This is a genomic window from Bradyrhizobium manausense (assembly GCF_018129685.1).
Lineage (GTDB): Bacteria > Pseudomonadota > Alphaproteobacteria > Rhizobiales > Xanthobacteraceae > Bradyrhizobium > Bradyrhizobium manausense_D.
Map to the genome: position 1 here is coordinate 114,783 of NZ_JAFCLG010000008.1, position 203,988 is coordinate 318,770.

Sequence of the window (203,988 nt, forward strand, 5' to 3'; positions counted from 1 at the left end):
GCTTCCTATCCCGGCCTCACCGCGCAGGTCCGCGCCCGCCTCGGCGAGATGAGAGTGGCCCCGGTGCGCGCGGAGACCGTGGCTGCCGACGCGCCGGCGGCGGAGATCGTGCGCGAGACGTTGCCGGATGTAACAGTCGTGCCGAAGACGCCGGCGAAATCGGCAAAGCGCGCGGGACTGGATTAGCCACTCACGTCATTCCGGGCATCGCGCAGCGATGAACCCGGAATCTCGGGATTCCGGATTCGATGCTCACGCATCGCCCCGGAATGACAGCGAGCAAGCCCGTCACCTCCCGATGATCACCCCGATCACATTCGGCGCCGCCAGATATTTCTCCTCGATGGCCGCGCGCGCGGCGGCACGGTTTTCGGCCGTCAACAGACCGCGCTTCTCGGCCAGAATCATCCAGCAAAAGCCCCACCAATCGGTGAGCATGCCGGTCTCGCCGACGAGGTCATAGCCCTGCTCGGCCGCGAAGATGCGCGCATGCGCCTCGTCCAGCGTGTCGAGGAAATGATGATCCTCGGGCGCGAACAGATCGTCGCTGATGTCGTCGATCGTGTAGCCCCAGATCGACTGGCACACCGCGTTGAACTCGCGGTCGAACTGGTCGTCATCGATCCTCTGGCGCCGTGCCGCCTGATGCAGCCGCGACAGCGACCGCGCGAAGTCGGCGATCCGGGTGAGGGCAAATTGATCGAAGGCAATGGTGGACATGTAGTCCTCGCAACGTCTGACAGACCCTAGATATTGTGTCGGCATCGCGCCGAATCATAATGATATATCAAAGACTTGCTAAAGTGTTCTTAATTTGTTCTGATACTGAACAACTGATTGCCCGGATCGTCGTCCTGGCGAAAGCCAGGACCCATTGCCCCGGTCAGCGTTGCGTTTGCGAGGTCGAGCCACCAATGAGCGCAGGCAGCTATTTCGTCTATATTCTGGCGAGCCGGCACCACGGCACGCTGTACATCGGAATCACCAACGACATCAGCGGCCGCCTTGAACTACATCGTACAGGAAGAGGCTCGAAGTTCGTTTACAAGTACAAGGTCTTCCGCCTCGTTCATGTGGAGACCTTCGCCACACCCCAGGAAGCGATCGCACGTGAGAAGCAGCTGAAGTTCTGGAAGCGCGACTGGAAGATCAAGCTGATCGAGAATGAAAATCCCGATTGGAATGATCAGTCGAGCTTAGTCGAACGGTCGGGGTAATGGGTCCTGGCTTTCGCCAGGACGACACCATTCGTGCCGCATCAGCCTTCCTCAATTCACCGCCGACATCAACCGATCCCCACATGCACTCGCATAGAACTTGCCGCCGCATTGGCGCTTGATGGCGGCGCAGCGCTGCGCAGGTGTGGCGCCTTGTGGGAGAGAAACGCCGCAGCTCGGGCCGTCGGCGCTGCGGCCCGTCTTGTCGGCGGCAAAGGCGGCGCTGGATGCGGCAATGCAGACGACGAGAAGCGTTGCAGCGGCGATTTCGATCAGCAGTCGCATCAGAGGTCTCATGGGACTCCTCCACACTGAAGGCTGAATTGACGCCCAGACTAGCACTGAATCGCCGTTCCTCCGTACGCATCCGGGTTCCCAAACCGGCCCGTTCCTTGCATAATTTTACGCCAGCGCAGTGCACTGCCGCACCAGCAATGGTTTCGGTGCAGGGGCAAGACGCGTAGGGTTCAGTGGTGTCTCCGTCGACCAGGAAGTGATGGCCTTGCAAGATCAAACGTTCCAGCCAAATTTCCCCGCCCCCGGTCAGCCCATCGACGAACTCGCGCTGTCGGAGATCAAGGGCACGATCCTGGCGAAGCTGCGCCTTGCCATCGGCAAGGACGCGGGCATGGCGACCAAGCACGACTGGTACCAGGCCGCGGCGCTCGCGCTGCGCGACCGCATCGTGCATCGCTGGCTTTTGGCCGAGAAGCACAGCTACGATGCCGGGCGCAAGCGCGTCTATTATCTGTCGCTCGAATTCCTGATCGGCCGTCTCTTCACTGATGCCCTCAACAACATGGGCCTCTTGAAGATCTTCGAGGTCGCGCTCGGCGATCTCGGCGTGTCGTTGCCCGAGCTGCGCAAATGCGAGCCGGATGCCGCGCTCGGCAATGGCGGTCTCGGCCGTCTCGCCGCCTGCTTCATGGAGAGCATGGCGACGCTGTCGATCCCCGCGATCGGCTACGGCATTCGCTACGATTACGGCCTGTTCCGCCAGATCATCAATCAGGGCTGGCAACAGGAATATCCGGACGAATGGCTCGGCTTCGGCAACCCCTGGGAGTTTCAGCGGCCTGACGTGATCTACGACGTCCATTTCGGCGGCGGCGTCGAGCATGTCGACGACAAGGGCCGCGATCGCGCGATCTGGCATCCGGGCGAGACTGTGCAGGCGATCGCCTATGACACGCCGATCGTCGGCTGGCGCGGCCAGCACGTCAACGCACTGCGGCTGTGGTCGGCGCGCTCGCCCGATCCGCTCAAGCTCGATGCTTTCAACATGGGCGACTATGTCAGCGCCAGCGCCGAGCAGTCGCGCGCCGAAGCGATCTGCAAATTCCTCTATCCGAACGACGAGAGCCCCGCCGGCCGCGAGCTGCGCCTGCGCCAGGAATATTTCTTCGTCTCGGCCTCGCTGCAGGATCTCATCAAACGCCATCTCTCGTCCGACGGACAGCTGCGCAGCCTGTCGTCCAAGGTCGCGGTACAGCTCAACGACACCCACCCGAGCCTCGCCGTCACCGAGCTGATGCGCATCCTCGTCGACCTGCACAATTTCCGCTGGGACGAGGCCTGGAAGATCACGGTCGCGACGCTGTCCTACACCAACCACACGCTGCTGCCCGAAGCGCTGGAGACGTGGCCGGTCGAATTGTTCGAGCGGCTGCTGCCGCGCCATCTCGAAATCATCTACCGCATCAATGTGCAGCATCTCGCGCTCGCCGAAGCGCGCGCGCCCGGAGACATCGATTTCCGCGCCTCGGTTTCGCTGATCGACGAGAGGAGCGGCCGCCGCGTGCGCATGGGCCAACTCGCCTTTGTCGGCTCGCACCGCATCAACGGCGTCTCGGCGATGCATTCGGATCTGATGCGCGAGACCGTGTTCCACGACCTCAACCACCTCTATCCCGGCCGCATCACCAACAAGACCAACGGCATTACCTTCCGGCGCTGGCTGATGCTGGCGAACCCGAAGCTCACCGACCTGTTGCGCGAGACCTGCGGCGAGGCCGTGCTCGACGACCCGACCCAGCTCTCCCTGATCGAGGCGCGCGCCAGCGACGTCGAATTCCAGAAGAAATTCCGCAGCGTCAAGCTTCACAACAAGACCGCGCTGGCGCGCCTGATCGGCGAGCGGCTCGGCATCATGGTCGACCCGACCGCGCTGTTCGACGTGCAGATCAAGCGCATCCACGAATACAAGCGCCAGCTCCTCAACATCGTCGAGACGGTGGCGCTGTATCAGTCGATCAAGGACGATCCCAACGGCAATTGGGTGCCGCGCGTCAAGATCTTCGCCGGCAAGGCGGCGGCGAGCTATAAATACGCCAAGCTGATCATCAAGCTGATCAACGACGTTGCGGAAGTCGTCAACAACGATCCCGCCATCGGCGGCAAGCTGAAGGTGGTCTTTCTGCCCGACTACAATGTCAGCCTCGCCGAGGTGATCATTCCCGCGGCCGACCTGTCCGAGCAGATCTCGACTGCCGGCATGGAAGCCTCCGGCACCGGCAATATGAAGCTGGCGCTGAACGGCGCCATCACCATCGGCACGCTCGACGGCGCCAACATCGAGATCCGCGACCAGGTCGGCGTGGAGAACATCGCGATCTTCGGCATGGAGGCCGGCGACGTGATGATCCGGCGCAAACAGGGCCTCGATGCCTCCGACGTGATCCGCAACTCGCCGAAGCTGCAGCGCGCCATCAACGCGATCGGCGCCGGCGAATTCTCGCCCGGCGATCCCGGTCGCTTCGAATCGATCGCGCATGCGCTGCGCTATCTCGACCACTACATGGTCAGCGCCGATTTCGATTCCTATTACGAAGCGCAGCGCGCTGTCGACGCGCGCTGGCAGGTTGCGCCCGCCTGGACGCGCGCCTCCATCCTCAACGTCGCGCGCATGGCATGGTTCTCATCCGACCGCACCATCCGCGAATATGCCGAAGAGATCTGGAACGTGCCGGTCAATCCGGTCACGCCGCCGTTCCAGGCGACGGAAGATCGGCGCGATGCGACGGGTTGATTTTTCCGCAACGTGAAATCGGCGTTACCTGCGGGGTCATTGATTTGGCAGGATAGCCATCATATCACCGCTTGAGGTTTCTTAAGGCGGAGTCAGTCGTGCCCCTCGGCGAATACATCAGCCCGGATGGCCAGCTTCGATTGCTCGTCATCTGTCCTGACGGCGACTGGACGTTGGGTTTTGATGGATTCCCGTGGCATACGCACGGCAGTATCCTTGCCAGTCTTTCAGGGAAGGACGAGGAAACCGCGATCGACAACTTCGTCGCAGACTTGACCAGCGGCAAGAGCGTGATTGCGATGAAGCGCATAGGAGGTTCTTTGGCGGATGTGTGGGTCACAGACGATCCGGCCGGGGATGTCTCGGATACGAAAAAATATGGCCTCGGGGATGAAACGATGGAGTTTCGCCTTTGGGACGGAAGCACAGTGAAAGTCTAGTCCCATGCACGCCAAGCTCCCGCACCCCTTCGACGACGCCACCCGCATCACCGCGGGTGACTCGAGCTGGCAAGGGCACACCAGCGACGACTACTGGGCCTTCGTCGGTCCGTTCGGCGGCGCCACCGCCGCGACCATCCTGCGTGCGCTGATCGAGCATCCCCAAGCCGCCGGCGATCCGCTGGCGCTGACCGTCAATTACTGCGCGCCGATCGCCAAGGGCCCGTTCGATCTCGACCTCCGGCTCGTGAAAACCAACCGCTCAAGCCAGCACTGGAGCGTCGAACTGTCGCAGGGCGGCGGCGAAATCGCCACGCTCGCGACCGCCGTGTTCGCCGAGCGGCGGCCATCCTGGGAGCACCGGGTGGCGCAGTATCCCGACGCAAAACCGTTCGAAGAGACGCTGCCTTTCCCCAGCATCAAGGCGTCCTGGGCCAACCAATATGAATTCCGTTTCGTCGAGGGCGAGATGCGGCTCGGCCCGCCGCAAGCCGAGCTCGCCGGCGCCTATTCGAAAATCTGGATCAGCGATCGCGAACCGCGCAAGCTCGACATGCTGTCGCTGATGTCGATGTCGGACGCATTCTTCGGCCGCATCTTCCACGTACGGCGCGAGCTGGTGCCGTTCGGCACGGTGTCGCTGACGACCTATTTCCACACCGACAGCGAAGAACTCGCGACCGAAGACATCACCCGCGTGCTCGCGACGGCGGATTCGAAGATCATGCACAGGAGCTACGCCGACCAGAACGCGGAGCTGTGGTCGCCGAACGGACGGCTGCTCGCGACAAGCACGCAGATCGCGTATTTCAAGGCGTAAGTCGTCCCGGCGAAGGCCGGGACGACACTGCGTGTGTGGTTGGCGCGAGTGACCACCAACAAAAAGGCGGCCTCGCGGCCGCCCTTCGGCATTCAAGACAGAGCAAGCTTACTCCGCTGCGAGCTTCACATCCGGCGCAGCGGCGCGCACCTCGGCATCGACTTGGGCTTCGAACTTGGCAAAGTTCTTCTGGAACATGCCGACCAGCGCACGGGCGGTCTTGTCGAACTCGTCCTTGTCCTTCCAGGTGTTGATCGGGTTGAGGATCTCGCTCGGCACACCCGGCAGCGCGGTCGGCACCGCAAAGCCGAAATATCTGTCGGTGCGGAATTCGACGTTGCGAAGCGAGCCGTCGAGCGCGGCGGTCAAGAGCGCGCGCGTCACCTTGATCGGCATGCGCGAGCCGGTGCCGTACTTGCCCCCGGTCCAGCCGGTGTTGACCAGCCAGCAATCGACATTGTGCTGGGCGATGAGGTCACGCAGCATGTTGCCGTAGACGGAGGGATCGAGCGGCAGGAAGGGCGAGCCGAAGCACGTCGAGAATTCCGGCTGCGGCTCGGAGCCCAGGCCGCGCTCGGTGCCGGCGACCTTGGCGGTGTAGCCTGACAGGAAGTGATACATCGCCTGCGCCGGCGAGAGCTTTGCGATCGGCGGCAGCACGCCGAAGGCGTCGGCGGCGAGCATCACCACGTTCTTCGGCTGCGGCGCGCGGCCGGTGCGCGAAGCGTTCGGGATGAAGTCGAGCGGATAGGCCGAGCGCGTGTTCTCGGTCTTGGAGCCGTCGTCGAAATCGACCGCGCGCGTGTCTTCGTCCAGTACGCAGTTCTCCAGCACCGCGCCGAAGCGCGTCGAAGCCGCGAAGATCTCCGGCTCGGCGTCCTTCGACAGCTTGATGCACTTGGCGTAGCAGCCGCCTTCGAAATTGAACACGCCGTTCGGGCCCCAGCCGTGCTCGTCGTCGCCGATCAGCGTGCGGTTGGGATCGGCCGACAGCGTGGTCTTGCCGGTGCCCGACAGGCCGAAGAAGATCGCGGTGTCGCCATTGGCGCCAACGTTGGCCGAGCAGTGCATCGGCATCACGCCGCGCTCGGGCAGATAATAGTTCAGCGTGGTGAAGACCGACTTCTTCATCTCGCCGGCATAATAGGAGCCGCCGATCAGGACGATCTTGCGCGCGAAATCGATGGCGACGACGTTTTCCGACTTGCAGCCGTGGCGCTTGGGATCGGCGCGGAAGCTCGGCATGTCGATGATGGTGAGCTCCGGCACGAAAGTCGACAGCTCGATCGCCTCGGGGCGGATCAGCAGCGTGCGAATGAACAGCGAGTGCCAGGCCAGCTCGGTGAAGACACGCGTCTTGATCCGGTAAGCCGGATCGGCGCCGCCATAGAGATCCTGCGCGAACAGGCGCTTGCCTTCGGCGTGCTTGAGGAAATCCTGATACAGCGTCTCGAACTGCTCCGCAGTGATCGACTGGTTGCCGGCCCACCACATCTTCTTGTCGGTGGTGGCGTCACGCACCGTGAACTTGTCCTTCGGACTGCGGCCGGTGAACTCACCGGTGTCGGCGCAGAGCGCGCCGTCGGCGGACAGCACCGCCTCGCCCGCAGCGAGCGCGTATTGATAGAGTTGCGGTGCGCCGAGGTTCCAGTGAACCTGCTTGAGATTCTTTAAGCCGAATTTGTCGGCGCCGAAGGCACCGTTGCGCACGCCCGTCTCTTGCACGAAGAATCCTCCTAGAACCCGCGACATCAAGCACAACCAAGCTTTGGTGCCATCGCGGCGACCGCTCATAACAGGCCGTCCCGGCCTCGGTGGACGACCTAATATCGGTGAACGCCGACGTTGCCAAGCTGATCCCTTCGGATTTGGTTTATTCAAGGACCGCGCCAAACGCTGCGCATGTCGGCTCTGATGAAGCGCATCAAAAACCGCGGATGATCGCGCAACCAAACGCCGGTTTCAGCGTTGTGAGATGTTTGCGACGCACAAATCCTGCGTGGCGGTTTATCGTACCGCACCTTCGCCGATCAGTGCGAACGCCCCCCACATTGCGGGGTACGCATTCCGCGGCGACGAGGTGTCATCAACATACGTTAACATCGCGCGCCGAAGAGCTTCGGCTCTACCCATTTGTGGTTCGTTTTTGAGCAAATCGAAAGTCGAAGTGGTCAAGCGGGTGGCAGCTTCCGAATCGACTGCCCAATGGGACACCAGCAGCGCGCGTGCGCCGGCATAAAAGAAGGCGCGGGCCAATCCCGACAAGGCTTCGGCGCCGGGCTTGTCGCCAGCGATCGTATTGCAGGCCGATAGCACGACCCAATCCGCATTGAGCTTGAGCTGGGCGACTTCGCTCGCCGTGAGCAGGCCGTCGTCGAGTTCGGAGGGCTGATCGGGAATCGAAAGCGCGAGCGACGGCTCGCCCACGCCCTTGATGTCACCCGCGACGAGGCCGTGGGTCGCAAAGTAGATGATGCTGTATTGAGCAAGCGGTGCGCGCTTGAGCGTCGCTTCGCTGGCATCGCGGCCGAGATGGATATCAGCGTCGGCCGCGCCGACATCTTTCGCGACGGCGTTCAACTCATCCGCAGTGTCGGGAAGTTGCGGCAGCGCCTGCGCGAGCCGCGCGCGATCGACTCCCGCGCCGCGCCAGAAATCGGTATAGGCCGATGTCACGATGCTGCGCGCGGCAACCCTGCCGCTCGCTGCGCGGCGGTCGGACGGACCTTCCTGCGCGGGGTTGAACACGGGATCGCCAAAGCCAGTCATCGGCTTGACGCCCTCGTCCCTGCGCGCAAAGCTACGCAGCGATTTCAGGCTGACCACCGACGGCAGCACCGAGACCGCCTGGCGCCGCAACAGCCAGGCAGCGCTCCGATATCCGTCGAACGTATCCGGGATCGCGGCTTGCGGAGTCTCCGTGACAAGCAGATGGAACGGCAGCGCGGTCAGCGCGCCCGAAGGCACCGTGAGCAGGCTGCGCTTGTCCTTGGTCAGTGCATCCACCGGGCCGAGCAGCGTGACATAGAGCTCTTTGGCGAGCGCAAGGTCGAACAGACCTGATTTGCCCGAGCCGTCGCGCGCCTTGCCGACATCCAGCCCCTTGCGGAACGCAGTAACCTTCTGCGCCAGCGCATCTGCGCCAAGCGGAATCTCCTTCCAGTCCGCGCCTTCGCGCGTGATCGCGATGACATAGCTGCGCTGGTCGACGACGGAATAGACCACCATGGCCTCATCCGCCGACAGCAGCGGCTGCACGTCCTTGACCGCGAGCGGCAATGGATTGGAGAGCGAAGCGTAGTCGGGGAATTCGACAGCGAGCGTCTTCTGCAAACCGGCACGCTCACTTGCGATCGCCGCGATCCTGGCGCGACTGCGCTGCTCGGAGGCGGTATCGCGCTGCGCCGATGTCTTCGTCACGGCCGAGATGATCGCCTTGTCGAGCGCCTCGGATTCAGCGGCAAGATCCTGATCCTTGCGCACCAGTTCGGCGAGCCGGTCGGTGCCGGCGGCGAGCCGCACCGCGAGCTTGTTCACGGCCGATGCGGCGGACGATTGCGTGCCGCGCTGGATCGCGGCGAGCGCCTCGTCCAGCGCCTTGTCACCGGGCAGCAAGGATTGCTGGCGCGCGGCGAACAGGATCGGCAGCACCACCCGCAGCTGCGCGCGATCGCCCGCAAGCGTCTTTTCCGCCAACGGCAACGCGTCCGCGGTTCGCCCGGACACATAAAGGAAATGGGCGAGATTGCTGGTGGAGGTCGCGACGTCGGGATGATCCGGGCCCAGCGCCTTCTCGCGAATGGCGAGCGCGCGGCGATAGAGCGGTTCGGCGTCGGCATAACGCTGCTGGTGCTCGTAGAGACCGGCAAGATTGTTGAGTGAACGCGCGACGTCGGGATGATCGGCCCCCAAAACTTTCTCGCGGATTGCCAGCGAGCGCTTGATCGGGGCTTCGGCATCGCCGTCGCGGCCAATATCGCGATAGACCTGACCGAGATTGTTCAGGAGTGTCGCGACGGCGGGGTGCTCGGGACCGCCGACTTTCTGGAAGATGGCAAGCGCACGCTGGAACAGCGGCTCGGCCTCGACAAAGTGCTCCTGCTTCACATAGAGCGTGGCGAGATTGTTGAGAGACTGGCCGACGTCGGGGTGCTCGCGCGACAGCGCCTTCTCGCGGATGGCGAGCGCGCGCTTGAACAGCGGTTCGGCCTCGGTGAAGCGGCCCTGCCGCTGATCGAGCGCGGCGAGATTGTTCAGTACCGGTGCGATCTCGACGCTGTCGAGGCCAGTGCCCTTCTCCATCAGCGCGATGGCGTGCTTGTAGATTGGCTCGGCCAGATCGTCGTGGCCCTGGTCGGAATAGATCTGCGCGAGGTTGTTGAGCGCGGCGGCAAGATCGCGGTTGTTATTGGTCTTCTCGAGCGACGTCACCATGGCCTGCGCCAGCGGCAGTGCCTTGGCATATTTCCCGGCGGTTCTGAGCGCATTGATGCGCGCGCTCTGCGCCGCAAGACCGCCCGTCTCGGCAAGGCCGGGGGTGGCAAGCGATGCGGTGATCGCAAGCGCCAGGCCTGCGACCAATGCCAAACGACGACGCGTCATGAACCCCTCGCTGCCACTCCGGACCAAACACGATCTTGGGTCGCAGCGATGGGGCGCGGCGTTCAATGGGCCGCGGCTGGTCCAGGGCTCTCGCCAGTTTTTGCCCGCGCTTCGCCGACCAGGCGGACCAGAATCTTGCGGAGCGCCGTGCCGCTCGTGACCCGCTCCGGAAAATCCAGTCTCAGCGTGGCCTGACCGTCCTGCATATCGAGGCCCTCGGGGTCGCAGCCCGTGCAGCGCCAGTCGCCCTCTGCCGCACCCAGCAGCCTCGTTGCATAAAGGCTCATGGCCTCGCGGTGGTCGGCATTCATGTGCTCGACGGCCCCCTCCTCCGCCGCCAGCAGGTCTTCGGCCCCGGCGAGGTCCGTGAGGAACTGCTCCGGCCTGAGATCGACGATCCGGCCAAAGCCGGCGACCAGATGGGTTCCCGTGGGACGGACCTGAAAGAACGAAAAATCCTTAAATGAGACAAAGGCTTCCGCCGAAGGATGGGCATTGAGATACCGCCGCTGGAGCAGATCCTTCTGATCGTTGGCCTCCTCGGCACGGCCGGACAGCATGATCCGGGCACCCTCCAGCGGATCACCGGCGGCGCGCTCGTCCAGCATCAGGGAGACCCTGTTGTCGGCGAGGATATTCCTGGTGTGAACGGCCAGGCGCGAGATCAGCAGGATCGGCGAGCCGTCGGGATGGCTCGCCAGATTGACCAGGGAACAATAGGGATCGCCGCTATCAGGCATGAGGGTTGCGAGCGCGCCCTGCCGCGACCGCCTGAGCAGCGATTTGGCGAGCTTTCCGGGGTCGAAATCAGAGGTCGGTTGCATGGGCTTTCTCGGCTCGGGTGGTTGCAAGATAGGCCTTTTTTCGGGTAAACGAGGGCCCGGTTATGGGTCGGTATGCGGCGAATCCGCCGTGTTTCGTGGAACTTGGTCACACTTCAGCCCAGCTTGCATTGCTCGGTGACAAGGTTCGAACGCCAAATTCGGCACCCATGTATGCGGCGCATCACTGGATTGCTCGCCGTTTAAGCCACGACCCAAACGGAAAGCAGAAAGCAGAGGCTCATGCCCACAATCGCTTTGGTCGACGACGACCGCAACATTCTCACTTCCGTCTCGATCGCGCTGGAAGCCGAAGGCTACCGCATCATGACTTACACCGACGGCGCCTCCGCGCTTGACGGTTTCCGCACCACCCAACCCGATCTCGCCATCCTCGACATCAAGATGCCGCGCATGGACGGCATGGAGACGCTGCGTCGCCTCAGGCAGAAGTCCGACCTGCCGGTGATCTTCCTGACCTCCAAGGATGAAGAGATCGACGAGCTGTTCGGCCTCAAGATGGGCGCGGACGATTTCATCCGCAAACCGTTCTCGCAGCGCCTCCTGGTCGAACGCGTCAAGGCGGTGCTGCGCCGCTCGGCCCCAAAGGATCCGACCGTCGCACCGAAGGAGAACGACGCCAAGGCGCTCGACCGCGGCCTGCTGCGCATGGATCCGGAAAGGCATACCTGCACCTGGAAGAACGAGCCTGTGACGCTGACGGTCACCGAATTCCTGATCCTCCAGGCGCTGGCGACACGGCCCGGCGTGGTCAAGAGCCGCAACGCGCTGATGGACGCCGCCTATGACGACCAAGTCTATGTCGACGACCGCACCATCGACAGCCACATCAAGCGACTGCGCAAGAAGTTCAAGGTGGTCGACAACGATTTCGAGATGATCGAGACGCTCTACGGCGTCGGCTACCGATTCAAGGAAGCCTGAGGCGCGAGGCGCCACACCAGACGAGGGCTGCGCCGGTTCTGATTCCATCAGAACCGGGCATGCCCCGAAGCGTATTGGCGCTTCAGGTTATTGTTTGAGCGTGATCTTTCGGAAAACCGCTCCACACTTTTCCGGATCATGCTCTAGGATGCGGTGACCGTCGCACGAGCTGTCCTAACGCGGGCATGAGCATTGCTTGACCGAACGCAGCCTGATTCGAGTTCGAACGCCGAGGAGATTTCATCCCACGGCGCCTCGGATCATGAGGACAAGCCGGTTGCGAAAGGCTGGGGTCCGCTGAACTGGCTCAAGCGCGCCGGGCAGTTTTTCTTCGCGCTGTCCTTCTCCAGCCTGACCCGCCGCATCGTCTCGCTCAACCTCGCGGGCCTCGTCGCGCTGGTGGCGAGCATCCTGTACCTGTCGCAGTTCCGCGCCGGCCTGATCGATGCGCGCGCGCAGAGCCTCTTGGTACAGGCCGAGATCATCGCTGGCGCGATCGGCGCCTCCGCGACGGTGCAGACCAACGCCATCACCGTCGACCCCGAGCGGCTGCTCGACCTGAAACTGGGCGAGAGCTACGGCGGAATCGACGATTCGCTGGATTTTCCGATCAATCCGGAACGCGTCGCGCCGGTGTTGAGCACGCTGATCTCGCCAACCAAGACCCGCGCGCGGATTTTCGATCCCAACGGGAGCGTCCTGCTCGACAGCCGTGATCTCGATAGCGTGCGGGGCATTCCGCTGCCGCCGCTGTCGGAAAAGCCGGGCCTCGTCGAGCGCGCGATGGTCGCGGTGCGCACCTGGCTGAACCGCGGCGACTTGCCGCTCTATCGCGAGCTCGGGCGCGAGAACGGCAATGGTTACGTGGAAGTCGCCGACGCGCTGCAGGGCCAGAAGCGCTCGATGGTGCGGGTCAATTCGCACGGCGAGGTGATCGTCTCGGTTGCCGTTCCCGTGCAGCGCTCGCGCGCCATTCATGGCGCGCTGATGCTGTCGACCCAGGGCGACGAGATCGACCAGATGGTCACGGCCGAGCGTCTGGCGATCCTCAAGGTCGGCGGCGTCGCCGCAGCCGTCATGATCATGCTGTCGCTGCTGCTCGCGAGCACGATTGCTGGCCCCGTACGCCGGCTCGCCGACAGCGCCGAGCGGGTCCGCCGCCGCATCAAGACCCGCGTCGAGATCCCCGACTTCACCCGCCGGCGCGACGAGATCGGTCACCTCTCCGGCGCACTGCGCGACATGACCAACGCGCTCTACAAGCGGATCGAGGCGATCGAGATGTTCGCCGCCGACGTTGCCCATGAGCTGAAGAACCCGCTGACCTCGCTGCGCTCCGCGGTCGAGACGTTGCCGCTGGCGCGCAACGAGACCAGCCGCGCCCGCCTGCTCGAGGTGATCGAGCACGACGTCAAGCGCCTCGACCGGTTGATCTCCGATATCTCCGATGCGAGCCGGCTCGATGCCGAATTGCAGCGGCAGGATGCGGTCCCGGTCGATCTCAGGCGGCTGCTGGGCACGCTGGTCGGGGTCGCCAATGAAACAAAGCTCGGCCACGACGTCTCCGTCGAGGCGCGTTTCGAGGGCCGCGGCCCGACCGATACGTTCGCCGTCACCGGCCATGATTCACGGCTCGGGCAGGTGGTCTCCAACCTGCTCTCCAACGCGCAGTCGTTCTCGGAAGCCGGAGCCAAGGTGCGCCTGACCTGCCGTCGCGTGCGCAGCGAGATCGAGATCGTGGTCGACGACGACGGCCCCGGCATCCGCGACGACGCGCTGGAGCGGATCTTCGAGCGCTTCTACACCGACCGGCCGCATCAGGGCTTTGGCCAGAACTCCGGCCTCGGCCTGTCGATCTCCAAGCAGATCGTCGATGCCCATGGTGGACGCATCTGGGCAGAAAACCGTGCTGGCCCAGCCGACGAAGACGGTGCACCGACCGTAGCCGGCGCCCGCTTCGTTGTGAGGCTGCCGGCGCTATGAGCCAAGAATGCTTGAACGAAGACCCCTTGAACGAAGGCGGGCCGAGTATTCATGCCTCCGCGGTCAAGGTCGGGGCTCGGGCCGTGCTGATCCGCGGACCGTCCGGCGCCGGCAAATCCCGCCTTGCCTTCGATTTGATCATCGCGGGGCGCTCGGGGGTGGTCGAAAGCGCCATCCTGGTCGGCGATGACCGTGTCCATCTGGCGACAGTCGGCGACGAAATTGAGGTTCGTCCCGCGCCCCTCCTGGCCGGTCTGATCGAGATTCGGGGGCTGGGAATCCGACGCTGCGACTTCGTGGAGCATGCGACGGTTGGACTCGTGGTCGACCTGGACGCGGACGACGCCGAACGCCTGCCGCCGCCAGAATCGCTAAAAACCACGATTTTCGGTGTCGCAATACCGCGAATCCCGGTCAGCCGCGGCTATTCGCCCCTCCCCTTGGTTGTCGCGGCCCTGACCACTACCAAGAGTTAACCTTCAGCTAACCCTTGAGGCGATTGTTTGAAGGGAAATGGTAACCATATCAGCCCCACACTCGCGACCGATTGACCGGCGCAGCTCCCCTTATCCATCCGTCTAGATTCCGGGAGATACGCAACATCCCCTCTTGCGCGGGGGCTCTGGATGGTCAAAGTGGCGCGTTCGTGCGGTGCACCAAAAGCGCCCGCGGGAGTTTTCCGATGATTGGTCTAGTACTTGTGACCCACGGGCGCCTTGCCGACGAATTCAAGGCAGCGCTTGAGCATGTGATGGGCCCACAAAAGCAAATCGAAGCGATTACGATCGGCGCTGAAGATGATTCCGATCTGTGCCGAAGTGACATCATCGAAGCGGTTAACCGCGTCGATTCCGGCGATGGTGTTGCGATCCTCACCGACATGTTCGGCGGCACACCGTCGAACCTTGCGATCTCCTGCATGAGCCGGCCGAAGGTCGAAGTGCTCGCAGGCATCAACCTGCCCATGCTGGTCAAGCTCGCCAAGGTACGCGAAGAGCGTCCGCTGCCGGACGCGATCGCGATGGCGCAGGAAGCCGGCCGCAAATACGTCACCATTGCCAGCCGCGTGCTCGCAGGCAAATGAGCGACGACGCGCCACAAGCCGGGGCTGGCGTGCCAGCGGGCGCGATCTCCAAAGAGCTCCTGATCATCAACAAGCGTGGCCTGCACGCGCGCGCCTCGGCGAAATTCGTCCAGGCGGTCGAGCGCTTCAACGCGCAGGTGTGGGTGACGCGCGGCGGCGAGACCGTCGGCGGCACCTCGATCATGGGCCTGATGATGCTCGCCGCTGGTCCGGGCACGACGATCACGGTCGCGGCCGCCGGCACTGACGCCGAAGCTGCCCTCACTGCGATCACCGAGCTCGTTGAAAGCAAATTCAACGAGGAAGGCGTTTAGGCCCTCCGATCATTTCGCCGGCGGCGCGATGTAGACGTTCCACGTCATCGCCGGGCCGGCCTTGCCGTGGGTGAAGCGGCGCGTCGTCATCACGACGCGCTCGGCGTTCGGGGCGATCTCCGACACCCATTTTTCGAACGCGGGCAGGCGGCCGTCGGTCGGATCGAACACGCCGATGAATCCGTACGTCTTGACATCGTCGAGCGATGACAGGCCGGAGGACCACGCCTCGTTCGGGATGAACGCAACCGGATGATCGGGGCTGTAGAACACCATCGGCTGAATCGATTCCATGGTGCCGGCAACGATCGCCCAGCGCGAGGCGAAGCGCGAATGCCAGGACTGGGTCAGCTCGCGCGCGAGCTCCGAGCGCGCGCCATAGGTCGCGGTGTTGTCCGCATTCGCCGCCATCTCGCGCGCGGCGATCCACGGCGAAGCAACCAGCGTCGCGATGCTGAGCACGAGCCAGATCGCGGTGATGTTGAACAGCACGGCGCTCTGCAGGCGCAGCGTCGGGATCGCGACCAGGGCGAGCGGCACCAGGAAGAACAGCGAGATGCCCCAATCGGTCTTCATGTAGATGCTGAAGGCGAGCGCGCCGATCGGCGGCCCGGCCGCCACGATGAGCTGGATGATCCAGACGTTCAGCGCCTGCGAAACGTCGACGCCGGGATTGGCGCCGCGCGCCCAGGCCCGCGTGACGATGCGCGCGGGTGCGCGCAGCAGCAACCTCCACCACGGCGGCACCAGCGCCATCGCCAGCGCTGCAAGCGCCACCGGCAGCGCCAGCAGCGCAGCATTGTGCAGCACATAGCCGACCACCAGCTGATGCACGAGACCGGCATCCTCGATGCTGTAGGTATCGCCGGCATAGGTCAGCGGCACGAAATTCGAATTCGCCAGCCAGACGATGTGCGGGATCATTGCAACGATCATCGTCGCGATCGCGGCCCATGGGGCGGGCGACAGCAGGAACCTCGTCCGCTCCGGATGAATCAGCGCGGCAAGGCCGATGGCGCCGATCATGGTCAGCACCCAATATTTGGTCATCAGCGCCAGCGCGCCGGCAAGACCAAGCCAGATTCCGGATTGCCAGCTACGCCTCTCGAACGCGTCGAGATAGGCGAGCACGACGAGCGGCAAGGTGACGAGCTGGAGCAGGTCGGGGTTGTACTTGAACCCCTTGAAATTGAAGATCGGATAGAGCGCGACCATCACCACGACGAGGAACGCGCGGCGTGGATCCACCACGCGCATCGCCGCCAGCCAGCAGATCACCATGCCGACGCTGACGGTCGCCATCGCCAGCGCATAGGTCGCCCAGTCCGTCGCGGGGAAAACCCTGAACCACAGCCCGGCAATCCAGCCCGACAACGGCGGATGCTTGCCGTAACCCCAGAGGAATTTCTGACCCCAGCCCCAGGCTTCTGCGACGTCCATGTGAACGTCCTGCGCTGCCTTGAGATTGATCAGGATGAGGGTCCAGATCACCGCGTGCAGGATGGCGAACTGGATCACCAGCCAGAGCCGGGCGGAGGGATCGGTCGCGTAGGCGACCAGCCAGGCCCGGAAACGGTCGAAGCTGACCCGGGTTTTTACGCGCGCGCGGCCGGCGGGGATCGAGGTCGTTGACATGACCGTTGCGTAGCGCGTTTTGGGCCGCCGTGGAATCAGCTTGGCGTGAAGAAAGGCCCTGAAATTACAGCAATATGGTTGCCGCACGGGGATGTGAGTGGTATCCCGCGCCCATGACGACCGTCCCCATTTCCAACATCCGCAATTTCTCCATCGTCGCCCATATCGACCATGGCAAATCGACGCTGGCCGACCGTCTGATCCAGATGACCGGCGGCCTCACCGACCGCGAAATGGCGGGCAAGGAGCAGGTGCTCGATTCCATGGACATCGAGCGCGAGCGCGGCATCACCATCAAGGCGCAGACGGTGCGCCTCGCCTATCACGCCAAGGACGGCAAGGATTACATCTTCAACCTGATGGACACGCCCGGCCATGTCGACTTCGCCTATGAGGTGTCGCGGTCGCTGGCGGCGTGCGAGGGTTCCCTGCTGGTGGTCGACGCCAGCCAGGGCGTCGAAGCGCAGACGCTCGCCAATGTCTACCAGGCGCTCGACAACAATCACGAGATCGTTCCGGTCCTGAACAAGGTCGACCTGCCGGCCGCAGAGCCCGAGAAGGTCAAGCAGCAGATCGAGGACGTGATCGGCATCGACGCCTCGGACGCGGTGATGATCTCGGCCAAGACCGGGCTTGGCGTTCCCGATGTGCTGGAAGCCATCGTCACCCGCCTGCCGCCGCCGAAGGGCGATCGCGACGCGACGTTGAAGGCGCTGCTGGTCGACAGCTGGTACGACGTCTATCTCGGCGTCGTCGTGCTGATCCGCGTGGTCGACGGCGTGATGAAGAAGGGCAGCCGCGTGCGCATGATGGGCACGGGCGCGGCCTACGACGTCGAGCGCGTCGGCTTCTTCACGCCGAAGATGACGCAGGTCGACGAGCTCGGCCCCGGCGAGATCGGATTCATCACCGCCGCGATCAAGGAAGTCGCCGACACCCGCGTCGGCGACACCATCACCGACGACAGGAAGCCGGTCACCGAGATGCTGCCGGGCTTCAAGCCGGCAATCCCCGTGGTGTTCTGCGGCCTGTTCCCTGTCGATGCCGACGACTTCGAGACGCTGCGCGCCGCGATGGGCAAGCTGCGGCTGAACGACGCCAGCTTCTCCTTCGAGATGGAAACCTCCGCCGCGCTCGGCTTCGGCTTCCGCTGCGGCTTCCTCGGCCTGCTGCACCTGGAGATCATCCAGGAGCGGCTGTCGCGCGAGTTCGACCTGAACCTCATCGCGACCGCGCCGAGCGTCATCTACAAGATGAAGCTCACCGACGGCAGCGAGCTCGAGATCCACAACCCGATCGACATGCCCGACGTGGTCAAGATCGCGGAGATCCAGGAGCCCTGGATCGAGGCCACGATCCTCACCCCTGACGAATATCTCGGCAGCGTCTTGAAGCTGTGCCAGGACCGCCGCGGATCGCAGAAGGAGCTCACTTACGTCGGCTCGCGCGCGATGGTGAAATACGACCTGCCGCTCAACGAAGTCGTGTTCGACTTCTACGATCGCCTCAAGTCGGTCTCCAAGGGCTACGCCTCGTTCGACTATCATCTGACCGACTACAAGCCGGCCGATCTCGTCAAGATGCAGATCCTGGTCAACAACGAACCGGTCGACGCGCTCTCGATGCTGGTGCATCGCACCCGCGCGGAAGGGCGCGGCCGCGCCATGGTCGAGAAGATGAAGGATCTGATCCCGCCGCACATGTTCCAGATCCCGATCCAGGCCGCGATCGGCGGCAAGGTGATCGCCCGCGAGACCGTGCGCGCGCTGCGCAAGGACGTCACCGCCAAGTGCTACGGCGGCGACATCACGCGTAAACGAAAACTTCTGGAGAAGCAGAAGGAAGGCAAGAAGAAGATGCGGCAGTTCGGCAAGGTCGACATTCCGCAGGAAGCTTTCATCGCCGCGCTGAAGGTGGACAGCTGAGGCTGGCGGGAGCCCGTCCCGAATGATCCCGGGCCGGGCGATCCGGTCTCGAAAACAACCCCATGCACAGTAGCCGGCGCCTTGCCGGCGCTGCGCTTTTTCGATTTTTAAGAAATCTGCTTGCTCCGTCGGGCAAAACACCTGCATAATGACATCATGGCGGGAGTGGGCGACGTACCTGCCAACACCCACCCCACCTCACCCGATCGCAAAATCGGCCGCCGTCTCGGCATGAATGGCCGTGGTGTCGAACGTCTCGACTGACGTATCGCCCGGGCCGACCAGCATCGTGATCTCGGTGCAGCCGAGGATGATGCAGTCCGCGCCGCGGGCGACGAGCGCAGCCATCACGTCCTGATAGCGGCGGCGCGAGGGCGCAGCGACGACGCCAAGGCACAGTTCATCGTAGATGATGCGGTTCACATCGGCGCGCTCATCGGCGGAAGGCACCAGGACATCGAGATCATGCGCGCGCAGGCGATCGACGTAGAAATCCTCCTCCATCGTGAACTTCGTGCCGAGCAGCCCGACCCGCCGATATCCCTTGGCCCGGATCCGCTGCGCGGTCGCGTCGCCGATGTGGATGAAGGGGATGGTCAGCCTCGAAACGATGTCCGGTGCCAGCTTGTGCATCGTGTTGGTGCACAGCACGATCGCGCGCGCGCCGGCGCTTTCGAGCCGCTGCGCGGCCTCGGCAAGGCTTGCCGCCGCCTCGGCCCAGCGGCCGGCATATTGCATCTCCTTGATGTGCTGGAAGTCGTAGGAGTACATCAACAGCGGGGCCGAATGCAGCTTGCCCATGGAATCGCGGACGCGCTCATTGATGAGCTTGTAATAGAGCGCGGTGCTCTCCCAGCTCATGCCGCCGATCAGGCCGATGGTTTGCATCCTCTTGCCTTTCGCAAACTGGCTCACGCGCTTTAGGACATTTAATCCAGTGGCCCCAACCTCTCGGCTATCTCCGAAGGCAACGGGGTGTTCGCCTTCCAATTCTCCGCCAGTCGTCGGCCCTCCATCAACTGATCCGACGACAGGAGCGCTGTGATGTGTGGCATGGCGTCAAGCGCGAGCTGCTTGCCGGTGTCGGCCGCATGACTGAGCAAGACGTAGGCAAGGACCGGATCCTTTTTGTGACCGTTAGAACCGCTCGCGTAAATGGCCGCCAGATTGGCCAGGGCAATGCCCTCGCCCTGCTCCGCAGCCCTGCGGAACAGCCGTGCAGCCTCGATCTGGTTTTGCTCCAATCCGCGCCCCGCTCCGTACAGATATGCGAGCTTGGATTGCGCCTCAGCGACGTTGCGATCGGATGCCTTGCGATACCATGCAGCGGCTTGCGCATCGTCCTGGGGGAAACCGGCCTTTCCAGCCTCGTACAGTACGCCAAGGCTGAAAGCGATCTTGCCGCCGTCCTTTTCGTCGGTCGTGCAAGGGCGGCGATGAAGTCTGCCGTCTGCAAGCTGCACGGCGAATGTGAGACGAAATCGATCAGTCGGCTTCGGCTTCATTGAAAAGAACTCCTTGCGGCGCTCCTCCGTGATCTCATTGGCAAACAAGAGCCAGGTTGCGGCGTCGAGATCCCCGTTATCGGCAGCCCGTTGAAGCCAGTCGGTCGCCCAAGCCTTGTTCTGCGCCACGCCTTCACCACGAGCATACAAGCAGCCGAGATTGTACTGAGCATCGACATCGCCATGCTGGGCAGCCTCGACCCATTGCTTGAACGCATCCGTGTAGTTTCCGGCCTTGTAGCTCGCCACGCCTTCGTCAAATCCGCACAGAGCAGCGGTCGACGAGAGCATCGATATGGCCATCACAAACAAAGCGCTCTTGGACCACCAGCGCCGGAACCGAGAGAACATCGCGTTCAATCGCACGTCCTGTCCTTTGCACGTGGAAAGGTCGTACCGGCGGCGATGAAAATGACGGCCGCCAACCAGCTTCGCTTGAAAACAGACCATGCCCCGCCCACCCGGCCAGCAAAATTCCTGCGTCAAGATAGCGCACCCCGCATGCCGATCAACGGATGGCAACGTTCAGCAGTGCGCCTTCACGGAAGAGAAGCGGATCGTGTGGCGGCAGGGCAACAAAGTCCGTCGGACACGCGAGGGCGGTCCCGCCCCCAATGTCTTGCGAGGCGCTCTCTACCAGAACCTTGGGCCGCGCATGCAATGTTATCCGCTGGCGCTACTGGCGGCGTCCGACAAACCTCATAGGCTTTCGCGGCGGCGCCATCACGCCTGCGCTACGAGCGGAATAACGCCTCTTCGCTGCGAATCTGAATGTCAGAACCGCGCATCTCGCGCGGACCCATTCGGAGGCCTTCATGATCACCTCGAAGCTGCTGCTTGCGGTCGCGCTCATATCGACAATCGGCGCCGTGTCGGCGCAATCGTTTCAGCCGTCAGCCGCGGGAAGGGAAACGACCACCAGACCCTGGACGGCGCCGGTCGGCCATCGCCAGCCGCATATATCGGACGTTCCCGCGACAACGATGGGACCGCAGGATTTCCTCGATCAGGAAGATGAGACCATCGGTCGCAAGATCAGTGGCATCTGCCGGCGGTGCTGAATGGGCCGAAGCGTGCGGCAGAATGGACAATCGACGTCTGCTTCATCCACGACGTCGTGAACCCCGGTGACCATGTCACCGGACCGCTCGCGCCTACTCGATCGTCGCATTCACGGTCATGACCGATCTGCCGGAGCCGTACGGTCCTTCTCCCTCACCATAGATCGCAAAGGTATCGCTGCCCTTGTATCCCGATGCCGCGGTGTACCGGAACGTCGTGACGTTCAGCTGCGTGAGTGTCCCGTGCGCCGGCTTCTGGGAAACGCCCGACTTGTGCATCGCTCCTGGAATTCGCATCGGAAAATTGCAGGTTTCCCCCGACCTGATGGCGAAGTAGGCCGTCATGTCGACGCCAAACGTGGACGGATTGCCGGTGACGCGGCAGTCGGAGGCAGCGACCACCGAAACCGGAATTAGGCTCAGGACAACCGCCATGGCCAACACACGCATGCTCGTCTCCTGTGAAGATGAAGTGGCAATGCGCAATTGGCGTCAGGGCACGGGATCACCAATTGATTTGGATCAACAGGATGGCCCGTGCCGACGCGGGCGGCTGACTTTCGAGACGCAGGCTGTGCGGCACATAGGCGCGCCGTCGCCTTGAAATCGCATCGCGACATGCATATGCACGAGGGGGATCGCTACTCCGGGAGCTCCAGATGGCTGGGGCAACATGCATCAAATGCGGAGGGCACGCTTTCGAACGCGGTCGTATCATGCCGCTGGGTGAACAGCACGCCGTGTCCGTTTTGCAGTGCGCTGGCTGTGGGACGGTCGCCGGAATACTGGAGTCCCAGATCTCGATCGAGAGCTTGCAAAAGCAGGTCGCAAATATCGACGCAGGCATCATGCGCATCGTCAAGGCGATGCAGGATCTGTCCTGAGCAGCTATCGACGCGGCGCCGAGAGCTCGTAATTCACGCAGTCCATCGCGATGTCGTAACTGCAACGCACCGGGCGATTTGCCGCGAAGGTTGGAAGCAAGGAGCGCATGGCGCGGATTCCAACTGCGCCGACGTCAGATCGGCCGTGCCTTCGCACGAATGGCCGCCGACCGCTCAGCCAGTTGCTGCGCATCCGCATAGCGGCCCTGGTCTTTGTAGAACGCGGCGAGGTTGTCCAGGATATCGACGAGGTCCGGATGGTCGGGACCGAGCGTCTTCTCGAACATCGCCACCGATTGCCTGTACAGTCGCTCGGCATCGGCATTGCGGCCCTGGCGCGCATAGAGCGTCGCCAGATTGTTCTGCGCCTGGGCGATGTCGGGATGGTCGGGTCCGTACGCCTTCGCGGTCACCGCGATCGATCGCTTCAGCAGCCGCTCGGCGTCGGCGTAGCGATGGAGATTGATGTAGACGTCGGCGAGGTTGCTCATCAACACCGTGGCTTCGGGATCGTCGGGGCCGTTCGCCTTCTGAAGAATGGCGAGGCCCCGCTTGAACAGCGGCTCCGACTGGTCGTAGCGCCCCTGATTGCTGTAGACCGCGGCGAGGTTGCTCAGCGCCATCACGATGGCGGGATCGTTCCGGCCGCGCGTCTTCTCGCGAATCGCGATCGACCGCTTGAGCAGCGGCTCGGCGTCCGAATAATGCCCCTCGACGCGATAGAGTTCGCCGAGATTGTTCAGCACGGTTGCGACTTCGGTCGCGTCGGGACCGAGCGTCTTCTCCCTGATCGCCAGCGCGCGCTTGTACAGCAGCTCGGCAACCGGATACTGCCCCAGATTGTAGTGGATCGTGCCGAGGTCGTTCAGCGGCATCGCGACCATGGCATCCTCGGTGCCGAACTCCTTCTCGCGAAGAGCCAGGGCCTTCTGGGCGAGCGGCAGCGCCTCGGCGTATTTGCCGGCGTTGTAGAGCTCCTTCATCTGCCGGGTAAGCGTGCCCGCTTCATCCTCTTCGGCATAAGACGGCGCGCCCAGGGAGAAGCTCAGGGCAAGGGCGGTGAGCGCAACACAGATCGACGATTTCAGGGCCTTCATCGCGCGTTCCTTCGCCGCTGATGTCGGGGATATCAGCGGTTTGGTGCGCCCGGACGCCGGACAGGTTCAATGCGGGGGCCAACAAGGTTCTCCCGGGCGACAGACAGGAGCATGCGGCGGCCGCGGCGGTCCGCTCATGGGTGCGAAGCCGCGATCAGTTCCGCAACGTCGCCGGCAGGATATAGTGATCGAGCAAGTCCAGCTCCGGCGCGACCATGTTCCTGGATTCCCGTCCCGCATTGAAGACGACGACCATGTCGAGCGAGGGGATGATGATGGTCTTCTGCGAATTGAAGCCGAGTGCAGCGGCCCATTCGATGGTGCCGCCCCTGTCCGGCGATTGCCCTATCCACCATTGATAGCCATAGCCGAACGCGGCCTTATCCGTCTTGATATGTTCGGTCGTCGATTGCTCTATCCAGGACGTCGAAACGATCTGCTTGCCGTCCCAAGCCCCGCGGTTGAGCACGAGCTGGCCGATCTTGGCCCAATCGCGCGGCCGCAGACTGAGGCCGCTCGACGACGTCGGAAGACCGCTCACCGGAGTCTTGTACCACTCCGCATCCTCGATCCCGAGGGGCGCGAAGATGTTCTCCTGAGCCAGGACATCGACACCCTTCCCGGTGACCTTCTTCAGGATGGTGCCGATCAGTTCCGTTTCGGCATTATTGTATTGGAAGGAAACGCCGGGAGCCCTCTCGAAGCCCATTCCCGCCGACATCATGAGAAGATGACGGAGCGTGATGCGATCCTTGTCGGATGCGCGCAAGCCCGCATAGTCAGGAAGATAGGACGAGATCGGCGCGTCCAGATCCTTGATCAAGCCACGGTCCATCGCGATGCCGACCAGCAGCGAGACCACGCTTTTGGTCATGGAATAGCCGTTGTGCCGCGTGGTCGGGTCGTAATTCATCTGATGCGGATAGTCGTAGTAGCGCTCGTAGACGAGCACGCCGTGCCTGATGACGACGATGTCGTCGACATTGGCGAGCTTGCCGCCGCTGATGCCCTCGTCCATCGCGCAGAGCAGCGCCGCGTTCAGCCCCTGCTTGTCCGGCGACGTGATCGCCCATCCGTCGTGGATATCCTGCGGAATGCCGCAGCCGGATGCGGTTTGGGCTTCGACGGGACTGAAGGCGACGGCACACACGGCTGCAACGACACAGGTCCATATCCGCATGTCAGGGCTCCCCACTGTTTCCCACAACGCGTGATGCAAAGATGCCGTTCCGTGTGCGGCCATTTTGCGGCGTTGCGGGCTTTGAAAGAGCCTTCATTTGAGGCAGACGCCGGCGACACCATTGCCATCGAACACCCCGAGGCCCAACGCCATGGCGGCCAGGCGAAGTCGGCGATAAATGAGTGATGACCGAACACAGGACACAAGACCATGGCATTCTGGATCGCGGGCGCGGGTGGATTGGTGATCGCCTATCTGCTCGGCGCGATACCCACAGGCTATCTCGCGGGCAAACTGCTGAAAGGCATCGACATTCGCGAGCACGGCTCCAAATCCACCGGCGCCACGAATGTCTTGCGCACCCTCGGCAAATGGCCTGCCCTGGCGGTGCTCGTTATCGACGTGCTGAAGGGCGCTGCCGCCATCTTCGTCGCCCGTGCATTCTGTCCCTGGCTCGCGACTGCACTATCCCCGACGCCGCCGGCGGCGTCGGATCTGGAAGTGTGGGTGCCGTGGATCGTGTGCCTCGCCGGCATTGCCGCGCTGCTGGGCCATGGCCGCTCGATCTGGCTGAACTTTACGGGCGGCAAATCGGCAGCGACGGGGCTCGGCGTGTTGCTGGCGATGTCGTGGCCGGTGGGGTTGGGTGCGGCGGCCGCCTTCGGCATCGTGCTGGCGCTGTCCCGCATTGTCTCGCTGAGCTCGATGCTCGCGGCATTGACCGCCATCATCCTCGTCTGCGGCTTTGCGCATCCGCTGCCTTATCGGCTCCTGGTGATCGCGGGCGGCCTTTACGTGATCATCCGCCACCGCGCCAACATCGGGCGGCTGCTCGCGGGCACGGAGCCGCGGCTCGGGCAAGGCAGCCCGGTGTCGTGAACACCCTAGTTCACCGCCGCAAGCGCGGCCGTGAAGGCGCCGAGATCGGCGCGGGCGATTTCGTCCGGCGCCCATTTGGGAAGATCGGCGAGCTCGGCGATCACGCGGGCGCGATCCTGCGGCAGCAGAAAGTCCGCCCAGACATCGCGCGTGTCGCGCAGCGTAGCCGCGACCAAGCGGGCGTTGGCGGGCTTGCTCGCGCTCTGGATCGCGGCGCAGACCGTCGACAGGATGTAGACGGCGCTGTTCCTGCGGAAGCCGGCAAATCCCTCCTCGCGGATGCGGGTCCGTTGCTCCGGCGGGAGCTCATTCCAGAACATCGGGATTGCGACTGCCTCGCGCGCCATGACGCGGATCATGAAGCCGATCGCCGTCGCGTATTGGTCGCCATACTCGGTCATGTTGCGCTGGAGCGCGACCAGGTCGGGCTGCGGCCCCGGCTTCGCACCGTAAAAGATGAAAAGCTTGTGGGTCTGATTGGCGGCGTCGAACCAGTCCGGCAGCCAGTTCATGTCGCTGCCCTCCGGAGGCGGCAACGCGGCGAAGGCCTCGAGATCGTAGATGTGGCCGAGCATGGCGGCGACATCAGGCCGGGTCAGGTCGGGCCGCCCGTCCTTTTTCGCGACCCCGTCGACATAGGCCTTGAAGGTCTTGGCGGCATCGCGCGCGGCGACCATCTCGTGGATGCCGTCCTGCGCAAAGACAGGCGAGGCGAACGCGAGCAGGACCAGGAGAATTCTGACGATCGGCATCAGAGTTGGTCGCACGCTCCGCCGCCGAGGTTCAGGCCGGCAGCGCCGGCAGGCCGGGCGGAGGCTTTCGCATCTGCGAAGCCTGCTCATAGGCGTAGGCGAGACGCAACAGCTTGTGCTCGCTCCAGGCCCGGCCCGCGAATGTGACGCCGACCGGGCAGTCCGCGTCCGTGCCGTCGGCGCCGGAGACGAGGCCTGCGGGCACCATGACGCTGGGATAGCCGGCCTTGGCCGCAATCGCTGCGCCCATCGCGGCGGGGAACAGGACGGCATCGAGCTTGTGCTGGTTCATGTAGGCGTCCATGCCGTGCGTTCTGGCCGCGAGCAGATCCATGGCGCGCGCGGATTTGTACTCGCGCTCACTCAGGTCACCTTTAGTGAGGTCGGCGGCCAGGAACAGGTCCTGGCCGAACCGCATCGCCTTGTCTCCGTGCGCGGCGTTGAACGCGATGATGTCGGACATGGTCTTGATGTCGGTATTGGTCGCCCACTCCTTCAAATACAGATTGAGACCGTATTTCAGCTCGTAGAGGAAGACGATTGGCGCGCCTCCGGGATTGCCCTTGTTGCTGCTGAGCGGATTGCGGTTGAGCACGGCCATGTTGACGCCGGGGCCGGCAATCCAGCCACGCGTCGGCATGTTGGCGCGCACGATGACGGCGCCGAGATCCTCCATCACCTTGATCGCATCAGCCATGAGCTTGGCCCCGTCGGGTGGCAGCTTGCCGAAGAAGCAATCGTTCAGGGGATCGGCGGGGTCGCTCGGCACGCCGATTCGCGCGCCCTTCATCGCATCGCGCGTAAGATCGGCGGTGTAATCGGCCGGCCTGCGCTGCCGCTGCGTGATGGGATCGCGCGGGTCAGCGGCGGCCAGCACGTTCAGCAGTATCGCCGCGTCCCGCACGGTGCGCGTCATCGGTCCCGCCGTGTCCTGGCTGTGTGCGATGGGCATGATGCCGGCGCGGCTGATCAGCCCGACGGTCGGCTTCACGGTGACGATGCCGTTGCGGCTGGCAGGATGCAGCAGCGAGCCCGAGGTCTCGGTCCCGATCGAAGCCGCGCAGAGACCGGCCGCGACAGCGACCGCCGACCCCGCGCTCGAGCCGCCCGGAGTGACGACCGGAATATCGTGATCGCCCAACAGTGCCGGCGCATAAGGGTTTTTCACCTGGCCGCCGAGCGAGGAATAGCCCGCCGGCATCTCGATCGCGAGGATGTTGGCGAACTCGGTCAAATTCGCCTTGCCGAGAATGACCGCGCCCGCCTTGCGCAACAGCTTGACGATCGTGGCATCCCGCTTGGCCCGCGCGCCCTCCAGCGCGAGCGAGCCCGCCGTGGTCGGCTGTTTGTCAAAGGTCGCGATGTTGTCCTTTACCAGGATCGGAATGCCGGCCAGCGGCCGCTTGGCCGATGGCTTGCTGCCGTCGAGCTCGCTTGCAATCGCGAGCGCGTCGGGATTGAGCGCGCGAACCGAGTTCAGCATCGGCCCGCCGCGGTCATAGGCCGCGAGGCGCGCGAGATAGGCCTTTGTGAGCGCCGTCGCCGTGACCCGTCCAACTGCCAGTGCATCGATGAGATCGCTCATCGGCGCGTCTTCAAAGCTCAGATCGGGCAAAGTAGTCGCTCTGCTGGGTGGCTTTTTCATGAGGTGCCTCTCGGGCTCAGCTGATGCGGTTACGACCTGCGATCATGCACAGCTCCTGGGCCATGACAAATATCGCAGCCAGCACTGCCCAGCTTGATCCGCCCCATCAAATGGACCACCATCGCCAACCGCTCACGGCAGAATGGGCGAGGAAACGCTGATATGGACGGAACTGTTGGAAATGATCTCGTCGCGCGGGCGCGGGCCATCGCGCCGCTGGTTGCTGATGAGGCAGACGAGATCGAGCGGACGCGGCGGCTGACGCCAGACGTCGTGAACGCGCTGATCGAGAACGGGCTCTATCGCGCGCTGCTGCCGCAAAGCCTCGGCGGATCGGAAGCACCGCCTGAGATCTTCATGCAGATGCTGGAGGAGATCGCCAAGGCCGATGCATCCACGGCCTGGTGCCTCGGCCAAAACGGCGTCTGCGCAATGATCGCGGCAGCGCTCGACCACGACAGCGCGCATGAAATTTTCAACACGGCGCCCGGCATCCTCGCCTGGGGGGCGGTGGCGCACGAAGCGCGTGCGGTCGAGGGCGGTTACCGCGTCACCGCGCGCTGGGATTTTGCCTCTGGCTCGCGGCAGGCAAGCTGGCTGGGGGCGCATGTCCGGATCGTCAATGAAGACGGCACGCCGCGAAAAACTGCCGATGGGTCGCCAGAGCTGCGCACCATCCTGTTCCCGGTCGCAAGCGCCGTAATGCACGACGTTTGGCAGGCGATCGGGCTTGCCGGCACCGGCACCGATTCCTATGAGGTGAGAGACCTCTTCATTCCCGATCGCTTCGCCGTGTTCCGGGACGTGCCGGAGGCGTTGCGCGAGCCGGGTCCGCTCTACCGGCTCCCGACCGGCTCGACCTTCAGCCTCGGCTTTGCCGCCGTCTCGCTCGGCGTCGCCCGCGCGACGCTGGATGCGGCGATTGCGCTGGCGCGCGGCAAGCATCAGTCGCTGGCGCCAAGCGCGATGCGCGACAACCCGGCGGTCCAGGGCCTGCTCGGCCGCACCGAGGGCGATCTGCGTGCCGCGCGCGCCTATCTCTATGCGACCGCGAATGCGATGTGGCGCGACCTCTCGGCGACAGGCAGCTTCAGCCCGTCGCACCGCAGCGCCGTCCGCCTCGCCGCGACCTGGACCATCCAGCAATCGGCAAAAGTGGTCGACACCGCCTATCACATGGCCGGCGCCACGGCCGTGTTCCGCAGCAATCCGTTCGAGCGACGGTTTCGTGACATGCATGCGATCGCCCAGCAGATCCAGGCGCGCGACACCCACTTTGAGGATTTCGGCAAGATGATCCTTGCCGAAAACCGCTAGCGTTGCCGCCCTGGCTGCGGCGGTTTGCCCCTGGTGATTGGCGAACGACCAATCTCTCCATGCATCTGCCGCATCGAGTCATGCAAATGCATGAGACCGACCACGTGAAAACACGGGGGCCATGCCGGGCTTGTTGTTAAGCAATTTCTGGGACCATTCCGGGCAACCAGGATCAACAGCTGGAATGCCCGGGAATTTTCGATGCTCAAGCTCAAGTCGATTGCGGCACGCCTGATTCTCACCATCGCACTCACGGTCGCGGTGGCCTGCGCCATCCTCTCCGGCTTCTCGATCACCCAGCAGCGGGCGCTGACACGGATGGCGCTCGATCAGCAGCTCAAGCTGCAATATGAGAGCGTGATCGCGGCGATCGATTACGAGGGACGTTCGGCCCTGGCGGTCTCGGCCGCGATCGCGGCGCTGCCGCCGGTCGGCGATGCCATCGTCAAGGGCGATCGCGACGGCCTCGCCGCGCTGCTCGGCGACGCCAACAAGGCGTTGAAGGCGCAGGGCATCCCGCTGATCACCTTCCAGGTCCCGCCGGCGATCTCGTTCTACCGCGTCCACGCTCCCAAGTCTTTCGGCGATGACGTCTCCTCGCGCCGCGCCACCGTGGTGGAGGCGCTCAAGACCGGCCGGCAGATCGTCGGCGTCGAGCCGGGCCGCGAGGCGCTCGGCATTTTCGGGATGACGCCGATCGTGCGGGACGGCAAGAACATCGCCAATGTCGATATCGGCGCCGCCTTCGGCAAGGAGTTCGTCGACCGCGCCAAGAAGCGCTTCGGCATCGACCTTGCGGTCTATTCCGTCGATGGCACGTCGCTGAACAAGCTGTCGTCGACTTTCGGCGAGAACGCTGTCGCCAAGCCGGACGAGCTGAAAGCCGTGATATCAGGCGCGCCGCTGCTGCGCGAGGCGGAGCTCGACGGCCATCCGGCCGAAGTCTATGTCGGTCCGATCAAGAACTACGCCGGCCAGCCGGTCGGCGTGCTCGAGATCATCAAGGACACGACCGAATACGAGGCCGCCTTCGCCGCCTCCGAACGCAACCTGATCCTCGGCACGGTCGCGATCCTCGCCGCCGCCATCCTGCTGGCGTTCCTGCTCGGGCGCGGACTGTCGCGGCCGCTCACCGCAATCACCGCGGTCATGAACCGGCTGTCGAGCGGCGACACCAGCGTCACCATTCCCGGCAGCGAGCGGGCGGACGAACTCGGCACCATGGCCAAGGCGGTCGATGTGTTCCGCGGCAACATGCTGGAGTCGGTCGCGATGCGCGAGGCGCAGGAGGCCGACAAGGCCAGGGCCGAGATCGAGAAGCAGGCGCTGCAGCGCCAGATGGCCGACCGCTTCGAGGCCGACGTCAAGGGCGTGGTCGCCGCCGTCGCCAGGGCGAGCGAGGGCATGCAGCACGTCGCCGGCGAAATCACCTCGAGCGTCAACGGCACCTCGCAGCGTGCCTCGGCCGCGGCAGCGGCATCGGAAGAGGCTTCGGCCAGCGTCAACGCGGTGGCGGCCGCGACCGAGGAGCTCGCCTCCTCCGTCACCGAGATCGGCCGTCAGGTCACCCATTCCAGCCAGGTCGCCAGCGGCGCGGTGATCAAGGCCACCGAGACCACCGAAATGGTCACGAGCCTTGCCGCCTCCGCCGAGCGCATTGGCGACGTGCTGCGGCTGATCAGCGCGATAGCGAGCCAGACCAATCTGCTGGCGCTGAACGCCACCATCGAGGCGGCCCGCGCCGGCGAGGCCGGCCGCGGCTTCGCCGTGGTCGCATCCGAGGTCAAGGAGCTGGCGAGCCAGACCGCGAAAGCGACCGACGAGATCGCAGCCCAGGTCAATGCGATCCAGGCGGCGACCGGCAATTGCGTCACCGCGATCTCCGGCATCAGCGGCACCATCCGGGAGATCAGCGGCATTGCCACCACGATCGCGGCCGCGGTCGAGGAGCAGGGCTCCGCCACGCGGGAGATCGCCCGGAGCGTGCAGCAGGCCTCCACCGGCACCACCGAGGTCTCCGCCAACGTCGCCGGCGCGAGCCACGCCGCGGACCAGTCGCGCGCGCTGGCCGGCAATGTCATGGTGGCTTCGGGCGAGCTCGGTCAGCACGCCTCGGCGCTGATGAAGAGCGTCGATATTTTCCTGGCAGGGCTTCGCGCGGCGTAAAGCGCCGCGTGGCTGGCGGTTTGATTTGAATCAAGCCCGCGACAGCAAGGCTGTTTCCGAATAGGCTGTCGATGGCCGCGCAGAAGCGCCGCCGCACAGCACGGAGATGGTCATGAAGTTCTCGAGTTCTCTGCGCACTAACATCCTCGCCGCAGCCGGCACCCTGCTCGTCACGGGCGCCGCCCAGGCCGGCCCGATGCCGACATCGGTGGCGGCGATGAAGTTAATGGTCGATCCCATCACCACCGAGGTGCGCTGGGGCTACGGCTACCGCGGTGGCTACGGCTATCGCGGCGGTTATGGTTATCGCAGCGTCGGATTGGGCTATCGTGGCGGCTATGGCTATCGCGGCGGCCTTGCCTATCGCGGCTGGGGTTACCGGGGCTATGGATATCGCGGCTATGGATATCGCGGCTATGGTTATCGCGGCTACGGCTACCGGGGCCTCGGTTACGGCGTTGCCGGCGCCGTCGTCGGCGCCGGGATCGCGAGCGCCTACTACGGAGGCTATGGCGGCTATTACGGCGGCAGCTATCCAGCCTACAGCTATCCGGCCGAAGCGTATTACGGCTATGGCGGCGGCTATCGCTCCATCGACGACTCCTGCATGCCGTCGGGCCCCTACTCCGGCTACTAGAAGCGAACCGGCGTCTCGATCAGGTCTTGCCACTCAGGTCTTGCCGCTCAGGTCTTGCGCGCGCCGAGGAGCTGGCCGCGCCAGCCGAGGGTGATGACGGAAGCAAGGACCAACAGCAGCATGATGGCGGCGACGAAGTCGACGATGCGGTCGCCGCCGTTGCACATGCTTTGGTAGAAGCAGGCGCTCGACAATATGCCGGTCTTGAGCAGGAGATCGAGCGCCAGGATATACAGAACCAAGCAGACAGCGAGATAGGCCAATGTCACAGCGGCGCGCCGCAAGCCTGACGGCCTCCCCGCGCCATCAAACTCGCGCCGCTCTGTGATGAACTGCGACGCAATGGCCTTCGCGGGATCGCGAATCTGCACAGTCGATCGCGTCAGAAGATCATGGACCGCCTGGTTACGGCGGGTCGCCGCCATGCTCAGAAACGAATACCAACCGAGCAGGCTCTTGAGAACAAACCGGCCGAGCGACCTAGCAAAACTCAGATTGCCGCCATCATCGGCGACGACGCGCAAATTGGTCCAGGCGTGACCGAGCGTGCCGCCACCACGCCAGACCAGCACCGGTTCGTACAGCAACAGGATCAGAACGACCGCAGCGCCCAGGACCCGAGCCAGGAGATCGCTCTCGACATTGCTCGCCAGAATCAAGGCACCAAACATCAACGCCATCGCCAAGGTCCAGTCGAGAAACATCGCGCGCAGCCGCCGTGAGAACCGTGCATAGCGCGGCATGTCGGGCGTGGTCGGCGCAGTGAGGCTCATGGCGCAGGTCTCCGATTGATCGTCGGGCGCCTGACGACGGCGGAGGTCAGATCATGCCACCAGCGCAGCGTTCCTGCCGCAGGTTGTATCTACCCTGCGCTACGCCTTCAAGACACCGACGACGAGCCCTAGGCGACCAGCGCGGTGTCGCCGTCGATGCCGCGCTGCGCGGCCAGCAGGCTGATGATCTCGGCGTTCGGCCGGGCCTTGCTGAACAGAAAGCCCTGGCCCTCGTCGCAGCCCTCGGTGCGCAGGCAGCTCAGCTCCGCTTCGGTCTCGACGCCTTCGGCGGTGATGATGACGCCGAGGCCTTTGCCGAGGCTGACGATGGAGCGGATGATGGCCTGTGCCTCGCGGTTGGCCCCGAGATCGCGCACGAAGGACTGGTCGATCTTGATCTTGTCGAACGGGAAGCTGCGCAGATAGCTGAGGCTGGAATAGCCGGTGCCGAAATCGTCCATCGAGATGCGCACGCCGAGCGCGCGCAGCGCGTGCAGCGTCGCCAGCACCTGCGCGCTCTTCTCCAGCAGCAGCGTCTCGGTGATCTCGAGCTCGAGCCGCCGCGGTGGCAGGCCGGAGTGTTTCAGTGCGTCCGTCACCATCGAGAGCAGATTGCCGCTGCGGAATTGGAGCGGCGACAAATTGACGGCAACGCGGACGTCGTCCGGCCAGGTCACGGCATCAAGGCAGGCGCGACGCAGCATCATTCCACCGAGCGGATTGATGAGACCGGTCTCTTCCGCGACCGGGATGAACTCCGCCGGCGAGACCATGCCGCGTTCGGCATGCGGCCAGCGCACCAGCGCCTCGAAGCCGGTGATGCGGCCGCTCTGGAGGTCAATCAGCGGCTGATAATAGGGGCGCAGGACTTCGTTCTGGATCGCATCGCGCAGCTCGACCTCGATCTTGCGGCGGCTTTGCGCCTTCGCATCGAGCGCAGCCTCGAAGAAGGCAAAGGTGCCGCGCGCATCCAGCTTGGCGCGCGACAGCGCCATGTCGGCGCTTTTCAGCAGCTTTTCGGACTCATCGCCGTCGCCGGGCGCCATCGCGATGCCGATGGAGGCGCCGATCACCACGGAATGGCCGTCGAGCAGATAGGGATCGGCGATCGCCGCGAGCAGGCGCTTTGCCAATCCCACCGCGTCTTCCGGCCGGGTCAAGCCGCTCTGCACGATCGCAAATTCGTCCGAGTTGAGACGCGCCAGCGCGTCCTCCTCGCGAAGGGTCGAGCGCAGCCGCTTGGCGACGCCGCGCAAGAGCTTGTCGCCGACCGCATGCCCCAGCGTGTCGTTGACCGCCTTGAAATTGTCGAGCCCGAGCATCAGCACCGCAACCTTCTCGGAGCTGCGCCGCGAGTGCAGCAGCATCTCGTCCATGGTCTGGCGCAAGCGATTGCGGTTCGGTAGCCCCGTGAGCCCGTCATGCTGGGCCATGAAGGCAAGCCGCGCCTCGGCGCGCTTGCGCTCGGTGATGTCCATCAGCGCCAGCAGCACGGCAGGCCGGTCGTCATAGGTCAATTCGCGGGAATAGATCGCAAGGTCGATCAGCACGCCGTCGGCCTTGACGTGTTTCCAGGTGCGCGCGGCCTGCTCCTCGCTGGGACGGTCGGTGGTCCAGGGCGGCTCGCTGTCGAAGGCCTGCAACGAGCGGATCTTCAACTTCTCGAACTCGGCGCGGCTGTAGCCGTAATGCGCGATCGCAGCGTCGTTGACGCCGAGGATCCGCTCGTCGTCCAGCGCGCAGACGATCATGGGGACGGGGTTGCCGTCGAACAGAAGGCGGAAGGAGGCCTCGCGCTGCTTCAATTCGGTGATGTCGACGCGCAGGCCCACGACGCCGCCGTCATCGGTGCGGCGTTCCTCGATCAGGATGACCCGGCCATCGGACAGCGTCTGCTCATGGCGCTTGCCGGGCTCGTAGAGCTTTTTCAGCCGGGCTGCGATCCATTCGTCCTCGTGACCGGCCGCTTCCGGATAGTCGCCACGGGCGACGCCGACGCGCAGCGTGTCTTCCAGGCGCGCACCTTCCTGGAACAGATCGGCGGTCTTGCTGTAGATCGACGCGTATTGCTTGTTCCAGAGGACGTAGCGGCCTTCGGGATCGAGGATCACGATGCCCTGCGGCAGGAAATCGATGGCCTGGCGCAGCCGCTCATGCGACCGGCGCGCCTCGGCGATGGCCGCTTCGGCTTCGGCACGGCTTTGCACGAGCCGGTCGCGTTCGATCGGTGCGTGAGGCGCACGCGCAAATCGCGGCTTGCGCGGCCGTTGGCCGCTGCGGGCAAGCACCTTGCGCTTTCGCTTTTCTGTTTTTTTGGACCCCAAACTCAACGTCACACGTCCTGACCGCGCCCAACGGCCGCAACTCTTGCTCCAAGTGTCTGAAAGAAAAGTAATCTTGGCCCGGGCGTCGCGAAACCGTCACCGCGCCACGCGGCGACTTTGCCTGTTTACGAGGCGCGAATTCCGTCGGGCGGCGAATCGAGCCAACTCGCTCGTCGCAACCGGCGGGAGAGAAGGCGCAAAAACACGCATTCTCCTTGAATCAATTCCGCAACGGCGTTCGCTTGCATGCAGGACGGTAACGCATCTTATTGCGCGCATGAATTTTGGTCACTGCGGAATAGAGTTATCGCGCCGTTAAAAAGCACGCTGATGCGGCGAAAATCTGCAATTTTTTTCCGATCTTTCTCGCCCAGCCCGAAGCGCCCTAGTCCGAAATATGGATCGTGGTGTTGCCGGCGCCTTCGCGCCTGATCAGCGCGAACAGCGCTGCCGCATGCGCGGGATGCAGCCGGACACAGCCATGCGAGGCCGGGCCGCCGAGGCGGGAGATGTCGGTCGTGCCGTGAATGGCGAAGCCGTAATGGAAGAAGATCGCGTGCGGCATTGGCGCATTGTAGTATTTGCGCGAGAAGTAGCTGCGCATCATCGCCTGCGGATGGAAGGTGCCGCTCGGCGTGCCATAACCGCTGCGACCGGTCGAGACCGGCCAGGAATAGCGCGGCGCGCCATCGACCCGCACCGACATGTGCTGCGAGGATTTGTCGATATCGACCTGGACATCGGCCTTGGCCGGTGTGGCCAGGATCGGCGCCAGCGCAGATGCAGCCAAAGCGACCCGCCGCGCGAGCCGCACCAGATAAAATATCATCATGCAATGCCCTCTGCCTTGAGGGCATGATGCTGCCGGTGCGCCGCGGCTGTAAAGACGTCGTGAGGCCAGGGGACCGACAAGCCTAATTCTTAACCCTGAGGCGGCGTTGGGCTATAAGGATGTCAGCATGAGTCCCCGCCGCATCGCCCCTCTCCTGCTTGTCATGACGTTCCTGACCGCCAGCGGCGCGCTGGCCCAGGACAAGGGCAGCGTGAACCCAAAGCCGCTGCCGCCGCTGGCCAATCCGAACGATCCCAAGATCGGCGCTAAGGAGCTGTTCGCGCGCAAGCTGCTGCCCTCGACGGGACCCGCGCATGTCGTCGGCTCCTATGTGAAGGGCTGCATCGGCGGCGCCGAGCAGATGCCGCTCAACGGCGACGTCTGGCAGGTGATGCGGCTGTCGCGTAACCGCAATTACGGCCACCCTGACATGATCGCGCTGATCAAGCGCCTGGCCGGCAAGGCGCACAAGGACGCGGGCTGGCCAGGCATTCTGGTCGGGGACATCGGCCAGCCGCGCGGCGGGCCGGCGCTCTCGGGCCATGCCAGCCATCAGATCGGCCTCGATGCGGACATCTGGCTGACGCCGATGCCGGACCGTCGGCTCTCGCGCGAGGAGCGCGAGGACATGTCGGCGGTGATGATGGTCCGCGACGACCGCCTCGACATCGATCCGAAGGTCTTCACGCCGAGCCATGTGCTGGTGCTGCGCGACGCCGCGCAGGAGCCGGCGGTGCAGCGCATCTTCGTCAATGCCGCGATCAAGAAGGCGCTGTGCCGCGAGGCCAAGGGCGACCGCTCCTGGCTGTCGAAGATCCGCCCTTGGTGGGGTCACGACTATCATTTCCACATCCGCATGCGCTGCCCGGCGGGCGCCAGCGAATGCCAGGGCCAGCCGTCACAATCCGAGGACGAAGGCTGCAAACCCTCCGACTTCGCCTACTGGTTCAGCGAGGGCGTGCTGCATCCCAAGCCGCCCAAGGAGCCGCCCAAGCCAAGACCGCCGATGACGCTGGCGCAGATGCCGGCCGCATGTAAGGCGGTACTGCACGCGCCGGACGCAAAGCCGTAGGGCAGGTGAGCAAGCTGCCGCCCCACCCACTCCCTGTCGTCCCGGACAAGCGCAAGCGCAGATCTGGGACCTATACTCCCAGGGAGGAGACGTGGCGCGAGGTGGCAACTCCGAGTCTTCGTCAAACTGCGCCCTGTGGTTATGGATCCCGGATCTGCGCTTCGCTGGTCCGGGATGACGAAGTAGAGAGTTGGTGCGTCCCATTGACTGCGCTAGGATGCACCCTGCCGCCGTGCCGTAAGCCCGCGGCATTCCGGGATGCGCATCCCGCCTCTCACAAACCCTGACTGCATGCCGCGCTTCGCGTGGCCAACGATGAGATCTGACATGCGCGTCCTCGCTCTCCTTGCCGTGCTCTCACTCGGCGCGACCTCCGCCCTTGCTGCGGAAGAACCCAGCGGCTGCGACAAGTTCAAATGGCCGATCGAGCGCGACCGCGCCGCGCTGACCGCGCCGGATCGCGCCAAGCTGGCCTCGGGAGCCGAGCAGGCCGCGGTCCCGTCCTCGGCCATCACGCTGGCGCTGGTGGCGCCTGCCGAGGCAAGACTGCCCTCGCCGCCGGAGCGGGCTCCGAAGGACGGCACCTTTGCCGGCTTCACCAGCTTCAAGGCGGCAAAGGCCGGGCTTTATACGATCAGCCTGTCGAGCGGGGCCTGGGTCGATCTGGTCCAGGATGGGCATGTCCTCAAGCCCGTCGCCTTCAGCGGCGCGACCGATTGCGACGGCATCCGCAAGACCATGAAATACGAGCTCTCGGACAAGCCGTTCGTCCTCCAGGTCAGCGGCGCCAAGGACAATTCGCTGTCGATTTCGATCCTGGCTGCACAATAGGTTCGGCAAACCGCCGGCTTTGACCTCTGGCCGTAGCCTGCTATCGTTGCAGATGCGATATCCCTGCCGGCCGTAAGCCGTGGCGGGGACACGTGGAACAGCGCGTCCGCCCGTCGCACCCACCCAACGCCAGAATTGCGCGTGCGTTTGCGCGCGCGGGCCCGCACGGAGCGCAATCCATGTGTCGTATCGCCGGACTTTTCACTGCCGTCGTGATGCTCGCAGCCATCAGCCTCCCGCCTGCCAGCGCCGAGGACAAGACCATCACGGTCTTCGCTGCGGCGTCGATGAAGAACGCGCTCGACGAGGTCGATGCCGCCTACACCGCCAAGACCGGTGTGAAGATCACCGCGAGCTACGCGGCAAGCTCGGTGCTGGCCAAGCAGATCGAGCAGGGTGCGCCGGCCGATGTGTTCGTCTCCGCCGACACCGACTGGATGGACTACGCGCTGTCCAGGAAGACCATCAACGAAGCAAGCCGCGTCAATCTCCTGGGCAACAGCATCGTGCTGATCGCGCCGAAGGATTCCAGGATCGACAACGTCGCCATCGCGCAAGGATTCGACCTCGCCAAGCTCGCCGGCGACGGCAAGATCGCGACCGGCGACGTCAGGTCGGTGCCAGCAGGCAAATACGCCAAGGCCGCGCTGGAGAAGCTCGGCGCCTGGCAGGCCGCGGAGCCGAAATTCGCCATGGCCGAGAGCGTGCGCGCCGCGCTGACGCTGGTCGCGCGCGGTGAGGCCAATCTCGGCATCGTCTATTCCACCGACGCCAAGGTCGAGCCCGGCGTCAAGATCGTCGGCACTTTCCCGGCGGATTCGCATCCGGCGATCATCTATCCCGTGGCGGCGACCACCACCGCGAAGCCCTGGACCAACGATTATCTCGCCTTCCTGAAGACGTCGGCGGCCAGGACCATTCTGGAAAAATATGGCTTCAAATTCCTGATCAGCCCCACGACGTGATGGTCACGACGTGACATCGGCGACTTGATGCTCGACATCTCTCCCGCGGAATGGACGGCGATCCTGCTCTCGCTCAGGGTCGCCGTGATCGCGACGCTGGTGGCGACGCCGTTCGGCATTGCGCTGGCGTGGCTGCTCGCCCGCCGCGATTTCTGGGGCAAGTCGGTGCTCGATGCCGTCGTGCATCTGCCCCTGGTGCTGCCGCCTGTGGTCACAGGCTATCTGCTGCTGCTCGCCTTTGGCCGCCGTGGCCTCGTCGGCGGCTTCCTTGCCGATCATCTCGGCATCGTCTTCGCCTTTCGCTGGACCGGAGCTGCGCTCGCCTGCGGCGTGATGTCGTTCCCCCTGCTGGTGCGTCCGATGCGGCTGTCGATCGAGGCGATCGACCGCCGGCTCGAGCAGGCGGCGGAGACGCTCGGCGCGGCACCGTGGAAAGTGTTCTTCACGGTGACGCTGCCCTTGGCGCTGCCGGGCGTGCTCGCCGGCATGGTGCTGGGCTTTGCCAAGGCGATCGGCGAGTTCGGAGCCACCATCACCTTCGTCTCCAACATTCCAGGCGAGACCCAGACGATTTCATCCGCGATCTATTCGCTGATCCAGACGCCCGACGGTGATGCCGCTGCGGGCCGCCTCGTGATGGTCTCGATCTTCTTGGCGCTCGGTGCGCTGATTGCCGCGGAATGGTTCGCACGCCGTGCCACCGCGCGGCTGCACGGGAACTGACCATGCTGCGGGTCGATGTCGAGAAACAGCTTGGCGAGTTTTCGTTGCACGCATCCTTCGCCAGCGAAGGCCGCGTCACCGGCCTGTTCGGCGCCTCCGGGGCCGGCAAGAGCTCGCTGATCAACATGATCGCGGGACTGCTGCGGCCGGACCGCGGCACCATCGTGATCGACGGCGACGTCGTCGACGACACTGCCGCCGGCATTCACGTGCCGACCTATCGCCGCCGCATCGGCTACGTCTTTCAGGACGCACGGCTGTTTCCGCATCTCGATGTCGCGCAGAATCTCGACTATGGCAGGCGGATGAACCGCCTTGCGGCCGATCCGGCACAGCGCACGCGCGTCGTCGAGCTGCTCGACATCGGCACGCTGCTTGATCGCCGTCCTGGAAAGCTTTCGGGAGGCGAACGCCAGCGCGTCGCGCTCGGCCGCGCGCTCCTGTCAAAGCCGCGCCTGCTGCTGCTCGACGAGCCCCTCGGCGCGCTCGACGAAGCCCGCAAGCTCGAGATCTTGCCCTATCTGGTGCGGCTGCGGGACGAGGCCAATGTGCCGATGGTCTATGTCAGCCACGACGTGGCCGAGCTGCGGCAATTGGCGACGCAGATCGTGATGCTGAGGCAGGGGCGGGTGACGTCGTTTGGTGGGGTGAAGGTATTGACGTGAGCCACGCTGATTGTCTCATCCTCCTATGACGTCCCGGCCTTCGCCGGGACGACGTCTGGAGGCAGTCGAGCTCAAACCCCCGCCACGGACGTCCAGATCTCCGCGAGCTTCTTCCGCAGCGCCTGGCTGCGCGTCGGCGGGGCCGGCGTCTCGTCGTCTTCCGGCAGACGCAGGCCAACGAGGTTGACGCGGCCGCCGGAGATGCTGCGCGCGACGAGCACGATTTCGTCGAGCGGCAGCTCGGCGCCTTCCTTCGGCGCGCGATCGAGATGGACGTCGAAATAATCGGCCAGCGTGAGCTTGCCTTCGTCCTCGCCGACCTTCACGCCGTAGATTTCGGCGAGCTCGGCGAGCGTGTGCTCGCCGGAGACCATGAAATCGCCGAGCAGATGCGGATCGGGCGCCGTGCTCGGCTGCATGTCGACGAAGAAGCGATCGAGCGCCTCGGCCTTCTCAGGCGGGGCCAGCAGATAGATGTAGTCGCCGGGCGCAATCGGCTCGGCTTCAACAGGCGTCAGGATGCTCTCTTTGCGGATCACCAGCGTCGGCTTCGACCAGGACGGGATCAGGCCGCGGCGGAAATAGAGGCTCTTGGGCCGCACCGCATAGCCGACCAGCTGCTGCTCGAGCTGGCCGGGCAGATCCAGCTCGATGCGGCGGGGACCGCGCTCCATGCGCGGCAGCGCCACGTGCAGCTTGCGCGCGGCCGGCGCGAGCGTCCAGCCCTGCAGCAGCAGCGAAATGATCACGACGACGAAGGCGACGTCGAAATAGAGATAGGCCTTCGACAGGCCGACCAGCATCGGGATCGATGCCAGGAAGATCGCGACCGCGCCGCGCAGGCCCGTCCAGGCGATGAAGATCTTTTCGCGCCAGTTGAAACGGAACGGCGCCAGGCACACGAACACCGCAATCGGACGCGCGACCAGCATCAGGACAAAGGCGACGCCGATCGCCGGCAGGACGCTGGAGCCCAGACGGTTCGGCGACACCAGAAGGCCGAGCAGCACGAACATCACGATCTGCGCAAGCCAGGTCGCGGCGTCGAGAAACGCCACCACCGAATTATGCGCGCGCGTCGGCCGGTTGCCGATGATGATGCCGGCGAGATAGACGGCCAGAAAGCCCGAGGCGTGCATGATCTGCGAGCCGCCGAAGATGACCAGCGCGGCCGTGGTCACGAACGGCGCGTGAAGGCCCTGCGGCAACGCGACCTTGTTGAGCCCGATGACGACGAGACGGCCGCCGATCACGCCGACGACGGCACCAAGCAACGCTTCCTGGACGAACTCCATCACGACGTGGCCGGGCGTGCTCGAGCCCAGCGAGATGTACTCGACCAGCATGAGCGTGAGGAAGATCGCGAAGGGATCGTTGGTGCCGGACTCGGCTTCCAGCGTCGCGCCGACGCGCGGGCGCAGGCGCAGGCCCTGGGTGTGCACCAGCAGGAACACCGCAGCCGCGTCGGTGGACGCGACCACCGCGCCGACCAGCAGCGACTCCGTCCAGTTGAGGTCGAGCGCGTATTTCGCAAACGGTGCCGTGATCAGCGCGGTCAGCAGCACGCCGACGGTCGCGAGCACCACGGAAGGCGCGAGCACGGTGCGGATGCTGGCAAAGCGCGTCTTCAGGCCGCCGTCGAACAGGATCAGCGCAAGCGCCACCGAGCCGACCAGATAGGTGGTGCCGACGTCATTGAACTGGAGCTGGCCGGGGCCCGCATCTCCCGCGAGCATGCCGATCGCGAGGAAGACCAGCAGCAGCGGCGCGCCGAAGCGCAGCGCGAGCAGGCTCGACAGGATACCGGCCATGACAAGGGCGGCGCCGAGCAGAATGGCGATACTGAAAGAGTCGAGGGAGGCCATCCACCTTCCGGGCACAAATATCTGGAATTGCATCCTTATCGTCGCCACACTCCTGCGCCAACCCATTTTCTCGCACGCGCGGCAATCTGCCCGTATTTTGCGGCCTTAACGCGCTTCACTTCGCGGTGTATCGATGGCCCGGCCGCAGCCCATGTGGGATTCTGCGTGCCTTCGAATCAAAACCGCCCGACCGCTTGCCCGAGACCATCAGATGGACATGGACCTCAAAGACCTCATGGAGTTCGTGCAGACGACTGCGCGCAGCGTCGGAGCTGAGATCTCCTCGCCCTGGTTCTACCTGCAATTTGGTCTCATTCTGGCGGCCGCCGGGATTGCATATGCGGCGGAGACCGGCATTCGCGGCCGCGTCGACATGAAGTCGCTCGCGAAGCGCTGGCCGCTGCCGCTTCGCCATTTCGCCCGCGTCATGGTTTCGAGCGCCTCCACCGCGGTGTTTACGCTGCTCGTGATCGTCTCACGCATCGTGATGTATCACGCAACCTGGCCGAGCCGCTCCTATCTGCTCATGGTCGCCGCCAAGCTGGGGCTGGCCTGGCTCGCGATCCGCCTCGTCACCTCGGTGCTGCGCAACGCCTTCATCGTCAAGCTGGTGTCCATCACCGCATGGTTCATCGCCGCATTGTCGATCATCGGCCAGCTCGATTCGACCGTCGATCTGCTCGACTCCTATGCGGTCGTGCTCGGCGGGTTGCGACTGACGCCGCTGCTGGTGATCAAGGCCGGCGCGCTGCTGCTCATCGCGCTTTGGCTGACCAACATCGCCAGCAATTTCGCCGAAAGCAAGATCAACTCGGCGACCGATCTGACGCCGTCGATCCAGGTGCTGCTGATCAAGATCATCCGCATCGGGCTGCTCGTCATTGCCGTCGTGATCGCGCTCGGCGCGGTCGGTATCGACCTGTCGGCACTCGCGGTGTTCTCCGGCGCGGTCGGCGTCGGTATCGGCATCGGCCTGCAGAAGATCGTCGCCAACTTCATCTCCGGCATCATCCTGCTCGCCGACAAATCGGTGAAGCCGGGCGACCTCGTGACCATCGGAGACAATACCGGACGCATCAGCGCGATGAAGACGCGCTATATTTCGGTGGCTGCCGGCGATGGCCGTGAATTCCTGGTGCCGAACGAGGACCTTGTGACGCAGAAGGTCGTCAACTGGACCTACACCGACAAGAACACGCTGGTGAAGATTCCCTTCGGCACCAATTACGATGCCGATCCCCGCATCGTCTGCAAGCTCGCGATCGAAACCGCCGCCACCCATCCGCGCGCCCAGAAAGCCAAGCCGCCGAACTGCATCCTGACCGAGTTCGCCGAGGCCGGCATGAAGTTCTCGCTGACCTTCTGGCTCGCGGACCCCGACGGCATGGACAACGTCAAGAGCGACGTGATGCTGGCGTTGTGGGACGCCTTCAAGCGCGAGGGCATCCGGGTTCCCTACCCGGTCCGCGAAATCCGCGTTCGCGGCGGCGCACTGCCGGTCGAAACCACCGTAGAAGTCCCGAATTGAGACCGCTTTCGGGCGCATGGCCGCCAGGATTCTTCCTTTGACGCGTTTTGTTCGCGCGACCCGGTGCCCGTTTCGCCCAAAAACGCCGTGGCCAAGCTTGCACGAAGGCCCGCAATCATTAAATTGGGCCTGAAATCAAGCCCTTCGCCCAAATCGCGCCCGAGCCAGAAGAACCAGACCCGCATGAGCTACGTCGAAGCCACCGAGACCTCCCTGCGCAAGACCGGACAGATCAAGCTGCATGGGCCGAACGCCTTTGCCGGCATGCGCAAGGCGGGTGCTTTGGTGGCGAAGTGCCTCGACGAGCTCACCGACATCGTCGGCCCCGGCGTGCCGACCGACCGCATCGACGAATTCGTCCGCGAGTTCGCCTTCAGCCACGGCGCCTATCCGGCGACGCTGATGTATCGCGGCTATCGCTACTCGACCTGCACCTCGCTCAACCACGTGGTCTGCCACGGCATGCCCGGCGACCGTCCGCTGAAGGAGGGCGACATCGTCAACATCGACGTCACCTTCATCGTCGACGGCTGGTACGGCGATTCCAGCCGGATGTACGCGGTCGGCCCGATCGCGCGCAAGGCGGAGCGGCTGATCGAAGTGACCTATGAAGCGATGATGCGCGGCATCGCCGCGGTGAAGCCCGGCGCCACCACCGGCGACATCGGCCACGCCATCCAGAGCTTCGTCGAGCCGCAGGGCATGAGCGTGGTGCGCGATTTCTGCGGCCATGGCCTCGGCCGCATGTTTCACGACGAGCCGAACATCATCCATGTCGGCCGGCCCGGCGAAGGCGTGCTGCTCAAGCCCGGCATGTTCTTCACCATCGAGCCGATGATCAATCTCGGCAAGCCGCATGTGAAGATCCTGTCGGACGGCTGGACCGCGGTGACCCGCGACCGCTCGCTGTCGGCACAGTTCGAGCACTCGGTCGGCGTCACCGCGACGGGGGTCGAGATCTTCACGCTGTCGGAGCGACACGGCGAGAAGCAGATCGGCTGATCGCGCCACGCACACCTATTTTGAACGGCGAAAGGACGACGGCGGCCGCTTGTAGGTCGCGGCAAAGGCGTCATTGAAGCGGCGAACGCTGCCGAAGCCGGCGGCAAAGGCGATTTCCGCGAGGGTCAAGTCGGTCCCATCGATCAGGCGCTTGGCCTCCTGCACGCGCCGCGTCGCCGCAATGTCGCTCGGGCTCGCGCCGACATGACGCAGGAACAGACGCAGCAGATGGCGCGGCCCGACGCCGAGAGCCTCGGCGAGCTCCGCGGCGGATGCACGATCCAGAAAGCCGGCATTGATCAGGCGCATTCCGCGCGCCACGGTGGTGGCCGTTCCCATCCAGGCCGGAGACCCCGGCGCCGTCTCCGGGCGGCAGCGCAGGCATGGGCGAAAGCCGGCGCGCTCTGCGGCAGCCGCGCTCGGGTAAAAGGTGACGTTCTCCGATCGCGCGGGGCGCACTGGACAGACCGGTCGGCAATAGATGCGCGTCGAGCGCACTCCGGAGAAGAACAGGCCGTCGAAAGCGCGGGCGCGCGCCAGACGCGCCCGGTCGCAGGTGTCCCAGTCGAGATGTGGTGGCAGGGCTTGCCGTTGCGCCGAAACCTTCGTCATGGCCAAATCTTAGTTTCATCGCAGCCCGCCGAGTAGCTGAAATCGGACTCGATCGGGCGATGAGGTCCGAATTCAGCCAGCCTGCGTCGCCGCTCCGGACCATGGTGCAGATCCATATCGGAGCAGATTCGCATGAGCACGCAGGCACCATCGGCAATACCGGAACGAAACACCTTGTTTCTGGAGATCGGGCTATTGCTGCTGCTGTCGCTGATCTGGGGCAGTTCGTTCACGCTGATCAAGGTGGCAATCCCCACGATTCCGCCCTTCACGATGGTCGCGGTACGCGTGACGCTCGCGGCGGGTCTCCTCCTTCTCATCGGAACCGCGCAAGGGCACGCACTTCCGCGCCGTGGATCGGTCTGGGCTGCCTTCTTCGTGCAAGGACTGTTGCAAAGCGCGCTGCCGTTCACCTTGATCAGTTGGGGCGAGACGCATATCGCGAGCGGCCTCGCCGGCGTGCTCAACGCGACACCGCCGATGTTCGTGCTCGCGATCGCCTTGATGACCGGGCACGGGCGACAGGCGATCAGCGGCCGAAAGATCGTCGGCGTCGCGCTCGGCCTTGCCGGCGTCGCCGCGACCGTGGGTGTCGATGCGCTGTCCGGGATCGGAACGGCCGCGCCATTGGCACAGGCGGCCGTGCTCGGCGCGAGCCTTTGCTACGCGCTCGCACCGATATGGGGCCAGCGGTTTGCAAAGCTCCCCGCGATCGTAACGGCGGCAGGAGCAATGAGCTGCGCTGCGATCCTGATGCTGCCGGCGGCCGCGATCCGCGAGCGGCCTTGGACGCTGGCGCCCCCGCCGGCGCAGGCGATCGCTGCCGTCGTTGCTCTCGCTATTGTTTGCACTGCGCTCGCGATGGTGATCTATTTCCGGCTGATCCGGACGCTCGGCCCACTCGGCACCACCAGCGGAAGCTATCTGCGGGCAGGTTTTGCGGTGATGCTCGGCACCACCCTGCTCGGCGAGAGTTTTACCTGGTCGATTCTGGCAGGAATGGCACTCATCCTCGCCGGGATGATCGTAATCACGCTCCCCCCGCGGACGAGCCGCTGAAACCGTCGCAATTGACGGTTGCAAAAGTGACGATCGGCGGCAATGCTGGACCGATGCCCGCCAAGACCGACGCCGACAAGAGCAAGCCCGACGACACGCCGCATTATCTCGGCCATCGTGAGCGGCTGCGCGAGCGCTTCTACAGCGCCGGCGCCGAGGCGCTCAGCGACTACGAGCTATTGGAGATGGCGCTGTTTCCGGCGCTGCCGCGACGCGACACCAAGCCGCTGGCCAAGACGCTGATCAAGACCTTCGGCTCGTTCGCCGAGGTCGTCCATGCGCCGGTGGCGCGGTTGCGCGAGATCGAGGGCGTCGGCGAAGCCGCGATCAACCAGCTCAAGTTGATCGCGGCCGCCGCGCACCGCATCGCCAAGGGCGAGGTCAACAGCCGCAATGCGCTGTCGTCCTGGAACGAGGTGATCGCCTATTGCCGCACCAGCATGGCCTTCGCGGACAAGGAGCAGTTTCGCCTGCTCTTCCTCGACAAGCGCAACCAGCTCATCGCCGACGAGGTGCAGCAGACCGGCACGGTGGACCATACGCCGGTCTATCCGCGCGAGGTGATCAAGCGCGCGCTGGAGCTGTCGGCGACCGCGCTGATCCTGGTGCACAATCATCCCAGCGGCGACCCCTCGCCGTCGCAGGCCGACATCCAGATGACGAAAGCCATTATCGACATCGCCAAGCCGCTTGGGATTGCCGTGCACGATCACATCATCGTCGGCAAGAACGGGCATGCGAGCCTGAAGGGGATGCGGTTGATTTGAGGCCCGTTGCGGAACCACGACGGTTTCACTATCCGCCCGGCTCGCTATCCACCGAAACGTCGCGGCCTTCCCTGTCCTTTCCGCGCAGATTGAGCCTGTCGCCGTCGAACGACAAGGTCCATTTCTGTAGTTCGTCCATCCCGACCGCCTGGCGCTCGATCTCAAAGATCGAGTCGTTCAACCACTTCCCCTTGGTCGCAAACAATCCGGAGTCGGTTAGCTGTCCCTTGCGATACAAGCCATCAAGCCCAATCGGATCGCTAAACCGGAGTGACGGTTGACCTCGACCCCGCGCGTAGACCTGGAGGTCATAGTGCGGGTTTGGATCGACGAGAGTCAGCGACAACGATTTCACACCGAGCGCATTCGCCGGAAATCTGTAGGTTTTTCCCGATATTGCCGATGCGATCTCGGGCGTAGCCCCAACCTCCGTTGCCCTTTCGGTCGATAGCTCACGAATCTTCTCCGCAAGCAGGTTTGCGCCGACAGCGTCCTCCGGTAACGCCGTTTCGGACTTGACTGCACCGGCAATCAAATCTGCCAGCCTACCCAGCGGACAAAAGTCCCTAGCGGTCGTCACCGCAACGATGTCCAGCCGGGGCAACACCATGATGAGCTGGCAGTGATATCCATCCGCGATGTAGACATTCTTCTCGGGAAGCGCCCAGAACAAGTTGGAGTACCGCAGGTCTGGTGCCCGGGGCATATTCATGTTCACGGTGGCGTGGCTTACCTTGTCGATCCAGTCGAGCGGAAGCAGCGATTTGTCCTCCCACTCACCGTTGCGCAAATAAAGATAGCCGATCTTGGCCATGTCGCGGGGCAGTAAAGCCAGACCGAAGCCACCGATCGGAATGCCCTGGGGATCTCGCCACCAGTTCGAGACGCTGATCCCGAGTGGGTCGAACAGCTTTGCCTTCGCATAGTCCAAGGTGTTCATGCCCGCGAGCCTGGCAATGATTGCGGACAATAGATGCGCACCGCCGCTGTTATAGTTGAAGATGTCGCCCGGCGCACTCGCCATCGGGAGATCAAGAGCGAATTGGGTCCAGTCCTGTTGGCGACTCATCTCGATCATCGTATCGGGGCGCCCGTCCAGCGGTTCCTTCCAGTCGAGGCCTGAGGTCATGTCGAGCAGGTTCTGAATCGTTATGGCTTTCTTTCTGTCATCAACATTTGCGATGCCGCGATCGCTAAAGAAATCCAGCATCGGACGGTCGAAGCTATCCAGGAGACCGTCCTTGCGGGCGATCGCCAGCAGCGTGCCGACCACCGCTTTGGTAGCGGAGTTTATCCGGTGCGGAATGTCGGCGGTATACGGGGCGTAATAGGCATCCAGCACGATTCGTCCATGCCGGACCAACAGGAGGCTGTCGAGGCTGCGGGTCGTGCCGAAATCAAGCAATTTGGCAAGCACCGCCGAATCCATGCCCTGCTCTTCCGGCGTGGACGTTTGCCATTGCCGTGTCGGCCAGACGGTTGCGGCTCCGTCCTGAGCATAGACTGAATGGCTGCAGATCGAAGCCGCGAGCACGAGCATAACAAGCGCGGCGCTCGAAACGGCGGATCCGGCGAGACTGCAGGCAGCAATCACGACGACAAGCGACCGGCCGATGCACGATCTGATGCTCATGCGAGTCCACCAATTCGGGATGGCGGCTCGCCGAGCCAACGCGCATGGCCGACGTCAGATCCAGCACCGGCGCCTCCCTGGAGACGCCGGCAGTCACTTGATCTAGTAGCAGTACCGCGGATCGACCGGGACGTAGCGGCCGTCAGGGCGCTGCATGTAGCAGCCGCGCTGATAAGCGTAATAACCGGAGCGGCGGCGTTCGCCTTCGGCCGCGATCGCAGCTCCCGTGCCGGCGCCGACGACCGCACCGATGGCCGCGCCGCGGCCACCGCCGAGCGCGCCACCCACAATCGCTCCACCAACGCCGCCGAGGATGGCGCCGCCGACGGCGTCCTGCGCCATCGCGTCATGAACCGGGACGGCCACCGCGACCGCGAAGCACGCTGCAATTCCAAGGCGTCGAAGCATCTCGAAGTCTCCCATGTGATGCGGCCAGTCATAGCGTTCGAGACGGTCCCGGACCAGAACAATTGTGTGAGTCCGAACCGGGTCGCCCCTGGCGCCACGCGGACAGCCTGTTGCGACGATCCTCTCGCACCGGCCCGCATCAGACCGAGGGTCCCTTGTCCAGGGTAAAGGAGACGACGATCGCTTCCGGCGTCTGCTTGAATTCCTTCGTCACCGCTGCACGCACGAGGCCGGCAAGGTCACGCAGGGGCTTCTTCTCATAAAGTGCGGGAAACAGAACAGTCACCGAAGTGAGGCGTCCGTTATTCCAATTGAAGCCGACCCGCGGCTTGACGCCCGTCGACTGGGCGAGATCGCCTTCGACCGCCTGGGCTTGCTGCAATCCGTCCTTCAGGGTGGCGATGGCATCGCAACCGGACAGGGCAAAGGCGAGGACGACAATGACGATGGCTCTGAGCATCGAGAAGATCCGAAAGATGGCACTCTATGCATGGTTGCATGAATCTTTCCATGCAACAAGACAGAGGCAACCTGGATGTCGCGAGCGCAGAGCGCCGAGGCGCGCCGTTCCAACAGCGCGCGCTCGCGTCCGTTACCGGAAAAATTGCAGAGCACACGAGTTAACGGACGGACCGCCTATTGGCGCAGCATGATCAGGGGATCGGCGGTATCGGGAACCCGGCGCCATTGCGCATTGTCGTCGGCCTCGAACTGCCAGATCTCGCCTGATTTCGACATCAGGATGATCTGGCCGCGCTCGAGCCGCCATTGCGTCGGGTTGAACTGGGCGATCGCAGCATCGCATTTGGGCTTGAGGAAGACCTGGAAATTGTCCTGATCAGCTTCGGTGTTGGTCAGCGTTATCCCGCAGATCGGCTGACCGTTGCCGCGCACCATCGCCCAGTCACCGATCATCTGGTCCATCGACTTCGCCATCGAGCGGGCCGCAGCGAGGTCCTGGAGGATGTAAACGCCCTCGCCCTGCCTCAGGCCTTCGAAAATGCCGGCTTCGACCTCGGTGAAGTCGATCACGGCTTCACCGGTCGCATCCTGCAGGCGAACGATGTCGAGGCCTTTCAGGCTCCAGGCGACGATATCCTTGGTGAAGGGCAGCGCAGTCTTGCAGGCCGGCTCGAGCTCGAGCTTGAAGCCCTGAGGAGCGGCGTCGCCCTTCATCGTGATGACGCAGGTCTTGCTGCGTTCGGTGGTCGAGAGTTCCCACTGCCCGACCATCTCCTTCTTCAGCGTCGTCGCGTCCTGCGCATGCGCAGCGCCGATCGCGGCGGCGACACAGGCCGCGATCAGCAGAGCTACAACCCGAAGAACTTGCATCAGCGCCCCTTGAACGGCGTTTCCGCAACCGGCGTCAGCGGCGCCTTGCCCGAGAACCACGACTTGAGATTGTCGACCACGAGCTGGTCCATGGCATTGCGCGTCACCACCGAAGCCGAGCCGATATGCGGCAGCAGCACGACGTTTTGCATGGCCTTGAGCTCATCGGGCACGTTGGGCTCGGCTGCAAACACGTCGAGGCCGGCGGCGAGAATTGTGCCTGATTTCAGCGCCTGGACCAGAGCCTGTTCATCGACGACCGAGCCGCGGGCCACATTGACCAGCACGCCGCGGGGCCCAAGCGCCTTGAACACGTCGGCATTGATCATCTTTTCGGTAGAGGCGCCGCCGGGCACGATCACGACGAGCGTGTCCACGGCCTTCGCCATCTCGATCAGATCGGGATAGTGCTTGTAGGGCACGTCCTTTGACGGGTTTCGCGTGTGATAGACCACCGGCACCAGCGAGGCATCGAGCCGGCGCGCGATGGCCTGACCGATACGGCCCATGCCGACGATGCCGACCTTGCGGTCGCGCAGCGAGCCGACGCTGAGCGGATAGTTCTGCGTCTGCCAGAGGCCGGAGCGGACGTAGCGGTCGGCCTTGATGAACTCACGCACGGTGGAGATCAGCAGGCCCATCGCGACGTCGGCGACCTCCTCGGTCAGCACGTCGGGTGTGTTGGTGACGATGATGTTGTGCTCGGCGGCGTATTTGGCATCGATATGGTCGTAGCCGACGCCGAAGCTCGCCACCATCTCGATCTTCGGCAGTTGCGACAGCGAATCCTTGTCGGCGCGAACGGTGTGATAGGTCACCGCGACGCCGCGGATCTTCTCCCGGATCGCCGGCGTCAGGCGCTCGAGGTCGCCGCGCGTCTCGGCCTTGTGCACGACGAAATGATCGGAAAACCCGTTCTCGAGGATCGGCCGTGACGGCCCATAGATCAGAAGGTCGATCTTCTCGGACGAAATCGAACCGGTAGGCATCAGTTTTCCTTTCCAAGCGCGCTCTCATGCCAGCGCCGCAAAACGAGGTGGGAAATTAGCGCCAGCACCCCATAGATGACAATCCCGGCCAGCGACAACAAAAGCAGCGCTGCGAACATGCGGGGTATGTTCAAGCGATAGCCCGACTCGGCGATCCTGTAGGCAAGGCCCGAGCCGGCGCCCGCCGTTCCCGCTGCGATCTCGGCCACGACGGCGCCGATCAGCGACAGGCCGCCGGCGATGCGCAGGCCGCCGAGAATATAGGGCAGCGCCGCCGGCAGCTTCAGGAAGCGCAGCGTTTGCTGTGGCGAGGCGCCGTAGAGCTGGAACAGCCCGGCGAGATTGCGATCGACCGAATTCAGTCCGAGCGTGGTGTTCGACAGCACCGGGAAAAAGGCGACAATGAAGGCACAGACGACGACGGCGGTCTGCTGCTCCAGATAGATCAGCAGCAGCGGCGCGATCGCGATGACGGGAGTCACCTGGAGCACGACGGCATAGGGAAACAGTGAATATTCCACCCATTTCGACTGATTGAACAACAGGGCCAGCGCGATCCCACCGATGCTCGCGGCGGCAAACCCTTCAAGCGTCGTGAGCAGCGTGGTGGCGAGCGATTCCGCCAGCACTACCCAGTCCCTGATCAGCGTCAGGAAGATGACCGAGGGCGCCGGCAGCACGTAAGGCGGGATTTCGCGAACGCGCACCACGAGCTCCCAGACGGCAAGGCCCGCCACAAACACCATGAAGGGCAGCACAAAGCGCACCGCGCGTTGCAGGCCTGACGGTTTCACGGCGACCGAGGCTTGCGTACTCATAGCACCGACTGCCCTTGATAGGACGGCGCCAGCGCCGCCGAAACTCTCCGACAATAATCGGAGTAAGCGGCCGAAGTGCGAAACTCCTCGCCACGCGGTTCGACAGTCTCGATACGGATGTCGGCCTGGATGCGTCCGGGCCGTCCCGTCATGACCACGACGCGCTGCGACAGATAGACGGATTCGAACACTGAATGGGTGACGAAGATGACGGTCTTGCCAAGGCTGCGCCACAACACGAGCAGATCGTTGTTGAGGCGGAAGCGCGTGATCTCGTCGAGCGCCGCGAACGGCTCGTCCATCAGGAGGATATCCGGATCGGTGACGAGGGCGCGCGCCAGCGAGACCCGCATCTTCATGCCGCCGGAGAGTTCGCGCGGAAAAGCATCGGCGAAATCGGCAAGCCCGACGCTGGCGAGCGCGGCATCGGCGCGCGCCCGCCCCTCAGCCTTCGCGATCCCGCCCAGCTTGAGCGGCAGACGCACGTTTTCTCGCACACTGGTCCAGGGCATCAGGGTCGGCTCTTGGAATACGAAGCCGATGCCATGGCCCGGCTGCTCCTCGCCCTCCTGCCGCGACACCCGCACCGTGCCCGACGAGGCGGCGCTGAGCCCCGCAATCAGCCGCAGCGCCGTCGACTTGCCGCAGCCGGAGGGACCGAGCAGGGAGATGAACTCGCCCTTGCGTACTGCAAGGTCGAGAGGACCGAGCGCCATGACGCCATTGTCATAAACCTTCGTCACGCCGCGAAGGCTGACGGCGAGCGCCGTCAGGCTGGCCTCGACCGTGGACGAAGGTTTGCTCTCTACCATTGGGCGCTAGCAGTTGCGGGGCTCGGTCGGGCCGCGTCCCTCACCTCTCCCCGCGGGGGAGAGGTCGGCCATGCCGCCACACCTTGGTCTAAGCTCGGCATGAGTTATGGCTTGGCGGGGCGCAGCTCGAGGCCGACGCCCTTGTTGACGAAGCGCAGCGTGTAGGACTTGCGGAAGTCGAGATCGCCTTTCACGACGCCGGCCTTCACCATCTTGTCGAAGAAGGACGTGTAGCGTTCGTCGCTCATCGCACCGATGCCGCTCTTCAGGCTGTCGCCGGAATCGACGATGCCGTAGTCCTTCATCTTGGCAACGGAATAGGCGAGCAGCTCGTCGGTCATCTCCGGATTGAGCTTCTTGATCATCGCATTGCCGGCGGAATTGTCGCCGTAGATGTAGTTGTACCAGCCGATGATCGAGGCATCGACGAAGCGCTGCACCAGGTCAGGCTTCTTCTCGACCATGTCGCGTCGGGTCTCGATCAAGGTCGAATAGGTGTTGAAGCCGGCATCGGCGAGCAGGATGACGTTGGGCTTGAAGCCCGCGGCCTTCTCCACCGCGAAGGGCTCGGATGTCACGTAGCCCTGCATCGCGCTCTTGGGGTTGGCAATGAAGGGCTGCGGATTGAAATTATAGGGCCGGACGTTCTTCTCGCTGAAGCCATATTCGGACTTCAGCCACTGGAAGTAGCTGGTCATGCCTTCCTTGGAGACGAACAGCGTGAGCGGTTTGAGGTCCTCGAGCTTGGTAACCTTCGCATCCGGCTGCGACAGCAGCACCTGCGGGTCCTTCTGGAACATCGCGGCGATGGTGATGACGGGGACGTTGTTGGCGACCGCATCGAACGACATCAGCGTGTTCGCGGCCATGAAGAAATCGATCTTGCCGGCGATCAGCAGCATCCGGTTGTTCTCGTTCGGGCCGCCCGGAACGATGCTGACATCGAGGCCGTACTTCTTGTATGTGCCGTCGGCAACCGCCTGGAAGAAACCGCCATGCTCGGCCTCGGCAACCCAGTTGGTGCCGAAGGTGACCTTGTCCAGGGTCTCGCTGCGCGCCGGCAGGATCGACACGACGGAGGCCAGCAAGCCTGCCGTTAACGCTCGCCGCAGATGGGAAAGGCTCATGAATGCACTCCGTCGATCGCTTCTAGCCGATGGGAAGACAACGCGATAAAACCGCAACACGTTCGAGGACGCGAACCGGCCGGGTCCGCGTCCCCTGATAACCCCAAACTACGTGACAAATTCGGGCAAAGAAACCTTGATGACGCCTTCCCGCGACTGGACCGAGATCCGCTGGGCCGATGCTGCCCCCGCGGACATTTCGCGCTGGATCGCGGTGCTGCCGCTGGCGGCGACCGAGCAGCACGGCCCTCATTTGCCTAACGAGACCGACGTGTTGATCGCGGACGCTTATCTGGCGCGCGTGCGGGATATGCTGCCCGCCACGGCCCCAGTGACCTTCCTGCCCGTCGAACCCGTCGGCATTTCCACTGAGCATATCGATTATCCGGGCACGCAGACGCTGCCGACCGCGGTGGCGCTGAAGCGCTGGACCGGGATCGGCGAGGACGTCGCCGGGCGCGGCGTCAGGAAGCTCGTCATCATCACCAGCCATGGCGGCAACAGCGCCGCGATGATGCTGGTGGCGCAGGACCTTCGCGCGCATCAAAAACTGTTCGCGGTGACCACGTCGTGGTCGCGCCTGTCTGGTGCTGACAAACTGTTCCCGGCGGATGAAGTGCGTCACGGCATCCATGGCGGCGCGGTCGAGACCTCGATCATGCTGGCGCGCTATCCGGATCAGGTACGCAAGGATGCGATCGCGGATTTTCCCGCGAGCAGCATCGCGATGGAAAAACAATATCGCTGGCTGTCGACGCAGCGGCCCGCGCCCTTCGCCTGGCAGGCGCAGGACCTCAACGCCAGCGGCGCCGTCGGCAACGCGACGCTCGCCGTGGCCGAGAAAGGCGAAAAGCTGCTCGACCAGGGGGCGCGCGCCTTTTGCGAACTGCTCGACGAGGTCGATAAGTTCGACGTGAGCAGGCTCGCCAACGGGCCGCTCGGTTAACTCTCATCTCTCTGAAACCATTCGGGAAAAATACGCACCCGCGAGCCGCTGGAAGCGCGTTCGAACCTGAGACGGCAAACCTCCGTCCAATGGGGCACGCGGCCCACGACGGACCGCCTCAACCCGGATGGAATTTCACATGTCGATCAAGACCAAGATTGCCGCAGTCGCTCTCGCGACCCTCGCCGTCACCGGCAGCATCGTCTCCACCGCCTCTCAGGCGGAAGCCAAGCCGTTCGGCTGGGGCTGGGGTGTCGGCGCCGGCATCGCCACCGCCGCCATCGTCGGCACCGCGATCGCGGCCAGCAACCAGCCCTATTATTACGGCTATCACCGTTGCGGCTGGCAGCCCAGCTACAACGCTTTCGGCCAGTACGTCGGCAGCGTCCGCGTCTGCTACTGATTTGGGTATCTGAGGCCGATCTCAAGTGGATCCCGCGTCCGGCACGGGCGCCTCATCCACCCCGTGTCGTGCCCCCGACCCCGCCCGGCTGTCCCCCCGGGCGGGGTCATCCTTTTTCAGTGCCCGGAATTTGTAGCATTACCGTCACATAACGGTGCGAACCATTCTTTGCGAAAATCCGGGCCTGTTGCTATTGCGAATGATTAGCAATAATCTCTGAGCAATCGCGGGGCGGAGATGAAATCGCGTCGAAACGGGTTCATCTCCGTCGATTGCGGAAACAGCCAAGACCGCTGATGACAGGATCGCCGCGAATCGGCAGGGATATCGCGGCGGCTGGGTTACATTCGCGTCTTGGGGGCGGGCGTTTTGACGTTGAGAAGTCACCGTTGCAGGTATTTGCGGACGGCCGCGGCGATCGCCTCGGGCGCGCTCGCGCTGCCGGGTGCCAGCCTTGCCGCCGATCTGCCGCTGAAGGCGCCCGCCGCGAAGACTATCTACGACTGGACCGGCTTCTATGTCGGCGGTCATGTTGCCTATGGCGATGCCGGTTTGGGACCGGGCACCAATCCCCTGCCCCTGCAGGGCGCGCTGCTGCCTCACAGCGCGACCGGCTTCGGCGGCGGTTATCAGCTCGGCTACAACAGACAACTCTCCAACCGTGTCGTGCTCGGCATCGAAGCCGATGCGACGTTCACGGGGCCGACCGACGGTCCGGCGCTTGCGCGTTCGCCGGCGCCCTTCAACACCTCGATCGACTATGTCGGCACGTTGCGCGGCCGCGTCGGTTATGCCTTCGACCGCTTCATGCCTTACCTCACCGGAGGCGTCGCCTGGGGCCATACACGCATCAACATCAATGATGCGGATGGCGTCACGCCGCTGTTCCCGGTCGGCCACTATCAGGCCGGATGGACCGCGGGCCTCGGTCTCGAATACGCCGTCAGCGGCAACTGGACCGCGAAGGCCGAGTACGAATATGTCGACCTTTCGCGCAAGACCTACGACCTCGGCGGCTTTGGCCTCGGCAGCATCAACGTCGATCCGCGCATCCATCTGTTCAAGCTCGGCCTGAACTACCAGTTCGGCGATACGCCATGGTTGCCGGCGGTCGGCAAGCCCAGGCTGCCTGACAGCGACGACTGGAGCGTCCACGCCCAGACGACCGTGCTGCCGCAAGGCTACGGGCCGATCCATTCGCCCTATGCGAGCCCGCAGAGCCTGCCCGGTGGCGGCCAGTTCCAGGCGACATGGACCACGACGGCATTCCTCGGTGCGCGACTGTGGGACGGCGGCGAGCTCTATTTCAATCCCGAGCTTGCGCAGGGTTTTGGTATCAACGGCACACTCGGTCTTGCCGGCTTCTCCAACGGCGAAGCGCAGAAGGCGGGCGCACCATTCCCGAAGATGCGCGCGCAGCGCTATTACCTAAGGCAAACCTTCGGGCTCGGCGGCGAGCAGGAAGCAGTGGAAGACGGACCGAACCAGCTTGCCGGCAAGCGCGACATCGACCGCGTCACGCTGATCGTCGGCCGCTTCGCCGTCGGCGACTTCTTCGACGGCAACTCCTATGCAAAAGACCCGCGCGCCGACTTCATGAACTGGGCGATGTGGGCGTCGGCCGCGTACGACTTCCCGGCCGACCTGCCCGGCTACACCCGCGGCGCCGTGGTCGAGCTCAACCGCAAGGACTGGGCGATCCGCGCCGGCCTGTTCCAGGTGCCGGACGCGCCGAACAGCGACGTGCTGACCTTCAAGACCGGTGGCTCGGTGGTCGAGTTCGAGGAGCGCCATACGCTGCTCGAACAGCCGGGCAAACTGCGTGTCGGCGTCTTCGCCAACAGTGGCAACACGGCGAACTACCGCGATGTCGTGGATCTCGCCGCGGCCAATCCGGCGCTCGACATCAACGCCATCGCGACCGCAAACCAGCGCGACCGGCTCAAATACGGTTTCTATGTCAATCTCGAGCAGCAGATCGTCAATGACGTCGGGCTGTTTGCGCGGGCCAGCTGGAACGACGGTCGCAATCAGATCCTGTCCTTCACCGACGTCGACCGCAGCCTGTCGGGCGGCCTGTCGATCAAGGGCAGCCACTGGGGACGTCCTGACGACACGGTGGGCATCGGCGGTGCCATCAACGGCCTGTCGGCCTCGCATCGCGACTTCCTCGCGGCCGGCGGTACGGGCCTCCTGATCGGCGACGGCCAGCTCAACTATCGCACCGAACGCATCCTGGAGGCGTACTACGCCTATTCGGTGATCAAGGGCGTGACCCTGACCGCGGACTACCAATTGATCGCAAACCCGGCCTACAACGCCGATCGTGGCCCGGTCTCGATCTTCTCGGGCCGGCTGCACGCCGAGTTCTAGGCTTTCGCAGGTCCACGCCACCCCGGTGCGACAATCTGGACGGAGCCGGGCAAAACGCGCATCGGGTTCATATATGAAGGGCTTGGTCCGGCGTCCGCCGGGCTCGGCTCTCCCCTAGCGCACAATGTTGTCTGTCGAACTCATCATCGTCGTCGTCCTGATCGTCATCAACGGCCTGCTGTCCATGTCGGAGCTCGCCGTGGTCTCATCGCGCCCGGCGCGGCTATCGCTGCTGGCCGCCAAGGGCGTGCGCGGCGCCGAGCGCGCGCTGACGCTTGCCGCCGATCCCGGAAAGTTCCTCTCGACGGTCCAGATCGGCATCACGCTGGTCGGCGTGCTCTCGGGTGCCTTCTCCGGGGCGACGCTCGGGCAGCGGCTGACGCAATGGCTGGTCGAGCTCGGCGTGTCCCCGGGCATTGCGGACATCCTCGGCGTCGGCATCGTCGTCACCATCATCACCTATGCGACGCTGATCGTCGGTGAACTGGTGCCGAAGCAGGTGGCGCTGCGCGATCCCGAAAGCATCGCGGTCAAGGTCGCGCCGGCGATGCACGTGCTGGCGCGGTTCTCGCTGCCGCTGGTGTTTCTGCTCGACCTTTCCGGCAAATTGATCCTCAAGCTGCTCGGCCGCGGCGGCAAGGCCGAGGAGAAAGTGTCGGAGGACGAGATCCATCATCTCGTCAACGAGGCCGAGAGCGCCGGCGTGCTCGAGCCCGGTGAAAAGGAAATGATCGCCGGCGTGATGCGGCTCGGCGACCGCCCGGTCGGCGCCGTGATGACGCCGCGCAACGAGGTCGACGAAATCGATTTGACCGACGACAGGGAAGCGATCCAGGCGCTGATCGCCAAGAGTCCGCATTCGCGCTTTCCGGTCTCGGACGGTGATCGCGACACGCCGATCGGCGTGCTGCAGGCGAAGGACCTGCTGGTCGCGTACATGAACGAGCGCGCGCCTGATTTACGGGCGCTGGTCCGCGAAGCACCAAGCATCCCCGCGTCGGCCGATGCCCGCGACGTGTTGGCAATCCTGAGGGCTGCGCCAGTTCATATCGGTTTCGTCTACGACGAATACGGCGCCTTCGAAGGTGTGGTCACGGCGGCGGATATTCTGGAATCGATCGTCGGCGCCTTCCATTCCGAGGAAGGCCCGCCGGAGCCGGCTTATGTCAGGCGCGCGGACTCGTCGTTGCTCGTCTCGGGCTGGATGCCGGTCGATGAGTTTGGTGATCTGCTCGGCATCGAGCTGCCGGCGCATCATCGCTACAACACGGTGGCCGGCCTCGTGCTGCAGCAATTCAACGTGCTGCCCAATGTCGGCGATGCGTTTGACCTCGGCGGCTGGCATATCGAGGTGGTCGATCTCGACGGCAGGAGGATCGACAAGATTTTGGCGAGCCGGTTGGGTGAGGTGGAAACGGGATGAGCAGGCGCTCGCGCCCCTCATCCGAACCGCACCCCGATCTGCTTCTCCTTGCGCCACACCACGGTGCAGGACAGATGCTTGCCATCGACCGGGATGACCAAGGTGAAGCGCTCGGGAATGCCGATCGGGCTGGTGACATTGAGGGCGGCGCCGGCGTCGGAGAAATTGCGGACGGTGCAGTCGATCGCGCCGCCGCCGAACTCGATGGTCCCGGCCTTGAGTACGCGGTGCCTGGTCTTGCTGCGCCGTTCTTCGTCCATCGGGACAATTTACACCCGAAGCTGACACAGAGGTTAAAACGCAACCGGCCCTCGATGATTTTACGCCGCGCCGGGTTTCGGCGGTATCATGTGGTGGAACCTCTCACAGCGCCGGCTCGAACGAATCCGCCCGTGCCATCCGCCAGGCGTCGCGGAACCGCGGATCCTCGGTGCCTTCGAGCAATTCGCCCGGGCGCAGCGCCGGATAGAGCTGCGCGAAGGTTTGCACGTTGGTCGTCGAGGTCCGCTGGCTGAAGTGGACCGGGCGCAGCTGCTGGGGGTGTTCGAGGCCGGCTGCTGCGATCAGCTCGGTCAGCGAGTGCAGCGTGGCGTGGTGATAATTGGCAACGCGATCGATCTTGAGCGGGACGTAGAGCGCGCGCGCCCGTGTCGGATCCTGGGTCGCGACGCCGGTCGGGCAGCGGTCGGTGTGACAGCTCAGCGACTGGATACAGCCGAGCGAGAACATGAAGCCGCGCGCCGAATTGCACCAGTCGGCACCGATCGCCATCGCGCGCGCCATGTCGAAGGCGGTGGCGATCTTGCCAGAGGCGCCGAGCCTGATGCGGTCGCGCACGTTGATTCCAACCAGCGCGTTGTGGACGAAATTGACGCCCTCGCGCATCGGCATGCCCAGATGATCCATGAACTCGAGCGGGGCCGCGCCGGTGCCGCCCTCGTTGCCGTCAACGACGATGAAATCAGGATAGATGCCCGTCTCCAGCATCGCCTTGCAGATCGCCAGAAATTCCCAGGGATGGCCGATGCAGAGCTTGAAACCGGCCGGCTTGCCGCCCGAAAGCCGTCGCATCTCGGCGATGAACTGCATCATGCCTGTGGGCGTGGAGAACGCGCGGTGCGAGGCCGGGGAAATGCAATCTTCGCCCATCGCAACGCCGCGGATCTTGGAGATTTCTTCCGAGACTTTCGCCGCCGGAAGCACGCCGCCATGGCCGGGCTTGGCGCCCTGGCTGATCTTGAGCTCGACCATCTTGATCTGGTCCTGGCTCGCGACGCGCGCGAACGCTTCGGGGTCGAACGTGCCATCCAGATGACGGCAGCCGAAATAGCCTGAGCCGATCTCCCAGATGACGTCGCCACCCATCTCCTGGTGATAGGGGCTGAAGCCGCCCTCGCCGGTGTCATGGGCAAAGCCACCCTTCTTGGCGCCCGCGTTCAGCGCGCGCACCGCATTGGGGCTGAGCGCGCCAAAGCTCATCGCCGAGATGTTAAACACCGAAGCCGAATAGGGCTTTGCGCAGTCCGGGCCGCCGATGGTGATACGAAACTTCTCCTCGGCATGCGCCTTCGGCGATACCGAGTGATGCATCCACTCGTAGCCCTCGCGATAGACGTCCTCCTGGGTGCCAAAGGGGCGCTTGTCGAGCTGCATCTTGGCGCGCTGATAGACAACCGCGCGAATGTCACGCGAGAACGGCATGCCGTCCTTCTCGCTCTCGAAGAAATACTGCCGCATCTCCGGGCGGATCTCTTCCAGCAGGAAGCGGATATGCGCCGAGATCGGATAGTTGCGCAGCACCGCATGACTCTTCTGCATGAGGTCGCGGACGCCGAGCAGCGTGAGCGCGCCGAAGATGCAGACCGGGATCAGCAGGATGCCGAAGATCTTGCGGTCGGCGATGCCGATGCCGATCAACAGAGCAGTGACGACCGCGCAGATCGTCAGGATGATGAAGCGCGGCGAAAATGGAAGCAGCAGGGTTTCCATGATCCCCTCTTCCGCCAGCGGCAAACGTTTGGGCGAAGCTTGCGTCTTGTTGTTGTCGACCACGATTCCCACCCTCTCGCCAGCATGAGGCGGTACGATACGCCCGCGCCTGTCATACGGATATGACGCGGCGCTTGTTTCACGCTAGCGAATTCGGCGGGCGCAAATCAATCCGCCGGGAGGACGGGTTTTGCAGTGCAGCAGAAAGGTGGGTGTGGGAGGGGGGCGGCAGTGGCCACAAAACCGAGCCGTCATCCCGGGCAAGCGCCAGCGCAGACCCGGGATGACAGCCGAATTGATCGCCGCGAACCGTGCCTACCGCTCGACGAAGGCCTTCTCGATCACGAAATGGCCGGGCTTGTTGCCGCTTCCCTCGATAAAATCGCGGCTCTCGAACATCGCCTTCAGCTCTTCCAGCATCGCGGGGCTGCCGCACATCATGACGCGGTCGGTCTCGATGTTGAGCGGCGACTGTCCGATGTCGTTGAAGATCTGCTCGGAGCTGATGAGGTCGGTGATGCGGCCGCGATTGCGGAACGGCTCGCGGGTCACGGTCGGATAATAGATCAGCTTGTCCGCGAGCAGTTCGCCGAACAACTCGTCCTCGCGCAGCGAAGCGACGAGCTTCTCGCCATAGGCAAGCTCGGAAACCTGGCGGCAGCCGTGGACCAGCACGATGGTCTCGAACTGATCATAGACATCGGGGTCCTTGATCAGGCTGGCGAAGGGCGCAAGGCCGGTGCCGGTCGAGAGCAGCATCAGCCGCTTGCCGGGAATGAGATTGTCGGTGATCAGCGTGCCGGTCGCCTTGCGGCCGACCAGGATGGTGTCGCCTTCCTTGATCTTCTGCAGACGCGAGGTCAGCGGACCGTCCTGCACCTTGATCGAGAAGAATTCGAGCTCTTCCTCGTGATTGGCGCTGGCCATGCTGTAGGCGCGCAGCAACGGACGGCCATCGACCTCGAGGCCGATCATGGCGAACTGGCCGTTCTGGAAGCGGAAGCCGGAATCGCGCGTGGCGCGGAAGCTGAACAGGGTGTCGGTCCAGTGCTGGACGGAAAGGACCTTCTCTCGGTAAAACGCGCTCATGGTTTTCGATATTCCGAATGTCTGCGGTTTTAGGGCAAAAGCGTTGCGCGGCCCTGAGAACGGGGCGGACACCATTGCCATGGCGGAGGATTTCGCGTGCGTGATCTACGCTATTGAGACCAATAATCAACCTCGTTCCGGATGCAATTGATGCCGGTCAAACCGGCATTTGCGGCGGAAATGATCACATCATTAACGATCTGCCGTCCCGAGCCCGCAGCGGGCAATTTCTTTTCCCTTTCGGGCGCGAAAGCAGCACTTAATTTCCATCCCGCTCGCGAGAATTTCATTAAGAATAGCTCGGACTTTCACCCCGCTTTGGCGCCGATTCCCGCATTTTTGCGGTTTTTGGCGCCCGGATCAGCGACATGGCAAGCGAGCGGATCTTCGTTCAGGCAATCAGGAGCTATGGCGCACGCCATGGCATCGACGTCGACGTGCGTGCCGGTGGCTGGCTGATCGCGATGCGCCGTGGCGAGATGCGCCGCTTCGCGTTCGGCTATGACATCGGCCTCAACAGCGCGATTGCGCATCGCCTCGCCAACGACAAGTCGGCGACATCCGAAGCGCTGTCGCTCGCTGGCGTGTCCTGCATTCCACATCACCTCTTCCTCAACCCGAAGCTGGGCAACAATGTTGTTGGCCCCGCCTGGCGAGAGGACATGCTTGAACTGCTTCACGCCCATCCGCACGGCGTGGTGGTGAAGCCCAACGAGGGCACGTCGGGACGATCGGTCTTCAGGGTGACGACGGAGACGGAGCTCGACCGCGCGGTGAGCGAGGTCTTTTCGATGAGCACGGGGCTCGTGGTCTCGCCCTATGTCGAGATCGAGGACGAGGTCCGTGTGATCCTGCTCGATGATCAGCCCCGCATCGTCTACAGCAAGCAGCGTGGCCACGATTGGCGACACAATCTCGATGCCGGCGCAAAACCTGTGTTGCTGGAGGACGGCGAAGTCCGCGCGGCCTGCGTGAGGCTCGCGATCGATGCCGCGCGCGCCATCGGCATCGTGTTTGCGTCAATTGACCTGGTGCGCGTCGACGGCGCTTGGAGAGTGCTCGAAATCAATTCAGGCGTGATGATGGAAGCGCTGGGCAAGCTGCACCCGGAGCTGGTGCAGGCGACGTATGATGCGGCGCTGGATCGGGTGTTTGGGGAGAATTAGCCGCACCGAGCCTTGATCTATCGCCGTCACCCTGAGGCGGCCGCTTCTTCAGCGGCCCTCGAAGGGCGACGGCCCGGCTGCACCAGCGCGGCCGTTCATCCTTCGAGGCTCGACCCGCGATGAATTCGCTTCGCGGGCCTCGCACCTCAGGATGACGGAGAGAGACTCGCCGCTAATTACTCGCGCCCGCCGAATCGTCCATCGCCTTGAAGGCTTCCTCCAGCTGCAGCGAGATCGGCACGTTCATTTTCTCGCCGGTCGGCATCCGCGCGGTGAACCATTTGTTGTAGAGCGGCACCAGGTCGTGGCTGGAACCGAGCTTGCGGAAGGTGCGCTCGACCACGGCCGTCAGTTGCGGCTCGCCCTTGCGGAACATGATGCCGTAGGGATCGTAGGACAGATAGTCACCGGTGACGCGGAACCTGTCCTGCGCCTTGTGGCGCACGATCAGGCCCGAGAGCAGAATGTCGTCGGTCGCGAAGGCGTCGGCCTTGCCGTCGACAAGCATCTGGTACGATTGCTCGTGATCCGCGCCGACGACGATGTTCAACCCCAGCGACGACTTCTTGTCCGCCGCCTGGATCGCCTGCTCGTTGGTGGTGCCCTTCGTCACCACGATGGTCTTGCCCTTCAGATCGGTCAGCGACTGGACGCTGGAGGCCTTCGGCACCATCAGCTTGGTGCCGGCAACGAACATCAGCGGCGAGAACGCGACGCGCTTGCCGCGCTCTGAATTGGCGGTCGTCGAGCCGCATTCCAGATCGATCTTGTTCTGGAGCACGGCGTCGATGCGGTCGTCCGAGGTGACCTTGACGTAGTCGATCTTCAGATTGGGATCGTCGACCTCGACGCCGATCTCCTCGACGATGGCCTCGCAGAGTTCGAGGCTGTAGCCGATCGGCCTGCCCGACGGGTCGAGAAAGGAGAACGGCGGCGAGCTCTCGCGATAGCCCAGCCGCACGGTGTGGGCGTTCTTGATGGCTGCTAGCGTCGGGCTAAGCCCTTCGCTGCCGCCGGTCTGGGCGGAGGCGCCCGACGCCAGCAGACACGCTGCCAGCAACAGGCCGCCCGAAATCGCCGTCAAAGGGCGCATGCCGCACTCCCGTCAGTGGCCGGCCATCGCAGGCACTTCGCCCGGCACCAGGTCATCGGGCACGGCATCGCCCGGTCCCATCGCATGCTCGGGCCCGAGCTCGCCTTCCCACTTCGCCACGACCGATGTCGCCAGCGTGTTGCCGATCACGTTGGTGGCGCTGCGGCCCATATCGAGGAAGGTGTCGATGCCCATGATCATGAGCAGGCCGGCCTCGGGGATGTTGAACTGCGACAGCGTCGAGGCGATCACGACGAGGGAAGCGCGCGGCACGCCGGCGACGCCCTTCGAGGTGATCATCAGGGTCGCCAGCATCGCCAGCTGCGTGCCGAGCGGCATGTCGATGTGATAGCTCTGCGCGATGAAGATACTTGCAAAGGTGCAGTACATCATCGTGCCATCGAGGTTGAAGGAATAGCCGAGCGGCAGCACGAAGCTCGAGATCCGTGACGAGGCGCCGAAGCGGTTGAGACCCTCGAGGGTCTTCGGATAGGCAGCCTCCGAGCTCGCAGTGGAGAACGCGATCATCAGCGGCTCGCGGATCAGCCTGAGCAGATGGCCGTAGCGCGGCCCGATCACGATGAAGCCGACTGCAACCAGGATGCCCCAGAGGATGAAGAGCGATAGGTAGAAACCGCCCATGAACACGATGAGCTTCCAGAGCACCAACAGGCCGTTCTTGGCAACAGTTGCGGTGATGGCAGCCCACACCGCGAACGGCGCGAACATCATCACATAGCTCGTCACCTTGAGCATGATGTGGCCGACGTCGTCGATCAACGCCAGAATCGGCTTGGAGCGCTCGGGCATCGAGCCCATCGCCACCGAGAAGAACACGGCGAAGATCACGATCTGAAGGATCTCGTTCTGCGCCATCGCATCCGCGATCGAGGTCGGGATCAGATGAGTCAGGAATTTTTCGAGCGAGAAGGCGGAGACCGCCAGGCCGGTCGACTGCGCCTTGTCAGGCAGCGTGCCGGGGAAATTGGCGCCGGGCTGAAGCAGATTGACCATGATGAGGCCGAGCATCAGCGAGACGAAGGAGGCGCTGATGAACCAGCCCATGGTCTTGGCGAAGATGCGGCCGAGCTTGGAGCCCGAACCCATATGGGCGATGCCGCCGACCAGGGTTGCGAACACCAGCGGCGCGATGATCATCTTGATCAGACGCAGGAAGATCACGGCAACCAGGTTGATGGACGAGGCCCAATCTCCGCGCGTGTCCGGCAGAAAATTGTAGATGGCCGAGCCCATGATGATGCCCAGGACCATCGCGCCTAAAATGTATTGCGTAAACCTGTTCGACATTAACGACCCCCGCTACACCGGCCGCTTCATGATGTCGCAGATATGACAGCGACGCAACACGCTTTGCGTGCAATCGCTTGAGCCGGATGTTCCCGTTGCGAAACCGGGCGCAGCGATCTAGCCTTCATGCAGCGCACAACGAATGCGGCTTGCACGTTTTGTTTGCGGCAACTGCTTCAATAAACATCAAACTCAGAGAGGACCGCCATGACCGCGAGCATCAATCGCCAGATTCTTCTGGTGGAAAAACCCACCGGCAAGCTCGGCCTTGAGCATTTCAAGATGATCGAGAGCGCGCTTCCGGAGCCGAAGGACGGCGAGGCCCTGCTGCGCGTGCGCTACATCTCGCTCGACGCGGCCAACCGCGCCTGGATGCATGGCGCGACCTATCGCTCGGCCGTCGAGGCCAACAGCGTGATGGCAGGAGGTGGCATCGCCGAGGTCGTCGGCTCGAAGGCCGAGGGGCTTGCGCCCGGCGATATCGTGTTCGGTGACACCGGCTGGCAGGAATTTGCCGCGGTGCCCGCAAAGCATCTGACGAAAATGCCGAAGCTCGAGCCGATGACGCATCTGCTCAGCGTGTTCGGCATCGCCGGCCTCACGGCCTATTTCGGCCTGCTCGAGGTCGGCAAGCCCAAGGAGGGCGAGACGGTCGTGGTCTCGGCGGCCGCAGGCTCGGTCGGCTCGATCGTCGGACAGATCGCCAAGATCAAGGGATGCCGCGTGATCGGCATCGCCGGCGGCCCGGACAAGTGCAATTGGCTGACCTCGGAGCTCGGCTTCGATGCCGCGGTCGACTACAAGGACGGCGCGGTGTTCAAGGCGCTGCGCGCGGCCGCACCAAAGGGCATCGACGTCTATTTCGACAATGTCGGCGGCGACATTCTCGAAGCCTGTCTTCCGCAGATGAACAATTACGGCCGCATCGCCTGCTGCGGCGCGATCTCGCAATATGACGGCGCGCCGTCGGCGCACGGCCCGCGCGGTGTGCCCGGACTGATCGTGGTGAAGCGGCTCGTGATGCAGGGCTTCATCGTGATGGACTACATGAAGGAGAGCCAGCGTGCGCTCGCCGATCTCCAGGCCTGGGTCAAGTCGGGCAAGCTGAAAGTGCAGGAGGACATCATCGACGGCTTGCAGAACACGCCGAAAGCTCTGATCGGATTGCTCGCGGGCGAGAACCGCGGCAATCGCATGGTGAAGCTCTAGCGACGTAGTTACGTCGCAATTTCCAAGGTACTATCTACTTGCGGTTGAGGCTGCTGCGGTCAATGATGCCGCACGCGGCGTCACCCGCGACGATTGTTTGCATCACTTTCAATGAAGCGCCGGCGTTACCGACAGGGCAGGAATTCACAGATGTTCAACACGTTGAAACATGCATCGATGCGGCACGCGTTGCTCGCCGCAGCACTCTTCGCAACTGCAACAAGCGCGTTCGCGCAAGCTCCGACCGAGGCCCAGAAGAGCGCCATCCGCTCCGCGTGCCGCTCGGATTTCATGGCGCACTGCGCGAGCGTGACGCCTGGCGGCGTGGAAGCCTATCAATGCCTGCAAGGCCACATGTCGAGCCTCTCGGCGGGATGCCAGACCGCGGTCCGCGCGGTCGAGCCGGCAGCAGCCCCCAAGAGCGACTCCAAGAGCGAATCCAAGACCGAAGCTGCGCCCGCCAAATCTGAACCTGCCAAAACCGAAGCGGCGCCCGCGGCCGAGCCGGCAGCAAAGCCGGCGACAGAAGCCGCACCGAAGGCTGCCGCAGCCAAGAAGCCGAGCAGTGCCCAGGTTGCTGCGGTCAAGAGCGCCTGCCGCGCCGACTATCCCAAGGTCTGCGCCAGCGTGCCGCCGGGCGGCGCGCCAGCGCTGGAATGCCTGGAGAAGAACAAGGCGAAGGTGTCGGCGGCGTGCGCCAAGGCCGTGAGCGCTGTGGCCGGCAGCGCGACAGCGACGGCAGCACCAGCAGCTGGTGATCCACCCGCCGCGGCAGCAGCACCGGCCGCTGCGCCAGCCGTGATCGTTCTGCGCCCGCTGCGGCCACGCGAAGAGCTGTTCATCATCCGCTCGGCTTGCGGCGCAGATGTCCGCACGCTCTGCGCCGGCGTTGAGCCCGGTGGCGGCCGTATCGTGCAGTGTATTGCCGGCAACGCTGCGTCGCTCTCCCCCGGCTGCAAGGACGTGCTTGCGCCATTCGCGGCGCGATAAGCGGCACCCAGCTCATGCGCGATTGATATCCGCCGGCGCGCAAATGAATTTTCGCGCGCCAGCGGCGACTAATCGTTTGCAACGATTCAATCACGACAATCTCCGGGAGGAAAACATGCGTTCATTCCTGCTTATCGCTTCCGCGCTCCTCGCTTTCGCGGCGACAATGACCTTCGAGTCGTCCGATGCCAACGCTGTGGTGTGCGCCCGCGGCGTCTACCGCGCCGGTTGTGCCGGTCCGAACGGCGCCGTCGTGGTCCGCAAGCCGGTGCCCGTGGTCCACTGTACCAGGGTGCTGGTGAACGGGGTCTACGTGAAGCGCTGCGTCTGACGCCCGGGTGGTCAATCCCGCGCGGTTTGGCTATGATTCGCAGCTGACGGTTTCGGGCATGCGCGATGCGGGTGCCCGCGACCGTGCTGCGGTGCGCTATGCCTGCGGATAATTCCGCTGGCGCGAGCGGCCGGAGCCGATTAGTCTACCCTGAGATAGTAAGTATACTGTCAATTAGGGAGGCAGGATTTGCGGATCGCCGTGATTGGCGGGGGGCCCGGCGGGCTCTACTTCGCCTATCTCTGGAAGAAGCGTCACCCCGAGGATCAAATCGACCTGTTCGAACAGAACCCGGCCGATGCGACCTGGGGCTTTGGCGTCGTGTTCTCCGATCAGGCCCTGGAATTTCTGCGCGCCGACGACCCCGAAACGGTCGACGCGATCGCGCCGCATATGGAGAGCTGGGAGAACATCACGCTGAACCATAATGGCGACAGCGTCGCCATCGACGGCGTCGGCTTCTCCTCGATCGGCCGGCTGGAGCTCCTGCAGTTCCTGCAGCAGCGCGCGCTCGCTGTCGGCGTCACCCCGCGCTTCGACACCCAGATCCAGGCGATCGACCAGCTGGGCGGCCATGATCTGATCGTTGCCGCCGACGGCTTGAACTCGCTGGTGCGCCGCGCCTATGAGGGCGATTTCGGCACGTCGCTGTCCTACTCCTCCAACAAATTCGTCTGGTACGGCACCTCGAAGCGCTTCGACACGCTATCGCAGACCTTCGTGAAGACCGACCGAGGTGCCTTCAACGCACATCATTATCGCTATTCGCCGAGCATGAGCACGTTCCTGGTCGAGTGCGATCACGCGACCTGGCAGGCCTATGGCTTCGCCTACAAGGATGTCGAGCAGTCCAAGGGCGTCTGCGAGGAGGTGTTTGCCGACACGCTTGGTGGCCACTGCCTCGTCTCCAACCGATCGGTCTGGCGCAACTTTCCCTGGGTCTGGAACGAGCACTGGTCGTTCAAGAACATGGTGCTGATCGGCGACGCGCTGCACTCGGCGCATTTCTCGATCGGATCGGGAACGCGGCTCGCAATCGAGGATGCGATCGCGCTGGTCAAGGCGCTGGAGTCGGATGCACATCTGACGACGGCGCTGCATCGCTACCAGGCCGCGCGCAAGCCGGTGGTGCAGAAGCTCGTCAATGCCGCGCGCACCAGCGCGTTCTGGTACGAGCACTTTGCCCAGCACATGCAACTCGGCCTGCTCGACTTCGCCTATAGCTACATCACCCGCTCCGGCCGCATCGACGACTCCCGGCTGCGCGCGATGTCGCCGGCCTTCATGGCCCGCTACGAGGCCGAGAAGAACGGCCGCGGAGATGCGGTCGACGAGGCGACGGCATGAGCAACGAAGTTCGCGACCAGGTGCCCGCGGATAGCGCGGGGGCACGTGAGATCGGCTTTGCCGTTCCGCAAACCTACAACGCCAGCCGTGTGCTGTTCGACAATCTTGGCAAGGGTCGGGGCGACAAGCTCGCGCTCATCGGCCCCGCCGGCGCGCGGACCTATGCCGAGCTGTGTGCCGAGGCTTGCCGCTGGGGCAATGGCCTTGCCTCGCTAGGCCTCACGCGTGGCGACCGCGTGCTGCTGTTCCTCGACGACACCCCGGCCTATCCCGCCGCCTTCTTCGGCGCGGTGCGCGCCGGCTTCGTGCCGCTGCTGATCAACACGCTGACGCCGCCCGATCTCCTGCAATTCTATCTCGCCGATTCCGGCGCGACCGTCGCCGTGGCGGATGCCGAGTTCTGCGCCCGCTTCAATGCGGAAGCCTGCAAGGACACGCGCCTGCACACCCTGATCGTCGTCAACGGCGATCTCGGCGACCACGCCGCGCCGAACGCGCTGGCCGCCACAGACTGGCTTTCGCAATTTCCAACCGAATTGGCGGAAGCTCCGACGCATCGGAACGAGATGGCGTTCTGGATGTACTCCTCCGGCTCAACCGGTCGGCCCAAGGGGATCGTGCATCTCCAGCACGACATGGCCTATAGCGAGGTCGCCTTCGCGCGCAACGTGCTGAAACTGACGCCTGGCGATATCTGTTTCTCCGTGCCGAAAATCTTCTTCGCTTATGGCTTCGGCAATTCCGTCACCTTCCCGTTCTCGGCAGGCGCGGCGACGCTGCTGCTGCCAGGCCAGCCGAAGCCGGCGTCGATCTTCGCCGCGATCGAGCAATACAGGCCGACGGTGTTCTTCGGGCTACCGACGCTCTACACGTCCCTGACCAAGGCCGAAGGCGCAGCCAAGACAGACTTCTCGTCCCTGCGCATGTCCCTCTCCGCTGCCGAAGTTCTCTCCGCCGAAGTCTTCAACGGCTGGAAGACGCTCACCGGGCTCGAGATCGTCGAGGGCCTCGGCTCGACCGAGGTGCTGCACATCTATCTCTCCAACACTCCTGCGCGAAAGAAGCTCGGCGCCGCAGGCCTGCGCGTGCCCGGCTACGAGGTGAGCTTGCGCGACAAGGACGGTCGCGACGTCGGCGACAACGAGGAAGGCATATTGTGGGTTCGCGGCGATTCCAACACGCCGCTGTACTGGAACCGGCCGGACAAATCCGCCGAGACCATCCGCGAGGCGGGGTGGATCTACACCGGCGACCGTTTCGTGCGCGACAGCGACGGCTTCCACTTCTTCCGCGGCCGCGCAGACGATCTCATCAAGATCTCGGGCCAGTGGGTCTACCCGCTCGAGGTCGAGCTGTGCCTGGCCGATCACCCCGAAATCCGCGAATGCGCCGTGTTCGCGGCCGAACTGCCTGACCGGCGCATGACGCTGAAAGCGGTGGTCGTGATGAATATCAGCGCCACGGACCCACGCGAGACGACGCGGCGGCTGCAGGAATATGTGAAGGGCAAGCTGCTGCCTTATAAATATCCGCGCGAGGTGATCTTCATCGACGAACTGCCCAAGACGGGCACCGGGAAGATCGACCGGCAGGCGTTGTTGAGGATGTGACCACCACTGTCGTCGCCCGGCTTGACCGGGCGACCCAGTATTCCAGAGGCAGTCGTGATTGAGCCTAGGGGCCGCGGCGTACTGGATTCCCCGCTTTCGCGGGGAATGACAGTGGAGAGTTTCACCCCGCCTTGCCCAGATGCTCCAGCGCGTCCTCGGCCCGCAGCGGCACGCGCGAGACCTCGTTGTTGAGATCGACGAGCTGCGTCATCAGCTCCATCAGCGCCTTGCGCTCGGACGGCTTGAGCGGCGCGAGCATGCGCGCCTGGGCGCGTTCGACCGCCGGAATGATCTCGCGCAGGATCGCTGCGCCTGACTTCGTCAGATAGAGCAGCTTGATCCGCTTGTCCTCGGGCGCCGGCTTGCGCTCGACAAAATGCTTGGACTGGAGCCGTTCGATCACGCTGCCGAGCGTGGAGCGATCGAAGGCGATCACCGCCGACAGCCGCGTTGCGTCGATGCCGGGATGGGTGTGGATCGCGATGAGCGCTGCATATTGCACCGGCGTGAGATCGAACGCCTTGCACTCCTCCATGAAGATCGAGACTGCGATCTGCTGCATGCGCCGGAACAGATAGCCCGGCGCGGCATAGACCGCGTCCATCGTGATTGGAGGAAGAGGCTTACTCGGCATCGGGCTGCTTCTCCGGCGCGGCATTGGCGAAGGCCGGCAGCGCCTTGGCGGCGGCCTCGGCCTCGAGCAGGCGCGGATAGGCGGAAACATCGACCCCGAACCGGCGCGCGTTCGCAAGCTGCGGCACGAGACAGAGATCGGCGAGCGTTGGCGCAGCGCCGAAACAGAACGGTCCCGGCTCGCCTCTGATCAGCGTCTCGCAGGCCGACAACCCCTCGCGATTGACCCAGGCGGCCCAATCCTGGACCTTCTCCTCGGGCAACCCAAGTTCGCGCAGACGCGCCAATACCTTTAAGTTCTGCACGGGATGGGTGTCGCAGGCGATCGCCAGCGCGAACGCCCGCACCTTGGCGCGCTGCACCGGATCCTTCGGCAGCAGCGGCGGGTTGGGGTGCGTCTCATCCAGCCATTCGATGATCGCGACCGACTGCGTCAGCACCGCGCCGGAATCGTCCTCAAGCGTCGGCACCAGGCCCTGCGGATTGATGGCGAGATAGGCGGGTGCGCATTGCTCGCCCTTGCGAAGATGATGCGGCTGGTGCTCGGCGCCGAGACCCTTGAGATTGAGCGCGATCCGCACGCGATAGGCGGCGCTTGAACGGAAATAGCCGTGCAGCCTCATCGGAACCCTCCCTTCTTTTTGTCATTCCGGGGCTCGCGTAGCGAGAGCCCGGAATGACAATCTTGTATGCCGTTCGTCCCGTTGACGCTAGCTAGATCGTCAGTATACTGTCAATCTATACAAAAGCATTGGGAGCCGCGCCATGGAAGCCGTGACCAAGACGCCGGAACGCGAGGCGTTCTACAAGAAGATCGATGGCGAAAATCTCACCGCGCTGTGGACGGTGATGAGCGACCTGATCACGCCGGAGCCGAGGAGCGCCTGCCGCCCCCATCTGTGGAAGTTCGACGTCATCCGCGACTACATGATTGAAGCGGGCAAGCTCATCACCGCCAAGGAAGCCGAGCGGCGCGTGCTGGTGCTGGAGAATCCCGGCCTGCGCGGCCAGTCGAAAATCACGACATCGCTCTATGCCGGCGTGCAGATGGTGGTGCCCGGCGATGTCGCGCCCGCGCACCGGCACAGCCAGTCGGCGCTGCGCTTCGTGCTCGAAGGCAAGGGCGCCCACACCGCCGTTGATGGCGAGCGCACCGCGATGGAGCGAGGGGATTTCATCATCACGCCGTCGATGACCTGGCACGATCATTCCAACGAGACTGACCAGCCGATGTTCTGGCTCGATGGCCTCGACATCCCGCTGGTGCAGTTCTTCGACTGCTCGTTTGCGGAGGGATCGAAGGAAGACCAGCAGAAGATCACGAAACCCGCCGGCGGCAGCTTTGCCCGCTACGGCCACAATCTGCTGCCGGTCGACGTGAAGCGGAGCTCGAAAACCTCGCCGATCTTCAGCTATCCCTATGCCTACACCCGCGAGGCGCTGGAGAAGGCCAGGACAAGCCAGGAGTGGGACGCCTGTCATGGGCTGAAGCTGAGATTCAGCAACCCCGAGAGCGGTGATTTCGCAATGCCGACCATCGGTACCTTCATCCAGCTGCTGCCAAAGGGATTTAAGACCGCTCGCTATCGTTCGACGGACGCGACCGTGTTCTGCCCGATCGAGGGCAGGGGCCGCAGCCGCATCGGCGATGCCGTGTTCGAATGGGGCCCGCGCGATCTGTTCGTGGTGCCGAGCTGGCAGTGGGTGACGCACGAGGCCGATGAGGATGCGGTTCTGTTCAGCTTCTCGGATCGACCGGTGCAGCAGAAGCTGGATCTGTTTCGCGAGGATCGCGGGAACGCGTGAGCCCCGCTCTATCCTCCGTCATGGCCGGGCTTGACCCGGCCATCCACGCGCGGCCGCGCCGGAGGAAACACGTGGATGCCCGGGACAAGCCCGGGCATGACGACCTATCTTGTGTCGCTGATCTGCCCCCACATCGTCATTGCGAGCGGAGCGAAGCAATCCAAAGTATTTTCCGCAGAAGCAGTCTGGATTGCTTCGTCGCTTCGCTCCTCGCAATGACGGAGAATGCCTCACCGCCAGTGCAGCAACCGCGTTTCCAGCAAATTGATAACCTTCCCCACCACCAACCCGAACACCGACAGGATCACCACGCCCGCGAGCAGCTGGTCCGTCTGCATGAGATTGCCCGCCTGGAGCACGAAGGCGCCGATGCCGTATTGCGCACCGATCATCTCGGCGCTGACGACGAGCAGCAGCGCCACTGACGCGGTGATACGGAAGCCGGCGAGGATCGCGGGCAGCGCGCCGGGCCAGACCACTTTGCGCACGATCGTGGCGAAGGGAACATTGAAACTCTGCGCCATGCGGATGAGATTGCGCGGCACGGCATCGACACCGCTATAGACCGAGATCGCGGTCGAGAAGAATACGCCGAGCGCAATCGTCGCGATCTTCGGCTCTTCGCCGATGCCGAGCCAGAGAATGAGCAGCGGCAGCAGCGCGATCTTCGGGATCGGGAACAGCGCCGAGATGAAGGTGATGCCGACGCTGCGCGCAAGCCGGGACAGGCCGATGGCGAAGCCGACCGCAACGCCGGCTGCCGTTCCAAGAACCCAGCCGACGCCGATACGCAGGATCGAAGCGGAAAGATGCTGCCAGAGCGCGCCCGACATCGCGAGTTCGTAGATCGCCCGCAGAATCGCGGAGGGCGCCGGCAGGAACAGCGGATTGATGAAGCCGCTGCTGCCGGCGGCCTGCCAGATCGCGATGACGAGCCCCAGCGCGATCCAGCCGCCAAAGCGGCTGGACGCAGGCACGAAGCCCGCGCCGCGGAAACGGACGCGTCGCGTCGTCTCGTTCCCGGCCGATATATCCGGAGCGCGATCAAGCATGCTGGACCTCGCGCTCGGCATCGATCGCCTCGTTGCGGATCAGAGACCAGATCTGGTTCTGCAGGGCGAGCAGCCGTTCACGTGCAGCGATTTCGCCGCGCTCGGCACGCGTCATCGGCACGGCGACGACCTCGCGAATACGGCCCGGCCGCCGCGACAGCACCACGATGCGGTCGGCGAGCCGCGCCGCCTCCTCGAGATTGTGCGTGACATAGACCGCGCCCATGCCGCCATCGGCGAGCAGACGGACGAAATCTTCCATCAAGAGCTCGCGGGTCTGCGAATCCAGCGCCGAGAGCGGCTCATCCATGAGGAGAATGGCGGGCTTGACCGCGAGCGCGCGCGAAATGCCGACGCGCTGGCGCATGCCGCCGGACAGCTGCTTTGGATAGGTCCGGCGGAAATCGGTCAGGCCGGTGCGGCGCAGGGCATCTTCGACCAGCGCGCGGCGTTGGGCGGCCGAGAGCTGGGTGTGCAGCAGCGGAAACTCGACGTTCTCCTCCACCGTGGCCCAGGGCAGCAGCGCAAAGTCCTGGAACACGAAGGTGAGCGGATTGAGACTGTCCGCCGACGGCGCGCCGCGCAGCTCAGGCGCGCCGGAAGTCGGTTGCAGCAGGCCGCCAAGGATCGACAACAGCGTGCTCTTGCCGCAGCCGGACGGACCCACGATCGCCACCACCTCGCCTGAACTCACCGCGAAGGAGATGTCATCGAGCACGGCGAGATCGCCGAAGCGGTGGCTGATCTGGTTGGCGATCAGGTCCATGCGGCCGACCTCCTACATCGCCGTCGTCCCGGCGAAGGCCGGGACCCATAACCACCGAATTGAATTTGGCGAAGACAGGCAATGACCATTTTGCTTCACAACTCCGACTCGGCGTATGGGTCCCGGCCTGCGCCGGGACGACGTTGAGCATCAATCCGCCTTCACATAATCCTTGGCGATGATCGTATCCGCATCATAGCCCTTGTCGGCGAAACCCTGCTCCTGGAGCCATTTGATCTGGTTGTCGACGTTCTTGACGTCGAGCTTGCCGTCCGGATCGATATAGGCGCAATTGCCGACAACCTGCTCGACCGGCAGGTTGGTGTATTTCGCGATGATCTCCAAAAGCGGCCTGGTCTTGTCGTTGATCGGCGCGACGCCGTCCTTCATCGAAGTTAGAATGACGTCGTGGTATTCGCGGTCGGCCTTGGCGAGCACGCCGAGGAATTTCGTCACCAGCACCTTGTTTGTCAGCGTCTTCGGCGAGGCGAACACCGCGCCCAGCTGCCAGGGCGTCTCGTCGCCGACCCACCCCAGGAATTTCGCGCCGCCATCGTCCATCAGCTTGCGCGCGGTGGAGATCGGCAGCAACGCGGCATCCACGGTCTCGCCCTTCAGGGCGGCGGCCGCGTTCGACAGCGATTGCAGCGGCACGATCTTCACGTCCGAAAGCTTGAAGCCGTATTTGTCGGCGAGCAGGCCGAGCGAATAATGAAAGGACGAGCCGACCTGCGTCATCGCGATGCGCTTGCCCGCAAGATCCTTCGGCGTTTTCAGGCCGGCCGCATAGGCGCTGTTGCTGGCGAAATAGCCAATCAGGGGATAGCCGGCCTTCTCGCGGCTCATGCCGCCGATCACCTTGAGCACGCCCTTGCCGGCGAGATTGTAGAGGCCGGCGGTGAAGGCGGTGACGCCGAAATCGACGTCGCCCGAGGTGGTCGCGACCGCGATCGGCTGGGCTGCATCGAAGAACTTCAGCTCGACGTCGAGACCCGCCTCACGGAAATAACCCTTGTCCTGGGCGATGAAGACAGGCGCGGAGGACGACAGGCGGAGCACGCCGACCTTGGCCTTCAGCGCATCCTCGGCCCAGGCTGTGCCGATCGCCATCATAGACAAAAGGCTAAGAGCCGCGACCCGCGCAATCCCGATCATCCCGCTTCCTCCAATAATTCTCTTTTTGCAGTCCGTTACAGGCCCTTTGGCACGGGCTGGTCCCGCCCGATGAAGGCGCCCTGTTGTTTCAACGTTTCCTGCAATTTTTCAACCGCTATATCACGCGGGATCCGGTTTCCGGACAGCGCCAGCGCGGCCGCGGAACCGGCCGCCTCCCCCATCACGAAGCAGGCCCCGGACACGCGCGCCGCCGACTGCCCCTCATGGGTCATCGAGGCGCAGCGGCCGGCGACCAGAAGGTTGTCGACGCCTTGAGGCACCAGCATGCGGTAGGGCAGCTCGTTATAGCCGCGCGATTCAGGGATCGGTGGGAAAGTAAAGACGACGTCGCCGGCCACATGAGCCTCGATCGGCCAACCGTTGACGCCGATGGAATCCTCGAACGAGGCGCAGCCGAGCACGTCCTCGCCGCTGAGCTGGTAACCGCCCTTGATGCGGCGGGTCTCGCGGATGCCGAGCTGCGGCGGCAGGTCGACGATGTAGGATTTTTCGAAGCCCGGCACGGTGCGCAAGAACTCGAAAGCGGCGAGCGCCTGCCTGCGACCTTCGATCTCGCCCCGGGTGAGATCATCGGGCTCGACGCCGTTGATGGCATGGCCGTCCTCGCGCGCGACCTGGGTGAAATTCACCCGCCATTCGATGCCGGATTTCTGCGGCCGCACGATCGCGCTCTTGCGCGGGAATTTGTGCGTGCCGGCGGCGGTGGCCGCTTCCATCAATTGCGGGATCGTCCGCCAGGCGTCACCCGCTCTTGCGGGATCGATGCCGTTCAGGCGCAGCATCATCGACGGATACATCGGATGGCCGTGTTCGTCGCCGATCTCGAACGGCGCGCCGGCCCAGACTGCGAGATCGCCGTCGCCGGAGCAATCGATGTAGATCTCGGAGCGCACGGCCCGCCTTCCCGCCTTGGTCTCGATCATCAGCGCGTCGATGCGGTTGTCATCGCCCATGACGACGCCGGCGCCGAGCGCGTGAAAGAGAATGTGAACCTTGTGGCTTGCGAGAAGCTCGTCGGCCGCGATCTTGTAGGCCGCGGTGTCATAGGCCTGCGCAAAGACCTTGCCGAGGATCAGATGCGGCGCGTTGAGGCCGTTCAGATGATCGATCCGCGCCAGCAGATCGGACGCCATGCCCTGCACCAGCCTGACGGCCTCGCCATAGACATTGCCATGCAGACCGCAGAAATTGGTGACGCCGGCCGCCGTGCCCATGCCGCCGAGAAAACCGTAACGCTCGATCAAGAGGGTCTTCCTACCTGCACGCGCGGCGGAGGCCGCAGCGACGATGCCGGCGGGGCCGCCGCCGAGCACGACGACCTCATATTCGCCGTAGAGCGGCACCTGGCGCGCTGGTTCTTGAATCGTCGTGGCCCGCATGGCGCGTCCTTCCCAAAATCTCTTGCTTGCGGGCGACTATGAATTAACGCGAGACAGACTACAATCTACCGAAATAGGCGATCAGCTTTCGCGAATCGAGAAAGGTGGACATGGACATCCTGGTGAACCTTCAGGCCTTTCTTGCCACCGCCGATGCGGCCGGCTTCTCCGCCGCTGCGCGAAAGCTCAACGTCTCGACCTCGGTCGTCGCAAAGCGCGTCACGCAGCTGGAGACGCGGATCGGCGCACCGCTATTCCACCGCTCGACCCGGCAATTACGGCTCACTGACGCCGGCCAGCGCTATGTGCATCGCGCACGCAGCGTCGTGTCCGACGCGGCCGATCTGCTCTCGCGCATGGGCGAGAAGGGCCACGACCTCGTCGATCACCTCCGCATCAAGGCGCCGACCTCGATGACGGTGGCACGGCTGGCCGATGCCTTCAGTGCATTCCAGACGCAAAACCCGCGACTCAAACTCGAGATCGTGCTGATCGACCGTCCGGTCGATCCCGTCGCCGAAGGTTTTGACATCGCGATCGGCGCCTTCCCGCATTCCTTCGGCGGCGTGGTCGACGAACCGCTGGTCCCGTTGAAGCGGCTGCTCTGTGCCTCGCCCGCCTATTTGAAGAAGCACGGCACGCCAAAGCATCCGCGCGACCTCGTCGAGCATCGCTGCCTCAGCTTCATGCCAACCGGCCCCGAATGGATCTTTGAAGGGCCGCGCGGCCGCATCAGCGTCCAGGTCAGCCCACTGCTCTCGTCCAACGAGGGACATGTGCTGGCGCGCAGCGCAATCGCCGGCAACGGCATTGCGCTGATGTCGCATTACCTCGTGGCCGATGCCTTGCGCGACGGCACGCTGAAACCGGTGCTGCGCGACTTTCCGATTCCGGAATTGTGGGTCAAGGCCGCCATCCCCGAGCGGCGGCGTAATGCCGCGGCGGTGCAGGCGCTGCTGACTTTGCTGAAAACGTCACTCGCGCCGTCGCTGTGAGCCGCGATGCCGTAGCCCGCATGGAGCGCAGCGGAATGCGGGGGCACAGGCCCCGGACTACGCTTCGCTCCATCCGGGCTACATTCACAACACCTGCGCTCAGTCTTTTCCACCGCCCCAATTCGCCGCCCGCTTCTCGGCGAACGAGGCCAGCCCCTCCGCCGCTTCCGCGCTCTGGCGCTTGAGCGAATGCAGCTGGACGAGGCGCGTATACGCCGCGTCGTCCACCGCCATTCCCCCGAACGAGCTTTCCAGCGCGAGCCGCTTGGTCTCGGCCATCGCATCCGGCCCGTTGGCGAGCAACTGCTCGACCACTTTGGCACCCGCGGCCTCGAGATCTGCGAGCGGCACGACCTCATGGACGAGGCCGATGCGGCGGGCGTCTTCGGCGCCGAACCGTTCGCCGGTCAGCGCGTAACGGCGGACTTGCCGCACACCAATGGCATCGCAGAGCTGCGGGATGATGATCGCGGCGGTCAGGCCCCAGCGGACCTCGGTGATCGAGAACAGGGCGTTGTCGGCGGCAATCACGACATCGCAGGCCGCGATCACTCCGGTACCACCGCCGAAGCAGCCACCCTGTACCAGTGCCACGGTCGGGATCGGTAACGTATTGAGCCGCTGCACGGCCTCGAACGTCGCCCGCGACGCCGCCTCATTGGCCTCGGGCGATTGCGGCCGCACGCCGTTGATCCATTTGAGGTCAGCGCCGGCCTGGAAGTGCTTGCCATTGCCCTTGAGCACGACGACGCGCAGGTTGGGATTCTTGCCCAGATCGTCCATGGCCGCGAGCACGCCTGAGATCAGGGCGCCGTCATAGGCGTTGTTGACCTCCGGCCGGTTGAGCGTGACGGTCGCAACCCCACGCGCATCTGATGTCCACAGGACGGGGCTGGCAGTCATCGGCGATCCTCCGGTCATTCTGATGGCGCGCACTATGGCCGAGGCAACGCGTCCCGATCCATATCTTTCCAGCGTGGGCCGGCCGCGTCCATCGCATGGCGGCTTGTGTCATGCTGCGGCCGGGCGGCATCCAAGGGCACGGCAAAGCGATCAGGGACGAACATCAAATGCGCATCTGCATTTTCGGCGCGGGCGCCGTCGGCAGCCACATTGCGGTACGGCTGGCGCGCGCTGGTCATGAGGTCTCATGCGTGATGCGGGGGGCGCATCTGGAGGCGGTTCGCGCCAATGGCCTCAAGCTGCGCGTCGGTGATTCCGAGGTCTCCGCCAAGGTCAACGCAACCGGCGATCCAGCCCAGCTCGGCCCCCAGGACGTGGTGATCTCGACGCTGAAGGCCACGGCGCTCACCGGCCTCGTCTCCAGCATCAAGCCACTGCTGCAGGATGACACCGCCATCGTGTTCGCGCAGAACGGCATTCCCTGGTGGTATGGGATCGGCCTGCCGCCGCGGCATCCGACGCCGCCGGACATTTCGTTTCTCGATCCCGGCGGGCGCTTGCGCGCCTGCATCCAGAAGGAGCGGATCATCGGCGGCGTCATCTTTTCCTCCAACGAAGTGACTGCGCCCGGGGTGGTGCAGAACCTCACCCCGGACCGCAACCGCCTGCTGATCGGTGAATGCGACGACCGCAATTGCGAGCGCATTACAAAACTCCGCGGCGTCTTCAACGATGCGCGGCTGGAGTCGCCGCCGGTGGCCGAGATCCGCGAGGCGATCTGGTCAAAGCTGCTGACCAACATGTCGCTGTCGGTGCTGTGCCTGCTCACCGGCCAGACCGCACGCGGCGTACGCGATGATCCCGCCTTTGCCGAGGTGATCCCGCGGATGCTGACCGAGGCCAACGACATCGCGCAACACTTCATTCCCGAGGTCAAGCGGGTGTCGCGCAGCGGCCCCGCACCCAACCACAAGCCCTCGCTGCTGCAGGATTACGAGCTCGGCCGCGCCATGGAGATCGACGTGCTGGTGAAGGCGCCCGCCGCCTTTGCGCGCGCCGCCGGGCTATCGACGCCGACGCTGGATCTGATCGCTGCGCTCGCGATCCAGAAGGCGCGCGACAAGGGGCTCTACTCCGCCTGAACCTCAGGCGAGTCGATCGATCCAGGCCGCGAGCGTGTCGAGCACCTCGGCAAGCGCCTCGTCATCGGTGCGGCCTGACTTCTTCAGCACCGCGAAGCCGTGATCGCCGCCTTCGATCACATGCAGCGTCGCTTTTGCTCCGAGCGCAGCGACGACGGGCTTGAGAAGGTCGAGGTCGGCGAGCCCGTCTCGCGTTCCCTGGAGAAACAGCATGGGAATGGCGACGCCACCAAGATGCTCCGCGCGCTCGGTCGATGGCTTCTTGTCGGCGTGAAGGGGGAAGCCGAGGAAGGCGAGGCCTTTGACACCGGGCAATGGAGCCTTCGACTGCGCCTGCGACGTCATGCGTCCGCCGAACGACTTTCCGCCGGCGACGAGCTTCAATCCCGCGCACTGCCGCGTCGCTTCCTCGACTGCCTTGCGGACGGTGGCATGGGCGACCGCAGGCTGGTCGGGACGGCCCTGCTTGTTTTCCATGTAGGGAAAATTGAAGCGCAACGTTGCGATGCCGCGCTTTGCCAGCCCCTCCGCAATCTTGTCCATCGATGCATGCCGCATCCCGGCACCAGCGCCATGCGCCAGGATGTAGCAGGCGCGCGCATTGTCCGGCTGCATCAGGATCGCAGAGACTTTGCCGATGCGTTCGACGTCGAGCTTGAGCTCTCGAGTTTTGACGGCCACAATCACCCCCAACAAGCGCTGCTGCGACCGCCTTGGTAGCGTCGCAGGCGCAGCCTGAAAACACAATAATTGGCGGCGCTGGCTGATCTACCAAGCCGGCAAGCCGCATCATCAGAGGTAATCATGGCCTACCGCTCCTCCTGGATGACCGAAGAGCTCGACGTCTTCCGCGACCAGTTCCGGAAGTATCTTGCCAAGGACCTTGCACCTCATGCCGAGAAGTGGCGCGAGCAGAAGATGGTCGACCGTTTCGCCTGGCGCGGGCTCGGCGAGATGGGCGCGCTGCTGGCGAGCGTTCCGGAGCAATATGGCGGACTGGGCGCGACCTTCGCCTATGACGCCGCCGTGCTGGACGACCTCGAAAGCACAGTGCCGGAACTGACCACCGGCGTCTCCGTGCATAGCGCCATCGTTGCGCACTACATCCTCAACTACGGCTCGGAGGAGCAGAAGAAGCGCTGGCTGCCGAAGATGGCCTCGGGCGAAATGGTCGGCGCCATTGCCATGACCGAGCCCGGCACCGGCTCGGACCTGCAGGCCGTCAAGACCACCGCGAAGAAGCAGGGCAATTCCTACGTCATCAACGGCCAGAAAACGTTCATCACCAACGGCCAGGCCGCCGATCTCGTCGTCGTGGTCGCGCGCACGGGTGAAGCCGGCGCCAAAGGCATCTCGCTGATCGTGGTCGAGACTGCGGGCGCGGATGGCTACAAGCGCGGGCGCAACCTCGACAAGATCGGCCTGCACGCCTCCGATACGTCGGAGCTGTTCTTCGACAATGTCACCGTGCCGCCGGAAAACCTGCTCGGCAAGGAAGAGGGTCAGGGCTTTGTCCAGCTGATGCAGCAGCTGCCGCAGGAACGCCTAGCGCTTGCCGTCGGCGCCGTCGCCTCGATGGAGCGTGCGGTCAAGCTCACCACCGAGTACACCAGGGAGCGGAAGGCGTTCGGAAAGCCGCTGATGGATTTCCAGAACACCGCCTTCACGCTCGCCGAACGCAAGACCGAAGCCATGATCGCGCGCGTCTTCGTCGACTGGTGCATCGAGCAACTCGTCGCCGGAGACCTCGACACCGTCACGGCGTCGATGGCGAAATACTGGTGTTCGGACAAGCAGGTCCAGACCGCCGACGAATGCCTCCAGCTGTTCGGCGGCTACGGCTACATGCAGGAATATCCGATCTCGCGCATCTTCATCGATTCCCGCATCCAGAAGATCTATGGCGGCACCAACGAGATCATGAAGCTGTTGATCGCGCGATCGCTGTAGTCGCGTTCAGCGGGCGACGCCAACTTTGTTCCGCCTGGTGCAGGTATCGGGAAGCCACGAGCTGTGCTTCTCCGATCCGGCGCGGCTTGCCAGGGCCATCATGGAAGCAGGACGCGACTAGCCTGCTATCTCATCCGCTTGTCGGCGGCGACGAAGTCGATGAAGGTCCGCACCTTGGCGGACAGATATTTGCGGCTGGGATAGACTGCGAACAGGCGCCCTTCGAAGATGACGTCGTCGGGCAGAATGTGGACGAGACGGCCGGCGGCGATGTCATCAGCGACCAGCCATTTGGGCAGGAAGGCGAGGCCCATGCCCTCCAGCGCCGCCATGTGCAGCAGCGTTTCGTTGCCGCTGCGCAGCACCGGGTTGAGCTTGACGGTCTCGACGGTGCCGTTCCTGTTCAGAGAGAAGCTCTCGCCCGGATAAAGCGCGTAGTGCAAAAGCGCCTGTCCCGCGAGGTCCGCGAGCTCTTTCGGGCGGCCGGCACGATCGAGAAAAGATGGCGCTGCGACCAGGTGAAACGCCACCTTGGTGATCGGACGCGCGATCAGCGACTCGTCGGGTGCGCCTGTCGCGCGCAAGGCAAGATCGAAGCCCTCCTCGACCAGATTGACCAGCCGCCCGCTGAGATCGATATCGAGACACACCTCGGGATAGCGGGCCTGATAATCCGCCAGCACGCCCGCGAACATCGTGTTCGCCATCCACACTGGTGCCGTCAGCCGCAGCGTGCCGCGCGGAACAACTGTGGCATGGCTGACGGCGGCTTCGACCTCGTCGAGCGAATCGAGCATCTGCCGCGCCTGCTCGAAATAGAGCGTGCCGCTCTCGCTCAGGCTGACGCGCCGGCTGGTCCGGTTGAGCAGCCGCGTGCCCAGCCGCTTCTCGAGCTGCATCACATGCTTGCTCGCCATCGCAGGCGAAATGCGCAGGCGCTCGGCCGCGGCCGCAAAGCTCTTCAGCTCCGCGACCAGGCAAAATACCCGCATGCTAACCAAGGAATCCATCAGATCATCAACATCCAGGAAATGAACCACTCCCCGAACATATAATGATCAAATCAGGCGAAACCATCAAATGGTGGCAACCGTCACCGTTTGGAGAACCACCATGTCCACCACCACCTTCGAGACCGCCACCCCCGGCCTCGCCCTTCGCATTGGCCTCTGGGCCGCGCAAATCCTCATCGCCATCGCCTTCGTCGGGGCGGGGCTGGTCAAGCTGACCACGCCCATCCCCCAGCTGGCAGCGATGATGCCCTGGGCCGGGCAGTATTCCGAGACCTTCGTTCGCTCCATCGCGCTGGTCGATCTCGCTGGCGGCATTGGCATTCTGCTGCCGGCGCTGACGCGAGTCCTGCCGCGACTGACGGTGCTGGCCGCACTGGGCTGTTCGGTATTGCAGCTCATCGCCCTCGTCTTCCACCTCTCGCGCGGCGAAGCCGAAGTGACGCCGCTCAACGTTGTCCTGCTCGCGCTCAGCCTGTTCGTGCTGTGGGGCCGCAACAGCAAGGCGCCGATCGCGCCGCGCCGGTTCTAGCGGCAGGGCAACCGCTGCCATGATCTCTGCCATCAGATGGTCCCGCAGGGGCTTGCTTGCGGGCACCGCGATCGTCACGGCCGGCGGTACAGCCGCGGCCAAGGTGGATCGCCTCGCCGATGGCGTCGTGATCCTGATCGACAGCAACGAGCCCTATGTCATGGGTCATGCGATCAGCTACTCGGCCAACCTCGCCAAGCACTTTGCCGACAAAGGCGCACGGTTGCTGATCGAGGTTGTCGCCAATGGCAAAGGCATAGATGTCTTCAGGGCGGACAAGACCCCGCTGGTCGAGCCACTTGCGACGCTGCGGCAGTCGCTGCCGAACCTCACTTACAGCATGTGTGCTTCGTCGAAGGCCATTGCGGAAGCCAGAGAGCAGGTCTCGATCCCGCTGATATCGGGCGCAGGCCTCGTCCCCTTCGGCATCGGGCGCGTCGTGGATCTCCAACTCAGAGGCTGGGCCTATATCCATGCGTGAGAAGTCCCGCGCGCTGTCAAGGCGATCCCTCCTGGTCGCCGCACCAGCGCTTCTTGCCTCTCTACGCGCCGCCTGCGCGCAGGGAAGCTGGCCGCCGGTGTTCGAAGCCGGGCGCAACCAGTTCACGGTCGTGCGACCGCGCACCGCAATGCCGTCGATGCGGCTTCAGGACCTGCATGGGAAAGACGTGGTTGTGGCGGCGAAGCCGGGACGTATCACGCTCGTCAATTTCTGGGCGACATGGTGCGCCGCCTGCCGGCTCGATCTGCCCGTGCTGGCAAGCCTCTCGGGATCGCAACGCGACCTGCTGGATGTCGTCCCTGTCTGCACGGACACGAAGGATTTGCGCAAGATCACCGCGTTCCTCGCCGGCCTCGCCGCGAAAAACCTCGCCTGCTATGTCGATACCTATGGCGCGGCGGCGCAAGCATCGACAGAGATGTTCCCCCTCGTCGGCATGCCCATCACCTACCTGGTCGGGACGAGCGGCCATGTCGAAGGCTACATCGCCGGCGCCCCCGACTGGCATTCGTCCGCAGGCGCGCGGCTGCTGCAATTCTATCGCGAGCAGGGTTAGCCCCGCTCAGTTCGGATGCCACCAGCGGCCGTCAATGATGCCTGGTGCAGTGTCAGGAAGCCACGAGTTGTGCTTCTCCATCCGGCGCGCCTTGCCAGGGCGATCGAGAAGGAAGGACGCCACCGACCTGCGCGTCCGTCAAAAGTGAAACGACGTTCGACGATTGCTGCACCGCAGAGCTTCGGCCTTGCTCGGTGGCCCACGAACTCAGATCGATGGAAGCAACTTGTCACGTGCGGCTCCCCGCCATACGCTGCCCGCCATCGGCAGCCGCCGTCTGATCTCGCTTGCATCGGGAGAATTGCGAATGGTTCACGTCTCGCGACGGCAACTGCTACGGCTTGCGGCTGTTGCACTATCGGCGCTTACCGCGGCCTGGACCTCGGCTGCACCGGCTGCGACCGGAAAGAAGACCCTCACTGCGGTGATGCAATCGGACCTTCGCGTCACCGACCCCGGCTTCACGACGGCCATCATCACCCGCGACCATGGCTATATGGTGTACGACACGCTGGTCGGCATCGATGCCACCTTCAAGGTGCAGCCGCAGATGGCCGACTGGACGGTGTCCGCGGACAAGCTGACCTACACCTTCACCCTGCGAGACGGCCTGAAGTGGCATGACGGCGCGCCGGTGACGGCGGAGGATTGCGTCGCCTCGCTGAAGCGCTGGGGCACCAGCGCCGACGGCATGGCGCGCAAGCTGATGGACTTCACGGCGGGCATCGAAGCCGCGGACGCCAGGACGATCGTTCTCAAGCTGAAGGAGCCCTATGGGCTCGTGCTGGAGACGATCGCCAAGCCGTCGGCCGTCGTCGCCTTCATGATGCCGAAGCGTTTGGCGGAGACCCCGATCACCAAGCAGATTCCGGAGCAGATCGGCTCCGGCCCGTTCAAGTTCGTCGCGAGCGAATTCCAGCCCGGCGTGAAAGCGATCTACGAAAAGAACACCGACTATGTGCCGCGCAAGGAGCCGGCCGAATGGACGTCGGGCGGCAAGGTGGTGAAAGTCGACCGCGTCGAATGGATCACGATGCCGGACGCGCAGACCGCGCTCAACGCGCTGCAATCCGGCGATGTCGATTTCGTTGAAACGCCGCCGTTCGACATGCTGCCCGCGCTCGAATCCAACCCGGACATCAACGTGTCGATCCTGAACAAGTTCGGCTTCCAGTCTTTCGGCCGGATGAACTTCCTGCATCCGCCGTTCGACAATGTGAAGATCCGCCGCGCCGCGATGCTTGCGATCAACCAGAAGGACGTGCTCGACGCGCAGATCGGCAATCCCAAATATTACACGTTCTGCGGCGCATTCTTCATCTGCGGCACGCCGCTCGCCAGCGACGCAGGCGGCGAGACGCTCGTCAAGGGCAACGGCATGGCGGACGCCAAGAAGGCATTGGCCGAGGCCGGTTATGACGGCACGCCCGTGGTGATCCTGGCGCCGACCGACCAGATCCTGCTGAAAGCGCAGCCGATCGTGGTCGCACAGCTGCTGCGCGAGGCAGGCTTCAAGGTCGATCTTCAGGCGATGGACTGGCAGACCGTGGTGACCCGCCGAGCCAACCAGAAGTCGCCGAAGGAAGGCGGCTGGAACATGTTCTTCACCTACCAGGGCGCGGCCGATTCCTTGAACCCGCTGGTCAACGTCCCGATGGGCGGCAAGGGCACGAGTGGCTGGTACGGCTGGTCCGAGGACTCCAAGCTCGAGGAGCTGCGCGACGCCTTTGCCCGCGCCACCTCACCGGAAGAGCAAAAGAAGATCGCCTTCGACGTGCAGAAGGAGGCCTACGATCAGGTGATCTACGTCCCGCTCGGCCAGTTCCAGGCGCCGAGTGCATGGCGCAAGTCGCTCACCGGCGTGATCGACGGCCCGGCGACGCCGATGTTCTGGAATGTGGACAAGAAGGAGTAGGCTCTTCTCCCGGATTGGGGAACGGCTCGACCACGCATTCGGTGTCGTCCCGGCCTCGTGCGCAATTGCGCACGGGGGCCGGGACCCATCACCCCCAGGGAGAAGCCGTGGCGCGAGCTGGTAACTCCGAGTCTTCGCAAAACTATTGCTGCGGCGTATGGGTCCCGGATCTGCGCTGACGCTTGTCCGGGACGACGATAAACTTTTCGTCTTGCCCCACAAGCAGACGCTCCACTTAGTTCGGATGCCACCAGCGGCCGCCGATGACGACACCTTCGGAGACGATCTTCCTGTCGCCGATCAGGTGCTCGCCGACGACGTCCTCATAGTCGAACTGTCCTTGCTTCACAGAGATCAAGGTGGCGTCGCCGACACTGCCCGGCTTGAGGCTGCCGAGCTCGGGGCGTCGCAGCGCCATCGCCGCATTCTCCGTCGAGGCCGCGATCACGTCCGACAGCGACATGCCCATGCACAAAAATTTCGACATCGTCGTCACCTGATCGAAGGCCGGGCCGTCGATGCAGAGCTGATGGATGTCGGAAGAGATCGTATCCGGATAAAAGCCGTTGGCAAGCATGGCGCGTGCGGTCTTGAACGCGAACGAGCCCTTGCCGTGGCCGATGTCGAACAGCACGCCGCGCTCGCGCGCGTCCAGCACCGCCTTCTTCACCGTGCCCTGCGCGGTCGCCGGCGAATTCGGGAATGGACGGAACGCATGGGTGAGCACGTCGCCCGGTCGCAGGCGGGCCAGGACCTCTTCATAGGTCGGCGGCGGATGGTCGATATGCGCCATCAGGGGCATGCCCACCTCGTCAGCCACCTGGAGTGCGATGTCGAGCGGCACCGCGCCCGAGGTGCCCGAGGAGTGCAGTCCGACGCGTACCTTGATGCCGACGATGAGGTCGCGGTTGGCATCGGCAACCTTGGCCGCCTCGATCGGATTCATCAGCCGCAATTCCTCGCTCTCGCCAACCATGATGCGGTGCGAGAAGCCGAAAATGCCGGCATGGGAGACATGCAAGTAGGCGAGAATGCGGACCTGGCTCGGCTCGATGACGTGCTTGCGGAAGCCGGCGAAATTGCCCGGGCCCGCGCTGCCGGTGTCGACCGATGTTGTGACGCCGGAGGCGCGGCAGAATTCCTCGGCATCGATGCCAAGCGACGTGCCACCCCAATAGACATGGGTGTGGAGATCGATCAGCCCCGGCGTCACGATGAACTGCGAGACGTCGCGCACTTCCGTCGCCGGATCCGCTTTGAGCCCGCTGCCAACGGCTGCGACCTTGCCGCCGGAAAATGCGACGTCGGTGACGGCATCGAGCTTCTGCGAGGGGTCAATGACCCGTCCGCCGCGCAAGATCAGATCGAAAGGCATCATCGGCTCCGGATGTTGGCAAGCAAGGACCGGGCTGGAAGGTGCGCTTCCAGCCCGGTCGCGTTTGTTAGCAATTTTCACGCCGCCGAAGCAAATCGGCTGCGATCAGTGGCCATTGGGCCTGCGCTCGGCCTTTGGCGCCTCCTCTTTCAGCCGCTCCAGCGCATCCGGCATCATGCGGCCGAACATCGAGCTCAGCATCGCGGTTGGAATCAGGCCGGCATTGCCGCCTTCCGCGCCCTGCGCGCCGGACATCAGGAATTGCGGCACCAGCGGCTGGTTGATCCGGGTGAGCGCATCGGCGAACTTCGCAAAGTTCTGCTCGGCGAGGCGGAACTCCGGTCCGCCATAGGCATCGACCGAGAGTTTCGTCGACTGGGCATTGGCGGTGCCGACCGCAAGCACGCGATCGGCTTCGCCCTGGCCTTCGAGCCGTGACTGCTCGCCGACCGCGGCCGCGGTCACCTTTCTCGTCTCCGCGTCCTTCTGTGCGCGGGCGAGTGCCGCCGCGCCCTCGTTTTCGTTCACCTTGATCTGGATCAGCGACTGCGTCAGAGCCGATTGTGCCGCCGCCGTTGCCTTGGCCTCGTTCAGTGCGCGCTCCTGGACGGCGGCCTTCTCCTGCTCCTGATAGGTCTCGATCTGCTCGCGCGCGATCTGGCGCGAGCGGAGCTGGATCAGGATGTTCTCGATGGTATGGTCGCCGTTTGCCGCGCGCGGCGTGCCGATCAGGACCTCCTGCAGGTCAAGCGAATAGCTCTCGAACTTCGCTTTCATTTGAGCTGCCGATTCCTCCTGGATAGACGCCCTGTTCTGCAGCAATTCGATCAGGGTCATCTTCTGCGCGATGTTCTTGAAGAACGCACTGACCATCGGGTCGAGCGTCTGCTCGACGAGCTTTTTCACGTCGCCGAACCGCTGGATGATCATCGGCGCCTTCTTGTAGTCGATATGCATCACCACCGAGAGCGGCAGCGTCGGCTCGAACGCATCGCGCGTGATCAGCGATATCTCCGAGAGGTTCTCGTCGAGCTTCATCGCACCGACCTCACCGCGCACCCATTTCAGGATGAAGTTGACGGTCGGGATGATCTCGATCTTGCCGGCATAGGTGTTGAACGCGTATTTGCCGGGCAACAGCGGATCCTTCCAGACACCGCGGCCGCCGTTCAATACGAGCTCGCCATGGCGATATTGCTCGCCGGAGACATCGTCGCTGCGCGGACCCGTGTAGAAGATGACGACGCCGACATTGCCGACCGGGATCACCGTCTTCGGCACCGCCTCGATGGTCGCGAACAGGCGGTTGATGTACCAGGTGCCCTCGACGATGACCTGGAGTTGCCGGCCGCGATAGCCGCCGGCGGCCAGGAATTTCTCGGGCTCCTGGAAATTGTTGTGAAAAATCTCGCCGTCGCGCAGCTCGGTGCCGACCTCGGGTGCAATGATCTCGCCCGGCGGCAGCGACGGGCCGTCATGCACGGTGACGACGCCGACCAGATCATGATCGGCCGCGAGCACCACGGGCGTAAAGCCCCATCGTTCCGAGATCGTGAGCTGCATGGCGTCGAGCACGCCGCGCTCCTGCTCGCTCAGGGCATGGCCATAGACGCGATCGTCGGTGATGATCGCGAACTGCGTCGTGTTGATCGCATAGGTGCCTTCGCGCAGGATCTTTCGCTGCGGTCCCTTCTGCCCGCCACCAAGCAGGAAGCGGCGCGCGTCCTGGAAGTCCGATTTGTCCTCGGTGTCATTGGCACCAAGCACTTGCGAGGCGCCAAGCGGCGCACCGTCGCGCGCGAATACATAGGCGATCTTGCCCTGTCCGACCGTGACGAGATCCGATTTGTGGATCCGGTACATGAACGGAAAGAACACGTGCACGCCGCCGCGCAGGACTTCCGGCTCGTAACCAGCTTCACCGTTCAGTGCGATGAAGCCTTCGTCGATCGATCCCCTCGTCGACCACAGCTTTTCGACGATGCCGACCTGGTTGTTCGGAATGTAGCGAAAGATATTGGCCACCCGCAGCAGGATCACGAACGCGGTCGCCGCCGTAGCCCAAAGCGCCGGCTGGATCAGCCAGGCGCCATTAAAACCAGTGAGGTCCATAGTTCATCTCCACAATGCGCAACTGGGCGGCCTCGTTAACCAAGGCCACACCCCAGAATTGCGGAGGGCGAGATGTAAGTACGGACCCTGCTTCGCAAGCCGGTTGTCGCGTAAAGCCGTGCCAATCTTTTTTTATTGGGGACTTGACGGGAGAGAAGGGCGGAGGCAGCAGAGAATTCTGAAAAGGCGTATTTTATAATGGCGATCCCGGCATGACTCGAACATGCGACCTACGGTTTAGGAAACCGCCGCTCTATCCGGCTGAGCTACGGGACCGCGGAACCCGCCGGTAAAGCGGGTTGCCTGGAGCAGTACATATCAAAGCAAGGGCCGGATCGGAAGCCCTTCGCGAGGCCGCGAGCGAAACGATCAGGACTTCCCGTAAGCCCCCTGATAGCGGCCCTCGCGGATGGCCTTGAGCGTCTCATCCTCGCGCCGGATCTGGACGCGCACCGCCTCCAGCAACGTCGCGGCGCCGGCGGCGGGAAACGATACCACGCCGTCCTCGTCGCCGACCACGATATCGCCTGGGGAAATGACGCTGCCGCCGACCGTGACAGGGACGTTGATCTCGCCGGGACCATTCTTGTAGGGGCCGCGGTGGATCACGGCGCGGGCGAAGCAGGGAAAAGTATCTTCAGCGAAGGCCGCGACGTCGCGGATCGCGCCATCGATCACATAGCCTTCCGCTTTGCGCCACTGCGCGATATTTTTCATGATCTCGCCGACCAGAGCCCTCGTCTCGTCACCGCCGCCATCGACCACGATGACGTCGCCGGGACCAACCAGCTCGAGCGCGCGGTGGATGGCGAGATTGTCGCCGGGCCGGGTGCGCACCGTGAAGGCCGCGCCGATCAGCCTGCCGCTGCGGTGATATGGCCTCAGGCCGACCGCGCCCGGCAACCGGCCGAGATTGTCTGAAATGATCGAGGTCGGTGCATTCCTGAAGCCCTCGATGATGTCTGCCGGCGGTTTCGGCACGCTGCTCGCTGCGACGGTGATGGTCATGGAATTCAGTCCTTCTGCTATGGCTCTTGCCCGGCATGCCGCGAACTTTTCCGGAATCGTCGCGCGGCGGTGCGCCGTCGATTTCGAAACTCTCCGGGATCAGCGTTCCGCGCCGCAGCCCGGACTATCGAACAGCGCCGCAAGGCCGCATTTCGAGGTCAGCATCTTGTCGCCGTCATGGCCGACGCCGACGACATCCCACACCCTGTGATTGGGCGTGCCGTGATCGCGCTTGGCCATCGCATCCACGTATGCGTGACCACGCGCGTAGCGATAAGGCCCCTGCGCCTTGCCCATGCAGCTCTTGTCCAGCGCGGGATGCTCGGGATTGGTGTCGAGCGTGCCGAGCAGATAGATGACGTCGCGCTCGACATAACGCTGCTCAAGCGCGGCCGGTGTCGCATCCGCAAGATAAGGCGGCCGCTCGTCCATGCCGTATTTCCAGACGTTGTAACCCGGACAGGATGCGGCGATCGCCGGCACCGGGCGCTCGTTGCTGAAATAGGCGTAGGACGAGGGATTGGCGACGACATAGCGGACATCGATATGCTGGCGCGAGAGCAGCGCCTCGCCCTTGCCTGCGATGGCATAGCGCTGCGCGACCTGGCCACCGCCGGAATGACCGGCGACCACGACCTGCTTCAGGTTCGGGAAGATGCGCCGGTCGGAGAGTTTTGCCAGGATCGCGTCGAGCGCCTCGAAGGAAGAGACCGGGTTCGGCGCAAGCGCGGCATCGCCGCCTTCCCATCCTTCCAGTGACCAGCGCAGCGTATCCGCGGGCAGCTTGTAAGCCTCGACATCGATCTCCGCCAGGAACTGCGGCACGATCATCAACGCGCTCTTGCCGTCATCGCCCGCCGCGACCTGCGCGGTGTGCGCCGACATGTAATACACGTCGGCATTGCGCAGGCGTCCGTGCAGCACGATGATGGCGCGGGAGATCGTCGGCAGCGGTGTCGACCAGTCGCTGGAGAGATAGAGCGGCAACATGCCCTGGCCGCCGACCGACAGCCGCGCATCGGCAACGACCTTGACCGGCTTGCGGTTGGGCGCGTCTTCCTCTGCGGCGAGCGCGCGGCCGCAAACCAGCACCAAAGCGATTGCAGCAAAACAGGTCAGCGCTCTCATAATCGGCTTTCTCCTTGGTCGTCGAGCCGGTGAAACTCTAAGCGCATCGCATGCCACGCGGCTGTGACTCTCGGGCCACGTCAAGCAAAAAATGTCAGCAGCCCAGCCATGAAATTCCCGGGTTCCAAGGGTGACAAGCCGGCGATAAAGGCGCAAAAATCGGCCACGACTCAGTTTGGGTTGAGTTTCGCAGGGAATGCTCTCTTAGAATGTCTGACGTAGTTGCATCGCGTCGTGCGGCGCCGTTTCTCGTTGCCGCAGCAGGGCTTTTTCTGCTGACCTCGTCGCATGCCTACGCGCAATGGTGGAAGCGCGCGCCCGTCGACTTCGAGGAATGCGCCGATGCGGCCGAAAAATCATCGAGCAAAGCCGAGAAGACGGCCGCACTTGCCGATTGCAACGCCAAGTTTGCCGGTCGGCGCAAGGCCGGCGGCGGCTACACCTATTACGACTTCCTCCAGGACCGCACCTTCGACATCGCAGGTCCCAACCCGACGCCCGACGAGCAGAAGAAGATCGACGAGTCCTACACCGCCTATCTCGCCGATCAGCGCCGCCGCAATGAAGCGGCCCAGGCGACCGCGCGCCAGCAGCGCGAGCAGCAGGAACAGCAAGCGCAGCAGCTTCAGCAGGTCGCCCTGCGGACCGAGGTCGAGCGCGTGCCGGTTCCGGTCGAGCGGCCGAAGGTGCAGCAGGGTGTAGCTTCGCGACCGAAGGGCGGCAGCTGCGCCAAGGGTTCGTTCTCCTGCGAGTGGCCGCGGCTGTCGGAGGGCTTGAGCGATCTGAAGAAGCTGTTCAGCCCGCCCCCGAGCAAACCGGCGAAGAAGGGGTAGCTGTCTCCACAGGATGGAGATTTGTGTCAGTCACTCACTCCGCCGTCGTCCTGGCGAAAGCCAGGACCCATTACCCCGATAAGTAATTGGCGCTGAACTTGTCGTTCGGTACTCTTACCGGCCGCGATCGAGAGATTCCGCGGTATGGGTCCTGGCTTTCGCCAGGACGACGGCCGAAGACGCCGCGCCTCAGTGCTTCTGCTTCTTCTTGCTGCGCTTCGGGGTCATCACCGGCTCCGGCGTGGTCGTCGTATTGCCCAGCGCCTTGCGGCTCTCCTGCAAGCGCGCGTCATAGCCAGGCGAATTCATGACCGTTGGCGGTCGGGCGTATGCCAGCGTCGAGGCGCCGCAAAGCGCGGCCAGCGCAACTCCGATCATTAGACAACGCCTCATTGATTGCTCCATCGCGCTCAAGCGACCCCGCGGATCTGCTGGGGCGAAAGTCCCGGCGGCCCCTTGCCGGCGGTCTCGGCATCCTTGACCAGCGCGGCAATGCGGCGCATCAGCGGCACATCGACCTTGTTGTTCTCGGCGAGCGCGATCACCGCGCCCTGGAGATAGTCGATCTCGGTCTTGCGGCCCTGCTTCAAATCCTGCCACATCGAGGAGCGCGCCTCGGGATCGATCTTCATGGTGCGTCCCAGGATGACGTTGAAGATCATGTCGGGCAATCGCAGCAAGGTCGGCATCCAGTTCGGCGGGATCGGCGTTGCCGAAGCCGGCGCGATACCGGCCGCCTTCAGCGTCGCCAGCCCCTCGGCCATCTGGTCGGCGAACAGTTTCCGCCAGTCGCGGTTCGCCAGTTGGGCTGCGAGCGGCATGTCGGAGAGCGCGCTGAGCGCGTTGTTCAGATTGATGATCAGCTTGCCCCATTGCACGCCGGCGATGTCGCGACTTGCACGCATGGTGAGGCCGGGCACGGACAGTGCGGCAGCGGTGTTGTCGGCATCTTCGCCGACAGTGATGTCACCCGAGGTCGAACGGTGGAATCGCCCTTCGCCCTTTGCGACCACATTGAATGGCACCATGCCGGCGAGCACGCGCCGGCCGCCGAGCCGTTCCTGCAACACGCCGACATTGCCGACGCCGTTCTGCAACGACACGATCACGGCATCCCGCGGCGCATGCTGCGCGATCTGATCCGCGACGTCGGACGTGTCCGCGCTCTTGACCGTAACCAGCACGATGCCGGCGCTGTGGAAGATCGCGGGGTCCTCGGACAGCGCGACGCGGCCCGCATCCAGCTTCTTCTCGGAGCCGTCGAAATCCGTCAGCCGCAGGCCGAACCGCTCGATCTCGGTCCTTACCCGCGGCCGCACCAGCAATGCGACCCGGCGGTCGGCGACCGCCAGCATGCCGCCAACAAAACAGCCGATGGCACCCGCGCCGGCCACCGCGATCGGTCGATCCGTCACCACCTGACTTGCTCCCTGAATGACCGGCTTTCGATAGCAGAGGCAGAAGCCGCTGCCCATCGCGGCCAAAGCGCATCTGCCTTGTAACCGTCATGAGAGCCCCATATGTTTTTGCCCGGGGGCTTTGTCACCGGCGAGAACTCGCCGACGAGAACGCCAAAGACGAGAACGCCAAAGGAGAGCACCATGGGTCTACTCGACGTCCTCAACGGCATGCAGAACGGTCCCCGCGGCCCGAGCACCCCAAGCTCACAATCATCCTCCGGCGGAATGTCGCCGTTGACCATGGCAATCCTCGGCCTGCTCGCCTGGAAGGCGTTCAAGCATATGACCGCAAGCCAGCCCGGCGCCGTGCCACAGCCGACACCGATCCCTGCGCCCCCGCCGGTGCACGCCGGCGGTAGTAGTGGCGGAGCGCTTGGTGGTGGTGGCCTCGGTGATGTCCTCAAAGGCGGCCTCGGCGGCCTGCTCGCAGGCGGCGCGGCGGGCTCCGTGCTGAGCGGCGGCCTAGGCGACCTTCTCAACCAGCTCCAGCAGAGCGGCCATGGCGAGACCGCAAACAGCTGGGTCGGCAAGGGCGAGAACAAGGCCATCAGCCCCGGCGATCTCGCCAACGCGCTCGGCGCCGACCAGATCCAGAGCCTTTCAGCGCAAAGCGGGCTGTCGCGCGACGAATTGCTGTCCGGCCTCAGCCAGTACTTGCCGCAGGTGATCGATCATTTGACGCCGGACGGACGGCTGCCGACCGAGAACGAGCTTTCGGGCAGACTCTGATTTTCGTCACAACGAGGGGAAGACCGACATGAGCATGGGCGGCATTTTGTGGATCGTCGTGGTGGGCTTCGTCGCCGGCCTCATCGCGCGCTTTCTGGCGCCGGGACCGAACAACCCGAGCGGCTTCATCCTCACCACCATCCTCGGAATCGTCGGTGCGTTTCTGGCGACCTTCATCGGCCAGGCCATCGGCCATTACGGTCCGGATCAAGGTGCAGGATTCATCATGGCCACGATCGGTGCGGTGGTGGTGCTGTTCATCTGGCACCGGCTGGTCGCGAGCGGCGTGATCAAGGGGTAGGCACTGTCATTCCGGGGCGCGCAAAGCGCGAACCCGGAATCTCGAGATTCCGGGTTCGATGCAAATGCATCGCCCCGGAATGACGTCGTGTGGCATCACGTAATCAGATGCATGCCCGCATCCATGCGCACAGCCTCGCCGGTCATGTTGCCGGAGGCGGGCAGCGCCAGGAAGCAGACCAGCTGGGCGATGTCCTCTGCCGATGAGGCAACCTTGAGCGGCACCTTCGCCACCACATTGTCGCGAACCTTCTTTGCCCCTTCTTCACCACGGCCCTTGGTGAACCAGGGCGTGTCGATATAGCCGGGACAGACAGCGTTGACGCGGATCAGCGGCGCAAGCGCGACCGCCAGCGAGCGCGTGAGGGTATTGAGCGCGCCTTTGCTCGCCGCATAGGCCATCGAGGAGCCCATCCCGTTGATGCCCGCAACCGACGACACGTTGACGACTGCCGAGGTGCGCCCCGATGCCTTTGCGCCGGCCTCCAGCAGGCTGCGCGCTGCGCGCACCATCTGGAAAGGACCGACGGTGTTGACGCCGTAGAGCCGATGGAAGTCCTCCGCCGACAGTCCGTCGAGATCGCCGTAAGCGACGTGCTTGGTGGTGCCGGCATTGTTGACGAGGATGTCGAGCTTGCCCCAGGCGCTCGCGGCCGCGACGAGCTTGCGGCAATCCTCGTCGCGCGAGACGTCGCCCTGCACGACCAGGACTTCCGTGGCGCCGGCCTTGCGGCAGATTTCTGCGGTCGCCTCCGCTTCCTTCTGGCTCGACGAATAGTTGACGATGAGCCGCGCCCCGCTGCTTGCGAGAATCTCCGCGGTCGCGGCACCGAGGCCGGATGCGGACCCAGTCACGATTGCGCACAAACTGTCCTTGGCCATCCGGATTTCCTTCCCATGGATTGAATGTGGCGCCCTGTTTAGCGAGTTTGCCGCGCCCTGCAAATCGAGCAAACTCCGCAAAGCGGAATTAGTCCAGACCGGTTGTTGCCCCCATGCCGGAGTCGCAGATGGGCCTGCGATCAACGCTTGTCAGGGCCATGGCTTTTTCGGATCATCGGGCGCAAGAAGATAATGCGCGTCGCCCCATGGGGCAGGACGCGCCAATGGCAAAACACGGGGAACGCTGTGGCGGAGAGTGACAATATCGTCGTCGAGACCGCGGAGAAGATCTTCGCCGATCTCGCCGATCCGCAAACCATCAACAACGACAAGAAGAATTCATGGCAGGCGCCGCTGTGGCAGGCACTGAGCGAAGCCGGCTTGCCCTTGTCCTGGGTGCCTGACGATCTCGGGGGCTCCGGCGCGAGCCTCGCCGACGGTTTTGCGCTGCTGAACGCCGCCGGCCGTTTCGCCGTCGCGGTTCCTCTGGCCGAAACCATGCTCGCCGGCTGGCTGCTCGCACAAGCCAGGATCGCCTCGCCCGAAGGCGAGATGACGGTGTTGCCGGCGAGCCCCAGGGATCGCATCACTGTGGACGCCGACGGTGCGCTCTCCGGCCGCTGCCGCGGCGTGCCCTTTGCGAAAGCGGCGAAGCATTTTGCCGTACTCGCGCATGGCAAGGACGGCATTTCGATCGCGTTGGTCGATGCAGCCAGGGCACAAACCGAGTCCGGCCTCAATGTCGGCTATGACCACAGCGACACAGTGACGCTCGACAAGGTCCAGCCTGTGATCATCAAGGCCGCCCCCGATGGCGTCGACCAGACCACGCTGATGCTGATGGGCGGCGTGTCGCGAAGCCTGCAGATCGCGGGCGCGCTTGAATCGATGCTCGACATCTCCGTGCGCTATTCCAACGAGCGCGTCGCCTTCGAGAAGAAGATCTCGAAGTTCCAGGCAGTGCAGCACAATCTCGCGCGTCTGGCCGGCGAATCCGCCGCCGCACTCGCGGCAGCGACCTCGGCCGCCGACGCCATTGCGAATGCAAGGTCGTTCAACGACGAAGTCTATCTCGAAGCCGCCGCGGCAAAGATCCGGTGCGCGGAAGCCGCGGAAAAAGGCGGTGGCATCGCACATCAGGTGCACGGCGCGATCGGCTTCACCATCGAGCACATCCTGCACCGCTACTCGCTGCGGGCGCTGGCCTGGCGCGACGATTTCGGCTCGGAGAGCCACTGGGCCGTTGAGCTCGGCAAGCTCGTCGCCTCCAGAGGCGCCGATGAATTGTGGCCGCTCGTGGCGTCGCGCTAACAGGGAACGAGACACATGACCGCTGCCCTCCGTTTCGATCCGATCCGCCTGCCAGAGAAGTGCGAGCAATTACGCAAGGAAGTGCGCGCCTTTCTCGCGGACGAAATTGCCGCCGGCACCTTCGATCCGCACAAGCCCAACCGCGAAGACACCGACGCGCCGGAATTCTCCCGGCGGGTCGGCGCCAAGGGCTGGCTCGGCATGACCTGGCCAAAGAAATATGGCGGCCAGGAGCGCTCCTTCCTCGAGCGCTATGTCGTCACCGAGGAGATGCGCGTCGCCAACGCGCCGACACGGCGCTTCTTCGTCGCCGACCGCCAGAGCGGGCCGGTGCTGCTGAAATACGCCCCTGAACATATCAAGATGGACATCCTGCCGCGCATCTGCCGCGGCGAGGTCTGCTTTGCCATCGGCATGAGCGAACCGAACTCCGGCTCGGACCTGTTCGCGGCGAACACGCGCGCGACCAAGACCGATGGCGGCTATCTCATCAACGGCACCAAGATCTGGACCTCGTCGGCGCATATCGCCGACTACATGATCGCGATCTTCCGGACCTCGCCACCGACCAAGGAAAACCGCCGTCACGGCCTGACCCAGTTCCTGGTCAAGATGAAGCAGCCGGGCATCAAGGTGAACCCGATCGGCCAGATCACCGGCCAATACGAGTTCAACGAGGTCGTCTTCACCGACTTCTTCGTGCCTGACGATCACGTGCTCGGCGAAGTCGATGGCGCCTGGAAGCAGGCGACGTCAGAGCTTGCCTATGAGCGCTCAGGCCCCGAGCGCTTCCTCGAGACCTATTACGTGCTGACCGAGCTGGTCCGTGCGGTCGGCCCCAACCCGGATACGCGCAGCGCCGAAGGCATCGGCCGTCTGGTGGCGCAGCTCCACACCATGCGTCGCATGTCGGTCTCAGTGGCCGGCATGCTGCAAGCCGGCAAGGAGCCGGTGGTGGAAGCCTCCATCGTCAAGGACATCGGCACTGTCTGGGAGCAGCAGCTTCCGCACCGCGTGCGCGATCTTGCTGCCTTTGTCGAGGAGACCGCGACCAATCGCGAGACGCTGGAGCGGCAGCTCGATTTCGCCATCAAGACCGCGCCGAAACTCACCATCCAGGGCGGCACCACGGAAGTGCTGCGCGGCATCATCGCGCGCGGACTTGGCTTGCGCTGACGCGGATGAACGACGCTATCGCGACTCGCTCCGATCACTTCTCCCTATGGGAGAGGTAGTTCTTCGCTACGGATAGATCGAGCTATGAGAGGCAGAGAATGACCACCTACACAGATATCGGCGTCGAGAAAGTTGGACACGTCGGCACCATCGAGATCCGCCGCCCGCCGCTCAACTTCTTCGACATCTCGCTGATCAACCAGATCGCGGATGCGCTGGACGAGTTCGACCGGGACATCGAGATCCGCGCCTCCGTTCTCTCCGCGCAGGGCAAGGCGTTCTGCGCCGGCGCCAATTTTGGCGATCCGGCACGGCAGGCGCAGGAAGCGCAGGAAGTCGAGAAGAAGGCAAAGGGCGATCCAGCCGACAGCCTCGGACCGATCAACCATCTCTACATCCAGGCGGTGCGCATCTTCCGCGCCAAGAAGCCGATCGTCGCCGCCGTGCAGGGCGCAGCCATCGGCGGCGGCCTGGGTCTCGCCGTGTCGGCCGACTTCCGCGTCACCTGCCCCGAAGCGCGTTTCTCGGCGAACTTCACCAAGCTCGGTTTCCATCCCGGCTTCGGCCTGACGACCACGCTCCCCGAGCTGATCGGCAAGAACAACGCCGAGCTGATGTTCTACACCAGCCGCCGCGTCACCGGCGAAGAGGCTTACAGGTGGGGCCTCGCCAATGTGCTGGTGCCGCAGGAGCAGGTGAAGGCGGAGGCGATGAAGCTCGCCGGCGAGATCGCCGAATGCTCCCCGCTCGGCCTGCTCTCCACCCGCGCGACGATGCGCGCCGGGCTCGCCGATCGCGTGATGGCCGCAACCAATCACGAGCTCGCCGAACAGACCCGCCTGCGCGCCACGGAAGATTTCAAGGAAGGTGTGAAGGCGACGGAAGAGCGGCGCGTGGCGAATTTCAGGGGAAGGTAGTCTCTTTCTTCCTTCCCCTCTTTCAAACCGTCATCCTGAGGTGCGAGCCACGCGGTGCGCAGCACCGTGTGGAGAGCCTCGAAGGATGAACGGCCCGGCCGGTGGCCGTCGCCCTTCGAGGCTCGCCGAAGAGGCGAGCACCTCAGGGTGACGGATGACTCGCCAAGCAATCAACTAACGCGGAACGTCACACCACCCAGCAGGAATTCGTTCCCCGCCACCGCAAGCCCCTTCGCCTTGGCGGCGTGCAGCACGCTCGCGGCGTCCGCTACCCGAAACTCCAGCGCACTCATGATCTCGCCCTCGCCTTTCACGAAGCGGAAGGTCGCATTGGGCAATCTCAATTCGGCGTCGCCATCCGGCACAACACCGATGATCCTGCCCCAATGCTCCGCGAGCCCACGCGGATCGGGGCTCTGCATATCCACCGCCGTCAGCGCCTGCGTCACATCCTTGCGGATGAAATTCTGCCAATCCGGACCAGCGGGCGGATACGCGCCCAGAATATCGTCGCTGCCTTCGGTGTGGTTGAACTCGATGAAGGCGGCGCGGCAGTCGCGGGGGTGGAGCTGGACGCCGTGATAGGGCGCGTGGTCGATGACGTTGGCGGTACGCACGCCCATCGCATTCGCATGGCGCCCGCGCTCGTCCGGATCATCGCAGCAGAAGATCGCCATGTAGCCACCGCGACCACCGGTCTTCTCGATGAAGCGGCCGGCCGTGGTGCCGCCCTTGAACGGCGCGACGACTTCCAGCATGATCGTGTCGACCGGAAGCAGCGCGTTTTCCAGACCGTATTTGGCGACATTGCCGTCGCGGTAGCAGACGGCAAGGCCCATGATCTCGGCAATATCAGAGATGACGGGTGCGAGCTGCGGCGCGACCAGACAGATCTGTCGTAGCCGCATATAGGGCGCCATGGTCATGCGCCCTTGAAAGCCGGCTTGCGCTTTTCGACGAAAGCCTTTGCGGCCTCCTTGTGATCCTCGGTTTCGCTGCAGCGGGTGTGATGGATGGCTTCGCCGTCGAAGCAATCTTCCAGCGGCAGATGCTCGGCATTGTTGATGTTGCGCTTGATGAAACCGAGCGCGATCGACGGGCCCTGCGCCAGCGACATTGCGAGCTCGTGCGCGGCCGCATCGATCTCGGCATCGGGCACGACCTTGGTCACCATGCCGATGGCATGCGCTTCCCTAGCGGTCAGCACCGGCGAGGTCAGATAAAGCTCGCGCGCCCGGGCGCTGCCGAGCAGCTGGGTCAGGAAATAGGTGCCGCCGTAGTCTCCGGAGAAGCCGACCTTGGCGAAGGCGGTGGTGATCTTGCAGGATTCGGAGGCAACGCGGAGATCGCAGGACAGCGCCATCGAAAGGCCTGCGCCGGCCGCGGCACCATCGAGCTGCGCCACAACGGGTTTTGGCATCTGGTGCAGGATGCGCGAGACCTCCATGCCGCGGCGCAGGTTCGCCATCTTCACTTCGAACGGCAGTGGCGCGCGTCCGGCCGCCATCGATTTGACGTCGCCGCCGACGCAGAACGAGCCGCCCGCGCCCTTGAACAGCACCGCGCGCACCTCGGGATCGTCAGCAGCGCGCCGCGCCGCCTCGACCAATCCTGCGACCATCTCGGGATTGAGCGCGTTCTTCCGCTCGGGCCGGTTCATGGTGATGGTGAGAAGCCCGGTTTCGAGCTTTTGCAGGACCATGTCGTTCATGGGACGTCTCCCTTGTTGTTGTTTGACTGAGCTAACTCCACCGTCATTGCGAGCGCAGCGAAGCAATCCAGAGATGTTTCCGCAGAGACAGTCTGGATTGCTTCGTCGCAAGAGCTCCTCGCAATGACGGCGCGACTTCGTCACGCCGTCATTTCTTCACCAGCGGGCAGCGCGACTGCTCCAGCGACTGGAATGCCTCGTTGCCGGGGACGGTCGCCAGCAGCTTGTAGTCGTCCCAGCGGCCCTTGGACTCCGACGGCTTCTTCACCTCGAACAAATACATGTCGTGCAACATGCGGCCGTCCTCGCGGATCTTGCCGTTATGAGCGAAGAAGTCGTTGATCGGCGTCTCCTTCATGATCTTCATGACTGCGGCGGCGTCAGTCGTGCCGGCCGCTTTCACCGCCTTCAGATAGTGCGTGACGGAGGAATAGACGCCGGCCTGCGCCGAGGTCGGCGGACGCTTGACCCTCTCCTGGAAGCGCTTCGAAAAAGCGCGCGTCTCATCGTTCATGTCCCAGTAGAAGGCTTCCGCCAGCAACAGGCCCTGCGCGGTCTCGAGCCCGATCGAGTCGATGTCGGTGACAAAGGCCAGCAGCGGCGAGACCTTCTGGCCGCCCTTGGTGATGCCGAACTCGGCCGCCTGCTTGATCGCGTTGACGGTGTCACCGCCGGCATTGGCAAGTCCGATCACCTTCGCCTTCGAGGCCTGCGCCTGGAGCAGGAAAGACGAGAAATCCGACGTGTTGAGCGGATGACGGACGGCACCGAGCACCTTGCCGCCGGTCTTGATGACGACGGCGCTGGTGTCCTTCTCCAGGTCCTGGCCGAACGCGTAATCGGCGGTGAGGAAGAACCAGGTGTCGAGACCCGACTTCACGGCGGCGAGACCAGTCACGTTGGCTTGGCCGTAGGTGTCGAACACATAATGGACGGTGTAGGGACCGCAGGCCTCGTTGCTGAGACGGATCGAGCCCGGGCCGTTGAAGATGATGATCTTGCCCCGCGCCTTCGCGATCTCGCCGGCGGCAAGCGCGGTGGCCGAGGCCGCGACATCGTAGATCATCTCGACGCCCTGGTTGTCGAGCATATCGCGGGCAATGTTGGCGGAGAGGTCCGCCTTGTTCTGGTGGTCGGCGGCAAGCACCTGGATCTTGCGTCCGAGCACCTCGCCGCCGAAATCCTCCACGGCCATCTTGGCCGCGGTCTCGCTGCCGGGACCGGTGATGTCGGCATAGAGGCTCGACATGTCGAGGATGCCGCCGATCTTCAGGGGGGGCTTGTCCTGGGCCTGCGCAGCACTCGCGCCGAGGGCAAGCGCGGCGGCAAAAATGCCCGACAAAACATGCTTCATTGAAAACAACCTCCCTTGATCGCCTGACTCTGAATGGCGGCTTGATTATTGCTATTCCCGCGATCATGCCGCATGCGCAAGAGCGCAGCAAGCAGAAGCGCGATGCGCGCTTCGCGACGGCCTCGTGTTTTCCGCAAAGCGGAATGGTCTGAAGACGCAAGACGTTTCCAGATCGTCATCGCGAGCGCAGTGAAGCAATCCGGAATCATTCCGCGGAGGTCGTCTGGATTGCTTGGCTGCGCTCGCAACGACGGAGTGTGAGGAGGGCCTTCGCGACCCACCGCGCATGAGTTAAGGTCGAAACACCAACGCAACCTCTCCGGGTCTCGTGACGCAACGGCTTCCCCTCATCGTCGCATTTCTTCTCGCTGCAGGTCACGCGGCGTCTGCGACACCGTGCTGGTTCGAGGCACAAGGCGAAGGCCGCGTCGCAGCCATCGCCGACGCGCGCAGCGTACGTCTCGATGACGGCCGCGAAGTCCGCCTCACTGGTATCGAGGCAACGGCAACGACAAGGCAGGCGCTGACCTCGCTGCTCGTCGGTCGCGACATTGTCCTGCGCAGCAATGACGACACGCCCGACCGCTATGGTCGCCAGAGTGCGCTGTTATTCATTGGCGAAAGCGAGATCTCGGTCCAGGCCATGCTGCTCGTCCAGGGCGACGCCCTCGTCTCCGCCGAAGTCGCGGACAAGGATTGCGCGGCCTCCCTGATGGCGTCGGAGGCCGACGCGCGGCGCCAAAAAAAGGGCAACTGGGCTGACCCGTCGGCCATAAAAAACGCGGAAAGTCCGGACGATATTTTGGCCGGGATCGGGCGCTTTATGGTGGTCGAGGGCAAAGTCCTGTCGGTCCGGCAAGCTGGGGCAATGACCTACCTCAACTTCGGACGGAACTGGACACGCGGCTTTGCTGTGACTATTTCAAAGCGAGCGTTGCCGACGTTCGAAAGCGCCGGAGTGACCCTTAAGTCCCTGGAAAATCGTCGTGTTCGCGTTCGGGGCTGGGTTGAGGGGACTGCGGGACCGCGTATCGATGCGCGTCTCCCGGGACAGGTTGAATTGCTGGGCGCAAACGAGCCTATTGGGGTAAGGCCTTAAGGGCCGGGCACGGGTTAAACGACGTGATTGGGGTGCTAGAACAGCACAAAAAGGGCGAAGGACGCCGCCTGCGGGCTGCGCCGGCCGTGCTTTGCCTGTTGCTGGGCACGGGTCTTGCCGGTTGCGGCGACATGGGCCGGTTCCAGACCGCAACGGCTCCGCCGACCGTCGCGATGCCCAAGCCGAAGCCGGCCGTCGCCCAGACCCCTGCCACCGAGAAAGAGCACGAGCGCATCCTGGCGAGCTACGGCGGGACTTACGACGATCCCCGGCTCGAAGCACTGGTCAGCAAAACCGTCGACCGGCTGGTTGCCGCTTCCGATCGCCCCGACCAGGGCTACAGGGTCACCATCCTCAATTCCGGCGCGGTGAACGCGTTCGCCCTGCCGAACGGCCAGCTCTATGTCACCCGCGGCCTGCTTGCGCTGGCCAGCGACACCTCGGAATTGTCCTCCGTGCTGAGCCACGAGATGGCGCACGTGCTGTCCAAGCACGCAGCGATGCGCGAGGATCAGGCGCGCCAAGCCGCCATCGTCACCCGCGTCGTCACCGACATGAGCAACGACCCTGACCTCACCGCGCTCGCGCTCGCCAAGACCAAGCTGACCATGGCGAGCTTTTCGCGCAACCAGGAGTTCGAGGCCGACGGCCTCGGCGTCGGCATCTCCGCCAAGGCGCATTTCGACCCTTATGGTGCGGCTCGCTTCCTTTCGGCGATGGAGCGCAATGCCGAGCTGAAGGCCGGCAAGAGCTCGCTCGATCCGCGCGCGCAGGATTTCACCTCATCGCATCCGGCAACGCCCGAGCGGGTGCAGAACGCACAGGCCATCGCGCGGCAATATACGGCCCCCGAAGGCGGCGAGCGCGACCGCGAAAGCTATCTCGCGGCGATCGACAACCTCGTCTATGGCGAGGATCCCAGCGAAGGCTTTGTGCGCGGCAGGCGCTTCCTGCATCCGAAGCTCGGCTTCACCTTCCAGGCGCCCGACAATTTCACGCTCGACAACACCGCACAGGCGGTGATCGGCGTGCGCGAGGGCGGTTCGCAAGCGATGCGTTTCGATGTCGTGCGCGTGCCGGCCGAACAATCGCTCGGCGACTACTTGAACTCGGGCTGGATGGAGGGTGTCGAGAAGGCCTCGACCGAAGACATCACCATCAACGGCTTCCCGGCGGCATCTGCCACCGCCAAGGGCGACCAGTGGCAGTTCAAGGTCTACGCGCTGCGCTTCGGCAGCGACGTCTACCGCTTCATCTTCGCCACGCGGCAGAAGTCGACCGAGAGCGAGCGCAATGCGCGCGAGACCGTCAATTCATTCCGCCGCCTGACGCTCGAGGAGATCCAGGCCGCGCGTCCGCTGCGCATCAAGGTGATCACCGTGCAGCCCGGAGACACCGTGGAATCGCTGTCCCACCGCATGGCCGGCGTCGATCATCCCGCCGAACGCTTTCGCGTGCTGAACGGGCTCGATCGCAACGCGCAGGTCAAGGTACGCGATCGCGTAAAGATCGTGACGGATTGACGCGCGCCAAGCGCGCGTCATCCCGGGGCGCACTTGGCGCGAACCCGGGATCTCGAGCCACAAAGACACTGCCGCCCTACCGCGCCTTCTCCTTCAGATATGCGATGATATCGGCGCGGTCCTGGGCATCGGGCACGTCGAAGAACATCTTGGTTTCCGGTACCATGGCCTGCGGTCCGGTCAGCCACTTGTCGAGGTTCTCCTCGGTCCAGACGATCCCCGAGTTCTTCAGATCAGGCGAGTAGTCGTAGCCCGCGACGCTGCCCGCCTTGCGCCCAACCACGCCCCTGTGCATCGGGCCGACGCCGTTCTCGTTGATCGAGTGACAGTCGGCGCAGCCCTTGTAGAGGATCTGGCCGCGCGCGGCGTTGCCGGTGGCAAGGGCGGGGCCGGTTGTGCACAGAAGCGCAACCGAGATTGTGGCAAGAGCCAGACTTGTCGTGCTTCGCGGAAGGACGGAATTCGACCGGACGTTCATGTGATCTCCTGCTTGCGGCAGCAAACAGGATCGTGCGGCCCGGATTTTATTCCCGTCAGTTCGAGGATTCGCCTGCATCCATATCGCCGGCCTCGCGCTGGCCGCTGAGCCAGAGCGCGAGCAGGGTCCAGAACGCACCCGAGAGCAGGTAGGCACCGGAGGCGATGACGCCGAGATTGGTGGCGAGCAACAGCGCGACCAGCGGCGCGAAACCGGCGCCGAACAGCCAGGCCATGTCCGAGGTCAGCGCGGAGGCCGTGTAGCGGTACATCTGCTTGAAATTCGAGGCGATCGCGCCCGAGGACTGGCCGAAGGACAGGCCGAGCAGGATGAAGCCTATCACCATGTAGATGGTCTCGCCAAACGCGCCGGCGTCGAGCAGCTGCGGGGCGAAGCCGCTGTAAATCGCGATCGCGATCGCCGATCCCATCAGCAGCGACTTGCGGCCGACGCGATCGGCGATGATGCCGGAGAGCACGATGGCGACGACGCCGAACACGGCTGCGACGATCTCGATGATCAGGAAGCGCACCGGGCTTTCTCGGGTGAACAGGAAAACCCAGGACAGCGGAAACACAGTGACCATGTGGAACAGCGCGAAGCTCGCAAGCGGCGCGAACGCGCCGAGCATGATGTTGTGGCCTTCGCGGGCGACCGTGTCGGAGATGCGCGACGGCTGCAGTTCGCGGGTTTCGAACAGTGAGGCATATTCCTCGGTGGTCACCATGCGCAGGCGGGCGAACAGCGCCACGACGTTGATGGCGAAGGCGACGAAGAACGGATAGCGCCAGCCCCAGTCGAAGAAATCGTCGGCCGAGAGGTTACCGGCGAAATAGGCGAACAGCCCGCTCGCCACGATCAGCCCGAGCGGCGCTCCGAGCTGCGGCACCATCGCGTACCAGCCGCGCTTGGACGCCGGCGCGTTCAGCGCCAGCAGCGAGGCCATGCCGTCCCAGGCGCCGCCCCAGGCCAGACCCTGCGCGAGGCGCGCCAGCGCCAGCAGCCAGATTGCGGCAACGCCGATCTCGGAATAGCCGGGCAGGAACGCCAGCGCCACGGTCGCGGTGCCGAGCAGGAACAGTGCCGAGACCAGCTTGGCCGTCTTGCCGTATTCCCGGTCGACCGTCATGAAAATCACGGTTCCGATCGGCCGGGCCATGAAGGCCAGCGCGAAAATCATGAAGGAATAGAGGGTGCCGGTCAGCTCGCTCGTGAACGGGAACACCAGGCGCGGAAACACGATCACCGAGGCGATCGCGTAGACGAAAAAGTCGAAGAATTCCGAGGTACGGCCGATGATGACGCCAATGGCGATCTCGCCGGGACTGGCCTGGTCGTGGCCGTGCTCGCCCGAGGGGAGATCAACTATCGCGGGGTTATGTGCCGTCGCCATCGTGCGCCTTTTTAACGTCCTGGTAACCGAAGCCGGCCGCCCGGCGCGCGCCGGACAAACCGAGTTTGTTTTGCCCAACATCTCGCACTGCAACATTGGACAAATTGTCCAATGCCATCGCTGTTGCACCGCAGCTAACTATCTAAATCGCAAAGGAAACTCATTCTCAAAAGGCTCGGCCCGTGTCCCGTCTCAAGATTCTGGCGCTACTACCCCTGGCGGCTGCGCTCAGCGGCTGCAACTACGTGGTGCTGGCTCCCGCCGGCGATATCGCAGCGCAACAGCGCGACCTTGTCATCATCTCCACCATCCTGATGCTCCTGATCGTCGTCCCCGTGATGGCGCTGACGGTGCTGTTCGCCTGGCGCTACCGCCAGTCCAACAGCTCGGCCCGCTACGAGCCGGATTGGGATCACTCGACCAAGCTCGAGCTGGTGATCTGGTCGGCGCCGCTGCTGATCATCGTCTGCCTGGGCGCGCTGACCTGGATGGGCACGCATCTGCTCGACCCTTATCGCACGCTCGGCCGCATCCATGCCGACCGCGCGATCGACCAGTCCAAGGCGCCGCTCGAGGTTGACGTCGTCGCCCTCGACTGGAAGTGGCTCTTTATCTATCCGGACTATGGCATCGCCACCGTCAACGATCTGGCAGCTCCGGTCGATCGCCCGATCAACTTCCGCATCACCGCTTCCTCGGTGATGAACTCGTTCTACATCCCCGCACTCGCTGGCCAGATCTACGCGATGCCGGGCATGGAGACGAAGCTCCACGCCGTCGTCAACCACGCCGGCACCTTCAAGGGTTTTTCGGCCAACTACAGCGGCGCCGGCTTCTCCGGCATGCATTTCAACTTCCAGGGACTCGACGACAAGGGCTTCGACGCCTGGGTCGCGCAGGCCAAGTCGGCTGGCGGCTCGCTTGGTCGCGCCGAGTATCTCCAGCTCGAAAAGCCCAGCGAGAACGAGCCGGTGCGCCGCTGGGGCACGGTCGAATCCGATCTTTACCGCCTGATCCTCAACATGTGCGTCGAGACCGGCAAAATGTGCCAGAGCGAAATGATGGCGATCGACGCCAAGGGCGGCAACGGCCATGAGGGCCTGAACAACACCCTGCCGCTCTCCTACGACAAGTACGCCCGCCGCGGCACCGAGTTCGGTCCCGAGCCGAGCTTTGTTGCCGGCACCTGCACGCCGGATGCACCGCAAGGCCAGACCACGGCCGCGATCAAGGCGCCGCTCGACACCGCGCCGCTCATCGGCGCCGGCCTCAAGCGGCCGACCTTCTCGCCGCTGAAGTCCTCGTCCTTCTTCCTCGGACAGCGTCCCAAGTCCGATTCCTGAAGTCAGATTCCTAAAGGGATCCAGCATGTCTCCTGATCTTCTCAAGCTCATCTTCGGCCGTCTCGGCATCGACTCGTTGCCGCTGCACGAGCCGATCCTCGTCGGCACCTTCATCATGGTCGCTCTCGGCGGCATCACGTTGTTCGCCGGCGTCACCTATTTCCGCCTCTGGGGCTACCTGTGGCGCGAATGGTTCACCACCGTGGACCACAAGCGCATCGGCATCATGTACATGATCCTCGGGATCGTCATGCTGCTGCGCGGCTTCGCCGACGCGCTGATGATGCGCGCGCAACAGGCGCTCGCCTTCAACGGCTCCGAAGGCTTCCTGCCCGCCCATCACTACGACCAGGTCTTCACTGCCCACGGCGTGATCATGATCTTCTTCGTGGCGATGCCGCTGGTCACCGGCCTGATGAACTACGTCGTGCCGCTGCAGATCGGCGCACGCGACGTGTCGTTCCCGTTCCTGAACAATTTCAGCTTCTGGATGACGGTCGGCGGCGCGGTGCTGGTGATGGCGTCGCTGTTCATCGGCGAATTCGCCCGCACCGGGTGGCTCGCTTATCCGCCGCTGTCGAACATCGGCTACAGTCCCGACGTCGGCGTCGACTATTACATCTGGGCGCTGCAGGTCGCCGGCGTCGGAACGACGCTATCGGGCATCAACCTGATCTGCACCATCGTCAAGCTGCGCTGCCCCGGCATGACCATGATGAAGATGCCGGTCTTCACCTGGACCTCGCTCTGCACCAACATCCTGATCGTCGCCTCGTTCCCGGTCCTGACCGTTGTCCTCGCGCTGCTCTCGCTCGATCGCTACGTCGGCACCAACTTCTTCACGAACGATTTCGGCGGCAGCCCGATGATGTACGTGAACCTGATCTGGATCTGGGGTCATCCCGAGGTCTACATCCTGGTTCTGCCTGCCTTCGGCATCTTCTCGGAAGTGACCTCGACCTTCTCCGGCAAGCGCCTGTTCGGCTACACCTCGATGGTCTACGCCACGGTGGTCATCACCATCCTGTCGTACCTGGTCTGGCTGCACCATTTCTTCACGATGGGCTCGGGCGCCAGCGTCAACTCGTTTTTCGGCATCACCACGATGATCATCTCGATCCCGACGGGCGCGAAGATGTTCAACTGGCTGTTCACGATGTATCGCGGCCGCATCCGCTACGAGCTGCCGATGTTGTGGACCATCGCCTTCATGCTGACCTTCGTGATCGGCGGCATGACCGGCGTGCTGCTCGCGGTGCCGCCGGCCGACTTCGTCCTGCACAACAGCCTGTTCCTGATCGCGCACTTCCACAACGTGATCATCGGCGGTGTGGTGTTCGGCGCGTTCGCCGGCATCAACTACTGGTTCCCGAAGGCGTTCGGCTTCAAGCTCGATCCGTTTTGGGGCAAGCTGTCTTTCTGGTTCTGGGTTACCGGCTTCTACATGGCCTTCATGCCGCTCTACGTGCTTGGCCTGATGGGTGTGACCCGGCGGCTCCGCGTGTTCGACGATCCAAGCTTGCAGATCTGGTTCGTCATCGCCGCGATCGGCGCCGGCCTCGTCTTCCTCGGTATCCTCAGCATGCTGATGCAGTTCGCGGTCTCCTTCCTCAAGCGCGAGCAGCTCAAGGACGTCACCGGCGATCCCTGGGATGCGCGCACGCTGGAATGGGCGACCTCCTCGCCCCCGCCGGACTACAACTTCGCCTTCACCCCCGTCGTCCACGACAATGACGCGTGGTGGGACATGAAGAAGCGCGGTTATCAGCGTCCGCTCGTGGGGTTCAAATCGATCCATATGCCGAGGAGCACCGGCACGGGAATCATCCTCGCCGGCTTCGCCACCGCGATGGGATTTGGCCTGATCTGGTACATCTGGTGGCTGGCGGCGTTGAGCTTCATCGCGCTGCTCGCCGTCGGGATCGGTCACACCTTCAACTATCACCGCGACTTCGACATTCCGGCTGACGACGTCATCCGGACCGAAGACGCGCGCACCAAACTGCTCGCCGGAGCCAAGTAAATGACTGTCGCTGTCAATCCCGTCCAAACCGGCGAGCCGGTCTTCTACCTCGCCGACGAACATCCGCATCCGGAAGGCTACAGCACCTCGCTCGGCTTCTGGATCTATCTGATGAGCGACTGTCTCATCTTCGCGATGCTGTTCGCCGCCTTCGGCGTGCTCGGCGCCAACTACGCCGCCGGGCCCGCACCGAAGGATCTGTTCGATCTCGACCTGGTCGCAGTGAACACCTCGATGCTGCTGCTGTCGTCGATCACCTATGGTTTTGCCATGCTGACGATGCAGCAGAACAAGATCGCCCAGACGCAGATGTGGCTCCTGATCACCGGCCTGTTCGGCGCCGCCTTCATCGGCATCGAGCTCACCGAGTTCGCCCACATGATCCATGAGGGGGCCACGCCTCAGCGCAGCGCCTTCCTGTCTGCCTTCTTCACCCTGGTCGGCACCCACGGCCTGCACGTCTCCTGCGGCCTGATCTGGCTGGTGACCCTGATGGTGCAGGTCTGGCGCTACGGCCTGATCGAGGCCAACCGCCGTCGCCTGATGTGCCTGTCGATGTTCTGGCACTTCCTCGACGTGGTCTGGATCGGCGTCTTCACCTTCGTCTATCTCCTGGGAGTTCTGCGATGAACACCGACACCCACGCCGTCCACGCAGGCGACCATCACCACGGCGACGGTCACGCCCACAGCACGTTCTCGGGCTACATGCTCGGCTTCGTGCTCTCGGTGGTGCTGACCGCGATCCCGTTCTGGCTGGTGATGAGCGGTGCTCTGCCGAGCAAGCAGATCACCGCGCTGGTCATCATGGCCTTTGCGGTCGTGCAGATCGTCGTGCACATGATCTACTTCCTGCACATGAGCCCGAAGTCCGAGAACGGCTGGAGCATGATGGCGCTGATCTTCACCATCGTCATGGTGGTGATCGCGCTGTCCGGGTCGCTCTGGGTGATGAACCACCTCAACAGCAACATGATGCCGATCCACGAGATGACGGGAATGAAGTGAGCGATCTCGTGAGCCCAGCGGACGACGAACAGCGCAGCCCGGCTGCGGCTGCGCGGCCGTCCCTGTGGCTCACGGTTCTCTCGCTCACTGCTTTCGTCGTGCTGATGGCGCTCGGCGTCTGGCAGGTCGAGCGCCGCGCCTGGAAGCTGGCGCTGATCGACCGGGTCGAGCAGCGCGTTCATGCCCCGGCGCAACCGATCCCCGCACCCGCTTCGTGGCCCGCGGTCTCCGCTGCCAACGACGAATACCGTCACGTCAGTGTCACCGGCCGCTTTCTTCATGACCGCGAGACGCTGGTTCAGGCCGTCACCGAGGAAGGCCCCGGCTATTGGGTGCTGACCCCGCTTGAGCGCCGCGACGGCACGACTGTCCTCATCAACCGCGGCTTCGTGCCGTCCGAGCGGCGTGACCCGTCGACGCGCCAGGACGGCAATCCGAGCGGCCAGGTCGAGATCACCGGCCTCCTGCGCATCACCGAGCCGAAGGGCGGATTCCTCAGGGACAACGTCCCCCAGCACAACCGCTGGTACTCGCGGGACGTCGCAGCGATCGCCGCCGCCCGCGACCTCCGGAACGTCGCGCCCTTCTTCATCGATGCCGACGCCGGATCACAGGCCGCTCGCGGTCCAATCGGCGGATTGACCGTGATCCGCTTTCCCAATAACCACCTGATCTACGCGTTGACGTGGTTTGCCCTGGCTTTCATGCTGGCCGGTAGACTTTTCGTCACATTTCGCGGCGGGCCGTTCCGTCGCAAGAGAGCCTGGAGCGGCGGCGTCCAAGAACCGGCCGGCGGCCTAGACGCTTCCGCCTGCAGGACGGGATCAGATGCTGGAACGATCGTCGAACCGACCTGACGACGGGAACGCTTACGGCGAGGTGGCCGTCACGCTGCAGTCGCAGGCGGATGCGCGCAGCGAGCTGATCGGCACTGCGCCGACCGACGACGAGACCAACCGCAAGAACATGGCGCTGCTGATCCAGCTGCGCTGGACCGCGGTGGTCGGCCAGATCGTGACCATCGGCGGCGCGCATTTCTGGCTCGGCATTCCCCTGCCCCTCACCCGCATGGGCGCGGTGATCGGCGCGCTGGTGCTGCTCAATGTGTCGAGCCTGGTCTGGGTGCGCCATCGCGCAGCGATCACCAACAATGAGCTGCTGGTCGCGCTGATGCTGGATGTCGCCGCGCTGACCGCGCAGCTCTACCTCAGCGGCGGCGCCACCAATCCCTTCACCTCGCTGTTCCTGCTCCAGGTCACGCTCGGCGCTGTGTTGCTCGATGCCCGCTCGACCTGGTCGCTGGTCGCGCTGAGCTGCGCGAGCTTCGTGTGGCTGACCATCGCCTACCGGCCGCTCGATTTGCCGCCAAATCCGCTGAGCGAGACCTACACGCTCACCGTGACAGGCATGCTGCTGGGCTTCGTTCTCAACGCCGTGCTGCTGGTCGTTTTCGTCACCCGCATCAACAGGAACCTTCGACAGCGCGACGCGCATCTGGCGGCGTTGCGCCAGCACGCCGCCGAGCAGGATCACATCGTCCGCATGGGCCTGCTCGCCTCCGGCGCAGCGCACGAGCTCGGCACGCCGCTCGCCTCGCTCTCCGTCATTCTCAGCGACTGGCGCCGCATGCCCGACCTCGCCGCCGACCAGGAGCTTGCCGAGGATCTCACCGAGATGGAAACCTCGCTGCAACGCTGCAAGACCATCGTAACGGGAATTCTGGTGTCGGCCGGCGAGGCGCGCGGCGAGGGATCGTCGCCGACGACGGTGACGGCGTTCGTCACCGCGCTGGTCGAGGAATGGCGCGACGCCCGCTCGGCGCGTACGCTCTATTTCGTCAACACCTTTGGCGAGGACGTCGCGATCGTGTCCGACATCGCGCTGAAGCAGGTGATCTTCAACGTCCTCGACAATGCCTATGAAGTCTCGCGCGAATGGGTCGAGCTCGTTGCCGAACGCGAAGGCGACAATCTGGTGCTCTCGATCAGCGACCGCGGCCCGGGCTTTGCGCCGGAAATGCTGGCGCAGCTGGGAAAACCCTATCAGTCGAGCAAGGGCCGCGCGGGCGGCGGGCTCGGCCTGTTCCTGGTGGTGAACGTCGTGCGCAAGCTGGGGGGTAGCGTGACTGCCGAAAACCACAGAAAGCGCGGCGCCACGGTACGCCTGACCTTGCCGCTCACGACACTCGCGATCGGAGGCAGCTTTGACGCCTGACCGCTCGCTCATCGTCGTCGAGGACGACGAAGGCTTTGCGCGCACGCTGAAGCGCTCATTCGAGCGTCGCGGCTACGAGGTCGTGCTGGCCGCCTCGATCGAAGACGTCCGGACCGTCTTGGCAGGACGAACTTTCGGATACGCCGTGGTCGACCTCAAGCTCGGCGGCGCTTCGGGCCTTGCCTGTGTCGAGCTACTGCACACCCACGACGAAGACATGCTGATCGTGGTGCTGACCGGCTTTGCGAGCATTTCGACCGCCGTCGAGGCCATCAAGCTAGGCGCCTGCCACTATCTGGCAAAACCCTCCAACACCGACGACATCGAAGCCGCCTTCAACAAAGCTGAAGGCAATGCCGAGGTCGCGCTGGATGTGCGGCCGACCTCGATCAAGACGCTCGAATGGGAACGCATCCACCAGACACTGATCGAGACGGATTTCAATATTTCTGAGGCGGCAAGGCGGCTAGGCATGCATCGACGTACGCTGGCGCGCAAGCTTGAGAAGCGGCCGGTCAAATAGGCATGGGACGGAACTCCGGCGAGCTGGCCGATCTCCGAGAGAAGCAGCCTCAGGATCGGAGATTTGCAGATTGCGTTGCTCGGCGGCGACTACTTCTCCTGTTCTCCCCGGAAGACGATCGTGACGTCGATACCCTGCTGATCGATGCGCGGAATGACGTCAAAGCGGCAGCGCCTGGTTGCCCTGCATTCCGTCCGCCAAGTCGTCAGGTCGCCGTAGCTGTCAGCGATGACGAAGAAATCGTTGGGCTTCGAGAGCAGCGTCGCATTGAGATAGTAAGACACGTCCGCCGGAAGAGACGCGGCCATATCGAGGCTCAGGCGACTGGCGCCATCGGGATAATCCTGGCTCCAGCGCCGCTTCCAGCTGATGCTGCATGCTCCGTCGGGGAGTTTTGCAGTCGGAAGCATGAGATCGATGATGGGGTAGCCGCCGGCAATGTCGCTGTCCTCGTCGCCGGTCTTCGACAGGATCGCTGTATCCGGGAACGACCCGTCCTCCCTGCCCCACATGTGGACGGAGCGGGTGACGATGCGATAGCCATCCGGGACAAGCTGGGCTGGCAGGCCTGGTGTCACGGGCTCGGCAAGACACGCGGCGCGGAAGGCCGTCAACACATTGACGAGGCCGCGCAGATCCGCGGCATTTTGATGTTTGAACGCGATGCGTTCGGCCGATGCGGCAGGAAGGGTCATGCAGCATAGGAGGAGACTGGATTGAAGGACGCGGGAGATCGATTTGGCCATCGGTGAAAACTGCGTTGCCCATTGCTTTCATCAGTGCCTTCGGACCAGCTGTCGGTTCACCGGGACCGATGATGCAGCGAAGCGGCCCGTGACATGGGCGGTTCGCCGCGCCGGTAGGAAAACGCGCAGCCGAGCTGATGACCTCGCGGCCATGCATCGCTAGACTGTCGGGTACGGCGGCGACGGCCGCCATGTTGCTGCAACGGCCCAAGCGAGGAGACTCCCGTGACAATGCTCGTCGAGCGCCTCGACTCGTCTGCCGCGCTGTCGCCCGCGAGCAACCAACGCGATCGCGAAACCGTTCAGTTTGCGCAGGCGGCCCTCGAAGCGGGCAAGAAGGAGGGCCTGCAACTCGCCGTGCGGGCGCGCTACATCGCGCTCGCCGTCATCGCCTGCCTGCTGCTGGCCATCAATCCGGCATGGGATCAGCTCTACTACTTGGCTTTGCTTAGCCTGTTCGCACTGATCGGCTGGGCCCAGGTCAGGGTTGGGAGGGTCGGCGTGTCGCGGTCGGAACTGGCCCTTTTGTTCTGCGACCTGGCGCTGCTCACATTCGTCATCGTCGTGCCGAACCCGTTTGGCACGTCGCATTGGCCGGTGGCGATGCAATACCATTTCGGCAATTTCATTTATTTCTTCGTCCTGCTCGCAGGGGCCACACTGGCCTATTCCTGGCGAACGGTGATCGCGGTCGGAACGTGGACCGCTGCGCTCTGGGCGATCGGCGCCGCCTGGGTGTGGTGGCAGCCTGATCGCAATCCCGCATTGACCGCGCGCATTGCGGACGCAGTGGGCAGCGATCACAGGCTGCTCGCGCTGATCTCGCCCGATGCGATCGGATTCGGCCTTCGCATCCAGGAAATCGTCGTCTTCCTGATTGTGGCCGTCACGCTGGCGCTCGCGGTTCGACGCAGCAATGATTTGCTGATCCGGCATGCTGCGGTGGAGCGGGAGCGAGGCAATCTTGCGCGCTACTTCTCACCCAACGTCGTGACGGAATTGTCGAAACACGATGAGCCTTTGAAGCAGGTACGCACGCAAGACGTCGCGGTGCTATTCGTCGACATCGTCGGATTCACGGCCTTTGCAGACGTGCGCACCCCGGAGGAAGTGGTGCGGACTCTGCGCGAATTCCACGGATTGATGGAGCGGGAGGTTTTCCGCCACGACGGCACGTTGGACAAATATCTCGGCGACGGATTGATGGCGACATTCGGCACGCCTTTCGCAGGCTCGAACGACGCCAGCAACGCGCTGCGCTGTGCCCAGGCCATGATCACGGCGGCGGACGATTGGAACGAACGACGAAAGGCTTCCGGCGAACCGTTACTGCGCGTGAGCTTTGGCTTGCATTACGGGCCCGCAGTGCTCGGCGATGTCGGGCAGACCTGTTTGGAATTCGCCGTGATCGGCGCGACCGTCAATGCGGCAAGCCGCCTCGAGGCATTAACCCGGGCGCTTGATTGCGCACTGGTGGCAAGCGACGATCTCGTCCGTCGCGCGAAGGCCGAGCTTGGCAGCGCAGCCGAAACGTTTCGGCCACTGACGGCGCGGGAGCCGCAGGCGGTCCGTGGAATTCAGCAGCCGATCTTGATCTGGACCCAGTCCCGCAACGCCTAGCGCGCCGATCGACATGACTGTGCGAGATACCCCAACGAAAAAGCCCGGCCGAACGGCCGGGCTTTTGATGGCTTGCAATCGACGTGGCGGGACGCTTACGCGGCCTCGTCGGCGACCGTGGTACCGTCGCCATTGGTCTCGTCGGTATCGCCCTCGGCATCCGTCTCGCCTTCGCCGTCGGCGGCTTCCGCCTTGGCGTTGGTACGACGAGGGCTCTTGGCGAGCTGGGCCTCGATTTCCTTGACCGCTTCGGTCTCGGTCGAGTGCTGCACCACCGCGATCTCGCGGGACAGACGATCGAGCGCAGCCTCATAGAGCTGACGTTCGCTGTAGGACTGCTCGGGCTGCGACTCGGAGCGATAGAGGTCGCGCACGACTTCCGCGATCGCGACGATGTCGCCCGAATTGATCTTTGCTTCGTATTCCTGGGCGCGGCGCGACCACATGGTGCGCTTGACGCGGGCACGCCCCTTGAGGGTCTCCAGCGCCTTCTTCACCAGCGCGGGTTCGGACAGCTTGCGCATGCCGACATTGGCGACCTTGGCGGTCGGAACGCGCAGCGTCATCTTGTCCTTGATGAAGTTGATGACGAACAGCTCGAGCTTCGCACCGGCGATCTCCTGCTCCTCGATGGCGAGGATCTGGCCGACGCCGTGAGCGGGATAGACGACGAATTCGTTGGCCTTGAAGCCCTGACGCTGGGTGACGACCTTCTTTTCCTCGACCTTCGGCGCAGGTGCAGCGGCCTTCACAGCCGGCTTGGCAGTGGCAACGGCGGCCTTGGCAGGGGCGGCAGCAACGGGGGCCTTCGGAGCAACGGGCTTGGCAGCGGGAGCCTTGGCGGCAGGCTTGACAGCAGCAGGCTTGGCAACGGTCGCTTTCGCGGCCGGTTTGGCAGTCTTGTTAGGCATTGCGCTTCTTTTGTTCTTCGAGGACTTTGCAGCCGGCGGCGCCTTGGCAGCGGCCCGACCCTTGGATGCGCTACGGCTGGCCGCGGCGACTTTTTTGGCCTCCTTATGGGAAGCCCTCGCTGAAGTACTCTTTTTACGCGTTTTCTGTGACACAGCCTGCGCGCGGAAACTGCCACGCCCCTGTTCGACATTTGGTTTCACGGGAACCCAACGGGGCCAACTGGGCTGACGGGGGGTTCAGCTTAATGTGCCCAATATAGCACATTTCCCGCAAAAATCAATGATTTAGGGGTCTTCAGGGCTGGTTTTCGACGCGGACGAAGGTATTAGGGTTAAGTTTGCGCCGGAATTTAGTCTCCAGAGCCGGGATTTTTAGAAAAATATTTCTCGAACTTGCCCGGCTGCCCGTCGAACTCTTCAGCGTCCGCAGGTGATTCTTTCTTCTGGGTGATGTTCGGCCAGCTCTTGGCGTATTCGGTGTTCACCTCAAGCCATTTTTCCAGGCCCGGTTCCGTGTCCGGCTTGATGGCGTCGGCCGGACATTCCGGCTCGCACACGCCGCAATCAATGCATTCGTCAGGATGGATGACCAGCATGTTCTCGCCCTCGTAGAAACAGTCGACGGGGCAGACCTCGACACAGTCGGTATACTTGCACTTGATGCAGTTTTCAGTGACGACGTAAGTCATCCAACGCTCCGAAAAGCTCTTTTAAAAGTCGCGGCTTGCGTAGCGCGGATGGCCCGGCGCTGCAAGATCAGGAACAGCCGATCATGACGGCTTTGCGCGATTGATCGACCAAGAAATGAACTCGAAGCGCAATTAATTACTCTTTGCGCTCACCGAGTTCCTCGTAGAGCACGCGCGCAGAAGCTGCATCGCCGCGGCGCTCGCTGAAGCCGGTCACCTTCAACACGCGCACGGTGCGATCGAGCGCGACGGTAACGACGTCGCCGATCTTGATCGCATGGCCCGGCGATTTCTCGCGCGTGCCGTTGATGCGGACATGGCCGGACTCGATGAGCTCAGCCGCCGAGGTGCGCGCCTTCACCACCCGCGCGTGCCACAGCCATTTGTCGAGGCGCTGCCGCTCGGTCGTGGGATCACTCCTTGCGACCGGAAAGCTGCTCCTTCAGCGCGGCGAGCTTTGCGAACGGCGAGTTCGGATCGGCGGGACGATCGCGCTCGCGCGGATTCGCGCTCGAGGCGTAGGGCCGCAGCGACGGACCGCCCTGACGGTCGCGGCCCTTGTCGCGATCGCGGCCCCTGTTGTCGCGGCCCTTGTCACGATCGCCGGCGAACTTCTTGTTGTCGCGGTTGCGATCCTTGTTGTCGCGATCTTTGCCCTGGAAGCTGCGGTTGCGGTCGTCGCGCCCTTCCGGACGCGGCGCGCCCTCGGCGCCACCTTCGCGCGGCTTGCGGAAGTCCCGCGCACCATCCCTGCGATGGCCGCCGCCATGACGATGGCGCTCGTTGCGCTTCTCGCCATCCGCGGACTGTGCGGCCTCGCCTTCAGCCGGCGCCGCAGCACCCGCTTCGGCGCCCGCCTGTTGCGGACGCTGATGGTGGCGCTGGTGACGATGGCGCTCGTGACGCGGCTTGCGATCCTCGTGACGACCACCGGGACGCCAGACTTCGACGAGCTCGGGCTCCGCGGGCGCGGCAGCAGCTTCAACAGGCGCGGCGGCATCGGGAGATGCGGCGGCTTCCGCTGCAGCGGTCTCGGCGGGAGCAGCTTCAACGGCAGCCTCCGCGGGTGCAGCGGCTTCTTCCGCCGGCGGTGCGATGCCGGGGGCATCTTCGGGCGTGACGGGCGCTTCGGGCGAGGCCTCGAACGCCGGCTCTTCGGGCGCGGGCTCGTCCTGCTGCTCCATGCCGGGGGCGTCTTCGACGGTCACCGGCTCGGCAGTGGCTTCGATCGCGGTATCCGCAACAGGCGCTGCGGCCTCCTCGGTCGCGGGCGTCTCGGCGGACGCCTCAGTCGCAGGCGTCTCCGCAGCCACAGGCGCGGCCGGCTTCGGCGGCAGCGGCGCGCGCTTCTCCATGCGATAGCCGAGCGCGCGCAGCACGGACGCGAAATCCTCGCCGGCGGAGCCGGTGAGCGAGGTCATCGCCTGCGTCACCACGAAGCCGCGGCCGTCGAATGCGCCGGCGGGCTTTTCGCCGGGCGAATTCTCGCGCCAGGCCAGCGCCGGGCGGATCAGATCGGCCAGACGCTCCAGGATGTCGACGCGCACGGCGCGTTCGCCGGCCTGCTTGTAGCCGAGCACGCGATAGGCATCGCGCGGCAGGGCCTTGTCGACCGGAAACGAGGTGCGCCCCGACGAGGCCAGATGCTGTGCGCCCGAGAGTGCCGACAGATCGACATTGTCCTGCTTCAGCGCCCACAACAGCGCAGCCAGTGCGCGCGCGGCGGGCTTCAGGATACCGGGGAAATAGATATGATAGGCGCCGAAGCGGACGCCGTATTTGCGCAAGGTCGCGCGCGAGGGCTGGTCGAGATCCTTCAGCTCGCTCGCGATCTTCGGGCGCTCGAGCACGCCGAGCGCCTCGACCAGCTGATAGGCGATGCCGCGGGCGATGCCCGTGACGTCCTCGGCCTTCGACAGCTCGAACATCGGCCCGAGCAGCTTTTCGATATGCGTCTTGAGCCAGAGGTCGAGCCGCGCCTGCACCTTCTCGCGGGGAGCGCCGGTCAGGCGCTCGTCCGAGATGATGCGGATGCGCGGATGCAGCGCCTCCTCTGCGGCAGTCAGTCGCGCCACCGCATCGCCGGTCCAGCGGATGGTGCCGTCCGACGTCAGCACGAACTGATCGTCAGGCGCGTTGCCCAGCTTTTCGGCGCGCGCATTGATCTCGCCGGCGAGCACCGCTTGCGCGGCAGCCTGCAAGGCTTTCGCATCGGAGCCGGCTTCCGCCGCATCCGGTGCAAAGGTGAAGCCGTCGAGGCGGCCGATGACATGGCCTTCGACGATGACTTCGCCGGTCTTGCCGATTTCCGTATTCAAGCTCGTGTTCTCCCGCAGGCGGCGCATCAATACACTGGTCCGGCGATCAACGAAACGCTCAGTCAAGCGTTCATGGAGCGCATCCGATAATTTATTTTCGACCTCCCGCGCGGTCCCTTGCCAGCGTTCGGGGTCTTTCAGCCAGTCCGGGCGGTTGGCGACGAAGGTCCAGGTGCGGATCTGCGCGATCCTGGCCGACAGCGTGTCGATGTCGCCGTCGACGCGGTCGGCCTGGTCGATCTGGGCCGCGAACCAGGAATCGGGGATGCAGCCCTTCTGCATCAGGAAGCCATAGAGCGTCGTCACCAGTTCGGCATGGGCGGCCGGCGACAATTTCCTGTAGTCGGGGACCTGGCAGGCCTCCCACAGCCGTTCCACGGCTTCCTTGCCATGCGCGATATCGCGCACCTCGACGTCGCGGGCGGCGTGGTCGAGTACGCGCATGTCCTCGGCGATCGGCGCCCGGGTCAGCGTGTCGTGCCCGGGGGCGAGGTTGAGCGAGACCTGCAGCGCGCCGAGCGAGGAGAAATCCAGCTTCGCGTTGCGCCATTGCAGCATCTTCACTGGCTCGAAGATGTGGTTCTGGAGCGCGTTCACGAGCTCCGGCTCGAACGGGCCGCAGCGGCCCGTGGTGCCGAAAGTACCGTTGCGCGTGGCGCGCCCCGCGCGGCCGGCGACTTGCGCGAACTCGGCCGGCGTCAGGCGGCGGAACTGGTAGCCGTCGAACTTGCGGTCGGAGGCAAACGCAACGTGGTCGACGTCGAGATTGAGGCCCATGCCGACGGCGTCGGTAGCGACGAGATAATCGACGTCGCCGTTCTGGAACATCTCGACCTGCGCGTTGCGCGTGCGTGGGCTGAGCGAGCCCAGCACGACGGCGGCGCCGCCATGCTGGCGCTTGATCAGCTCGGCGATGGCGTAGACCTCGTCGGCCGAGAACGCGACGATGGCGGTGCGGCGCGGCTGGCGCGTGATCTTGCGGTCGCCGGCAAATTCCAGCTGCGACAGGCGCGGCCGGGTGATCATGGAGACGCCGGGCAACAGCCGCTCGATGATCGGGCGCATGGTGGCTGCGCCCAGCAGCAGCGTCTCGTCGCGGCCGCGGCGGTTGAGGATGCGGTCGGTGAAGACGTGGCCACGTTCGAGGTCGGAGGCGATCTGGATCTCGTCGACGGCGAGGAAGGAGACGTCGAGATCGCGCGGCATCGCCTCGACGGTGGAGACCCAATAGCGCGGGTGCTTCGGCTTGATCTTCTCCTCGCCGGTCACCAGCGCGACCGCGTCCGCGCCGACGCGGGCGACGATCTTGTTGTAGACCTCGCGCGCCAGCAGGCGCAGCGGCAGGCCGATCAGGCCCGAGGAATGCGCCAGCATCCGTTCGATGGCGAGATGGGTCTTGCCGGTGTTGGTCGGCCCGAGCACCGCGGTGACGCCGGCGCCAGGCACGCGATCGGACGGCGCGCGCTCGGAAGCGTAGGGGGAGGAGGAAAAGGCCATGTCTGCCGGGTTAGGTAATGGCTGATGGGGGCGAATGTCAGGGCTATCTGGGGCGAAGGGATGCCGAGCTGTCATGCCCCGGCTTGCCGCCTTCGCTAAAGCTACGGCGGGCCGAGCACCCCCGCGGGCCTCGGCGTAGCCTTGGCGGAGCCGGGACCGGGGCATCCAGTACGCCGCGGCCCCGCCGGCTCAACCACAAACGCCTCGGCGTGCTGGATCGCCCGGTCAAGCCGGGCGATGACACCGACCGTGTGGGAGCAGCCTCCCCAAACCTCGCGCAACTGTCTCACTTTGCGACGCTTTTTCCTGTGCGCTTAAGCTTCGGAACGACTTGAGAACGAATCGCGGCCGAATCGCAGACTCCCCGGTGAGTCCTGTTACGTTCACGCAACATGTCGCGGGACTCTGATTTCCCTCGCACTAGATGGAGTTTTGGGCCGTCGCACAAGGGACGATTTGGTGACGGATTTCCTTAAGTTGGGGATGGCGCGGAGTCGAATCAGAATCGGGCAGGAGTCAAATGGATTCCCGGGATTTTTGATGCTGCAGCCCAGGCCCAAGAAAACAACCCCATGCACAGTAGGCAAGTCGTTGATATTGCTTACGACGCCCCTCCATTCGTCATTCCGGGGCGTCGCGCAGCGACGAACCCGGAATCCATGGCGAGACAAGCACTGCGGCCCGATGGATTCTCAGGTGCGCAATTGCGCACCATAGCTCGCGCCAAAGGGGCGCGCCCCGGAATGACGGCGGTGGGTGGAGCGCGCGGCCTAAGGCCCCTACTGCGTCTTCGCCACCCTTGGCGGCTGGGCTGTGGTGATGAAGCTGGTCGCTTCCAGCATCGCAGGGCCGAGCGGCGTCGGAACCTTCAGCCAGAACGGCACCAGGATGCGCGTGCCCGCGATGGGCGCGAACGCGATCTCGATGTTGCGCTGGGCGGAGAGATATTTGATCACGGGGCGATCGGGGATGTAGCCGGCGACGGGCACGAAATAGAGCGCGCAGACCACGACCGGGCCGTGATAGCCCTTCTCGGCCTTCACGGTCTCCATGCGCTTGAAATCGAGCTTGAGCTCGTAGCGCATGCGGCCGTCGAACACGGGCGCGCTGCCGTGGCAGGCCTCCGGCGATAGCGGATCGCCGGTGCCGGGGACGCGCACCAGCGAGGCCGTCATCGGATCGAACACGCCGCGCCGATGCGCGTCCGTGACGACGATGCGGTCAGGATCGACCGGCGGCTCCGGCACGATGCCGAACTCCTTCACATTGCCCTTGTCGAGGGTGATGTGGATCTCTTCGGTCTTCTTCGAGGTGGTGGTGGAGGCCTGGTAGGCCGAGGCGACCAGCACGCCGTTGACGACGCGCCCTTGGCTGGCGCCGGTGCCGGACCCGCCCGCGAAGGATTTCAGGAGGCCTGACGTGCCGCCGGAAGCGGCCGCCGAGAACACGTCGTCCTGGATATCGATGTTCCAGGCGCCGCGGCCGACCGGAATGCCGGACAAGGTCGCCTCATACTGCGCCTCGAGCTTGCCTTGCGCCGCTGCAGGCGCAGCCCCCCAAACCAATCCTCCCCACGCCAGCACCAGGGCGCCGACAGCGGCCAAGGCCGGCCTGCCGGCCGACCGCAGCCGGGGCGAGAAGAGGGGAAACGTGTGCACGAGACGATCCGATCGGGAAGCGTGTGGTTGTTACTTAAGCCGGTTGCTGCGCGAAGCAATGCTTGCAGGCGTCAGAAGCCGGGAACCCAGCGGACTATTCGGCGGCGATTGCGCCCTTTATGTGATGGTAAGGGGTTTTAAACATTGCCGTTTTGATGATTGGGGAATGCGTCAGGGGCGCACACCTTACCCGCCCATTCCGCTGTCATACCCCGCGAAAGCGGGGTATCCAGTACGCCGGGACGGATCTGGTGGGGACGAGCTCCCAAACGAAGGCCTCTGGGATACTGGATCGCCCGGTCCCGGCTCCGCCAAGGCTACGCCGAGGCCCACGGGGGCGCTCGGCCCGCCGTAGCTTTAGCGAAGGCGGCAAGCCGGGCGATGACACCTGTTGTGGGGCACGAACCCCGCCCCAAATCCTTGACTACCCGCCCCTTCCCCCCTATACGTCCGCCCGCTCCCTGCAAGGACGAAAGAATTTGCCCCCGTGGCGCCCCGAATGGCGGCCGCAAGCATTGGGGGTTTAGACGGAAGGATTTTTGCCATGTCTCGCCGCTGCGAACTGACGGCCAAGGGCCCCCAGGTCGGCCACAAGGTCAGCCACTCCAACATCAAGACCAAGCGCCGCTTCCTGCCGAACCTGGTCAACGTGACCTTCATCAGCGAAGCCCTGGAGCGCAACGTGCGCCTGCGCGTCTCCACCAACGCGGTGAAGAGCGTCGACCACAATGGCGGCCTCGACGCCTTCCTGCTCAAGGCCAAGGCCGACGTGCTGTCGCCGCGCGCCCTCGAGCTGAAGCGCGCCATCCAGAAGAAGGTCGGCGACGCGCCGGTCAAGAAGGCCAGCTAAGAATTTCCTGATTGGGCGGGGGCTAGGTTGCGTCGCGTGGCGTAGGCTTAGCCAGTAGAGTTTTGCGTTGCGGCCGGATCGGAAGGTCCGGCCGTTTTTGTTGTTGTATTACTCGCTTAAAAGTAACTATCTTGAATTTCTTCAATTAATGTTTGCAGGCACGAATCGATACGTTGGAGTTTTTAGGTGCCACTGAGTTTGTTGAAGTTCGTGCGGTTCGTCGTTCCAGCCGCGCTAATGCTTCTCTATGCTAAGTTCCTCGGACAGTTGACCGGGCTTTGGTCTACCACGCTTCCAGACTTCGAAAAGTCGACGTATCTCCCAATCGTGGTCATTCCCGCTGCCCTCTACTATGTCACGCCGCTTCGCAAATGGACGAACGCATATCATCACAAGCGCGTCGTCGAGCGACTGCGCGAGGGCCTCGTCAAAATCACCGGATATCCGGATCAGAAGGATCGATACACTTGGAAAAAGCTGCGACCGCTCTTCTTTAGCTTGATCGACAGCGACGAGAGTCTCAAACAAAAAGCAAGCTTGGCCTACGCCAATGGCGTCATATGGACCTCGTGTGCGGACTCCACGATCTTAGCCCTGCTATTTTTTCTCGTTTCAATGCTGCTCTTCTATCTGAAGATCGAAGAAGCTTTCCCGGCGGGTATGGTTTTTGTTTTAATTGCGGTCGTCTCCTTCGCAGGCTCTCTTGTAAGCACCTCTCGTCAAATCGGAATCGGTGCAGAGCAGCTCGAAGTGATCGACCTGAAATACAAGTCCGAGGTCGAGAAGCGGCTAAACGCTCTTGATAAATGACCCGGTACTCCTCTCAATCGAAATGACTGCTGAGGCAATACGCGCCAGAAGCACAGCACACTGGATCATCGCATTCTCCGGCGGAAAAGACTCGTCTGCTGCACTAAAGATTTTTCTCGCGGCGTACCGTCGCACGAAGGTCAGACTGTCTCGAATAACCCTGATCTATTGCGATACCGGCGTCGAGAATCCGGTGCTGGACGTCTATGCCAAGGCATTTCTCCAACAGGCCGAGCAGGAATTCGCTCAGCTTGAGCTATCGATCAAGATAGAGCTACTCAAAGCTCCAATTCCTGATCGCTTCTTCGTCCGAATAATAGGACGTGGATACCCGCCGCCCACCAATAGCTTCCGATGGTGTACGACCGGATTGCGGATAAAGCCCGTCTCGGAATTCATCGCGAAACAGAACCCAGACGACACAGTCGTCGTCCTGGGTTTGAGGCAGTCTGAAAGCAGACAGCGAGATCGCGCACTGGCTTTGAGTGCCAATCTCTATTGGCAGAAACAGCGAGAGGGCAAAGGGGATTATGACCTTTTTCTGCCTATTGTGGAGATGAGTGTGCCGGAGGTATGGGATGCCATCTTCGGCCTATCTCTTCCGACGGCATTAGATAGGTCTGCTTTGGAAGCACTATACCGCGGAGCATCAGGCGAATGCCCCGTGATCAAAGCTCCAACTGCTCCGCCCTGTGCTTCGGGCAGATTTGGATGTTGGACCTGCACAGTAGTTCGGAAAGACAAATCAGCAAGCGAGCTAATAAAATCTGGACATTCTCAGCTAAAGCCATTCCTGGCATTTCGAGATTGGCTTGCAGAGTTTCGCAATGATCCAGCTAATCGATGGAAGACAAGACGTAACGGGAGCGCCGGATTGGGCCCATTTACGATCGATGCCCGTAAGGAGATTCTCAAGAGAGTCGACTCGCTTGAAGATTTATCTGGAACGACAATCATCGACACTGAGGAACGCGGTGTTATTGCCTCTCTCTGGACTATGGACCATTTTGCTCGCTTGGCCTTCAGGCGATAGATTAAAGATCGAACAGTTCAAGCCCGCAGACGACCTTGAATGACTTGAGCACCGCTGACGCGCAACCGGCGGCTAGCCCTCGAACTGCGTCCCGTGATACTTGCCTCCCGCGCAGGCTTCGATCTGCTCTCGCAGGCGGATGAACTGGGCTTCACGCTCATCGGGCCTGATGCGTATGCCGCGCTCAAGGTCGTCGAGCGGGGAGTGTCGAGATCGCGCAGGGAACCTCGTGGGGGCCGTCCTGCATAGAGAACTAGACGATCAAACGACGTTGCCGCGGATCAAACAGCCAAGCGTATCCAGCGACCGCCTGCTTCGACACGACGACCTGCTGTCCCCGTACTAATACCACCTCAGCGAAGGTCCTATTGATCTCGCGCACTGGTTGCGCTTGGGTCGAGTTTTTCCGGCTGGGGATCTTCTTATGCGTTATTTGAGCGTGGCGGTCTTTGCGACCGCGCTTGCTGGCTGCGCTTCTTCATCATCTGACATCACGGCTACTTACGTCTCGCCGGTGCAGTATCAACAATACAACTGCCAACAACTCTCGCTCGAGGCGCAGGCGGTGTCCGCCAGAGCCGCGACACTCTCCGGAGCCCAAGACAGTCAGCGCACCAAGGATCAGGTTGCGACAGGTGTTGCTGTCGTCATTTTCTGGCCCGCGGCGTTCCTGGTCGGCGGTGATAAACAAACCGCCGCCGAACTTGGGCAGATGAAGGGACAAATGGTTGCGATTGAGCAGGCCTCGATCGCAAAGAAGTGCAACATCCAGTTCCAGGGCAAGCCGCAAGAGCCACCGAAGTAGGCTCCCCCTACCCCCGAAAATCAATGCTCCGCAGCACGATGCCCGGCGGCGAGCCTTCGAACTCCGTCGCCTGATACTTGCGTCCCGCGCAGGCTTCGATCTGCTCGCGCAGGCGGATGAACTGGGCTTCGCGCTCGTCGGGCCTGGTGCGCATGCCGCGCTCGAGATCGTCAAGCGCCGAGGTCGAGATCGCGCAGGCGATCTCGTGGGGGCCGTCCTGCATCGAGAACTGGACGATGCCGCGGTCCTGTTCGTGGCCGATATAGCGGCCGGGGGTGAGCTTCATGGGTTACTCCTGCTAAGCGGGGTCTCCGCGACACGGTGCAAACTCGCCGCGCTGTCGTCCTGGCCTAGTGCGCAATTGCGCACGGGGGCCAGGACCCATTGCCCCGGTCGGTGTTGTCGAAGCACGATGTGGCACACGTCTCCGCAACAATTCGCTTCGGTGGTTATGGGTCCTGGCTTTCGCCAGGACGACGGCTGTTTTCAATTCGCACACCTGTTTTCAATTCGCGCACCTATTTCCACGCGCACGCTTTCGCCGGGAAGACAGCTGCGCGCACCTGCGTCCACGGGCACAGCATCGCCCGGGGCGCGTCGGCCTCTCCCACGAGCGGGAGAGGCGGGCAACGCGCGCCGCCGCGTCTGCCTTCAATCGTCGCCACCGAGCCTCGCGAAATCGTCGAACAGCGCCGTCACCAGCGCGTGGTGCCGCGTGTCCTCGCCGGGGAGGCGCGCGGCGTAGAGGTTGAGCAGATGGCGTGCCTTCACCGCGGCCTCGGACCACGAGGCGGAGGGCGCCGCCATCATGCGCTCTTCGAGATCGGACTCGCGCTCGCGCAGCTCCCTGACATGGGCCTCGACGACGGCGATCGCCCGGCGCAGATCCGTCGCCTTCTGTGCGGCCATGCCGCGATGGCTGTCGAGATCGACCGGGACATCCGTCATGACGCGACCTTTGCGTTGGTGGCTTGCACGTCTTGCGCCTGCGCGTCTTTGGTCTGTGCATCCTGGGCCTGGGCGTCGGCAAGATCGACCGAGCCGATCGATAGCATCTCCGTCATGCCGTGCCCGCCTTCGGCCGGCACCGTGATCATGGTGGCGACGCGGCGCCAGACCGCGAACGACAGGCCCTCGATCATCTCCTCGTCGGTGACGACCTCATAGGCGCCCGCGGGCAGCAGGCGATCGATGCCGCGGATGCGGAACGGATGGTTGAACGTGATGGTTTCGCGTCGCGAGCGGATGGACATGCATGCCTGCCTTTCGAAAGGTGGGTGCCCCAACCGACGCTGCTGCGGCCGGAGCATGGGCGCATCGCGCGGCAATAGCCAGCACTATCGCCACGATGCGCGCGCGCGAGGGTGCGGCGTTTCAGCTGTCGCCGCCGAGCCTTGCGAAATCGTCGAACAACGCCGTCACCAGCGCGCGGTGGCGGGTGTCCTCGGCGGGAAGGCTTGCGGCGTAGAGGTTGAGGAGATAGCGCGCCTTCACCGCGGCTTCGGCCCAGGAGGCGGCGGGCACGGTCATCAGGCGGTTTTCGAGATCGGCCTCGCGCTCGCGCAGCTGGCGGACATTGCTCTCGACCTCGGCCAGCGCGCGGCGCAAATCGGTCGCCTTCTGCGCGGCCATGCCGCGATGCTTGTCCAGATCGACGGGAACATCAGTCATGGGCCGCGACCATGCGCTCAATGGGCGGCAATAGCCAGCGCTATCGCGTTTTAGTCCTCGCTATTGGCATGACGCGGGCGTAGGGTCGCGTCCATCACCGCATCTTCCGCTACGGCATCGACCGGTGACTGAGGGTCACGTGCGCTCCCGCCGGGATACCAGTCATGAGGGCACGACGCGCGTCGTGCTCGCGCAGGAGCATGCGATGCCGCGACTTGCCGCCTCGGAATGGATCTTTCCACGCATCGACGCCGCATTGTTCCTGCTGCTTCTCGTTTGCATCGCGACCCTGTTCCATGGCTAGGCCCGTCCGCGTGCCCTATCTGATCTGGGCGACCGGCGAATCTGGCACCGCCAATCACGGCCGCAGCAACGCCACCGTGGCGCTGCGGCTGGCGCGGAAGCTGCAGCGCGACGGCTTCGTGGACGTGCGCGTCTGCACGCCGCGCGGCCGCGTGCTGCAATCGGACGAACTGGACGAACTCAAACCTCCAAAGGAGCTTGATGCCATGGCCAAGGGACAGCAACGCGGCAACCGCGAAACCAAGAAGCCGAAGAAGGACAAAGCCAAGGTGATCGCCGCCGCGCCGAGCCGCAAGGACGCGGTGTGGCAGCCGGATTTCGGCCCGGGGAAGAAGAAGTAGCGTCCTTTCAGAAAGCGACGTGCGCTGACCCTCCCTGGAGGGGTCCGGGACGAGCGTAGCTCGCCCGAGGGTCGGCTCACATCGAGCGCAGCGAAATGTGAGACGGGGTGGGGTGACGGTCCCTCCGCGACGACCACTGCCCGCGTCGAGAGATCACCCCACCCCGCTCGCGCTGCGCGCGATCGACCCTCCCCCTCCAGGGGAGGGTAAGTATCCCCTCGTCTCCCAGCCGCCCGGCATTTGCGCTATACTCGCCCCGGTAGCATCACCCGGAGGCGCACCCCGTGGAGTATCAAGCAAAACCCGAGCCGAAGAACCTCGTCGTCTGCTGTGACGGCACCGGCAACGAGATCTCGGAAAACATCTCCAACGTCCTGAAGCTCTATCGCTGCTTGCGCAAGACCGGGAAGACGCAGCCGCGGCAGATGGTGTTCTACGATCCCGGCGTCGGCACGGTGACGGAGCCGTCGACCTGGAACAGGTGGAAGTCGAACATCAAGCTGGTGCTGGGTCTGGCCACCGGCTACGGGCTCGATGACAACGTACTCAGTGCCTATTGCTTCCTGGTCGAGAATTACGCGCCCGGCGACAAGATCTACCTGTTCGGCTTTTCGCGCGGCGCCTATACGGTGCGCGTACTGGCGGGGCTGATCCACAAGATCGGGCTGATCTCGCCGGAGCAGGCGAACCTCGCAGGCTCGGGCCTCGTCGCCTACAAGCAATATTCCGGCACCGGGCGCGGCAACGACATCGAGGACGTCAAGGACATCGCCGTCGACGACCAGGGGCCGCTGCCGAAGGACGCATTCGACCTTGCCGCGCAATTCGCGCGCATCACCTCGACGCGCTGGCCGACCATCCACTTCATCGGCGTCTGGGACACGGTGGCGAGCGTGATCGTGCCGCGGCGCGACGTGTTCTTCCTGGTGTTCAGCCTGGAGGAGCTCGCCTTCACGCTTGTCAACCCCAGCGTCAACATCTTCCGCCAGGCGATCGCGATCGACGAGCGGCGCTGCATGTTCCGCCTGAAGGCGTATGACGAACCGCAGGACTATTGGCGCAACCGCTACGTGCCCGACGAGAAGAAGGTGCCGCAGGATATCCTGCAGGTGTGGTTCGCCGGCGTGCATTGCGACGTCGGCGGCGGCTATCCCGAAGAGACGAGCGCGGAGTCGAAATATCCGCTTGTGTGGATGATCGACGAGGCAACCAAAGCGGGGCTGCATTTCAACACCAGCACCGTGAACCAGCTCGCCTGGGGCCACGACCGCAAGAACTCGCCGTTCAAATATGTCGCGCCGGCGTACACCCCCGAGAAGGGCCCGCTGCACGATTCGATGAGCGCGGCCTGGCGCGTGCTGGAATATCTGCCGAAGCGCGCGACCTACAAGGAATGGCCCGACAGGAAGGTGTGGTGGGGCTGGTACATTCCGGATTGCGAGCCGCGCGTCATCCCCGAGGGCGCGCATGTGCATGAGAGCGTGGTGAAGCGAATGGAGGCGGACGCTGGATATCGGCCGGTGAATTTGCCGAAGACCTATGTGACGGTGCCGATGCCGGTGGCGCCGGGGTCGGATCTGCCGACGGAGAGCGTGAGCTCGCTACCACCCTCCCCTGGAGGGCCCCCTGGAGGGGGAGGGTCGGCTCACATGGAGCGCTAGCGGAATGTGAGACGGGGTGGGGTGACAGTCTCTCCTCACATGCACTGCCCGTGTTGCGAGATCACCCCACCCCGCTCGCGCTGTGCGCGATCGACCCTCCCCCTCCAGGGGAGGGTGGCACCCCGTTACCGCCGTTTTCTCCGTTCGCCGCCACTTTTCATTAAAATTCTCCCGCCCGCCTTAGCCTGATCGCAGAGACTCCGCGCCATCATTGCTCCCCAAGCCCACCGCGTTGTCCGCGGTATTGGAGGAGAGTGCCAATGCATCCGCGTCGACATGCCCGTGTGAAACCTGCCGGCCTGGTCTCCCGCCAGGCCAAGATCATCACCGACCCGCGCGCGCCCGTGATCGTCTGCACGCTGATCGACTATTCGCCCGGCGGGGCCTGCGTCGATCTCGGCGGACAGGTGAAGATCCCCGACCGGTTCGAGCTGTTGCACGTCAACACCAGGAAACGCTGCCGCATCGCCTGGAAGCGCGGCTCGCGGGTGGGCGTGGTGTTTTAGGGGGCGCTGGTCGCCACATACTCGCTGTCGTCCCGGCGAAGGCCGGGACCCATACTCCGCAGCAAAAGTTGTGGTGCGAACTGGTCATTATCAGCCTTCGCCGAATTCAATTCGGTGGTTATGGGTCCCGGCCTTCGCCGGGACGACGGCGGAATTCTGGGCGACCTCACGCCTTCCGCATCCGCGCCTTCGCCCCCGCGACGATCTGCATCGCGACGCCGCCGATCCAGCCGGCGAACACCAGCCAGGTCAGCGCGTCGTGCGGATCGAGGCGGAGCACGATGACGGCGACGGACACCAGCGCTGAAAGTGTGGCGCAGAGCGTGCCGGCGGAGCTCAGCAGCTCGGCGGCATCGATCTGGCTGTGCGCGTCGTCGAAGGGCAACTGCGGCGTGTCGATGCCGAGATAGAAGCCGACGATGCCGAGCAGCATCATGAGCAGCAGAAAGCCTTGCGTGGTGAGCGCAGGAATAGCCGATCCGACATAGGCGCCGACGAACAGCCCGCACGCGGCGCCCGCCATCGCGAGGCCCAATCGTTCGAAAATGTGCGCCGTCTTGCGAACGCCAAACCGCATGGCGCACCTCCGTGATGCCCAGGATGGATGGAGGTTAGGCCCATTTCGGCCGGGGTGGAAGGTAAGGAGAGTTACGGATGCGTGAGGTTACATGATGACGAGGCGCTCTCCGTCATCGCCGGGCTTGTCCCGGGCATGACGCCTCGGGTCGCGGCATCAAGAACGTGGATGCCCGGGACAAGCCCGGGCATGACGACCTGTTGCGAATTTGGCGGCGAACAAGCTACCGCGCCCCGAACGTGGTCTTGCCGAACAGCGCCTTCTGCGTCGAAGGCTGCGAGCGCCAATATTGCGGCGGGGCTTCGACTTCGCCGCCGACTTCCGCGGCGGCGTGCCAGCCCCAGCGGGGATCGTAGAGCATGCCGCGGGCGAGCGCGACCATGTCGGCCTTGCCCGATGCGACGATCTCCTCCGCGTGCCTGGCTTCCGTGATCAGGCCGACCGCGATGGTCGGCAGGCCGGTCTCGCGGCGGATGGCATCCGCGAACTGGACCTGATAGCCGGGGCCGAGCGTGATCTTCTGCAGCGGCGAGACGCCGCCGGAGGAGGCATCGATCCAGTCGACGCCGCGCGCCTTCAGCGCTTTCGCAAATTCGATGGTCTGGGCGAGATCCCAGCCGCCCTCGACCCAGTCGGTCGACGAGACCCGCATGCCCACGGGCTTGTCGTGCGGGAACACGGCGCGCACCGCCTCAAAGATCTCGAGCGGGAAGCGCATGCGGTTCTCGAGCGAGCCGCCATATTCATCGGTGCGCCTGTTCGAGATCGGCGACAGGAATTGATGCAGCAGATAGCCGTGCGCGCCGTGCAGCTCGATCGCGTCGATGCCGATGCGCTCCGCGCGCCTCGCGCTATCGACGAACGCCTCGCGGATCCGCTTCAGGCCCGCGCCATCAAGTGCGAGCGGCGCCGCCTCGCCGTCCTTGTGCGGGATCGCCGACGGCGCCACCGTCTGCCAGCCGCCCTGGTCGAGCGGAATGAGCTGGCCTCCGTCCCAGGGCCGCGCGCTGCTCGCTTTGCGGCCCGCATGGGCGAGTTGCATCGCGATCGCGGTCGACGAATGCTTGCGCACGGAGGTGAGGATCTGCTTCAGCGCGGCCTCGGAGGCGTCGCTGTAGAGCCCGAGACAGCCCGGCGTGATGCGGCCGATCGCCTCGACATGGGTGGCCTCGATGCAGAACATCGACGCGCCCGACAGCGCCAGATTGTTGATGTGGGTGAAATGCCAGTCGGTGGGAACGCCGTCTTCGGCCGAATACTGGCACATCGGCGACACCACCACGCGGTTCTTCAGCGTCAGGCCGCGCAGCTTGATCGGGGAAAACAGGGCGCTCATGCAAGGGAATCCGAAAGATGGAGGGATGGAAGCAATTGCATGAAGTGTAGGTGGGCGAACGGCGGATTGCGAGATGCGCGAGCGGCATGGCGGATCGCGGGGCCATGCATGCGGAGCGGCGCGCCTACTGCGAATCCTCGAACTTCCCCGGCTGCGGCTTGCCCATCCGGATCCTGCCGTCGGGCAGAATCTCGCCATCGGCCTCGGCCGAGAACTCGATGAGGTTGCCGCCACCATCGCGCTTCGACACCTTGCCGAGCGGACCCAGCCTGTCGGCGAGCCTGGTGTCGTCGGCGACGAACACGCGATAGTCAGTGAGATGGAAGCGGCGCGGCGCGAGCCAGGTGAATTGCGGAATGGACGAGCGCATGTCGAGGTCGCTGGCGGCATCGACGGTGCGGCCGGCGACGTCGCGGAACAGGTCCGGCCCGTCGATCGGCTTCGCAGCTTTGCCGCCAACGGCGTAGATGTTCAGCGTGACGATGTGGCGCTCGCTGCGAAACGACACCGCGAGGTAACGCGAATCCGCCGACCACGCGGCGTGGAACGCATCCGGGGCCGAGTCCAGGATGTTGTCGTCGTTGACGTTGTCGAGCGTCATCAGCTTGCGATGCCCCGGCTCCGCCATCAGGTAGATGCGGAAATTCTCCGAGCCGGCATCGCCCTCGCCATGCGCCGCAACGGAGAGCTTTCCGTTCGGCGCCTTGCCGCCGAGAATGATGGCGTATTCGCCCTTGCCGTATTTGTGCTCGGCCGTCGCCAGCGCCGGCGAGACGGCGAGTGCGAGGAGCAGGGCGAGGATGGCGCGGCGATGCGGCATGATGGTGTGTCGGCACAGGGGGCGCCGACGTTCAATCTACTCCACCAGCGTGAACTGCAACAGCAGCGTGCGCTGGAGCAGCGAGAAATTATCGTCCGACACCATGGTCAGCACGGTCTCGCCGTCGGCCGTGACGTGGGCGTCGATGCCTTCCATGTTGTCGACCTCGTGGCCGAGATCGGCCCGGAACAGCTCGGGGCCGTCGACCAGCGCACCCGGCGCGATCGATTTGAGCTGTAACGCGCGGATGCGGATGTCGATGCCGGTGAACCAGGAGAATTTGCGTTCGAGGATCAGGAGCTCGCCGGAGGACAGCAGCACGGCGTCGCTGATGTCGAACTTCTCGGTGCGGCGCACCGCGAACTGGCCAGGCGACGGGCCGCCGATCAGGAAGGCGACCAGATTGCCGTCGGCATCGAGCCCCCGCTCGGACAGCGCGATCAGCGTGCCAGCGAGCGGCTGGCCTTTCGGCACGAACACCAGCGCCTCGAGCCCCTTGTTGACCGGCAGCTTGCGGATCGCAGAAGGCGAGGCGATCACCTCGCCGCGGGCGCGCGTGCCGCCCCTGGCAAAATCGAAGCGCATGATCTGGTTGACGCGCTCTAACCCGACATAGACGAGCGAGCCGTCGCGCGCCAGCGACTCGGTATCGTACCAGAGCCGCTTCTCCGTGATCGGGCGGCCCTCGCTGTTCAGCATCGGCGCGGCCTCGACGTCGTCGAGCCCGGTCATCCTGCCGTCCGCATAGCGGATCTGACCGGTGAACCAGGTGCCTTGATCCGACAGCGCGAGAAAGCGCTCGCCCTTGTCGTCGAGGAAGCGGAAGCCGGACAGGCCGCCGAAGCCGCGATGCGGCGAGGTCAGGACGAGGCCGCTGCGATATGCTAACTGCCCGAAGCGCACGCGCGAGCGGTCGCGCGGCTCGAAGAACGGAATCGGCCGCGCATTGACCTCGATGCCGACGGGTTCGTTGACGGCGTGTTCGGGCTGCGTCTGTTTTGGCGAGGATTGCGCGTGCGCAAGCCGGGGAGCCAGGAGAGTGGAAAATCCCGCCGCCGCGTGGCTGACGAAGCTGCGGCGGGATTGACGGGTGCTCACGAATGCAATTTGCGTCGCGGGCGACCGGCCGGCTGGGTTGGCGCCGTGTTGGTCTCGCTGAAGAGTTCGGCGAGCTTCTCGGTGATGGCGCCGCCGAGCTCTTCGGCGTCCACGATCGTCACCGCGCGGCGATAGTAGCGCGTCACGTCATGGCCGATGCCGATCGCGATCAGCTCGACCGGCGAGCGGGTCTCGATCTCCTCGATGATGTGGCGCAAATGCCGCTCGAGATAGTTGCCGGGATTGACCGACAGCGTGGAATCGTCGACCGGCGCACCGTCCGAGATCATCATCAGGATCTTGCGCTGCTCGGACCGGCCGAGCAGGCGCTTGTGCGCCCAGTCGAGCGCCTCGCCGTCGATGTTCTCCTTCAGCAGGCCCTCGCGCATCATCAGGCCGAGATTTTTCCGCGCGCGACGCCACGGAGCATCGGCCGACTTGTAGATGATGTGGCGGAGATCGTTGAGGCGGCCGGGATTGGCCGGCTTGCCGGCGGCGAGCCACGCCTCGCGCGATTGCCCGCCCTTCCAGGCGCGCGTCGTGAAGCCGAGGATCTCGACCTTGACGCCGCAACGCTCCAGCGTGCGCGCGAGAATGTCGGCGCAGGTCGCCGCGACCGTGATCGGACGACCGCGCATCGAGCCGGAATTGTCGAGCAGCAGCGTGACGACGGTGTCGCGGAAGGTCGCTTCCTTCTCGTGCATGAAGGACAGCGGGTGATGGGGATCGGTCACCACGCGCGACAGGCGCGCAGGGTCCAGGATGCCCTCTTCGAGATCGAACTCCCAGGCGCGGTTCTGCTGCGCCATCAGCCGGCGCTGAAGCCGGTTGGCGAGGCGGGCGACGATGCCCTGCAGATGCGCGAGCTGCTTGTCGAGATAGGCGCGCAGGCGCTCCAGCTCGTCATGGTCGCAGAGGTCTTCGGCGGCGATCACCTCGTCGAATTTCGGCGCGAAGGCGTGATATTCCGGCCCGCGCGGCTCGTTCTTGCCGTGCGAATTCGGACGCGTCGCCTCGCCCGGCGTCTCGTCGTCGCCGAGCTCGCCGTCGTCGAACGTATCCGACGTCGAGGCCTGGGCGCTTTCCATCGCGCTGTCGCTCATCTCCTCGCTGGAGGCCTGCGCCTGGTCGGCGCTCATCTCCTGGGCGGCGTCGGAATCGGGCGAGCCCTCGGCCCCGGACTGATCGTTGTCGCCGTCCTGGTTGTCGTCGTTGTCTTCGTTCTCTTCGCTGTCGGCGCTGCGCTCGTCGCCGAGCTCGAGCGCGGTCAGCAAATCATGCACGGCGTCGCCGAACCTGGTCTGATCCTCGACGAGGTTGTCGAGCCGGTCGAGCCGCTTGCCGATCTTGTCTTCGAGAATCGGACGCCAGAGATCGACCATCTTCTTCGCGGCCGCAGGCGGCGCGAGACCCGTCAGGCGCTCGCGAACCAGCATCGCCAGCGCATCGGCCAGCGGCGCGTCGGCGCGGTCGGTGATCTCGTCGAACTTGCCGCGATGAAAGTGATCGTCGAGCATCGCGGTGAGGTTTTTCGCAACGCCCGCCATGCGACGCGCGCCGATCGCCTCGACCCGGGCCTGCTCGACCGCCTCGAACACGCCGCGCGCCTGCGGATTGCCAGGCATCAGCTTGCGATGCAGCTTGGCGTCGTGACAGGCGATCTTGAGCGCGATCGAATCGGCGTGGCCGCGCACGATCGCCGCATCGCGCTTGGTCATTTTGCGCGCGGGCTCCGGCAGACGCGCCTTGCCCGGCGCGAGACCGGGACGTTCGGCCGCGAAGGAGACATCGAGCTCGGGCGATTTCGCGATCGCCTTCAGGCAGGCCGCCACCGAGCGCTTGAACGGCTCGGTCGGGGCTTCCTTGGTGTTGCGGAATTTGGAGTTGGAGGTGGTCATCTGACCCTATCTGTCGTCCCGGCGAAGGCCGGGACCCATAACCACCGGCCGCTCTTGTGTCAGGAAACTATCTGCGACGTTCAATCGAAAGATCACGCGGTATGGGTCCCGGCCTTCGCCGGGACGACATGCCGAGAGCTCAGCTCAGCGCCACGTTCACCGATGATTCCGGCAGCTCCGCGTTGAAGCAGCGCTGGTAGAACTCGGCGACCAGCGGGCGCTCGAGCTCGTCGCACTTGTTCAGGAAGGTGACGCGGAAGGCGAAGCCGATGTCGCTGAAGATGTCGGCGTTCTCGGCCCAGGTGATCACCGTGCGCGGGCTCATCACCGTCGACAGATCGCCATTGGCGAAGGCGTTGCGGGTCAGGTCAGCAAGCCGAACCATCTTGTTGACGATGTCGCGGCCCTCCGGGGTGCGATAGTGCTTGGCCTTCGCCAGCACGATCTCCACTTCCTCGTCGTGGCTGAGGTAGTTGAGCGTGGTGACGATTGACCAGCGGTCCATCTGGCCCTGGTTGATCTGCTGGGTGCCGTGATAGAGGCCCGATGTGTCGCCGAGACCAACCGTGTTCGCCGTGGCGAACAGCCGGAACGACGGGTGGGGCTTGATCACCTTGTTCTGGTCGAGCAGCGTCAGGCGGCCGGAGACCTCCAGCACGCGCTGGATCACGAACATCACGTCCGGGCGGCCGGCATCGTATTCGTCGAACACCAGCGCGACGTTGCGCTGCAGCGCCCAGGGCAGGATGCCGTCGCGGAATTCGGTAACCTGTTTGCCGTCGCGGACCACGATCGAATCCTTGCCGACGAGGTCGATACGGCTGATGTGGCTGTCGAGGTTGACACGGACGCAGGGCCAGTTGAGGCGGGCGGCGACCTGCTCGATATGGGTGGATTTGCCGGTGCCGTGATAACCGGTCACCATCACGCGGCGGTTGCGCGCGAAGCCGGCAAGAATGGCGAGCGTGGTGGCACGGTCGAAACGATAGTCGGAATCGACTTCAGGGACGTGAGGATCGACTTCGGAATAGGCCGGCACTTCGAGATCGCTGTCGATCCCGAACACCTGGCGCACCGACACCTTCATGTCGGGCAAACCGGAAACTTCCTCAACTTTGGACAGGGCGGCGGTCGTCATCAATCCTCCGAGGCCCCGGGCGATCCCGAGACCAGTTATTTGCACGTTGGCTGCGGCTGGGTGCGTCTGCGAACGTATCAGAGACAAGTGGCGGGCAGAAGCCCACGCGCCAATCAAAGTTCCGTTGTCTTTTCATTTAGATAGGCAAGGAACGCGATTTTTGGAAGGCTGCAATGCAAATCCCGCCCAAATTTCGCCCCGGACAGCCGCCCCGCCCAGGCGAATGGCACTTTCCGCGCCTCTCCTTACTTATGTAAGGGTCTGAACCCGATCGCTCCAGCCCGCTACAGAGACCTCGTGACGTCTTTCCTTGATCCCCTGATATCGTTCGTTTCGGCCAATGCTTGGCTGGCCTATCTGACCCTGTTCCTGGCGGCGCTGCTCGAAGCGGTCCCGGTGGTGGGCTCGGTGATCCCAGGCTCGACGATCATCCTGGCGCTGAGCGCCCTGGTTCCGGGCGGCGAACTCAAACTGCAATGGGTGCTGCTGGCCGCTGCACTCGGCGCCGTGCTCGGCGACGGCTCGGCCTACTGGATCGGGCACCGGCAGCAGCGCGAAATCCTCAACACCTGGCCGCTGACCAGATATCCGCGCGTGGTCGAGGAGAGCGAGACCTTCTTCCACCGCTTCGGCGCCTGGGCTGTGTTCTTCGCCCGCTTCGTGCCGCCGATCCGCGCTTTCGTACCTGTCACCGCCGGTGCGCTCGGCATGGAGCCCGCGCGGTTCTACGCGATCAACATCCCGGCCATCCTGTTCTGGGCGCCGGCGCATGTGCTGCCGGGGGTGCTGGCGGTGTCGGCCTTCCACCAATATTTGGGGGTGCCGCACGAGGGGCATATGGGCAAGCACATGTGGATTCTAACTGTGATTGCGGCGGCGATCCTCGGCGGGCTCGGCGTCTGGCTCTATCGCCGCCGGCAGAATGGCGTCGGTATCGCGGCGGCGGCAAAGCCGCCGGCGTAAGCTCTTACCCTCCCCTGGAGGGGGAGGGTGGCAACGCGCTTCGCCGCTTACACCTCTTCAGGCCTTCGACTCGACGCCGCCCGCCCTTCTCCCCGGTGCCGGCCCCACATATCTCGCCCGCGGCCGGATCAGCTTGCCGAACTGCAATTGCTCGCTCGCATGTGCGATCCAGCCGACGCTGCGGGCCATGGCGAACAGCGCGAGCTCACTGCCTCCAGGCAGGCGCAGCGCGTGCACGAGCACGGCGAGCACATAGTCGATGTTGACGAACTCGCCGGTCGCCTCCGCGATACGCGCGGGCACCTCTTTGGTGAATTTGCGCGGCGCGCCGGCGCGGGCCAGCGCATTGAGCAGCGATTGCGCGCGGGGATCGCCGCGCTTGTAGACGCCGTGGCCAAAGCCCGGAAAGCGCTCGCCGAGCGCCACGCGCTCGCGCACCATGGGCTCGACGTCGCGGTCGACCAGCGTCTTGACGAGCTGCGAGGCCAGCACGCCGGCACCGCCGTGCCTCGGTCCCTTCAGCGCGGCGAGGCCTGCAATCACCGAGTCATAGAGACTGAGCCCGGTCGAGGCCGCGCAGCGCGCGGTGAAGGTCGAGGCATTCAATTCATGATCGGCGAGCAGCACCAGCGCGCGGCGGATCAAATCAGGCGCATGCTTGTTGTCCGGCGCCCAGGCTTGCGCGATCTGCCGGTGCAGCGGCGAAGGCGACGGCTCGGCGTTGAGCATGGTCGCGACCAGCAGCCGAACGATGCGCGCGCCAACCAGTGCGCGACCATCGGGTGCCCGGGTGAAGGCGCGCGAATCCGCGCTGGTCGCAAGCGCCAGCACCGCGATGGCGCGGTCGATCGGCGCGGCGCGGCGCGCGGCCTCCGCGATCGCGCGCATCTCGTCCGAGACCACTGGGCAATTGTCCGGCGCAAAGGGATCGACGCCGGAAACATCCCACAACAGCGTTGCAGTGTGCTCCAGCGTGTCGCTCTCGGCGAGATCGACGCAATTGACGCCGCGATAGATCGGTCCGTCCTCGGTGATGGTCGAAATCTCGGTGTCCATCACCGGCAGATCGGCGTCGAAGCTGCGCAGGCCGCGCGGCTCCGGCGACGGCACCCGGCGCTCCTTCAGCGCGCGGACGTCCTCGGCCCGGTAGCGGTTCTTCCGTGAATCCGGCGTCGGCTCGGAGCGGATCAGGCCCCGGCTGACATAGGCGTAGAGCGTGGCCGGCGAGATCGCGAGCTCGGCCGCGGCTTCCCGGGCAGAGAGGTAGAGCTCTTCGGAATTATTCATATTGATTTATGTAATCAAGATTGATCAATCTGTCGAGAGGCCCGATTTTTCTCCTGGTGCAGTGCAAAGGAGATTTGGGCCATGAACATCCACCTCACCAAAAGCCAGATCGGACTGGACGGCGTTCCCGCGGCCGAAACCGTGCTGAGCCATGTCGATGGCGAACGCGGCGAACTGATCATCGCCGGCGAGCATGTCGGCCGCCTCGCCGCCGTCTCGAGCTTTGAGGGCGTCACCGCGCGGCTCTGGAATGGCGCAACCCAGGGCAGCTTAAACGAAGCCAATGTGCGGGCGAGCCTGGGCGCGGCGCGCGAGCGCGCCTTCGCGCGGCTGGACGACCTGCTGCCGACGACGCGCGGAATGGGTATCGTCGACGGGTTTCGCGCGGCCGTCGCGGGCTTGCGCGCCGAACACGGGCTCGAACATGAGGCGACGATCGTAGGCGCCTTCCCGGTGATCGCGGGCGCACTGGTCCGGCGCGCGAAAGGGCTCGACCCGGTCGCGCCCGATCCGACCGTGAGCCACGCCGCCGATACGCTGCGCATGCTGCATGGACGCACGCCTGCGACGCGCGAGGTCACGGCGCTGGACGCCTATCTTGTCACTGCGAGCGACCACGGCATGAATGCCTCGACCTTCACCGCGCGCGTGGTGGCCTCGACGCAAGCCGATCTGTTCGCGGCAGTCACCGCCGGTTATTGCGCGCTGACCGGTCCACTGCACGGCGGCGCGCCGGAGCCGGTGCTGGAAATGCTGGACGCGATCGGCTCGCGCGAACGCATCCAGCCCTGGGTCGATGCGGCGCTGGCGCGCGGCGAGCGGATGATGGGTTTTGGCCACCGGGTCTATCGCGTCCGCGATCCGCGCGCCGACGTGCTCAAGACGGCGGTCGAGGCGCTCGCCTCCAACGGCACCGATTTGCCGTTTGCCGGCGAGGTCGAGGCCTATATCCGCGCAGCGCTGCGCAAGAAGAATCCGGAACGGCCGCTGGAGACCAATGTCGAGTTCTTCACCGCCATCCTGCTCGATGCGCTCGCCATTCCGCGCCAGGCGTTCACGCCGATCTTCGCGGTGGCGCGCTCGGCCGGATGGACCGCGCATGCGCGCGAACAGCAGCGGACGGGGCGATTGATCCGGCCGAGTTCGTCGTATGTGGGGGCGATGCCGAAGGCTTCCTGAGCGGTAGCAAGAACACGACAGCGGAGCCATTCACTCCGCTGTCGTCCCGGCGAAGGCCGGGACTCGTACCGCGTGATCTATCGGTGAATGACGGTGTGAGTACCGCGGAAGCACTCGCAACTACGAGTCTTCGCCAAACTTCTCCCTGGGGTTATGGTCCCGGCCTGCGCCGGGACGACACGGGAGAGCTTGGCGGCAGCTGCCGCACCTTTGCCGATGCGGGCCGCGCGAAGGCTTACGCCTCCCGCACCACCGTCTTCAGATAATTGTACGCCTTGATGATCTCGATGAGGCGATCTTCGGTGGAGCGGTCGCCGCCATTGGCGTCGGGGTGGTGCTGCTTCACCAGGGCCTTGTACTTGGTCTTGACGTCGGCGAGCGTCGAGCCAGGGCCAAGGCCCATCACCTGGAGCGCCTTGCGCTCGGCGTTCATGACCTTGCGCGTCTCGGCCTTGGGCGCGGCCTCGGGACCCTTCCGCCAGCCGGTGCGACCGTTGAGCTCCTGGAACATGCTGAAGGGATCGAACGCGCCGTCAATCTCGGCTTCCGCGCCTTTCTTGACGCCGCCATTGGCGCCCATCTTCCAGGTCGGGCGATGGCCGGTCAGCGCATCCTTCTGATAGCGCGCGACGGCGTCGGCATTCATGCCGGAGAAGAAATTGTAGTTCTGGTTGTACTCGCGGACGTGGTCCAGGCAGAAGTGCCAGTACTCGCGCTGGTTCTCGCGGCCCTTCGGCGCGCGATGCGCGCCCTTGTTCTGACACCCGGTCCATTCGCAACCGACCACGGTGTCGCGCGGCTTCACCTCGGGCTGCTTGCCCCGCGGCTTCACGCGGATGGAGTCGAAGAACTTTGATGAATCGATCGGCATGGCTGACTTTGACTACGCAATGCAAAAACCTTCAAGTCTTGACATTGCAATTAGAACAAAACCCGTCGCCGAAGTTTCACTTCGGCGTTCTTGGAACGGCCGCCAAAGGCGGCCTATGGCATTGACGGAGCGCGATCGCGCGCCTTAATGGCGCTCATGGTCATGAAAGACACTATCAGCAACAAGTTGCAGGAAGCTTTCACGCCGGAAAGCCTGCAAGTCGTCGATGAGTCGCATTTGCATGAGGGCCATGCCGGCCATCGGCCGAGCGGCGAGACGCACTTCCGCGTCTATATCGTGTCGCAAGCCTTCAAAGGGAAGAGCCGGGTCGACCGTCACCGCATGATAAATGCAGCGCTATCAGCGGAACTCTCCGGCGGCGTGCACGCGCTGGCGATCCACGCGCAGGCGCCGGGGGAAGGTTGAAGCTCCCCACCTCGCCTGAGGAGCCTCGCACGCAATACAAAAACGGTCGTCATGCCCGGGCTTGTCCCGGGCATCCACGTTCTTGGTGCGGCAAGTAAGACGTGGATGGCCGGGTCAAGCCCGGCCATGACGATGTGGAAGCTTCAGAGCCCCAAGCTACCGCGTCAAAACGACGTCCCGGCCCGCCTCGGCTTCGCCTCTTCCATCTCGGCCTCACGTGGCACCGGTGAAATACGGAGCGCGGTGATGCGGTTGCGTTCACGGCGGAGGACGCGGAAGCGGAAGCCGTGGAAGGTAAAACTCTGGCCGCGATCGGGGATCGAGCGCGCCTCGTGGATGACGAGGCCGGCAACCGTGGTTGCCTCTTCATCGGGCAGGCGCCAGTCCATGGCCCGGTTGAGGTCGCGGATCGGCACCGATCCGTCGACCACGACGGAGCCGTCCGGCTGGGCGCGCACGCCGGCAACCACGACGTCGTGCTCGTCGGAGATGTCCCCGACAATCTCTTCCAGAATATCTTCCAGCGTCACAAGACCTTCAACTTCGCCGTATTCGTCGACGACGAGCGCGAAATGGGTCTTGCGGCGGCGAAACGCCTTGAGCTGCTCGGCGAGCGGCCGCATCTCCGGCACGAACCAGGGCGGCAGCGCGATGGTGGAGACGTCGATGCGCGAGGTGTCGCCGTCGGAGGCGCGGATCGCGCGCAGGAGATCCTTGGCGTGAAGCACGCCGATGATGTTTTCCGGCTTCTCGCGCCAGAGCGGGATGCGGGTATATTCGGTCGCCAGCACCTCGCGCACCAGATCGTCCGGCGGCAGATCGGCGTTGATCATCATCATCTCGGTGCGATGGATCATGACGTCGGAGACCTGGAGCTCGCGCAGATCGAGTAGGCCGCCGAGCATGTCGCGGTCCTGCTTCTCGACCTTGCCCTCGTGGTGCAGGAGGTCGACCGCGCCGCGCAGGCGCTCGGTGGGCGACAGGATCGCCTGGTGCTCGCCGGCGAGGCCGAACAGGCGCATCAGCACGCGCACGATGACTTCCACCACCCGCAGCAGCGGCCCCAGCACATACATCGTGAGCCGCATCGGGCGCGCGACCGCGAGCGCCATGCGGTCCGGCGCGTTGATGGCGATGGTCTTGGGCAGCACCTCCGCGAAGATCACGACCAGCGCCGTCATCAAGCCGGTGGCATAGAGCACGCCGACATCGCCGAACCAGGCGGTGAAGATCGAGGTGGCGAGCGCGGAGGCGGTGATATTGGCGATGTTGTTGCCGAGCAGCAGCGCGCCGATCAGGCGCTCGCGCATGTCGAGAAGTTGCGAGACCACGTCGGCGTCGCGGTTGCCCTGCTTGGAGAGCCGCAACATGCTGGCGCGCGAGGCGCCGGTCAGCGCGGTCTCGCTCGCGGCAAAGAAGCCCGAAACCAGCAGGCAGATGATGACGATGGTGAAGCCGAGCCAGTCCATGAGGCACTCAACAGAGTCGCGTGTTAAGCCTTGAGGGCAAGCTTGTCTTGCAGCTTTTCTTGCAGGAAGTCGCGCACAGGCGCCGGCTCGACATCCTTCGCGATGACGGCACGGCCCACGGCCTCCAGCAGGATGAAAGTGAGCTTGCCCCTCTTGACCTTCTTGTCCTGCGCCATCAGCGCCATCAGCGCGTCGGCATCGGCGAGGCCTTCCTGGGCGAAGCCCGCGATGTCCTGCAGGCGTGTCGGAAGGCCGGCCTCGATGAGATGACGCTCGACGCGGGCGGCCTCAAGCTCGCCGATCATGCCGAGCCTCGCGGAGAACTGCGCCGCCAGCGTCATCCCGATCGAAACGCCCTCGCCGTGGAACAGGCGGTCGGAGAAGCCGGTCGCGGCTTCCAGCGCATGGCCAAAGGTGTGACCGAGATTGAGCAGCGCGCGCTCGCCGGTCTCACGCTCGTCGCGCGAGACGACGCCGGCCTTGGCGCGGCAGGAGGTCGCGATCGCGTGCTCGCGACCCGGACCGCCCTTGAAGATGTCGGAATGGTTCTTCTCCAGCCAGGCGAAGAAGGCTTCGTCGCCGAGCACGCCATATTTGGCGACCTCGGCATAGCCGGCGCGGAATTGCCGCGGCGACAGCGTGTCGAGCACAGCGGTGTCGGCAATGACAAGCACCGGCTGGTGGAAGGCGCCGAGCAGATTCTTGCCCTGCGGCGAGTTGATGCCTGTCTTGCCGCCGACGGAGGAATCGACCTGCGCCAGCAGCGAGGTCGGCACCTGCACGAAATCGACGCCGCGCCGCAGGATCGCGGCTGCAAAGCCGGCGAGATCGCCGACCACTCCACCGCCAAGCGCGATGACGAGATCGTTGCGCTCGATCTTGGCGGCGATCAGGGCCTCGCTGACCTTTTCCAGGCCCGCATAGGTCTTGGAAATCTCGCCTTCCTCGACGACGACGCGCGAGGTCGGAATCCCGGCAGCCGCGAGTGAGGCCTCCGTCGGCTCCAGCCAGTATTTTGCGACGGTGCGGTCGGTGACGATGGCCGTGCGCACGCCGGGGCGCAACGCTGCAATGCGCTCGCCGAGCGATGACAGCACGCCGCGGCCGATGACGATGTCGTAGGCGCGATCACCGAGCGCGACGTCGACGTTGACGGGGTCGGAATGCTTCAGGGGCGCGGTCATCGAACGGCACTCGCGACATCGGCTTGTGGTGGCGGCGGCGCGGGCTGCTCGCCGCAGAGATATTCGTGCAGCGCCTCGATGCTTTCCTCGACAATCTTGTCGTGGGGTACCTCGCGCGAGGCAATGGTGAGATCGGCCTTGCCATAAACAGGCTCGCGCTCGGTGAGCAGCCGCGTGACGGTCCCTTCGGGATCGGCGGTCTGGAGCAACGGCCGATCGGCGCGCCGGCGCACGCGGCGCATGATGACGTCGGGGTCGGCCTTGAGCCAGATCGAGATCGCTTTCGCCGCGATGCGGCTGCGCGTTTCCTCGCGCATGAAGGCGCCGCCACCGGTCGCCAGCACCACAGGTCCGCCTTCGAGCAGGCGCGCGATCACGCGCACCTCGCCGTCGCGGAAATGTTGCTCGCCGTGGCGCTCGAAAATCTCCGGTATGGTCATGCCGGCCGCCGCCTCGATCTCGGTATCGGCGTCGACGAAGGGCAGCTTCAGCCGGGCCGCCAAACGACGGCCGATGGTCGACTTGCCGACGCCCATCATGCCCACCAGCACGATCGAACGCGCCCCGAGCGCCGACAGGATGTCGGCCTCATGGCTCGCTTGTGCTGGCAACGCGGCGTCGGACATGGCTCTCGCTCAAATGGCCGCCAAAGGCGGCATCCTGGCCACCTATACGACCCCCTTGGGGCCCTCGCCAGAGGACTCTTGCCACGAAACGGCGAACATGTTGGATGATTTCATTGGTTAATTTGCCCGTTCCAGACTCTCGCCGAGCCCCTCATCGAGACCCTTGCCGATGCCCAGCCTGTTCCGCTTCCTGACGGCCGTCGCCGTGATTGCCGGCATCGTCTATGGCGTCGTGTTCGCGCTCGCCAACTTCGTCAATCCGAAGCCGCGGGAAATGACGGTGACGATTCCGCCGGATAAGTTTCTCAAGAAATAGGAGCTAGCCTCCAGGGCATGCGCAAATCCTCCGCCAAGCCCTCCGACGCCAAGCTCACCGGCCTGTTCCTCGACATGCTCGCGGCGGAACAGGGCGCCGGGCCGAATACGCTGGATGCCTATCGCCGCGACCTTACTGATTTGTCCGAGTTTCTGACCCGCGTCGGCCACAGCTTTACCGACGCCGAAACGCAAGTCCTGCGCGACTATCTTGCGGATCTCGATGCGCGCGGCTTCAAGTCTTCCAGCGTCGCAAGGCGACTGTCGGCGATGCGGCATCTGTTCCGTTTCCTGCTGAACGAACGCATCAGAGGCGAAGATCCCGCGGCGATCCTGTCGGGGCCGAAGCGCGGCCGCGGCCTGCCGAAAGTGCTGTCGATCTCGGATGTCGATCGCATGCTCCGCCGCGCCAAGGAGATGAGTGAGGCCGCAGACGCTTCGGCCTCGCAGCGGCTGCGCGCTTTGCGGCTGTATTGCCTGCTCGAGGTGCTCTACGCCACGGGCCTGCGCGTCTCCGAGCTGGTGTCGCTGCCGCGCTCGGCCGCAAAACGCGACGCCCGCATGATCGTGGTCCGCGGCAAGGGCGACAAGGAACGGCTGGTGCCGCTCAACGAGGCCTCGCGACAGGCAATGGCGGATTATCTCAGCGCAACCGACGCTGCGAAAGGCGAGAAGAAGGGCGGCCTTGCCGCCTCGAGCCTTGCCGCCTCGAAATGGCTGTTTCCCTCGTTCGGCGAGAGCGGACATCTGACGCGGCAGCATTTCGCCCGCGACCTCAAGGAGCTTGCGGTCGCCTCGGGTTTGCAGGCACGGCTGGTGTCCCCGCACGTGCTGCGGCACGCCTTCGCCAGCCATCTGCTGCACAACGGGGCCGACTTGCGCATCGTCCAGACGCTGCTCGGCCATACCGACATCTCGACCACCCAGATCTACACCCATGTGGTCGAGGAGCGGCTGAAGAGCCTGGTGCGCGACCTGCACCCGCTGGCGGACAAGTAGCCGCCACCATCGCCCTGCAACCGAAACCGCCTTGACTTCGGCCACTTCTCCGCAGAAAGAGCCGTGGCCTTGTCGGTGATTTGGCACGCTCCCGGGAGCGCCCGGGTCAACCCCTTGAAGAAGCTACACTTCTTTTCCTGAAGCCAGCCTCGCTTCGCTCTCTCGCCCTGTCCCCTTATATTGAGTTGATGCCAGACCAGATGCGCAGCTATCTCGATTTCGAAAAGCCCGTCGCCGAGCTCGACTCCAAGGTCGACGAGCTCAGGACGCTTGCCGCCTCCGGCACCGACATCGCCGAGGAGATCGGCCGGATCGAGGACAAGGCCGCGCAGGCGCTGGCCGACCTCTATCTGAACCTGACGCCGTGGCAGAAGACGCTGGTCGCGCGGCATCCGCAGCGGCCGCATTTCAACGACTTCATCAAGGGGCTGATCACCGAATTCACCCCGCTCGCCGGAGACCGCAAGTTCGGCGAGGACGAGGCTCTGGTCGCAGGCTTCGGCCGTTTCCGCGGCGAGGCCATCTGCGTGATGGGCCAGGAAAAGGGCGATTCCACCGAGAGCCGCATCAAGCACAATTTTGGCATGGCGCGCCCCGAGGGCTATCGCAAATGCGTGCGGCTGATGGAGATGGCGGAGCGGTTCGGCCTGCCCGTGCTGTCGCTGGCCGATTCCGCCGGCGCCTACCCCGGCATCGGCGCCGAGGAGCGCGGCCAGGCCGAGGCCATCGCGCGCTCGACCGATGCCTGCATGGCGCTGACCGTGCCGAACGTCGCCATCATCACCGGCGAGGGCATGTCGGGCGGCGCCATCGCCATCACCACCGCCAACAAGGTGCTGATGCTCGAGCACGCGATCTACAGCGTGATCTCGCCGGAAGCCGCCTCCTCGATCCTCTGGCGCGACGGCAGCAAGGCGCAGGAAGCCGCCAACAACATGAAGATCACCGCCCAGGACATGCTGCGCTTCGGGGTGATCGACAGCATCCTGAAGGAGCCGGTCGGCGGCGCCCACCGCGACCCCGCGGCCATGATCGCGACCACCGGGGACGCCATCGCCAAGGCCTTCGACGAGCTCCGCGGCCTGGACGGCGAGGCCATCCGCAAGCAGCGGCGGCAGAAATTCCTCGATATCGGCCGGAAACTGGGCTGATTTGGACGGATTCCGGTGCTGTAGGGTGGGTTAGCGCAGCGTAACCCACCTCTTTTGGTCCCGCGGATACAGACAGTGGTGGGTTACGCCTTCGGCTAACCGACCCTACGGCACTGCGCATCTCCCCGGAATGACGGTTTGAAGGCCTGGTAACCCCGTATTAACCCTTTTTTTGCCCAAATCGGCGATCTCAGTACCTGTTTGGCCGCAAGGCCCAAGTTCCGGCCCAGTTTAAGTCTCTGTTGACCACGCCGCCTCGCCAACAGGCTCGTGATATCAGGTCGGGTTGCGACCATCCGGTGCGGAGGTTAGAATTTTAATCAATGGCTTCAGGGCATAAGCGCTGGGGCTTGGTCTGAGAAAGTCCGGTCTCTCCGGTCAGGCCATGCTCTAAAAATTCGGGGTTTGCGCTCCTTGCCCGGCACGTTGTGGGGTCCGTCTTGAATTCTCGTTCGCTTGCTCGCGCGGTCTTGGCTTCGGTTGCGCTTGCCGCCAGCATTGTGCTCGCAGGCTGCGATACCGATCAGGTGTCGCTCGCGACCAACGCCAAGGCCAACCAGCCGGTCCCGCCGAAGCTCGTCGCTGCGATGGGCGAGAAGGACATGGATCTGAATTCGCCGATCCTGATCCGCCTGTTCAAGCAGGAAGCCGAGCTCGAAATCTGGAAGCAGACCCGCTCCGGCCAGTTCGCGCTGCTCAAGACCTATCCGATCTGCCGCTGGTCGGGCGATCTCGGTCCGAAGGTGCGCGAAGGCGACCGCCAGGCGCCGGAAGGATTCTACTCGATCAATCCGAGCCAGATGAATCCGCAGTCGGCCTACTACCTCTCGTTCAACACCGGCTTCCCGAACGCATTCGACAAGGCGCTCGGCCGCACCGGCTCGCAGCTGATGGTGCATGGCGATTGTTCGTCGCGCGGCTGCTACGCGATGACGGACGAGCAGATCGCGGAGATCTATTCGCTGGGGCGCGAGTCCTTCTTCGGCGGCCAGAAGGCGTTCCAATTCCAGGCCTATCCGTTCCGGATGACACCGGTGAACATGGCCAAGCACCGCAACAATCCGAACATGGCCTTCTGGAAGATGATCAAGGAAGGCTATGATCATTTCGAGGTGACGCGGCAGGAGCCGAAGGTCGACTTCTGCGAAAAGAAGTACGTGTTCGACGCGGCGAAAGCGCCCGACGCCAAGCGCGAGCCCGTGTTCGACGCGTCGGCGAAGTGCCCGGCCTATGTGATCCCCGAGGAGATCGCCAGCGCCGTCGCCGAAAAGCAGCAGCGCGACGAAGCCGAGTACAACAAGCTCGTCGCCAGGGGCACGCCGGTGGCGCGCATGAACACCGGCATCGACGGCGGCATGAACAAGATCTTCGCCTCCAAGATTCCGGAAGGCTCGACCGGCCTGTCGGAAGGCGCCGAAGGCAATACGCTGCAGATGCTGGCGATGTCGAAGGCACCGGGCACGATCCCCGGTACCGTCAATCCGCCGAAGCCGAACCTCGAGCCGGTCGCCTCCGCGCCGCAGGAAGAGCCGGTCGTGGCCGTCGCTGCGCCCGCGACCAACACCCGCGTCGCATCCGTCGCGCCCGCCGAAAAGTCCGGCAGCTTCTTCTCGAACCTCGGCCGCAAGATGGGCCTGAGCACCGCCGACACGACGGCGACCACACCGCCGCCGCAAGTGACCGCGTCGGTGACCCCGGCCCCCGCGACCACTCCTCCGACCGCAGCCTCCAGGCTGAAGGCCGCAGTGACGCGCTTCGTGCCGGGCCACGACAAGTCCAAGGATAATGCCGTCGCAACCGCAAAGCCGGCCGAGCCGGCAAAGCCCGCCGAGACCAAGGTCGCGGCGACGCGGCCCGCGCTGAAGCCGTCGGTGAACGATGGCGATGCGACGAGCAGCGGCGGTGGCCAGCTTGCCGGCGCCGCGCCGGTGATGTCGTCGAACTCGTTCGACAGCCGCTTTGGTGCGATGAAGTAAGGGCCTACGGCTCGCGGTGGATCAGGAAGAAAACATCCTGGAGAGCTACGGCGACAAGTCGACGAGCGAATTGAAGCGGCTGCTGGAGAGCTTGACCGACAGCTTGAATTGAGGCCCTGCGTCGGAGCGTTGCGGAACTGCCGGGAGCCGTTCGATCGCGTTCGCAAAGCGGAACAAAAAGGGGAACCGTTCGTTATTTTCGTGTTGATGCGGCCGTGGAGCAGGATATCCGCAGAGCCGGTCCATATCTGGTTCGAGCCACCCACGGGTCGCGAATGACACCCTCCGTATTGATTGTCGAAGACGAAATTTTCGTCGCCAGCGATATTGCGCGCATCCTGGAGGATGCGGGGTATCGCGTCGCCGCAATCGCGGCGGATCGCAAGGAGGCCCTGGAAGCGGGGCCGAAAGCGCAGATCGCCCTGGTTGACGTCAATCTGCGAGACGGCTCGACGGGTCCGCAGATCGCGCTCGACCTGTCGCGGACATATGGCACCAAGATCGTCTACGTCACCGCAAATCCGACTCAAATTGCGCCGCGGGCGGAGACCGCGATCGGTTTCATCCGCAAACCTTTTAGCGATGACGCGATCCTGACCGCGGTTCATCGCGCCGCTGGCGAGGTGGCCCAGCCGCGCTCCACCGATGTCACGTTTTTTGCGATAGCGGACGACGACTCATCGAGGCCTTTGGAATCCTAGCCTCGGCCTGAAGGCCACCGGGATTCCAGGTGTAGGCAATGGTCCCGCCGAGCTGGTTCGCAATGCTCAAGGCGATCAATCGGGAGCCAAAACCTTCCACAGCCGGCGCCGCATCGACCTGCGGACCGCCGCTTTCCGTCCACGCGATCACCAAGTCATCGTCCAACTCGTTGACGTCGATGACGACGCGCCCCTCCGGCGCGGAGAGCGCGCCGTATTTCGCAGCATTGGTTGCCAGTTCGTGGAAGGACAGCGCCAGCGGCGTCGCCGAGCGATCATCGATGGGGAAATCTCCGCCAGCGATCATCACTCGCTGCGCCTCCGATTGATAAGCCGAGAGGAGCTGATCGAGAAGGCCCCTCAGCGTCGCCTGCGTTGCGGTCGGTTGCGAGCGGGCACTGTGCGGACGGACAAAGTCGTGCGCCTTGCCCAGCGACATTATGCGCGAGCGTAGCTCGTCCGCCAGACCCTTGAGCTCCGGATGCGTCCGCGTCGACAGGCCGATCAGCCCGTTGACGACCGAGAAGATGTTCTTGATGCGGTGGCTCAGCTCTTGGCTGACTATCTCGCGTTGCTCCATCAGAAGCTTCTGCTCATGGATATCGGTGCAGGTGCCGAACCAGCGAGTGATGTTGCCCTCGCGGTCCCGGATCGGCAGCGCGCGCCCCAGGGTCCAACGGTAGTTGCCCTCGGCGTTGCGCAGCCGATACTCGATCTCGTAAGGCTCGCCGGTCTGCAGTGAGTGCCGCCAGCGCTCCCAGGCCTTGCCCTGGTCGTCGGGGTGGAACATGCCGTTCCAGCCTTCGCCATCAGTGGAGCCCTCGGGAACCCCGGTGAATTCGTACCACCTCGCATTGTAGTAGTCATGATGCCCATCGGGCAGCGTCGACCACACCATCTGCGGCATGGTGTCAGCGAGTATGCGAAACTTCTGCTCGGTCTCCGTCAGCGCCTGCTTCGCGACCGCCTCGTTAGTCTGCTGGATCTTCGTCTTCCTGCGGTTGCCCATCGCCCCCATGACCTGCGAGGCCATGAGGCGTAGTCCCTGCTGCTGCAGCTGCGTCAAGCCTGCTCTGGGCACACGATCGATGACGCAAAGCGAGCCGAGCGGAAAGCCGTCCTCAGTCACCAGCGGCGCGCCGGCGTAGAACCGGATGAACGGATCTCCTGTCACTAGGGGATTGTCGGCGAATCGCGGATCAAGGGTCGCATTGGGTACGACCATCAGGTCGGCGCCCAGCATGGCATGCGCACAAAACGAGGATTCACGCGGCGTTTCGCACACATCGAGGCCCTGCTTGGCCACGAAGCGCTGCATCGTGTCGCCTACGATGCTGACAAGACAGATCGGCGTCTCGCAGAGAGCTGCCGTAAAGGACGTGAGCTCGTCGAAGCTCGCCTCATCGACAAGGCCATCGAGATCGTGCGCCTCAAGGATTTCGGACCTGGACGGCGGGGAATTGTTTGTAGAACTCATGAACGGTCTTAAGCCTGGCGCCAGCGCATCCATCATCGAGCGACATCGTCGCGCGGCGTTGTGGCGACCTCCCCACGTTAGGCTGTCCCGAATGCATTCCCTACTCGAAGGGCCAGACAGCGGCGGACGACATTGTCCTTCTCTGCGGGGCGAGCGTTGCCCAGCAAAGTCACGACCTAGATAACAACATTTGTTACAGAGAGTTCCGCCAATGTCCGCAGCGCCATCGCGGCGCTGGCGATGGAACGACGCAAGCGCCAGCCGGCCGGCGCGCGTCGGCCGGCCTTTTCGCTAAGCATACCGACCGTGGCAGTGCTTGAACTTCTTGCCGCTACCACACGGGCAATCCTCATTGCGGCCGACCTTGCCCCAGCTTGCGGGGTTCTTCGGGTCGCGCAGCGCGGCGTCGGAGGCCGGCGCTCCGAGCGAGACGCTGGCGAGTGCCATCTCGTCCTCGCCGGTGTCCGGATTGAGCTTGTGCGCCTCCATCGGCGGCAGGGCGGGAGCTTCCTGTTCCGGCGGGACGATCTCGACGCGCATCAGCTGCGCGGTGACGGCCTCGCGCAAATGCGCGCTCATCTCCTGGAAGAGGTTGAAGGCCTCGGTCTTGTACTCCTGAAGCGGATCGCGCTGGCCGTAGCCGCGCAGGCCGATGACCTGGCGCAGATGGTCGAGCATGACCAGGTGCTCGCGCCAGAGATGGTCGAGCGTCTGCAGCAGGATGGTCTTTTCGACGTAACGCATCACGTCGGGACCCCACTGCCCGACCTTGGCGGCCATGTGCTCGTCGGCCCTGGTCTCGATGCGCTTGAGCAGCTCCTCGTCGGCGATGCCCTCTTCCTTGGCCCACTCGTCGACCGGCAAGTCGAGGTCGAGCACGCGCTTGAGCTCGTCCTTCAGGCCGGCAACGTCCCACTGCTCGGCATAGGCGTGCTCGGGCACGTGCTTGGCGACGAGGTCGTCGATGAAGGCGTGGCGCATGTCGGTGACGGTCTCGGCAACGCTGTCGTCCTTCATCAGGTCGACGCGCTGGTCGAAAATCACCTTGCGCTGGTCGTTCTGGACGTTGTCGAACTTGAGCAGGTTCTTGCGGATGTCAAAGTTGCGGGCTTCGACCTTCTGCTGCGCCTTCTCGAGCGCCTTGTTGATCCAGGGATGGATGATCGCCTCGCCCTCTTGCAGGCCAAGACGCTGCAGCATGCTGTCCAGACGATCCGAGCCGAAGATGCGCATCAGATCGTCTTCCAGCGACAGGAAGAATTTCGAGCGACCGGGGTCGCCCTGACGGCCGGAACGGCCGCGGAGCTGGTTGTCGATGCGGCGGGATTCGTGGCGCTCGGAGCCGATGATGTAGAGGCCGCCCGGCTTCTTCACCGTCTTGGCGGGCTTGCTGCCCTTGGCCGGCTCGATCTCGACGGTTTCTTCGGCCTTCAGCACGATCTCGCGGAAGTGCTCGATGTCGGCCTTGATCTGCTCGATCTTCGCGGCCTTCTCGGCTTCGTCCTCGATGCCCGCAGTCTCCTGCTGGATGCGCATTTCGAGCGAGCCGCCGAGCTTGATGTCGGTGCCGCGGCCGGCCATGTTGGTCGCGATCGTGATCGCGCCGGGAACGCCGGCCTCGGCCACGATATAGGCTTCCTGCTCGTGGAAGCGCGCGTTCAGCACCGCGAACAGCTTTGCCGGCTTGTTGGCGCGCGCCGCGGCGTACAGCTTCTGCATCGAATTCTCGTTGCCGAAGTCGATCTGCCGGTAGCCGTGCTTCTTGAGATATTCGGCAATCACTTCCGACTTTTCGATCGAGGCGGTGCCGACCAGCACCGGCTGCAACCGCGCATTGGCGCGCTCGATCTCGGCCAGGATCGCGGCGTATTTCTCGTTCTGGGTGCGATAGACCTCGTCGTCCTCGTCGAGACGCGCGACCGCCAGATTGGTCGGGATCTCCACGACCTCGAGCTTGTAGATGTCGAACAGTTCGTCGGCTTCCGTCAGCGCCGTACCGGTCATGCCGGCGAGCTTCTCGTACATGCGGAAGTAGTTCTGGAAGGTGATCGAGGCCAGCGTCTGGTTCTCGGGCTGAACCTGGACGTGCTCCTTGGCTTCCAGCGCCTGGTGCAGGCCTTCCGAATAGCGGCGGCCCTGCATCATGCGGCCGGTGAACTCGTCGATGATCACGACCTCGTCGTCGCGGACGATATAATCCTTGTCGCGGGTGAACAGGGTGTGGGCGCGCAGCGCCTGGTTGATGTGGTGCACCACGGAGACGTTCTCGACGTCGTAAAGCGACTCGCCCTTGAGCTGGCCGGCATCGCGCAGCAGCCCCTCGATCTTCTCCATGCCGGCTTCGGTCAGCGTCACCGTGCGCTGCTTCTCGTCGACATCGTAGTCGGTCTTGTCGAGCTTGGGCAGGAACGAGTCGATCGTGTTGTAGAAGTCCGAGCGGTCGTCGAGCGGGCCGGAGATGATCAGCGGCGTGCGCGCTTCGTCGATCAGGATGGAGTCGACTTCGTCGACGATCGCGTAGAAGTGCGGCCGCTGGACCATGTCCTCGAGCCGGTACTTCATGTTGTCGCGTAAGTAGTCGAAGCCGTATTCGTTGTTGGTGCCGTAGGTGATGTCGCAGGCATAGGCCGCCTTGCGCTCGGCATCGTCGAGGCCGTGGACGATCACGCCCGTGGTCATGCCGAGGAAGCCGTAGATCTGGCCCATCCAGCCGGAGTCGCGGCGGGCGAGGTAGTCGTTGACCGTGACGACGTGGACGCCCTTGCCGGCAAGCGCGTTGAGATAGACCGCGAGCGTCGCCACCAGCGTCTTGCCTTCGCCGGTCTTCATCTCGGCGATGTCGCCCTCGTGCAGCACCATGCCGCCGATCAGCTGGACGTCGAAATGGCGCTGACCGAGCGTGCGCTTGGCGGCCTCGCGCACGGTTGCGAAGGCGGGCACCAGCAGGTCGTCCAGCGTCTTGCCCTCGGCGAGCTGCTTCTTGAACTCGGCGGTGCGGGCCTTGAGCTGTTCGTCGGAAAGTTTGGCGAGCTCAGGCTCCAGCGCGTTGATCGCGTTGATGCGGGACTGATATCCCTTCACCCGCCGATCGTTGGAGGAGCCGAAAAACTTGCGGGCGAGCGCGCCGATCATGACCAGTTCCTGTGTTCGCGAATTAACCGCGTTGCAGCCAGTGGGTTGTCGCCCACTTGCCTATCAACTCACCGTGACGCCACGTGGTGTCAGTTCCCGACTGCGGGGTCATCCGCCATATGGGTGGGAATTGGGCAAGTCAGGGTTCAACGGCCAAAAACGCAGCAAAATAAACGCCATCGCCATGGACGCGACCCGGCAGAGATATGGCCGGCCCATAGCCTTGTCAACGGCGGCCAATGTCGCCGTAAATTCATCATTTTGACAGACTTTTCGCGTTGCCAAGCCCCCCTGAGTTGGGCGAGTGTCCGCCCCGCTCGAGCAGCCCCCTGCTTCAACAAAAGGATTTTCCATGACCACCTCGTTCCCGGTAACCACCGGCCTGCGTTTCCGCCATGCGTCCGCCCTTGCTGGAGGCCTGGCCCTGGCGCTGACCCTGGCCTTCGCGGGCCCGCTCCGGGCGGCCGATGATCCGGTCCTGGCGAAGGTCAATGGCGCCGAGATCAAAAAGAGCGACGTCACCATGGCCGAGGAAGAGCTTGGACCGAGCCTCGCGCAGATGGATCCGGCCACCAAGGACCAGAACGTCCTGTCGTTCCTGATCGACATGAAGATCGTGTCCAAGGCCGCCGAGGACAAGAAGGTCGCGGACGGCGAGGAATTCAAGAAGCGGATGGCGTTCGCCCGCAACCGCCTGCTGATGGACAGCCTGCTGGCCCAAGAAGGCAAGGCGGCCACCACCGACGACGCCATGAAGAAGGTCTATGAGGAGGCCTCCAAGCAGATCACCGGCGAGCAGGAAGTGCGCGCCCGCCACATCCTGGTCGAGACCGAGGACGAGGCCAAGGCGGTGAAGGCCGAGCTCGACAAGGGCGCCGATTTCGCCGAGCTCGCCAAGAAGAAGTCCAAGGACCCGGGCTCGGCCGACGGCGGCGACCTCGGCTTCTTCACCAAGGAACAGATGGTGCCGGAATTCTCGGCCGTCGCGTTCGCGCTGGAGCCGGGCAAGATCTCCGACCCCGTGAAGTCCCAGTTCGGCTGGCACGTCATCAAGGTCGAGGAAAAGCGCAACCGCAAGGCGCCGGAGTTCGACCAGGTCAAGCCCCAGATCGAGCAGTACGTCACCCGCAAGGCCCAGGCCGATTACGTCGCCAAGCTCCGTACCGAAGCCAAGGTCGAGCGGCTGGATCAGCCGGCAGCGGACGCCGCGAAGGATGCCAAGCCTGCGGACGCAAAGCCCGCCGATGCGAAGCCTGCCGACAGCAAGATGGCGCCTCCGGCCAAGAAGTAAGAATTCGCTGTCACTTCGGCGACGCGAAGAGTATTTAAGCCTACCTGATGCCCGGCCCCGCAAAGAGGGGCCGGGCATCTGCATGTCCAGACCTCACCAAGGCACCCCGCGATGTCCTCCTCCGTCTCCCCCCTCGCCCCCAAGAACGTTCCTGACATGCCCGTGATCGCGGGCGTCCGTCTTGCGACGGCCGAGGCCGGCATCCGCTACAAGAACCGCACCGACGTGCTGCTGGCGATCATGGACAAGGGCACGGCGGTGGCCGGCGTCTTCACCAAGTCGAAGTGCCCCTCCGCGCCGGTCGAATGGTGCCGTGCGAAGCTGAAGGGCGGCAAGGCCCGCGCGCTCGTCGTCAATTCCGGCAATGCCAATGCCTTCACCGGCAAGACCGGCCGCAGCTCGACCGCACTGACCGCGAAAATCGCGGCCAAGGCCGTCGGCTGCAGCGAGAGCGAGATCTTCCTGGCCTCCACCGGCGTGATCGGCGAGCCGCTGGACGCGACCAAGTTCGACGGCGTGCTGGGGCGCCTGGCCGAGACGGCGGAAGCCGGTGACTATCTCGCCGCCGCCAAGGCGATCATGACCACCGACACCTTCCCCAAGGTCGCGACTGCAACCGTCAAGCTCGGCAAGGCAAAGGTGACCATCAACGGCATGGCCAAGGGCGCCGGCATGATCGCCCCCGACATGGCGACGATGCTGTCCTTCATCTTCACCGACGCGCCGATCGCGCCCGCCGCGCTCCAAGCGCTGCTCAAGGCCGGCGTCGCGGACACGTTCAATGCGGTGACGATCGACGGCGACACCTCGACCTCGGACACGCTGCTGGCGTTCGCCACGGGCGCGGCCGCCAAGCATGGCGCGCCCAAGATCAGCCGCGCCAGCGATCCGCGCCTGAAGGCCTTCACCAAGGCGTTCAACCAGATCCTCGCCAATCTCTCCGAGCAGGTCGCCCGCGACGGGGAAGGCGCGCGCAAGCTGGTCGAAATCACGGTCGAGGGCGCCAAGACCAAGGCGTCCGCACGCAGAATCGCGATGTCGATCGCCAATTCGCCGCTGGTGAAGACCGCGATCGCCGGCGAGGACGCCAATTGGGGCCGCGTGGTGATGGCGGTCGGCAAGGCCGGCGAGCCGGCCGATCGCGACAAGCTCTCGATCTCCTTCAACGGCATCCGCGTCGCCAAGAGCGGCGCGCGCGATCCGTCCTATGACGAGGCGCAAGTGTCGGAAGCGATGAAGGCTCCGCAGATCGCTATTCTGGTCTCGCTCGGCCTCGGCAAGGGCCGCGACCGTGTGCTGACCTGCGACCTCACCAAGGAATATGTCGCGATCAACGGGGATTACCGGTCCTAGGACATGGCCGAGCTTAAGCTCACCCTCGTCGTGGCCTGCGCGCTCGTCGACGCCGACAAGCGCGTCCTGATCGCGCAGCGCCCCGAAGGCAAGGCGCTGGCCGGCCTCTGGGAGTTTCCCGGCGGCAAGTGTGAACCCGGCGAACGGCCGGAACAGAGCCTGATCCGCGAGCTGCGCGAGGAGCTCGGCATCACCGTCGCCGAGTCGTGCCTCGCGCCGCTGACTTTTGCGAGCTATGGCTACGAGACCTTTCATCTGTTGATGCCGCTCTATATCTGCCGGCGCTGGGAGGGCCTGGTCACGCCGCGCGAAGGCCAGACCCTGGCCTGGGTCCGCGCCAACAAGTTGCGCGACTATCCGATGCCCCCCGCGGACATTCCGCTGATCCCGCATTTGATTGATCTGTTGATGTGAGGTCTCGGATCGTCATTCCGGGGCGCCCGAAGGGCGAACCCGGAATCTCGAGATTCCGGGTTCGATGCTGACGCATCGCCCCGGAATGACGTGCCCTTGGCTTACGTCTTCCCCGCCTTCTTCACCGCCTCCGCCAGGCTCGCTTTCGCCGAGCCCGGCTTCAACGGCTGCTGCTGGCTGGCATGCGGGGCCCAGCCGGACAGCCAGATGATGTCGAAGGTCGCGCGGATGCGCCCATCCGCATCGGCAAAACGCTCGGCATAGATTTCGGCCATGCGCAGCAGTGTGTAACGCCGACTCGGCGTGCGCCGCCGCTCGATCAGCACGTTGGTCGCACCCATGCGGCGGAGATCCTGCATCAGCGCGAACGCGTTGCGATAGCGCACCACGACGCGATCGACGTCGGTGACCGGCAGCGCAAAACCCGCCCGCTGCAACAGCGCGCCGATGTCTCTGAGATCAGCGAACGGCGCGACGCGCGGCGACACGCCGCCCTCGCATTCGGCCTCCGCCGCGGCGAAGGCCTGCCGCAGCTCGGTCAGGCTATCGCCGCCGATCATCGCGGCGAGCAACAGCCCATCCGGCTTCAGCGCACGGCGGATTTGCGCGAGCACGCCCGGCAGGTCGTTGACGAATTGCAGCGCCAGCGCCGAGACGACGAGATCGAGACTTTCGGGCGCAACGGGCAGTTTCTCCGCGCCCGCCGCATCGAGTGCGATCCGCTGAATAAAAGGCAATCGCGAGCGTAGTCCCGCGAGCCCCTCCCCGGGGGTCCACAGATCAGCCGGCGCTTGAAACTCCCGCATCACCGCCGCCAGCCGGTCAGACATGTCCTCCGCGACCCGGTCGAGCAGAAAAGTCACCTCGCCCAGCGCCTGCGCGCGAGCCTGCCGTGCGCGCAGCAACGCGCGATCGAACAGAGCGGGTGGAGTCTGCGGGGTCTGAGCCATGCCGCTGGTTACGCCGATCACGACGGTTCTGGCAATCTCCTCTCTCGCGTCCCGGACGCGCCGCTGCGCTGCGTCCGGGGCACGAGAGTGCGGCTTGAGCCAACATGCACAGAACGCTAGCCTCTCCCCATGGAAGCCGACACCGCCCTTACCCGTTCCATCGCCGTACCCTTCCGCGCCGCGTGGACGGCCGGCTGCTACGTCGTGACGCGCGCGGCGCGGCTCGCGCTCGACATTGCGTTGCCGACGCTTTGCGTGTCCTGCCGCGAACCTGTTGATGGCGAGGGCGTGTGCGCGGCGTGCTGGGCAAAGCTGTCGTTCATCGAAAGGCCCTATTGCCCGCGGCTCGGCATTCCCTTCGTCTACGATCCCGGCCCCGACATGCTGTCGATGGAGGCGATCGCGAGCCCGCCGGCCTACATGCGGGCCCGCGCGGCGGTGCGTTACGACGATGTCGCACGCACGCTGGTGCATGCGCTGAAATACCAGGACCGCACGGATCTCGCGCCCGCCATGGGCCGCTGGATGGCGCGGGCAGGCGGCGAACTGCTTGATGGCGCCGACATGCTAGTGCCGGTGCCCCTGCACTGGCGCCGGGCCTGGCGGCGGCGCTACAACCAATCGGGCGCACTGGCGCAGATCATCGCGCGGCAGAGCGGGGTGAAGGTGAAAGCTGAGGTGCTGCGGCGGGTGCGCGCCACCGAGCAGCAGATCGGCCTGTCGCGGGCCCAGCGCGCCACCAATGTGCAGGGCGCATTCCAGGTATCCCCCGACCGTCAGGCCGAGGTGCAGGGCCGGCGCATCATCCTTGTCGACGATGTCCTGACCTCAGGTGCGACGCTGGATTCCTGCGCGCGCGCTCTGCTGCGCGCCAAGGCGGCCCAGGTCGACGTGCTGGTCTTTGCCCGGGTTGTCGAAAGCCGGTAAGAGCCCATATAATTCAACAAATTCATGACATGAGAGCGCTGGACGCCATGACCGCTGCCGTCGAGATCTACACCAGGCCGGGATGCGGCTATTGTTCCGCTGCCAGATCGCTGCTGACCCGCAAGAAGGCGGCCTTCACCGAATTCGACGTCGCCCAGAATCCGGCCTGGCGCGAGGAGATGTACGACCGGGCCGGAGCTGGCTCGACCTTCCCGCAGATCTGGATCGGCGGCACCCATATCGGCGGATGCGACGACCTCTATGCGCTCGATCGCGAAGGCAAGCTCGACGGCATGCTCGAAAGCGTCAAGGCGGTCTCATGAGCCAGACTCAAGCTGAAGACAGGACCTTCACCGCCGCGATGATTCAGATGCGCACCGGCCTGCTGCCGGAGCCAAGCCTCGCGCAGGCCACGAAACTGATCCGGCAGGCGGCCGCCAACGGCGCCGACTACGTGCAGACGCCCGAAGTCAGCAACATGATGCAGCTGAACCGCAAGGCGCTGTTCGAGCACCTGCAGAGCGAGGAGGACGACGCCTCGCTGAAGGCCTATCGCGCGCTCGCGGCCGAGCTGAAGATCCACATCCATGTCGGCTCGCTGGCGCTGCGTTTCTCAGCCGAGAAGGCGGTCAACCGCTCCTTCCTGATCGGGCCCGACGGCAATGTGCTCGCGAGCTACGACAAGATCCACATGTTCGACATCGAACTGCCGGACGGCGAGAGCTATCGCGAATCCGCCAATTACCAGCCGGGCGAGACCGCCGTGATCTCAGACCTTCCCTGGGGCCGCGTCGGCTTGACGATCTGCTACGACGTGCGCTTCCCCGCGCTCTACCGCGCGCTGGCCGAGAGCGGCGCGTATTTCATCACGGTGCCGTCGGCGTTCACCCGCAAGACCGGCGAGGCGCACTGGCACATCCTGCTGCGCTCGCGCGCAATCGAGACCGGCTGCTTCATCTTCGCAGCGGCACAGGCAGGCACCCACGAGAACAAGCGCGAGACCTACGGCCACTCGCTGATCATCGATCCCTGGGGCGAGATCCTCGCCGAGGGCGATGTCGAGCCCGGCATCGTCATGGCCAGGATCGATCCGGCCAAGGTCGAGACCGCGCGCCGCGCGATCCCCTCGCTCCAGCACGGCCGCCGCTTCGGCGTCTCCGATCCCAAGGCGGGGCCGGACCATCTGCATCTGGTGCGGGGATCGGCATGATCCGCTACGCGCTCCATTGCGACCGCGACCATCAGTTCGAGAGCTGGTTCCAGAGTTCCTCGGCTTATGATTCCCAGGTCAAGCGCAAGCTGGTGACCTGCCCGATCTGCGGCTCGGCCAAGGTCGACAAGGCGATCATGGCGCCGCGCATCGTCGGCAAGAAGGGGCGCGCAACGCCGCCGGCGGAGCCGGCCACGACCGCCGCGCCCGAGGCCGCACCGTCGGCGTCGACCTCGCTGATGATGGCGCAGGAGCGCGAGCTGCGTGCCAAGCTGAAGGAGCTGCGCGACCACATCGTCAAGAACGCCGACAATGTCGGCGATCGCTTTGCGAACGAAGCCCGCGCCATGCATTACGGCGACAAGGAGCATCGCCCGATCTACGGCGAGGCCTCGCCGGACGAAGCAAAGTCGCTGATCGACGAAGGCATCGAGGTCTCGCCGCTGCCGACGCTGCCGGAAGACCGGAACTGAGGCGCGAAGCGCGTCAGAAACCCACGAGCAGAGCGACACCGACCACGATCAGGACGATCCCGATCATCTCGCGCGCGGCAAGGGGCTGCTTGAACGAGTAGTACGCCACGCCTTGCGCGAACAGCACCTCGATCAAAGCGAGCGTGCGGACGTTGGCGGCGGCGGTCAGCGCGAACGCCAGGAACCAGAATTGCGAGGCGAACGCGCCGGTGAAGCCCGCGAGCATCGACGGCCGCCACATTCCGAGAATCCCGCGCAACACGTCTGGCGCGCGCCAGATCAGATAGACCGTCAGGATCAGCGTCTGGACGAACAGGCCGAGCACCAGCGTGAACGACGCCGCCGTCACGAAGGAGACGCCGGGAACGTTGATGATGGCGCCGCGAAAGCCGACCGCGGAGAGCGCGAAGGCTGCCGCCGCAACGAGACCGGTGATGGTCGGCTTCAGCTCGGCAAAGCTCTTTTCACCACCGGGACGCAGCGCGGTGATGACGACGCCGACAGTGGCGATCACAATCGCCAGCACCTTCAGCCAGGTCAGGTGATCGCCGAGGAAGACGAAGCCGAAGATCGCGGTCTGGATCGCTTCGGTCTTCAGGTACGCCGTCGTCACCACGAAGGAGCGGTCGTTCATGGCCAGCAGCATCAAGCCGGTCGCGACGATCTGGCTGAGCGCGCCCAGCAGCAGCCACGGCCAGAACACGGTCGGCGGCGCGTTGAGATGATCGCCGGTCGCCACCAGCACCACGCCCAGAAACAGCACCGAGAACGGGAAGCCGAACAGGAAGCGGATATTGGTCGCGCCCCAGGTCCCCAGCGGCTTCGTCAACGACCGCTGCATCGCATTGCGCGCGACCTGGCCGAGCGCAGCGATGATTGTGAAGGGAATCCAGAGGCTGGTGACGGTGAACATGGGGGAATGGTGGCGAAGGGCTAGAAACTTCGCCCAACCTGCCGCTAGCGGCTAAGCAGGTCAATCACGCCCACGTCATAGGAGCGATGCTCGCGCCAAAACTGCCGTCGTCCCGGCGAAGGCCGGACCCATAGCCACAGAATTTGGTTTGGCGAAGACTCGGGGGGACCAGCTTCGCGCTAAAACTTCTCGCTGGGGGTATGGGTCCTGGCCTTCGCCGGGACGACAGCGGTGTTTGTGGATACAGCGAGGCTTTTCAAACAGCCCTCACACCATTGCTTCCGCCACGACCATGTAGTTTACGTCCATGTCCGACGAGAGCGCCCATTTGTCGGCGAAGGGGCTGTAGACCACGCCGGTCTGCTCGGTGATGACGAGGCGGTTGTCGAGGAGGTATTTCGTCAGCTCGTCCGGGGTGACGAACTTGTTCCACTCGTGGGTGCCGCGCGGCAGCCAGCGCAGCACGTATTCGGCGCCGACGATGGCGAGCGCGAAGCTCTTCCAATTGCGGTTGAGAGTGGAGACCACCATCAGGCCGTTCGGCTTCAGCATCGCGGCGCAGCGCTTCAAAAAGACGCCGACGTCGGCGACATGCTCGACCACCTCCATCGCCAGCACGATGTCGAAACGCTCGCGCGGGTCGATCTCCTCCACCGTGGTGCAGCGGTAGTCGATCGACAGATGACTCTTGTCGGCATGCAGCTTTGCAGCAGCGATGTTGCTGGCCGACGGATCGACACCGATGACCTGCGCTCCCAACCGCGAGAGCGGCTCGCACAGCAAGCCGGCGCCACAGCCGATGTCGAGCACGCGCAGGCCGCCGAGGCAGTTGAGGCTGCGCACATTGCGCTCGAACTTGCGGCAGGCGGCGTCGCGGATATAGCCGAGCCGCAGCGGATTGATCCGGTGAAGCGGCGCCATCTTGCCCTTGGGGTCCCACCACTCGGCCGAGAGTTTTGAGAATTTCGCGATCTCGGCGGCGTCGACGGTCGAGCCGGTCGGCAGGGAGGCAGTTGCGGAACTATCTTGCTGCATGCTCATGGTGACGCGCGGTCCTACCGCGTGGTGATCGAACTACGGAAGGCGAGTGGCGAGGCGATGGTGCGGATGGTTTCGCGCCCCTCGCCGACGCCGTTGATGGTCACGTCGCCATAATTGAGAATACGTCCAAGGATGCTCTGCTCGACGTCGACACTCTCGACCTTGTCCAGCGCCATCTCGAAGGTGCGGCGTTTGATGAAGCCGACCTTGTGCACGACGCGCAGATTGGTGACGTCGGTCTCGGTGGTAAGGCGGTGGAACCAGCCCCGTACCGTCCAGTACACGGCCGCCAGGGCCACTAGGCCGGAACCGACGAGACAGAGCAGGACGAGCCCTTCGACAATGGTTTGTCGAGACAGCACGAACAGGATTAGGGCCACAATCCAGGCCAGAATGGCCGGGACATAGAAGATCCAGTGCGCATTGGTCGAATACAGCACCCGCTCGCCCGGTTGCAGGATTTCGTCGATGTAACGCGCCATAACCGTTGATAACCCATGACCCGGATTGGGCCCCCAAGAACGACCAAGGGAACCCGTTTGAGGAACCCGCTTGCCCCCGGCCCCGCCCCTATGTATACGCGCGGTCGGTATCCCCAGGGCATCCGTCCGGCGCGGGTCACCATACTGATCCTCAAGAGGGAATGCACGCGTCGTCATGAGCCGTCTCGTGATGAAATTCGGCGGCACGTCCGTCGCAAACATCGAACGTATCCGTAACGTCGCACGCCATGTGAAACGTGAGGTCGACGCTGGTCACGAAGTGGCCGTGGTCGTCTCGGCGATGTCGGGCAAGACCAACGAGCTGGTGGCCTGGTGCACCGAGGCCTCGCCGATGCACGACGCGCGCGAATACGACGCCGTCGTCGCCTCCGGCGAACAGGTGACCTCGGGCCTGCTGGCCATCGTGTTGCAAAGCATGGGCATCCAGGCCCGCTCCTGGCAGGGCTGGCAGATCCCGATCAAGACCAGCGATGCCCATGCCTCGGCCCGGATCGAGGACATCGACGGCAGCGAGATCATCTCCCGGTTCAAGGATCGCAAGGAGGTCGCTGTCATCGCCGGCTTCCAGGGCATCGATCCCAAGACGGGCCGCATCACCACGCTCGGCCGCGGCGGCTCCGACACCTCGGCCGTCGCCGTCGCCGCCGCGGTCAAGGCTGACCGCTGCGACATCTATACCGATGTTGACGGCGTCTACACCACCGACCCGCGAATCGTGCCGAAGGCCAAGCGGCTCGACAAGATCGCGTTCGAGGACATGCTGGAACTGGCTTCCCAGGGCGCCAAGGTGCTCCAGGTGCGCTCTGTGGAACTCGGCATGGTCCACAACATGCCGATCTTCGTCCGATCGAGCTTCGACAAGCCCGAGGATATCGACCCGCACGCCAACCAGCCGCCCGGCACGCTGATCTGCGGCGAGGAGGAGATCATGGAAAATCACGTCGTCACCGGCATTGCCTTTTCGAAGGACGAGGCCCAGATCTCGGTGCGCCAGATCGAGGACAAGCCGGGCGTCGCCGCGTCGATCTTCGGCCCGCTCGCGGATGCCAATATCAACGTCGATATGATCGTCCAGAACGTGTCTGAAGACGGCAAGACCACCGACCTCACCTTCACGGTGCCCGCCGCCGACTACGTCAGGGCCAAGGACACGATTACCGCCGCCAAGGCCAAGATCGGCTATGCCAGGCTTGATACCGCGACCGACGTCGCCAAGATCTCGGTGATCGGCAGCGGCATGCGCAGCCATGCCGGCGTCGCCGCGCAGGCGTTTTCGGCCCTCGCCGGACGGAATATCAACATCCGGGCCATTACAACCTCCGAGATCAAGTTCTCGGTTTTGATCGACACCGCCTATACCGAGCTTGCAGTGCGCACGTTGCACACGCTTTACGGCCTCGATCAGACCTAAGGCGTGACAATCGTCGCGCTTCAGGTTGCTGTTTAAGCATGGCCTTTCCGGAAAACCGCTTCGCTCTTTTCCGGATCATGCTTGGATTAATTTTCTCTTAGCGGTCGCAGCAATCGCGAAGGTGTACACACCTTCGCGTTTGGCAGGCGTTTTGCTTGGCAAAACAAGCCTCAATTCGCTATACGGCGAACAGGGTGGGCTGCCGCAGACTGTGTCCCAGTTCAGGCGCCGCTGATTCGGTGCAAGCGCGAAATCTCATGTAGATTTGGGCTTGCACCTGCGCCGGACGAACAAAATTGATTGTTTTTCTGGAATTTTGGGCCAGCCGCCGGCCAACATCGCCGGGCCGGGCAGACGGAGGAGATTGACGGTTCATGCGGAGCGCGTCGGGAGGTCCCCGCGTCTTGTTGAGACGGCTCCGCGAAACTATGGCGGAGCAGGTCTCGGCCCAGGAGCGGCTGGACAAGATCGTGGTGCTGATCGCCGCCAACATGGTGGCCGAGGTGTGCTCGGTCTATGTGCTGCGCATCGACAACACCCTCGAGCTCTACGCCACCGAAGGCCTCAACCGCGAGGCCGTGCACCACACCGTGCTGAGCGCCCATGAGGGCCTGGTCGGCCTCGTCGCCAGCGAGGCGACGCCGCTCAATTTGAACGACGCCCAGAGCCACCCGGCCTTCTCGTTCCGCCCGGAAACGGGTGAAGAGATCTACCACTCCTTCCTCGGCGTGCCGATCCTGCGCGCCGGCAACACGCTGGGCGTGCTGGTGGTGCAGAACCGCGCCAAGCGCACCTATGTCGAGGAAGAGCTCGAGGCGCTGCAGACCACCGCCATGGTGCTGGCGGAGCTGATCGCCTCCGGCGAATTGTCCGCGCTGGCCCAGCCCGGCCTCGAGCCCGCTGCGCGCCATTCCACGCAGAAGGCCGGCGCGATCCTCTCCGAAGGCATCGCGCTCGGCCATGTGGTGCTGCACGAGCCGCGCGTCGTCATCAAGGACTACATCGCCGAGGACCTGCCGAAGGAAATCAAGCGGCTCGACACCGCGCTCGCCAAATTGCGCTCAGATCTCGACCGCATGCTGGAGCGCGGCGATGTCGCCGAGGGCGGCGAGCATCGCGACGTGCTCGAAGCCTACCGCATGTTCGCCAACGACCAGGGCTGGTCGCACAAGCTGCATGAGGCGGTCGCCACCGGCCTCACGGCGGAGGCCGCGGTCGAACGCGTGCAGTCCGACACCCGCGCCCGCATGCTGCGCGTGACCGACCCTTACTTGCGCGACCGGCTGCATGATCTCGAGGATCTCGGTTATCGGCTGATGCGGCAAGTGGTCGGCCAGGACCACGCGCCCTCGCGCGAGCAGATGCCCGACAACGCCATCGTCATCGCGCGCGCGATGGGACCGGCGGCGCTGCTCGACTATGACCGCAAGCGCCTGCGCGGCATCGTGCTGGAGGAAGGCACCGCCAACTCCCACGTCTCGATCGTGGCGCGCGCGCTCGGTATTCCCGCCGTCGGCGAGGTGCCGAACGCAACCGGAATTGCCGACCCCGGCGACGCCATCATCGTCGACGGCACGTCGGGCGCAATCTATGTGCGCCCCTCGCAGGAAATCGAGGCGGCCTATGCCGAGCGCGTGCGCTTCCGCGCCCGCCGTCAGGCGCAGTATCTGGCGCTGCGCGACCGACCCTGCGTCACCAAGGACGGTGAGAAGGTCGAGCTGCTTATCAATGCCGGCCTCGCCATCGACCTGCCGCATATCGACGACACCGGCAGCGCCGGCATCGGCCTGTTCCGTACCGAGCTGCAATTCATGGTCGGCCAGAGCCTGCCGCGCACCAGCGACCAGCTCGCGCTCTACCGCGCTGTGCTGGATGCCGCAGGCAGCAAGCCCGTCACCTTCCGTACCCTCGACATCGGCGGCGACAAGGCGCTGCCCTATATGGAGACAGTGATCGAGGAGAATCCCGCGCTCGGCTGGCGCGCGATCCGGCTCGGGCTCGACCGTCCCGGCCTGTTGCGCGGCCAGATCCGCGCGCTGCTCCGCGCCGGCGGTGGCCGCGCGCTGCGCATCATGTTTCCGATGATCTCGGAGGTCGCCGAGTTCGATGCTGCGAAGTCGCTGGTCGAGCGCGAGCTGACCTATTTGCGCCAGCACGGCCACACGCTGCCGGAGCGCATCGACATCGGCACCATGGTCGAAGTGCCAGCGCTGCTCTATCAGATGGACGAGCTGTTGAAGAAGGTCGACTTCATCTCGGTCGGCTCCAACGATCTGTTCCAGTTCCTGTTCGCGGTCGACCGCGGCAATGCCAAGGTCTCCGAGCGCTTCGACACCATGTCGACGCCGATCCTCCGCGCACTGCGGGATATCGCGCAAAAATCGCTGGCCGCGAAGAAGTCGCTATCCCTGTGCGGCGAGATGGCCTCGAAGCCGATCGGCGCGCTGGCGCTGCTCGCCATGGGCTACCGCTCGCTGTCGCTGTCGGCGACCGCGCTCGGCCCGGTCAAGGCGATGGTGATCGACCTAGACGTCAAGAAGGCCGCAGCGATGCTCGGGCCTCTGCTGGACGCACCCGCGGGCAGCGTCTCGATCCGGCAGAAACTGACGGAATTTGCCGAGGCCGAAGGCCTGGCGTTGTAGCGGGCCTGTCGCCCCTCTCCGCCGCCTTCGCTTCCCTGCGCCATTTGAGACTGAACCCATGTCGTCACTCCCCGAAGCCAAACTGGACGTCCTGCTCGCGCATCACGCTTCGCTCGAAGCTGAATCGCTGGGACAACTCTCTTCCGAACGCTATGTGCAGGTCACACGCGAGCTCGCCGAGATCACCCCTCTGATCGAGGCGGTGAAAACCTATCGTGCGGCCGTGAAGGAACTGACCGACACCGAGGCGCTGATCGCCGATCCCGCGACCGATCCCGAGATGCGCAGCATGGCGGAAGCCGAGCGCGGCGAGCTCATTCCGAAGATCGAGGATCTCGTTCAGAAGATCCGCGTCGCGCTGCTGCCGAAGGACGCCATGGACGACCGCAACGTGGTGCTGGAAATCCGCGCCGGCACCGGCGGCGACGAGGCGTCGCTGTTCGCCGGCGACCTGTTCCGGATGTACGAGCGCTTTGCCGCCTTGCAGGGGTGGAAGGTGGAGGTGATCTCGGCCAGCGAAGGCACCGTCGGCGGATACAAGGAAATCATCGCGGAAGTGCAGGGCCGCGGCGCGTTCTCCAAACTGAAGTTCGAATCCGGCGTGCACCGCGTGCAGCGCGTGCCCGACACCGAGACGCAGGGGCGCATCCATACGTCGGCCGCGACCGTCGCAGTGCTGCCCGAGGTCGAGGATGTCGACGTCGAGATCAAGAACGACGATCTGCGCATCGAGACCATGCGCGCGCAGGGCGCAGGCGGCCAGCACGTCAACAAGACGGAATCTGCGATCCGCATCACCCACATCCCGACCGGCATCGTGGTGATGATGCAGGACAGCCGCTCGCAGCACAAGAACCGTGCCTCGGCCATGAACATCCTGCGCTCGCGCATCTACGATGCCGAGCGGCAGCGCGTCGACGCCGCCCGCTCGGCCGAGCGCAAGGAGAAGGTCGGCTCCGGCGACCGCTCCGAGCGCATCCGCACCTATAATTTCCCGCAAGGCCGCGTCACCGACCACCGCATCAACCTGACGCTCTACAAGCTGCCGCAAGTGATATCAGGCGAAGCGCTCGGCGAACTCATCGATGCGCTGACCACCGAGCACCAGGCCGCGCAACTCGCCGCGCAGGGCGCGGCGGCGTGATGGGCGCGTGAGCAATCCCCTCAAAGGACATTCGATCGAGAGCGCGCGGCGCTTGCTCGCTGCGCGGCTGAGATCGGCGGGGCTCGACGAAGCCGAACTCGACGCCCGTATCCTGCTCGGCGCAGTGTTTGATCTCGATCTGACCGGCCTGATCACGCAGGCCGCGCGTCCGCTCTCGGAAACCGAGGCGATGCAGCTTGCGGCCTACGCGCAGCGGCGCATCGACGGCGAACCCATCGCCCGCATTCTCGGCACGCGCGAATTCTGGGGCCTGCCGTTGCGACTGTCGGAGGCAACGCTGGTGCCGCGGCCCGACACCGAGACCGTGGTCGAGCGCGCGCTCGAACTGTTTCGCGAACAGCGCCTGTCTCGCCCGCCGCGCATCGCCGACATCGGCACCGGATCCGGTGCGATCCTGCTCGCGCTGCTGCACGAGATTCCGGATGCGTTCGGGGTCGGCACCGACCTCAGCCTCACCGCGCTCTGCACAGCGAGAAGCAATGCCGCCGCCCTTGGCCTTGCCGACCGCGCGGCCTTCGTCGCCTGCTCCTATGCGGCGGCGCTCGCGGGCCCGTTCGACCTGATCGTGTCGAACCCACCCTATATTCCCTCAGCAGAAATTCCGAAATTGGACATCGAGGTGCGCGCGCACGACCCGCATCTGGCGCTCGACGGCGGTAATGACGGGTACGACGCCTATCGCGCCCTGATCCCCCAGGCGAGCGAACGGCTCCTGCCCGGCGGAGCCCTGATCGTGGAGGCCGGACAGGGCCAGGCACGGACGATTGAAACCTTGATGACGGCTGCCGCGTTATCCATCGACAGGCTGCCCAAGGCCGATCTGGCGGGCGTCCCGCGGGCCGTCTCGGCCCGAAAAATGCCCCCATAAAAGCCGGATTGGGCTCTAAAAAACCTCTTGGAATATCCCTTGGGAACGACTACCTTCCGCCTAACACATCGGTGCCGGCCCCGTAGACCTACGGGTGAAAGCCGGGCTCTTCAGCGAGAGCATCACTGATTTTTGGTTCCAAGCCGCAGGTCCTGTGAAGCGCGACAGCCCATTGAGGTACGCAGCTTTCCGACCGCAACGTGAACGAAAGCCTGATATTGCGCTTGAAGACTTACGCAACAAAGCTGGGCTTGTTTCGGCGGGCGATATGAATGGGTTCGCTGGCAATGAATGCTGGCGGGTGGGGAACGCGTCTTTGTTGAACGCGACGGCCGACGAACATTGGCAGGGTTCAATCCGCTCTTGCGCGCGGTGCGCGTGAGGCATGCGAACCGCTGTCATCAGGTCACTCTCTGCAATCGGTAGTGCGTGCAACCTTTAGGGCTGGAATTAAAGGCAGGACATGAGAAACGGTCAGAACAAGCAGCGGATGCGCAACCGCAACAACAATAACAACAACAACAATAACCGGCGCGGCCAGAACCCGATGACCCGGGTTTACGAATCGAACGGCCCCGACATCAAGATCCGCGGCACCGCCTCGCACATCGCCGAAAAATATCTCCAGCTTGCGCGCGATGCGCGCTCCTCGGGCGACCCGGTCGCCGCCGAAAACTACTACCAGCATGCCGAGCATTATTTCCGCCTGATCGCGGCGGCCCAGGAGCAGTTCCGCCAGAACCAGCAGCCGCGCGGCGACGAGCCGATCAACCCGACCAGCGACGACAGCGAGGACGACGGCGAGAACTTCTCGAATTTCGGCCAGGAGCCGGGCTTCGTTCCGCAGCCGCCGCCGCAACAGCAACCCTTCATGCGCGAGCGCGACGGCCAGCGCGATCACCAGCAGCGGGACTATCAGCAGCGCGACAACAACCAGCCCTATATTCGCGACCAGCAGCCGCGCGAGCATCGCGAGCGCGACCATCGTCCGCAGCCGCAGTATCAGCACCACCAGCCGCAACCGCCGAACCAGCCGCAGCCCGTCATCGCCGATGCCGGCAACGTCGATCGCCTGCCGTCCTTCATCACCGGCGCGCAGCCGCAGGCGAATGCGGCTCCGGGCGGCTTCGAGGGTGGCAATGGCGGCGGTGGCGAGCGCTATCCGCGGCGACGCCGCCGGCCGCATAACGGCCCGCGTCCCGAGCGCGAAGCCGCTCCAGCCGCTTCCGGCGACGATCTCGCCCCCAGCGAGTAAGCTGCCGCGCAGCTCCATCTGACTTTATGAGTTGCAATCGTCCCGGCTTCGCCGGGACGATTTGTTTCAGCTCCGCGTGACCGTCGTCGAGGACGGCACCAGCACGGGCTTGGCCAGCGAGGGAATCAGCCGCGCCCTTTCGCGTTTGGCAGGGATCGCGCGATAGACCTGCTTGGTCGCCTCGACGATGTGGACGCCGGCAAAGGGCAGCGACAGCGCAGCGCCGGCGCGCTCCCACATCTGCGCCGATTTCAGCACCCACCGGCCGGAATAAGGCGGCATGAACAGCGCCTCACCCCAGCCGGTCGGCGTGAACCAGGTCTGCCGCAACAGGTCCGTGATCTGGGAGCGCGAATAGGGACGGCCGTGGCCGAACGGCGTGTTGTCGCTGCGCGTCCAGACGCCGCGCCTGTTCGGGACCACCGCGATGACGCGCCCCGAGGGCGACAGCACCCGCCAGACCTCGCGCAGCAGCGCCGCCGGATCGTCCGACATTTCGAGCGCATGGACCAGCAGGATGCGGTCGACCGCAGCATCCGGAAGCGGCAGCGAGAACTCGTCGACCAGCGCGGCCAGCGCAGGGCGCCCGGTCGGCCATTTCAACACGCCCTGGGCCGCCGGCATGAAGGCGATGCAGCGCTCCGCGTCCTCGCGGAACAGCCCGAGATAGGGTGTCGGATAGCCGATGCCGAGCACGCGCTGGCCTTCGGCGTTCGGCCAGCGCTCGTGGATGCCGCGATTGATCATCTGCCGCGCCACGATGCCGAGGCGGCGGGAATAGAACTCTCTGAGGTCGACGACGTCGATGGTCATGACGGCAATGTAACATGCGCTGGGGCGCCGCTGCGCGCGGAATATTGCATTGCCTGCGCAACGTTAACGCCATATTGGTCTGGCGGGGCTGAGCGCGATGGAGATGTCATGGCCGCCGAAATTCGTACTTTCACCTGTTTAAACGACAATTTCGGTTATCTGATCCACGATGTGGAAACCAAGGCAACCGCGTCGATCGACGCTCCGGAAGCCGGCCCCATCATCAAGGCGCTGGAGCGCGAGGGCTGGCAGCTCACCGACATCCTGATCACCCATCATCATGGCGATCATGTCGGCGGGGTCGCCGAGCTCAAGCAGACATTCAATTGCCGTGTCGTCGCGCCGCATGACAAGACGACGAAGATCGCCAACGTCGATCTGCGCGTCGCCAATGGCGACGTGGTCAAGGTCGGCACCCTGCTCGGACGCGTGCTGGAAACGCCGGGCCACACGCTCGACCACATCTCCTACGTGTTCGACAACGAGAAGACGCTGTTCGCCGCCGACACGCTGTTCTCGATCGGCTGCGGCCGCGTGTTCGAGGGCACTTACCCGATGATGTGGGACTCGCTGTTGAAGCTGCGGGCCCTGCCCGACGACTTCAAGCTCTATTGCGGTCACGAATACACGGCGTCCAACGTCAAATTTGCGCTCACGGTGGATCCGGACAACGCAGCGCTGCAGGCGCGCGCGGCGGAGGTTGCCAGGCTGCGGGCGGAGAACAAGCCGACCATTCCCTCACTGCTTGGTGATGAGAAGCGAGCAAACGTGTTCCTGCGCGCTGATGAACCGGCGGTCGCGGCCAGGCTACACATGAAGGGCGCGGAGGCCGCCGCGGTGTTCGGCGAGCTGCGCGAGCGCAAGAATAAATCCTGACGGGGATCGATGCCGACCGCAGCCGAGATCATCGCGCGCCTCGAACTCCGCCCACATCCCGAGGGCGGGCACTACCGCGAGACCTTTCGCGACCAGGTCACCGACGCCAATGGCCGCTCGCGCTCGACCCTCATCTACTTCCTGCTCGCGCGCGGCGAACGCTCGCACTGGCATCGCATCGATGCGGTCGAGACCTGGCACTATTACGCCGGCAGCCCGCTGACGCTGCGCATCGCGCATGACGGCTGCTCCCAGCACGAGGTGCGCCTCGGCACCGACCTTGTGAGCGGCGAGCGGCCGCAGGCGATCGTGCCGGCCGATGCGTGGCAGATGGCCGAGACGTCAGGCGAATGGACGCTGGTCGGCTGTACCGTGGCTCCTGCCTTCGAGTTCGCGAAGTTCGAACTCGCACCGAAAGGCTGGGAGCCGTAGAGACTCCTGTGTTGACGCGTTCTCTTCACGCGGACCGGTATCCACTTCGCTCGAAAACGCTCTGCTTCATCTGGAATCGGGTGGGTTCGATCGGCTTCTCCCGCTACGACAGCGCTTCCAATGAAGAGGAGCGCACGATGCACGGAACACTCGGCCCCGCCGCGGTCCAGATCGACCCCGCGATTTTGTATTTCGGAACGCCGGTCGTCCTGATCGGATCAACCAACGACGACGGCTCCTACAATCTCGCCCCGATGTCCTCGGCGTGGTGGGTCGGATGGCGATGCATGCTGGGGCTCGGACGCAGCTCGAAAACCACCGAGAACATGATTCGCACCGGTGAATGCGTGCTCAATCTCCCGTCGGCCGATCTCGTTGCCGCGGTCGATCGCCTCGCGCGCACAACGGGCTCAAATCCGGTGCCACCGGGAAAACTCTATCGCGGCTATCGGCATGAGCATGACAAGTTCGGCATCAGTGGCCTGACTGCAGTGGCGAGCGAGACGGTCAGCGCCCCGCGCGCCGCCGAATGCCCGGTGCAGATGGAAGCGAAGGTCGCTCACGTGCACGAGATGGCGCAGGACGATGCGGTCTGGCGTGGCAATCTCGCCGCGATCGAAGTCCGCATCACCCGCGTACATGCCCATCCCGACATCATGATGGACGACACGCCTAACCGCATCGATCCCGGCAAATGGCGGCCACTGATCATGAGCTTCCAGGAGTTCTATGGCTTGACGCCGCAACGCCTGCAGCGCTCCGAGCTCGGACAGATCCCCGAGGCTATGTATCGGCCGCCGGGCTGGCAGCCGGCGCTTTGATGCGCCTCACCGCTTCCTCAGGACCATGTCCTTTGCCGCGATCAGGCCGCCGCCGGCGATCAGGATCGCCGCGATGGCAATGTTGGCGCTGGCTTTGGCGAATCCGGCGGCGATGAGGAATGCGGTCGAGAGCAGCGGCGTCGCGTAAGATGCGGCGCCGAGCACGCGGATATCGCCGCGCTTCATGCCGATGTCCCAGGCATAGAAGGCCGCGCCGACGGGACCGATGCCGAGCCCGACTACGGCGAGCCATTGTAACGCAGTCTCCGGCCACACGGTGGTTTCGAGCAGGCCATGCATCAGCGCAGCGAGCACTGACGTGGCGAGGCAGAAGCCGGCAACCGCGTCGGTCGGCACCGCCTTCAGGCGTCGCGACAGCACCGAATAGGCCGCCCAGACGAAGGCGGCGATGAAGGCCGCGATCAATCCCGGCACCGCGCCCGGCGCGAAGCCGGTCGTGTTGCCGGCGAACAGCAACACGGTGCCGACAAGGCCGAGCACCGCGCCGATGACGTGATGCACGGCGAGCCGCTCGCCCGGCAGGAAGGACGAGAACAGCACGATCAGCAGCGGCCACATGTAATTGAGAAGGCCGGCTTCGGCCGGCGGCGCAAACCGCAGCGCAAGGAAATACAGCGCGTGATAGCCGAACAAGCCGCCGACGCCGACGGCCCATACGACCAGCGGCTGACGCAGGCTCTTCGCGGCATCGCCCCGGCCGATCCAGGTCAGCAGGCCGACGAGACCGCCGATTGCAAAGGTCATCGCGGCAAGCTGGAACGCCGGGATCTTTCCGGTTGCCACCGTCATCACTGACAGCAGCGACCACATCAGGATCGCGGTTAGTCCGATCAGTGTGGCGGTGCGCGGGGTCATGGATCACAAGGCTCTGAGGACGCTTATGCCCGGCACGAGGCCGGGCATTTGCGTCTTCACTATCGCCTTGTCGCGGCTGGCGCTACCGGCTTGATGTCGTATCAGGCCTGGTATTGACCGCCGTTGATGCTCAACGTCGATCCCGTGATGAAGCCGGCCTCGTCGGCCGCCAGGAACACGACCGCACGCGCGATTTCCTCGGGCTCGCCGAGGCGAGCGACGGGGATCTGCGGGATCACGTTCTTCTCCAGCACGTCCTTCGGCACCGCCTGCACCATTTCGGTGTTGATGTAGCCCGGGCAGATCGCGTTGACGGTGATGCCGCCCTTGGCGTTCTCGAGCGCGAGCGCCTTGGTGAAGCCGATATCGCCGGCCTTGGCCGCGGAATAGTTGACCTGGCCGAACTGGCCCTTCTGCCCGTTGATCGACGAGATCGAGATGATGCGGCCGAACTTGCGCGCACGCATGCCTTCGATCACCTGGCGCGTCATGTTGAACAGCGAGCCGAGATTGGTGTTGATGACCGCGCTCCACTGCTCGAGCGTCATCTTGTGGAAGGCGGTGTCGCGGGTAATGCCGGCATTGTTGACGAGCACCTCGATCGGCCCGAGCTCGGCCTCGACCTTCTTCACGCCCTCGGCGCAGGCATCGAAGTTGCTGACGTCCCATTTGTAGACCGCGATGCCGGTCTCGGCCTTGAACTTCTCCGCCGCGGCATCATTGCCGGCATAGCTTGCCGCGACCTTGTAGCCGGCCGCCTTCAGCGCCTTGCTGATCGCAGCACCGATGCCCCGCGTACCACCCGTCACCAATGCAACTCGTGCCATATCGTATTCCTTCCCTTGGACTTTTCGGACGTTTCTGAAGTGATCGTTTTTTAACGCTGGATTATGCGGGTGGTTTGACCGACATCAAGAACAAAACGCCCGGCGTTGAGCCGGGCGTTTGTATTTAGTCGAGGCTTGCACAGTTGCGAAGAATATTTGATTTGCAACCGCTGCCTTTTTAATCGCGTGCATCGCACTCACTGACGTGTGCAGCGCACGCGCAAGGCCCAAGTCAGTCGAGCGTCATCATCAGTCGCGCGCCAGACACATTGCGATACCCATGCCGCCGCCGATGCACAGCGTGGCAAGGCCCTTCTTCGAATCGCGCTTCTGCATTTCGTGCAGCAGCGTCACCAGCACGCGCGCGCCGGAGGCGCCGACCGGATGGCCGATCGCGATCGCGCCACCGTTCACGTTGACCTTGGACGTATCCCAGCCGAGATCCTTGTTCACCGCACAAGCCTGCGCCGCAAAAGCTTCGTTGGCTTCGATCAGGTCGAGATCGCCGACGCTCCAGCCGGCCTTCTTCAGCGCGGCGCGCGAGGCCGGGATCGGGCCCGAGCCCATGATCTTCGGATCGACGCCGGCCTGCGCCCAGGACACGATGCGCGCGAGCGGCTTCTTGCCTTCCTTGGCAGCCTGCTTGGCTGTCATCAGCACCACGGCGGCGGCGCCGTCATTGATGCCGGAAGCCGAGCCCGCGGTCACCGTGCCGTCCTTCTCGAAGGCAGGCTTGAGCTTGGCCATCGCGTCGAGCGTCGCACCGTGACGCGGATATTCGTCGGCGCTGACGACGACGTCGCCCTTGCGGGTCTTGATGGTGACGGGGACGATCTCGTCGTTGAACTTGCCGGCCTTCTGCGCCGCTTCAGCCTTCTGCTGCGAGGCGACCGCAAATTCGTCCTGCTGGGCGCGGGTGATCTGCCACTGCCGCGCGACGTTCTCGGCGGTGTTGCCCATGTGGTAGCCGTTGAAGGCATCCCACAGGCCGTCCTTGATCATGGTGTCGACGAACTCGACCGCGCCCATCTTGACGCCGCCGCGCAGATACTGCGCGTGCGGGGCCATGCTCATGGATTCCTGGCCGCCGGCCACGACGATCTCGGAGTCGCCGTTGAGCAGCGCCTGATAGCCGAGCGCGACCGTGCGCAGGCCCGAGCCGCAAAGCTGGTTGACGCCCCAGGCAGGGCTCTCGACCGGAATACCGGCGGCAATCGAAGCCTGGCGCGCGGGGTTCTGGCCCTGAGCCGCGGTCAGGATCTGACCCATGATGACCTCCGAGACCCGGCCGGGCTCGATGCCACCGCGCTCCAGCGCGGCCTTGATGGCGACGGCGCCGAGGTCATGGGCGGGAAGGGTCGCGAAGGCTCCGTTGAAGCTTCCGACCGGGGTGCGGGCGGCGCTGACGATGACGACATCGTCTGACATGGGCATCTCCTGGGGCTTGAGGGTTCTAAGAGGGGGCGGGCGGGCGCGGGAAAGGGCCCGTCAGTCTCGTCCGGCATCCTGTTAACGTCGTTGAGGCATGTCAATGCCGCACCGCATTCAAAATGGCGTTCCTGGCGCTTTCGCGAGCAAGTATTTGCTGTGCAATTAACCGTGCCGCACAAAACGGTAGCGTGAGCCCGTTGAAAATGCTTATTTTGTTGCGTTGCGTACTCTTCCCGCCCTGCGGCATGGCCCGCCGGGTTCCCGTTCTCAGCGTTTGCAAGTGAGAGCCCATGGCGAAATCAGACCAACCCACCACGATCAAGAAATACGCGAACCGCCGGCTCTATAACACCGGAACGAGTACCTATGTGACGCTGGAAGACCTCGCCGCCATGGTCAAGGACGGCGAAGATTTCCTGGTCTACGACGCCAAGACCGGCGACGACATCACCCGCTCAGTGCTCGCCCAGATCATCTTCGAGCAGGAGAACAAGGCCGGCCAGAATCTGTTGCCGACCACCTTCCTGCGCCAGCTCATCCGCTTCTATGGCGACAGCATGCAGATGGTGGTGCCGAAATATCTCGAGCAGGCCATCGCGTCGCTGACCCAGGAGCAGGAGAAGTTCCGCAAGCAGATCGCCAACACGCTGTCCGGCACGCCCTTCGCGCCGCTGGAGGAGCAGGTTCGCCGCAACATGGAGCTGTTCCAGCAGACCTTCTCGATGTTCAAGCCGTTTGTCCCCACCGCGGGCCGCCCGGCGGGCACGCCGGAGCCAGAACCCGACGCCAGCGCGGAACCGGCCAAGGACACCAACATCGACGACCTGCGCCAGCAGATGAAGGACATGCAGGAACGCCTCGAGCGGATGTCGAAGAAGGACGAGTAAGTCTTTCGATCCTGCCGGTGCGCCCGCACGCGGCGGGCGCGCGAACGACGATGATCGCCAGTTGCGTGCTGCCATCCCGGCCAAAGCCGGAGCCGCCATGTCCGACCGCACCACGCATTGGGACAATGTCTACGCCACCAAGGGCGAAGCCGAGGTCAGCTGGTTTCAGCACAGCCCGACGATCTCGCTCGATATGATTCGTGCGGCCGAGCCGGGTCCTGGCGCGGCCATCATCGATATCGGCGGCGGCGCGTCGCGGCTGGTCGATGCGCTGCTGCAAGGCGGATATCGCAACATCGCGGTGCTGGACCTCTCCGCCAATGCGCTCGAGGCGGCGAAGCAGCGAATCGGTGCGGCCGCCTCAACGGTCGACTGGATCGTTGCCGACGCCACCACATGGCGGCCGGCGCAGACCTACGACGTCTGGCACGATCGCGCCGCGTTTCACTTCCTGACCGATCCGCGCGACCGGGCTGCCTATGTCGAGCGCCTGCGGTCGGCGGTAGCGCCAAGCGGACATGTCATCATCGCGACGTTCGCACCCGATGGTCCGGAAAAATGCAGCGGGCTGCCGGTGCAGCGGCATGACAGCGCGAGCCTTTCAAGCGAGCTCGGGCCGGAGTTCGAACTGGTCGAGACGCGGAACGAAATGCACCGCACGCCGTGGCATTCGACACAGGCGTTTCGGTTCAGCCGGTTTCGGCGACGTTAGAAGCAGGTGTCATGCCCCGGCTTGACCGGGGCATCCAGTACGCCGCGGCCCATCGAGAACCACAACTGCCTCTGGAATACTGGATCGCCCGATCAAGTCGGGCGATGACAGCGGGGTACTTGGCGCGCATGCGCTCGCAATGACAGCGGCGCGCCGCCTACGCGGCCAGCTTCACCGCATGCGCAAAATCCCAATAGAGTTTTCGCGCCTTGGTATAGAGCGGGCCCGGTTTGAGGTCCCGCTCGTCGATGCGGATCACGGGCGCAACCTTGGCAAAATTGCCGGTGGAGAAGATTTCGTCGGCAGCGAGGAAATCTGCATAGCGCAGGGTCTTCTCGATGACGGTGACGCCGTCGCTGCGAAGCAGGCTGATGACGCGCTGGCGCGTGATGCCGTTGAGGAAGGTGCCGTTCGGCACCGGCGTGAAGACGACGCCGTCTTTCGCCATGAATACGTTGGAATTGCCGAACTCGGCGACGTTGCCGAGCATGTCGAGCATCAGCGCGTTTTGGAAGCCGCGCGAGGCCGCTTCCGCGAGCGCGCGCGAATTGTTCGGATAGAGACAGGCGGCCTTGGCCTCGACCGGCGCGCATTCGGCAGTCGGCCTGCGGAACGGCGACAGCGTGATCGCATTGCCTGTGGGTTTCGGCATCGGCGCCTCGTAGATGCACAGGCACCAGTTCGTCGTCTCGGGGTCGAACAGCACGCCGCCGCCGGCCCCGTTCTGCGCCCAATACATCGGTCGGACATAGAGCTCGGCATTCGGCGCGAAACGCGCGATGCCTTCCTTGGCCAGCGTCATCCAGGTGCCGGCATCGACCACCGGCTTCAGGCCAAAACTGATCGCGGATTGATTGGCGCGGGCGAGGTGGCGATCGAGATCGGGCGCGACGCCTTCGAATGCGCGCGCACCGTCGAACACCACCGAGCCGAGCCAGGCCGCATGTGTACGCGGCCCCATGATCGGCACATTGCCATCGTGCCATTTGCCTTCGAAGAAGGTCCAGCTCGGCGAATATTCGATCGGCTTCTTGATCTCGGCCATGTCGGGCCTCCCCTCGAAAAATATCCGGGCACTATTGTCCCAATTTCTAAACGATTTGCTGAGGTGAAGCATCAACTCTCGCCCCGAACGCAGATCGAGACAATTGCGCCACCAAACCGGCTATAATGGCCGGCACGTCACGGAGTTTCCCATGCCGCTCGATCCACTCGCGAAGCGCTTGTTGACCATGATGGCCGCAGCGGCGCCGCAGGCGCGGAGCCGGCCGAGCGTCGAGGCGCGGCGGCAATCGCTGGCGAAGCTGATGCAGTTCGCGCGGGCGGAGGCGCCTGACGTGATGGCGTCCGACGGCGTGCTGCCTGGTCCGGGCGGCGAGCTGCCCTATCGGCTCTATTCGCCGGCGTCCGCCGGCGAGCGCGCGCCGGGCTTCGTGTTCTTTCACGGCGGCGGGCTCGTGGCCGGCAGCGTTGCCACGCATGACCGCATCGCCGCTGCGCTCGCCCATGCGAGCGGGTGTCGCCTCGTCTCGGTCGATTATCGCCTTGCGCCCGAGCATAAATATCCTGCCGCTGTCGACGATGCGATCGCGGCGACCGAATGGGTCGCGCGTGAAGCATCCTCAATTGGCATCGACGCCGAGCGTCTCGTGGTCGGCGGCGATTCCGCCGGGGCCACTTTGGCGGCAATCGTGTGCCAGGAGGCCGCGCAGAGCGCCGGACTCTCCATCGTCGCACAATGCCTGATCTGTCCGGTGCTGGATTTCGAGGAAACTTCGCCCTCACGCGAGGCCTTCGCGGAGGGACATCTGATCGACCGCGTCACCATTGAGGCGGATCTCGCCGACTATTTGCCCGAGGGGCTGGATGCCGCCGATCCCCGCATCTCGCCGCTGCGCGCGACGCGTCTGGCAGGCCTTCCGACCGCGATCATCCACACCGCCGAGTTCGACCCGATGCGCGACGAGGGCAACGCCTATGCGCGCAAGCTGCTCGCCGCGGGCGTCGCGGTCGAGCACGTCTGCCACGACGGCATGGTCCACAATTTCCACGCCATGGGCGCGATCCTGCCGCAGGCGCAGCTGGTGCTGTCGCAGATCGGCGAGCAGCTGCGGCGCGCGGTGAAGCGGTAATCACACGCGCGCGTCAAGCACGGCCCTCGCCGCGGTGACGTAGTCAGGCCAGTGCGCCTCTGCGTAAAGTTCAGCGTGCCGTGCACAGGCGGCATCCGGAGCATGGGCCGCGGCGATCATGCGCGCGAAGCGCTCTTCGGCGACGGTGGCGTCACCGACGGCCGGCGCCGGCGCAGCGGCCACGGCGGTCGGAGCCACGGCAAGCCCGGCCAGACCAGTCAGCAGGGTGCGGCGTGACGTGTTCATGGCTGTCGTTCTCCATTGTCCTGCGAGCATTGTGGCGGGCGAGTATGTCAGTGCGATCACGGCAGGGTAACCGGGCAAACCCACATCGTCCATGGCCCGCAGATAGGCCTTGACCCCACGAACCATCACGTCCCATCTAGCGAGCGGTTCCGTCACCAACTGCCACGCGTCGGATTGTCACGTGTCCCATCACGGCCCAATTTATCGTCCGGCCTGGCGCACGATCGCGATCGGACTGCTTTGTCTGGCGACTTCGACGGGCGGGGCCTCCGCCGCCGAGGAGGAGGACTCACCGGCAAAGCCCGTCGTCCCGAACGTCTATCTCGATCTCCGCACGACCTATGCCACGATCCCCGCGGGCACGCTCGGACTCGGCTTCGGCAACACCTCGCTTTCGGCCGCGTTTGAAGCACTGGCGACACAGCGCGGCGCGACCTTGCCGAACGGCTTGCCGGCCGCAAAATCGATCGCCGTCGACCTGCCGCTGACGGTCGATGTCAGCGATCGCGTGTCGCTCTATGGCGGCGTGTCAGGCTCGACAACGGATATCGGCGGCGGCTGGTCGAGTTTCGACATCACGAGCTGGAACATCGGCGTGCAGGCCGATCTCTACCAGCAGAATGGCGGCAAGATCCCGACGATCAGGCTGCAATCGACCCTGACGCAATCCGTGCCGAACGCGCCGGGCATGACGAATTCGTTCAACAACATCCTGGAATTCGACTACGCACTGGACGAGGACGAGACGCGGGGCTGGCTTGCCGGCGTGCAATATACCCATACCGACATTGCCAGCCAGCTCGCCCGGCTCAAGCCGAACACGATTCTCTACGCCGGCGGCTATTATCAATGGCCGAGCAACTGGAAGTTCACGGGACGGTTGGGCATGCAGTCGTTCGGCGGCGCGCAGCTCGCGGGCCGGACGCTGGCCGAGGCCTTCACCCAGCCGATCCTGCGTCTCGACCTCGACCGTATGGACGACAACGACAACCGTCTGTTCGGCATCACCGCGCAGATCGCGTGGATGCCGAAACCATCCTACCAGCTCACGCTGCGCACGCCGCTTTATGCCATGCGCAACTAGCTTGCGCTATCCGGCACAGGCACGTCGAACGTGTTGAGCGTGACCGAGACCATGCAGTAAACGCCGACGAGATAGGACAGCTCGGCCGCGCCGTGCTCGCCGAATTCCTTGACCGCAGCCCGATAGGTCAGCTCGGGCAGCACGCCGCCGCTCACAAGTGCAGACGCCATGTCATAGGCAACCGCTTCCTGTTTTGTGAGATCGACCGGCCGTTGCCCGGCGACAATGGTCGCGAGCTTCTCGTCGGAGAGGCCGCGCTGCTCGGCGACCAGCACATGGGCATAGAGCTCGTAGCCGGAGCGGAAATGCGAGCCGGTGACGAGAATTGCGACCTCGCGCACCGGCGCCGGCAACAGCGGGTTCGATGCGATCGCCTTGACCAGCTCCCAGACCGGCTTGCCGAAGCGCGGCTCGCGGATCCAGGGATTCCAGGGGCCAAGCAGCGCGCCATCGTCGCGCATGTTCACGAACCCCTTGAAGTGGTCCTTGATGCCGGCCTGCATGTCGGCATAGAGCGGCTTCTGTTCGTCGCTGAGTTCTTTCGGATCGAGAATGGGAAGGCGCACGGTGTGGATCTCCTCGCTGAGAGGAGGCGAGGCTCGCTTGCGTGCGCGCGCATGGCAAGTGAAGTTGCCGTGACGGTCGTGCGAATTCGCAAGCGACATCGACGCCGAGGTGACAACTCAAAACTCCAATGGCGCGTTGTCGACGACTTCCTTCATCACGAAGAAGGTGCGGGTCTGTCGCACGCCGGGCAGCGCGATCAGCAGTTCGCCGTGGATGCGGTTGAAGTCGTCCATGTCGCCGACGCGGATCTTGAGGAAATAGTCGAAATCGCCGGCAACCAGATGGCAGTCGAGCACGACCTTGAGCTTTGCGATCGCCTGCTCGAACGCCGCGAAGCTCTCCGGCGTCGAGCGGTCGAGCACGACGCCGACCATCACCAGCGTGCCCTTGGCCACCTTCTTCGGGGCGACGATGGCGCGGACGGCGGCGATAAACCCGTCCTCGAACAGTCGCTGGGTGCGGCGGTGGCAGGTGGCGGGGCTGATCGCGACCGTTTCGGCCAGTTCGGCGTTGCTGAGCCGGCCGTTATTCTGCAGCAATCTCAACATCTTGAGGTCGATACGATCGAGCCGCCCAGACATGGAAGGACCTTCCGTATAATGGGATCTTATCGGAAGAATTATCAGCTTTATTGGCAATATGTGCAAGTTTACGTGCAACACAGGCGCAATATTCGAGAGCACCTTTTTGCGGCGCGATGATAGCCACATCCCAGACGCCAACGCCATCAGGGATGATCCCATGAACCTGGACAAATTCGCGCGCTATCCGCTGACCTTCGGCCCCACGCCCATCGAGAAGCTGGAGCGGCTGTCAAAGCATCTCGGCGGCAATGTCGAGATCTATGCCAAGCGCGAGGACTGCAATTCGGGCCTCGCCTATGGCGGCAACAAGCTGCGCAAGCTCGAATACATCGTCCCGGATGCGATCGCCTCCAACGCCGACACGCTGGTCTCGATCGGCGGCGTGCAATCCAACCACACCCGCATGATCGCCGCGGTCGCGGCCAAGATCGGCATGAAGTGCCGCCTCGTGCAGGAAGCTTGGGTGCCGCACGAGGATGCCGTCTATGACCGCGTCGGCAACATCATGCTCTCGCGCATCATGGGTGCCGACGTGCGCCTGGTCGACGACGGCTTCGACATCGGCATCCGCAAGAGCTGGGAGCAGGCGATCGAGGATGTGAAGGCGTCGGGCGGCAAGCCCTACGCAATTCCGGCGGGCGCCTCCGTGCACAAATATGGCGGGCTCGGCTATGTCGGTTTTGCCGAGGAGGTGCGCAAGCAGGAGAAAGAGCTCGGCTTCAAGTTCGACTACATCATCGTCTGCACAGTGACGGGCTCGACCCACGCCGGCATGCTGGTTGGTTTCGCGGCGGACGGCCGGGCGAGAAAGGTGATCGGCATCGATGCCTCCTTCACGCCCGATCAAACCAAGGCGCAGGTGCTGTCGATTGCGCGGAACACCGCGCAACTCGTCGAACTCGGTCAAGACATCGTTGCAGACGACGTCGTGCTGATCGAGGACTACGCCTATCCCGCCTATGGCGTGCCGTCGGAAGAAACCAAGGAAGCGATCCGCCTCACCGCACGGCTGGAGGCGATGATCACCGACCCCGTCTATGAAGGCAAATCGATGCAGGGCCTGATCGACCTGGTGAAGAAGAACCATTTCGAGAAGGGCGCGAAGATCCTCTACGCCCATCTCGGCGGTGCCCCGGCGCTGAACGGCTATGGGTACGCGTTCCGGAACGGGTGAGAGGCGCTGCTCGGGCCGCATAAAACCGTCTGTCGTCCCGGCGAAGGCCGCGACCCATCACCCCAGGCAGTCGTTTGGCGAAGACTTGCGGTTCGGTACGTCTACCGATCGCAACCGATAGATCACGCGGTATGGATCCCGGATCTGCGCTCCGCTTGTCCGGGATGACGATGTGGAGAGAGTGCGGCGCGCTAACAGGCGCCCCGCCCTACCGCGTCTTCACGATCTGCAGCAGTTCCTCGCCATAATGCTCGAGCTTCTTGTCGCCGATGCCGGGGACGTTGCGGAGTTCGTCGAGCGTAGTCGGCCAGGCCCGGACGATGCCGTCGATGGTGGCATCGTGAAGTACGACATAGGCCGGCACACCGCGCTCGCGCGCGATATCCGAGCGCCACGCGCGCAGTCGCGCTCGCAGTTCGGGATCGACGTCGCCCTGCGGCACACTGGCCGCCGGCGCAAGGTCGCCGCGGCGTGATTTTGCGCGGCTGGCGCGCACGCGCGCGGTGGGCGCCTCCTCGCGCAGCCACACCTCCGTCTCGCCGCGCAGGACGCCACGCGCGGAGTCGGTCAGCTTCAACGCGCCGAAGGCCTCGCTGTCGGCCTGCAAATGCCCCATCGCCACCAGTTGCCTGAGCACCGTGCGCCACTGCTTCTCGTTGAGCTCGCGGCCGATCCCGAACACGGACAGCTTGTCGTGGCCGAACTGCGTCACCTTTTCGGTCAGGCGCCCGATCAGCACGTCGATCAGATGCATCGCGCCAAAGCGTTGCCCGGTGCGATAGACGCAGGAGAGCAGCTTCTGCGCCAGTACCTTGCCCTCGCGCATTTTCGGAGGTGTCAGGCAGTTATCGCAATTCCCGCAACTCTCGCCATGCAGGGTCTCGCCGAAATAGCCGAGCAGCCGCCTGCGACGGCACTGGGCGGTCTCGGCGAGACCGACCAGCGCATCCAGCTTGCCGATCGAGACGCGCTTGAAATCGTCCGAGCCCGTGGATTCATCGATCATGCGGCGCTGCTGCACGATGTCGGAGAGCCCATAGGCCATCCAGGCAACCGACGGCTTGCCGTCACGGCCCGCGCGACCCGTCTCCTGGTAATAGGCCTCGATGCTCTTTGGCAGATCGAGATGAGCGACGAAGCGTACGTCGGGCTTGTCGATGCCCATGCCGAACGCGATGGTCGCGACGATGACGATGCCGTCTTCGTTGAGGAAGCGGTCCTGGTTGCGCGATCGCACACTGCCGTCGAGCCCGGCGTGATAGGGCAGCGCCGCAATGCCGGCCTCCGCGAGCGCAGCGGCAACCTCCTCGACGCGGTTGCGCGACAGGCAATAGACCACGCCGGCGTCACCGGTGTGCCGCTCCCGGATGAACTCCTTGAGCTGGGACACCGCGTTGCGCTTGTCGACGATTTCGTAGCGGATGTTGGGCCGGTCGAAGCTGGAGACAAATTGCGGGCTGCCCGTCAGTTGCAGCCGCTGGACAATCTCCCTCCGCGTCAGTTCGTCTGCGGTTGCGGTCAGCGCGATGCGCGGCACGTCGGGAAAGCGCTCGGCGATGATGGACAGGCCGACATATTCGGGCCGGAAGTCGTGGCCCCATTGCGAGACGCAATGCGCTTCGTCGATGGCGAACAGCGCCACCTTGGCCTGCGCCAGCATCGACAGGCAGCGCGCCGTGACCAGCCGTTCGGGCGCGACATAGAGCAGATCGAGATCACCTGCGATCAGGCGCCGCTCGATTTCGGAGGCTTCCTGCAAGCTCAGCGACGAGTTCAGTGCCGCGGCGTTGACGCCCGCTTCGGTCAAACCGGCGACCTGATCGCGCATCAGTGCGATCAGCGGCGAGACCACGATGCCGCACCCCTCGCGCAACAGCGATGGCAATTGATAGCACAGCGACTTGCCGCCGCCGGTCGGCATCAGCACCAGGCAATTGCCGCCGTCGGTGACGTGCCGGATGATCTCGCCCTGCGCCCCACGAAAACCCGGCAGGCCGAACACCGAATGCAACACCGACAGCGCATCGCGGCCATCGGCCGGCGCTGGCAGCGGAGCGGTGGAAGGGGCGGGCATGGGCGTGTCGGGGTCTTGCGAGATTCGTCGCAACGGCAGTCGCACGACGGCGCTGGCGTTGCAAGGCTGTTTGCGGGGCTGGGCGCTGTCTTCCCCTCTCCCCTTGCGGGAGAGGGTGGCTCGCCGCGAAGCGGCGAGACAGGTGAGGGGTATTACTCCGCGGAATCGATTAGGATTATTTTGCGGAGACATACCCCCTCATCCGGCGCTTCGCGCCACCTTCTCCCGCAAGGGGAGAAGGAAGAAAGCAGCTACGCCCCGATCCTGCGCAGAGCTTCAGCAACCGTCACGATCGGCATGCTGCGCCTTTCCGCCGCCTGCAGCGCGTGGCGCAACAGGGCCGGCGTGCAGCCGTAGGGGCTCGGCTCATCGACGACGTCATGGCCGTAGAAGATCAGCCAGCCACCGCTTGCGACCGCCTCGTCGAAGTAACGATCGACGCCCGAAATATCGATCTCGCGATTGACCAGCGGCGAGGCACGCAGGAACTGCAGATCGATGACATCGCTGTTGACGCCGGGAAGGATACCCCGCGCCGAGTGGAAGTTTCGCGCGAGCTGCGGCTTGCGCCAGACCGAGGCAAGACCATACGGATAGGCGAAATTCTCAAGCCGGATCGAGGGATCGATGGCGCTGAAATGGCTACGGTTCCGCTCGATCTCATGCGCCAGCGCGCCCTCATCGAGATCGACCGCGCGCAGATGCGAGAAGGTGTGGCAGCCGATCTCGTGACCGTCGCGATGCAACCGAACGATTGCGTCGTTCGACAGGCCGCGCCAGTGATCACCGGGTTGATCGATCAGGCTGCCAGCGAGATAGAACGTGCCGCGCCCGCCATGCGCTTCCAGCAGCGAAGCGCCCTCGCCTGCTGCGCTGTCAGGGGCGTCATCGAAGGTGAAACTCACCATTGGCGCGTGCGCCGGCAAGCGGTGCGGCGCGGCGCGGAAATGCCGGGCCAGCCGATTGCTCAAGCGTCCGTTGAGAGCCGACAGCACGAATGCATTCCCTGTGATTCCGTATCTCTGCACTGAAACATTTGTGGCCCAGCCTAGGCAAGCTTAACGCTTGGGTAATCCTAACGCGGGACCAACAGCCCCCGGCTTAACGCGCGAGCAGCGGCACTTCGGCATCGGTGCCGAGATATTGCAGCCAATTGCCGAAAAGCGTCGCCGCGGCGCTGCCGGCAGCAATATCCGCGCGCAAGGTCAGCGCAGGCAGCTCGTTGGTCAACGCCGGATGGCGCTGATGCCTCGCCCGCTTTTCGAACCGCACCAGCTTTTCTTCCGTCGCTGCGTCAAAATAGCTCACGGGGAGTGCCGGATAGACCTCCCGCTCGCGCGCGAGAAAGCGCCCGATGTCACGCAGGTACTCCCGCTGCAGCGACAGCGCGTCATACTCAGGGTGGCCCTGGAAAAACACGAAGCGGCTGTCATATTGCCGGACAAAGACATCGACGCCGGCCCGGGCCGACAAGGTCAGGACCTGATAGCCGGCCTGCGTCAGATCGCCCTCCGTGACTTCGTTCAGCCGCGAATGCGACACCTTGAGGGGCGCCGGCGCATCGCGTGTGAGAGGGTCGGTGGTCACAGCCGCGCAATCGAAGATGCCATGGCATTTGGACGGCAGGCGCCGCCGTTCGACGCGATCGAGATGCAGCACCGCCGCATGCGCGGCAAGGCATGACCAGATCGTCGAGCGCGTGCTGGTCTTGGCCCAGTCGATCAACTCGGTAAGATCCTGCCAGTACGGTTCCTGGTCGAGCTCGGGCGCGACGGGCTCGGCGCCGGTCACGATCAGCCCGTCGAACTTCTGACGCTTGAGATCGGAGAGATCGGAATATTCGCTCTCGACATGCCACTTCGCCTCCGGCGACCGTTTTACCGACGGCAGCGAGAAGCAATGGAAGCGGATACGACGCGGACCTGCGGCCGCCTGGAGCAGCTTCATGAACTGCCGTTCCGTCGCCTTCAGCGCCGTATCCGGCATGTTGTTGATCAGCCCAATAGTCAGTTCGGCGCCGCCGTGGTCGCGCACAAGATCGCCTTCGACCGGCACCAGCGCCGGACTCGCGATACCTTGATCCCTGGCGATCAAGACGCTCATCGGCTTGAGCTTACTCCGCGGCCTGAAGACGCGAGGCCGGACACGCCTTTTCCAGCGCCTGGTCGATGTCCTCGATGATGTCTGAGGCATGCTCGATGCCGATCGAGAGGCGAATTGTCTCCGGCAGAACGCCGGCTGCGCGCTGCTGCTCCGCCGACATCTGCCGATGCGTGGTCGAGGCCGGGTGGCAGGCCAGCGATTTGGCGTCGCCAATGTTGACGAGACGCGTGATCAGCTTCAGCGCGTCATAGAAGGCCTTGCCGGCCTCCATGCCGCCCTTGATGCCGAAGGTGAACAGCGAGGAGGCGTTGCCGTCGAGATATTTTTGCACGAGCGGGTAATAGGGGCTGTCCGGGAAGCCGGTGTAGTTGACCCAGGCGACCCGCGGATCGTTGCGCAGGAATTCGGCGACCTTGCGGGCGTTCTCGCAGTGGCGCTCCATGCGCAGCGCGACCGTCTCGATACCCTGGAGCAACAGGAAGGCGTTGAACGGCGACAGCACCGAGCCCATGGTGCGCTGATACACACTGCGCGCACGCTCGATAAAGGCCGTCTTGCCGAATCGCTCGGCGTAGACGAGGCCGTGATAGGAGGCGTCAGGCTTGTTGTAGGCCGGGAAGCGGTCGGCATGCCTGGCCCAGGGAAAGTTTCCGGAATCGACGATGGCGCCACCAAGCGTGGTGCCGTGGCCGCCCAGGAACTTGGTCAGCGAATGCACGGCGATGTCGGCGCCGTAGTCGAACGGCTTGAGCAGGATCGGGGTTGCGACCGTATTGTCCACGATCAGGGGCACGCCATGCGCATGCGCGATCTTGGCCAGCGCCTCGATGTCGCAGACATTGCCGGCGGGATTGCCGATGGTCTCGGCGAACATGGCGCGGGTGTTCTCGTCGATCAGCCTTGCGATCGCGTCAGGCGCGTCGCTCTCGGCGAAGCGGCCGGTGATGCCCTGCCGCGGCAGGATGTGGGAGAGCAGCGTGTGCGTTGTGCCGTAGAGCTGCGGCACGGATACGATGTTGCCGCCGTGATCGGCGACATTGACGAAAGCGAAATGCAACGCGGCCTGGCCGGTTGCGACCGCGAGCGCGCCGACGCCACCCTCGAGCTGGGCGATGCGCTTTTCCAACACGGCGCTGGTCGGATTGGCGATGCGGCTGTAGCGAAAACCTTCCGCCTCCAGATTGAAGAGCGCGGCACCATGGTCGGCGCTGTCGAAGGCGTAGGCTGCGGTCTGGTAGATCGGCACGGCGACCGCGTGCGTGGTGGCCTCGGGCTCATAGCCGGCGTGAATAGCAATCGTCTCGTTGCGCATCGTACCACCTCCGCGTGGAGCGGGCCGCACTTATTGGCCTGTATGAGGCATGTGCGTTGTCCGCCGTTCCTCTGTTAGAGGCGGGCGGTAAAGCGGACAATAATTCGCCTAGACATCGAGGAAGTAACCCTAATGTCTGTTGGCGAATTGGCTAAAATTTGAGTCAATTCGTATTAACTACGGCGCAGGCGTCACCAGAAACCCCGCGCGCGGAAAGTGAACGACGATGTCACCCGCGACATCGTCGTGACGACGGATGGCGATGCCCTGGCCCGACAGCGCGACGATCCGCCCGCGCACGGCGATCCTGCCATAATCGTCGGGCCTGACGTCGACGAGGTCGCCCACCTTGCGGCCGTTGGGATCGCGCGGATCGTTCGCCTCGCTTGTCTGCGGCGTCGCGGCCTGGCCGATCCGGAGCGCCTCCGCGGTCGACATCTCGGTCCGTGCGCCATGTCCGATCGCGCGGACCCGCTCTTCCCAGGCGCGCACCTTGGGAAACTCGGCGAGCAACTGGTCGGCGACCGGCAGGCTGGAGCGAACGTACCAGATGTTCATGTAAGCGTTGATGTCGACGAGGCTTGGCGCCGCGCCGCAGAGCCATTGGCCACCGCCAGCAAGCTGGGTCTCGATCCAGCCGACATGGGCGCGATATTGATCGCGCATCTGCGGGATCGTCGCCGTCATCGCCGCAACGTCGAATTTCGCGCCGCGCAGCTTCTCGCGATCTTCGATGAAGCTTTGCGGTACCTTGTCGGCAAGCGAGCCGAAGATGAGGTTCACCGTATTCTGGAAGAAGGATCTGTCGGTCCACATCGCGCTCGCCCAGGCGAGCCCCTCGCCTCCGTCGGGAAACAGGGTCGGCGCGGGAAAGCGGCGTTCGAGCTCGCGCATGATGCACTGGGTGTCGCAATAGACGTCCGCGCCGATCTGCATCACCGGCGTACGCCTGTAACCGCCGGTGAGCGGCATCAGATCCGGACGCGGCATGATCCTGGAGATGCGCACCGACGTCCAGGCGATCTGCTTCAGGCCGAAGATCAGACGGATTTTCTCGGAGAACGGCGACTCGTCGAAATGATGCAGAATGATCGCGTGATCGATCGGCATGATCCGTCCCTCCAGCATTTGGTTTCTCCCTCGCACACATCGGAGGGAGAACCAGTCGTATCACCCTACTCCATCGTCTCCCAGAGCCGGTGGGCCAGCACGCCCGCGCGTTTCTCGATCGCAGCGGCAGCATCGAGCGCGAGATCCTCGCGGTAACGGCCCGCGATGAGCTGCACGCCGATCGGCTGGCCATCGTGCACGGCAACCGGCACGACGGCGCCGGGCAGGCCCAGCACATTGATCGCCGAGATGAAGCGGATCTCGCCCCAGAAGATCTCCTGCACACGCTTGGCGCTGACGGTGTCGTCGCGCGGGCCTGGGGTCGGCTGCACCGTGGTCGGCGCCAGCACCACCGGATACGCCTCGAAGAACAATTGCCAGGCCCGGATGTGGCCGTTGCGGGCAGCCGTCGCCTGCATCCAGGCCTTGAGATCGAGCACGTTGGCCTTGGCCTTCATGCCACCCCACGCCTTGTGGAAGTCTTCGGTCGTCACCTTCAGCATGGCGGCCTCCTGCATCACCACCGTCTCGTTGGTGATGATGTCGCACCAGGTCTGCCAGACGCCGTTGATGTCGGGCACCTCGACCTCGCTGACGCGATAGCCGTAACGCTCCAGATGATCGGCGGCCTGGCGGAGCGCCGCGCTGACCGCCGGATCGACCTTCATGTCACCGGGGATTTTTGCCAGCGCGACCTTGATCGGCCCCTTCGGCTTCGGCCCGGTCAGCGGCGCCGGCACCCACCAGGGATCGCGCGGATCGCGCTGGCTCATCACTTGCAGCGCCAGACGAACATCGCCCACGTGGCGGGCGAGCGGCCCCTGCGCCGACATCAGATGCGCCAGCATCGGCCGCTCCGCGGTCGCGCTTGCGTTGAAGGCTGGAATGCGCCCCTGCGTCGGCTTGATGGTCGCAACGCCGTTGCAATGCGCGGGCCAGCGCAGCGAGCCGCCGATGTCGTTGCCATGCGCGATGGTGCCGATGCCGGCAGCGACCGCCGAACCCGCGCCGCCCGATGAGCCCCCGCAAGTGATGTCGGGATTCCAGGGATTGAGCGTCAGGCCGTGCAGCGGATTGTCGGTAAAACCGCGGAAGGAGAATTCGGGCGTGTTGGTAAGTCCGATGATGATCGCGCCGGCCTTCTTGAGGTTGCGGACAACAGGGGAATCCGAGGGCGCAACGAGGTGCTTGTTGGCGGGAACGCCGTTGAAATTCGGCCTGCCCTCGTAGTCGACGTTCTCCTTGACGGTGACGGGCACACCGTGCAGGAGCCCGAGCTCGCCGCCCTTGGCGCGCTGCTTGTCGGCTGAATGCGCGGCCTTCAAGGCGTCCGCGCCAAGATCGACCACCACCGCATTCAGCCTGGGATTGACGGCGTGCATGCGCTCCAGATGTGCCTCGACGGTCTCCACCGCCGAGATTGCGCCGGAACGGATCGCAGCGGCGGTGTCCACCGCCGACCATTGCCAGACCGGCCCTTTGGGCCGACGCGCTCTGGACTTCTTGACTGTCGTCTTGACCGGCTTCGCTGCAGCCGCCTTGCGGACGGCCGTCTCGGCTGAGTTCTTCGTCCCTTTTTTTGAAGCACTTTTCTTCTTGGTCACCGTCTTCTTCGCCACGTCGTATCTCCTGAAACTTCCCCCGCGGAGGTTACGGACGGCGTTGAGGCCTGTACAGCGGCGTTTCTCTGCATGGCGCATGGCGGCGACGCCAATGCGACTCCCAGCACGCATCCGCGTCTTCATCGATTTCCGGCGGAGCATGTGCGGGTGAGCGACCCGGCGCCGAAGCGCGCGGGGGATGGGGAGTGGAAATTGGTGAGATTGATAGCGGACAGATTTTTGAGCGGTGGCGGAGAGAGTGGGATTCGAACCCACGGTACGGTTTCCCGCACACACGCTTTCCAAGCGTGCGCCTTAAGCCACTCGGCCATCTCTCCGGAGCGCCCTCTCTTGAAGGGGCGCCGGTGATTTTGCAAGAGATCGCGGGACAATCGGGCGAATTTTCCGCAACATATTGAATTTAAAAGACAATATCTCGCTCAGCGCGGCCGCCCGGAACCCTCCTTTGGCTGAACCAGGCGCGGGTTTGTCGCGACGATTCACTTGAAACCGCCAAACACGACAGGGGCGCCCATGACGATCCGCAAAACCATCGCCGTGCTCGGCCTGATTTCGGCCCTTGGCGCCGGTATTACGACGTCCGCCAATGCGCAGGCCTGCAACAGGCAGGGCGTCGATGTGACCTGCGACGACGGACGGCGCGGGGTGCTTTCGGGCGACACCATTCTATGGCCGGACGGCACGCGCTCCAGCTCGACGCCGCATCAGAGCGTGATCATCGGCAACAAGAGCTCGGTGCATGTCGGACCCGGCGTATTCGTCGGCCAGGGCAAGGGCATAGTGCCGATGGATGACCCGAATGCGCCGAACAAGCGCCAATGCGCGATCCTGGATGGTGTGTTGTATTGCTATTGAAGCGGCGTTGCCCGCGGATCAGATCAACCGCACACCTGAGATCGCCGACTTCAGCCAACGCAGCGCCTGCGGCGGTTGCGCCGCGAGCGGGGCCGCCGCAACCTTCTCGGTGCGGCACTTCTCCAGCGCGGCGACGAAATCAGAGGACCATTGCTGGATGCTGTGGCCGCGTAATGTCTTCATCATCGCCTCCCACCGCATCTTCCGCTCGGTGAGCGGCATTGCAGCCGCGATCGCGATCGCGCGGGCCATGCCGTCGATGTCGTGGGGATTGACCAGCAACGCGGTTTCGAGCTCGTTCGCGGCGCCGGCGAATTTCGACAGAACCAGCACGCCGGGATCGGCCGGGTTTTGGGCTGCGACATACTCCTTGGCGACCAGGTTCATGCCGTCATGCAGCGGCGTCACCACGCCGATCTGCGCGGTGCGATAGAGCCCTGCGAGCACAGCCTGGCTGAAGCCCTTGTTGAGATAGCGGATCGGCGTCCAGTCAACCTCGCCGTGGCGGCCGTTGACATCGCTCACGAGGCGCGCAACCTCGTTCTGAAGATTGCCATAGGCTTCGATCGCGCCGCGCGACGGGTTGGCGATCTGAAGCAGCGAAATACTGCGTGCAAACTGTGGCTGCTCGGTCCAGAGCCGGTCGAACGCGCTGATGCGGTTGATCAGTCCCTTGGAATAGTCGAGGCGATCGACACCGATCGCGAGCCGTTCGCCGTTGAGGCTGCGGCGCAGGCGCGACACGTCGGGATGCGAGGCCGACTTCGCGGCATAGGCCGCGAACTTCTCCGCGTCGATACCGATCGGAAACACCTGGCAGCGTGTGCGCCCGTGCTGTGACAGCACGACGCCGTCCTCGACGACGAGGCCAAGCTCCCCGCCCGCATAAGAGAGGAAATTCTGGCAATCATCCTCAGTCTGGAATCCAAGCAGATCATAGGCCAGCATCGCCGTGATCAGTTCGCGATGATTGGGCACGCCCTGCATCACGGCAGAGACCGGCCAGGGCGTGTGCAGGAAGAAGCCGATGGGATCATCGACGCCGAGATCGCGCAGCTCCGCGCCGAGCGCAAGGAAATGGTAATCCTGCACCCAGAACGCAGTCTCGGGCTTGCGAAATCGCATCAAGGCGCGCGCCATGAAGGCGTTGACCTCGCGATAGCTGACATAATCGTCGCGGCAGACGCGGATCAGATCGCTGCGCGAATGCAGCGCCGGCCACAGCGCCGAGTTGGCAAAACCCTCATAGTAACCGCCGTAATGCGCCGCCGGCAGGTCCAGCGTCGCAATTGCACCAGAACCCAGCGCTTCGATCTCGGCGAACGGCTCCTTCTGGTGGCCGTCACGCACGCGACCGGAGGAACCCACCCAGATGGCGCCCGAATGCTCCACCACGGGAAGCAAGGCCGCAGCGAGGCCGCCCGTCATGGGCTCGTTGGGTTTACCGCGCGCAACTCGATTCGAAACGACGACTAAGTTCACAGGTCGTCCCCTCCTGTTCAGTCCGGCTCATTTAACTGCCGTTCATCAATATGGTTCCTGTCATCATTTCCACCAAATGAAACCAAAGTCAGGCATGCGCGTTGGAACCAGTTTCCTTCGAGGGAACCCGGCGATTTCGTTCGGAAAGATCGATTTTGTGCAGCATGACCAGCGTACGCAAGCGACCTGTGTGCGCGTGACAATGTGGCTCCGCGGTGACATTGCCTTATTCCAACCTTGTGTCGTCAAGCAGATGCGCGAGGAACGCGCGCACGTCCTTTGGTGCATCGAAATGACCGTTGACACCGATAGCGCGGCGTCCAACCGAGAAAGAGAGGCCGTTCATCTCGGGCATGATCGCGAACACGGTCTCGTCGGTGACGTCATCGCCAATGAAGATCGGACGACGCCCCTTGAATGGCTCGTGTTTCATCAGTTCGCGCACGCCGGTTGCCTTGGTGAAACCGGAATGCTTGATCTCGCAGACGAACTTGCCGGGCAGCACCTCGATCGGCGCAGTGGGTAGATCGGCGCGGATCAGCGCGACGGCTTCATAGATCGCCTTCTCGGCATGGGGCGCGAGGCGATAATGCAGCGCCAGCGAATAGCCCTTGTCCTCGAGCAGGATGCCGGGGCTGAGCTTTGCGATCGCTGCCAGCCGCCGCTTCAGCTCCTTGTCCATCGGCGGAGCCTGCACGCCGTCGAGTTCAGCACCCACCGACAGCCGCATCTCCGCACCGTGGCCGGCGACGGCGCGAAACACGTCAGGCGCGAAGATCAGATCGATGTCGTTGAGCGAACGGCCGCTCACCATCGCCAGCGCGCCCGAGGTGCGCTCGGTCAGCTTGTTCAGCGTGTCCGAGAGGCCCGGCGGCACCCACACCTCGCGCGGCGTCGGCATCAGGTCAAGCAGCGTACCGTCGATGTCGAGCAGGATTGCGGTCTCGCCGAGATGCGGCACGAGTGCACGCGGCACGGGAACGGTATCGGGCGCTTCTTCATCTGGCATGGAACGTTTCTGATCCAGTTCGGCGATTTCCGGTGTCATAGTCTACTCCATGGCAGCCAGCGGCCGCGCGATTTGTTCGAGCGATTTGCGCTCCGCGGGGATGGCGCAGCGCCACGCCACGATCGCAGCGGCGATCATCAGGAACGCTCCCAGCAAATAGCCGGCGAACACGCTGTTGCGTGATCCGGTATCGATCAGCGCGCCGAACAGCGCGGGTCCGGCAACGCCGCCGATGCCGGTGCCCACCGCGTAGAACACCGCGATCGCCAGCGCGCGGACCTCGAGCGGGAAAGTCTCGCTCACGGTGAGATAGGCCGCGCTCGCGGCCGGCGAGGCAAAGAAGAAGATCACCATCCAGGCGATTGTCTGTCCCTGCGCGCTCAGCGCGCCGATCGAGAACAGGTAGCCAGACAGCACCAGCAGCAGACCGGAAATGCCATAGGTGAACATGATCATGGTGCGGCGGCCGAGCGTATCGAACAGGCGGCCGAGCAGCAGGGGTCCAAGGAAGTTACCGGCCGCGAAGGGCAGCAGGTACCAGCCGACGTGGTCAGCCCTGATGCCGTAGAAGTCGGTCAGCACCAGTGCGAAGGTGAAGAAGATCGCATTGTAGAAGAAGGCTTGCGCGACCATCAGCACGAAGCCGACCAGCGCGCGCTGGCGATAGGTGAAGAACAGCGTGTGCACGACTTCGCTGATCGGCGTGTGGTCGCGCATCTTCAGGCGCATCCTGGGAAAGCGTCCATCGCTCGCGTCATGATCGTGCCCAATCACCGAACGCTCGATGTCGTCGACGATCGCGTGCGCCTGATCGGGGCGGCCATGGATCATCAGCCAGCGCGGGCTTTCCGGGATCCACATCCGCATCAAAAGCACGACGAGGCCGATGCTCGCTCCAATGAGGTAGGCCAGACGCCAGCCGAGATCGGGGCCGATCACCGCGGGATCAAGCAGGACAATGGCCGCGGCGGCGCCCATCGCCGCGCCGATCCAGAAACTGCCGTTGATGACCAAATCAGTCCAGCCGCGATAGCGCGCGGGCACCAGTTCCTGGATGGTCGAGTTGATCGCGGTGTATTCGCCGCCGATCCCGGCCCCGGTCAAAAAGCGAAACAGCGCGTAGCTCGCAATGTCCCACGACAGCGCGGTCGCGGCCGTGGCGGAAAGGTAAAGCGCGAGCGTGATGAAGAACAGCTTTTTGCGGCCAATGCGGTCGGTCAGCCAACCGAAGCCGAGCGCGCCGAGCACGGCACCGGCGAGGTAGGCCGAATTGGCGACGCCGAGATCGAGATTGGAGAAGTGCAGCGTCGGGCTCTGCTTCAGCGCGCCCGATAGCGCGCCGGCGAGCGTCACTTCGAGCCCATCGAGAATCCAGGTGATCCCAAGCGCCAGCACCACGCGGGTGTGGAAGCCGCTCCAGGGCAATGCGTCGAGCCGCGCGGGAATGCTGGTCTCGACGACGCGGTCGGTCGCGGCCGCCGTCGAGACTGCAGGTCCATCATTCAGCGCTGCACTCTTCTGCAATTTCATAACATTGCTGGATCTTGGGGGTGCGGCATTCCGGCTGCCACCTGCGACAACGTCCGCGGCAACGGCCGGTTCCCTTAGGAACGGCAGCGAAGACCGGCCGTTTCTGCTGGAGCCGCAAGGAGTTGATCCATGGCTCATGTCAGAAAGACGACACATTCGCGCAAACCAGCAGCGCGCAAGAAGACCAGCGCGCGGCGCAGCACCGCTCACAAAAGAACAAGGGGTGCCCCAAAGCGCTGGTCGCAGCGCGTGACGAAGGAAAGCGACGCGCTCGACCTCGAGCGCGGCGTTTTCACGCTCACGAGTCCGAAGCGGATCGCAACGTCGCTGAAACGCTCCGCCGAGCGCAGTTCGCGCCGCAGGACCGGCGCCTATCGCTCCGCGCTGTCGATGCTGACGTTCTACATCAACCGCGCCGGCAAGACCTTGTCGAAGACGCAGCGCGCGCGGCTGGAGAAGGCAAAGGTGGAACTCAAGCGGGTGTTCGGGCGCGAATGATCACGCCGCCCGGATGTTCGCCATGAAGCGATCGAGTTCAGCGCGCAGCCGCGTGCTTTCGCTCGACAGCGTCTTCGCCGAGTTCAGCACCTCTTCCGACGCTGACCCGGTTTCGGCAGCGCCGCGATTGACCTGCCCGATGTCGGTCGCGGCGGTCTGGGTGCCCTGGGCGACGTTCTGAACGCTGCGCGCGATTTCCTGCGTCGCCGCGCCCTGCTGCTCGACGGCGCTGGCGATCGAGGTCGAGATCGACGAGATCTTGCCGATGGTCGCGCCGATTTCCTTGATCGCGGCGACCGACTCGGCGGTTGCGCCCTGCATGCCGGCGATGTGCGACGAAATCTCGTCGGTCGCTTTCGCGGTCTGGCTCGCCAAGGACTTCACTTCGCTCGCGACCACCGCAAAGCCGCGACCGGCCTCGCCGGCGCGCGCCGCCTCGATGGTGGCGTTGAGCGCGAGAAGATTGGTCTGCTCGGCGATCGCGGTGATCAGCTTGACCACCTCGCCGATCTGCTGGGCCGCGTGCGAGAGCTTGCCGATGCGGCCATCGGTCTCCTTGGCCTGCACCACGGCGGCCTCGGCGATACGGCTGGAATCGCGGACCTGGCGGCCAATCTCCTCGACCGAGGCCGAGAGCTCCTCCGTCGCGGTTGCGACCGACTGCATGTTGCTGGAGGCCTGCTCGGAGACGCCGGCGACCTGGCTCGACAGGGTCTGCGTGGTCTCGGCGGTGCGGCTCAGCGTGGAGGCCGACGATTCGAGCTGCACGGCGGAGGCCGAGACATTGGAGACGATGGCGCCGACAGCACTCTCGAAATCATCGGCGAAGCGGATCAGCTCGCCGCGGCGGCTAGCGGCCTGCTCCCTGTTCTGGGCTTCGCTGGCGGCGGCATCGCGCTCCGCCTTGGCAACGGCCTGAACCTTGAACTCCTCGACGGCGCTGGCCATCTCGCCGATCTCGTCCTTGCGGCCGAGGCCGGGCAGCACGACATCGAAATTGCCCGAGGCGAGTTCGCGCATCGCCTTGCACATCGCGATCATCGGCCGCGAGATGCCGTTGCCGAGCATCAGCGCCAGCACGGCGCCGATGGCAAGACCACCCAGCGCCAGCATCAACATCAGATGCTCGGTTTCCCCGATCGTCGTATTGGCGCCCGCCTCGATGCGTTGCTGATCCGCCGACAGGTCCGACCGCAATTCGCCCGAGAGCTTGAGGATGGACGCCGCCGTCCTGGTCATCTCGGCGTTGGACTTGGCGATGACCTTCACATTCTCGGACAGCTTGGCGAAGGAGGCGCGATATTGCTTCAGCAGATTGCCGATTTCGGTGACGCGGTCGGTGATCTTCTGGTCGTTGGCGTAGATCGAGACCAGCAGCGTCTCCAGGAACTTGATGCGGGCGACGACGCCATCGGCGGTCTTCGGCTCCGGCTTGGCGATGAAGGCACTGACCGACGTGGAGACCGCGAGATATTGCGAGGTGATGTCCTTGGCCGTGGTTTGGACCGAGCTCAGGCCGGCCAGCGCCGCAGTATCGGCAAGATCGTCGAACTTGAAACGGATCTTGTTGCCGACGCTGTTGAGCTCGTCGGCTGCGATCTTGTTGTTCTCGCGGGTCACCGTGATGATCTCGCCGAAAACCTTCGCGAAGCGCTGGAATTCGGTCTCGAGCTTGCCGACCTGCTCGCGGCGCGCTGCAGCCGTCGTGGCGGACATCGACTTGTCGATTGCCGCCTTCAGACTCTCTTCGGCCGCCTTGGCAGCGGTCTCGTCGTCCGCCGCGCCAGTCAGCGTGTAGGCCCTGGTCAGTCCCTGATAGCTGATCAATTCGCGATCGATGGTTCGCGCCAGGTCTGCTTCGGCCACGCTGGTCCGATAGGAGGCAACGGCGCCAGCGATTCGTTCGAAGCCGAAATAGGCAAAAGCCATGCTGACGGCGAGGATGGCGAGCACCGCCACGAAGCCGAGGATGATCTTTGCGCGAAAACGCAAGGTGAACAGCTTCGATGAGCTCGGCTTCGACTTGACGGACATCCCCCACCCCATTCCATGCACCGAAAACCAGGCGCAGCCGGGCAGCAGCCCGCTCCCCGACTCGCATACAGGCTAAATGGCAAAGGATAAGCCGCGGTAAATTTGCTGCGGTGCAACTTGCGGTGAGGTGACGCGGGGGCCCGGCGCTACGCCGCCCGGATATTCGCCATGAAGCGGTCGAGTTCGGCGCGCAGCCGCGTGCTTTCGCTCGACAATGTCTTCGCCGAGTTCAGCACCTCTTCCGACGCCGACCCGGTTTCAGCGGCACCGCGGTTGACCTGCCCGATGTCGGTCGCGGCAGTCTGGGTGCCCTGGGCGACGTTCTGGACGCTGCGCGCGATTTCCTGCGTCGCCGCGCCCTGCTGCTCGACGGCGCTGGCGATCGAGGTCGAGATCGACGAGATCTTGCCGATGGTCGCGCCGATTTCCTTGATCGCGGCAACCGACTCGGCGGTTGCGCCCTGCATGCCGGCGATGTGCGACGAAATCTCGTCGGTCGCTTTCGCGGTCTGGCTCGCCAAGGACTTCACTTCGCTCGCGACCACCGCAAAGCCGCGACCGGCCTCGCCGGCGCGCGCCGCCTCGATGGTGGCGTTGAGCGCGAGAAGATTGGTCTGCTCGGCGATCGCGGTGATCAGCTTGACCACCTCGCCGATCTGCTGGGCCGCGTGCGAGAGCTTGCCGATGCGGCCATCGGTTTCCTTGGCCTGCACCACGGCGGCCTCGGCGATACGGCTGGAATCGCGGACCTGGCGGCCGATCTCCTCGACCGAGGCTGACAGCTCTTCCGTCGCGGTTGCGACCGACTGCATGTTGCTGGAGGCCTGCTCGGAGACGCCGGCGACCTGGCTCGACAGGGTCTGCGTGGTCTC

196 protein-coding genes, 2 tRNA genes and 4 pseudogenes (1 of these 202 cut by a window edge) are annotated in these 203,988 nt (G+C 64.2%); 102 read left to right on the forward strand and 100 right to left on the reverse strand.

What is annotated here, in order from left to right; all coding sequences use genetic code 11:
• A protein-coding gene (locus tag JQ621_RS20265) for a DUF2865 domain-containing protein (protein ID WP_212236436.1) crosses the window boundary here: on the forward strand, positions 1 to 186 show its 3' portion. The gene continues 588 nt to the left of window position 1, outside the view; only the last 186 of its 774 coding nucleotides appear in the window; its start codon lies off the left edge, out of view; its stop codon occupies positions 184 to 186.
• Between the two features lie 102 nt (positions 187 to 288).
• Here JQ621_RS20265 and JQ621_RS20270 read toward each other — a convergent pair whose 3' ends face one another.
• Entirely contained in the window at positions 289 to 720 is a 432-nt protein-coding gene (locus tag JQ621_RS20270; protein WP_212236437.1) for a hypothetical protein, read from the reverse strand.
• A 194-nt stretch (positions 721 to 914) separates the two neighbouring features.
• Between JQ621_RS20270 and JQ621_RS20275 the strand changes: the two genes are divergently transcribed.
• Positions 915 to 1,217 (forward strand): GIY-YIG nuclease family protein, encoded by a 303-nt coding sequence (locus JQ621_RS20275; protein WP_212236438.1) that lies wholly within the window; start codon positions 915 to 917, stop codon positions 1,215 to 1,217.
• Positions 1,218 to 1,268: 51 nt separating this feature from the next.
• Here the strand turns inward: JQ621_RS20275 and JQ621_RS20280 are convergent, their stop codons facing one another.
• A complete protein-coding gene (locus tag JQ621_RS20280; RefSeq protein ID WP_212236439.1) occupies positions 1,269 to 1,514 on the reverse strand; it encodes a hypothetical protein in 246 nt (81 codons plus the stop codon).
• A 205-nt stretch (positions 1,515 to 1,719) separates the two neighbouring features.
• Between JQ621_RS20280 and JQ621_RS20285 the strand changes: the two genes are divergently transcribed.
• The 3 genes from JQ621_RS20285 to JQ621_RS20295 all read left to right on the forward strand — a co-directional run bounded on the left by JQ621_RS20285 (position 1,720) and on the right by JQ621_RS20295 (position 5,505).
• Positions 1,720 to 4,245: a glycogen/starch/alpha-glucan phosphorylase gene (locus JQ621_RS20285; RefSeq protein ID WP_212236440.1), complete on the forward strand. Its 2,526-nt coding sequence runs from the start codon at positions 1,720 to 1,722 to the stop codon at positions 4,243 to 4,245.
• A gap of 98 nt (positions 4,246 to 4,343) precedes the next feature.
• Positions 4,344 to 4,685: a hypothetical protein gene (locus tag JQ621_RS20290; RefSeq protein WP_212236441.1), complete on the forward strand. Its 342-nt coding sequence runs from the start codon at positions 4,344 to 4,346 to the stop codon at positions 4,683 to 4,685.
• Positions 4,686 to 4,689: 4 nt separating this feature from the next.
• Complete coding sequence (locus JQ621_RS20295; RefSeq protein ID WP_212236442.1) at positions 4,690 to 5,505, forward strand: acyl-CoA thioesterase; 816 nt, start codon at positions 4,690 to 4,692, stop codon at positions 5,503 to 5,505.
• Between the two features lie 108 nt (positions 5,506 to 5,613).
• Here JQ621_RS20295 and JQ621_RS20300 read toward each other — a convergent pair whose 3' ends face one another.
• The 3 genes from JQ621_RS20300 to JQ621_RS20310 form a co-directional block, all read right to left on the reverse strand.
• Positions 5,614 to 7,230 (reverse strand): phosphoenolpyruvate carboxykinase, encoded by a 1,617-nt coding sequence (locus JQ621_RS20300; protein WP_212236443.1) that lies wholly within the window; start codon positions 7,228 to 7,230, stop codon positions 5,614 to 5,616.
• 282 nt (positions 7,231 to 7,512) lie between these two features.
• Complete coding sequence (locus JQ621_RS20305; protein WP_212236444.1) at positions 7,513 to 10,107, reverse strand: CHAT domain-containing tetratricopeptide repeat protein; 2,595 nt, start codon at positions 10,105 to 10,107, stop codon at positions 7,513 to 7,515.
• A gap of 62 nt (positions 10,108 to 10,169) precedes the next feature.
• Positions 10,170 to 10,931: a HugZ family pyridoxamine 5'-phosphate oxidase gene (locus tag JQ621_RS20310; RefSeq protein ID WP_212236445.1), complete on the reverse strand. Its 762-nt coding sequence runs from the start codon at positions 10,929 to 10,931 to the stop codon at positions 10,170 to 10,172.
• A 240-nt stretch (positions 10,932 to 11,171) separates the two neighbouring features.
• Between JQ621_RS20310 and JQ621_RS20315 the strand changes: the two genes are divergently transcribed.
• From JQ621_RS20315 to JQ621_RS20335, 5 genes and pseudogenes are all read left to right on the forward strand, one after another.
• Positions 11,172 to 11,873 (forward strand): response regulator transcription factor, encoded by a 702-nt coding sequence (locus tag JQ621_RS20315; RefSeq protein WP_027535781.1) that lies wholly within the window; start codon positions 11,172 to 11,174, stop codon positions 11,871 to 11,873.
• A 192-nt stretch (positions 11,874 to 12,065) separates the two neighbouring features.
• Entirely contained in the window at positions 12,066 to 13,856 is a 1,791-nt protein-coding gene (locus JQ621_RS20320) for a sensor histidine kinase (protein WP_212236446.1), read from the forward strand.
• Between the two features lie 26 nt (positions 13,857 to 13,882).
• Positions 13,883 to 14,350 (forward strand): annotated as a pseudogene (locus tag JQ621_RS20325) (HPr kinase/phosphorylase).
• Between the two features lie 188 nt (positions 14,351 to 14,538).
• Positions 14,539 to 14,940 (forward strand): PTS sugar transporter subunit IIA, encoded by a 402-nt coding sequence (locus JQ621_RS20330; protein WP_007597752.1) that lies wholly within the window; start codon positions 14,539 to 14,541, stop codon positions 14,938 to 14,940.
• Positions 14,937 to 15,254 (forward strand): HPr family phosphocarrier protein, encoded by a 318-nt coding sequence (locus JQ621_RS20335; protein ID WP_212236447.1) that lies wholly within the window; start codon positions 14,937 to 14,939, stop codon positions 15,252 to 15,254. The genes JQ621_RS20330 and JQ621_RS20335 overlap by 4 nt, the downstream gene beginning before the upstream one ends.
• A 9-nt stretch (positions 15,255 to 15,263) precedes the next feature.
• On the opposite strand, the gene JQ621_RS20340 is transcribed toward JQ621_RS20335, so the two are convergent.
• Positions 15,264 to 16,889 (reverse strand): glycosyltransferase family 39 protein, encoded by a 1,626-nt coding sequence (locus tag JQ621_RS20340; protein ID WP_212236448.1) that lies wholly within the window; start codon positions 16,887 to 16,889, stop codon positions 15,264 to 15,266.
• Positions 16,890 to 17,002: 113 nt separating this feature from the next.
• Here JQ621_RS20340 and lepA point away from each other — a divergent pair, with 113 nt between their 5' ends.
• On the forward strand, positions 17,003 to 18,814 hold the full coding sequence (gene lepA / locus JQ621_RS20345; protein WP_212236449.1) for a translation elongation factor 4: 1,812 nt from the start codon (positions 17,003 to 17,005) through the stop codon (positions 18,812 to 18,814).
• Positions 18,815 to 19,012: 198 nt separating this feature from the next.
• Here lepA and JQ621_RS20350 read toward each other — a convergent pair whose 3' ends face one another.
• Both JQ621_RS20350 and JQ621_RS20355 read right to left on the reverse strand, forming a co-directional pair.
• Positions 19,013 to 19,702, reverse strand: coding sequence for an aspartate/glutamate racemase family protein (locus JQ621_RS20350; protein WP_212236450.1), 690 nt, complete (start codon positions 19,700 to 19,702; stop codon positions 19,013 to 19,015).
• A 41-nt stretch (positions 19,703 to 19,743) separates the two neighbouring features.
• Positions 19,744 to 20,769, reverse strand: a complete 1,026-nt coding sequence (locus tag JQ621_RS20355) for a tetratricopeptide repeat protein (protein ID WP_212236451.1) — start codon at positions 20,767 to 20,769, stop codon at positions 19,744 to 19,746.
• A 365-nt stretch (positions 20,770 to 21,134) separates the two neighbouring features.
• On the opposite strand from JQ621_RS20355, the gene JQ621_RS20360 reads away from it, so the two are divergent.
• On the forward strand, positions 21,135 to 21,380 hold the full coding sequence (locus JQ621_RS20360) for a hypothetical protein (RefSeq protein WP_212236452.1): 246 nt from the start codon (positions 21,135 to 21,137) through the stop codon (positions 21,378 to 21,380).
• A gap of 93 nt (positions 21,381 to 21,473) precedes the next feature.
• On the opposite strand, the gene JQ621_RS20365 is transcribed toward JQ621_RS20360, so the two are convergent.
• Positions 21,474 to 21,830 (reverse strand): Ig-like domain-containing protein, encoded by a 357-nt coding sequence (locus tag JQ621_RS20365; RefSeq protein WP_249125413.1) that lies wholly within the window; start codon positions 21,828 to 21,830, stop codon positions 21,474 to 21,476.
• Between the two features lie 266 nt (positions 21,831 to 22,096).
• Between JQ621_RS20365 and JQ621_RS20370 the strand changes: the two genes are divergently transcribed.
• The gene (locus JQ621_RS20370) at positions 22,097 to 22,264 is read left to right on the forward strand and encodes a hypothetical protein (protein WP_212236453.1); all 168 of its coding nucleotides are present in this window, start codon (positions 22,097 to 22,099) and stop codon (positions 22,262 to 22,264) included.
• Between the two features lie 134 nt (positions 22,265 to 22,398).
• On the opposite strand, the gene JQ621_RS20375 is transcribed toward JQ621_RS20370, so the two are convergent.
• Together JQ621_RS20375 and JQ621_RS20380 are read right to left on the reverse strand one after the other, a co-directional pair.
• Positions 22,399 to 23,361, reverse strand: a complete 963-nt coding sequence (locus tag JQ621_RS20375) for a tetratricopeptide repeat protein (protein WP_212236454.1) — start codon at positions 23,359 to 23,361, stop codon at positions 22,399 to 22,401.
• A 154-nt stretch (positions 23,362 to 23,515) separates the two neighbouring features.
• A complete protein-coding gene (locus tag JQ621_RS20380; RefSeq protein ID WP_212236455.1) occupies positions 23,516 to 24,541 on the reverse strand; it encodes a serine hydrolase domain-containing protein in 1,026 nt (341 codons plus the stop codon).
• Positions 24,542 to 24,751: 210 nt separating this feature from the next.
• Between JQ621_RS20380 and plsY the strand changes: the two genes are divergently transcribed.
• A complete protein-coding gene (gene plsY / locus JQ621_RS20385; RefSeq protein ID WP_212236456.1) occupies positions 24,752 to 25,420 on the forward strand; it encodes a glycerol-3-phosphate 1-O-acyltransferase PlsY in 669 nt (222 codons plus the stop codon).
• A 5-nt stretch (positions 25,421 to 25,425) separates the two neighbouring features.
• Here plsY and JQ621_RS20390 read toward each other — a convergent pair whose 3' ends face one another.
• The gene (locus tag JQ621_RS20390) at positions 25,426 to 26,172 is read right to left on the reverse strand and encodes a hypothetical protein (protein WP_212236457.1); all 747 of its coding nucleotides are present in this window, start codon (positions 26,170 to 26,172) and stop codon (positions 25,426 to 25,428) included.
• Between the two features lie 31 nt (positions 26,173 to 26,203).
• On the reverse strand, positions 26,204 to 27,817 hold the full coding sequence (locus JQ621_RS20395; protein ID WP_212236458.1) for an amidase family protein: 1,614 nt from the start codon (positions 27,815 to 27,817) through the stop codon (positions 26,204 to 26,206).
• Between the two features lie 162 nt (positions 27,818 to 27,979).
• On the opposite strand from JQ621_RS20395, the gene JQ621_RS20400 reads away from it, so the two are divergent.
• From JQ621_RS20400 to JQ621_RS20410, 3 genes are all read left to right on the forward strand, one after another.
• The gene (locus JQ621_RS20400) at positions 27,980 to 29,134 is read left to right on the forward strand and encodes an acyl-CoA dehydrogenase family protein (protein ID WP_212236459.1); all 1,155 of its coding nucleotides are present in this window, start codon (positions 27,980 to 27,982) and stop codon (positions 29,132 to 29,134) included.
• 201 nt (positions 29,135 to 29,335) lie between these two features.
• Complete coding sequence (locus JQ621_RS20405) at positions 29,336 to 31,300, forward strand: methyl-accepting chemotaxis protein (RefSeq protein WP_212236460.1); 1,965 nt, start codon at positions 29,336 to 29,338, stop codon at positions 31,298 to 31,300.
• Positions 31,301 to 31,412: 112 nt separating this feature from the next.
• A complete protein-coding gene (locus tag JQ621_RS20410) occupies positions 31,413 to 31,937 on the forward strand; it encodes a hypothetical protein (RefSeq protein ID WP_212236461.1) in 525 nt (174 codons plus the stop codon).
• Positions 31,938 to 31,984: 47 nt separating this feature from the next.
• Here the strand turns inward: JQ621_RS20410 and JQ621_RS20415 are convergent, their stop codons facing one another.
• The 3 genes from JQ621_RS20415 to JQ621_RS20425 form a co-directional block, all read right to left on the reverse strand.
• On the reverse strand, positions 31,985 to 32,710 hold the full coding sequence (locus JQ621_RS20415) for an RDD family protein (protein ID WP_212236462.1): 726 nt from the start codon (positions 32,708 to 32,710) through the stop codon (positions 31,985 to 31,987).
• Positions 32,711 to 32,838: 128 nt separating this feature from the next.
• Positions 32,839 to 34,998, reverse strand: coding sequence for a putative bifunctional diguanylate cyclase/phosphodiesterase (locus JQ621_RS20420; protein ID WP_212236463.1), 2,160 nt, complete (start codon positions 34,996 to 34,998; stop codon positions 32,839 to 32,841).
• 421 nt (positions 34,999 to 35,419) lie between these two features.
• Entirely contained in the window at positions 35,420 to 35,866 is a 447-nt protein-coding gene (locus JQ621_RS20425) for a L,D-transpeptidase (protein WP_249125416.1), read from the reverse strand.
• A 127-nt stretch (positions 35,867 to 35,993) separates the two neighbouring features.
• Here JQ621_RS20425 and mepA point away from each other — a divergent pair, with 127 nt between their 5' ends.
• The 5 genes from mepA (at position 35,994) to modC (ending at position 40,122) form a co-directional block, all read left to right on the forward strand.
• Positions 35,994 to 36,938: a penicillin-insensitive murein endopeptidase gene (gene mepA, locus JQ621_RS20430; protein ID WP_212236464.1), complete on the forward strand. Its 945-nt coding sequence runs from the start codon at positions 35,994 to 35,996 to the stop codon at positions 36,936 to 36,938.
• 327 nt (positions 36,939 to 37,265) lie between these two features.
• Positions 37,266 to 37,769, forward strand: a complete 504-nt coding sequence (locus JQ621_RS20435; RefSeq protein ID WP_212236465.1) for a hypothetical protein — start codon at positions 37,266 to 37,268, stop codon at positions 37,767 to 37,769.
• 179 nt (positions 37,770 to 37,948) lie between these two features.
• Positions 37,949 to 38,734: a molybdate ABC transporter substrate-binding protein gene (modA, locus tag JQ621_RS20440; RefSeq protein WP_212236466.1), complete on the forward strand. Its 786-nt coding sequence runs from the start codon at positions 37,949 to 37,951 to the stop codon at positions 38,732 to 38,734.
• 27 nt (positions 38,735 to 38,761) lie between these two features.
• The gene (modB, locus tag JQ621_RS20445; RefSeq protein ID WP_212236467.1) at positions 38,762 to 39,457 is read left to right on the forward strand and encodes a molybdate ABC transporter permease subunit; all 696 of its coding nucleotides are present in this window, start codon (positions 38,762 to 38,764) and stop codon (positions 39,455 to 39,457) included.
• A 2-nt stretch (positions 39,458 to 39,459) separates the two neighbouring features.
• Positions 39,460 to 40,122: a molybdenum ABC transporter ATP-binding protein gene (gene modC / locus JQ621_RS20450; protein WP_212236468.1), complete on the forward strand. Its 663-nt coding sequence runs from the start codon at positions 39,460 to 39,462 to the stop codon at positions 40,120 to 40,122.
• Between the two features lie 71 nt (positions 40,123 to 40,193).
• Here modC and JQ621_RS20455 read toward each other — a convergent pair whose 3' ends face one another.
• Entirely contained in the window at positions 40,194 to 41,987 is a 1,794-nt protein-coding gene (locus JQ621_RS20455; RefSeq protein ID WP_212236469.1) for a potassium/proton antiporter, read from the reverse strand.
• 211 nt (positions 41,988 to 42,198) lie between these two features.
• On the opposite strand from JQ621_RS20455, the gene JQ621_RS20460 reads away from it, so the two are divergent.
• Both JQ621_RS20460 and map read left to right on the forward strand, forming a co-directional pair.
• Complete coding sequence (locus JQ621_RS20460) at positions 42,199 to 43,515, forward strand: mechanosensitive ion channel family protein (RefSeq protein WP_212236470.1); 1,317 nt, start codon at positions 42,199 to 42,201, stop codon at positions 43,513 to 43,515.
• Between the two features lie 183 nt (positions 43,516 to 43,698).
• Positions 43,699 to 44,517, forward strand: coding sequence for a type I methionyl aminopeptidase (gene map, locus JQ621_RS20465; protein WP_212236471.1), 819 nt, complete (start codon positions 43,699 to 43,701; stop codon positions 44,515 to 44,517).
• 15 nt (positions 44,518 to 44,532) lie between these two features.
• On the opposite strand, the gene JQ621_RS20470 is transcribed toward map, so the two are convergent.
• Entirely contained in the window at positions 44,533 to 45,129 is a 597-nt protein-coding gene (locus JQ621_RS20470) for a bifunctional transcriptional activator/DNA repair enzyme AdaA (RefSeq protein WP_212236472.1), read from the reverse strand.
• Between the two features lie 132 nt (positions 45,130 to 45,261).
• On the opposite strand from JQ621_RS20470, the gene JQ621_RS20475 reads away from it, so the two are divergent.
• The gene (locus tag JQ621_RS20475) at positions 45,262 to 46,188 is read left to right on the forward strand and encodes a DMT family transporter (RefSeq protein ID WP_212236473.1); all 927 of its coding nucleotides are present in this window, start codon (positions 45,262 to 45,264) and stop codon (positions 46,186 to 46,188) included.
• 53 nt (positions 46,189 to 46,241) lie between these two features.
• On the forward strand, positions 46,242 to 46,955 hold the full coding sequence (gene radC / locus JQ621_RS20480; protein ID WP_212236622.1) for a RadC family protein: 714 nt from the start codon (positions 46,242 to 46,244) through the stop codon (positions 46,953 to 46,955).
• 28 nt (positions 46,956 to 46,983) lie between these two features.
• Here radC and JQ621_RS20485 read toward each other — a convergent pair whose 3' ends face one another.
• The 8 genes from JQ621_RS20485 to JQ621_RS20520 form a co-directional block, all read right to left on the reverse strand.
• Complete coding sequence (locus tag JQ621_RS20485) at positions 46,984 to 48,588, reverse strand: serine hydrolase domain-containing protein (RefSeq protein ID WP_249125417.1); 1,605 nt, start codon at positions 48,586 to 48,588, stop codon at positions 46,984 to 46,986.
• 102 nt (positions 48,589 to 48,690) lie between these two features.
• Positions 48,691 to 48,996 (reverse strand): hypothetical protein, encoded by a 306-nt coding sequence (locus tag JQ621_RS20490; RefSeq protein ID WP_212236474.1) that lies wholly within the window; start codon positions 48,994 to 48,996, stop codon positions 48,691 to 48,693.
• A 139-nt stretch (positions 48,997 to 49,135) separates the two neighbouring features.
• Complete coding sequence (locus JQ621_RS20495) at positions 49,136 to 49,456, reverse strand: hypothetical protein (RefSeq protein ID WP_212236475.1); 321 nt, start codon at positions 49,454 to 49,456, stop codon at positions 49,136 to 49,138.
• A 176-nt stretch (positions 49,457 to 49,632) separates the two neighbouring features.
• The gene (locus JQ621_RS20500; protein WP_212236476.1) at positions 49,633 to 50,328 is read right to left on the reverse strand and encodes an AprI/Inh family metalloprotease inhibitor; all 696 of its coding nucleotides are present in this window, start codon (positions 50,326 to 50,328) and stop codon (positions 49,633 to 49,635) included.
• Positions 50,328 to 51,317 carry a 2-hydroxyacid dehydrogenase gene (locus JQ621_RS20505; protein ID WP_212236477.1) on the reverse strand — a complete coding sequence of 330 codons (990 nt, stop codon included), beginning with the start codon at positions 51,315 to 51,317 and terminating at the stop codon, positions 50,328 to 50,330. Before JQ621_RS20505 ends, JQ621_RS20500 begins: the two co-directional genes overlap by 1 nt.
• Positions 51,317 to 52,135: an ABC transporter permease gene (locus tag JQ621_RS20510; RefSeq protein WP_212236478.1), complete on the reverse strand. Its 819-nt coding sequence runs from the start codon at positions 52,133 to 52,135 to the stop codon at positions 51,317 to 51,319. Before JQ621_RS20510 ends, JQ621_RS20505 begins: the two co-directional genes overlap by 1 nt.
• Positions 52,132 to 52,947 carry an ABC transporter ATP-binding protein gene (locus JQ621_RS20515; RefSeq protein WP_212236479.1) on the reverse strand — a complete coding sequence of 272 codons (816 nt, stop codon included), beginning with the start codon at positions 52,945 to 52,947 and terminating at the stop codon, positions 52,132 to 52,134. The genes JQ621_RS20510 and JQ621_RS20515 overlap by 4 nt, the downstream gene beginning before the upstream one ends.
• Positions 52,948 to 53,051: 104 nt before the next feature.
• Positions 53,052 to 54,074, reverse strand: a complete 1,023-nt coding sequence (locus tag JQ621_RS20520) for an ABC transporter substrate-binding protein (protein ID WP_212236480.1) — start codon at positions 54,072 to 54,074, stop codon at positions 53,052 to 53,054.
• Positions 54,075 to 54,213: 139 nt separating this feature from the next.
• Between JQ621_RS20520 and JQ621_RS20525 the strand changes: the two genes are divergently transcribed.
• The 4 genes from JQ621_RS20525 (at position 54,214) to JQ621_RS20540 (ending at position 59,219) form a co-directional block, all read left to right on the forward strand.
• On the forward strand, positions 54,214 to 55,020 hold the full coding sequence (locus JQ621_RS20525; RefSeq protein WP_212236481.1) for a creatininase family protein: 807 nt from the start codon (positions 54,214 to 54,216) through the stop codon (positions 55,018 to 55,020).
• Between the two features lie 139 nt (positions 55,021 to 55,159).
• Positions 55,160 to 55,423: a hypothetical protein gene (locus tag JQ621_RS20530; RefSeq protein WP_212236482.1), complete on the forward strand. Its 264-nt coding sequence runs from the start codon at positions 55,160 to 55,162 to the stop codon at positions 55,421 to 55,423.
• A gap of 369 nt (positions 55,424 to 55,792) precedes the next feature.
• Positions 55,793 to 57,796, forward strand: coding sequence for a carbohydrate porin (locus JQ621_RS20535; RefSeq protein ID WP_409334236.1), 2,004 nt, complete (start codon positions 55,793 to 55,795; stop codon positions 57,794 to 57,796).
• Between the two features lie 124 nt (positions 57,797 to 57,920).
• Positions 57,921 to 59,219 (forward strand): hemolysin family protein, encoded by a 1,299-nt coding sequence (locus tag JQ621_RS20540; protein WP_212236484.1) that lies wholly within the window; start codon positions 57,921 to 57,923, stop codon positions 59,217 to 59,219.
• 17 nt (positions 59,220 to 59,236) lie between these two features.
• On the opposite strand, the gene JQ621_RS20545 is transcribed toward JQ621_RS20540, so the two are convergent.
• From JQ621_RS20545 to JQ621_RS20555, 3 genes are all read right to left on the reverse strand, one after another.
• Positions 59,237 to 59,479 carry a PilZ domain-containing protein gene (locus tag JQ621_RS20545; RefSeq protein WP_212236485.1) on the reverse strand — a complete coding sequence of 81 codons (243 nt, stop codon included), beginning with the start codon at positions 59,477 to 59,479 and terminating at the stop codon, positions 59,237 to 59,239.
• 103 nt (positions 59,480 to 59,582) lie between these two features.
• A complete protein-coding gene (locus JQ621_RS20550) occupies positions 59,583 to 61,271 on the reverse strand; it encodes an FMN-binding glutamate synthase family protein (protein ID WP_409334237.1) in 1,689 nt (562 codons plus the stop codon).
• A gap of 252 nt (positions 61,272 to 61,523) precedes the next feature.
• Complete coding sequence (locus JQ621_RS20555; RefSeq protein ID WP_212236487.1) at positions 61,524 to 62,297, reverse strand: ferredoxin--NADP reductase; 774 nt, start codon at positions 62,295 to 62,297, stop codon at positions 61,524 to 61,526.
• A gap of 368 nt (positions 62,298 to 62,665) precedes the next feature.
• Between JQ621_RS20555 and JQ621_RS20560 the strand changes: the two genes are divergently transcribed.
• Complete coding sequence (locus JQ621_RS20560; protein WP_212236488.1) at positions 62,666 to 63,463, forward strand: ATP-grasp domain-containing protein; 798 nt, start codon at positions 62,666 to 62,668, stop codon at positions 63,461 to 63,463.
• Between the two features lie 172 nt (positions 63,464 to 63,635).
• Here the strand turns inward: JQ621_RS20560 and JQ621_RS20565 are convergent, their stop codons facing one another.
• Complete coding sequence (locus JQ621_RS20565; protein WP_212236489.1) at positions 63,636 to 64,556, reverse strand: amino acid ABC transporter substrate-binding protein; 921 nt, start codon at positions 64,554 to 64,556, stop codon at positions 63,636 to 63,638.
• A 12-nt stretch (positions 64,557 to 64,568) separates the two neighbouring features.
• Entirely contained in the window at positions 64,569 to 65,864 is a 1,296-nt protein-coding gene (locus JQ621_RS20570) for a dicarboxylate/amino acid:cation symporter (protein ID WP_212236490.1), read from the reverse strand.
• Between the two features lie 207 nt (positions 65,865 to 66,071).
• Between JQ621_RS20570 and JQ621_RS20575 the strand changes: the two genes are divergently transcribed.
• From JQ621_RS20575 to JQ621_RS20595, 5 genes are all read left to right on the forward strand, one after another.
• Positions 66,072 to 67,073 carry an NADP-dependent oxidoreductase gene (locus JQ621_RS20575; RefSeq protein ID WP_212236491.1) on the forward strand — a complete coding sequence of 334 codons (1,002 nt, stop codon included), beginning with the start codon at positions 66,072 to 66,074 and terminating at the stop codon, positions 67,071 to 67,073.
• Positions 67,074 to 67,223: 150 nt separating this feature from the next.
• Positions 67,224 to 68,063, forward strand: coding sequence for a cysteine rich repeat-containing protein (locus tag JQ621_RS20580; RefSeq protein ID WP_212236492.1), 840 nt, complete (start codon positions 67,224 to 67,226; stop codon positions 68,061 to 68,063).
• Positions 68,064 to 68,178: 115 nt separating this feature from the next.
• Positions 68,179 to 68,394, forward strand: a complete 216-nt coding sequence (locus JQ621_RS20585; RefSeq protein ID WP_212236493.1) for a hypothetical protein — start codon at positions 68,179 to 68,181, stop codon at positions 68,392 to 68,394.
• 189 nt (positions 68,395 to 68,583) lie between these two features.
• Complete coding sequence (locus JQ621_RS20590; protein WP_212236494.1) at positions 68,584 to 69,741, forward strand: FAD-dependent monooxygenase; 1,158 nt, start codon at positions 68,584 to 68,586, stop codon at positions 69,739 to 69,741.
• Positions 69,738 to 71,351, forward strand: a complete 1,614-nt coding sequence (locus JQ621_RS20595; protein WP_212236495.1) for a benzoate-CoA ligase family protein — start codon at positions 69,738 to 69,740, stop codon at positions 71,349 to 71,351. The genes JQ621_RS20590 and JQ621_RS20595 overlap by 4 nt, the downstream gene beginning before the upstream one ends.
• 121 nt (positions 71,352 to 71,472) lie before the next feature.
• Here JQ621_RS20595 and JQ621_RS20600 read toward each other — a convergent pair whose 3' ends face one another.
• Both JQ621_RS20600 and maiA read right to left on the reverse strand, forming a co-directional pair.
• Positions 71,473 to 71,985 carry a MarR family winged helix-turn-helix transcriptional regulator gene (locus tag JQ621_RS20600; RefSeq protein ID WP_212236496.1) on the reverse strand — a complete coding sequence of 171 codons (513 nt, stop codon included), beginning with the start codon at positions 71,983 to 71,985 and terminating at the stop codon, positions 71,473 to 71,475.
• Positions 71,975 to 72,607 carry a maleylacetoacetate isomerase gene (gene maiA / locus JQ621_RS20605; RefSeq protein WP_212236497.1) on the reverse strand — a complete coding sequence of 211 codons (633 nt, stop codon included), beginning with the start codon at positions 72,605 to 72,607 and terminating at the stop codon, positions 71,975 to 71,977. Before maiA ends, JQ621_RS20600 begins: the two co-directional genes overlap by 11 nt.
• A gap of 142 nt (positions 72,608 to 72,749) precedes the next feature.
• Between maiA and gtdA the strand changes: the two genes are divergently transcribed.
• Positions 72,750 to 73,790 carry a gentisate 1,2-dioxygenase gene (gene gtdA / locus JQ621_RS20610; protein ID WP_212236498.1) on the forward strand — a complete coding sequence of 347 codons (1,041 nt, stop codon included), beginning with the start codon at positions 72,750 to 72,752 and terminating at the stop codon, positions 73,788 to 73,790.
• 96 nt (positions 73,791 to 73,886) lie between these two features.
• A complete protein-coding gene (locus JQ621_RS35785) occupies positions 73,887 to 74,009 on the forward strand; it encodes a hypothetical protein (protein WP_283813204.1) in 123 nt (40 codons plus the stop codon).
• 11 nt (positions 74,010 to 74,020) lie between these two features.
• On the opposite strand, the gene JQ621_RS20615 is transcribed toward JQ621_RS35785, so the two are convergent.
• From JQ621_RS20615 to JQ621_RS20630, 4 genes are all read right to left on the reverse strand, one after another.
• The gene (locus tag JQ621_RS20615; protein WP_212236499.1) at positions 74,021 to 74,842 is read right to left on the reverse strand and encodes an ABC transporter permease; all 822 of its coding nucleotides are present in this window, start codon (positions 74,840 to 74,842) and stop codon (positions 74,021 to 74,023) included.
• Positions 74,835 to 75,608 carry an ABC transporter ATP-binding protein gene (locus tag JQ621_RS20620; RefSeq protein ID WP_212236500.1) on the reverse strand — a complete coding sequence of 258 codons (774 nt, stop codon included), beginning with the start codon at positions 75,606 to 75,608 and terminating at the stop codon, positions 74,835 to 74,837. The genes JQ621_RS20615 and JQ621_RS20620 overlap by 8 nt, the downstream gene beginning before the upstream one ends.
• A 150-nt stretch (positions 75,609 to 75,758) precedes the next feature.
• Positions 75,759 to 76,763 (reverse strand): ABC transporter substrate-binding protein, encoded by a 1,005-nt coding sequence (locus JQ621_RS20625; protein ID WP_212236501.1) that lies wholly within the window; start codon positions 76,761 to 76,763, stop codon positions 75,759 to 75,761.
• Between the two features lie 35 nt (positions 76,764 to 76,798).
• The gene (locus JQ621_RS20630; protein ID WP_212236502.1) at positions 76,799 to 78,163 is read right to left on the reverse strand and encodes an FAD-dependent oxidoreductase; all 1,365 of its coding nucleotides are present in this window, start codon (positions 78,161 to 78,163) and stop codon (positions 76,799 to 76,801) included.
• A 110-nt stretch (positions 78,164 to 78,273) separates the two neighbouring features.
• Between JQ621_RS20630 and JQ621_RS20635 the strand changes: the two genes are divergently transcribed.
• Positions 78,274 to 79,158 carry a LysR family transcriptional regulator gene (locus JQ621_RS20635; RefSeq protein WP_212236503.1) on the forward strand — a complete coding sequence of 295 codons (885 nt, stop codon included), beginning with the start codon at positions 78,274 to 78,276 and terminating at the stop codon, positions 79,156 to 79,158.
• Positions 79,159 to 79,257: 99 nt separating this feature from the next.
• Here JQ621_RS20635 and JQ621_RS20640 read toward each other — a convergent pair whose 3' ends face one another.
• Positions 79,258 to 80,061 (reverse strand): enoyl-CoA hydratase-related protein, encoded by an 804-nt coding sequence (locus JQ621_RS20640; protein WP_212236504.1) that lies wholly within the window; start codon positions 80,059 to 80,061, stop codon positions 79,258 to 79,260.
• Positions 80,062 to 80,228: 167 nt separating this feature from the next.
• Here JQ621_RS20640 and JQ621_RS20645 point away from each other — a divergent pair, with 167 nt between their 5' ends.
• Complete coding sequence (locus JQ621_RS20645) at positions 80,229 to 81,203, forward strand: ketopantoate reductase family protein (protein WP_212236505.1); 975 nt, start codon at positions 80,229 to 80,231, stop codon at positions 81,201 to 81,203.
• Between the two features lie 3 nt (positions 81,204 to 81,206).
• Here the strand turns inward: JQ621_RS20645 and JQ621_RS20650 are convergent, their stop codons facing one another.
• Positions 81,207 to 81,884: an alpha/beta hydrolase family protein gene (locus JQ621_RS20650; RefSeq protein WP_212236506.1), complete on the reverse strand. Its 678-nt coding sequence runs from the start codon at positions 81,882 to 81,884 to the stop codon at positions 81,207 to 81,209.
• 123 nt (positions 81,885 to 82,007) lie between these two features.
• On the opposite strand from JQ621_RS20650, the gene JQ621_RS20655 reads away from it, so the two are divergent.
• Together JQ621_RS20655 and JQ621_RS35885 are read left to right on the forward strand one after the other, a co-directional pair.
• The gene (locus JQ621_RS20655; protein WP_212236507.1) at positions 82,008 to 83,153 is read left to right on the forward strand and encodes an acyl-CoA dehydrogenase family protein; all 1,146 of its coding nucleotides are present in this window, start codon (positions 82,008 to 82,010) and stop codon (positions 83,151 to 83,153) included.
• Positions 83,154 to 83,178: 25 nt separating this feature from the next.
• A pseudogene (locus tag JQ621_RS35885) lies at positions 83,179 to 83,274 on the forward strand (alpha/beta hydrolase); the annotation flags it as partial.
• A gap of 4 nt (positions 83,275 to 83,278) precedes the next feature.
• Here the strand turns inward: JQ621_RS35885 and JQ621_RS20660 are convergent.
• Complete coding sequence (locus tag JQ621_RS20660; RefSeq protein WP_212236508.1) at positions 83,279 to 84,163, reverse strand: LysR family transcriptional regulator; 885 nt, start codon at positions 84,161 to 84,163, stop codon at positions 83,279 to 83,281.
• Between the two features lie 103 nt (positions 84,164 to 84,266).
• Here JQ621_RS20660 and JQ621_RS20665 point away from each other — a divergent pair, with 103 nt between their 5' ends.
• The 4 genes from JQ621_RS20665 (at position 84,267) to JQ621_RS20680 (ending at position 87,668) form a co-directional block, all read left to right on the forward strand.
• On the forward strand, positions 84,267 to 84,695 hold the full coding sequence (locus JQ621_RS20665) for a DoxX family protein (protein ID WP_212236509.1): 429 nt from the start codon (positions 84,267 to 84,269) through the stop codon (positions 84,693 to 84,695).
• A 19-nt stretch (positions 84,696 to 84,714) separates the two neighbouring features.
• The gene (locus JQ621_RS20670; protein ID WP_212236510.1) at positions 84,715 to 85,176 is read left to right on the forward strand and encodes a DsrE family protein; all 462 of its coding nucleotides are present in this window, start codon (positions 84,715 to 84,717) and stop codon (positions 85,174 to 85,176) included.
• Positions 85,169 to 85,753 carry a TlpA family protein disulfide reductase gene (locus JQ621_RS20675; protein ID WP_212236511.1) on the forward strand — a complete coding sequence of 195 codons (585 nt, stop codon included), beginning with the start codon at positions 85,169 to 85,171 and terminating at the stop codon, positions 85,751 to 85,753. Before JQ621_RS20670 ends, JQ621_RS20675 begins: the two co-directional genes overlap by 8 nt.
• Positions 85,754 to 86,060: 307 nt before the next feature.
• Complete coding sequence (locus tag JQ621_RS20680) at positions 86,061 to 87,668, forward strand: ABC transporter substrate-binding protein (RefSeq protein ID WP_212236512.1); 1,608 nt, start codon at positions 86,061 to 86,063, stop codon at positions 87,666 to 87,668.
• Between the two features lie 235 nt (positions 87,669 to 87,903).
• Here JQ621_RS20680 and JQ621_RS20685 read toward each other — a convergent pair whose 3' ends face one another.
• The 5 genes from JQ621_RS20685 to JQ621_RS20705 form a co-directional block, all read right to left on the reverse strand.
• Positions 87,904 to 89,043, reverse strand: a complete 1,140-nt coding sequence (locus tag JQ621_RS20685) for an amidohydrolase/deacetylase family metallohydrolase (RefSeq protein WP_212236513.1) — start codon at positions 89,041 to 89,043, stop codon at positions 87,904 to 87,906.
• A 105-nt stretch (positions 89,044 to 89,148) separates the two neighbouring features.
• The gene (locus tag JQ621_RS20690) at positions 89,149 to 91,155 is read right to left on the reverse strand and encodes an SPFH domain-containing protein (RefSeq protein ID WP_212236514.1); all 2,007 of its coding nucleotides are present in this window, start codon (positions 91,153 to 91,155) and stop codon (positions 89,149 to 89,151) included.
• 199 nt (positions 91,156 to 91,354) lie between these two features.
• Positions 91,355 to 91,431, reverse strand: a tRNA-Arg gene (locus JQ621_RS20695).
• A 93-nt stretch (positions 91,432 to 91,524) separates the two neighbouring features.
• Positions 91,525 to 92,163: an RraA family protein gene (locus JQ621_RS20700; RefSeq protein ID WP_212236515.1), complete on the reverse strand. Its 639-nt coding sequence runs from the start codon at positions 92,161 to 92,163 to the stop codon at positions 91,525 to 91,527.
• 99 nt (positions 92,164 to 92,262) lie between these two features.
• Complete coding sequence (locus JQ621_RS20705) at positions 92,263 to 93,291, reverse strand: alpha/beta hydrolase (protein WP_212236516.1); 1,029 nt, start codon at positions 93,289 to 93,291, stop codon at positions 92,263 to 92,265.
• A 209-nt stretch (positions 93,292 to 93,500) separates the two neighbouring features.
• Between JQ621_RS20705 and JQ621_RS20710 the strand changes: the two genes are divergently transcribed.
• A complete protein-coding gene (locus JQ621_RS20710; RefSeq protein WP_212236517.1) occupies positions 93,501 to 94,124 on the forward strand; it encodes a hypothetical protein in 624 nt (207 codons plus the stop codon).
• A gap of 189 nt (positions 94,125 to 94,313) precedes the next feature.
• Here JQ621_RS20710 and JQ621_RS20715 read toward each other — a convergent pair whose 3' ends face one another.
• Positions 94,314 to 94,517 (reverse strand): hypothetical protein, encoded by a 204-nt coding sequence (locus JQ621_RS20715; protein ID WP_212236518.1) that lies wholly within the window; start codon positions 94,515 to 94,517, stop codon positions 94,314 to 94,316.
• A 17-nt stretch (positions 94,518 to 94,534) separates the two neighbouring features.
• Positions 94,535 to 95,542 (reverse strand): 2-dehydropantoate 2-reductase, encoded by a 1,008-nt coding sequence (locus JQ621_RS20720; protein WP_212236519.1) that lies wholly within the window; start codon positions 95,540 to 95,542, stop codon positions 94,535 to 94,537.
• 183 nt (positions 95,543 to 95,725) lie between these two features.
• Here JQ621_RS20720 and JQ621_RS20725 point away from each other — a divergent pair, with 183 nt between their 5' ends.
• Positions 95,726 to 96,313, forward strand: coding sequence for a YidB family protein (locus tag JQ621_RS20725; protein WP_212236520.1), 588 nt, complete (start codon positions 95,726 to 95,728; stop codon positions 96,311 to 96,313).
• A gap of 28 nt (positions 96,314 to 96,341) precedes the next feature.
• Complete coding sequence (locus JQ621_RS20730; protein ID WP_212236521.1) at positions 96,342 to 96,614, forward strand: GlsB/YeaQ/YmgE family stress response membrane protein; 273 nt, start codon at positions 96,342 to 96,344, stop codon at positions 96,612 to 96,614.
• Positions 96,615 to 96,709: 95 nt separating this feature from the next.
• Here JQ621_RS20730 and JQ621_RS20735 read toward each other — a convergent pair whose 3' ends face one another.
• Positions 96,710 to 97,495 carry an SDR family NAD(P)-dependent oxidoreductase gene (locus JQ621_RS20735; RefSeq protein WP_212236522.1) on the reverse strand — a complete coding sequence of 262 codons (786 nt, stop codon included), beginning with the start codon at positions 97,493 to 97,495 and terminating at the stop codon, positions 96,710 to 96,712.
• A gap of 246 nt (positions 97,496 to 97,741) precedes the next feature.
• Here JQ621_RS20735 and JQ621_RS20740 point away from each other — a divergent pair, with 246 nt between their 5' ends.
• The 3 genes from JQ621_RS20740 (at position 97,742) to JQ621_RS20750 (ending at position 100,899) form a co-directional block, all read left to right on the forward strand.
• Complete coding sequence (locus tag JQ621_RS20740; protein WP_212236523.1) at positions 97,742 to 98,806, forward strand: acyl-CoA dehydrogenase family protein; 1,065 nt, start codon at positions 97,742 to 97,744, stop codon at positions 98,804 to 98,806.
• A 15-nt stretch (positions 98,807 to 98,821) separates the two neighbouring features.
• Entirely contained in the window at positions 98,822 to 99,982 is a 1,161-nt protein-coding gene (locus JQ621_RS20745; protein ID WP_212236524.1) for an acyl-CoA dehydrogenase family protein, read from the forward strand.
• Positions 99,983 to 100,080: 98 nt separating this feature from the next.
• Positions 100,081 to 100,899, forward strand: a complete 819-nt coding sequence (locus tag JQ621_RS20750; protein WP_212236525.1) for an enoyl-CoA hydratase/isomerase family protein — start codon at positions 100,081 to 100,083, stop codon at positions 100,897 to 100,899.
• A 170-nt stretch (positions 100,900 to 101,069) separates the two neighbouring features.
• On the opposite strand, the gene JQ621_RS20755 is transcribed toward JQ621_RS20750, so the two are convergent.
• From JQ621_RS20755 to JQ621_RS20765, 3 genes are all read right to left on the reverse strand, one after another.
• Entirely contained in the window at positions 101,070 to 101,819 is a 750-nt protein-coding gene (locus tag JQ621_RS20755) for a VOC family protein (RefSeq protein ID WP_212236526.1), read from the reverse strand.
• A gap of 2 nt (positions 101,820 to 101,821) precedes the next feature.
• Positions 101,822 to 102,610 (reverse strand): enoyl-CoA hydratase, encoded by a 789-nt coding sequence (locus tag JQ621_RS20760; protein ID WP_212236527.1) that lies wholly within the window; start codon positions 102,608 to 102,610, stop codon positions 101,822 to 101,824.
• A gap of 148 nt (positions 102,611 to 102,758) precedes the next feature.
• Positions 102,759 to 103,964 carry an ABC transporter substrate-binding protein gene (locus JQ621_RS20765; protein WP_212236528.1) on the reverse strand — a complete coding sequence of 402 codons (1,206 nt, stop codon included), beginning with the start codon at positions 103,962 to 103,964 and terminating at the stop codon, positions 102,759 to 102,761.
• Between JQ621_RS20765 and JQ621_RS20770 the strand changes: the two genes are divergently transcribed.
• The 3 genes from JQ621_RS20770 to JQ621_RS20780 all read left to right on the forward strand — a co-directional run bounded on the left by JQ621_RS20770 (position 103,964) and on the right by JQ621_RS20780 (position 106,586).
• Positions 103,964 to 104,116, forward strand: a complete 153-nt coding sequence (locus tag JQ621_RS20770; RefSeq protein WP_212236529.1) for a hypothetical protein — start codon at positions 103,964 to 103,966, stop codon at positions 104,114 to 104,116. The two genes, JQ621_RS20765 and JQ621_RS20770, sit on opposite strands and share 1 nt — an antisense overlap.
• A 176-nt stretch (positions 104,117 to 104,292) precedes the next feature.
• Positions 104,293 to 105,063, forward strand: a complete 771-nt coding sequence (locus JQ621_RS20775; protein WP_212236530.1) for a thermonuclease family protein — start codon at positions 104,293 to 104,295, stop codon at positions 105,061 to 105,063.
• A gap of 23 nt (positions 105,064 to 105,086) precedes the next feature.
• On the forward strand, positions 105,087 to 106,586 hold the full coding sequence (locus JQ621_RS20780) for a M48 family metalloprotease (protein ID WP_464165371.1): 1,500 nt from the start codon (positions 105,087 to 105,089) through the stop codon (positions 106,584 to 106,586).
• Positions 106,587 to 106,662: 76 nt separating this feature from the next.
• Here JQ621_RS20780 and JQ621_RS20785 read toward each other — a convergent pair whose 3' ends face one another.
• Both JQ621_RS20785 and JQ621_RS20790 read right to left on the reverse strand, forming a co-directional pair.
• Positions 106,663 to 107,064 (reverse strand): c-type cytochrome, encoded by a 402-nt coding sequence (locus JQ621_RS20785; RefSeq protein WP_212236531.1) that lies wholly within the window; start codon positions 107,062 to 107,064, stop codon positions 106,663 to 106,665.
• Between the two features lie 55 nt (positions 107,065 to 107,119).
• The gene (locus tag JQ621_RS20790; RefSeq protein ID WP_212236532.1) at positions 107,120 to 108,457 is read right to left on the reverse strand and encodes an MFS transporter; all 1,338 of its coding nucleotides are present in this window, start codon (positions 108,455 to 108,457) and stop codon (positions 107,120 to 107,122) included.
• A 182-nt stretch (positions 108,458 to 108,639) separates the two neighbouring features.
• On the opposite strand from JQ621_RS20790, the gene cyoA reads away from it, so the two are divergent.
• From cyoA to JQ621_RS20825, 7 genes are read left to right on the forward strand one after another with little or no spacing between them, the layout of a single operon-like run.
• Positions 108,640 to 109,800, forward strand: a complete 1,161-nt coding sequence (gene cyoA / locus JQ621_RS20795; protein ID WP_212236533.1) for a ubiquinol oxidase subunit II — start codon at positions 108,640 to 108,642, stop codon at positions 109,798 to 109,800.
• Positions 109,801 to 109,825: 25 nt separating this feature from the next.
• The gene (gene cyoB / locus JQ621_RS20800) at positions 109,826 to 111,823 is read left to right on the forward strand and encodes a cytochrome o ubiquinol oxidase subunit I (RefSeq protein WP_212236534.1); all 1,998 of its coding nucleotides are present in this window, start codon (positions 109,826 to 109,828) and stop codon (positions 111,821 to 111,823) included.
• A complete protein-coding gene (gene cyoC / locus JQ621_RS20805) occupies positions 111,824 to 112,453 on the forward strand; it encodes a cytochrome o ubiquinol oxidase subunit III (protein WP_212236535.1) in 630 nt (209 codons plus the stop codon).
• Positions 112,450 to 112,830: a cytochrome o ubiquinol oxidase subunit IV gene (gene cyoD / locus JQ621_RS20810; RefSeq protein ID WP_212236536.1), complete on the forward strand. Its 381-nt coding sequence runs from the start codon at positions 112,450 to 112,452 to the stop codon at positions 112,828 to 112,830. Before cyoC ends, cyoD begins: the two co-directional genes overlap by 4 nt.
• An 8-nt stretch (positions 112,831 to 112,838) precedes the next feature.
• A complete protein-coding gene (locus JQ621_RS20815; protein ID WP_312015428.1) occupies positions 112,839 to 113,687 on the forward strand; it encodes an SURF1 family protein in 849 nt (282 codons plus the stop codon).
• Complete coding sequence (locus tag JQ621_RS20820) at positions 113,659 to 115,044, forward strand: ATP-binding protein (RefSeq protein WP_212236537.1); 1,386 nt, start codon at positions 113,659 to 113,661, stop codon at positions 115,042 to 115,044. Before JQ621_RS20815 ends, JQ621_RS20820 begins: the two co-directional genes overlap by 29 nt.
• A complete protein-coding gene (locus tag JQ621_RS20825) occupies positions 115,034 to 115,567 on the forward strand; it encodes a response regulator transcription factor (RefSeq protein ID WP_212236538.1) in 534 nt (177 codons plus the stop codon). Before JQ621_RS20820 ends, JQ621_RS20825 begins: the two co-directional genes overlap by 11 nt.
• An 89-nt stretch (positions 115,568 to 115,656) precedes the next feature.
• On the opposite strand, the gene JQ621_RS20830 is transcribed toward JQ621_RS20825, so the two are convergent.
• A complete protein-coding gene (locus JQ621_RS20830) occupies positions 115,657 to 116,262 on the reverse strand; it encodes a hypothetical protein (RefSeq protein ID WP_212236539.1) in 606 nt (201 codons plus the stop codon).
• Between the two features lie 282 nt (positions 116,263 to 116,544).
• Here JQ621_RS20830 and JQ621_RS20835 point away from each other — a divergent pair, with 282 nt between their 5' ends.
• Positions 116,545 to 117,933, forward strand: a complete 1,389-nt coding sequence (locus JQ621_RS20835; protein WP_249125442.1) for an adenylate/guanylate cyclase domain-containing protein — start codon at positions 116,545 to 116,547, stop codon at positions 117,931 to 117,933.
• A gap of 95 nt (positions 117,934 to 118,028) precedes the next feature.
• On the opposite strand, the gene JQ621_RS20840 is transcribed toward JQ621_RS20835, so the two are convergent.
• The 5 genes and pseudogenes from JQ621_RS20840 to JQ621_RS20860 all read right to left on the reverse strand — a co-directional run bounded on the left by JQ621_RS20840 (position 118,029) and on the right by JQ621_RS20860 (position 124,952).
• Complete coding sequence (locus tag JQ621_RS20840) at positions 118,029 to 118,844, reverse strand: CarD family transcriptional regulator (protein ID WP_212236541.1); 816 nt, start codon at positions 118,842 to 118,844, stop codon at positions 118,029 to 118,031.
• Between the two features lie 350 nt (positions 118,845 to 119,194).
• A complete protein-coding gene (fdxA, locus tag JQ621_RS20845; protein ID WP_212236542.1) occupies positions 119,195 to 119,533 on the reverse strand; it encodes a ferredoxin FdxA in 339 nt (112 codons plus the stop codon).
• Between the two features lie 136 nt (positions 119,534 to 119,669).
• A pseudogene (locus tag JQ621_RS20850) lies at positions 119,670 to 119,936 on the reverse strand (RNA-binding S4 domain-containing protein); the annotation flags it as partial.
• Between the two features lie 10 nt (positions 119,937 to 119,946).
• Complete coding sequence (locus JQ621_RS20855; RefSeq protein ID WP_212236543.1) at positions 119,947 to 123,348, reverse strand: helicase-related protein; 3,402 nt, start codon at positions 123,346 to 123,348, stop codon at positions 119,947 to 119,949.
• Between the two features lie 779 nt (positions 123,349 to 124,127).
• Positions 124,128 to 124,952 carry a DUF3108 domain-containing protein gene (locus JQ621_RS20860; RefSeq protein ID WP_212236627.1) on the reverse strand — a complete coding sequence of 275 codons (825 nt, stop codon included), beginning with the start codon at positions 124,950 to 124,952 and terminating at the stop codon, positions 124,128 to 124,130.
• A gap of 598 nt (positions 124,953 to 125,550) precedes the next feature.
• Between JQ621_RS20860 and rpmB the strand changes: the two genes are divergently transcribed.
• The 4 genes from rpmB (at position 125,551) to JQ621_RS20880 (ending at position 128,504) form a co-directional block, all read left to right on the forward strand.
• Positions 125,551 to 125,856, forward strand: a complete 306-nt coding sequence (gene rpmB / locus JQ621_RS20865) for a 50S ribosomal protein L28 (RefSeq protein WP_212236544.1) — start codon at positions 125,551 to 125,553, stop codon at positions 125,854 to 125,856.
• Positions 125,857 to 126,042: 186 nt separating this feature from the next.
• The gene (locus tag JQ621_RS20870) at positions 126,043 to 126,666 is read left to right on the forward strand and encodes a hypothetical protein (RefSeq protein ID WP_212236545.1); all 624 of its coding nucleotides are present in this window, start codon (positions 126,043 to 126,045) and stop codon (positions 126,664 to 126,666) included.
• 22 nt (positions 126,667 to 126,688) lie between these two features.
• Complete coding sequence (locus tag JQ621_RS20875; protein WP_212236546.1) at positions 126,689 to 127,699, forward strand: phosphoadenosine phosphosulfate reductase domain-containing protein; 1,011 nt, start codon at positions 126,689 to 126,691, stop codon at positions 127,697 to 127,699.
• A 424-nt stretch (positions 127,700 to 128,123) separates the two neighbouring features.
• Complete coding sequence (locus JQ621_RS20880; protein ID WP_212236547.1) at positions 128,124 to 128,504, forward strand: hypothetical protein; 381 nt, start codon at positions 128,124 to 128,126, stop codon at positions 128,502 to 128,504.
• Positions 128,505 to 128,511: 7 nt separating this feature from the next.
• Here JQ621_RS20880 and JQ621_RS20885 read toward each other — a convergent pair whose 3' ends face one another.
• From JQ621_RS20885 to JQ621_RS20900, 4 genes are all read right to left on the reverse strand, one after another.
• Positions 128,512 to 128,790 carry a DUF1488 family protein gene (locus JQ621_RS20885; protein ID WP_212236548.1) on the reverse strand — a complete coding sequence of 93 codons (279 nt, stop codon included), beginning with the start codon at positions 128,788 to 128,790 and terminating at the stop codon, positions 128,512 to 128,514.
• Between the two features lie 365 nt (positions 128,791 to 129,155).
• Positions 129,156 to 129,452 carry a hypothetical protein gene (locus tag JQ621_RS20890; protein ID WP_212236549.1) on the reverse strand — a complete coding sequence of 99 codons (297 nt, stop codon included), beginning with the start codon at positions 129,450 to 129,452 and terminating at the stop codon, positions 129,156 to 129,158.
• Positions 129,449 to 129,757 (reverse strand): hypothetical protein, encoded by a 309-nt coding sequence (locus JQ621_RS20895; RefSeq protein ID WP_212236550.1) that lies wholly within the window; start codon positions 129,755 to 129,757, stop codon positions 129,449 to 129,451. The genes JQ621_RS20890 and JQ621_RS20895 overlap by 4 nt, the downstream gene beginning before the upstream one ends.
• Positions 129,758 to 129,878: 121 nt before the next feature.
• Complete coding sequence (locus JQ621_RS20900; RefSeq protein ID WP_212236551.1) at positions 129,879 to 130,175, reverse strand: hypothetical protein; 297 nt, start codon at positions 130,173 to 130,175, stop codon at positions 129,879 to 129,881.
• Between the two features lie 139 nt (positions 130,176 to 130,314).
• Between JQ621_RS20900 and JQ621_RS20905 the strand changes: the two genes are divergently transcribed.
• The 4 genes from JQ621_RS20905 (at position 130,315) to JQ621_RS20920 (ending at position 132,986) form a co-directional block, all read left to right on the forward strand.
• The gene (locus tag JQ621_RS20905) at positions 130,315 to 130,479 is read left to right on the forward strand and encodes a hypothetical protein (RefSeq protein ID WP_212236552.1); all 165 of its coding nucleotides are present in this window, start codon (positions 130,315 to 130,317) and stop codon (positions 130,477 to 130,479) included.
• Positions 130,472 to 130,819 carry a hypothetical protein gene (locus JQ621_RS20910; protein ID WP_212236633.1) on the forward strand — a complete coding sequence of 116 codons (348 nt, stop codon included), beginning with the start codon at positions 130,472 to 130,474 and terminating at the stop codon, positions 130,817 to 130,819. Before JQ621_RS20905 ends, JQ621_RS20910 begins: the two co-directional genes overlap by 8 nt.
• A 284-nt stretch (positions 130,820 to 131,103) precedes the next feature.
• Complete coding sequence (locus JQ621_RS20915) at positions 131,104 to 132,480, forward strand: DUF2235 domain-containing protein (protein ID WP_212236553.1); 1,377 nt, start codon at positions 131,104 to 131,106, stop codon at positions 132,478 to 132,480.
• A 260-nt stretch (positions 132,481 to 132,740) separates the two neighbouring features.
• Positions 132,741 to 132,986 (forward strand): PilZ domain-containing protein, encoded by a 246-nt coding sequence (locus JQ621_RS20920; protein WP_212236554.1) that lies wholly within the window; start codon positions 132,741 to 132,743, stop codon positions 132,984 to 132,986.
• A 166-nt stretch (positions 132,987 to 133,152) separates the two neighbouring features.
• Here JQ621_RS20920 and JQ621_RS20925 read toward each other — a convergent pair whose 3' ends face one another.
• The 6 genes from JQ621_RS20925 to cobS all read right to left on the reverse strand — a co-directional run bounded on the left by JQ621_RS20925 (position 133,153) and on the right by cobS (position 139,853).
• The gene (locus JQ621_RS20925) at positions 133,153 to 133,563 is read right to left on the reverse strand and encodes a hypothetical protein (RefSeq protein WP_212236555.1); all 411 of its coding nucleotides are present in this window, start codon (positions 133,561 to 133,563) and stop codon (positions 133,153 to 133,155) included.
• 223 nt (positions 133,564 to 133,786) lie between these two features.
• Positions 133,787 to 134,899: an NADH:flavin oxidoreductase/NADH oxidase gene (locus JQ621_RS20930; protein ID WP_212236556.1), complete on the reverse strand. Its 1,113-nt coding sequence runs from the start codon at positions 134,897 to 134,899 to the stop codon at positions 133,787 to 133,789.
• Positions 134,900 to 135,023: 124 nt separating this feature from the next.
• Positions 135,024 to 135,719 carry a hypothetical protein gene (locus tag JQ621_RS20935; protein ID WP_212236557.1) on the reverse strand — a complete coding sequence of 232 codons (696 nt, stop codon included), beginning with the start codon at positions 135,717 to 135,719 and terminating at the stop codon, positions 135,024 to 135,026.
• 36 nt (positions 135,720 to 135,755) lie between these two features.
• The gene (locus tag JQ621_RS20940) at positions 135,756 to 136,817 is read right to left on the reverse strand and encodes an esterase-like activity of phytase family protein (RefSeq protein WP_212236558.1); all 1,062 of its coding nucleotides are present in this window, start codon (positions 136,815 to 136,817) and stop codon (positions 135,756 to 135,758) included.
• Entirely contained in the window at positions 136,814 to 138,715 is a 1,902-nt protein-coding gene (gene cobT / locus JQ621_RS20945; protein WP_212236559.1) for a cobaltochelatase subunit CobT, read from the reverse strand. The genes JQ621_RS20940 and cobT overlap by 4 nt, the downstream gene beginning before the upstream one ends.
• A 139-nt stretch (positions 138,716 to 138,854) precedes the next feature.
• Positions 138,855 to 139,853, reverse strand: coding sequence for a cobaltochelatase subunit CobS (gene cobS / locus JQ621_RS20950; RefSeq protein WP_212236560.1), 999 nt, complete (start codon positions 139,851 to 139,853; stop codon positions 138,855 to 138,857).
• Positions 139,854 to 140,150: 297 nt separating this feature from the next.
• Between cobS and JQ621_RS20955 the strand changes: the two genes are divergently transcribed.
• Positions 140,151 to 140,816: a DedA family protein gene (locus JQ621_RS20955; RefSeq protein ID WP_212236561.1), complete on the forward strand. Its 666-nt coding sequence runs from the start codon at positions 140,151 to 140,153 to the stop codon at positions 140,814 to 140,816.
• Positions 140,817 to 140,873: 57 nt separating this feature from the next.
• Here the strand turns inward: JQ621_RS20955 and JQ621_RS20960 are convergent, their stop codons facing one another.
• Positions 140,874 to 142,103, reverse strand: coding sequence for a citrate synthase family protein (locus tag JQ621_RS20960; protein ID WP_212236562.1), 1,230 nt, complete (start codon positions 142,101 to 142,103; stop codon positions 140,874 to 140,876).
• An 81-nt stretch (positions 142,104 to 142,184) separates the two neighbouring features.
• Here JQ621_RS20960 and JQ621_RS20965 point away from each other — a divergent pair, with 81 nt between their 5' ends.
• The gene (locus JQ621_RS20965) at positions 142,185 to 143,282 is read left to right on the forward strand and encodes a citrate synthase/methylcitrate synthase (RefSeq protein ID WP_212236563.1); all 1,098 of its coding nucleotides are present in this window, start codon (positions 142,185 to 142,187) and stop codon (positions 143,280 to 143,282) included.
• 235 nt (positions 143,283 to 143,517) lie between these two features.
• Here JQ621_RS20965 and JQ621_RS20970 read toward each other — a convergent pair whose 3' ends face one another.
• Positions 143,518 to 144,153, reverse strand: coding sequence for a J domain-containing protein (locus tag JQ621_RS20970; protein WP_212236564.1), 636 nt, complete (start codon positions 144,151 to 144,153; stop codon positions 143,518 to 143,520).
• 156 nt (positions 144,154 to 144,309) lie between these two features.
• On the opposite strand from JQ621_RS20970, the gene JQ621_RS20975 reads away from it, so the two are divergent.
• On the forward strand, positions 144,310 to 144,579 hold the full coding sequence (locus tag JQ621_RS20975; RefSeq protein WP_409334238.1) for a BolA family protein: 270 nt from the start codon (positions 144,310 to 144,312) through the stop codon (positions 144,577 to 144,579).
• Positions 144,580 to 144,743: 164 nt separating this feature from the next.
• Here JQ621_RS20975 and JQ621_RS20980 read toward each other — a convergent pair whose 3' ends face one another.
• Genes JQ621_RS20980 through JQ621_RS20990 form a run of 3 tightly spaced genes read right to left on the reverse strand, consistent with a single transcriptional unit; the run spans position 144,744 to position 147,858 of the window.
• Entirely contained in the window at positions 144,744 to 146,048 is a 1,305-nt protein-coding gene (locus JQ621_RS20980) for an HlyC/CorC family transporter (protein ID WP_212236566.1), read from the reverse strand.
• A 23-nt stretch (positions 146,049 to 146,071) separates the two neighbouring features.
• Complete coding sequence (aroB, locus tag JQ621_RS20985) at positions 146,072 to 147,232, reverse strand: 3-dehydroquinate synthase (RefSeq protein WP_212236567.1); 1,161 nt, start codon at positions 147,230 to 147,232, stop codon at positions 146,072 to 146,074.
• Entirely contained in the window at positions 147,229 to 147,858 is a 630-nt protein-coding gene (locus JQ621_RS20990; RefSeq protein WP_212236568.1) for a shikimate kinase, read from the reverse strand. Before JQ621_RS20990 ends, aroB begins: the two co-directional genes overlap by 4 nt.
• A gap of 169 nt (positions 147,859 to 148,027) precedes the next feature.
• Between JQ621_RS20990 and JQ621_RS20995 the strand changes: the two genes are divergently transcribed.
• The 6 genes and pseudogenes from JQ621_RS20995 to JQ621_RS21020 all read left to right on the forward strand — a co-directional run bounded on the left by JQ621_RS20995 (position 148,028) and on the right by JQ621_RS21020 (position 153,000).
• Entirely contained in the window at positions 148,028 to 148,174 is a 147-nt protein-coding gene (locus JQ621_RS20995) for a hypothetical protein (protein ID WP_063198124.1), read from the forward strand.
• A 17-nt stretch (positions 148,175 to 148,191) separates the two neighbouring features.
• A complete protein-coding gene (gene xerD / locus JQ621_RS21000; RefSeq protein WP_212236569.1) occupies positions 148,192 to 149,172 on the forward strand; it encodes a site-specific tyrosine recombinase XerD in 981 nt (326 codons plus the stop codon).
• 188 nt (positions 149,173 to 149,360) lie between these two features.
• Complete coding sequence (locus JQ621_RS21005) at positions 149,361 to 150,323, forward strand: acetyl-CoA carboxylase carboxyltransferase subunit alpha (protein WP_212236570.1); 963 nt, start codon at positions 149,361 to 149,363, stop codon at positions 150,321 to 150,323.
• A gap of 440 nt (positions 150,324 to 150,763) precedes the next feature.
• Entirely contained in the window at positions 150,764 to 152,299 is a 1,536-nt protein-coding gene (locus JQ621_RS21010; RefSeq protein ID WP_249125419.1) for a L,D-transpeptidase family protein, read from the forward strand.
• Between the two features lie 10 nt (positions 152,300 to 152,309).
• Positions 152,310 to 152,411: pseudogene (locus JQ621_RS35890) on the forward strand (MarR family winged helix-turn-helix transcriptional regulator); the annotation flags it as partial.
• Positions 152,412 to 152,514: 103 nt separating this feature from the next.
• Positions 152,515 to 153,000 (forward strand): response regulator, encoded by a 486-nt coding sequence (locus tag JQ621_RS21020; RefSeq protein WP_212236572.1) that lies wholly within the window; start codon positions 152,515 to 152,517, stop codon positions 152,998 to 153,000.
• On the opposite strand, the gene JQ621_RS21025 is transcribed toward JQ621_RS21020, so the two are convergent.
• Together JQ621_RS21025 and secA are read right to left on the reverse strand one after the other, a co-directional pair.
• Positions 152,948 to 154,513, reverse strand: a complete 1,566-nt coding sequence (locus JQ621_RS21025; protein ID WP_212236573.1) for a PAS domain-containing protein — start codon at positions 154,511 to 154,513, stop codon at positions 152,948 to 152,950. The two genes, JQ621_RS21020 and JQ621_RS21025, sit on opposite strands and share 53 nt — an antisense overlap.
• Before the next feature lie 255 nt (positions 154,514 to 154,768).
• Entirely contained in the window at positions 154,769 to 157,609 is a 2,841-nt protein-coding gene (gene secA, locus JQ621_RS21030) for a preprotein translocase subunit SecA (RefSeq protein WP_212236574.1), read from the reverse strand.
• Positions 157,610 to 157,961: 352 nt separating this feature from the next.
• On the opposite strand from secA, the gene JQ621_RS21035 reads away from it, so the two are divergent.
• From JQ621_RS21035 to JQ621_RS21045, 3 genes are all read left to right on the forward strand, one after another.
• Positions 157,962 to 158,900, forward strand: coding sequence for a peptidylprolyl isomerase (locus JQ621_RS21035; RefSeq protein ID WP_212236575.1), 939 nt, complete (start codon positions 157,962 to 157,964; stop codon positions 158,898 to 158,900).
• Positions 158,901 to 159,011: 111 nt separating this feature from the next.
• Entirely contained in the window at positions 159,012 to 160,253 is a 1,242-nt protein-coding gene (argJ, locus tag JQ621_RS21040; RefSeq protein ID WP_212236576.1) for a bifunctional glutamate N-acetyltransferase/amino-acid acetyltransferase ArgJ, read from the forward strand.
• Positions 160,254 to 160,256: 3 nt separating this feature from the next.
• The gene (locus JQ621_RS21045; RefSeq protein ID WP_212236577.1) at positions 160,257 to 160,667 is read left to right on the forward strand and encodes a (deoxy)nucleoside triphosphate pyrophosphohydrolase; all 411 of its coding nucleotides are present in this window, start codon (positions 160,257 to 160,259) and stop codon (positions 160,665 to 160,667) included.
• Between the two features lie 101 nt (positions 160,668 to 160,768).
• On the opposite strand, the gene JQ621_RS21050 is transcribed toward JQ621_RS21045, so the two are convergent.
• Positions 160,769 to 161,617 (reverse strand): methyltransferase domain-containing protein, encoded by an 849-nt coding sequence (locus JQ621_RS21050; protein ID WP_212236628.1) that lies wholly within the window; start codon positions 161,615 to 161,617, stop codon positions 160,769 to 160,771.
• Between the two features lie 129 nt (positions 161,618 to 161,746).
• On the opposite strand from JQ621_RS21050, the gene JQ621_RS21055 reads away from it, so the two are divergent.
• From JQ621_RS21055 to JQ621_RS21070, 4 genes are read left to right on the forward strand one after another with little or no spacing between them, the layout of a single operon-like run.
• Positions 161,747 to 162,544, forward strand: coding sequence for a ComF family protein (locus JQ621_RS21055; protein WP_212236578.1), 798 nt, complete (start codon positions 161,747 to 161,749; stop codon positions 162,542 to 162,544).
• Positions 162,545 to 162,591: 47 nt separating this feature from the next.
• On the forward strand, positions 162,592 to 162,867 hold the full coding sequence (grxC, locus tag JQ621_RS21060) for a glutaredoxin 3 (RefSeq protein ID WP_212236579.1): 276 nt from the start codon (positions 162,592 to 162,594) through the stop codon (positions 162,865 to 162,867).
• Entirely contained in the window at positions 162,864 to 163,754 is an 891-nt protein-coding gene (locus JQ621_RS21065) for a carbon-nitrogen hydrolase family protein (RefSeq protein WP_212236580.1), read from the forward strand. Before grxC ends, JQ621_RS21065 begins: the two co-directional genes overlap by 4 nt.
• A complete protein-coding gene (locus JQ621_RS21070) occupies positions 163,751 to 164,227 on the forward strand; it encodes a DUF1178 family protein (protein WP_212236581.1) in 477 nt (158 codons plus the stop codon). Before JQ621_RS21065 ends, JQ621_RS21070 begins: the two co-directional genes overlap by 4 nt.
• A gap of 13 nt (positions 164,228 to 164,240) precedes the next feature.
• Here JQ621_RS21070 and JQ621_RS21075 read toward each other — a convergent pair whose 3' ends face one another.
• The 3 genes from JQ621_RS21075 to JQ621_RS21085 form a co-directional block, all read right to left on the reverse strand.
• Positions 164,241 to 165,140: an EamA family transporter gene (locus tag JQ621_RS21075; RefSeq protein ID WP_212236582.1), complete on the reverse strand. Its 900-nt coding sequence runs from the start codon at positions 165,138 to 165,140 to the stop codon at positions 164,241 to 164,243.
• 267 nt (positions 165,141 to 165,407) lie between these two features.
• Positions 165,408 to 166,181 carry a bifunctional 2-polyprenyl-6-hydroxyphenol methylase/3-demethylubiquinol 3-O-methyltransferase UbiG gene (gene ubiG / locus JQ621_RS21080; RefSeq protein ID WP_212236583.1) on the reverse strand — a complete coding sequence of 258 codons (774 nt, stop codon included), beginning with the start codon at positions 166,179 to 166,181 and terminating at the stop codon, positions 165,408 to 165,410.
• Positions 166,182 to 166,195: 14 nt separating this feature from the next.
• Positions 166,196 to 166,663 carry a PH domain-containing protein gene (locus tag JQ621_RS21085; protein WP_212236584.1) on the reverse strand — a complete coding sequence of 156 codons (468 nt, stop codon included), beginning with the start codon at positions 166,661 to 166,663 and terminating at the stop codon, positions 166,196 to 166,198.
• A gap of 175 nt (positions 166,664 to 166,838) precedes the next feature.
• Here JQ621_RS21085 and JQ621_RS21090 point away from each other — a divergent pair, with 175 nt between their 5' ends.
• The 5 genes from JQ621_RS21090 (at position 166,839) to JQ621_RS21110 (ending at position 174,025) form a co-directional block, all read left to right on the forward strand.
• The gene (locus tag JQ621_RS21090; RefSeq protein ID WP_212236585.1) at positions 166,839 to 168,095 is read left to right on the forward strand and encodes an aspartate kinase; all 1,257 of its coding nucleotides are present in this window, start codon (positions 166,839 to 166,841) and stop codon (positions 168,093 to 168,095) included.
• Positions 168,096 to 168,469: 374 nt separating this feature from the next.
• Complete coding sequence (ptsP, locus tag JQ621_RS21095) at positions 168,470 to 170,737, forward strand: phosphoenolpyruvate--protein phosphotransferase (RefSeq protein WP_212236586.1); 2,268 nt, start codon at positions 168,470 to 168,472, stop codon at positions 170,735 to 170,737.
• Positions 170,738 to 170,795: 58 nt separating this feature from the next.
• Entirely contained in the window at positions 170,796 to 171,881 is a 1,086-nt protein-coding gene (gene prfA, locus JQ621_RS21100) for a peptide chain release factor 1 (protein ID WP_212236587.1), read from the forward strand.
• A 7-nt stretch (positions 171,882 to 171,888) separates the two neighbouring features.
• On the forward strand, positions 171,889 to 172,770 hold the full coding sequence (gene prmC / locus JQ621_RS21105) for a peptide chain release factor N(5)-glutamine methyltransferase (RefSeq protein ID WP_212236588.1): 882 nt from the start codon (positions 171,889 to 171,891) through the stop codon (positions 172,768 to 172,770).
• A gap of 463 nt (positions 172,771 to 173,233) precedes the next feature.
• Entirely contained in the window at positions 173,234 to 174,025 is a 792-nt protein-coding gene (locus tag JQ621_RS21110; RefSeq protein ID WP_212236589.1) for a DUF4167 domain-containing protein, read from the forward strand.
• Between the two features lie 66 nt (positions 174,026 to 174,091).
• On the opposite strand, the gene JQ621_RS21115 is transcribed toward JQ621_RS21110, so the two are convergent.
• Positions 174,092 to 174,838, reverse strand: coding sequence for a class I SAM-dependent methyltransferase (locus JQ621_RS21115; RefSeq protein WP_212236590.1), 747 nt, complete (start codon positions 174,836 to 174,838; stop codon positions 174,092 to 174,094).
• Between the two features lie 108 nt (positions 174,839 to 174,946).
• Between JQ621_RS21115 and gloB the strand changes: the two genes are divergently transcribed.
• The 3 genes from gloB (at position 174,947) to JQ621_RS21130 (ending at position 176,967) form a co-directional block, all read left to right on the forward strand.
• Positions 174,947 to 175,714 carry a hydroxyacylglutathione hydrolase gene (gloB, locus tag JQ621_RS21120; RefSeq protein ID WP_212236591.1) on the forward strand — a complete coding sequence of 256 codons (768 nt, stop codon included), beginning with the start codon at positions 174,947 to 174,949 and terminating at the stop codon, positions 175,712 to 175,714.
• A 9-nt stretch (positions 175,715 to 175,723) separates the two neighbouring features.
• Entirely contained in the window at positions 175,724 to 176,146 is a 423-nt protein-coding gene (locus JQ621_RS21125; RefSeq protein ID WP_212236592.1) for a cupin domain-containing protein, read from the forward strand.
• A 137-nt stretch (positions 176,147 to 176,283) separates the two neighbouring features.
• Entirely contained in the window at positions 176,284 to 176,967 is a 684-nt protein-coding gene (locus JQ621_RS21130) for a flavin reductase family protein (protein ID WP_212236593.1), read from the forward strand.
• Between the two features lie 6 nt (positions 176,968 to 176,973).
• On the opposite strand, the gene yddG is transcribed toward JQ621_RS21130, so the two are convergent.
• The 3 genes from yddG to JQ621_RS21145 all read right to left on the reverse strand — a co-directional run bounded on the left by yddG (position 176,974) and on the right by JQ621_RS21145 (position 180,098).
• A complete protein-coding gene (gene yddG / locus JQ621_RS21135) occupies positions 176,974 to 177,843 on the reverse strand; it encodes an aromatic amino acid exporter YddG (RefSeq protein WP_212236594.1) in 870 nt (289 codons plus the stop codon).
• Between the two features lie 101 nt (positions 177,844 to 177,944).
• Positions 177,945 to 178,670, reverse strand: a complete 726-nt coding sequence (phbB, locus tag JQ621_RS21140) for an acetoacetyl-CoA reductase (RefSeq protein ID WP_212236595.1) — start codon at positions 178,668 to 178,670, stop codon at positions 177,945 to 177,947.
• 249 nt (positions 178,671 to 178,919) lie between these two features.
• On the reverse strand, positions 178,920 to 180,098 hold the full coding sequence (locus tag JQ621_RS21145; RefSeq protein WP_212236596.1) for an acetyl-CoA C-acetyltransferase: 1,179 nt from the start codon (positions 180,096 to 180,098) through the stop codon (positions 178,920 to 178,922).
• Positions 180,099 to 180,391: 293 nt separating this feature from the next.
• On the opposite strand from JQ621_RS21145, the gene phaR reads away from it, so the two are divergent.
• Both phaR and JQ621_RS21155 read left to right on the forward strand, forming a co-directional pair.
• On the forward strand, positions 180,392 to 180,988 hold the full coding sequence (gene phaR / locus JQ621_RS21150; RefSeq protein WP_212236597.1) for a polyhydroxyalkanoate synthesis repressor PhaR: 597 nt from the start codon (positions 180,392 to 180,394) through the stop codon (positions 180,986 to 180,988).
• 97 nt (positions 180,989 to 181,085) lie between these two features.
• The gene (locus tag JQ621_RS21155; protein WP_212236598.1) at positions 181,086 to 181,700 is read left to right on the forward strand and encodes a class I SAM-dependent methyltransferase; all 615 of its coding nucleotides are present in this window, start codon (positions 181,086 to 181,088) and stop codon (positions 181,698 to 181,700) included.
• Between the two features lie 157 nt (positions 181,701 to 181,857).
• Here the strand turns inward: JQ621_RS21155 and JQ621_RS21160 are convergent, their stop codons facing one another.
• On the reverse strand, positions 181,858 to 182,745 hold the full coding sequence (locus JQ621_RS21160; RefSeq protein ID WP_212236599.1) for a branched-chain amino acid aminotransferase: 888 nt from the start codon (positions 182,743 to 182,745) through the stop codon (positions 181,858 to 181,860).
• A 151-nt stretch (positions 182,746 to 182,896) separates the two neighbouring features.
• Here JQ621_RS21160 and JQ621_RS21165 point away from each other — a divergent pair, with 151 nt between their 5' ends.
• A complete protein-coding gene (locus tag JQ621_RS21165; RefSeq protein ID WP_212236600.1) occupies positions 182,897 to 183,832 on the forward strand; it encodes an alpha/beta hydrolase in 936 nt (311 codons plus the stop codon).
• Here the strand turns inward: JQ621_RS21165 and JQ621_RS21170 are convergent, their stop codons facing one another.
• Positions 183,833 to 184,078, reverse strand: coding sequence for a hypothetical protein (locus JQ621_RS21170; protein ID WP_212236629.1), 246 nt, complete (start codon positions 184,076 to 184,078; stop codon positions 183,833 to 183,835).
• Between the two features lie 181 nt (positions 184,079 to 184,259).
• Here JQ621_RS21170 and JQ621_RS21175 point away from each other — a divergent pair, with 181 nt between their 5' ends.
• Positions 184,260 to 185,162: a hypothetical protein gene (locus JQ621_RS21175; RefSeq protein ID WP_312015429.1), complete on the forward strand. Its 903-nt coding sequence runs from the start codon at positions 184,260 to 184,262 to the stop codon at positions 185,160 to 185,162.
• Here the strand turns inward: JQ621_RS21175 and JQ621_RS21180 are convergent.
• Positions 185,159 to 185,728, reverse strand: coding sequence for a carboxymuconolactone decarboxylase family protein (locus JQ621_RS21180; protein ID WP_212236601.1), 570 nt, complete (start codon positions 185,726 to 185,728; stop codon positions 185,159 to 185,161). The genes JQ621_RS21175 and JQ621_RS21180 overlap by 4 nt on opposite strands.
• 117 nt (positions 185,729 to 185,845) lie before the next feature.
• A complete protein-coding gene (locus JQ621_RS21185; RefSeq protein ID WP_212236602.1) occupies positions 185,846 to 186,310 on the reverse strand; it encodes an Lrp/AsnC family transcriptional regulator in 465 nt (154 codons plus the stop codon).
• A 160-nt stretch (positions 186,311 to 186,470) separates the two neighbouring features.
• Here JQ621_RS21185 and JQ621_RS21190 point away from each other — a divergent pair, with 160 nt between their 5' ends.
• Positions 186,471 to 187,487 carry a 1-aminocyclopropane-1-carboxylate deaminase gene (locus tag JQ621_RS21190; protein ID WP_212236603.1) on the forward strand — a complete coding sequence of 339 codons (1,017 nt, stop codon included), beginning with the start codon at positions 186,471 to 186,473 and terminating at the stop codon, positions 187,485 to 187,487.
• Between the two features lie 208 nt (positions 187,488 to 187,695).
• On the opposite strand, the gene recQ is transcribed toward JQ621_RS21190, so the two are convergent.
• From recQ to JQ621_RS21225, 7 genes are all read right to left on the reverse strand, one after another.
• Positions 187,696 to 189,561 carry a DNA helicase RecQ gene (gene recQ, locus JQ621_RS21195; RefSeq protein WP_212236604.1) on the reverse strand — a complete coding sequence of 622 codons (1,866 nt, stop codon included), beginning with the start codon at positions 189,559 to 189,561 and terminating at the stop codon, positions 187,696 to 187,698.
• A 251-nt stretch (positions 189,562 to 189,812) separates the two neighbouring features.
• Positions 189,813 to 190,556, reverse strand: a complete 744-nt coding sequence (locus JQ621_RS21200; RefSeq protein WP_212236605.1) for a polysaccharide deacetylase family protein — start codon at positions 190,554 to 190,556, stop codon at positions 189,813 to 189,815.
• Positions 190,557 to 190,662: 106 nt separating this feature from the next.
• Positions 190,663 to 191,664 carry a homoserine O-succinyltransferase MetA gene (gene metA, locus JQ621_RS21205; protein WP_212236606.1) on the reverse strand — a complete coding sequence of 334 codons (1,002 nt, stop codon included), beginning with the start codon at positions 191,662 to 191,664 and terminating at the stop codon, positions 190,663 to 190,665.
• Between the two features lie 10 nt (positions 191,665 to 191,674).
• Positions 191,675 to 192,976 carry an O-acetylhomoserine aminocarboxypropyltransferase/cysteine synthase family protein gene (locus tag JQ621_RS21210; protein WP_212236607.1) on the reverse strand — a complete coding sequence of 434 codons (1,302 nt, stop codon included), beginning with the start codon at positions 192,974 to 192,976 and terminating at the stop codon, positions 191,675 to 191,677.
• 177 nt (positions 192,977 to 193,153) lie between these two features.
• The gene (locus JQ621_RS21215; RefSeq protein WP_249125422.1) at positions 193,154 to 194,104 is read right to left on the reverse strand and encodes a glutathione S-transferase family protein; all 951 of its coding nucleotides are present in this window, start codon (positions 194,102 to 194,104) and stop codon (positions 193,154 to 193,156) included.
• A gap of 47 nt (positions 194,105 to 194,151) precedes the next feature.
• A complete protein-coding gene (locus JQ621_RS21220; protein WP_212236608.1) occupies positions 194,152 to 195,705 on the reverse strand; it encodes an amidase in 1,554 nt (517 codons plus the stop codon).
• Positions 195,706 to 195,935: 230 nt separating this feature from the next.
• Positions 195,936 to 196,025, reverse strand: a tRNA-Ser gene (locus JQ621_RS21225).
• 196 nt (positions 196,026 to 196,221) lie between these two features.
• Here JQ621_RS21225 and JQ621_RS21230 point away from each other — a divergent pair.
• Positions 196,222 to 196,563, forward strand: a complete 342-nt coding sequence (locus JQ621_RS21230) for a hypothetical protein (RefSeq protein WP_212236609.1) — start codon at positions 196,222 to 196,224, stop codon at positions 196,561 to 196,563.
• Positions 196,564 to 196,581: 18 nt separating this feature from the next.
• On the opposite strand, the gene JQ621_RS21235 is transcribed toward JQ621_RS21230, so the two are convergent.
• The 3 genes from JQ621_RS21235 to JQ621_RS21245 all read right to left on the reverse strand — a co-directional run bounded on the left by JQ621_RS21235 (position 196,582) and on the right by JQ621_RS21245 (position 200,584).
• Positions 196,582 to 198,045, reverse strand: a complete 1,464-nt coding sequence (locus tag JQ621_RS21235; protein WP_212236610.1) for a trehalose-6-phosphate synthase — start codon at positions 198,043 to 198,045, stop codon at positions 196,582 to 196,584.
• A 226-nt stretch (positions 198,046 to 198,271) separates the two neighbouring features.
• Positions 198,272 to 199,093 (reverse strand): trehalose-phosphatase, encoded by an 822-nt coding sequence (gene otsB, locus JQ621_RS21240; protein ID WP_212236611.1) that lies wholly within the window; start codon positions 199,091 to 199,093, stop codon positions 198,272 to 198,274.
• Between the two features lie 3 nt (positions 199,094 to 199,096).
• On the reverse strand, positions 199,097 to 200,584 hold the full coding sequence (locus JQ621_RS21245; protein WP_212236612.1) for an MFS transporter: 1,488 nt from the start codon (positions 200,582 to 200,584) through the stop codon (positions 199,097 to 199,099).
• Between the two features lie 129 nt (positions 200,585 to 200,713).
• On the opposite strand from JQ621_RS21245, the gene JQ621_RS21250 reads away from it, so the two are divergent.
• Positions 200,714 to 201,082, forward strand: coding sequence for a DUF3175 domain-containing protein (locus JQ621_RS21250; protein ID WP_212236613.1), 369 nt, complete (start codon positions 200,714 to 200,716; stop codon positions 201,080 to 201,082).
• Here the strand turns inward: JQ621_RS21250 and JQ621_RS21255 are convergent, their stop codons facing one another.
• Positions 201,083 to 203,116, reverse strand: coding sequence for a methyl-accepting chemotaxis protein (locus JQ621_RS21255; protein ID WP_212236614.1), 2,034 nt, complete (start codon positions 203,114 to 203,116; stop codon positions 201,083 to 201,085).
• A gap of 146 nt (positions 203,117 to 203,262) precedes the next feature.
• Positions 203,263 to 203,988: methyl-accepting chemotaxis protein (locus tag JQ621_RS21260; RefSeq protein ID WP_249125424.1), on the reverse strand; the 726-nt coding region annotated here is incomplete at its 5' end.

Bases quoted from the DNA above. Each gene is read 5' to 3' on its own strand.
- JQ621_RS20270 (WP_212236437.1), bottom strand. From the start codon at position 720: ATGTCCACCATTGCCTTCGATCAATTTGCCCTCACCCGGATCGCCGAC.
- JQ621_RS20275 (WP_212236438.1), top strand. From the start codon at position 915: ATGAGCGCAGGCAGCTATTTCGTCTATATTCTGGCGAGCCGGCACCAC.
- JQ621_RS20280 (WP_212236439.1), bottom strand. From the start codon at position 1,514: ATGAGACCTCTGATGCGACTGCTGATCGAAATCGCCGCTGCAACGCTT.
- JQ621_RS20295 (WP_212236442.1), top strand. From the start codon at position 4,690: ATGCACGCCAAGCTCCCGCACCCCTTCGACGACGCCACCCGCATCACC.
- JQ621_RS20305 (WP_212236444.1), bottom strand. From the start codon at position 10,107: ATGACGCGTCGTCGTTTGGCATTGGTCGCAGGCCTGGCGCTTGCGATC.
- JQ621_RS20310 (WP_212236445.1), bottom strand. From the start codon at position 10,931: ATGCAACCGACCTCTGATTTCGACCCCGGAAAGCTCGCCAAATCGCTG.
- JQ621_RS20315 (WP_027535781.1), top strand. From the start codon at position 11,172: ATGCCCACAATCGCTTTGGTCGACGACGACCGCAACATTCTCACTTCC.
- JQ621_RS20330 (WP_007597752.1), top strand. From the start codon at position 14,539: ATGATTGGTCTAGTACTTGTGACCCACGGGCGCCTTGCCGACGAATTC.
- JQ621_RS20335 (WP_212236447.1), top strand. From the start codon at position 14,937: ATGAGCGACGACGCGCCACAAGCCGGGGCTGGCGTGCCAGCGGGCGCG.
- JQ621_RS20340 (WP_212236448.1), bottom strand. From the start codon at position 16,889: ATGTCAACGACCTCGATCCCCGCCGGCCGCGCGCGCGTAAAAACCCGG.
- lepA (WP_212236449.1), top strand. From the start codon at position 17,003: ATGACGACCGTCCCCATTTCCAACATCCGCAATTTCTCCATCGTCGCC.
- JQ621_RS20350 (WP_212236450.1), bottom strand. From the start codon at position 19,702: ATGCAAACCATCGGCCTGATCGGCGGCATGAGCTGGGAGAGCACCGCG.
- JQ621_RS20355 (WP_212236451.1), bottom strand. From the start codon at position 20,769: ATGGTCTGTTTTCAAGCGAAGCTGGTTGGCGGCCGTCATTTTCATCGC.
- JQ621_RS20360 (WP_212236452.1), top strand. From the start codon at position 21,135: ATGATCACCTCGAAGCTGCTGCTTGCGGTCGCGCTCATATCGACAATC.
- JQ621_RS20365 (WP_249125413.1), bottom strand. From the start codon at position 21,830: ATGCGTGTGTTGGCCATGGCGGTTGTCCTGAGCCTAATTCCGGTTTCG.
- JQ621_RS20370 (WP_212236453.1), top strand. From the start codon at position 22,097: ATGCCGCTGGGTGAACAGCACGCCGTGTCCGTTTTGCAGTGCGCTGGC.
- JQ621_RS20375 (WP_212236454.1), bottom strand. From the start codon at position 23,361: ATGAAGGCCCTGAAATCGTCGATCTGTGTTGCGCTCACCGCCCTTGCC.
- JQ621_RS20380 (WP_212236455.1), bottom strand. From the start codon at position 24,541: ATGCGGATATGGACCTGTGTCGTTGCAGCCGTGTGTGCCGTCGCCTTC.
- plsY (WP_212236456.1), top strand. From the start codon at position 24,752: ATGGCATTCTGGATCGCGGGCGCGGGTGGATTGGTGATCGCCTATCTG.
- JQ621_RS20390 (WP_212236457.1), bottom strand. From the start codon at position 26,172: ATGCCGATCGTCAGAATTCTCCTGGTCCTGCTCGCGTTCGCCTCGCCT.
- JQ621_RS20395 (WP_212236458.1), bottom strand. From the start codon at position 27,817: ATGAAAAAGCCACCCAGCAGAGCGACTACTTTGCCCGATCTGAGCTTT.
- JQ621_RS20400 (WP_212236459.1), top strand. From the start codon at position 27,980: ATGGACGGAACTGTTGGAAATGATCTCGTCGCGCGGGCGCGGGCCATC.
- JQ621_RS20405 (WP_212236460.1), top strand. From the start codon at position 29,336: ATGCTCAAGCTCAAGTCGATTGCGGCACGCCTGATTCTCACCATCGCA.
- JQ621_RS20410 (WP_212236461.1), top strand. From the start codon at position 31,413: ATGAAGTTCTCGAGTTCTCTGCGCACTAACATCCTCGCCGCAGCCGGC.
- JQ621_RS20415 (WP_212236462.1), bottom strand. From the start codon at position 32,710: ATGAGCCTCACTGCGCCGACCACGCCCGACATGCCGCGCTATGCACGG.
- JQ621_RS20425 (WP_249125416.1), bottom strand. From the start codon at position 35,866: ATGATGATATTTTATCTGGTGCGGCTCGCGCGGCGGGTCGCTTTGGCT.
- mepA (WP_212236464.1), top strand. From the start codon at position 35,994: ATGAGTCCCCGCCGCATCGCCCCTCTCCTGCTTGTCATGACGTTCCTG.
- JQ621_RS20435 (WP_212236465.1), top strand. From the start codon at position 37,266: ATGCGCGTCCTCGCTCTCCTTGCCGTGCTCTCACTCGGCGCGACCTCC.
- modA (WP_212236466.1), top strand. From the start codon at position 37,949: ATGTGTCGTATCGCCGGACTTTTCACTGCCGTCGTGATGCTCGCAGCC.
- modB (WP_212236467.1), top strand. From the start codon at position 38,762: ATGCTCGACATCTCTCCCGCGGAATGGACGGCGATCCTGCTCTCGCTC.
- modC (WP_212236468.1), top strand. From the start codon at position 39,460: ATGCTGCGGGTCGATGTCGAGAAACAGCTTGGCGAGTTTTCGTTGCAC.
- JQ621_RS20455 (WP_212236469.1), bottom strand. From the start codon at position 41,987: ATGGCCTCCCTCGACTCTTTCAGTATCGCCATTCTGCTCGGCGCCGCC.
- JQ621_RS20460 (WP_212236470.1), top strand. From the start codon at position 42,199: ATGGACATGGACCTCAAAGACCTCATGGAGTTCGTGCAGACGACTGCG.
- map (WP_212236471.1), top strand. From the start codon at position 43,699: ATGAGCTACGTCGAAGCCACCGAGACCTCCCTGCGCAAGACCGGACAG.
- JQ621_RS20470 (WP_212236472.1), bottom strand. From the start codon at position 45,129: ATGACGAAGGTTTCGGCGCAACGGCAAGCCCTGCCACCACATCTCGAC.
- JQ621_RS20475 (WP_212236473.1), top strand. From the start codon at position 45,262: ATGAGCACGCAGGCACCATCGGCAATACCGGAACGAAACACCTTGTTT.
- radC (WP_212236622.1), top strand. From the start codon at position 46,242: ATGCCCGCCAAGACCGACGCCGACAAGAGCAAGCCCGACGACACGCCG.
- JQ621_RS20485 (WP_249125417.1), bottom strand. From the start codon at position 48,588: ATGAGCATCAGATCGTGCATCGGCCGGTCGCTTGTCGTCGTGATTGCT.
- JQ621_RS20490 (WP_212236474.1), bottom strand. From the start codon at position 48,996: ATGCTTCGACGCCTTGGAATTGCAGCGTGCTTCGCGGTCGCGGTGGCC.
- JQ621_RS20495 (WP_212236475.1), bottom strand. From the start codon at position 49,456: ATGCTCAGAGCCATCGTCATTGTCGTCCTCGCCTTTGCCCTGTCCGGT.
- JQ621_RS20500 (WP_212236476.1), bottom strand. From the start codon at position 50,328: ATGCAAGTTCTTCGGGTTGTAGCTCTGCTGATCGCGGCCTGTGTCGCC.
- JQ621_RS20505 (WP_212236477.1), bottom strand. From the start codon at position 51,317: ATGCCTACCGGTTCGATTTCGTCCGAGAAGATCGACCTTCTGATCTAT.
- JQ621_RS20510 (WP_212236478.1), bottom strand. From the start codon at position 52,135: ATGAGTACGCAAGCCTCGGTCGCCGTGAAACCGTCAGGCCTGCAACGC.
- JQ621_RS20515 (WP_212236479.1), bottom strand. From the start codon at position 52,947: ATGGTAGAGAGCAAACCTTCGTCCACGGTCGAGGCCAGCCTGACGGCG.
- JQ621_RS20520 (WP_212236480.1), bottom strand. From the start codon at position 54,074: ATGAGCCTTTCCCATCTGCGGCGAGCGTTAACGGCAGGCTTGCTGGCC.
- JQ621_RS20525 (WP_212236481.1), top strand. From the start codon at position 54,214: ATGACGCCTTCCCGCGACTGGACCGAGATCCGCTGGGCCGATGCTGCC.
- JQ621_RS20530 (WP_212236482.1), top strand. From the start codon at position 55,160: ATGTCGATCAAGACCAAGATTGCCGCAGTCGCTCTCGCGACCCTCGCC.
- JQ621_RS20540 (WP_212236484.1), top strand. From the start codon at position 57,921: ATGTTGTCTGTCGAACTCATCATCGTCGTCGTCCTGATCGTCATCAAC.
- JQ621_RS20545 (WP_212236485.1), bottom strand. From the start codon at position 59,479: ATGGACGAAGAACGGCGCAGCAAGACCAGGCACCGCGTACTCAAGGCC.
- JQ621_RS20555 (WP_212236487.1), bottom strand. From the start codon at position 62,297: ATGAGCGCGTTTTACCGAGAGAAGGTCCTTTCCGTCCAGCACTGGACC.
- JQ621_RS20560 (WP_212236488.1), top strand. From the start codon at position 62,666: ATGGCAAGCGAGCGGATCTTCGTTCAGGCAATCAGGAGCTATGGCGCA.
- JQ621_RS20565 (WP_212236489.1), bottom strand. From the start codon at position 64,556: ATGCGCCCTTTGACGGCGATTTCGGGCGGCCTGTTGCTGGCAGCGTGT.
- JQ621_RS20570 (WP_212236490.1), bottom strand. From the start codon at position 65,864: ATGTCGAACAGGTTTACGCAATACATTTTAGGCGCGATGGTCCTGGGC.
- JQ621_RS20575 (WP_212236491.1), top strand. From the start codon at position 66,072: ATGACCGCGAGCATCAATCGCCAGATTCTTCTGGTGGAAAAACCCACC.
- JQ621_RS20580 (WP_212236492.1), top strand. From the start codon at position 67,224: ATGTTCAACACGTTGAAACATGCATCGATGCGGCACGCGTTGCTCGCC.
- JQ621_RS20585 (WP_212236493.1), top strand. From the start codon at position 68,179: ATGCGTTCATTCCTGCTTATCGCTTCCGCGCTCCTCGCTTTCGCGGCG.
- JQ621_RS20595 (WP_212236495.1), top strand. From the start codon at position 69,738: ATGAGCAACGAAGTTCGCGACCAGGTGCCCGCGGATAGCGCGGGGGCA.
- JQ621_RS20600 (WP_212236496.1), bottom strand. From the start codon at position 71,985: ATGCCGAGTAAGCCTCTTCCTCCAATCACGATGGACGCGGTCTATGCC.
- maiA (WP_212236497.1), bottom strand. From the start codon at position 72,607: ATGAGGCTGCACGGCTATTTCCGTTCAAGCGCCGCCTATCGCGTGCGG.
- gtdA (WP_212236498.1), top strand. From the start codon at position 72,750: ATGGAAGCCGTGACCAAGACGCCGGAACGCGAGGCGTTCTACAAGAAG.
- JQ621_RS35785 (WP_283813204.1), top strand. From the start codon at position 73,887: ATGACGACCTATCTTGTGTCGCTGATCTGCCCCCACATCGTCATTGCG.
- JQ621_RS20615 (WP_212236499.1), bottom strand. From the start codon at position 74,842: ATGCTTGATCGCGCTCCGGATATATCGGCCGGGAACGAGACGACGCGA.
- JQ621_RS20620 (WP_212236500.1), bottom strand. From the start codon at position 75,608: ATGGACCTGATCGCCAACCAGATCAGCCACCGCTTCGGCGATCTCGCC.
- JQ621_RS20625 (WP_212236501.1), bottom strand. From the start codon at position 76,763: ATGATCGGGATTGCGCGGGTCGCGGCTCTTAGCCTTTTGTCTATGATG.
- JQ621_RS20630 (WP_212236502.1), bottom strand. From the start codon at position 78,163: ATGCGGGCCACGACGATTCAAGAACCAGCGCGCCAGGTGCCGCTCTAC.
- JQ621_RS20635 (WP_212236503.1), top strand. From the start codon at position 78,274: ATGGACATCCTGGTGAACCTTCAGGCCTTTCTTGCCACCGCCGATGCG.
- JQ621_RS20640 (WP_212236504.1), bottom strand. From the start codon at position 80,061: ATGACTGCCAGCCCCGTCCTGTGGACATCAGATGCGCGTGGGGTTGCG.
- JQ621_RS20645 (WP_212236505.1), top strand. From the start codon at position 80,229: ATGCGCATCTGCATTTTCGGCGCGGGCGCCGTCGGCAGCCACATTGCG.
- JQ621_RS20655 (WP_212236507.1), top strand. From the start codon at position 82,008: ATGGCCTACCGCTCCTCCTGGATGACCGAAGAGCTCGACGTCTTCCGC.
- JQ621_RS20660 (WP_212236508.1), bottom strand. From the start codon at position 84,163: ATGGATTCCTTGGTTAGCATGCGGGTATTTTGCCTGGTCGCGGAGCTG.
- JQ621_RS20665 (WP_212236509.1), top strand. From the start codon at position 84,267: ATGTCCACCACCACCTTCGAGACCGCCACCCCCGGCCTCGCCCTTCGC.
- JQ621_RS20670 (WP_212236510.1), top strand. From the start codon at position 84,715: ATGATCTCTGCCATCAGATGGTCCCGCAGGGGCTTGCTTGCGGGCACC.
- JQ621_RS20675 (WP_212236511.1), top strand. From the start codon at position 85,169: ATGCGTGAGAAGTCCCGCGCGCTGTCAAGGCGATCCCTCCTGGTCGCC.
- JQ621_RS20680 (WP_212236512.1), top strand. From the start codon at position 86,061: ATGGTTCACGTCTCGCGACGGCAACTGCTACGGCTTGCGGCTGTTGCA.
- JQ621_RS20685 (WP_212236513.1), bottom strand. From the start codon at position 89,043: ATGCCTTTCGATCTGATCTTGCGCGGCGGACGGGTCATTGACCCCTCG.
- JQ621_RS20690 (WP_212236514.1), bottom strand. From the start codon at position 91,155: ATGGACCTCACTGGTTTTAATGGCGCCTGGCTGATCCAGCCGGCGCTT.
- JQ621_RS20700 (WP_212236515.1), bottom strand. From the start codon at position 92,163: ATGACCATCACCGTCGCAGCGAGCAGCGTGCCGAAACCGCCGGCAGAC.
- JQ621_RS20705 (WP_212236516.1), bottom strand. From the start codon at position 93,291: ATGAGAGCGCTGACCTGTTTTGCTGCAATCGCTTTGGTGCTGGTTTGC.
- JQ621_RS20710 (WP_212236517.1), top strand. From the start codon at position 93,501: ATGTCTGACGTAGTTGCATCGCGTCGTGCGGCGCCGTTTCTCGTTGCC.
- JQ621_RS20715 (WP_212236518.1), bottom strand. From the start codon at position 94,517: ATGAGGCGTTGTCTAATGATCGGAGTTGCGCTGGCCGCGCTTTGCGGC.
- JQ621_RS20725 (WP_212236520.1), top strand. From the start codon at position 95,726: ATGGGTCTACTCGACGTCCTCAACGGCATGCAGAACGGTCCCCGCGGC.
- JQ621_RS20730 (WP_212236521.1), top strand. From the start codon at position 96,342: ATGAGCATGGGCGGCATTTTGTGGATCGTCGTGGTGGGCTTCGTCGCC.
- JQ621_RS20735 (WP_212236522.1), bottom strand. From the start codon at position 97,495: ATGGCCAAGGACAGTTTGTGCGCAATCGTGACTGGGTCCGCATCCGGC.
- JQ621_RS20745 (WP_212236524.1), top strand. From the start codon at position 98,822: ATGACCGCTGCCCTCCGTTTCGATCCGATCCGCCTGCCAGAGAAGTGC.
- JQ621_RS20750 (WP_212236525.1), top strand. From the start codon at position 100,081: ATGACCACCTACACAGATATCGGCGTCGAGAAAGTTGGACACGTCGGC.
- JQ621_RS20755 (WP_212236526.1), bottom strand. From the start codon at position 101,819: ATGGCGCCCTATATGCGGCTACGACAGATCTGTCTGGTCGCGCCGCAG.
- JQ621_RS20760 (WP_212236527.1), bottom strand. From the start codon at position 102,610: ATGAACGACATGGTCCTGCAAAAGCTCGAAACCGGGCTTCTCACCATC.
- JQ621_RS20765 (WP_212236528.1), bottom strand. From the start codon at position 103,964: ATGAAGCATGTTTTGTCGGGCATTTTTGCCGCCGCGCTTGCCCTCGGC.
- JQ621_RS20785 (WP_212236531.1), bottom strand. From the start codon at position 107,064: ATGAACGTCCGGTCGAATTCCGTCCTTCCGCGAAGCACGACAAGTCTG.
- JQ621_RS20790 (WP_212236532.1), bottom strand. From the start codon at position 108,457: ATGGCGACGGCACATAACCCCGCGATAGTTGATCTCCCCTCGGGCGAG.
- cyoB (WP_212236534.1), top strand. From the start codon at position 109,826: ATGTCTCCTGATCTTCTCAAGCTCATCTTCGGCCGTCTCGGCATCGAC.
- cyoC (WP_212236535.1), top strand. From the start codon at position 111,824: ATGACTGTCGCTGTCAATCCCGTCCAAACCGGCGAGCCGGTCTTCTAC.
- cyoD (WP_212236536.1), top strand. From the start codon at position 112,450: ATGAACACCGACACCCACGCCGTCCACGCAGGCGACCATCACCACGGC.
- JQ621_RS20820 (WP_212236537.1), top strand. From the start codon at position 113,659: ATGCTGGAACGATCGTCGAACCGACCTGACGACGGGAACGCTTACGGC.
- JQ621_RS20830 (WP_212236539.1), bottom strand. From the start codon at position 116,262: ATGACCCTTCCTGCCGCATCGGCCGAACGCATCGCGTTCAAACATCAA.
- JQ621_RS20835 (WP_249125442.1), top strand. From the start codon at position 116,545: ATGCTCGTCGAGCGCCTCGACTCGTCTGCCGCGCTGTCGCCCGCGAGC.
- JQ621_RS20840 (WP_212236541.1), bottom strand. From the start codon at position 118,844: ATGCCTAACAAGACTGCCAAACCGGCCGCGAAAGCGACCGTTGCCAAG.
- fdxA (WP_212236542.1), bottom strand. From the start codon at position 119,533: ATGACTTACGTCGTCACTGAAAACTGCATCAAGTGCAAGTATACCGAC.
- JQ621_RS20855 (WP_212236543.1), bottom strand. From the start codon at position 123,348: ATGGCCTTTTCCTCCTCCCCCTACGCTTCCGAGCGCGCGCCGTCCGAT.
- rpmB (WP_212236544.1), top strand. From the start codon at position 125,551: ATGTCTCGCCGCTGCGAACTGACGGCCAAGGGCCCCCAGGTCGGCCAC.
- JQ621_RS20875 (WP_212236546.1), top strand. From the start codon at position 126,689: ATGACTGCTGAGGCAATACGCGCCAGAAGCACAGCACACTGGATCATC.
- JQ621_RS20880 (WP_212236547.1), top strand. From the start codon at position 128,124: ATGCGTTATTTGAGCGTGGCGGTCTTTGCGACCGCGCTTGCTGGCTGC.
- JQ621_RS20885 (WP_212236548.1), bottom strand. From the start codon at position 128,790: ATGAAGCTCACCCCCGGCCGCTATATCGGCCACGAACAGGACCGCGGC.
- JQ621_RS20890 (WP_212236549.1), bottom strand. From the start codon at position 129,452: ATGACGGATGTCCCGGTCGATCTCGACAGCCATCGCGGCATGGCCGCA.
- JQ621_RS20895 (WP_212236550.1), bottom strand. From the start codon at position 129,757: ATGTCCATCCGCTCGCGACGCGAAACCATCACGTTCAACCATCCGTTC.
- JQ621_RS20900 (WP_212236551.1), bottom strand. From the start codon at position 130,175: ATGACTGATGTTCCCGTCGATCTGGACAAGCATCGCGGCATGGCCGCG.
- JQ621_RS20910 (WP_212236633.1), top strand. From the start codon at position 130,472: ATGGCTAGGCCCGTCCGCGTGCCCTATCTGATCTGGGCGACCGGCGAA.
- JQ621_RS20920 (WP_212236554.1), top strand. From the start codon at position 132,741: ATGCATCCGCGTCGACATGCCCGTGTGAAACCTGCCGGCCTGGTCTCC.
- JQ621_RS20925 (WP_212236555.1), bottom strand. From the start codon at position 133,563: ATGCGGTTTGGCGTTCGCAAGACGGCGCACATTTTCGAACGATTGGGC.
- JQ621_RS20930 (WP_212236556.1), bottom strand. From the start codon at position 134,899: ATGAGCGCCCTGTTTTCCCCGATCAAGCTGCGCGGCCTGACGCTGAAG.
- JQ621_RS20935 (WP_212236557.1), bottom strand. From the start codon at position 135,719: ATGCCGCATCGCCGCGCCATCCTCGCCCTGCTCCTCGCACTCGCCGTC.
- cobT (WP_212236559.1), bottom strand. From the start codon at position 138,715: ATGACCACCTCCAACTCCAAATTCCGCAACACCAAGGAAGCCCCGACC.
- cobS (WP_212236560.1), bottom strand. From the start codon at position 139,853: ATGACGACCGCCGCCCTGTCCAAAGTTGAGGAAGTTTCCGGTTTGCCC.
- JQ621_RS20960 (WP_212236562.1), bottom strand. From the start codon at position 142,103: ATGAATAATTCCGAAGAGCTCTACCTCTCTGCCCGGGAAGCCGCGGCC.
- JQ621_RS20965 (WP_212236563.1), top strand. From the start codon at position 142,185: ATGAACATCCACCTCACCAAAAGCCAGATCGGACTGGACGGCGTTCCC.
- JQ621_RS20970 (WP_212236564.1), bottom strand. From the start codon at position 144,153: ATGCCGATCGATTCATCAAAGTTCTTCGACTCCATCCGCGTGAAGCCG.
- JQ621_RS20975 (WP_409334238.1), top strand. From the start codon at position 144,310: ATGGTCATGAAAGACACTATCAGCAACAAGTTGCAGGAAGCTTTCACG.
- JQ621_RS20980 (WP_212236566.1), bottom strand. From the start codon at position 146,048: ATGGACTGGCTCGGCTTCACCATCGTCATCATCTGCCTGCTGGTTTCG.
- aroB (WP_212236567.1), bottom strand. From the start codon at position 147,232: ATGACCGCGCCCCTGAAGCATTCCGACCCCGTCAACGTCGACGTCGCG.
- JQ621_RS20990 (WP_212236568.1), bottom strand. From the start codon at position 147,858: ATGTCCGACGCCGCGTTGCCAGCACAAGCGAGCCATGAGGCCGACATC.
- JQ621_RS20995 (WP_063198124.1), top strand. From the start codon at position 148,028: ATGCCCAGCCTGTTCCGCTTCCTGACGGCCGTCGCCGTGATTGCCGGC.
- xerD (WP_212236569.1), top strand. From the start codon at position 148,192: ATGCGCAAATCCTCCGCCAAGCCCTCCGACGCCAAGCTCACCGGCCTG.
- JQ621_RS21005 (WP_212236570.1), top strand. From the start codon at position 149,361: ATGCCAGACCAGATGCGCAGCTATCTCGATTTCGAAAAGCCCGTCGCC.
- JQ621_RS21025 (WP_212236573.1), bottom strand. From the start codon at position 154,513: ATGATGGATGCGCTGGCGCCAGGCTTAAGACCGTTCATGAGTTCTACA.
- secA (WP_212236574.1), bottom strand. From the start codon at position 157,609: ATGATCGGCGCGCTCGCCCGCAAGTTTTTCGGCTCCTCCAACGATCGG.
- JQ621_RS21035 (WP_212236575.1), top strand. From the start codon at position 157,962: ATGACCACCTCGTTCCCGGTAACCACCGGCCTGCGTTTCCGCCATGCG.
- argJ (WP_212236576.1), top strand. From the start codon at position 159,012: ATGTCCTCCTCCGTCTCCCCCCTCGCCCCCAAGAACGTTCCTGACATG.
- JQ621_RS21045 (WP_212236577.1), top strand. From the start codon at position 160,257: ATGGCCGAGCTTAAGCTCACCCTCGTCGTGGCCTGCGCGCTCGTCGAC.
- JQ621_RS21050 (WP_212236628.1), bottom strand. From the start codon at position 161,617: ATGGCTCAGACCCCGCAGACTCCACCCGCTCTGTTCGATCGCGCGTTG.
- JQ621_RS21055 (WP_212236578.1), top strand. From the start codon at position 161,747: ATGGAAGCCGACACCGCCCTTACCCGTTCCATCGCCGTACCCTTCCGC.
- grxC (WP_212236579.1), top strand. From the start codon at position 162,592: ATGACCGCTGCCGTCGAGATCTACACCAGGCCGGGATGCGGCTATTGT.
- JQ621_RS21065 (WP_212236580.1), top strand. From the start codon at position 162,864: ATGAGCCAGACTCAAGCTGAAGACAGGACCTTCACCGCCGCGATGATT.
- JQ621_RS21070 (WP_212236581.1), top strand. From the start codon at position 163,751: ATGATCCGCTACGCGCTCCATTGCGACCGCGACCATCAGTTCGAGAGC.
- JQ621_RS21075 (WP_212236582.1), bottom strand. From the start codon at position 165,140: ATGTTCACCGTCACCAGCCTCTGGATTCCCTTCACAATCATCGCTGCG.
- ubiG (WP_212236583.1), bottom strand. From the start codon at position 166,181: ATGAGCATGCAGCAAGATAGTTCCGCAACTGCCTCCCTGCCGACCGGC.
- JQ621_RS21085 (WP_212236584.1), bottom strand. From the start codon at position 166,663: ATGGCGCGTTACATCGACGAAATCCTGCAACCGGGCGAGCGGGTGCTG.
- JQ621_RS21090 (WP_212236585.1), top strand. From the start codon at position 166,839: ATGAGCCGTCTCGTGATGAAATTCGGCGGCACGTCCGTCGCAAACATC.
- ptsP (WP_212236586.1), top strand. From the start codon at position 168,470: ATGCGGAGCGCGTCGGGAGGTCCCCGCGTCTTGTTGAGACGGCTCCGC.
- prfA (WP_212236587.1), top strand. From the start codon at position 170,796: ATGTCGTCACTCCCCGAAGCCAAACTGGACGTCCTGCTCGCGCATCAC.
- JQ621_RS21110 (WP_212236589.1), top strand. From the start codon at position 173,234: ATGAGAAACGGTCAGAACAAGCAGCGGATGCGCAACCGCAACAACAAT.
- JQ621_RS21115 (WP_212236590.1), bottom strand. From the start codon at position 174,838: ATGACCATCGACGTCGTCGACCTCAGAGAGTTCTATTCCCGCCGCCTC.
- gloB (WP_212236591.1), top strand. From the start codon at position 174,947: ATGGCCGCCGAAATTCGTACTTTCACCTGTTTAAACGACAATTTCGGT.
- JQ621_RS21125 (WP_212236592.1), top strand. From the start codon at position 175,724: ATGCCGACCGCAGCCGAGATCATCGCGCGCCTCGAACTCCGCCCACAT.
- JQ621_RS21130 (WP_212236593.1), top strand. From the start codon at position 176,284: ATGCACGGAACACTCGGCCCCGCCGCGGTCCAGATCGACCCCGCGATT.
- yddG (WP_212236594.1), bottom strand. From the start codon at position 177,843: ATGACCCCGCGCACCGCCACACTGATCGGACTAACCGCGATCCTGATG.
- phbB (WP_212236595.1), bottom strand. From the start codon at position 178,670: ATGGCACGAGTTGCATTGGTGACGGGTGGTACGCGGGGCATCGGTGCT.
- JQ621_RS21145 (WP_212236596.1), bottom strand. From the start codon at position 180,098: ATGTCAGACGATGTCGTCATCGTCAGCGCCGCCCGCACCCCGGTCGGA.
- phaR (WP_212236597.1), top strand. From the start codon at position 180,392: ATGGCGAAATCAGACCAACCCACCACGATCAAGAAATACGCGAACCGC.
- JQ621_RS21155 (WP_212236598.1), top strand. From the start codon at position 181,086: ATGTCCGACCGCACCACGCATTGGGACAATGTCTACGCCACCAAGGGC.
- JQ621_RS21160 (WP_212236599.1), bottom strand. From the start codon at position 182,745: ATGGCCGAGATCAAGAAGCCGATCGAATATTCGCCGAGCTGGACCTTC.
- JQ621_RS21165 (WP_212236600.1), top strand. From the start codon at position 182,897: ATGCCGCTCGATCCACTCGCGAAGCGCTTGTTGACCATGATGGCCGCA.
- JQ621_RS21170 (WP_212236629.1), bottom strand. From the start codon at position 184,078: ATGAACACGTCACGCCGCACCCTGCTGACTGGTCTGGCCGGGCTTGCC.
- JQ621_RS21185 (WP_212236602.1), bottom strand. From the start codon at position 186,310: ATGTCTGGGCGGCTCGATCGTATCGACCTCAAGATGTTGAGATTGCTG.
- JQ621_RS21190 (WP_212236603.1), top strand. From the start codon at position 186,471: ATGAACCTGGACAAATTCGCGCGCTATCCGCTGACCTTCGGCCCCACG.
- recQ (WP_212236604.1), bottom strand. From the start codon at position 189,561: ATGCCCGCCCCTTCCACCGCTCCGCTGCCAGCGCCGGCCGATGGCCGC.
- metA (WP_212236606.1), bottom strand. From the start codon at position 191,664: ATGAGCGTCTTGATCGCCAGGGATCAAGGTATCGCGAGTCCGGCGCTG.
- JQ621_RS21210 (WP_212236607.1), bottom strand. From the start codon at position 192,976: ATGCGCAACGAGACGATTGCTATTCACGCCGGCTATGAGCCCGAGGCC.
- JQ621_RS21215 (WP_249125422.1), bottom strand. From the start codon at position 194,104: ATGCTGGAGGGACGGATCATGCCGATCGATCACGCGATCATTCTGCAT.
- JQ621_RS21230 (WP_212236609.1), top strand. From the start codon at position 196,222: ATGACGATCCGCAAAACCATCGCCGTGCTCGGCCTGATTTCGGCCCTT.
- otsB (WP_212236611.1), bottom strand. From the start codon at position 199,093: ATGACACCGGAAATCGCCGAACTGGATCAGAAACGTTCCATGCCAGAT.
- JQ621_RS21245 (WP_212236612.1), bottom strand. From the start codon at position 200,584: ATGAAATTGCAGAAGAGTGCAGCGCTGAATGATGGACCTGCAGTCTCG.
- JQ621_RS21250 (WP_212236613.1), top strand. From the start codon at position 200,714: ATGGCTCATGTCAGAAAGACGACACATTCGCGCAAACCAGCAGCGCGC.
- JQ621_RS21255 (WP_212236614.1), bottom strand. From the start codon at position 203,116: ATGTCCGTCAAGTCGAAGCCGAGCTCATCGAAGCTGTTCACCTTGCGT.